General features: G+C 71.1%; 126 protein-coding genes. 86 read left to right on the top strand and 40 right to left on the bottom strand.

Annotation, left to right across the window (positions count from 1 at the left end; genetic code table 11):
- Positions 1–201 precede the first annotated feature (201 nt).
- The 5 genes from M1P99_RS27595 (at position 202) to M1P99_RS27575 (ending at position 4,639) form a co-directional block, all read left to right on the top strand.
- Positions 202–1,596 carry a hypothetical protein gene (locus M1P99_RS27595; protein ID WP_304455514.1) on the top strand — a complete coding sequence of 465 codons (1,395 nt, stop codon included), beginning with the start codon at positions 202–204 and terminating at the stop codon, positions 1,594–1,596.
- A gap of 241 nt (positions 1,597–1,837) precedes the next feature.
- Positions 1,838–2,128 (top strand): LapA family protein, encoded by a 291-nt coding sequence (locus M1P99_RS27590; RefSeq protein WP_304455513.1) that lies wholly within the window; start codon positions 1,838–1,840, stop codon positions 2,126–2,128.
- Positions 2,129–2,369: 241 nt separating this feature from the next.
- Positions 2,370–2,615, top strand: a complete 246-nt coding sequence (locus tag M1P99_RS27585; protein WP_304455512.1) for a hypothetical protein — start codon at positions 2,370–2,372, stop codon at positions 2,613–2,615.
- On the top strand, positions 2,612–3,175 hold the full coding sequence (locus M1P99_RS27580) for a class IV adenylate cyclase (protein ID WP_304455511.1): 564 nt from the start codon (positions 2,612–2,614) through the stop codon (positions 3,173–3,175). Before M1P99_RS27585 ends, M1P99_RS27580 begins: the two co-directional genes overlap by 4 nt.
- Positions 3,176–3,478: 303 nt before the next feature.
- On the top strand, positions 3,479–4,639 hold the full coding sequence (locus M1P99_RS27575) for a hypothetical protein (protein ID WP_304455510.1): 1,161 nt from the start codon (positions 3,479–3,481) through the stop codon (positions 4,637–4,639).
- Positions 4,640–4,739: 100 nt separating this feature from the next.
- On the opposite strand, the gene M1P99_RS27570 is transcribed toward M1P99_RS27575, so the two are convergent.
- Positions 4,740–5,528, bottom strand: coding sequence for an SAM-dependent methyltransferase (locus M1P99_RS27570; protein WP_304455509.1), 789 nt, complete (start codon positions 5,526–5,528; stop codon positions 4,740–4,742).
- Positions 5,529–6,071: 543 nt separating this feature from the next.
- Positions 6,072–7,421, bottom strand: coding sequence for a DUF2786 domain-containing protein (locus M1P99_RS27565; RefSeq protein ID WP_304455508.1), 1,350 nt, complete (start codon positions 7,419–7,421; stop codon positions 6,072–6,074).
- A gap of 616 nt (positions 7,422–8,037) precedes the next feature.
- Here M1P99_RS27565 and M1P99_RS27560 point away from each other — a divergent pair.
- Positions 8,038–10,710 (top strand): GTPase-associated protein 1-related protein, encoded by a 2,673-nt coding sequence (locus M1P99_RS27560; protein WP_304455507.1) that lies wholly within the window; start codon positions 8,038–8,040, stop codon positions 10,708–10,710.
- Between the two features lie 66 nt (positions 10,711–10,776).
- Here M1P99_RS27560 and M1P99_RS27555 read toward each other — a convergent pair whose 3' ends face one another.
- The 4 genes from M1P99_RS27555 to M1P99_RS27540 are packed head-to-tail and all read right to left on the bottom strand — an operon-like array spanning position 10,777 to position 16,054.
- Positions 10,777–11,649, bottom strand: coding sequence for an ABC transporter ATP-binding protein (locus M1P99_RS27555; RefSeq protein ID WP_304455506.1), 873 nt, complete (start codon positions 11,647–11,649; stop codon positions 10,777–10,779).
- Positions 11,646–13,550, bottom strand: a complete 1,905-nt coding sequence (locus tag M1P99_RS27550) for a dipeptide/oligopeptide/nickel ABC transporter permease/ATP-binding protein (RefSeq protein WP_304455505.1) — start codon at positions 13,548–13,550, stop codon at positions 11,646–11,648. The genes M1P99_RS27555 and M1P99_RS27550 overlap by 4 nt, the downstream gene beginning before the upstream one ends.
- Positions 13,547–14,554: an ABC transporter permease gene (locus tag M1P99_RS27545; protein WP_304455504.1), complete on the bottom strand. Its 1,008-nt coding sequence runs from the start codon at positions 14,552–14,554 to the stop codon at positions 13,547–13,549. Before M1P99_RS27545 ends, M1P99_RS27550 begins: the two co-directional genes overlap by 4 nt.
- 9 nt (positions 14,555–14,563) lie before the next feature.
- Positions 14,564–16,054 carry an ABC transporter substrate-binding protein gene (locus M1P99_RS27540; protein ID WP_304455503.1) on the bottom strand — a complete coding sequence of 497 codons (1,491 nt, stop codon included), beginning with the start codon at positions 16,052–16,054 and terminating at the stop codon, positions 14,564–14,566.
- A 184-nt stretch (positions 16,055–16,238) separates the two neighbouring features.
- Between M1P99_RS27540 and M1P99_RS27535 the strand changes: the two genes are divergently transcribed.
- Positions 16,239–17,246, top strand: coding sequence for an Lrp/AsnC family transcriptional regulator (locus tag M1P99_RS27535; protein WP_304455502.1), 1,008 nt, complete (start codon positions 16,239–16,241; stop codon positions 17,244–17,246).
- 82 nt (positions 17,247–17,328) lie between these two features.
- On the opposite strand, the gene M1P99_RS27530 is transcribed toward M1P99_RS27535, so the two are convergent.
- Both M1P99_RS27530 and M1P99_RS27525 read right to left on the bottom strand, forming a co-directional pair.
- Positions 17,329–18,603 (bottom strand): amidohydrolase, encoded by a 1,275-nt coding sequence (locus M1P99_RS27530; RefSeq protein WP_304455501.1) that lies wholly within the window; start codon positions 18,601–18,603, stop codon positions 17,329–17,331.
- Between the two features lie 205 nt (positions 18,604–18,808).
- Positions 18,809–22,183 carry a pyruvate carboxylase gene (locus M1P99_RS27525; RefSeq protein ID WP_304455500.1) on the bottom strand — a complete coding sequence of 1,125 codons (3,375 nt, stop codon included), beginning with the start codon at positions 22,181–22,183 and terminating at the stop codon, positions 18,809–18,811.
- Positions 22,184–22,607: 424 nt separating this feature from the next.
- Here M1P99_RS27525 and M1P99_RS27520 point away from each other — a divergent pair, with 424 nt between their 5' ends.
- The 4 genes from M1P99_RS27520 (at position 22,608) to M1P99_RS27505 (ending at position 25,570) form a co-directional block, all read left to right on the top strand.
- The gene (locus M1P99_RS27520; RefSeq protein WP_304455499.1) at positions 22,608–22,928 is read left to right on the top strand and encodes a hypothetical protein; all 321 of its coding nucleotides are present in this window, start codon (positions 22,608–22,610) and stop codon (positions 22,926–22,928) included.
- A 278-nt stretch (positions 22,929–23,206) separates the two neighbouring features.
- Positions 23,207–24,166, top strand: a complete 960-nt coding sequence (locus M1P99_RS27515; RefSeq protein WP_304455498.1) for a hypothetical protein — start codon at positions 23,207–23,209, stop codon at positions 24,164–24,166.
- Positions 24,167–24,323: 157 nt separating this feature from the next.
- Positions 24,324–24,875 carry a sigma-70 family RNA polymerase sigma factor gene (locus tag M1P99_RS27510; protein WP_304455497.1) on the top strand — a complete coding sequence of 184 codons (552 nt, stop codon included), beginning with the start codon at positions 24,324–24,326 and terminating at the stop codon, positions 24,873–24,875.
- Positions 24,872–25,570 carry a zf-HC2 domain-containing protein gene (locus tag M1P99_RS27505; RefSeq protein WP_304455496.1) on the top strand — a complete coding sequence of 233 codons (699 nt, stop codon included), beginning with the start codon at positions 24,872–24,874 and terminating at the stop codon, positions 25,568–25,570. The genes M1P99_RS27510 and M1P99_RS27505 overlap by 4 nt, the downstream gene beginning before the upstream one ends.
- Before the next feature lie 71 nt (positions 25,571–25,641).
- Here M1P99_RS27505 and M1P99_RS27500 read toward each other — a convergent pair whose 3' ends face one another.
- Complete coding sequence (locus M1P99_RS27500) at positions 25,642–28,113, bottom strand: SpoIIE family protein phosphatase (protein WP_304455495.1); 2,472 nt, start codon at positions 28,111–28,113, stop codon at positions 25,642–25,644.
- A 467-nt stretch (positions 28,114–28,580) separates the two neighbouring features.
- Between M1P99_RS27500 and M1P99_RS27495 the strand changes: the two genes are divergently transcribed.
- Genes M1P99_RS27495 through M1P99_RS27480 form a run of 4 tightly spaced genes read left to right on the top strand, consistent with a single transcriptional unit; the run spans position 28,581 to position 32,372 of the window.
- On the top strand, positions 28,581–29,564 hold the full coding sequence (locus tag M1P99_RS27495; protein WP_304455494.1) for an ABC transporter substrate-binding protein: 984 nt from the start codon (positions 28,581–28,583) through the stop codon (positions 29,562–29,564).
- Entirely contained in the window at positions 29,561–30,547 is a 987-nt protein-coding gene (locus M1P99_RS27490; RefSeq protein ID WP_304455493.1) for an iron ABC transporter permease, read from the top strand. The genes M1P99_RS27495 and M1P99_RS27490 overlap by 4 nt, the downstream gene beginning before the upstream one ends.
- Positions 30,544–31,566, top strand: coding sequence for an iron chelate uptake ABC transporter family permease subunit (locus tag M1P99_RS27485; protein ID WP_304455492.1), 1,023 nt, complete (start codon positions 30,544–30,546; stop codon positions 31,564–31,566). Before M1P99_RS27490 ends, M1P99_RS27485 begins: the two co-directional genes overlap by 4 nt.
- Positions 31,563–32,372, top strand: coding sequence for an ABC transporter ATP-binding protein (locus M1P99_RS27480; protein WP_304455491.1), 810 nt, complete (start codon positions 31,563–31,565; stop codon positions 32,370–32,372). The genes M1P99_RS27485 and M1P99_RS27480 overlap by 4 nt, the downstream gene beginning before the upstream one ends.
- 111 nt (positions 32,373–32,483) lie before the next feature.
- On the opposite strand, the gene M1P99_RS27475 is transcribed toward M1P99_RS27480, so the two are convergent.
- Entirely contained in the window at positions 32,484–34,280 is a 1,797-nt protein-coding gene (locus M1P99_RS27475) for a DNA/RNA non-specific endonuclease (RefSeq protein ID WP_304455490.1), read from the bottom strand.
- A 468-nt stretch (positions 34,281–34,748) separates the two neighbouring features.
- Here M1P99_RS27475 and M1P99_RS27470 point away from each other — a divergent pair, with 468 nt between their 5' ends.
- Entirely contained in the window at positions 34,749–36,854 is a 2,106-nt protein-coding gene (locus tag M1P99_RS27470; protein WP_304455489.1) for a DMT family transporter, read from the top strand.
- Positions 36,855–37,039: 185 nt separating this feature from the next.
- Here M1P99_RS27470 and M1P99_RS27465 read toward each other — a convergent pair whose 3' ends face one another.
- Both M1P99_RS27465 and M1P99_RS27460 read right to left on the bottom strand, forming a co-directional pair.
- Complete coding sequence (locus M1P99_RS27465) at positions 37,040–38,221, bottom strand: NAD(P)/FAD-dependent oxidoreductase (protein ID WP_304455488.1); 1,182 nt, start codon at positions 38,219–38,221, stop codon at positions 37,040–37,042.
- Complete coding sequence (locus M1P99_RS27460; protein WP_304455487.1) at positions 38,218–38,535, bottom strand: bifunctional 3-phenylpropionate/cinnamic acid dioxygenase ferredoxin subunit; 318 nt, start codon at positions 38,533–38,535, stop codon at positions 38,218–38,220. The genes M1P99_RS27465 and M1P99_RS27460 overlap by 4 nt, the downstream gene beginning before the upstream one ends.
- A 133-nt stretch (positions 38,536–38,668) precedes the next feature.
- On the opposite strand from M1P99_RS27460, the gene M1P99_RS27455 reads away from it, so the two are divergent.
- The 7 genes from M1P99_RS27455 (at position 38,669) to M1P99_RS27425 (ending at position 49,051) form a co-directional block, all read left to right on the top strand.
- Positions 38,669–39,457 carry an IclR family transcriptional regulator gene (locus M1P99_RS27455; RefSeq protein ID WP_304455486.1) on the top strand — a complete coding sequence of 263 codons (789 nt, stop codon included), beginning with the start codon at positions 38,669–38,671 and terminating at the stop codon, positions 39,455–39,457.
- 212 nt (positions 39,458–39,669) lie between these two features.
- Positions 39,670–40,929: a serine hydroxymethyltransferase gene (gene glyA, locus M1P99_RS27450; protein ID WP_304455848.1), complete on the top strand. Its 1,260-nt coding sequence runs from the start codon at positions 39,670–39,672 to the stop codon at positions 40,927–40,929.
- A gap of 29 nt (positions 40,930–40,958) precedes the next feature.
- Positions 40,959–41,165, top strand: a complete 207-nt coding sequence (locus M1P99_RS27445) for a hypothetical protein (protein WP_304455485.1) — start codon at positions 40,959–40,961, stop codon at positions 41,163–41,165.
- Between the two features lie 32 nt (positions 41,166–41,197).
- Positions 41,198–43,648, top strand: coding sequence for an FAD-dependent oxidoreductase (locus tag M1P99_RS27440; protein WP_304455484.1), 2,451 nt, complete (start codon positions 41,198–41,200; stop codon positions 43,646–43,648).
- Positions 43,649–43,789: 141 nt separating this feature from the next.
- A complete protein-coding gene (locus tag M1P99_RS27435) occupies positions 43,790–44,959 on the top strand; it encodes an aromatic ring-hydroxylating dioxygenase subunit alpha (RefSeq protein WP_304455483.1) in 1,170 nt (389 codons plus the stop codon).
- Positions 44,960–46,726 carry a BCCT family transporter gene (locus M1P99_RS27430; RefSeq protein WP_304455482.1) on the top strand — a complete coding sequence of 589 codons (1,767 nt, stop codon included), beginning with the start codon at positions 44,960–44,962 and terminating at the stop codon, positions 46,724–46,726. It abuts the gene before it with no gap.
- 3 nt (positions 46,727–46,729) lie between these two features.
- Complete coding sequence (locus M1P99_RS27425) at positions 46,730–49,051, top strand: FdhF/YdeP family oxidoreductase (RefSeq protein ID WP_304455481.1); 2,322 nt, start codon at positions 46,730–46,732, stop codon at positions 49,049–49,051.
- 19 nt (positions 49,052–49,070) lie between these two features.
- Here the strand turns inward: M1P99_RS27425 and M1P99_RS27420 are convergent, their stop codons facing one another.
- Positions 49,071–49,727, bottom strand: a complete 657-nt coding sequence (locus M1P99_RS27420; protein WP_304455480.1) for a GntR family transcriptional regulator — start codon at positions 49,725–49,727, stop codon at positions 49,071–49,073.
- A gap of 76 nt (positions 49,728–49,803) precedes the next feature.
- Here M1P99_RS27420 and M1P99_RS27415 point away from each other — a divergent pair, with 76 nt between their 5' ends.
- From M1P99_RS27415 to folE, 9 genes are all read left to right on the top strand, one after another.
- Positions 49,804–51,051 carry a sarcosine oxidase subunit beta family protein gene (locus M1P99_RS27415; RefSeq protein WP_369696574.1) on the top strand — a complete coding sequence of 416 codons (1,248 nt, stop codon included), beginning with the start codon at positions 49,804–49,806 and terminating at the stop codon, positions 51,049–51,051.
- Between the two features lie 16 nt (positions 51,052–51,067).
- On the top strand, positions 51,068–51,367 hold the full coding sequence (locus M1P99_RS27410) for a sarcosine oxidase subunit delta (protein WP_304455479.1): 300 nt from the start codon (positions 51,068–51,070) through the stop codon (positions 51,365–51,367).
- Positions 51,364–54,231, top strand: a complete 2,868-nt coding sequence (locus tag M1P99_RS27405; protein ID WP_304455478.1) for a 2Fe-2S iron-sulfur cluster-binding protein — start codon at positions 51,364–51,366, stop codon at positions 54,229–54,231. Before M1P99_RS27410 ends, M1P99_RS27405 begins: the two co-directional genes overlap by 4 nt.
- Positions 54,221–54,826, top strand: coding sequence for a sarcosine oxidase subunit gamma (locus M1P99_RS27400; protein ID WP_304455477.1), 606 nt, complete (start codon positions 54,221–54,223; stop codon positions 54,824–54,826). The genes M1P99_RS27405 and M1P99_RS27400 overlap by 11 nt, the downstream gene beginning before the upstream one ends.
- A complete protein-coding gene (locus tag M1P99_RS27395; RefSeq protein WP_304455476.1) occupies positions 54,823–56,196 on the top strand; it encodes an L-serine ammonia-lyase in 1,374 nt (457 codons plus the stop codon). Before M1P99_RS27400 ends, M1P99_RS27395 begins: the two co-directional genes overlap by 4 nt.
- A 92-nt stretch (positions 56,197–56,288) precedes the next feature.
- Complete coding sequence (purU, locus tag M1P99_RS27390; protein ID WP_304455475.1) at positions 56,289–57,140, top strand: formyltetrahydrofolate deformylase; 852 nt, start codon at positions 56,289–56,291, stop codon at positions 57,138–57,140.
- A gap of 125 nt (positions 57,141–57,265) precedes the next feature.
- Entirely contained in the window at positions 57,266–57,889 is a 624-nt protein-coding gene (locus M1P99_RS27385) for a cyclodeaminase/cyclohydrolase family protein (protein ID WP_304455474.1), read from the top strand.
- Positions 57,886–58,758: a bifunctional 5,10-methylenetetrahydrofolate dehydrogenase/5,10-methenyltetrahydrofolate cyclohydrolase gene (locus M1P99_RS27380; protein WP_304455473.1), complete on the top strand. Its 873-nt coding sequence runs from the start codon at positions 57,886–57,888 to the stop codon at positions 58,756–58,758. Before M1P99_RS27385 ends, M1P99_RS27380 begins: the two co-directional genes overlap by 4 nt.
- A 159-nt stretch (positions 58,759–58,917) precedes the next feature.
- On the top strand, positions 58,918–59,532 hold the full coding sequence (gene folE, locus M1P99_RS27375) for a GTP cyclohydrolase I FolE (protein ID WP_304455846.1): 615 nt from the start codon (positions 58,918–58,920) through the stop codon (positions 59,530–59,532).
- 155 nt (positions 59,533–59,687) lie between these two features.
- Here the strand turns inward: folE and M1P99_RS27370 are convergent, their stop codons facing one another.
- On the bottom strand, positions 59,688–60,296 hold the full coding sequence (locus M1P99_RS27370; RefSeq protein WP_304455472.1) for a helix-turn-helix domain-containing protein: 609 nt from the start codon (positions 60,294–60,296) through the stop codon (positions 59,688–59,690).
- A 24-nt stretch (positions 60,297–60,320) separates the two neighbouring features.
- Here M1P99_RS27370 and M1P99_RS27365 point away from each other — a divergent pair, with 24 nt between their 5' ends.
- Together M1P99_RS27365 and M1P99_RS27360 are read left to right on the top strand one after the other, a co-directional pair.
- Positions 60,321–61,094 (top strand): thioesterase family protein, encoded by a 774-nt coding sequence (locus M1P99_RS27365; protein ID WP_304455471.1) that lies wholly within the window; start codon positions 60,321–60,323, stop codon positions 61,092–61,094.
- 48 nt (positions 61,095–61,142) lie between these two features.
- A complete protein-coding gene (locus M1P99_RS27360; protein ID WP_304455470.1) occupies positions 61,143–62,312 on the top strand; it encodes a thiolase family protein in 1,170 nt (389 codons plus the stop codon).
- A gap of 520 nt (positions 62,313–62,832) precedes the next feature.
- Here M1P99_RS27360 and M1P99_RS27355 read toward each other — a convergent pair.
- The 5 genes from M1P99_RS27355 to M1P99_RS27335 are packed head-to-tail and all read right to left on the bottom strand — an operon-like array spanning position 62,833 to position 69,262.
- Positions 62,833–64,143: a glycoside hydrolase family 1 protein gene (locus M1P99_RS27355; RefSeq protein WP_304455469.1), complete on the bottom strand. Its 1,311-nt coding sequence runs from the start codon at positions 64,141–64,143 to the stop codon at positions 62,833–62,835.
- 52 nt (positions 64,144–64,195) lie between these two features.
- On the bottom strand, positions 64,196–65,038 hold the full coding sequence (locus M1P99_RS27350) for an ATP-binding cassette domain-containing protein (protein ID WP_304455468.1): 843 nt from the start codon (positions 65,036–65,038) through the stop codon (positions 64,196–64,198).
- Positions 65,035–66,777, bottom strand: a complete 1,743-nt coding sequence (locus tag M1P99_RS27345; RefSeq protein ID WP_304455467.1) for a dipeptide/oligopeptide/nickel ABC transporter permease/ATP-binding protein — start codon at positions 66,775–66,777, stop codon at positions 65,035–65,037. Before M1P99_RS27345 ends, M1P99_RS27350 begins: the two co-directional genes overlap by 4 nt.
- Positions 66,774–67,715 (bottom strand): ABC transporter permease, encoded by a 942-nt coding sequence (locus M1P99_RS27340; RefSeq protein WP_304455466.1) that lies wholly within the window; start codon positions 67,713–67,715, stop codon positions 66,774–66,776. The genes M1P99_RS27345 and M1P99_RS27340 overlap by 4 nt, the downstream gene beginning before the upstream one ends.
- Before the next feature lie 26 nt (positions 67,716–67,741).
- On the bottom strand, positions 67,742–69,262 hold the full coding sequence (locus M1P99_RS27335; protein WP_304455465.1) for an ABC transporter substrate-binding protein: 1,521 nt from the start codon (positions 69,260–69,262) through the stop codon (positions 67,742–67,744).
- A 222-nt stretch (positions 69,263–69,484) separates the two neighbouring features.
- On the opposite strand from M1P99_RS27335, the gene M1P99_RS27330 reads away from it, so the two are divergent.
- On the top strand, positions 69,485–70,216 hold the full coding sequence (locus tag M1P99_RS27330; RefSeq protein WP_304455464.1) for a TetR/AcrR family transcriptional regulator: 732 nt from the start codon (positions 69,485–69,487) through the stop codon (positions 70,214–70,216).
- Positions 70,200–72,842, top strand: a complete 2,643-nt coding sequence (locus M1P99_RS27325) for a family 78 glycoside hydrolase catalytic domain (protein WP_304455463.1) — start codon at positions 70,200–70,202, stop codon at positions 72,840–72,842. Before M1P99_RS27330 ends, M1P99_RS27325 begins: the two co-directional genes overlap by 17 nt.
- A gap of 270 nt (positions 72,843–73,112) precedes the next feature.
- Here M1P99_RS27325 and M1P99_RS27320 read toward each other — a convergent pair whose 3' ends face one another.
- Positions 73,113–75,221, bottom strand: coding sequence for a UvrD-helicase domain-containing protein (locus M1P99_RS27320; RefSeq protein ID WP_304455462.1), 2,109 nt, complete (start codon positions 75,219–75,221; stop codon positions 73,113–73,115).
- A gap of 216 nt (positions 75,222–75,437) precedes the next feature.
- On the bottom strand, positions 75,438–77,099 hold the full coding sequence (locus tag M1P99_RS27315) for an N-6 DNA methylase (protein WP_304455461.1): 1,662 nt from the start codon (positions 77,097–77,099) through the stop codon (positions 75,438–75,440).
- 358 nt (positions 77,100–77,457) lie between these two features.
- Between M1P99_RS27315 and M1P99_RS27310 the strand changes: the two genes are divergently transcribed.
- From M1P99_RS27310 to M1P99_RS27300, 3 genes are read left to right on the top strand one after another with little or no spacing between them, the layout of a single operon-like run.
- Complete coding sequence (locus M1P99_RS27310) at positions 77,458–83,709, top strand: protein kinase (RefSeq protein WP_304455460.1); 6,252 nt, start codon at positions 77,458–77,460, stop codon at positions 83,707–83,709.
- Positions 83,710–83,748: 39 nt separating this feature from the next.
- Positions 83,749–86,760: a DEAD/DEAH box helicase gene (locus M1P99_RS27305; RefSeq protein WP_304455845.1), complete on the top strand. Its 3,012-nt coding sequence runs from the start codon at positions 83,749–83,751 to the stop codon at positions 86,758–86,760.
- Positions 86,760–90,866 carry a DNA methyltransferase gene (locus tag M1P99_RS27300; RefSeq protein ID WP_304455459.1) on the top strand — a complete coding sequence of 1,369 codons (4,107 nt, stop codon included), beginning with the start codon at positions 86,760–86,762 and terminating at the stop codon, positions 90,864–90,866. The genes M1P99_RS27305 and M1P99_RS27300 overlap by 1 nt, the downstream gene beginning before the upstream one ends.
- Before the next feature lie 66 nt (positions 90,867–90,932).
- On the opposite strand, the gene M1P99_RS27295 is transcribed toward M1P99_RS27300, so the two are convergent.
- Both M1P99_RS27295 and M1P99_RS27290 read right to left on the bottom strand, forming a co-directional pair.
- Complete coding sequence (locus M1P99_RS27295; protein WP_304455458.1) at positions 90,933–91,187, bottom strand: DUF397 domain-containing protein; 255 nt, start codon at positions 91,185–91,187, stop codon at positions 90,933–90,935.
- Positions 91,188–91,190: 3 nt separating this feature from the next.
- Complete coding sequence (locus M1P99_RS27290) at positions 91,191–92,045, bottom strand: helix-turn-helix transcriptional regulator (protein WP_304455457.1); 855 nt, start codon at positions 92,043–92,045, stop codon at positions 91,191–91,193.
- A 206-nt stretch (positions 92,046–92,251) separates the two neighbouring features.
- Here M1P99_RS27290 and M1P99_RS27285 point away from each other — a divergent pair, with 206 nt between their 5' ends.
- The 9 genes from M1P99_RS27285 (at position 92,252) to M1P99_RS27245 (ending at position 99,494) form a co-directional block, all read left to right on the top strand.
- Positions 92,252–92,788 carry an ATP-binding protein gene (locus tag M1P99_RS27285; protein ID WP_304455456.1) on the top strand — a complete coding sequence of 179 codons (537 nt, stop codon included), beginning with the start codon at positions 92,252–92,254 and terminating at the stop codon, positions 92,786–92,788.
- Positions 92,785–93,231, top strand: coding sequence for a hypothetical protein (locus M1P99_RS27280; protein ID WP_304455455.1), 447 nt, complete (start codon positions 92,785–92,787; stop codon positions 93,229–93,231). Before M1P99_RS27285 ends, M1P99_RS27280 begins: the two co-directional genes overlap by 4 nt.
- Before the next feature lie 93 nt (positions 93,232–93,324).
- The gene (locus M1P99_RS27275; RefSeq protein WP_304455454.1) at positions 93,325–93,489 is read left to right on the top strand and encodes a hypothetical protein; all 165 of its coding nucleotides are present in this window, start codon (positions 93,325–93,327) and stop codon (positions 93,487–93,489) included.
- A 574-nt stretch (positions 93,490–94,063) separates the two neighbouring features.
- On the top strand, positions 94,064–94,549 hold the full coding sequence (locus tag M1P99_RS27270; RefSeq protein ID WP_304455453.1) for a hypothetical protein: 486 nt from the start codon (positions 94,064–94,066) through the stop codon (positions 94,547–94,549).
- A 167-nt stretch (positions 94,550–94,716) separates the two neighbouring features.
- Positions 94,717–95,193 carry a hypothetical protein gene (locus M1P99_RS27265; protein WP_304455452.1) on the top strand — a complete coding sequence of 159 codons (477 nt, stop codon included), beginning with the start codon at positions 94,717–94,719 and terminating at the stop codon, positions 95,191–95,193.
- 13 nt (positions 95,194–95,206) lie between these two features.
- The gene (locus M1P99_RS27260) at positions 95,207–95,773 is read left to right on the top strand and encodes a hypothetical protein (protein WP_304455451.1); all 567 of its coding nucleotides are present in this window, start codon (positions 95,207–95,209) and stop codon (positions 95,771–95,773) included.
- A 433-nt stretch (positions 95,774–96,206) separates the two neighbouring features.
- Positions 96,207–96,632, top strand: coding sequence for a hypothetical protein (locus M1P99_RS27255; RefSeq protein ID WP_304455450.1), 426 nt, complete (start codon positions 96,207–96,209; stop codon positions 96,630–96,632).
- A complete protein-coding gene (locus M1P99_RS27250; RefSeq protein ID WP_304455449.1) occupies positions 96,629–98,803 on the top strand; it encodes a hypothetical protein in 2,175 nt (724 codons plus the stop codon). Before M1P99_RS27255 ends, M1P99_RS27250 begins: the two co-directional genes overlap by 4 nt.
- Positions 98,804–98,852: 49 nt before the next feature.
- Complete coding sequence (locus tag M1P99_RS27245; protein WP_304455448.1) at positions 98,853–99,494, top strand: hypothetical protein; 642 nt, start codon at positions 98,853–98,855, stop codon at positions 99,492–99,494.
- Here the strand turns inward: M1P99_RS27245 and M1P99_RS27240 are convergent.
- Together M1P99_RS27240 and M1P99_RS27235 are read right to left on the bottom strand one after the other, a co-directional pair.
- Positions 99,491–99,940 (bottom strand): hypothetical protein, encoded by a 450-nt coding sequence (locus tag M1P99_RS27240; RefSeq protein WP_304455447.1) that lies wholly within the window; start codon positions 99,938–99,940, stop codon positions 99,491–99,493. The genes M1P99_RS27245 and M1P99_RS27240 overlap by 4 nt on opposite strands.
- 25 nt (positions 99,941–99,965) lie before the next feature.
- A complete protein-coding gene (locus M1P99_RS27235; protein WP_304455446.1) occupies positions 99,966–100,343 on the bottom strand; it encodes a hypothetical protein in 378 nt (125 codons plus the stop codon).
- A gap of 631 nt (positions 100,344–100,974) precedes the next feature.
- Between M1P99_RS27235 and M1P99_RS27230 the strand changes: the two genes are divergently transcribed.
- The 4 genes from M1P99_RS27230 (at position 100,975) to M1P99_RS27215 (ending at position 107,948) form a co-directional block, all read left to right on the top strand.
- A complete protein-coding gene (locus M1P99_RS27230) occupies positions 100,975–101,199 on the top strand; it encodes a hypothetical protein (RefSeq protein ID WP_304455445.1) in 225 nt (74 codons plus the stop codon).
- 69 nt (positions 101,200–101,268) lie between these two features.
- The gene (locus M1P99_RS27225; protein WP_304455444.1) at positions 101,269–101,895 is read left to right on the top strand and encodes a restriction endonuclease subunit S; all 627 of its coding nucleotides are present in this window, start codon (positions 101,269–101,271) and stop codon (positions 101,893–101,895) included.
- Positions 101,892–103,715, top strand: a complete 1,824-nt coding sequence (locus M1P99_RS27220; RefSeq protein WP_304455443.1) for an N-6 DNA methylase — start codon at positions 101,892–101,894, stop codon at positions 103,713–103,715. The genes M1P99_RS27225 and M1P99_RS27220 overlap by 4 nt, the downstream gene beginning before the upstream one ends.
- 282 nt (positions 103,716–103,997) lie before the next feature.
- Positions 103,998–107,948 carry an N-6 DNA methylase gene (locus M1P99_RS27215; RefSeq protein ID WP_304455442.1) on the top strand — a complete coding sequence of 1,317 codons (3,951 nt, stop codon included), beginning with the start codon at positions 103,998–104,000 and terminating at the stop codon, positions 107,946–107,948.
- Between the two features lie 15 nt (positions 107,949–107,963).
- On the opposite strand, the gene M1P99_RS27210 is transcribed toward M1P99_RS27215, so the two are convergent.
- The gene (locus M1P99_RS27210; protein ID WP_304455441.1) at positions 107,964–108,377 is read right to left on the bottom strand and encodes a hypothetical protein; all 414 of its coding nucleotides are present in this window, start codon (positions 108,375–108,377) and stop codon (positions 107,964–107,966) included.
- A gap of 464 nt (positions 108,378–108,841) precedes the next feature.
- On the opposite strand from M1P99_RS27210, the gene M1P99_RS27205 reads away from it, so the two are divergent.
- From M1P99_RS27205 to M1P99_RS27190, 4 genes are all read left to right on the top strand, one after another.
- The gene (locus tag M1P99_RS27205; RefSeq protein ID WP_304455440.1) at positions 108,842–115,792 is read left to right on the top strand and encodes a DUF4011 domain-containing protein; all 6,951 of its coding nucleotides are present in this window, start codon (positions 108,842–108,844) and stop codon (positions 115,790–115,792) included.
- A gap of 215 nt (positions 115,793–116,007) precedes the next feature.
- The gene (locus M1P99_RS27200) at positions 116,008–119,964 is read left to right on the top strand and encodes a TerB N-terminal domain-containing protein (RefSeq protein WP_304455439.1); all 3,957 of its coding nucleotides are present in this window, start codon (positions 116,008–116,010) and stop codon (positions 119,962–119,964) included.
- Entirely contained in the window at positions 119,961–121,286 is a 1,326-nt protein-coding gene (locus M1P99_RS27195; protein WP_304455438.1) for an ATP-binding protein, read from the top strand. The genes M1P99_RS27200 and M1P99_RS27195 overlap by 4 nt, the downstream gene beginning before the upstream one ends.
- Positions 121,255–123,459 carry a DEAD/DEAH box helicase gene (locus M1P99_RS27190; protein ID WP_304455437.1) on the top strand — a complete coding sequence of 735 codons (2,205 nt, stop codon included), beginning with the start codon at positions 121,255–121,257 and terminating at the stop codon, positions 123,457–123,459. Before M1P99_RS27195 ends, M1P99_RS27190 begins: the two co-directional genes overlap by 32 nt.
- A 165-nt stretch (positions 123,460–123,624) precedes the next feature.
- Here the strand turns inward: M1P99_RS27190 and M1P99_RS27185 are convergent, their stop codons facing one another.
- Complete coding sequence (locus M1P99_RS27185; RefSeq protein WP_369696573.1) at positions 123,625–124,596, bottom strand: N-6 DNA methylase; 972 nt, start codon at positions 124,594–124,596, stop codon at positions 123,625–123,627.
- A 99-nt stretch (positions 124,597–124,695) separates the two neighbouring features.
- On the opposite strand from M1P99_RS27185, the gene M1P99_RS27180 reads away from it, so the two are divergent.
- A complete protein-coding gene (locus M1P99_RS27180) occupies positions 124,696–125,778 on the top strand; it encodes an IS630 family transposase (protein ID WP_304455436.1) in 1,083 nt (360 codons plus the stop codon).
- 48 nt (positions 125,779–125,826) lie between these two features.
- Here M1P99_RS27180 and M1P99_RS27175 read toward each other — a convergent pair whose 3' ends face one another.
- Together M1P99_RS27175 and M1P99_RS27170 are read right to left on the bottom strand one after the other, a co-directional pair.
- Entirely contained in the window at positions 125,827–126,039 is a 213-nt protein-coding gene (locus tag M1P99_RS27175) for a hypothetical protein (RefSeq protein ID WP_304455435.1), read from the bottom strand.
- 16 nt (positions 126,040–126,055) lie between these two features.
- A complete protein-coding gene (locus tag M1P99_RS27170) occupies positions 126,056–126,394 on the bottom strand; it encodes a hypothetical protein (protein ID WP_304455434.1) in 339 nt (112 codons plus the stop codon).
- Positions 126,395–126,420: 26 nt separating this feature from the next.
- Between M1P99_RS27170 and M1P99_RS27165 the strand changes: the two genes are divergently transcribed.
- Both M1P99_RS27165 and M1P99_RS27160 read left to right on the top strand, forming a co-directional pair.
- The gene (locus tag M1P99_RS27165; protein ID WP_304455433.1) at positions 126,421–126,807 is read left to right on the top strand and encodes a DUF4253 domain-containing protein; all 387 of its coding nucleotides are present in this window, start codon (positions 126,421–126,423) and stop codon (positions 126,805–126,807) included.
- 789 nt (positions 126,808–127,596) lie between these two features.
- Positions 127,597–128,442, top strand: coding sequence for an alpha/beta hydrolase (locus tag M1P99_RS27160; RefSeq protein WP_304455844.1), 846 nt, complete (start codon positions 127,597–127,599; stop codon positions 128,440–128,442).
- Between the two features lie 470 nt (positions 128,443–128,912).
- Here M1P99_RS27160 and M1P99_RS27155 read toward each other — a convergent pair whose 3' ends face one another.
- The 3 genes from M1P99_RS27155 to M1P99_RS27145 form a co-directional block, all read right to left on the bottom strand.
- Positions 128,913–129,998 carry an IS110 family transposase gene (locus tag M1P99_RS27155; protein WP_304455432.1) on the bottom strand — a complete coding sequence of 362 codons (1,086 nt, stop codon included), beginning with the start codon at positions 129,996–129,998 and terminating at the stop codon, positions 128,913–128,915.
- Between the two features lie 305 nt (positions 129,999–130,303).
- Positions 130,304–130,987, bottom strand: a complete 684-nt coding sequence (locus M1P99_RS27150) for a class F sortase (RefSeq protein ID WP_304455431.1) — start codon at positions 130,985–130,987, stop codon at positions 130,304–130,306.
- A complete protein-coding gene (locus tag M1P99_RS27145) occupies positions 130,987–131,481 on the bottom strand; it encodes a hypothetical protein (protein WP_304455430.1) in 495 nt (164 codons plus the stop codon). The genes M1P99_RS27150 and M1P99_RS27145 overlap by 1 nt, the downstream gene beginning before the upstream one ends.
- A 243-nt stretch (positions 131,482–131,724) precedes the next feature.
- Here M1P99_RS27145 and M1P99_RS27140 point away from each other — a divergent pair, with 243 nt between their 5' ends.
- The gene (locus M1P99_RS27140) at positions 131,725–132,924 is read left to right on the top strand and encodes an IS110 family transposase (protein ID WP_304455429.1); all 1,200 of its coding nucleotides are present in this window, start codon (positions 131,725–131,727) and stop codon (positions 132,922–132,924) included.
- A gap of 771 nt (positions 132,925–133,695) precedes the next feature.
- Here the strand turns inward: M1P99_RS27140 and M1P99_RS27135 are convergent.
- Positions 133,696–134,358, bottom strand: a complete 663-nt coding sequence (locus M1P99_RS27135) for an AIM24 family protein (RefSeq protein ID WP_304455428.1) — start codon at positions 134,356–134,358, stop codon at positions 133,696–133,698.
- Positions 134,359–134,629: 271 nt separating this feature from the next.
- Here M1P99_RS27135 and M1P99_RS27130 point away from each other — a divergent pair, with 271 nt between their 5' ends.
- A complete protein-coding gene (locus tag M1P99_RS27130) occupies positions 134,630–135,046 on the top strand; it encodes an Hsp20/alpha crystallin family protein (RefSeq protein ID WP_304455427.1) in 417 nt (138 codons plus the stop codon).
- 191 nt (positions 135,047–135,237) lie between these two features.
- Here the strand turns inward: M1P99_RS27130 and M1P99_RS27125 are convergent, their stop codons facing one another.
- A complete protein-coding gene (locus tag M1P99_RS27125; RefSeq protein ID WP_304455426.1) occupies positions 135,238–136,149 on the bottom strand; it encodes a universal stress protein in 912 nt (303 codons plus the stop codon).
- 229 nt (positions 136,150–136,378) lie between these two features.
- Between M1P99_RS27125 and M1P99_RS27120 the strand changes: the two genes are divergently transcribed.
- A complete protein-coding gene (locus tag M1P99_RS27120; protein WP_304455425.1) occupies positions 136,379–136,738 on the top strand; it encodes an MmcQ/YjbR family DNA-binding protein in 360 nt (119 codons plus the stop codon).
- 79 nt (positions 136,739–136,817) lie between these two features.
- On the opposite strand, the gene M1P99_RS27115 is transcribed toward M1P99_RS27120, so the two are convergent.
- Complete coding sequence (locus M1P99_RS27115) at positions 136,818–137,141, bottom strand: hypothetical protein (protein WP_304455424.1); 324 nt, start codon at positions 137,139–137,141, stop codon at positions 136,818–136,820.
- Between the two features lie 129 nt (positions 137,142–137,270).
- Positions 137,271–137,909 (bottom strand): HD domain-containing protein, encoded by a 639-nt coding sequence (locus M1P99_RS27110; RefSeq protein WP_304455423.1) that lies wholly within the window; start codon positions 137,907–137,909, stop codon positions 137,271–137,273.
- A 463-nt stretch (positions 137,910–138,372) separates the two neighbouring features.
- On the opposite strand from M1P99_RS27110, the gene M1P99_RS27105 reads away from it, so the two are divergent.
- From M1P99_RS27105 to M1P99_RS27070, 8 genes are all read left to right on the top strand, one after another.
- The gene (locus M1P99_RS27105; RefSeq protein WP_304455422.1) at positions 138,373–139,413 is read left to right on the top strand and encodes a glycoside hydrolase family 11 protein; all 1,041 of its coding nucleotides are present in this window, start codon (positions 138,373–138,375) and stop codon (positions 139,411–139,413) included.
- Positions 139,414–139,581: 168 nt separating this feature from the next.
- Positions 139,582–139,977, top strand: coding sequence for a DoxX-like family protein (locus M1P99_RS27100; protein WP_304455421.1), 396 nt, complete (start codon positions 139,582–139,584; stop codon positions 139,975–139,977).
- Entirely contained in the window at positions 139,974–140,891 is a 918-nt protein-coding gene (locus M1P99_RS27095) for a DUF3419 family protein (RefSeq protein WP_304455420.1), read from the top strand. Before M1P99_RS27100 ends, M1P99_RS27095 begins: the two co-directional genes overlap by 4 nt.
- Positions 140,888–141,679 (top strand): DUF2071 domain-containing protein, encoded by a 792-nt coding sequence (locus M1P99_RS27090; protein WP_304455419.1) that lies wholly within the window; start codon positions 140,888–140,890, stop codon positions 141,677–141,679. The genes M1P99_RS27095 and M1P99_RS27090 overlap by 4 nt, the downstream gene beginning before the upstream one ends.
- Complete coding sequence (locus M1P99_RS27085; RefSeq protein WP_304455418.1) at positions 141,676–142,050, top strand: hypothetical protein; 375 nt, start codon at positions 141,676–141,678, stop codon at positions 142,048–142,050. Before M1P99_RS27090 ends, M1P99_RS27085 begins: the two co-directional genes overlap by 4 nt.
- A 143-nt stretch (positions 142,051–142,193) precedes the next feature.
- Positions 142,194–143,390 (top strand): IS110 family transposase, encoded by a 1,197-nt coding sequence (locus M1P99_RS27080; protein WP_304455417.1) that lies wholly within the window; start codon positions 142,194–142,196, stop codon positions 143,388–143,390.
- 45 nt (positions 143,391–143,435) lie between these two features.
- Complete coding sequence (locus tag M1P99_RS27075; protein WP_304455416.1) at positions 143,436–143,885, top strand: class I SAM-dependent methyltransferase; 450 nt, start codon at positions 143,436–143,438, stop codon at positions 143,883–143,885.
- Entirely contained in the window at positions 143,882–144,307 is a 426-nt protein-coding gene (locus M1P99_RS27070; RefSeq protein WP_304455415.1) for a hypothetical protein, read from the top strand. Before M1P99_RS27075 ends, M1P99_RS27070 begins: the two co-directional genes overlap by 4 nt.
- A gap of 73 nt (positions 144,308–144,380) precedes the next feature.
- Here the strand turns inward: M1P99_RS27070 and M1P99_RS27065 are convergent, their stop codons facing one another.
- The gene (locus M1P99_RS27065) at positions 144,381–145,817 is read right to left on the bottom strand and encodes a hypothetical protein (RefSeq protein WP_304455414.1); all 1,437 of its coding nucleotides are present in this window, start codon (positions 145,815–145,817) and stop codon (positions 144,381–144,383) included.
- A gap of 433 nt (positions 145,818–146,250) precedes the next feature.
- Here M1P99_RS27065 and M1P99_RS27060 point away from each other — a divergent pair, with 433 nt between their 5' ends.
- Both M1P99_RS27060 and rox read left to right on the top strand, forming a co-directional pair.
- Positions 146,251–147,882, top strand: coding sequence for a hypothetical protein (locus M1P99_RS27060; RefSeq protein WP_304455413.1), 1,632 nt, complete (start codon positions 146,251–146,253; stop codon positions 147,880–147,882).
- Positions 147,883–148,113: 231 nt separating this feature from the next.
- Positions 148,114–149,550, top strand: a complete 1,437-nt coding sequence (gene rox / locus M1P99_RS27055) for a rifampin monooxygenase (RefSeq protein WP_304455412.1) — start codon at positions 148,114–148,116, stop codon at positions 149,548–149,550.
- Between the two features lie 109 nt (positions 149,551–149,659).
- Here the strand turns inward: rox and M1P99_RS27050 are convergent, their stop codons facing one another.
- Complete coding sequence (locus M1P99_RS27050; RefSeq protein WP_304455411.1) at positions 149,660–151,084, bottom strand: AMP-binding protein; 1,425 nt, start codon at positions 151,082–151,084, stop codon at positions 149,660–149,662.
- 218 nt (positions 151,085–151,302) lie between these two features.
- Here M1P99_RS27050 and M1P99_RS27045 point away from each other — a divergent pair, with 218 nt between their 5' ends.
- The 9 genes from M1P99_RS27045 (at position 151,303) to M1P99_RS27005 (ending at position 162,832) form a co-directional block, all read left to right on the top strand.
- Complete coding sequence (locus tag M1P99_RS27045) at positions 151,303–151,680, top strand: DUF1330 domain-containing protein (protein ID WP_304455410.1); 378 nt, start codon at positions 151,303–151,305, stop codon at positions 151,678–151,680.
- A gap of 112 nt (positions 151,681–151,792) precedes the next feature.
- Positions 151,793–151,963 (top strand): hypothetical protein, encoded by a 171-nt coding sequence (locus tag M1P99_RS27040; RefSeq protein WP_304455409.1) that lies wholly within the window; start codon positions 151,793–151,795, stop codon positions 151,961–151,963.
- Between the two features lie 212 nt (positions 151,964–152,175).
- Positions 152,176–152,745: a TetR/AcrR family transcriptional regulator gene (locus M1P99_RS27035; RefSeq protein WP_304455408.1), complete on the top strand. Its 570-nt coding sequence runs from the start codon at positions 152,176–152,178 to the stop codon at positions 152,743–152,745.
- 77 nt (positions 152,746–152,822) lie between these two features.
- The gene (locus M1P99_RS27030; RefSeq protein WP_304455407.1) at positions 152,823–154,007 is read left to right on the top strand and encodes a GDSL-type esterase/lipase family protein; all 1,185 of its coding nucleotides are present in this window, start codon (positions 152,823–152,825) and stop codon (positions 154,005–154,007) included.
- Between the two features lie 498 nt (positions 154,008–154,505).
- Positions 154,506–156,629, top strand: coding sequence for a serine/threonine-protein kinase (locus M1P99_RS27025; RefSeq protein WP_304455406.1), 2,124 nt, complete (start codon positions 154,506–154,508; stop codon positions 156,627–156,629).
- Positions 156,630–156,664: 35 nt separating this feature from the next.
- Positions 156,665–157,939 (top strand): VWA domain-containing protein, encoded by a 1,275-nt coding sequence (locus M1P99_RS27020; RefSeq protein ID WP_304455405.1) that lies wholly within the window; start codon positions 156,665–156,667, stop codon positions 157,937–157,939.
- A 5-nt stretch (positions 157,940–157,944) separates the two neighbouring features.
- The gene (locus M1P99_RS27015) at positions 157,945–159,660 is read left to right on the top strand and encodes a hypothetical protein (protein WP_304455404.1); all 1,716 of its coding nucleotides are present in this window, start codon (positions 157,945–157,947) and stop codon (positions 159,658–159,660) included.
- Positions 159,661–159,674: 14 nt separating this feature from the next.
- The gene (locus M1P99_RS27010; RefSeq protein WP_304455403.1) at positions 159,675–161,027 is read left to right on the top strand and encodes an MFS transporter; all 1,353 of its coding nucleotides are present in this window, start codon (positions 159,675–159,677) and stop codon (positions 161,025–161,027) included.
- A gap of 83 nt (positions 161,028–161,110) precedes the next feature.
- Positions 161,111–162,832 carry a hypothetical protein gene (locus M1P99_RS27005; RefSeq protein ID WP_304455402.1) on the top strand — a complete coding sequence of 574 codons (1,722 nt, stop codon included), beginning with the start codon at positions 161,111–161,113 and terminating at the stop codon, positions 162,830–162,832.
- A 94-nt stretch (positions 162,833–162,926) separates the two neighbouring features.
- Here M1P99_RS27005 and M1P99_RS27000 read toward each other — a convergent pair whose 3' ends face one another.
- A complete protein-coding gene (locus M1P99_RS27000; RefSeq protein WP_304455401.1) occupies positions 162,927–163,499 on the bottom strand; it encodes a helix-turn-helix domain-containing protein in 573 nt (190 codons plus the stop codon).
- 138 nt (positions 163,500–163,637) lie between these two features.
- On the opposite strand from M1P99_RS27000, the gene M1P99_RS26995 reads away from it, so the two are divergent.
- The 3 genes from M1P99_RS26995 to M1P99_RS26985 are packed head-to-tail and all read left to right on the top strand — an operon-like array spanning position 163,638 to position 168,447.
- The gene (locus M1P99_RS26995) at positions 163,638–164,372 is read left to right on the top strand and encodes a bifunctional 2-polyprenyl-6-hydroxyphenol methylase/3-demethylubiquinol 3-O-methyltransferase UbiG (protein WP_304455400.1); all 735 of its coding nucleotides are present in this window, start codon (positions 163,638–163,640) and stop codon (positions 164,370–164,372) included.
- A complete protein-coding gene (locus M1P99_RS26990) occupies positions 164,369–167,692 on the top strand; it encodes a DEAD/DEAH box helicase (RefSeq protein WP_304455399.1) in 3,324 nt (1,107 codons plus the stop codon). The genes M1P99_RS26995 and M1P99_RS26990 overlap by 4 nt, the downstream gene beginning before the upstream one ends.
- A complete protein-coding gene (locus tag M1P99_RS26985; RefSeq protein ID WP_304455398.1) occupies positions 167,689–168,447 on the top strand; it encodes an SWIM zinc finger family protein in 759 nt (252 codons plus the stop codon). Before M1P99_RS26990 ends, M1P99_RS26985 begins: the two co-directional genes overlap by 4 nt.
- A 10-nt stretch (positions 168,448–168,457) precedes the next feature.
- Here the strand turns inward: M1P99_RS26985 and M1P99_RS26980 are convergent, their stop codons facing one another.
- Entirely contained in the window at positions 168,458–169,600 is a 1,143-nt protein-coding gene (locus M1P99_RS26980; RefSeq protein WP_304455397.1) for a hypothetical protein, read from the bottom strand.
- A 905-nt stretch (positions 169,601–170,505) separates the two neighbouring features.
- Here M1P99_RS26980 and M1P99_RS26975 point away from each other — a divergent pair.
- Positions 170,506–170,916 carry a hypothetical protein gene (locus M1P99_RS26975; protein ID WP_304455396.1) on the top strand — a complete coding sequence of 137 codons (411 nt, stop codon included), beginning with the start codon at positions 170,506–170,508 and terminating at the stop codon, positions 170,914–170,916.
- 174 nt (positions 170,917–171,090) lie between these two features.
- Positions 171,091–172,104 carry an SEC-C domain-containing protein gene (locus M1P99_RS26970; protein WP_304455395.1) on the top strand — a complete coding sequence of 338 codons (1,014 nt, stop codon included), beginning with the start codon at positions 171,091–171,093 and terminating at the stop codon, positions 172,102–172,104.
- Positions 172,105–172,366 lie beyond the last annotated feature (262 nt).

Here is a 172,366-nt window from a genome sequence, read left to right as displayed (position 1 = left end):
GCGTGGCCTCCTCGGTTGCTCGTCGCGCGCGCCGCGCTCCGCCCTGCCGCCCGGCCCCGTGCCGGGCCCGCGATCATGCTAGGCCGGGCGATCCGTGCTCCCCGGCAGCGAAACGCGCTCTGAACAGGCATTCCACCGCCGTTGGCGACACACCGCCGAGCGGTCGTGGTCGCGCCGGGCCGCCGAGCCTAGGGTGGCGTCGTGACGCCGCGCGGCCTTCAGCACCACAGGCACGACACGGTCGGCGCCGGGCGCGCCGGACGCCGGCTCGACGCGCTCACGGCGCTCGTCGCCGGGGCCCTCGTCGTGCTCGCCGCGGTGGTCGGACGCGCCATCGAGCGCGCCGACGGCAGCCTGCGCGTGGGCTGGCCCCCGCTGTACGCCGACTGGCTCCCGCACACCGGCCCCGGCACCGTCGCCGCCCTCGTGCTGGCCGTGGCGGTGGTCGTCGGCGGGCCTTCCGTGGCGCGAGCCCTTCCCTGGCGTCCACTGGTGGCGCTCACCTGGGCCGTGTCCGCGCTCTGGACGTTCGCCCTCGCCCTCGTCGACGGTCGGCGGGGGTTCGCCGAGCCGCTGGAATCGCCCTATGAGTACCTGGTGTCGGTCGACCGGTTCGCGGACGTGGGCGCGGCGCTGCGCGGGTTCACCGGGCACATCCTCCTCGGCCAGCCCGACAACTGGCCCACCCACGTCGCCGGGCATCCGCCCGGAGCGGTCCTGACGTTCGTCGCCCTGGACCGGCTGGGCCTCGGCGGCGGCGCCTGGGCGGGTACCTGGTGCGTGGTGGCGGGGGCGTCGGCCGCGGCGGCGGTCCTCGTCGCGCTCCGCGCGCTGGGAGCCGCGCGCGCCGCCCGGGCCGCGGCCCCGTTCCTGGCCCTGTTCCCCGGCGCGGTCTGGGTCGGGGCGTCGGCGGACGGCTACTTCATGGGGGTGGCGGCCTGGGGCCTGGCCCTGCTCGCGGTGTCGGCGTCCCCGGGCGCCCGCGCGCCCCGGTCGGCGGCCCTCGCGGCCGGGCTGCTGCTCGGGTGGACGGTGTACCTGTCCTACGGGCTGGTCCTGATCGCGATCCCCGCGGTGGCCGTCCTGGTCTGCGCGCGCACCGCGCGCCCGCTGCCCTACGCGCTGGCGGGGGCGCTGGTGGTCGCAGCGGCGTTCACGGCGGCGGGCTTCTGGTGGTGGGAGGGGTACCACCTGGTGGTGGAGCGCTACTACCAGGGCGTGGCCGCGATCCGGCCCTACGGCTACTGGGTCTGGGCGAACCTGGCCACCGTGGTGGTGACGGCGGGGGCCGCCTCCGTCGCGGGGGTGCGGCGGTCCCTGGCCCGGCTGCCGGGGGCGCTGCGCTCCCGTCCGCACCCGGCGGACGACCCGTCCGGCGCTCCTGTGGCCGTGCTCGTCGCCGGCGCGCTCTGCGCGATCGCCGTCGCCGACCTGTCGGGGATGAGCAAGGCCGAGACCGAGCGCATCTGGCTGCCCTTCGTGCTGTGGCTGGTCCCGGCGGCGGCGCTGCTGCCCCACCGCGACCACCGCGTGTGGCTCGCCCTGCAGGCGGCGACCGCCCTGCTCGTCAACCACCTGCTGAGCACCGCGTGGTGAGCGGGGCGGTCCCGCCGCGGGCCGCCGTGCCTCGCTCGGCGGCCGGTTCCTCGTGGTTGACGATGCGCCGGTTCCGCGCCTGAGCGGTGCGGGCGTCCGTGCCCGCCCCGCCGGATACGGGGCAGGATTTGGCCCTCCATTGTCTTCGGCGATATCGGACGCGGGGAATGCCGTACACGCCCGTGAACGAGGGCTGCCGGGCATTCGGCACCGACGTCGCGTCGAACAGGGAGATGATTCCATGGCGGCTTCCACACCCGCGGGGGGACCGGTCAGTGGGAACCCCGTATCCGAGAGGCGCTTCTCCGTGTCGGCCGTTCCGCCCCGGCTGTGGGTCGCGCTGATCCTGATCGTCATCGCGGTCTTCTTCGTGGCGCAGAACAGGGACGCGACCGAGATCCAGGTCCTGTTCTTCTCCCTGGAGGCCCCGCAGTGGGCCGCGCTGACCGCCACCGCGTTCGTCGGCCTGCTCATCGGCCTCCTCCTGCGCCCATCGGAACGTAAGAAGCGCAGGGCAGCGAAGCGGAAGTGACCGCCCGCGGCCCTGTCGGCCCGGTCGGGAACGGCGGAGGGGCCTGGAACGGCGCCCACCTGTGTCGGACCAGGGAGACGCTGCCCGACTCCTGCTCCTCGGACCCCTCTACCTCTGCGCGATGTGCGCTTGGGGCCGCATCGCGGAGTGGGGACACGGAACAAGGTCGAAGTCGGCTACCCGCACGACTCCGTGCGGGCCTGAGCTGTGGTCGGCAAGTGCTCTGAACTGGGAAGACGGCATGACCTGCACCTTCTGCCACAACGAGGGCACGCCCGCCGTGGTCGACCCGGGGAACTACTTGGCCGGTGCGCGCCTGCAACGCATGGACCTGTGCCAACCGATCGACGACTTCCTCAACGGCCCTGTGAGGACCGAGATCCTCCGCTTCCGCCAAGCCGACCATGACAGGCTCGAAGCCAACCACTGCGCCCCCACCCCTTCGCCCACGACGACACACCGCACGGAAGGAAGCCCAACAGTATGAGCGCGATCGAGTACGAGGCCAAGGTCGTGGACATCGACCCGGACCAGGTCGCCCGGCTCATTCTCGACAAGGGCGGTGCGGATCTGGGGGAGGTGCTCCAGCGCCGCTACGTCTACGACATCGAACCCGGTGATGCTTCGCGATGGGTACGTCTGCGCGACACCGGCACCGAGGTGACGCTCACGGTCAAGGAGATCGACTCCGACGCCATCGGAGGCACTCACGAGACGGAGACAGCCGTCGGTGACTTCGAGACCGCCAACGCTCTGTTGGGCAAGCTCGGCTACGCCCCCAAGGCGTATCAGGAGAACCGCAGGCACAGCTTCACCCTGGATGGGGCACAGTTGGAGATCGACTCCTGGCCGCGCATCCCCGCCTACCTGGAGATCGAGGCGGACAGTCGTGCCGAGGTGGTGCGCATCGCGGCGCTGCTCGGCTATGCAGAGGCGGACCTGACGGGAGAGAACACGACCAAGGTCTACACCCGCTACGGCATCGACCTGTCCACCATCGCCGATCTGCGCTTCGGCGGTCCTCTCCGCTTGGGTGGCCGATTCTGAGCGAGGAACGATTGGCGATGTCGCCGACTACGGCGGTCGCGTTGGGCTGGGGCGCCCGGTCCATCCATTGATCGCCGCCGGAGCCCGCACCGGGACGAGGTGGCCCGGGGCGGTGGCCGGGACCCAGAGGCGGCCGGGGCGGTCGGATCGGCCGATCCCACGTGCGCGACCACCCCCTGTGGCGGACGTCCGGGCGCTAGTCTGGCTCAGGTGTCGGCGGCCGTTCGGGGATCGCGGCGATGCGGAAGCGCCACGACGGGTGCCGTGCCTGATCGACGATCCTGGCGACCGCGAAAGGGCCCCATGGAGCTCATCCTCCCCGGCGGAGACAGTGTGCGGATCTCCCGGGCGATGGCGGAGGCCCTGCGCGAGGCCGAACCCCATCCCACGGACCGCCGTGTGTTCCGAGTGCGGGTCTACGCGGGGCTCCCGACACTGGACGGACTCCGGCGCCGCGGGCTGGTCACCGCCGGGGACGTGGACGACGACTGGCGGCTGACCGAGCGAGGCCGACAGGCCCGCAGCCGACTGCCGGTCGAGCCGGACGCGTGGCGCGGGCCCGGTGGGCCAGGGCTTCCGGGCGCGTCGGCCGGTCGGGCCCTGCGCGCGACCCTGCACCCCGACCTCGATCGCACGGACGCGGACCGCCTGCGTGTGGCGCTGGGCGGTCGGCGACACGGCGGAGCCCGCGCTCTGGACCGCCCTGCGTCGGCGGAGTCGAACCCGCACATCGGTAAGCGCGTGCGCCTGGCCTACCTCTCCCTCGCTGCCTTCGCGTACGCCACCATGCTGGCGGCGGGGCCGGTATCGGCGCTCATCGTCCTCTTCGCCGGAACCACCGTGGTGCTGGTCGTGCGGGGCATCGCCAGCGGGTCGTCCGCGAGCCGCACCGAGCGGGCGCAGACCCGCGAGGACGTCACCGCCGAGTTCGCCGACCGGTTCGTCGACCCACAGACCCTCGACGACCAGGCACGTGACCTGCTCGGCAGGGCCCAGCGCGCCGTGGACACCGTGCTCGAATCCTCCCTGCACGACCGGGGCCTGCTGTTGGACACGGCGCGCAACCGCGTGGTCCTCGCCGACATCGAGTGGTCCATCGCGCGGAGCCTGGAACGGCACACCGGGTCGCGGCGCCAGATCGCGGCCGTGCCCACGCCGGGGGAGCGCAGCCGCCGGGCGGCCGAACGCGCCCGCGCGGCGCTCGAAGAGGACGTGCGCGCCGTGCTGTGGCGGATCGCGCGGCTGGAGGACTACGCGGGCAAGGTGGGCGCGGCGGAGCTGGAGATCGAGGACCGCCGGGCGGCCGCACGGCTGGACGAGATCACCGAGTCCACCCTGCGGGCCGGGGCGGCCGCCCCGCACGACGACGCGACCCTGACGTCGCTGGTGGAGGCCCAGGAAGCGGCACTGGAACTGGCCTCCCTGGCAGGCCCCGAGAGCTCTCCGGGGGGCGCCGGGGCATGAGGGCGGTACCGTCCCCGGCCTCCCGCGCGGGGGGTCTGTCTCCGCTGTGCGTGCCGCCGCGCCGTGGGGCCCGGCCCCGCGACGCGCGGCTTGCGATCGCTCAGGGCTTGCGCGCGACGCCGCCGTACTGGGCGACCTCGGAGGGGGTGCCCAGGTCGGTCGACGCCGGACGCCAGAAGGGGACGGAGACCACGCCCGGCTCCAGGAGTTCCAACCCGTCGAAGAACCGCTCGAGCTGGGCGACCGTGCGCAGGTGGATGGGAGCGGCGGCCTCCGCGTTCCACTGCTCGGCCGCCTCGACGATCTCGGGGCTGGTGTCGGTGCTGTCGCACAGGGCCAGGTAGCTGCCGGAGGGCAGCGCGTCCACGTAGGCCCGCACGATCGCGTAGGTCGCGTCGTCGGCGGGGAAGTGGCCCAGGGTGCCCATGATGGTCATACCGATCGGCTGGGAGAAGTCCAGGTGCTCGCGTGCCTGGGCCAGGAGCGCCTCGGCCTCGGTGAGGTCGGCGTCGAGGTAGTGCGTGCTGCCCTCCGGGGAGCTGGTGAGCAGGGCACGGGCGTGCGTCAGCACGAGGGGGTCGTTGTCCGCGTAGACCACCTTGGACTCGGGCGCGATCCGCTGGGCGACCTCGTGGGTGTTGTTGGCGGTCGGCAGGCCCGTTCCCACGTCCAGGAACTGGCGGATGCCCACCTCCTTGGCCAGGTAGGTGACGGAGCGGACGAGGAAGTCGCGGTCGGCGCGTGCGAGGGCGACGATCTCCGGGGAGCTCGCCTTGATCTGCTCGCCCAGGTCGCGGTCCACGGGGTAGTGGTCCTTGCCGCCCAGCCAGTAGTTGAACACGCGTGCCGAGTGGGGGACGGTGGTGTCGATGAGCGGAGCGTCCGTCACGGAATCGCCTTCCGGTCTGAGGGAGTGTCGTCCGTAGTGTTCCGGTGATCGGACCTCACGCGCAACCCGAAAGCCTTGGCGGGCCGGGGTTCCCGTGCCGTCACGGTGCGGCCCGGGGCCGGCCGGGCCGTCTTCCCTGGTCCGGTCGTGGTCATGCGCTCCGGGCGTGGCCTGAACCGGACACGGTGCGTGGTGTGATCGCCCCACGACCACGCGTGAGGATTGCCAGGGTGGAGGCATGCCGGATCGACTTCCGACGCTCGCCGTCCACTGTGCGCTGGTGCTCGCGGTCGCCCTGACCCTGGTGGCGCACGAACCGCACACCCTTCCAGCCCTCGGCGTCCTTCGGGTGACCAGCGCGTACGCGCAGGTGCTCGATACCGCCGCCGGCGCGAGACGGTGTGCGGACGGCCGTGGGAGCGGGCGTGCCCGGGCGCGTTCCCGGGTCCGGTGCCCGCGGGGGCGTGCACCGGGTGGTGGCCGTAGCGGTGCCCGCGGCACGGCGTGGAGCGTACCGCCGCGTTGCCGGCACCGTTGAGGGAGTCAGCTGGTGACGCGGTCCCGGGCGTGCAGGGTCGCCGCGTCCGCGGCGGCCCACCCGGCCTCCCAGCCCTGGGCGTTCGTGGGCATGCTCAGTTCGGTCTGCTCCACCTCGGGGAAGGTGGTGTGGAAGGCCTCCTCCACGCGTGCGGAACGCCGTGCCAGCACCGGAACGAGGTCGGTCCCCGCCCGGGCGTGTTCGCGCACCGCCTCCCGTTCACCGGTGTGGGAGGCGAGCATGAGCCGTTCGCCGATCCGATCGGCGAAGGCCGAGAGGAACGACGCCCGGAAGGAGCGGGTGGTGGAGCGCCCGTGGCGGTCGCGGGTGGAACCGGCCAGGCGCATCGCGGTGGTGGCCTGCACCAGCAGCGACGTGAACAGCAGCTCCACGGCGTCGACGTCGCCGGGGTAGCCCAGGACCGTGCACAGGGCGAGCTGCCGGTGCCATACCGCCCGACAGTGGTTGGCCTGGGCGATGACGTTGAGCAGGGCGGCCTTGTACGACTCGTAGGGCGCCTCCACGGGCAGCCGGCGCCCGTGGACCTCGCCGGTACCGCCGCACTCGGCGACCACCGCGGCGTGGTCGATGCTGTGCCGCGCCATCAGCTCCTGGGCCCGTCCGGTGAGCGCCTCGGCCTCCTCGGGGAACTCGGTGGCCTCGGCCTTGGCCAGGAGGTGGCGGATCCGGGCGAGCTTGGCCGGGTCGATCCCGTCCCCGGTCGCCTTCGAGCTCGCCTGCCCGGGCAGCGGGCACAGCACCTGGAGCCGGGGCAGGGACCGCAGCACGGCGGTCACCCGCACGGCCAGGCGGATGGTCTGGAGCCGGTCCAGGCCGTGTCGCTCGGCGAACCGGCGCGCGTGGTCGGTGTCGGCGCCCCACCACGGTCGCGCGTCCAGGTCGCGTAGCTGGCGCGACCACTCGGGTGCGATCCGCGCGGCGGCGTAGCGACGGCTCTCCGCCGCGACCATGTCGGTGGCCAGGGCTCCCGCGGCACGGTCGAGTTCACGCGTGAGCACGCGCACCAGTTCGGCGGGCTGCCAGCCGTGCTGCCAGGACCGCGCGACCTCGCGCTCCAGACCGGAGAACAGGGCGCGGTCGACGGCCCGACCCCAGCCCGGCACCCCGGGTTCGGCGAGTTCGGCCAGGGTGGCGTCCAGCTGGGCATCGCCGCCCCGGCGCAGCGCGTCCACGGCGAGCGCGACCAGTCTGCGCGCGTGTTCCTCGGGCAGGTTCGGCGGCGCGGCGCCGTGGGAGGTGGGTGTGGCGGGTCCACGCTGGGCGTCCCGGCGGCGCTGCCGCTCACCCGTCGTCCTCAGCCTGGCGCGCCGCCGTTCACGGTTGCCCTCGCCCATGCGCATCCGGTTCCCATCGAGACGCTCGGTTCTCCTGAGGACCAAGGATGTCAGTAATTCCCGGCGCCGTGGCCGCCCTGTGGACAACCACGCGTGTCCGCCGCCGAGGCGTCCGCGGGGGAGTGGTCCCGGCTCGGGTGTGGCCGCGTGGTCCCGTTCACCGCAGCGACGCCCGGGACCATGCGCGGCGCCACCCGGTTCGGCCGTCTGTCCGCGGGCCGAGGGATCGGGATGCGGGAGGCCATCGGTCGTGGACGGGAAGCCTCGGTGACGAACGGGGCGCTGTTTCTTTTCCGTCTCCATTGTGGCGGATGAGGTGCCGTCCGTGGGGATCACTTCTCTGGAGAACCTCGGATTCCGTTGGTAGTATTCTCCGTTGAAATCCCCTTCGTCAGAGAATGCCGACTCGGATTCCGGGTTCGATCCCCTCCCTGGCCGTTCCCCCTGGAGAACGGGTCTCTGTGCGGCCACCGGTCCCTGGCCCGGACCCTTCCCCCTCCTTTTCACCCGCCACGCGAAGAACGGCGGACAACGATTCCTTCCTGGCGTCCCGCGTGTCGTGAAACGCTCACCCACCCCTTGTGCCGACCGCACGAGTTCCCCCGAAGGACGGCCGATGAGCACAGCGGAAGCGCACTACACCTCGGTGGAGTCCGGGCCGACGGGCGCCCCCGGATTCCAGTTCGTCCACGCGTCCCCGGGACTGCGGCCCGCACTCCTGCGCCGGATCGAGCGGCACCTGTCCTACGAACCCCCGCCCGCCATGCCCGTGCGGCCCGCCCCGGCCGAACTCGCCGACTTCCCGATCACCCTCAGCCACACCAGGCTCACCAACGACACCACCGTTCTCAGCCACATCGTCTACGTCGGCCGCGACCACACCGGCCGGTACGGCAACTTCTACGCGCACGCCCTGGTGCTGCCCGGTGCGCCTGGAACCGCGGTCCTTCCCATCGACACCTGGGGCTCCTCCTTCTGGCGCACGGGAGCGCACGACGCCGACACCGCACCGCCGGCCGGTGCCGCGACCACCGCGGGAGCCGGGCCGGCCGATCGGCCCCGCACCTCCCCTCCGGGGGGACGCCCGCGCCCGGACGGCGCTCCCTCGACGCAGCGCCTCGCGGCCTTCACCCGTCGGCACCGCGGCCGGGCCGCCGCCGTGCTCACCGACATCCTCCACGCGCTGGACGGCGACGCGGACCGGCAGGTCGTCCTGGTCGGCTCCAGCACGGAGGCCGCCCACTGGATCGCCCTGGCCTGCCGCAGCCTGCCCGCCGACCTGGCCGGACGGCTCACCTTCACCACCTACACCCGACGTCCCGACCTGTCCCCGCACCACGTCATCGGCGTCACCGAGGACTGCGCTCCGGCCTTGACCGACGCGGCGAGCGGTGGCCGGTACCGGGTGCACCGCTCCGGGGCGGACGGCGACCCGGACGTCGACCATGACGCGGACCCGGACGCGGACCCGGGCGCGGAACCGCTCACCTGGGCCGTCGCGGCCACGGCCCTGTGGGAGGCGGGCCGCGGAGCCCTGGTGGGCGAGACCGTCGCCGCGGGTGACCAGGGCGCCGGCGTACCCGTGGCTCGACGGGCACGGGACCTGGGCGGCGCCCTCGCCTGCGCCGCTCTGGCCGAGGGGATCGAGCTCCCGGCCGGGGCGGGCCCCGACGCCGTGGCGTGGTGCCGCGACCGCGTCGACGAGCGTTCCCGGGCATGGTGGGCCTCGCTGTTGGCCGCACTGACCGCCCGTGGTCCGCTGCGCCCCGAAGCCGCACGCGACCTCGCCACCGCCCTGGAACGCCGGTTCGGTCCCGACCTCACGGCCCCACTGGTCGCCGCCGCCCTGGGCGCGCTGCCCCGACTGCTCGTCGACGAGCCGGACAACGCGGACCTGCGCGAGGTGCTGCGCTGGGCTCGGACCCGGTTCCGTGCGGCAGGTGACGACCGCGTCCTGCGCCCCGCCCGCCGCGCGCTCCACGAGGCGCTCGCCCGAGACGACGCCCCGCTCCACGTCCTGCTCGAACTCCTCCGGCTGAGCGACGTGCTCGTCCAACCCCACCTCCAGGAGGACCACGCGGCCCGGCTGCTGATACCACCGCTGCTCTCCGACGGCCCCGGCCGCGCGGCCGTCGGAGAGCTCCTCGGCGAACCGGGGCAGGCCCGGTCGCGTTCGGCCGTCCTGCGGGCCCTGGACACCCGCGCCCGCGACGAACCCGGTCCCGTCCTGGACCTGGTCGGCGGCCCGGACGCTCCGGCCTGGCTGCTCGACCCGTCGCCGCCGCCGCTGCGCGCCCTGCGGGCCGTCCAGCGGCTCGCGGCGGCCCGCCGCGGCACCGGTCCCGCCCGTGCCCGGAACGCCCGATCGGCGGACACCGACCTCGTCGAGTTCGCCCTGGTCACCGACACGCTCACACCCGGAACCGAGCCCGACGGCGCCTCGGTGCGGCTCGCACTGCGCCTGGTGTGGGCCGGACACGGACCCGACACCGGCGGGGCGGCGCGCATGCTGCGGGCGCACCCGCGCCCCGAGACGGCCGAGGCCGCCTCGGCCCTGGTGGCCGGCGCAGAACGGCCGCACCGCCGGATCACGGCTCTGGCCGACCTCCTGATGGACCACTACCTGGACCTCTTCCCGCCCCGGCACCGGCCGGTCGTGGAACTCGTGGCGCTCACCGGACGACTGCGCGAGGTGGGCAGGGGCTCCGGTACCGACCGGGTGGTCCGCCGCCACATGGAGCTGCTGCTGAGCCGTGCCGGCCGCGGACCGCTGGGCCAGGACGCGGCCCGCGCGGTGGTCGAGCGGGTCCTGGACCCCCACGGCTTCGCGGCCGACGACCGCGTCTTCGCCCTGGAGTTCGCTGAGTTCGCGGCCAGGGCCACCCCGGAGCTGGCCGCGGCCTACGCCCGGCGGGCGCGCTCGGAGCTTCCCCCCGTGCTGCGCGGCGACTACCGCATGTGCGCCGCGCACGCCTGGTTGTGGTGGTCGCGCGGAGGCAGCCCCGCCTGGGAGGCGGAACGCGGCGCCTTGCTGGACCGGGTCCTGGCTCCGGCCCTGCGCGCGCTGCGCCCGGCCCTGCGGCGCGACGCCTTCTCACTGATCGGCGCGGTGGCCCCGGACACCGCCGAACAGGTGCGGTCCTGGATGCAGGACCGCGCACACGGGCGCCCGCACGGGATCGGGACCCTCCTGAGCCGGGTCGGTCCCGCTCCGGTACGCGCCCGGACGGATCGCTCCGCGCGCCCGGTCGGCTCCGAGCCCCGGCCCCCGCGTGGCCCGGGGCGCTGAGGAACACGTCGATCCGGACGACGGCGGCGGGAGCGGCCACGGCTCCGGCAGCGCCACCGCCCGGCCTCACGCACCCCGCGCCTCCCGGACACGGGCGCCGGTCCCGGTGCCCCCGGTGGTGCCGCCGGGCGGCGGCGACAGCTCCCGCCCGTCCGGGACGCTGTCCAGGAGCAGCCGGGTGTAGGGGTGCCGGGGGGATCCGCCCAGGACCTCGTGCGCCTCGCCCCGCTCCACCACGCGTCCCTGGTAGAGCACGGCGACGTCGTCACTGACCAGGCGCACCACGCTGAGGTCGTGCGAGATGAACAGCATCGTCAGGTCGAGCTCCTCGCGCAGGTCGGCGAGCACGTTCAGGACCTCGGCCTGGACCGAGCAGTCCAGGGCGGAGGTGATCTCGTCGGCGATCACCACCCGGGGCCGGGCGGCCAGGGCGCGGGCCACGGCGATCCGCTGGCGCTGGCCGCCGGAGAACGCGTGCGGATAGCGCTCCGCCGCGTCGGGGTCCAGGGCCACGAGACCCAGCCAGCGCTCGACCTCGGCCCGGTGCGCGCGCAGCGACGCGCGGCGCGGGTCGACGGCCTCGGCGATGGCCGCACCCACGGTCATCCGGGGGTTCAGCGACGCGTAGGGGTCCTGGGGGACGAGCTGGACCGAGCGCCTCAGCGCGGCCAGCTCCCTCCGGCTCGCCGAGGCGAGGTCACGGCCCTCGTGCAGGACCCTTCCGGCGGAGGGGCGCAGCAGGCCCACCAGGGCGCGGGCCAGGGTCGACTTGCCCGACCCCGACTCGCCGACCAGCCCCAGGGTGCGTCCGCTCCGCAGCTCCAGGTCGACCGAGCGCAGGATCGGGGCCGACCCCGAGCGGGATCCGTAGCCCACGGTGACTCCCTCGGCGCGGATCAGGGCGGGCCGGTCGGTCCGATCGGATGGCGTGGCGGTCATCGTGCACCCTCCTGGACGCCGCTGTGGGGGAAGGCGACCGGTGCGAAGCACGCGGCCGAGCCCGTGCCGGTCGGAACGGGGACGGGCACCGAGTCGCGGCACGGGTCCAGGGCGCGCGAGCACCGGGGCGCGAACGCACACCCAGGGGGGCGCAGCCCGGGCTGGGGCGGACGCCCCGGGATGGTGGCCAGGCGTTCGGGCGCCGCTCCGCCGTCGGCCGTGGCCAGGGACAGGGCGGCGGCGGGCGTCGCGCTGATCAGGGCGCGGGTGTAGGGGTGGGCCGCCTCGCCCCGGCGGAGCGCGGCCGTGTCGAGGGACTCCACGACGCGGCCCGAGTACATCACCAGGACCCGGTCGCACACCGAGGAGACGACGGCGATGTCGTGCGAGATCAGCAGGACGGAGGTCTCCTCGTCGCGTCCGGCCTCGCGGAGCAGGCGCAATACGTCGGCCTGGACCGTCACGTCCAGTGCCGTGGTGGGCTCGTCGGCCACGATCAGCTTCGGCGCGCAGGCCAGCGCCGCGGCGATCATGGCCCGCTGGCGCATCCCGCCGGACAGCTGGTGCGGATAGCCGCGCATGAGCCCGTCGGGGTCGGTGACGCGCATGCGGGCCAGGCTGTCGCGCACCCGGGCGTGCGCCTCCCGCGCCGACGCCCCCGCGTGCGTGCGCAGGACCTCGGTGAGCTGGTTCCCCATCCGCAGCGCGGGGTTGAGCGAGGACAGGGGGTCCTGGAAGACCACGCCCAGGTCCAGGGCCAGCCGCCGTGCCTGGGGATGTCCGCGCAGGTCGAGGTCGCCCAGGCGCATCACCTCGGCGCTGGAGCGCAGGCCCGTCTGGAGCAGCCGCGCCACGGCCATCGCGGTGAGCGTCTTGCCGGAACCGGACTCCCCGACGACTCCGACGATCTCCCCGCGGCCCACGTCGAGGGAGACGTCGTCCACGAGCCGGGTCCCGGAGGCGTCGCGGACCGTCAGAGAGCGGACGCTGAGCACCGTCGCTCCGTGGTCCGGCGCGGCGTCGGCGGCCGGGACGGGGGCGCGGGTCGCCGAACGGGCCAGGGCGCGCACACCCGACGAGCGCGCGTCGGCGCCGGCGGCCACTGCGTCGCCCACCAGCCCGGCACAGGTCCCGGTGAGGACGATGGCCAGCGCCGGCCCCAGGGCCTGGCTGGGATTGGTGTGCAGCTCACGGAGCCCTTCGGACAGCAGCGAACCCCAGTCGTAGTGCGGCGGCTGCGCGCCCAGGCCGAGGAAGGACAGGCCCGACAGGGTGACGAGGATGGTGCCGAAGGCCACCGAGACCAGGACCAGGAGCGGCTCGGCCATGTTGGGCAGCATGTGTCGGAGGAACAGGCGGTGCTTGGGGACGCCGAGCATACGGGCGCTGGTGACGTAGTCCCGTGCCGCGACCGAGCCGGCGAGGTTGGCGGTGAGCCGGGCGAAGACCGGACTGCCGGCCACGCCCACCGCGAGGACCGACGCGGTGGGCCCGGGCCCGACGACCGCGGCCACCAGGAGCGCGAGGATCAGGGAGGGGTAGGAGACCAGGACGTCGATGACCCGCAGGCCGACGGTGCGCACGCGCGGTCCGCTCAACCAGATCGTCCCGCCCAGAAGCAGTCCGACACCCGCCGCCAGGGCGGTGGCCAGGGTGGTCGTCTCCAGGGTGAGCCGGGTGGCGGTGAGTGTGCGGGCCAGGACGTCGCGTCCCAGCGCGTCGGTGCCCAGCCAGTGGTCGGGCCCGGGTGTCGCCCGGGTGCTGTCGCTGAGCTGCGCGGCCTGGTCGCCCCAGACCCACGGTCCAAGGACGGCCAGGAGCAGGACTGCCAGCAGGCCCGTCGCTCCGACGACGAGGCCGGGCCGTCGCGCCAGGGTGAGGGCGCGCGGGGGAGAGGTCACGACGAACTCGCCTCCTCGGTCTTTCCGGTGAGTGTGCGGGGGTCGAGTACGCCGAGGCAGACGTCGACCAGCAGGTTGATGACGGCGGCCATGAGACCGATCACCAGGACGATGCCCTGGATGACGGGGAAGTCGCGGACGAGGATCGCCTGCACCACCCGGCTGCCGAGCCCGGGCCAGGCGAAGACCGACTCCACGATCACGGTGCCGCCCATCAGCCCGGCCAGGAGCAGGCCTCCCATGGTCAGGGTCGAGGTCAGCAGGTTCGGCAGGGTGTGCCGTACGTACAGTGCCCAGCCGCCCAGGCGCTTGGCGCGGGCCGTGCGGAGGTAGTCCTCCTCCAGCACGACGGCGGTCTCCCGCCGCACGATGCGGGCCAGCGCCGCCGCGGGCGACAGCGCGATCGCCGCCACGGGCAGCAGGAGCGAGGCCGGGGTGGCGGCACCCGCCGCCGGGAGCCATCCCATGGTGACGGCGAACAGCAGGACCAGGAGCGTGCCCGCGATGTACTCGGGTGTGCAGCCGACGACGGAGGCCGTGGTGGTGAAGGCCGTGTCGAGGGGGCGGCGGCGCCCGCCGCGGCACGCCACGGCCACCGCGACACCCAGCGGGACCGCGATCAGCAGGGCGCCCAGTACCGAGAACACGGCCAGTTGCGCGGTGAAGGGCAGGCGTGTGGCGATGACCTGCGACACCGCCTCACCGGTCTGGAAGGAGGTGCCGAGGTCCCCGGTGAGCAGGCCCCCGACGTAGGAGGCGAACTGCTCGGCCAGGGGCCGGTCCAGCCCCAGCGCGCGGCGCATCGCCTCGACCTCTTCAGGAGAGGCGTCGACGCTGATCGCCGCGCGGGCGGGGTCCCCGGGCACCAGTTGGAGGATCAGGAAGGTGGCGGTGACCAGGACGACGAGGACGGCGCCCAGTCCGAGGAGGCGGCGCAGGAGGAAGCGGGCCCAGGCCCGGCCGGACCGGCCGGGCCTGGTGCGTGCGGTGGGGAGGGGGGACATCGGCCAGCCTCAGTCCGCGATCCGCAGCGTGGAGACGTCGACCCCGGTGGGGAAGGCCGTCGCGCTCACGTGCTCGGCCATCACCCAGCTGACGTCCACAGCGGACAGCGGGACAGCGTGGTGCTGCTCCAGCATCGCCCGCTGCGCGTCCCGCCACGCGGTGCACTGCTCCTCGGAGTCCACGGACGACATCGCGCTCTGGAAGCCCTCGGCCAGTTCGGGGCTGTCGACCGCGCCGAAGTTGCGGCCGTCCGGTGGCGGCGGCCCGGTGAGCAGGGACATCGTGGGAGTGAGGGTGCCGCTGCCGTTCAGGGCGGCCATCACCGTGACGTCCCAGTCGCCCTCGGAGCCCAGGACCTCGGTGCCCCAGGTCGCGTTGTCCACGTTGCGCAGATCGACCTGGGCGCCGACGTCGGCGAGCGCGGCGCGCACGTACTCGTTGCCGGACCCGCCGGCGATGGCGTTCGTGCCGACCAGGTTCATCTCCACACCGCCGAGGACCTCGGCGGCGGCGTCGGCGTCGGCCTGCGCCAGGAGCGACGCGTCGTCCAGCGCGCACCGGAAGTCCGCGGGGACCACGGTGGTGAGCAGGGTTCCCGCCTCGCTGGTGACCGCGTTGCGGAAGGCCTCCCTGTCCACGCTCCGGGCGACGGCCTCCCGCACCCGCGGGTCGGCGCCGGGCCTGTCCCCGCGTTCGTTGAACACCAGGAACATGAACACCGTCGGCCGGGAGACCACGGTGTACTCCTCGGGATCGAAGCGGGCGCTGTCGGTGCCGGTGAAGGCGGCGTAGTCGATCTGCCCGGTCTCCATCTGGTTGGCGACGGTGCTCTCGTTCTCGATCACGTGGAAGGTGACGGTCTCGGGGAAGGAGCCCTGTGCGCCGAAGTCCGGTGCCCAGTCGTAGTCCTCACGCAGGGAGTAGGTGTACTCCGTGCCCCGCTGGGAGGCGGTGAGGGTGTAGGCCCCGGTTCCCGGGGCCTCGCCCGTGGCCAGTTCCTCGGGATCGGTCGTGCACGGGATTCCGGCCTGGGCCGAGGACAGCCCCGGCAGGAGGCCGGACCAGGGGCTCTCCAACGTGACGGTGACGGTTCCCGCGTCGCCGTCGGAGGAGATCTCGGGCTCGCCGGGCCCGAACACGTGGCCCGCGATCGAGGAGCCGGTGTCGGGGGAGGCGAGGTACTCCAGGGCCGCCGCCACCGTGTCGGCGTCCAGCTCCGTCCCGTCGGAGCAGGTGACACCGTCCCGGAGGGTGAACTCCACCCCGGTGGGGCTCTCCTCCCACGACGCGGCCAGGCCGGGAACCGTCTCCCCCTCGGGGTTCATCCGGACCAGGGAGTCGTGGGTCAGGCGTGCGAACTGGTAGTCGGCGGCGACGTTTCCCCGCGCGGGATCGAACGATGTGGCGTCCGCCGTGACGGCGACGCGTACCCGGGAGGTGTCGGCGGCGCCCCCAGGGTCGGTGGTGCAGGACGTCAGGGCCGCTGTGGTCAGAACCACGCCGACCGCCGTCCATCTGCGCACTAGTCGAGTCACGATGCCTCCTGTGTGGAATGCCCCCGGCTTGCGCTGCGCGTCCGCCCCCGGTGGGGCGAACGGTCCCCAGCATGGCCACGGCCACTGGATAGGGTGCATTTATTCACGAAAAGGTCATATCGGGTTCGAGACTGCACGGATGGGCCGAATGGACGAACTGGACCTCATGATGATCAACGCCATGCAGCTCTCCCCGCGTGCGTCGTGGACCGAGCTGGCCGAGCCCCTCGGGGTCGACGCCTCCACGCTCTCGCGCCGGTGGGCGCAGCTCACGGAGGAGGGGTTCGCGTGGATCACCTGCTACGTGGGTCCCTCGCAACTGCCGTGGGGCGGCATGGCGCTCGTGGAGGTCGGCTGCGCCGCCGGTCAGACCGAGGAGGCCGCGGGCCGGATCGCCCGCTGCCCGCACGCGGTGAGCGTGGAGATCACCAGCGGGAGCCGGGACCTGCTCGTGACCGTCGCCGCGGTCACCCAGCAGTCGGTGACCTCCGTCGTCCTCGACGTGCTCCCCCGGGTGTTCGGCGTGCAGTGGGTGCGCACCACGATGATCGTGCGCATGGCACGCGACGCCGGCTCCTGGCGCCTGGACAGCCTCGACCCCGGCCAGCGCAGGAGGATCGGCGAGGAGCACAAGGAGGCGGGCGCGCAGCCGCGCGCCCTGACGCCGCACCGCGAGCTCATCCTCGCCCTGGGGGAGGACGGCCGGATGCCCTACTCCGAGCTCGCCCGCAGGACCGGTGTCGCCTCCAGCACGCTGCGGCGCAGGGTCCCGGACCTGGTGCGGTCGGGGCGGCTGACCATCCGGTGCGACACCGCCGCCCGCGAGGCGGGGTGGCCCGTGCACGTGTCGCTGTGGCTGAACATCCCGGTGGGGCGGATCGCTGACGTGTGCGCCGGCCTGGCCGCCATGCCCGAGACGCGCATGGCGGCCCATGTGGCCGGGCAGGCGTCGGCGGTCGCGATCGTCTGGCTGCACCGCCTGGAGGACCTCGCCGACTGGGAGCACCGGGTCGCGGCCGCCCACCCCGACGTCGACGTCGTGGACCGCGCGGTGAGCCTGCGCTCGGTCAAACGCACGGGACGGCTCCTGGACCGGGCGGGCCGCGCCACGGGCCACGTGCCCATGGACCTGTGGGCGGACCCGCACACGCCTTAGGGCGTGCTCCGCCCGCGTGCCGGTCGGCCCGCTCGCCGCGGCCGCCCCGTTGCCGGGGCCGGGACGGGGGAGACGCGGGCGGTCAGCCGCCCGCCGCCAGGCAGGACAGGGCCGCGACCGTCATCGTCGTCACCCCCGTACCGAGCGTGGGCCGGAGCACGGGCGCGAACCTGGGGGAGTGGTTGGCGGGGATGTCGCGATCGGCGGTGCCGGCCCGGTAGGCGCGGAGGAACTCCTCCGACTCCCAGCCCCCCACCCACCAGTAGTAGAGGGGCGCGCCGGCGGCGTCGGCGAGGTGCTGCACGTCCTCGCTGCCGGTGATGGGTCCGATCTCGTGCACCTTGTCCTCTCCCAGCCGGTCGCGCAGAGCGGCGTTGACGCGGTCCGTCAGAGCGTCGTCGTTGCGCGAGACCGGGAAGCCGCTCGAATGCCGGACGTCCGGGTGCCGGGGGGCTCCGGCCGCGTCGGACTCGGCCCGGGCGATGCGTTCGATCGACGCCAGGACGCGCGTGCGCACGGAAGGGGTGAAGCTGCGCACACTGAGCGCCACCTCCGCGGTGTCGGGGATGACGTTGGCCGCCTCCCCCGCGGTGATGGAGCCGACGGTCAGTACCGCCCGCTCCCCGGTGGCGATCTCCCGCGAGACGATCATCTGCACGCGCTGGACGAAGGCCGCCGCCGTCAGTACCGGGTCGTTGGCGGCCTCCGGGCGGGAGCCGTGCCCGCCGACCCCGTGGAAGGTGATGCGGACCTCGTCCGAGGCGGCCATGCACACGCCCGGGCAGTAGGCCGTGTGCCCGGCGGCCAGAGGGGAGACGTGCTGGGCCAGCACGGCGTCCGGACGCGGTACCCGGTCGAAGAGCCCGTCCGCCAGCATGGCGCGCGCGCCCGTCCCGAGCTCCTCCGCCGGCTGGAACAGCGCCACCACCGTCCCCGACCAGTGCTCCCGCGCGCGGGCGAGCAGCCGCGCCGCCCCGACCAGGCACGCGACGTGGACATCGTGTCCGCACGCGTGCATGACCGGGACCTGACGGCCGTCGCGCAGACCGGTGGCGTCCGTGGCCGCGTACTCCAGGCCGCTGTCCTCGGCCACGGGGAGGCCGTCCATGTCGGCGCGCAGGAGCACCACCGGGCCCTCCCCGTTGCGCAGCAGCCCGACGACGCCCGTGCCGCCGACCCCCTCGTGGACCTCGTAGCCGCATGCGCGCAGGCTCTCCGCGGCGATGCCCGCGGTCCTGAACTCCTGGAAACCCAGCTCGGGGTGGCGGTGCAGGTCCTTGTACATCTCTTCGACGTCGGGGGACAACTCGGGCAGCGGAGCCAGGACCTTCTCCGCTGCGGCCAGTGCGCTCTCCATGTTCGGTTCTCCTCACGGTGGGGGCGGGCGGGGAGCGCTCATTGTGTCCCCGGCCCCGCGGACGCCACCGCCGACCGCACTGATCCGCCGCCACCGCGCCCCGGACGCACGCGTGCGCCACCGGCACCGCCGACAGCGGTCCGGCCGCGCACCGACCAGGAGTGTCGGTGCGCGGCCGGACCGGACCCGGACGCCCAAGGCGATGTCAGGACAGGCTGAGCAGCAGGTCCCCGCCCTCCACGCGCTGGACGTCCTCGACCGCGATCCGCTTGACCGTTCCGGCCTTCGGGGCGGTGATCGACGCCTCCATCTTCATCGCCTCGATCGTGGCCACCGTGTCCCCGGCCGCCACCTCGTCGCCCTCGGACACCGTCAGCGTGACCACCCCGGCGAAGGGCACCGCCACGTGCCCCGGGTTGGCGCGGTCGGCCTTCTCCGCCTCGCGCACGGCCGAGGACAGCGCCCGGTCCCGGATCTGCAGCGGACGGAGCTGGTCGTTGAGCGTGGTCATCACCGTGCGCACGCCCCGCTCGTCGGCCTCGCTGACCGCCTCCAGGCCGATCAGCAGCCGCACGCCCGGCTCCAGGTCCACCACGTGCTCCGCGCCCTCACGCAGCCCGTAGAAGAAGTCCGGGCTGTCGAGCACGCTGGTGTCGCTGTAGGACGCGCGGTGCTCCTGGAACTCCCGCGTCGGGCCGGGGAAGAGCAGGCGGTTGAGCGTCACGCGCCGGTCCTTGGCCAGACCGACCCGGTCCTCCTCCGTCAGCTCCTCGGTCGGACGGGCCTCCGCGCGACCGCGCAGGGCCTTGGTGCGGAACGGCTCGGGCCAGGCGCCGGGCGGCACGCCCAGTTCGCCCCGCAGGAAGCCGATCACCGAGTCGGGGATGTCGAACCGGTCCGGGTCCGCCTCGAAGTCCTCGGGCGAGACCCCGGCCCCGACCAGGTGCAGGGCCAGGTCGCCCACCACCTTCGACGAGGGCGTGACCTTGACCAGCCGGCCCAGCATCCGGTCGGCGGCCGCGTACATCGCCTCGATGTCCTCGAACCGGTCGCCCAGCCCCAGCGCGATCGCCTGGGTGCGCAGGTTCGACAGCTGCCCGCCCGGGATCTCGTGCGTGTACACGCGCCCGGTGGGCGAGGCCAGTCCGGCCTCGAAGGGCGCGTACACCCGGCGCACGGCCTCCCAGTACGGCTCCAGCGCGTTCACCGCGCCCAGGTCCAGCCCCGTCGACCGGTCGGAGTGGTCGAAGGCCGCCACGATCGCCGACAGCGACGGCTGCGAGGTCGTGCCCGCCATGGACGCCACCGCCCCGTCCACGGCGTCCGCGCCCGCGTTCACCGCCGACAGGTAGGTGGCCAACTGCCCGCCCGGGGTGTCGTGCGTGTGGATGTGCACCGGCAGGTCGAACTCCCGGCGCAGCGCCGTGACCAGCCGCTCGGCCGCCGGGGCGCGCAGCAGCCCCGCCATGTCCTTGACCGCCAGCACGTGGGCGCCCGCCTCGACGATCCGCTCGGCCAGACCCAGGTAGTAGTCGAGCGTGTAGAGCTTCTCGGACGGGTCGGACAGGTCCGAGGTGTAGCACAGCGCGACCTCGGCGACCCCGGTGCCGGTCTCACGGACGGCCTCGATCGCCGGCCGCATCTGCTCGACGTCGTTGAGCGCGTCGAAGATCCGGAACACGTCCACGCCGGTGGCGGCCGCCTCCTGCACGAACGCCGAGGTCACCTCCGCGGGGTAGGGGGTGTAGCCGACCGTGTTGCGGCCGCGCAGCAGCATCTGCAGGCAGATGTTGGGCACGGCCTCGCGCAGCGCGGCCAGCCGCTCCCAGGGGTCCTCGGCCAGGAACCGCAGCGCGACGTCGTAGGTCGCCCCGCCCCAGCACTCCAGCGACAGCAGGTCCGGCAGGGTACGCGCCACCGTCGGCGCCACGGCGAGCAGGTCCTTGGTCCGCACCCGCGTGGCCAGCAGCGACTGGTGCGCGTCGCGGAAGGTGGTGTCGGTGACGCCCAACCGGTCGGAGGACCGCAGCCACCGCGCGAACCCCTCCGGGCCCAGCTCGTCCAGCCTCTGCTTGGAGCCCGCACGCGGAGCGTCCTCCCCGGTCGCGGGCAGCTTGGCGACCGGGTCGATCAGGTGTGGACGGTCCCCGTGCGGCTTGTTCACCGTCACGTCGGCCAGGTAGGTCAGCAGGCGCGTGCCGCGGTCGGCCGAGGGCCGCGCGGTCAGCAGCTCCGGGCGCTCCTCGATGAAGGAGGTCGTCACCCGCCCCTGCTGGAAGTCCGGATCCTCCAGCACCGCCTGCAGGAACGGGATGTTCGTCGCGATACCGCGGATGCGGAACTCCGCCACCGCGCGCCGCGCGCGGCTCACCGCCGTCTCGAAGTCCCGGCCCCGGCAGCTGAGCTTGACCAGCAGCGAGTCGAAGTAGGCGCTGACCTCGGTCCCGGCCGAGGCCGTGCCGCCGTCCAGGCGGATGCCCGAACCGCCGGGGGAGCGGTAGGCGCTGATCGTGCCCGTGTCGGGCCGGAAGCCGTTGGCCGGGTCCTCGGTCGTGATCCGGCACTGCAGAGCGGCACCGCGCAGGGTGACGGAGTCCTGGCTCAACCCCAGATCGTCCAGTGTCTCCCCGGCGGCGATGCGCAGCTGCGACTGCACCAGGTCGACATCGGTGACCTCCTCGGTCACCGTGTGCTCGACCTGGATGCGCGGGTTCATCTCGATGAAGACGTGGTTGCCGTCCCGGTCCACCAGGAACTCCACCGTGCCCGCGTTGCGGTAGCCGATCCGGCGCGCGAAGCGCACCGCGTCGGCGCACATGCGGTCGCGCAGCTCCGGGTCCAGGTTGGGCGCGGGCGCCAGCTCGACCACCTTCTGGTGGCGGCGCTGCACCGAGCAGTCCCGCTCGAAGAGGTGGATCACGTCGCCCTCGCCGTCGGCGAGGATCTGCACCTCGATGTGGCGGGGCTCGACGACGGCCTTCTCCAGGAACACCGTGGGGTCGTCGAAGGCCGCCCCGGCCTCGCGCATGGCGGCCTCGACCGACTCGCGCAGCGCATCGGGGGCGTCGACCCGGCGCATGCCGCGGCCGCCGCCGCCCGCGACGGCCTTGACGAACAGGGGGAAGCCGATCTCCTCGGACGCGGCCACCAGGGCGTCGACGTCCGTGGTCGGCTCGGAGGAGCCCAGCACCGGCACGCCCGCCTCCCGGGCCGCGGCCACCGCGGTGGCCTTGTTGCCGGTCAGCTCCAGCACCTCGGCCGGCGGACCCACGAACGTGATCCCGGCCTCGCGGCACGCCCGCGCCAGCTCCGGGTTCTCCGACAGGAAGCCGTACCCGGGGTAGACCGCGTCCGCGCCGGCCTCCAGTGCGGTGCGGACGATCTCGTCCACGGACAGGTAGGCGCGCACCGGGTGGCCCGGCTCACCGATCTGGTAGGCCTCGTCGGCCTTGAGCCGGTGGAGGGAGTTGCGGTCCTCGTGCGGGAAGACCGCGACGGTCCTCGCCCGCAACTCGTTGCCCGCGCGCAACGCGCGGATCGCGATCTCACCGCGGTTGGCCACGAGTATCTTCTGGAACATGCTGGCTGCCTCCTGAGTCTGCTCCCCTGCTGGGGTGGAACCCTGCGGCGCCATTGCCGGTGTCCGATGCCCCCGCGCACAAGGTCAGGGGGCACCATAACCATCCGGCCCCGCCCGAGCACGCACCGGGTCCGCCCACCGCACCCGCGCAGTGGAGTATGCCCCTTGGACGGGGACGCCATCCCGCCGTCCCGGGGCGAACCTGCCCGGGCCGGTGATGTCCTGGTCACAGTCCCCTCGTTCGGCGGCGGTGATCTTCCACACGCGGGCTCCCCCACCTGCTCCCGCCCAGGGCGCGGAAGGCGACCGTCCGCCCGACACCCGCGCCGGAGGCCGGGAGGCCGCGGGCGTCCCGTGGGCCGCATGCGGCCGTTCCCGCCCGCGCCCCTGACTCCGCAGGGCCGCGCACGCCACAATCGGGTGCATGAACCAGATGAGATGGATCGGTGCGGTGGTAGCGGGCGTCGCGATCGTGGCGGCACTGGGGGCGGGGCTGTGGTTCGGCGGCGGGCCGACCTCACGCGGCGGGTGGGAGGCGGCCTCCTGGGCCGCGGGTATCACCGCAGCCCTGGCCCTGGTCGCCAACGTGCTCGTCTGGGCCACCACCGCCAGGAACGCGCCCCCGGCCGCACCCGGGGCGGGAAACGGCGGCGGTGTCGTGAACTCCGTGAACGGAGACGTCTCCGGCGGCACCGTCGTCCAGGGCCGGGACATGCACGTGGACGACTTCCCCGACGGGACATGACCGCGCAGTCCCGACGCGCTGCCCCAGGGGCCGGAGCGCGAGTGCCTCCCGGCGCCGTCCGGTCCCGTCGGCGCGGGTGATGCGCGCGGGCGCGGCGTGTGCGGGTGGGCCCACCCCTCCGCTTCCCACGGCCGGGCGGGAACGTCCCGAAAAGAAAATTTGAACCGGATCCCGCAGGCGTCCGTGTACCTGGTGACGCTGAAACTTCGGGCCGAGACTCAGCAGCCGCGGATTCTGATCGCAGCCCGGGACAGGAAACCATGAAAGGGACGCGGAGCATGCGTGCGAAGAAGTTCTACCCCCTGGCCGCCGGGGCGCTCGGGCTGGCCCTGCTCACCGGGTGCGGCACCGCCGGCCCCTCCACGGCAGCCGACCCCTACGCCTCCGAACCGCCGCAGGCGTCGTCCCCCGTGGAGGACGGCGCCGAGGACGCCAACCCCGCCGACAACGTGCTGGCCCTGGCCCTGCGAGGGCACGAGACGCTCGGCGAGCTGGTCACCGACGCCGCCGGCCACACCCTGTACCGCTTCGACCAGGACTCCCCGGAGGAGCAGGCCTCGGCGTGCTACGACGACTGCACCGACGAGTGGATCCCGGTCGCCGCGGCGCAGGAGATGACGATGCCCGGGGGCGGCGAGAAGCTGGGCAGTATCGACCGTGAGGACGGCATCGAGCAGGCGACCCTGGGCGGATGGCCGCTGTACCGCCACGCGGCCGACGCGGCCCCCGGCGACACCAACGGCGAGGGCGCGCAGGAGAACTGGTACGCCGTGAGCCCGACGGGTACCAAGGCCCAGGACGAGCCCTGGACCGAGGGCTTCTGTCCGCAGGGATTCCAGGTGAGGCAGGACCCCGAACTGGGGGAGATCCTGGTCGACGACGAGGGCTTCACCCTGTACCGCTTCGAGCAGGACTCCGCCGACCCGCCCGAGGCGACCTGCTTCGACGACTGCGCCGAGACCTGGCCCCCGGCCCTGGCCATGTCGGAGTTCGACTTCTCCGACGGCCTCGACGCCTCCCTGTTCGACTCGGTCGAGCGCGAGAACCGGCTGGACCAGGTGACCCTGAACGGATGGGCGCTGTACCGCTACGCCGAGGACGGCGCCCCCGGCGACGTCAACGGCCACGGCGTGAACGACGTCTGGTTCGCGATCACCCCGACCGGCGCGATCGCCGGAGACGGCACCGGCACCGGCGATGGCGGCGCTGACGATGACGACTCCGACAGCGGATACTGACCACGCGCACCGCGCGATCCCACGGCCTCTGGGCGGGGAGCGACCCCCTCACCCGCCCAGAGGCCCGGACGCTCCGCCCGGAGCGGAAGGGGGATTGCGCACGGGACCCGAGTCCGCAAGGCTGGGGCCGCACCGAACGCAGAGGGGGGAGGGACGGATGGCCCTGTGGGGCTCGCGCCGTCGGCGCGAAGCCGAGGACGAGGCGCTGATCCGTTCGCTCTACAACGAGCACGGCGCGGCGGTGCTCGCCTACGCCGCCCGCCTGACCGGCGACCGGTCCGCGGCCGAGGACGTCGCCCAGGAGACCTTCATCCGGGCCTGGCGCAACCCCGACGTACTGGCCAATTCCAAGGGCTCGGTGCGCGGCTGGCTGCTGACCGTGGCGCGCAACATCGTCATCGACCGTGCCCGGGCCCGTCAGGCACGGCCCGCGGAGGTCGCCCCCGCCGCCGGCACCGAGCCACCGCAGGACGATCACGCCGATTCCGTGGTGGACTCGATCGTGGTGATGGACGCTCTGGACAGCCTCTCCGCCGACCACCGCGCCGTGCTCGTCGAGGTATATTTCCGCAAGCGCAGTGTGGCGGAGGCCGCTCGGGTGCTGGGGGTGCCGCCGGGAACGGTCAAATCGCGCTCCTACCACGCACTTCAGGCGCTGCGCCGCCGCTTCGGCCGCCGCGCGTCGCCGGGGAAGGGGATGGCCCGATGACGTCAGGGACCCATGACCCCGAACTGCTGGGCGCCTACACCCTGGGTGCCCTGGACGCGCACGAGGAAGCCGCGGTGGAGGCCCACCTGGCGGGCTGCGAACAGTGCCGGGCCGAGCTGCGCGAGTTGGACGCCGTCCGCGGCGTCCTGGGCGAGCTGCCTCCGGAGGCCTTCCTGGACGGGCCGCCTCCTGAGGGGGTTCAGGCCCCGCTGCGCGCCACGATCCAGCGCGCGGGGGCCGAGCGCGCGGTTCAGCGCCGCCGCCGCGCCCTGCGCCTGGCCCTGGCCGCCGTCCTGGCCGGGGTCGTGCTCGCCGGGATCGGCGTCGTCACCGGGCGGGTTCTGGCGCCCGCGGCGCCCCCGCAGGCGGAGGTGACCCGTCTGGCGTCGGGCACGGTGGTCGCCGCGCAGGAGGACCCGGACACCGGGGCGAGCGCCACGGTGCGCCTGGAACCCGAGTCCACGGGCCTGCGGCTGGAGTCGTTCATCACCGGCATCCCGGAGGGTGAGGAGTGCGAGGTGGTCGTCGTCACCGCGGACGGCCGGGCCGAGGTCGCGGCCGCCTGGACGGTCTCCGCCGAGAGCGCGTCCGCGGGCAGCCGCCCCGGCGGGTTCGCCGACGTCGCCCCGCAGGACGTGGCCTCGGTGGTGGTGCGCAACACGGCCGACACGGAGTTCGTGACCATCGTCTTCTGAACGGTGTCCGTTCGTCTTCGGGGTGCTCACACGGGCGGTGGCGCGACCGGTGGTGTGGAGCGCACCCCTGGTCAGCTCGCCCCGGGGCCGGCGGTCCCGGCCGGGACGCTCTGCTCGGCCCAGATGATCTTGCCGTCCCGGGTGTACCGCGTGCCCCATCGGTGGGTGAGCTGGGCGACCAGGAACAGGCCGCGTCCGCCCTCGTCGGTGGTGCGGGCGTGCCGCAGCCGGGGCGAGGTGCTGCTGGCGTCGGAGACCTCGCAGATGAGTGCGGACTGCCGCAGCAGTCGGAGCCGGATCGGCCCGGTCCCGTAGCGGATGGCGTTGGTGACCAGCTCGCTGACGATCAGCTCGGTCGTCATCGCCAGCTCGCCGAGCCCCCACTCCTCCAGCTGTCCGCAGGCCAGGGCGCGGGCGTCCGCCACGGCGGCCGGGTCGGACGGTACGGCCCATGAGGCGATCTGATCCGGCCTCAGGGCGTGCGTACGGGCGAGCAGCAGGGCGGCGTCATCCCTGTGCGGTCCCGTGAGGAGCCGTTCGACGGTCCGCGCGCAGAGGTCGTCGAGCGGGAGCCCCGGCTCGGCCAGGGCGTGGCCGAGCCGGGACAGGCCGAGGTCGGGGTCCTGGCCGGCCACCTGGATGAGGCCGTCGGTGTAGAGGCCGAGCAGGCTGCCCTCGGGCAGGTCCAGCTCCGCCGCCTCGAAGGGGAGCCCGCCCAGCCCGAGAGGCGGGCCGGCCGGAAGGTCGGGGAAGGCTACGCTGCCGTCGGGTGATACCACGATCGGCGGCGGGTGCCCGGCGCGTGCCATCGCACAGCGCCGGGTGACGGGATCGTAGACGGCGTACAGGCAGGTGGCCCCCAGAACGGCCGTGGCCGTCGCCTGGTCCGCCGGGTCCTCCTCGGCCAGGCGCATCACCAGATCGTCCAGGTGGGCCAGCACCTCGTCGGGAGGCAGGTCCATGTCGGCGAGTGTGTGCACGGCGGTGCTCAGGCGGCCCATCGTCGCGGCGGCGGTGATCCCGTGCCCCACCACGTCGCCGACGACGAGGGCCACGCGGGCACCGGACAGCGGTATGGCGTCGAACCAGTCACCGCCGACCCCGTCCCTCGCGTCCGCGGGAAGGTAGGCGGAGGCCATCTCCAGAACGGTCCCGCGGGCCAGGGCGTGCGGGAGCAGGTTGCGCTGGAGTGTCAGGGCCGTGATGTGCTCGCGCGAGTAGCGGCGGGCGTTGTCCACGCACAGGGCCGCCCGTCCCGCCAGGTCCCGGGCCAGCAGCAGATCGTCGGGTTCGAAGGACGTCGGGTTCTGCGACCTGATGAACGTGACCAGGCCCAGCACCGACTCGCGCGCCCGCAGGGGCACGGAGACGAGGGAGTGCAGGCCGAACCGCCGGATGGACTCGACCCGCGCCGGCTGCTCCACCGCCCAGGCGTCGTCGTCGGGGTCCAGGACCGGGATCAGCACGGCGTCGCCCTCGACCAGGTAGCGGGCGTCGTGCGGAGGAGGCACGAAGTCGACCCGGTCCCCGACCCTGGCGACCGCCTCCGGGCAGCCCTCCCGCACCGACCGCAGACCGGCTCTGCGCATCACGGGCCTGGCGCCAGGGGGCCAGGGCGGCGGCTCCTGCGCGCTGAGCACCGGCTCGAGCAGGTCGACCACGACGAAGTCGGCGAAACGCGGTACCGCGAAGTCCGCGAGTTCCTGGGCCGTGCGCGTCACGTCCAGGGTGCTGCCGATCCGTGCGCCCGCGTCGTTGATCAGGGCCAGGCGGTGCTGGGCGTTCCACCGGTCGGTGACGTCCATGACCATGTAGCACACGCCGGTGATGGCGTCCTCGTCGCTGATCAGCGGGAAGAAGGAGGTGGAGTAGGCGTGCGGCCGCTGCGGGTCCGCCCAGCTCCAGCCCTGGTACTCGTGGTCGATCACGGGAGCGCCGGTCTCCAGGACGCGCCGCATGACGGCCTCGATCGGATCCGCTTTGAGCCCGGGGAGGACATCGCTCAGCCGCAGGCCCAGGCGCTGTTCCCGCGGCACGCCGCCGAACCGCTCCAAGGTGTCGTTCAGCCAGACGTAGCGCAGGTCCGTGTCGAGCACGGCCATGCCGATCGGGGAGCGGGTCAGGAATCCGTCCAGCACGGACCGCCCCACCGTCCACCCCGGCTTGTGCTCCCGCCCCGTGACCAGGAAGCACTCCCGACCCTCCAGGAGGAAGGCGGCGGAGGCCCGTACCTCCACCTCGATCCGACGGCCGTCCCGGTGCCGGAGCGCGATCAGGCCGTGCCAGCCGGCACCCGATCGGCACCGCTCGGCGATCCGCGCCGTGCGCGCCGGGTCCCCGGGTTCCGCGAGCAGCGGGGCCGCGGACCGGCCGAGCACCGCGGTGGGCGGGTATCCGAGGAGGTTCTCCGCACCGGTGGTCCAGCCGAGGACCGTGCCGGACCCGGCGATCACCGCCGCCGCGTCGTTCGTCGCGCCGACGGGTTCCGCAGCCCCGGACGGCACTGGTGGGCCGGGAACCGGCCCAGGGTGTGTGCTCGGCATCTCGTTCACCACCAACCCCTAGGTCTCCATGATGTCTCCGTCACCCCCGCCGCCGGTACCCGTAGCCGCGGAACCCTGGACCAGACCTCGTGGGGACGCTCCGTGCGCCGGTGGAGACGCTCCCGGCCGACCGGGCCCCGGAGCGCGGACGAGCTGGCGAAGGCGGCGAGGTCGCACCCGCGCTCAGTCCGCGGACGGCCGGTCCTGCCCGGTGGCCCCACCCGATCCGCCCGCTCTCCGGTCGGGACGCCACGGCCACGTGTGAGGAGCCGCGCCCGGACGGCCTCGGTGGTCCGGTGCACCTCGCGCACTCAACTTCGTTGGGGCTGGTGGGGCTGGTGGGGCTGATGAGGCAAGATGACTGAAAAGTGAACTAACTTACAGAGTGGGAAGGATGTGACAAGGGAGAGCAAAGGTTAGGCTAACCTTCTGCCCCCTGGTCCCAGTTCGACGTCTTTGGAGAACGAGTGCATCCCTCCCATCCCCCAGTCCTGGTCGCGTTGGCCGCCGGCCTTGCCCTGACCCTCACCGCGTGCGGCGGCGGCGGTGGCGCCGCCGAGACCGAAGCCGCCTCGACGACCGTGACCGTCGAGCACACGATGGACACCGTCGACATCGAGTGCGCCCCGCAGAAGGTCGTCACGCTCGGCCAGGGCGCGACCGACTCCGTCCTCGCCCTGGGTGTGACCCCGGTGGGCGTGGTGCAGCCGTGGACCGACGACTGGTACGAGTACCTCCCCGACGAGGTCGAGGAGGCCACCGTCGTCGGTACCGAGATCGAACCCGACCTCGAAGCCGTCGCGGCCCTGCAGCCCGATGTCATCCTCGGGTCCAAGCTGCGGCACGAGGCCCTGTACGACCAGCTCTCCCAGATCGCTCCGACCGTGTTCGCCGAGACCATCGGCGTGTCCTGGAAGGAGAACGTGTCGCTGTACGCCGACGCGCTGTGCCTGGAGGACAAGGGCGAGGAGATCCTCGCCGACTACGAGGCGCACGCGGCCGAGGTCGCCGAGACCGCCGAGGCCGCCGGCTCCGGGGACATCGAGGCCTCGATGGTCCGCTTCATGCCCGACCAGGTGCGCATCTACCTCACCGGCTTCCCCGGCTCGGTGATGCGGGACGCGGGCCTGGAGCGCCCCGAAGCGCAGCGCGTCGAGGACTGGGAGGACTCCGAGCAGCTCATCGAGATCAGCGAGGAGCGCATCCCCGACATGGACGGCGATGTCATCTTCGTGATGGTCTCCGAGAAGTGGTACAGCGACAGCGGCAGCCAGGAGACCGAGGAGAACATGGCGACGTGGACCTCGACCGAGCTCTGGCAGCGCCTCTCCGCGGTCGAGAACGACGCCGTCCACGAAGTCAATGAGAGCCACTGGAACCTCGGCGGAGGCATCGGCGCCGCGAACGCCATGCTCGACGACATCGAGGAATACCTCGTGGAACAGGGGTGACCAGGCGGCCCGTCGTGATCGGGGCGACCGTGCTCGCGCTGGCCGCCGCCGTGGCGGCCAGCGCGGCGGTCGGCTCGGTCACGCTTCCGCTGGGGGACGTCGTCGCCGCCGTGCTGGGCGCGCGCGAGTCCGAGGCGCACCTGATCGTCGCCGAACTGCGCCTGCCGCGCACCGCCGCGGGTCTCGTGGCCGGCGTGTGCCTGGCCGTGTCCGGCGTGCTGTTGCAGGGGGCCACCCGCAACCCGCTGGCATCGCCGTCGATGCTCGGCATCAGCGCCGGGGCCGGGTTCGCGGTCGTGGTGAGCATGGTGGTGCTCGAACTCCCCGCCGTCCACGCCGTGTGGGCGGCCTTCCTGGGCGGCGCCCTGGGATTCGGCGTGGCGCTGTTGTTGGCGAGCTCCGGACGGGACGGTCTGTCACCCGTCCGGCTCGCACTGTCGGGAGCGATCGTGTCGACACTGCTGGCGTCGTGGACCACGGCCGTGTTGACGCTCAACGAGTTCGCCGCGGAGGAGGTCCGCAACTGGCTGGCCGGTTCGCTCGCCGGGCGCGACGTGGACGCCATGGTTCCGCTGCTGCCGCTGGTCGCTCTCGCGCTGGTCGCGGCCTGGGCCCTGGCCCGCCCGATGGACGCGTTGTCACTCGGTGACGAGGCCGCGGTCGGCCTCGGGCAGCGCCCGGCCCGCGTACGGCTGGCCGCCGCGATCGCCGCGCTCGTACTGGCCGGGGTCGCGGTCGCCACGGCCGGGCCGATCGCCTTCGTCGGGCTGGCGGTGCCGCACATCGCCCGCATCCTCGTCGGTGGTGACCACCGCGCGCTTCTGGCCGCCTCCCTCCTGCTGGGACCGACCGTGCTGCTCGCCGCCGACGTGCTGGGCCGGATCGTCGCCAGACCCGGCGAAGTCCAGGCCGGGGTGATCACCGCGCTCATCGGGGCGCCGGTCCTGGTCCGCATGGTCATGAAACAGAGGATCGCGCTATGACGACCGCGAAGACCGCCGCCGAACACGTCCTGCGGCAGCGCTCCCGTCGCGGCCTCGCCGTCGCGGCCGTGCTGGTGGCGCTGATCGTGCCCGGCGCGGCGTGGGCGCTGTCGCTGGGCTCCAGCGACATCGCGCTGCCCGGAGTCGTCACCGCCGTCGTCGGCGCGGGCGACCCCGGACAGGTGTTCATCGTCCAGCAGTTGCGCCTGCCCCGGGTCCTCACCGCACTGCTGGTGGGTATGGCCCTCGGCGCGGCCGGCACTCTGATGCAGGGCCTCCTGCGCAATCCCCTCGCCTCACCTGACGTGGTCGGCGTGACCGGTGGCGCGAGCCTCGCGGCCGTGCTCGCGATCGGTGCGGCCGTGCCGCCGCTGGCGCTGCCGGTGGCCGCCGCGGCCGGGGCCGCCGCCGCGACCGCGCTGCTGTACGTGTTCGGCGGGCGCTCCGGTGCCGCCGGCGGGCGCCTGGTACTCATCGGCATCGGCGTGCACGCCGTCGCCTCCGCCGGGGTGTCGCTCGTGATGGCCCGACTCCCGTCCGGGCGGCTCGGAGCCGCCGAGGTCTGGCTGGCCGGGAGCCTGCACGCCCGCGACTGGACCCACGCGAGCGCTGCGGGCCTGGGCCTCGCGATCGCGTTGCCCTGCGCGTACTGGCTGCTGCGCCGCCTCGCCGTACTCGAACTCGGCGACGAGATCGCCACCGGCGCGGGCGTGCACGTGCGGCACACGCGTTCCGCGCTGCTCGGCATGTCCGCCGTGCTCACCGGTATCGCGGTCGCCGTGGCCGGTCCGATCGCGTTCGTCGCCCTGGGCGCCCCGCATATCGCGCGCCGCCTGACCGGACCGGCCGGCGCCCTCACCTTCACCGCGTCGGCGCTGGTCGGAGGGATGCTCGTGCTCACCGCGGACGTCCTGGGCCAGCGCCTGTTCGCGCCGACCACCATCCCCGCGGGCGTCGTCACCGCAGCGCTCGGCGCCCCCTACCTGCTGTGGCTCCTTCACCGAACAGGAAAACGATGAGTGCGTCCACTCCGCCCCGCCTGCGTTCCGAGGCGCTGTCCGTGGCCTACGGATCCCGGACCGTCCTGGACACGATCGACCTCGATATCCCCGACCGAGCCGTCACCGCGATCATCGGTCCCAACGGCTGCGGCAAGTCCACACTGCTCAAGACGATGGGGCGGGTGCTCGCTCCCGGCACGGGGGCCGTCCTCCTCGACGGTGAGCCGGTCCACCGCAGGCCGACCCGCGAGCTCGCCCGTGAACTGGGACTGCTGCCGCAGGCCAACACGGTCCCCGAGCAGCTGACCGTCACCGACCTCGTCGCCCGGGGCCGTCATCCCCACCGGGGAGCCTTCGGCCGCTGGACCCGGAGCGATCAGGACGCGGTCGACGGGGCACTCGAAGCGACCGGCATGGGCGAGCTCGCCGGACGGGCGGTCGACGAACTCTCCGGCGGGCAGCGTCAGCGTGCCTGGATCGCGATGACCCTCGCGCAGCGAACACCGATCCTCCTGCTCGACGAGCCCACCACCTACCTCGATCTGGCCCACCGGCTCGAGATCCTGCGGCTGTTGCGCACCCTCAACCAGGAGCGCGGCGTCACCGTCGTCATGGTTCTGCACGACCTCCACGAAGCCTCCCGCTACGCCGACCACCTCATCGCCCTGAGCGACGGCGGTGTCGTCGCCCAGGGGGACCCGGGCGACGTGATCACCCCGGACCTGGTCGAGGCCGTCTTCGGAGTCGCCTGCGCCATCACGCCCGACCCGGTGAGCGGCGCCCCGCTGGTGGTCCCGCTCGAACCGGCCCACTCGACGGCGTAGCGGGAGCCATGGACCCAGCGCGGGCGCGGGAGACCTCGCGCCCGGCCGGGGCCCGACGGCGTGCCCGGTGGCCCGCCGCCACCGACCGCACCCCATCCGGCCGCCGGCCGGTCATCCCCACCGGATCTCGGACAGGCTCCCCAACGGCTCCCGATCCGCCAGCGCCTCGGACACCACCAGCGTCCCCGCCCGGCGCACCCCGGCCGGGAACCGCAGCTGTACGCGCTCCTCGATCTCGCCCAGCATCACCTGGAACACGTGGAACTCGTCCAGTTCCAGGGCCTCGATCCGGTCGAGGTTCTGCGTCAGCACGAACGCCGTGCTCCTGAGCTCGCCCTGTCGGCGGAAGACGATGACCTTCCAGTGCTCGCGCGGGATCCGCACGCCCCGGTAGGGGCGGTCGTCGTCCTGGAGGACCGGCCCGGCGAAGACGCTCACCCGCAGGTCGTCGACGTCCACGTCGGCGAAGACCGCGTCCTCCAGCCGCCCCCACAGCCCGCCCCTGCTGCTCTGGTTGAAGTCCTCGATCTGCGGCGTGATGTTGGTGTAGAAGAACGAGTCCGCGTTCGCCTGCTCCGCCTCGGCCGGACCGTCCCAGAGCAGGTCGGCGCGGCGGGCGATGTGCCCCCGGTCCAGCCGGTTGGACGTGTACACCTCGTTGCCGACCTGGACCCCGTCCGGGAGCCGCGCGTCCTTGGCGAAGGTGATGCCGCTGCGGCTGAGCCGCTTGAGTGAGCCGCCGTCGATGTTCCAGGCCACCCACCGGGCGAAGCGGCGTGAGGCGCTCAACGCCAGCGAGAAGTGCGTGTACGGGATGACCTCCGACCCCTCCAGCCGGACCGCGTCGCCCTCGATGGCGGGGGTCAGCCGCGGGCTCTCCACCCGCGTGCCCAGGAAGTTGGGGTCGTACCCGCCCAGGACCTGCGCGTGCGCGCGTGCGGGCGGCCGCAGGCCGATGTGCAGCTTCTCGAAGACCGAGCCCGGCAGGCAGGCCAGTGCGTGCTCGTCCGGGTTGCCCGCGCCCTCGCCGCCGAAGTGCAGCCCCGCCAGGACCGTCCCCGCCCGGCCGTCGTCGGAGGCGAACATCCACGCCGCGCCCGAGTCGCCTCCGCGGCTGACCTCCCCGGCCTCGGGCGGATGGTCCGGGTCCGGGCCGATCTCGAAGCAGCCGATGATCTGACGGCCCGCCGTCCCCCCGTAGTCGAGCTTGACGAGGGTGTCGACGCGCCGGACCACGCCGTGCGTGACGGCGGTGGTGCGGCCGCTCTTGACGACCTTGTCACCGAGCTCGGGCTCTCCCAGTTCCCGGGGGGCGACGCCGAGCTCGACGATCTCCGGTGAGAACCGGCGGTCCTCGATCGTCGCCACCGCGCAGTCGCCCGCCACCCCCAGGTGGGAACGCCTCAACGCGCCCAGCCGGTTGTCGGACGTGCGGTTGTCATCGTGGGGGCCGGGCTGGACGATGTCCTCGCCGAGTTCGCCGTCGGGTCCGTGCAGCACGTGCCAGTTGCTCAGGATGTAGGGGGTGGCGTCGTGCCGGTCGAAGACGATGCAGCCGATCGTGCCCGCCGAGACGGCGACGTGCCCGACACTCACACCCGGCACGACGGGGTCGATCCGGTTCTTGCGGGCCGGGCTCCGCGCTTCGGCCACGATCCTGAACTGCGGTTCGTAGCTGCGCTCGATCACGTCGGTGGCCACTTCGACGCCGTCCACCACGACCGACTCCGGCAGCATCCTCGTGCCCAGGGCCTCCAGCGCCTCGGGCTGGACCTTGGTGTCGACGGTGAACTGGAGCGTGATCTCCCCCTGCTGTCGGCCGTCCTTCTCCTTGTAGCCGATACCGATGGAGGAGACGTTGGGGTCCTGCAGAAAGGCCGCCCCGCGGGTACGGATGAACGTGCGCAAGGAAGCGATGATGTCGCCCTGCCCGGGTTCCCCGGACCCGTTCGTGCTCCCGGTGGCCATGGAGATCTCCCCCTCACGGAACCGATACCGAGGCGGTCGTGGGAAGCGGGAGGGGCGGGCCGGTCGATCTCTCGACGCCTGCCGTCGACCTGTCCACGTTCCTCGATCTGCATGGGCGGTGGCCTGCACCGAATTCTTCCCGAGGCTCCCACCGGGTAATCACCGCCGCTGTGCAGGTGTTGGCAATCATCTCCGCACGGCCACCGTGTGGACGACATCGTGGTGGCACGACCGTATTCCTCGTGCTCGTCAAGAACGCCCAGGGTCGGGCAAACTTCTTGGGCGTTACCGCGGAGACGGCTAGGATCGAATACGTCACATGTGTGGTCCGACAGCCTCATGGGCTTCGGAGCGAGCAGTGATTCAACGCTCTGGCCCTGAGATCCGCAGGTGTCATGAGGGGAGACGATGGAAACCTCCCTGATCGTCGGCGTTCTGCTCAGTCTTTTGATCTTCCTTGTCTCCCGGGTCGTCATCCCGGAGATCTTTCAGGAGATCGGCGGGAAGAGCGTCGTCTTCCTGACCATCGCGCCGGTGTGGGTGGCGATATTCGTCCTCCTCCTGCTGATGGGGTTCGCGTCCGGCGGAGGGGCCGGTCGGCTCGTCGTCGGCGGGCTGCTGGTGGCGGCGTTCCTCCTGCTGTGGGGCGTCTCCGAGGTCTTCGGCCGGCGCTGGCTGCGGATCTGCGCCTTCCTCATGCTCGCGGTGGGCGGCACGTGGGCGTTCTGGCCGTCCTGGCCCCTGGGAGAGCCCGTATGGCTGGACGGAGCGCCTCAGGGGGGCTGGGCCGCCGCCCTGGTGATCGCCCTCGTGCTGGCCTACCTCTGGTTGGAACGCATCGCGTCGAGGGAGCCGCGTGTCCATGTCGCCGAACCGGCCGCCGAGGACAACGAGGCGACCAGGCTCGTGCTCAACGAGCTGCGGCTGCGCCTTCCGGCCATCGAGGTGGTCACACCCGCGTGGAAACCGGGAGGAGAGCCGGGCGAAGCGGTCGCGTCCATCGTCGAGAGCAGCGACATCAAGGGCAACCAGCTCGTCTCGGCCTTGGCCAGGCTGTTCTCCAGAGTCGTGCGGCTACCTTCCTACACGGTGCGCGTGCGCGCGGACGAAGGTGCCGCCCCCGTGGTACGCGAGGACGCGTCGGCCTCGGACGGCGATCGCCTGGTCTCCGTCACCGTCGACGTGTACGAGAGCGTCACGGAAAGGAGCGAACACCAGATCACGCTGCCGCCCCTGCGGATGGACGCGGCCGCCACGCGGGCCGCGGGTTTCGTCGCCTCCCGTATCTTCCTGAAGGACGCGTCGACCCGCGAGTGGGCCAGGGCGAGGTTCGACGGTGAGGACCTGTCCGCCTACCTGACCGTGAAGTCGCCCTTCAGCTGCCAGGGGGGTTGGAACGGCGGAGGCCATGACTACGCCCACGACTTCGATCCGCGTCGTGAGGAGCGCCGCAGGTCCATCGAGCGCCTGGAGAGGGTCGCGGCCTCCCGGCGCGTCGCGGGTGTGGTCCGCTATGAACTGGCGTCTCTGTACGAACTCGAGGGGGAGCACGTCAAGGCGTTGCGCCTGCATGCCCTGAACCGTGCCCAGTTCTGGCAGGACCCGTTCGAGCGGAGCGAATACCGTTTGGTGGTTCTGCTCAAGATGACCGCGAACTTCGATTTCGTGAACCAGTGGTCGAGAGCGACCGAAGCGGATCGTCGGGATATCTTCCACGCGCTCAGGAGGGCAGGAATCTATCCCCGGGGCGGAACATTCCCCCTGCTCGTGTCGGACTCCGCCGAAAAGGCCCCCACCGAGCAGGAATTCGCTGTCGATCTCAAGCGCGATTCGTCCGGAGATCTCGCGCGCCGGATGCGGCTGGTGCTGCTGCACATCGCGAAAGAAGAGGCCCGTGGCATCGAGAAGTACCACTCCTGGCCGCGTATGGCGTTCGAGGGCATACGCGACAAGGGGAGAAACCGGCACAGGACGCTCAATGCCGAGAACTGGCACGACGAGAGTCTGATGACCAGATGCAAGCTCAGAAAACGAAGCATCGAAGTGCTCAAGGAGAGCATAGACGCGCGTATCGACCTGGCGTCCGGCCGCGTTCCGAGTCCGTGCGGATCAGCGGCCGAGCAGCTCTGGAGGGCACTGCCGCCGCGAGGAAACGAGCTGTACAACCAAGCGTGTCTGCGTGCCGTGCGTGAGGTCGAGCCGTTCTGCGACCTCGGTGTCCACGCGAGCGGGGACGATGAGGCCGCGACCTCCGGAGTGGTCGACGTGATGCGCGAGGCCCTGCACCCCTCGGTGTGCGAGCACTACCGTCCCTCCGAGCTCCTGGTGGTCGACCCCGATCTGCGCTGCCTCCGGGGCAGGGCCGCGTTCGACGGGCTCGTCGAGGAACAGTTGCGCCGCGACTGGGGGCCCGCCAAACCGGACACCCGTCCCGCTCCCGGTGACCGGCTCATGGACGACTGGCTGGTCCAGCGGATCGACGACGCATGGCCCGGTGTGTCAGTACGGCACTGAGCAGGACGGCCGGGATCCTCCGGTCGGCCTCGCCCCGGTGCCCGAGGGGGCACGGCTGTTTCGACACCCCCGACGGCGGGTTCGCGGCATCGGGGGCGCCGATCCCATGGGAGGGGCGGGGAGGGGTCGACCCTGCTCGTCGGCGGAGGCACGCGGCTTCGCGTCACACCGCCGACGCGGACGGCTCAGAGGGCCGCGGCGGCGCGCAGTTGCCGGCGGAGGCGGCCGAAGAGCTTGGGGTTGTTCATCGCGAGCACCCCCACCGCCGCCCCTTGGCGGCGGTACTCGGCGACGAACACGCGGTCGTCCGGTGAGCCGTCGATGACGGTGACCTCGTCGGCGTCACCGGGGTGCCCGGCGACCTGCAGCCGGGTGCCGTACTGCTGGGACCAGAAGTAGCCGGAGGGCCGGTACTCCTCGATGGTGGTGCCCGCCAGGAGGTTGCGCACGGCGGTGGCGGGCTGCTCGGAGGCGTTGGTCCAGTGTTCGTGCCGGACCGGCCCGTCGGGACCGTGGTACCGGGCGACGTCGCCCACCGCGACCACGGAGGGGAACGCCGTGACGCAGCCGGCGTCGCAGAGCACGCCGTTGTCGACCGCCAGGCCCGATCCGGCGAGCCACTCGGTGTTGGGCACCATGCCGATCCCGACCACGACCACGTCCGCGGGCAGGTGCGTGCCGTCGGCGAGGTCCACGCCGGTGACACGCTTCCACGGGCCGAAGCCCGTCGACGTCAGGGAGCGCACGCCCACGCCCGTGCGGAGGGCCACGCCGTGGTCGGTGTGCAGCGCCGCGCAGACCTCGCCCATGGTCGGCCCGAGGACGCGCGAGAGCGGCGTGATGTTGGCTTCGACGACCGTCACCTGGCGTCCGAGGGAATGGCAGGTCGAGGCGACCTCGGCGCCGATCCAGCCGGCGCCGATCACCACCACCCCCGCGGAGCTGTTCTCCAGGTCGGCGCGCAGTGCCGCGGCGTCGTCCAGCGTCCGCACGGTGTGCACCCCCGACAGGCCCTCCGCTCCGGGGAGGGGCCGGGCCCGGCCGCCGGTGGCGATGACGATGCCGTCCGCGGTGATCTCCTCGCCGTTGGAGAGCCGGATCGACCGCGTGCCGGGGTCGAGGGAGTCGGCGCGGACCCCGAGGTGCCATTCCGCCGCCAGCTCGTCGGTGTCGGAGTCGTCGGCCAGCCTCAGGCTCTCCGGGGAGCAGGTGCCCGCGAGGTAGGCCTTCGACAGCGGCGGGCGGTCGTACGGCCGGTGCTGCTCTTCACCGACGACCGCGATGCGGCCGTCGAAACCCTGGGCCCTGAGCTCTTCGACCGCACGCAACCCCGCCAGCGAGGCTCCGACGACAGCTACGGTTCTCATACAACTGCCTCCTGGTTCTGCGGGACCACGTGGATCACGCCGTCCTTGATCACGACTCTGTGGGTACGGACCGGCTTCTTGGCGGGGGCACCAGTGGGCATGCCGGTGCGGAGGTCGAAGCTCGCGGCGTGCAGCGGGCACTCGACGAAGCATCCTTCAAGCCACCCCTCGGAGAGCGAGGCGTCCTGGTGGCTGCACGTGTCGTCGATGGCGTAGATCTCACCGTCGGCGTTGAAGACCGCGATCGGGACTTCACCGGGGATGCGGACCACCTCGCCCTCGGGCAGATCCGCCACGGCACATGCTGGGATCATCCTGACCTCCGTTGCGCTATGTGGAACAGCGTGTTTGATGCGCAACACTATGATGGGTAGGCGATGGATGCGGCGTCAAGGAGTGCTCGGGGTGATTCTGCGAAAAGTTGCGTCTATCGGATAGTGTTGCGTTATGAGCAACTCATTGGAAGGTCAGGGAGAACGCGAGCCGGCGCCGGTCCAGTCCGTGGACCGGGCGATCACCATCCTGGAGCTCCTCGCGCGCGCCGAGGTGGGAATCACGGAGATCGCCGCGGAGCTGGGGGTGCACAAGTCCACCGCGTCGCGGCTGGTGCACACCCTCAAGGCGAGACGGCTCGTGGAGCAGCACGGAGAGCGCGGCAGATTCAGCCTCGGCATGGGCATGATGCGCTTCACCGGTGCCGTCGCCGGGCAGCTCGACATCGTCCAGATCGGCAATCCGGTCTGTGAGGAACTGGCCGAGCGCCTCGGGGAGACGGTGAACGTCGCTGTGCTCGACTCCACGGACACGATCAACGTCAGCCAGGCGCGGGGCACGTCGGCGGTGGCGGCGCAGAACTGGATCGGCCAGCGCACGCCGTCGCACGCGACGGCCAGCGGCAAGGCGCTGCTGGCCTTCGCCTCGCCCGGCGAGCTGGACGAGCTCCTGGCCGGTGAGCTCGTGTCCTACACACCGCGCACGGTCACCGACCCGGAGGAGCTGCGCGAGGTGCTCCAGAAGGCGGCCGAGGACGGGTACGCCACCTGTTTCGAGGAGCTGGAGCCGGGTCTGCATTCGATCGCCGTGCCGGTGTTCGGGCCCAACCGGGAGGCGGTCGCGGCGATCAGCGCGGCCGGTCCGGCCTACCGCCTGTCGAAGAAGCGCATGCCCGAGGTCGTGGAGGAGCTGCGTCGCGGGGCGCGCGACCTGTCCGGTCGGATGGCCTACCTGAGCCGCTGACCGGCCCGGCGGCCGCGCGGCCGGCCGTCGTGTGCGATGTCTGATATATCAATCAGTGATTAAGTGCCGATCAATGCGCACGTACTTCGCTGCCAACCCTTGACAGACCCGCGAGTAGCCTCCACTGTGGTCGAAATCGTGTTGTGCATCACGGACTTCGTTGCGAATAACGCAACGGAAGGGAGCGCTCGTTGGCTTTCACCGCCCCCGGTGTGCCGGTCACCGACCAGGCACTGAGCGAACTGGACCCCGAGGTGTCGGCCTCGGTGGACGCCGAACTGGCACGCCAGCGCGACACCCTGGAAATGATCGCCTCGGAGAACTTCGCCCCCCAGGCCGTTCTCGAAGCACAGGGCACCGTCCTGACCAACAAGTACGCCGAGGGCTACCCCGGCCGCCGCTACTACGGCGGCTGCGAACACGTCGACGTCGTCGAACAGCTGGCCATCGACCGCGCCAAGGCGCTGTTCGGAGCCGAGCACGCCAACGTCCAGCCGCACTCGGGCGCCCAGGCCAACACCGCCGTGTACTTCGCGCTGCTCAAGCCCGGCGACACGATCCTGGGCCTGGACCTGGCCCACGGCGGCCACCTCACCCACGGCATGCGCATCAACTACTCCGGCAAGATCCTCAACGCCGTGGCCTACCACGTACGCGAGCACGACGGCACCGTCGACTACGACGAGGTCGCCGCCCTGGCCAAGGAGCACCAGCCCAAGATGATCGTCGCGGGCTGGTCCGCCTACCCGCGCCGGCTCGACTTCGAGCGCTTCCGCCAGATCGCCGACGAGACCGGCGCCCTGCTCATGGTCGACATGGCCCACTTCGCGGGCCTGGTCGCGGCCGGGCTGCACCCCAACCCGGTGCCGCTGGCCGACGTGGTCACCACCACCACGCACAAGACCCTGGGCGGCCCGCGCGGCGGCATGATCCTGTCCACGGCCGCCCTGGGCAAGAAGATCAACTCCGCCGTCTTCCCCGGCATGCAGGGCGGCCCCCTGGAGCACGTCATCGCCGCCAAGGCGGTCTCGTTCAAGGTCGCCGCGAGCGAGGCCTTCGCCGAGCGCCAGCGCCGCACCGTGGCCGGCGCCAAGCTCCTGGCCGAGCGCCTGACCCGCCCGGACATGACCGAGGCCGGTGTGAAGGTGCTCACGGGCGGCACGGACGTGCACCTGGTCCTGGTGGACCTGGTGGACTCCCCGCTCAACGGCCAGGAGGCCGAGGACCGCCTGCACTCGGTCGGGATCACGGTCAACCGCAACGCGGTGCCCAACGACCCGCGCCCGCCGATGGTGACCTCGGGGCTGCGCATCGGCACCCCGGCCCTGGCCACCCGCGGCTTCGGCGAGGAGGACTTCACCGAGGTCTCCGACATCATCGCCGAGGCCCTCAAGCCGGACTTCGACGCCCAGGCGCTGAGCGCCCGCGTGCGGGCCCTGGCCGCGAAGCACCCGCTCTACCCCAACCTGTGACCAGTCACGACACGGCACGGAGCAGGCCGGTGATCCACGCGGCGAACGGTGTCGCGGCCACGGGGGACGGAGCCGAGGCCTGCGCCGCGACGATGGCGGCGCCCGGCCCCGCGCACGGCACGGCGGGCCCGCCGACCCCGCACGTCCACACCGCCGCCCCCGCCGGACACGGCCCCACCACGACCACCGGCGCCGAGGCGCCGCACCTCGACGACCGGATCCGGCGCGGGTTCTGACGCGCTCGGGCCACACGATCAGGAGGACTTTCATGCCGTCTCAACCACGCGTCGTGCTCATCGGAGCGGGCATCGTCGGCTGCGCGCTGGCCGACGAGCTGACCGCACGCGGGTGGACCGACGTCACCGTGCTCGAACAGGGGCCGCTGTTCGCCACCGGCGGGTCCAGCTCCCACGCGCCCGGCCTGGTCTACCAGACCACCGGATGCAAGACCATGACGGAGTTCGCCAAGTACACCGTCGACAAGTACACGGCGCTCACCCTCGACGGCAAGTGGTGCTTCCAGCAGCTCGGCGGCCTCGAAGTGGCGACCACTCCGGAGCGCTGGGCGGACCTGAAGCGCAGGCACGGCTGGGCGACGTCGTGGGGTGTGGAGAGCTACCTGCGCGATCCCGGCGAGTGTGCCGACCTGCACCCCCTGCTCGACCCCGGCAAGATCCTCGGCGGGTTCCACATCCCCAGCGACGGCCTGGCGAAGCCGGTGCGCGCGGGCGAGGCCCAGGCCCGCCGGGCGATGGACCGCGGCGCGCGCTTCCTGGCGCACCACAAGGTCACCGGCATCGAACGCCACGGCGGACGGGTCCGGTCCGTGGCCACCGAACACGGCACCTTCGCGGCCGACATCGTCGTCTCCTGCGTGGGCATGTGGGGGCCGCGGATCGGCCGCATGGTCGACCTCGACATCCCGCTGGTCCCGATGGCCCACCAGTACGCCAAGACCACGCCGCTACCGGTCCTCCAGGGCGTCAACGACGAGCTGCGCGAGATGAGCAAGCCGCTGCTGCGGCACCAGGAGGCCGGCCTCTACTTCCGCGAGCACGTCGACCGCATCGGCATCGGCGCCTACGAGCACCGCGCGATGCCGATCTCCGCCGACGACATCCTCGACCCCGGTGTCGCCCCGACCATGCCGTCGGAGACGCCGTTCACCCCCGACGACTTCGACCAGTCCTGGAAGGACTCCGTCGACCTGCTGCCGTGCCTGGCCGACGCCCAGGTCGAAGAAGGCATCAACGGGCTGTTCTCCTTCACCCCGGACGGCAACCCCCTGCTCGGCGAACACCCCGACCTCAAGGGTTTCTGGGTCGCGGAGGCGGTATGGATCACGCACTCCGCGGGTGTGGCCAGGGCGATGGCGGAGTGGCTGGTCGACGGGCAGCCCGGCATCGACCTGCACACCTGTGACCTCAACCGGTTCGAGGAGGTCCAGCGCGGGCCGGAGTACGTCCACCTGCGCAGCTGCCAGTCCTTCGACGAGGTCTACGACGTGCTGCACCCGCTGCAGCCCGCCGAGCACCCGCGTCCGCTGCGGACCAGCCCGTTCCACGAGCGGCAGGTCGAGCTCGGCGCGGTCTTCCTCGAGGCGTCCGGCTGGGAGCGGCCGCACTGGTACGAGGCCAACGCGAACCTGCCCGAGGTCGAGGAGATCCCGGCCAGGAACGAGTGGGCGTCGCGGTACTGGTCGCCGATCGCGGGCGCCGAGGCGCTGGTGGCGCGCAAGCGGGTGGCGATGTTCGACATGACGCCCCTGAAGCGCATCGAGGTCAGCGGGCCCGAGGCGCTCACCTTCCTGCAGGCGATGACGTCCAACCGGCTCGACCGCAAGGTGGGATCGGTCGTCTACACCCTCATGCTCGACGAGGACGGCGGCATCCGCAGCGACCTCACCGTGGCCCGGCTCGCCGAGGACCGCTTCCAGGTGGGCGCCAACGGCCCGATCGACTTCGACTGGCTCACCCGGCACCTGCCGCGCAGCGGCACCGTCCAGCTGCGCGACATCACCGCGGGCACCTGCTGCATCGGCCTGTGGGGCCCCTCCGCGCGCGAGCTCCTCCAGCCGCTGACCCGCGAGGACTTCTCACACGAGGCGCTCGGCTACTTCAAGTGCAAGCGGGCCTTCATCGGGGACGTCCCCGTGACAGCGATGCGCCTGTCCTATGTCGGCGAACTGGGCTGGGAGCTCTACACCACCGCCGATCTGGGCGGCCGCCTGTGGGACACCCTGTGGGAGGCCGGCCGGGAGCACGGCGTGATCGCCGCGGGCCGCAGCGCCTTCACCAGCATGCGGCTGGAGAAGGGGTACCGGGCCTGGGGCTCGGACATGACCACCGAACACGACCCCTACGAGGCCGGCGTCGGTTTCGCGGTGCGGATGAACAAGGGCTACTTCCATGGGAAGAACGCCCTGCAGGACCGCTCCGCGGAGACCGTCACGCGCAAGCTCACCTGCCTGACCATCGACGACCCCTACCAGGTCGTCATGGGGGCCGAGCCGGTCCACGCCGACGGCCGGCCGGTCGGCTACGTCACCAGCGCCGCGCGCGGCTACACCATCGGCAAGAACATCGCCTACGCGTGGCTGCCCGCGGACGTCTCCCGGCCCGGTACCCGCGTCGAGATCGAGTACTTCGGTGAGCGCGTCCCCGCGGTGGTGGCGGCCGAGCCGCTCTTCGACCCCGACATGACCCGGATCCGCTCGTGAGCACGACGGCGACGGCCATCGCACGGTCCGGCGCGGCCGCGACCGCCGTCGGAGCCGCTCGAACAGCTCAGACCTCATCCGATGCGCGGCGACTCATCGGCGCCGGCCTCTGAGGACCGCACAGTACCGAACGGAGACAGCATGACCGAGAACCTCGTGACCGCGCCGGCCGGCGGCGGTTCCGAACTCCCCGAGAGCCTGATCCCGACCCTGCCCGGACACACCTACACCGACCCGGAGATCTTCGCCCTGGAGCAGCAGAGGATCTTCGAGCGGATGTGGTTCTGCGCGGTCCGCAGCGCCGACCTGCCCAAGCCCGGCGACTTCCGCACCGTCCAGGTCGGCCGCGAGAGCGTGCTCGTCACCCGCTCCCGCGACGGCGCGCTGCGCGCCTTCCTGAACATCTGCCGGCACCGGGGCGCCCGGCTCTGCGTGGAGGAGTCGGGCACCGTCAAGCGGAACTTCCAGTGCCCCTACCACGCCTGGACCTACGGGCTCGACGGGAAGCTGGTCGCCGCCCCCAACCTGACCTCGATGCCGGACATCGATCGGACCGAGTACGGCCTCAAGCCGGTGCACCTGCGGGAGTGGCTCGGCTACGCGTGGCTGTGCCTCGCCCAGGACCCGCCCTCGTTCGCCGACACGGTGCAGGCCGACGTCACAGGACGCCTGGGGTCTCTGGAGGCGATCGACAACTACGAGATCGACGAGCTCGAGCTGGGGCGCCGTATCACCTACGACGTCAAGGCGAACTGGAAGCTCATCATCGAGAACTTCATGGAGTGCTACCACTGCGCGACCATCCACCCCGAGCTCACCGAGGTCCTGCCCGAGTTCGCCGACGGCTACGCCGCCCAGTTCTTCGTCGGGCACGGCGCGGAGTTCGGTGAGGACGTCGCCGGATTCACCGTGGACGGCAGCGAGGGCTTCGAGCGGCTGTCCGAGGTGGGCTCGGACCAGGACCGCAAGTACTACGCGATCACCGTGCGGCCGCAGGTCTTCGTCAACCTGGTGCCCGACCACGTGATCCTGCACCGGATGTTCCCGCTGTCCGCCGACCGCACGATCGTGGAGTGCGACTGGCTGTACAGCAAGGACGTGGTCGCCTCCGGCCGCGACGTGTCGCGCTCCGTCGAACTGTTCCACCGGGTCAACCAGCAGGACTTCGACGCCTGTGAGCGATGCCAGCCCGCGATGTCGTCGCGGGCCTATGCCGATGGGGGTGTCCTCGTCCCCTCCGAGCACCACATCGGCGAATTCCATGAGTGGGTGCAGAACGCGCTCACTCCCGACAAGGATGGTGACAAGTAGATGATCACTGCCCCCAGGGTCTTCTGGCCCTCAGTGATTCTGGTGACCGCGTTCGTGGCGGCCGCGGTGTTCTTCACCGACGCCGTGTCCGCGGCGGTCACCGCTATTCAGGACACGGTGATCGGCACGTTCGGGTGGTACTACATCCTCATCGTGTGCGCGTTCGTGGTGTTCTCGATCCGGGTGGGCCTCGGCCGGTTCGGTGACATCAAGCTCGGTCCCGACGACGAGGTGCCCGAGTTCCGGCTCAGCACGTGGTTCTCGATGCTGTTCGCCGCCGGGATGGGCATCGGTCTGGTGTTCTGGGGCGTCGCCGAGCCGCTGAACCACTTCGCCGCGCCCAAGCCGGGTGTCGACGGTACGCCGCACGAGCTCGCCCAGCAGTCGCTGGTACAGACCTTCCTGCACTGGGGCCTGCACCCGTGGGCGATCTACGTGGTCGTCGGCCTGGCCATCGCCTACGCGATCCACCGCAAAGGCCGCCCGGTGTCCATTCGCTGGGCGCTGGAGCCGGTGCTGGGCAGGGAGCGGGTGAACGGCTGGGCCGGCGATCTGATCGACACCATCGCGGTCGTCGGAACCCTGTTCGGCGTGGCCACCTCGCTCGGCCTCGGTGTCCTGCAGATCGCCTCCGGGCTCGACTTCCTCGGTCTCGTCAGCAACCCGGGCAACTGGACGTACATCATCCTGATCGGCGCGATCACCGCTCTGGCCATCTTCTCGGTGACCACCGGCGTCAAGCGCGGCATCAAGTGGCTGTCCCAGATCAACATGGGGCTCGCCGCCGTGCTGCTGATCATCGTGCTGGTCACGGGGCCGACGCTGTTCATCTTCCGGGAGTTCGTGCAGTCGATCGGCCTGTACTTCCAGAACCTGCTCCGGCTGAGCTTCGACACCAGCGCGCTGGAGGGCGCGGACGGCGCCCAGTGGCAGGGCTGGTGGACGACCTTCTACTGGGGCTGGTGGATGTCCTGGGCGCCGTTCGTCGGCGTGTTCATCGCGCGTATCTCGCGCGGCCGCACGGTGCGCGAGTTCGTCACCGGCGTCCTGCTGGTGCCGACCGCGGTCACGTTCCTGTGGCTCACCGTGTTCGGCGGCAGCGCCCTGTACCGCGAGGTCTTCGGTTCCGGGGGCGGCGTGGCGGCGGACGGGTCCGTGGACACCGAGTCCGCCCTCTTCTCGCTCCTCGGTGAACTGCCGGGCGGAACCCTGCTGGTCGCGGGCGGGGTCGTGCTCATCGTGCTGTTCTTCGTGACCTCCTCGGACTCCGGTTCGCTCGTGGTCGACATGCTGGCCTCCGGCGGCAACCCCGAGACCCCGGTCTGGAGCCGGGTGTTCTGGGCGGCGGCCGAGGGGCTGGTCGCCATCGCGCTGCTGCTCGCGGGCGGCCTGAGCGCCCTCCAGGTCGGCGCCATCCTCATCGCCCTGCCGTTCAGCGTCGTCATGCTGGTGATGTGTGTGGCGACGTGGAAGCAGCTCGCCGAGGAGCGCCACCGCCAGATCCGGCTCCAGCGCAAGCTGGAGCGCGAGAAGCTCACCGAACAGGTCTCGCAGAACCTGTTGGAGGGCGACGAGTTCACCGAACAGGTCTCCCAGCAACTCCTCGACGGCGACGAGTTCACCGAGCAGGTCTCGCAGAGCCTGATTGAGGAGGGCTGGACCGAGCCGAACGGCCACGCGAACGGCAACGGCAACGGCAGCGGGAACGGCAACGGCACGAAGCCCTCGACCGCGACCTCCGCCGGAACCACCGAAGGCAAGGGGTGACCCATGGTCGAGCGCGCTCCCGACGGTGACATCGACGAGGACGCGCTGCGCGTCGGTGAGCCCGGCCAGGCCGCGGCCGGGCTCACCGGGGTGCTGGTCTCGCTCCAGCGCAGCCGGGAACAGATGGGCCTCGGACGGACCGTGCGGACACTGCCGCTGATCAACCAGCGCGCGGGGTTCGACTGCCCCGGCTGCGCGTGGCCGGATCCGCTCGCGGCCGACGGCGCGCGGCGCAAGCCCGCCGAGTTCTGTGAGAACGGGGCGAAGGCGGTCGCGGAGGAGGCCACGACGCGCCGGATCGGTCCGGACTTCTTCGCCCGGTACCCGGTCGCCGAGCTGGCCCAGCGCACCGACCACTGGCTCGGCCGCCAGGGCAGACTGACCCAGCCGATGATCCTGCGGCGCGGCGAGAGCCACTACCGGCCGATCGGGTGGGACGCCGCGTTCGACGCCATCGCCGAGAACCTGTCCTCGCTGGGCTCCCCGGACGAGGCGGCGTTCTACACCTCGGGCCGTACCAGCAACGAGGCGGCCTTCGCCTACCAGCTGCTGGTGCGCTGCTTCGGCACCAACAACCTGCCCGACTGCTCCAACATGTGCCACGAGTCCTCGGGTGTGGCGCTGACGGAGGCGATCGGGATCGGGACCGGTTCGGTCTCACTGGCCGATGTGGAGCACGCCGACCTGGTCCTGGTGCTCGGACAGAACCCGGGCACCAACCACCCGCGCATGCTGGGGTCGCTGGAGGAGGTCAAGCGTCGCGGGGGCCGGATCGTGGCGGTCAACCCGCTGCCGGAGGCCGGGTTGATGCGGTTCAAGAACCCGCAGAGGCCGAGCGGGATCGTGGGCCGGGGGACCGCGCTGGCGGACGAGTTCGCGCAGATCCGCATCGGCGGCGACCTCGCGCTGCTCCGCGCCCTGACCGGCCTGCTGGTGCGCGCCGACGACGAGGCGCCGGGCACGGTGCTGGACCACGCGTTCATCGAGTCCCACACACACGGGTTCGCGGAGTTCGCCGACCAGGTCCGGCGCGTCGACTGGGCCGCGACCGAACGCGCGACCGGCCTCGACCGGGCGCAGGTCGAGCGGATCGCGCGCATGCTGATCGGCTCCGAGCGCACCGTGGTGTGCTGGGCGATGGGCCTGACCCAGCACAAGCAGGGGGTGGCGACCATCAGGGAGGTCGCCAACCTGATGCTGCTGCGGGGGATGATCGGCAAGCCGGGGGCGGGGCTGTGCCCGGTGCGCGGGCACTCCAACGTGCAGGGCGACCGCACCATGGGCATCTTCGAGAAGATGCCCGCGTCGTTCCTGCGCGCACTGGAGCGCGAGTTCGGGGTCGCGGTGCCCTACGACCACGGCATGGACACCGTCGAGGTGCTGCACGGCATGCGCGACGGGCGCGTCAGAGCGCTGATCGCCATGGGCGGGAACTTCGCCGCCGCCACACCGGACACCGAGGCCACCGAACAGGCGCTGCGCGGCTGCGCGCTGACGGTCCACGTGTCGACCAAGCTCAACCGGTCGCACGTCGTGCCGGGCGCCACCGCGCTGATCCTGCCCACGCTCGGCCGGACCGAGCGGGACGTCCAGGAGTCGGGGGAGCAGTTCGTCACCGTCGAGGACTCGATGTCGGTGGTCCACGCCTCCCGGGGCAGGCTCCGCCCGGCGAGCGGGGACCTGCTGTCCGAGGTGGCGATCGTCTGCCGGCTCGCCCGCAGGCTGCTCGGCGCGGATCATCCGGTGCGCTGGGAGGAGTTCGAGCGCGACTACGACGCCATCCGCGACCGCATCGCGCGGGTGGTGCCGGGCTGCGCGGACTACAACCGCAGGGTGCGCAGGCCGGACGGGTTCGTCATGCCGCATCCGCCCCGCGACTCCCGCACCTTCCCCACGCGGACCGGACGGGCGAACTTCACGGTCAACGTCCCGGAACCGATCGAGGTCCCCGACGGCAGGCTGCTGCTGCAGACACTGCGCAGCCACGACCAGTACAACACCACGGTCTACGGCCTCTCGGACCGCTACCGGGGCATCGAGGACGCGCGCCGGGTGGTGATGGTCAACGAGGCCGACATCGCCGCGCTCGGCTTCGCCGACGGGGACCTGGTCGACCTGGTCTCGGAGTGGACCGATCCGCACGGGAGCGTGGAGGAGCGCCGCGCCGAGCGGTTCCGGATCGTGTCCTACCCGACGGCCCGCGGGTGCGCCGCCGCCTACTACCCCGAGGCGAACCCGCTGGTGCCGCTCGGCGCGGTGGCGGACAAGTCCAACACCCCGGTGTCGAAGGCGGTCGTGGTGCGGTTGGAGGCGCATGAACGCTGACGGCCCGGTGGCCCCGGGCTCAGATCAGGGCGCGGATGGCCTGTTCGAACCTGGTGACGTGCTGCAGTGCGAGCTCCGCGGCCTTGTCGGAGTCGCCCTCGATGATGGCGGTCAGCAGCGGGATGTGCTCCTCCACGTGACCGGTGACCCCGGACAGCCGGGGGATGAAGACGCACCAGATCCTGGTGGCCAGGTCGTCGTAGGTGATCAGCGTGTCCTCGAGGAAGGGGTTGTAGACGCATCGGTAGATCGCCCGGTGCACGCTGACGTCGGCGCGCAGCAGTTCGGTGTTGTCGTCGCCGTGCCCGGCTTCCAGGCGGGAGCGCAGTTCGGTGAGGGCGGCGCGGTCGCTGGGCGTGGCGCGCTCGGCCGCGCCCGCGGCGGCGAGCGGCTCCAGGGTGCGCCGCACCTCCGAGATGTGCGCCAGGTCGGCGATGTGCACATCGGTGGCGAAGGTGCCACGCCTCGGATACACGACGACCATGCGGTCCCGTTCGAGGCGTTTGAGCGCTTCGCGGATCGGTGTGCGTCCCATACCGAGTTCGGCGCTGAGCCGGTCCTCGTTGATGGGGTCGCCCGGCTTGATCTCCAGCATCACCAGGCGTTCGCGTATCGCGGCGTAGGCCCGCTCCGCCAGTGATGCGCCCGACGATTGATCGTTGACCTGAGTTCCCATGTGACCTACGGTACTAGCAACACTGATATATCAGTAGTTGATGAGAAAGCGTTCAGACTTCGCTGGAGGCATTCCGATGACCAGCCCCGTGTCCCCGGCCCAGCCGCCCGGCGCGCACCTGCCCGACCACCCCGACTTCCTGTGGGACAACCCGGAACCGAAGGCCTCCTACGACGTCGTGATCGTCGGCGGCGGCGGTCACGGCCTCGCCACCGCGTACTACCTCGCCAAGGTGCACGGCATCACGAACGTGGCCGTGCTGGAGAAGGGCTGGCTGGCGGGCGGCAACATGGCCCGCAACACCACGATCATCCGGTCCAACTACCTGTGGGACGAGAGCTCGGGCATCTACGAGCACTCCCTGAAGCTGTGGGAGGGCCTGGAGGAGGACCTCGGCTACCCGGTCCTGTTCGACCAGCGGGGCGTGCTCAACCTGGCGCACAGCCTCCAGGACGTGCGCGACAGCGTGCGGCGGGTCAACGCCAACCGGCTCAACGGCATCGACGCCGAATGGCTGGACCCGGAGGGCGTCAAAGAGGTCTGCCCGATCGTCAACATCTCGCAGGACGTGCGCTACCCCGTCATGGGGGCGACGTTCCAGCCACGGGCCGGCATCGCCAAACACGACTACGTGGCCTGGGGCTACGCGCGGGCCGCCCACGCGATGGGCGTCGACCTCATCCAGAACTGCGAGGTCACCGGCATCGAGACCGCGGGCGACCGCGTCACCGCCGTGGAGACCACCCGCGGCCGCATCGCCGCGGGCCGCGTCGCACTGTGCGCGGCGGGCCACAGCTCGGTCCTGGCCGGGATGGTCGGCCTCCGGCTCCCCATCGCGTCGCACCCGTTGCAGGCACTGGTCTCGGAATTGCTCGAACCGGTGCACCCGACCGTGGTGATGTCCAACGCGGTGCACGTCTACGTGTCCCAGGCGCACAAGGGCGAACTGGTCATGGGCGCGGGCATCGACAGCTACAACGGCTACGGCCAGCGGGGCTCGTTCCACATCATCGAACAGCAGATGTCCGCCGCGTTGGAGCTCTTCCCGATCTTCTCCCGGGCGCACCTGCTGCGCACGTGGGCCGGCATCGTCGACGTGAGCCCGGACGCCTCTCCCATCGTCGGCCTCACCCCGGTCGAGGGCCTCTACCTCAACTGCGGCTGGGGGACCGGCGGGTTCAAGGCCACCCCCGGCGTCGGTGACTGCTTCGCGCACACCATCGCCCACGACAAGCCGCACCGGTTCAACGAGCCGTTCACCCTCGAACGGTTCACGACCGGCGCCCTGGTCGACGAGCACGGCGCCGCCGCGGTCGCGCACTGAGAGCAAGGAGCCCAGCATGCAACTCATCCCCTGCCCGTGGTGCGGGCCGCGCGAGGAGGCCGAGTTCCACTACGGAGGCCAGGCGCACGTCGCCTACCCCGAGGACCCGGCCGCGCTGACCGACCGGGAGTGGGCGCAGTACGTCTTCTTCCGCGACAACCCGAGCGGACCGTTCGCCGAGCGGTGGAGCCACAGCGCGGGCTGCCGCCGGTGGTTCAACGCCGTCCGCGACACCAGGACCCACGACCTGCTGTCCGTCTACCGCATCGGCGAGCCGGTGCCCGCTCCCAGCGAAAGCGAAGAGGTGAACTCGTGAGCGCGAACTTCCGCCTGCCCACCGGCGGCCTCGTCGACAGGGACACCGCACTGCGGTTCACCTTCAACGGCCGGTCGATGACCGGGCACCGCGGGGACACCCTGGCGTCCGCGCTGCTGGCCAACGGCGAGCACCGCATCGGCACCAGCGTCAAGTACGGCAGGCCGCGCGGCATCGTCGCGGCGGGCTCGGAGGACCCGACGTCCCTGGTGCAGATCGAGCAGCCGTTCCCGGAGCCGATGCTGACCGCCACCACCGTCGAGCTCTACGACGGACTCGTCGCGCACGGCCTGCCCGGACAGGGCAGGCTGGCCGCCGAGCCCGACCCGGCCCGCTACGACGCCAAGCACGTGCACTGCGACGTCCTCGTCGTCGGCGCCGGGCCCGCGGGCCTGGTGGCCGCGCTCACCGCCGCCCGCGGCGGGGCCCGGGTCGTCGTGGTCGACGAACAGAACAGGGCCGGAGGCGCACTGCTCGGCACCCGTGAGTACCTCGACGAGCGACCGGCGGGGGAGTGGGTCGCCGACATCGAGGCGGAGCTGCGGAACACCCCCGGCGTGCTGGTCCTGGGACGCACCACCGCGTTCGGCGTCTACCAGGACGGGTTCGTGCTCGCCCTGCAGCGCCGCACCGACCACCTCGGTTTCGACGCGCCCGCCGACGTCGCCCGCCAGCGGGTCTGGCGGATCAGGGCAGGGCGCACCGTGCTCGCCACCGGCGCCCACGAGCGGCCCGTCGTCTTCGCCGACAACGACCGCCCGGGGACCATGCTCGCCGGCTCGGCGCGCACCTTCCTGCACCGCTACGGGGTCCTGCCCGGCACACGGGCGGTGGTCTTCACGACCGACGACAGCGCCTACGAGGCGGCGATCGACCTCGCCAGGGCGGGACTGGACGTGGCGGCGGTCGTCGACGCCAGGCCCGCCGCCCCCCGAGTCCTCGCCGCGCGGTGCGCCGCCCACGGCATCGAGGTGCGCACCGGGCACGTCGTCACCGGCACCGAGGGCGGGGACCGTGTCGCCGGCGCCCGCATCGCCCCGCTGTCCGACGTGGACGGGACCTCCGACACCGTCGACTGCGACGCCCTGCTGGTCTCCGGCGGCTGGAACCCCGTCGTGCACCTGTTCAGCCAGGCCCGGGGCGCACTCCGCTACGACGCCGGCCTCGGCGCCTACCTCCCGGGCGAGGAACTGCCGACCGTGCGGGTGGCCGGATCGGCGACCGGCGCGTACGACCTGGCCTCGTGCGTGCGGCAGGGCTGGGAGGCCGGTTGCGAGGCCGTGCTCGCCACGGGCTTTCGCCCCGACGAGGTCGCGTTGCCGGTCTCGGATCAGCGGACCGACGCGCGTCCCGGCCTGGTGCTGTGGCGCGTCCCCGGAGAGCCCGCGGACGGCGCCGCCGACACCCGCTTCGTGGACCTGCAGCGCGACGCGACGGTGTCCGACGTCCTGCGGGCCACCGGGGCGGGACTGCGCTCGCTGGAGCACGTCAAGCGCTACACGACCATCGGTACCGCGCACGACCAGGGCAAGACGTCCGGGATGATCGCCGCGGGCCTGGTCGCCGAGGCCCTGGGGATCGAGCTCTCCGAACAGCGGCCCACCACGTTCCGGCCGCCGTACACCTCGGTGTCGTTCGCCGCTCTGGCCGGGCGGGACCGCGGTCAGCTGCTCGATCCGGTGCGCGTGACCGCGCTGCATTCCTGGCACGTCGAGCACGGCGCGCTGTTCGAGGACGTGGGGCAGTGGAAGCGGCCGTGGTACTTCCCGCTGCCGGGCGAGGACATGGACACCGCCGTGCTGCGGGAGTGCCGTGCGGCGCGTGAGGGCGTCGCCCTGATGGACGGCTCGACACTGGGCAAGATCGACGTCCAGGGCCGCGACGCCGGGCGGTTCCTCGACATGCTCTACACGAACAAGATGAGCGGCCTGAAGGTCGGCAGGATCCGCTACGGGGTGATGTGCGGCGTCGACGGCATGGTCATCGACGACGGGACCGTCATCCGGCTGGCCGAGGACCGGTTCCTGGTGACCACGACGACCGGCAACGCCGCGATGGTCCTGGACTGGATGGAGGAGTGGCTGCAGACCGAGTGGCCGCACCTCGACGTGTACGCCGCCTCGGTGACCGAGCACTGGGCCACGATCCCGCTGGTGGGGCCGCGCTCACGCGACGTGCTCGCCGGGCTCGCGCCCGGCCTGGACGCGAGCAACGAGGCCTTCGAGTTCATGGCGTGGCGGGACACCGTGCTCGACGTGGGAGAGGGCGTCACAGCACGGGTGTGCCGGATCAGCTTCTCCGGGGAACTGGCCTACGAGATCAACGTGGCCGCCTGGCATGCCCTCGCCGTCTGGGAAGCGCTCATCGCCGCGGGCGAGCGGTACGGGATCACGCCCTACGGCACCGAGACCATGCACGTGCTCCGCGCCGAGAAGGGCTACCCGATCATCGGCCAGGAGACCGACGCCACGGTCACGCCCCAGGACCTGGGGATGTCGTGGGCCGTGTCGAAGAAGAAGGTCGACTTCATCGGCAAGCGGTCGTTCACCAGGGCCGAGAACAGCCGTCCGGACCGCAAGCAGCTCGTCGGGCTGCTCCCGGTCGACCCCGACGTGCGGCTGCCCGAGGGCGCGCAGGTCGTCGACACCGACCAGCTGCCGCAGCCCCCGGTCCGCATGCTCGGCCACGTCACCTCCAGCTACCGCAGCGACGCGCTGGCCCGGACGTTCGCGCTCGCGGTCGTGCGCTCGGGCCGCGAACGCGTGGGGGAGACGCTCCACGTCCCCGTCGGGGACGACCTCGTACCGGTCACCGTGACCGAGTCCGTGCTCTACGACAAGGAAGGAGCCCGCCGTGACGGCTGACACCAGTATCCGGACCAGCCCCCTCGCCGCGTGGAAGGACCGCCTCGCCGGCCTGGCGCCCGCGTTGGCGGCGGTCGAGCGGCCGTTCCTGACCCAGCTCACCGTGCGCGCCTCGGACCCGGGCGCCCTGGCCAGGATGGGCGAGGCCCTGGGCGTCGCCTTCCCGGCCGACCCGTGCACGTTCACCCGGGGGAGCGGCCCCTTCGGCGACGTCGAGGTGCTCTGGCTGGGCCCGGACGAGTACCTCGTGGTGGCCGGGCCCGACCAGCGGGTCACGGTCGAGGACGCGCTGCGCGCGGAGGTGCGCCCCGCCCGGGGCGCGGTCGTGGACACCTCCGCCCAGCGCACGACGGTGGCGTTGTCGGGCCCGCACGCGCGGGACGTCCTGGCCCACGGCTGCGCCGTGGACCTGCACCCGTCGGCGGCGCCGACCGGGACGTGCGTGCAGACCCTGCTCGCCAGGGCCGGGGTCATCCTGCAGGTCGCCGACGCCGAGTCCGACGCGTTCACCGTGCTCGTCAGGTCCTCCTTCGCCGAGTACCTCGCCGCGTGGCTGAGCGACGCCTGCGTCGAGTACCGGGCGGCCCTGTCATGAGTCTGAGCGTGTTCGACCTGTTCAAGGTCGGCATCGGGCCGTCGAGTTCGCACACCGTCGGCCCGATGCGCGCGGCGAAGGCGTTCGTGGACGCGCTGCGGGACGAGGGAACCCTGTCGCGGACCGTGTCGGTGCGCGCCGAACTGTTCGGCTCGCTCGGTGCGACCGGCCACGGGCACGGCAGCGTCAAGGCCGTGGTGCTGGGCCTGGCGGGCCACGCGCCCGACACCGTCGACCCGGTCGCGGCCCAGCCGTGGGTGGACGACGTGGCGGCGACCGGCAAGCTGGAGCTGGCGGGCGGCCGCGTGATCGGATTCTCCGTCGACGACGACGTCGTGCTGCACCGCAACAGGCGGCTCGACTTCCACAGCAACGGCATGGTCTTCCACGCGTTCGACCGCGGCGGGACCCCGGTCGCGGCCCGCACCTACTACTCCGTCGGCGGCGGCTTCGTCGTGGACGAGGACGCCGCCGGATCGGCGGTCCTGGTCGAGGACACCACCCCCGTACCCCACCCGTTCACCACGGGCGGGGAGCTGCTGGCCCACACCGACCGCACCGGACTGTCCCTCAGCTCCCTGATGCTGGCCAACGAGAGCGCCCGCCGCACGGAACAGCAGACCAGGGACGGGCTGCTGGAGATCTGGGCCGTGATGCGGGAGTGCGTCGAACGCGGCTCCACCACCGGGGGCGTGCTGCCCGGGGGGCTCAGGGTCCGGCGGCGCGCGGCGGCGTCGCGGCGCGACCTCGAAGCCGCGGGCGACTCCGGGGATCCGCTGCGGGCCATGGAATGGGTCACGATGTTCGCCCTGGCGGTCAACGAGGAGAACGCGGCGGGCGGGCGCGTGGTCACCGCGCCGACCAACGGCGCGGCCGGGATCATCCCGGCGGTCCTGCACTACTACACCCGGTTCGTGCCCGGTGCCGACGAGGACGGGGTCGTCCGCTTCCTGCTCACCGCGGGCGCGGTCGGCATGCTGTTCAAGCAGAACGCCTCGATCTCCGGAGCGGAGGTCGGATGCCAGGGCGAGGTCGGCTCCGCCTGCTCCATGGCGGCCGCAGGTCTGGCCGAGGTACTGGGCGGCACACCCGCCCAGGTGGAGAACGCCGCGGAGATCGGGATCGAGCACAACCTCGGCCTCACCTGCGACCCGGTGGGCGGACTCGTGCAGATTCCCTGCATCGAGCGCAACGCGATCGCCTCCATCAAGGCCATCACCGCGGCGCGGATGTCGGTCCGCGGCGACGGCGCGCACCACGTGACCCTGGACAAGGCCATCAAGACCATGCGCGAGACCGGCGCCGACATGAAGGACAAGTACAAGGAGACGGCGCGCGGCGGGCTCGCCCTCAACGTCGTCGAGTGCTGAACCCCAGGGGTGCCCGGCCGTCGGACGTGCGGCCACGACGCTTGTCGCCAGGGCACCGAGAACTCTCACACCTTCACTCTGAGGAGGACATCGTGGCGCGCAACTACACTCTCACTCTCCGGTGCCCGGAACGGGCGGGCATCGTCCACGCGGTGACCGAGTTCCTGGTCGACCGGGGCTGCGACATCGTCGAACACCAGCAGTTCGACGACAACGTCCGCGGCCAGCTGTTCCTGCGCACCTCCTTCTCGGCCCCGGGGCCGGAGAACGGTGCCGACGACCTCAGGCACGCGTTCGCCCCCGTGGCACGGGAGTTCGCCATGGAGTTCCAACTGTGGGACGAGCGCAAGCCGCGCATCCTGGTGATGGTGTCCAAGACCGCGCACTGCCTGAACGACCTGCTGTTCCGCTGGCGCGCGGGCAACCTCGACGGGGAGCTCGTCGGGGTGGTGTCCAACCACGAGGACCTGCGGCCGATGGCCGAGGCGGCCGACCTGGACTTCGTGCACGTGCCGGTGACGGCCGAGACCAAGTCCGCCGCCGAGGCGCGCCTGCTGGAACTCGTCGAGGAGTACCGCGCCGACCTGGTCGTGCTCGCACGGTACATGCAGGTGCTCTCCGACGACCTGTGCACCAAGCTCGAAGGGCGCGTGATCAACATCCACCACTCGTTCCTGCCCGGCTTCAAGGGCGCGAAGCCGTACCACCAGGCCTACGAGCGCGGCGTGAAGTACGTCGGAGCGACCGCGCACTACGTGACGCCCGACCTCGACGAGGGCCCGATCATCGAGCAGGAGGTCCTGCGGGTGGACCACTCCTTCGACCCGCGCGCCCTGGCGACGGTCGGGCGCGACGCCGAGGCGCTCGCGCTGTCCCGGGCGGTGCGCTGGCACTGCCAGCACCGCGTCCTCCTCTACGGCAGCAGCACCGTGGTCTTCCGCTGACTCCGGGGCCGGCCCCGCCCCGGAACGGGGTGCCCCCCGGACGGGACACCGGACGACAGACCGGACGAGAGGCCGTTCCCCACCCGACCCCCACTCGACCCCCTCGACCCCCAAGGACGGACACCGTGATCAGTGGGCAGACCATCAGCGACTTCCTGGCCGACCTCGCGGCCCGGAGACCCGCCCCCGGAGGCGGCGCCACCGCCGCCGTCCACGCCGCCCAGGCCGCCGCACTGGTGGGCATGGTGGCTCGCTACAGCGACGGCGCGCGCTTCGCCGAGCACGCCGAGGAGACGTCGGAGATCGTGAAGGCCGCCGACCGGCTGTGGAGGGAGGCACTGCGCATCGCGGAGGCGGACGCACAGGCCTTCTCGGCCGTCACCGAGGCCTACGCGCTCGCCCGCGCGACCGACGACGAGAAGGCCGCGCGCGCCGCCGCCATCGCCGCGGCCCTGAGGGAGGCCTGTGAGCCGCCCGTCGCGGTCATCGAGACGACCGCCGAGGTGGTCGCGCTGGCCGAGCGCATCCTTCCGATCGGCAACCGCAGCGTGATCACCGACGTCGCCGCCGCGGCCGAGGCGGCCCGCGCCGCCGCCACCACGGCCCGGGTGAACGTCGAGATCAACCTGGGCGGCATCAGGGACGACGGCGCACGGGCGGTGCTGTCCGCCTCGACGCGGTCCGTCGACCCCCTCGTCGAGCGGGCGGAGAGGATCACCGCCGCGGTCAGGGAGGAGCTGGTCGCATGACCGTCACGACGACGGAACACCGTGTCACCACCGAGCTGTCGGGCCGGCCCCTGGCCGCGGAGATCCGGCGGCGCACCGGCGAGCGGGCGGCGGTCCTGGGAGCCGCGGGCGCCCGGCCGAGGCTGGTGGTCGTCACGGCCACCGACGACGGGTCGACCCTGTGGTACGTGCGCTCGATCGCCAAGGCGGCCGCGGCCGTCGGCATCGCCTGCGACATCGCCGACCTCGGCCCGGAGGCGTCGCGCACGCGGGTGCGGGACAGGCTGCGCGCCCTGAACCAGGACCCGGGCGTCCACGGCATCATCCTGCAGACGCCACTGCCCGACGGCATGTCGCCGGCCGAGCTCGCCGTGGAGATCGACCCGGCCAAGGACGTCGACGGCGCGAACCCGGCGAGCCTGGGGCGCTGCGCGGCCGGCCTGCCCGGGTTCGCGCCCGCCACGGCCGAGGCCGTGGTGCGGTTGCTCGACCACCACGGCGTCGACCTCGCGGGCAGGGACATCACCATGGTCGGCCGGTCGGTCGTCGTCGGAACCCCGGTGGCGCTGCTGCTGCTGGAACGGCACGCGACCGTGACGGTCTGCCATTCACGGACGGCCGACCTCGCGGGCCACACCCGTGCCGCCGACATCGTGATCGTCGCGGCGGGCGTCCCGCGCCTGGTCGGCGCCGACCACGTCGGAGCGGGTGCGGTGGTCATCGACGTGGGCACCAACGCCACGGACGACGGCCTGGTCGGCGATGTCGACGCGGGCGCGGTGGACGGCGTCGCCGGTGCCCTCACCCCGGTGCCCGGCGGTGTCGGACCGGTCACCACAGCGCTCCTGCTCGCCCACACCGTGCAGGCCGCCGACCGCGCGGCGGGCTGACCACCGCAGCAGCGGTGTCGCGTGCGGCGGCGCCCGGCGGAGTCCGTGGCGGACAGGACCCCCTCCACCACAGGCTCCGCCGACGCCGCAGGACACCGACCCGGACATTTGACCAGAGGTGCACCAGTGACAGTGATGAAGGAACAGTCCCCCGAACCGATGCGGGACACGGCGACGGCCCACGGCCTCCTGCCGCCCAGAGACCCCGGTCCCGTGGACCTGGACGCCGCCGAGAGGGCCGCACGCGACTTCCTGCGACACCTGGGTGTGGCACTGGACGCGGAGGCCGCGGAGCAGACGCCGGGACGGATGGCCCGGGCCTACGCCGAGCTCCTGGCCCCCCGGCCGTTCAGCCTCACCACGTTTCCCAACGACCACGGGTACGAGGGCTTCGTCATCGCCCGCGACATCCCCGTGCACTCGGTCTGCGAGCACCACTTCCTCCCCTTCACCGGGGTGGCCCACGTGGGCTATCTGCCCGGTTCGCGCATCGTCGGCCTCTCCAAGCTCGCACGGGTCGTCGAACACTTCTCCCGTCGCCCGCAGGTCCAGGAGAGGCTCACCCAGCAGATCGCGTCCTGCCTCACCGAGGAACTCGACGCCGACGCCGTCGGTGTGGTGGTCGAAGCCGAGCACCTGTGCATGAGCATGCGCGGCGTCCAGGCGTCGGGATCGGCCACGACCACCTCGGCGATGCTCGGTTCGCTGGGCAAGGACGCGGAACTGCGCCGAGAGTTCCTCGCGCTCATCAACCCGACCAGGCCCGGACCATGAGGCCGACCGCTCACGGGCGCCGTCCGCGGTCCCTCAACGGGGCTGGGGAGCGGGGGACTGCCGGCTGACGTGTGGTCCGGCGATGCCCAGGGCAGCGGCGCTCAGGGCGTCCACGGGCGCATCGGCCCTGCACGGGTTGCGGCTCCGTTGACGGGTCACCCCTCCCCGCCGTCGGCCACCTCTGTGGTGCCGTCGGCCGATGCCCTGGTCGCCCTGGCAGCCCTCGCCGCCCTGGCGGCCCGACGGGCGTGCTCCGTGGGGCGGATGCGCAGGTCGTGACGCGTGCGCTCGGTGCCGTCCTGGGCGACGAAGCCCACTCTGACGGGCTGCTCGGAGGTGTCGTCGACCACGGCGAGGGGCGCGCCCTCCGGCTGCAGGTGCTTGGAGCCCCACTGCATCAGTGCCAGCACCACGGGGGTGAGGTCGCGGCCCTTGTCCGTGGGGACGTACTCGTACCGGGTCCGGCTGCCGGGCTCCTTGTAGGGCCGGCGGGCCAGCAGACCGGCCTCGGTGAGCTGCTTGAGGCGGGTCGAGGCGACCGCCTCGGTGACGCCGACGCGTTCGACGAACAGCTCGAACCGTCGGGTCCCGTACAGCAGGGCCTCGCGCAGGATCAGCATCGACGAGCGGGGGCCGATCACGTCCAGCGCCATGGCCAGGCCGCACTCGTCCGGGTGCCAGGAGCGCAGATCGGCGATGGAGCGGTCGAGCTTGATGTCCATGTCCAGCAGCCTAGCCGCGTCGTTCTGACTTGACAGATCCATAGCCAGCATTCTAGCTTCCTGACTATGGAAAGCCATAGTCAGACGCTCCGTGAAGACACGCGGACGACCGTCTTCGCGCAGCACTGGGCCGGTTTCGGCGGCACACACGGCGGCCTGGTGGCCGCCGGCCTCCAACAGGCCGTCACCGACCTCCTGGGCGGTACGCCCGGGTCACTGTCCGCCCACTTCCTCGAAGCCGTGCCGCCCGGCCCCACGGAGATCAGCGTCCGTGAGCTGCGTGGCGGCCGGTCCGCGTCCGCCCTCGCCGCCATCGACGGCCGGGCGAGCGCTCTGGTCAGGTTCTCCCACAGCCCCGGATCGGCTCCCACGGTCCGGTCCGGAGACGGATCGCCCCCCGAGCCGCGCCCCGATCCCCTCTCCCTGGAACGCTTCACGCTGTCGAGCGGGCTGGTGGCCTTCGGCGACCACGTGGACATCCGGCCGCTCGGCGCCTCCCGCCCGCTCGCCGCCGGAACCGACCCCGCCTACGAGGCCTGGATCCGGCTCGTGCCGCAGGCCCCCGGCGTCGACCACCTGGACACGGCTTCCCGACGTCTGATCCTCATCGACGCGATGCCGCCCGGCCTCTTCGCCGTCTGGGACCGGCCCGCCCCCGTGCCGACCCTGGAACTGTCGGTGCACTTCGCGCCCTGCCACGACGACTCCCCGTGGCACCTGGTCCGCCACCGCACGGTCTGGGCGTCCGCCGACCTGTGCGTGGACGAGACCACCCTGCACACCAGGAGCGGTGAACTGGCCGCCCAGGGCCGCCAACTCCGCCGGGTCCTGCCCGTCTGAGCCCCGACACCGTCGCGGCCGCCCCTCCTCAGAACGAAGGACAAGGACATGCCCGAAGCAGTCATCGTCGACGCCGTACGCACACCCATCGGCAAGGGCAAGCCGAGCGGCGCCCTGCACGACGTCAACGCCGTCGATCTGCTCGCCCACAGCCTCGAAGCCCTCGTGGAGCGCACCGGCCTGGACCCGGCCCTGGTGGACGACGTCATCGGCGGCATCGTCACCCAGCACGGCGAACAGGGGGCCAACATGACCCGGCGGGCCCTGCTCGCCGCCGGATACCCCGAGTCCGTGCCCGCCACCACCGTCGACCGCCAGTGCGGCAGCAGCCAGCAGGCCGTCCACTTCGCCGCCCAGGGGGTGATCGCGGGCGCCTACGACATCGTCGTCGCCGCCGGGGTGGAGTCGATGGGGCGCGTACCCATGGGCACGAACCTGGTCGGCTCGGCCGACCCGCTCGGCTCGGGGTTCGCCAAGCGCTACCCCGAGGGGCACGTGGGCCAGGGCGTGGCCGCCGAACTGATCGCCGCGCGCTGGGGCCTCTCCCGACAGCGCATGGACGAGTTCGCCCTCGCCAGCCACGCCCGGGCCGCCGAGGCCACCCGGCGCGGCGCCTTCGAGGGCCAGCTCGCCCCGATCGGCGGCCTGGCCGCCGACGAGGGCATCCGCGAGGGCGGCACCCTCGACACCCTCGCCGCCCTGCGTCCCGCCTACCGCGACGAGGACACCGCCGCCCGCTTCCCGCAGATCACCTGGGACGTCACCGCGGGCAACGCCAGCCCGCTCAGCGACGGCAGCGCGGCCGTCCTCATCATGAGCGCGGAGCGCGCCGCCGAACTCGGCCTGCGCCCGCTCGCCCGGCTGCACAGCTTCGCCGTCGCCGCCGACGACCCGCTGTACATGCTCACCGCGGTCATCCCCTCCACCCGCAAGGTGCTGGACCGGGCCGGGCTGACCGTGGACGACATCGACCTGTTCGAGATCAACGAGGCCTTCGCCTCCGTCGTGCTGGCCTGGGCCGCCGAGACCGGAGCCGACCTGGACCGCGTCAACGTCAACGGCGGGGCGATCGCCCTCGGCCACCCGCTCGGGGCCAGCGGCGCCCGACTGATGACCACCCTCGTCCACGGGCTCCACGAACACGGCGGCCGCTACGGCCTCCAGGCCATGTGCGAGGCGGGCGGGCTGTCCAACGCCACCGTCGTCGAACGCCTCTGAGCGGAATCGGCCTCTCGGGGGAGGGGAGTGGCAGCGGCGCGCGACGAAGCGTCCGGTCAGCGGATTCCCTTTCTCCGGCGCCGGTACAAGGCGGAATCCGGCCCGTCAGTGAAATGAAGCGCCTGGTCCTCCTCTCGTCGACAGGGGAACGGGAAGAACGGATATTCGGTGCCATGGGGGCGCACGGCAATGCCGGATCCGAGTATTCCCCGTTCCCCTGCAAGGAGTGGACACATACGCTCGTCCCACTCGCTTCGCCGCACCTCGGCCGTTCTCCTGGGCCCGGTCGTCGCCGCGTTCGCCCTCCCCGGTGCCCGCGGACACCGTGTTCGCGGTGCCCGCCGCCTCGGGAGTTGTTGAGCGCTGTGAGTGCCAACTGCTGGAGCAGGTCGGGGAACTCTTCCTGTATCCCTCCCCAGAGCAGGCCCCGGGACGAGACGCGGCCGTGGGTGGGCCCGCCCACTCCTGTCGGGCGGGCCCTCGGCGGCCCTGCTGGGCGGGGCCGCCGCACGGACCGCGCCTACCGCACCACGGGCACTGTCCGCTCAGCCTCCTGCTGCCGCGGTGCGGCGTCCGCCGACGCCTCCCGGTAGCGCAGAACCGCGTCGCGGTAGACGCCCGCGCTGCGCTTGGGCCGCCGCTCGAACGTCTGCCGGTCCACGCTGTGCAGTCCGAGCTTGGAGTGGTACCCGGCCACCCACTCGTAGTTGTCCAGAAGCGTCCAGTGGCAGTACCCCAGCACCGGCACCCCCCGTTCGACCTCCCCGGCGAGGCCGGCGAGCGAGGGCTCGATGAAGTCGGCGCGCAGGTCGTCGTCCTCGGTGGACATCCCGTGCTCGGAGACCAGGACCGGCACACCCGCGACACGGTGGGCGTAGGCCACCGCCCCGGCGAGCGAGTCCGGCTCGACCGCCGTGCCCATACCGTTGACCGCGGCGCCGGGCTCCGGCGGGACCGGTCCGTCGGGGCCGTGCGCGATCCGCTCGTAGTTCTGCACGCCGACGAAGTCGTCCTCCCGCGCCAGGCGCAGCCAGTGGTCGTAGACCTCCGCGCGCTTGCGGTCGCGGCCGGCCTCGCCACCGGGCAGCGCGTACTCGTCGGTCACCGCGATGGAGAGGCCGACGGGAAGGTCGGCCCGGTGCGCCTTGATCGCTGCGCGCGCCGCGCGGTGCACCTCGGTCAGGGCGGCCTGGAACTCGGGCAGCTCCTCCTCCAGGAAGACGTTCGCGCAGCGGTACCGCTCGGCGCCCGTCGCCCGGGACGCCGCGTCCAGCATGGCCCGCTTCGCCTCCTCCGCCTCCGGCGGCAGGACGTTGCCCGAGATCAGCATCTGCACCAGGTTGGGCTCGTTCAGCGTGACGGCCAGGGCGATCCGGTCCGCGAACCGCTCGGCGACCACCCCGCAGTAGCGGGCGAACAGCTCGGGCGCGTCCTCGGACGCCCAGGAGCCGTGGACGGCGAACCAGTGCGGGGCCGCGAAGTGGCTGAACGTGACGATCGGCGCCATGCCGCGCTCCAGACACCCGTCCACCACCGCCTCGTAGTGGTCGAGCGCCTCGGCGCTGAACTCGCCCGGTGCCGGTTCGACGCGGGCCCACTCCACGGAGAAGCGGAACGCGGTCAACCCCAGCCCGGCCGCGAGGTCCAGGTCCCGCTCCCAGAGCTCCCAGGTCCGGCACGCCGGGCCCGACGGCTCACGGAAGATGGTCGGCTCGGTGTGCTCCAGGAACCAGATGTCGCTCGCGGTGCTGTCACCCTCGTTCTGGTGCCCGGCCATGGCGACGCCCCAGAGGAAACCCTCGGGCAGCCTGGCGGTGGTGGGGTTGGACATGCGTCTCCTCGACGTAGTGGTGGCGGGGTGTGCGGCCGAGCCGCTGAGGGGTCTAGGAAGGAGCGGTCAGCCGTCGGCGCTCCGCACGCCGCCGTTCCTGGGCCGCGGGGTCGCAGACGGGGGAGGAGAGCAGCAGCCTCTGCGTGTACGGGTGGCTCGGCCGGGACGTGACGGTCTCGCCGTCGCCCTGCTCGACGATCTCCCCGCGGTACATCACCGCGACCCGGTGGGCCAGTTCGCGCACCACGGTCAGGTCGTGGGAGACGAAGAGGTAGGCGACACCGGTGCGTTCCTGGACGTCGATGAGCAGGTCCAGCACCCGCTGCTGCGTGGACAGGTCCAGCGCGGACACCGGCTCGTCGCACACGATCAGCCGTGGTTCGAGCACCAGGGCGCGGGCGATGGCGACGCGCTGGCGCTGGCCGCCGGAGAACTCGCGCGGCAGGCGGCCCACCGCGTCCGAGGGCAGGCCGACGGTCGCCAGCAGCTCCCGCACGCGCTCCATCGCCTGTCGGCGCGGGGTGCGCCGCACCGTCATGGGTTCGGTGAGGATGTCCCCGATCGTCATCGCCGGGTTCAGCGACGAGTACGGGTCCTGGTAGACCACCTGGATCTGACCGGTCAGCTCGCGGCGCCGCCGGTGCGTGGGGCGGCTGATGTCCTCGCCGTCGAAGAGGATCCGTCCGCCCGCGACCGGGGCCAGACCGAGCAGGGCCCGGCCGATCGTCGACTTTCCCGAACCCGACTCGCCGATGAGCCCGACCGTCTCGGCGGGGCGGATGTCGAAGCCGACGCCCTTGACGGCGCGGAAGGGCCGGCTGCGCCACCCGCGGGTCGGGTACTCGACCACCAGGTCCTCGACGGCCAGGAGCGGATGCTGCTGTTGCGCGTTCACGAAGGGGCCCCTTCCAGTGGCGGCCGCGGCTTCCCCTGGGGGATCGCGGCGAGCAGTTGTCGCGTGTACGGGTGCCGGGGGGCGGCCAGGACCGAGCGCACCGGTCCGGACTCGACCACCGCGCCGTCCGACATCACGGACACGTGGTCGCAGAGGTCGGCGACCACGCCGAAGCTGTGCGTCACCATCAGGATCGACATGTCCAGGTCGTCGCGCAGTTCGCGCAGCAGGTCGAGCACCTCGGCCTGGACGGTGACGTCCAGGGCTGTGGTCGGCTCGTCGGCGATCAACAGGTCCGGTCCGGCGGCGATGGCCGCGGCGATCAGTACGCGCTGGGCCATGCCGCCGGAGAGCTGGTGCGGGTAGGAGCGGTAGGCGCGTTCCGGGTCGGGGATGCCCACCCGGGCCAGGAGGTCGAGGGCGATGCGCCGCGCCTCCGGCGCGGACTTGCCGAGGACGACGCGCAGCGGGTCGGTGAACTGGGCACCGACCGTGAAGGCCGGGTCCAGGTTGGACATGGGTTCCTGCGGGACGTAGGCGATGCGCCGGCCGCGCAGCCCGTTCATCCGCGCCTCGTCCAGGCCGGTCAGCTCCTGGCCGTCGAACACGATCGACCCGGCGACGGTGCGTCCGCCCTCGCCCAGCAGCCCGAGCACCGCGAAGGCGGTCTGCGACTTTCCGGAACCGGACTCGCCGACCAGTCCGTGGACCTGGCCGCGGCGCACCGTCAGGTCGGAGTGGCGCACCACGGTCGTCCAGCCGTCGCCACCCGGGTAGGCCACGGCCAGGTCGCGCACGGCGAGCAGGACGGGGCGCTCGTCGTCGCCGTCGTGCTCGATCACGTCGGGTCTGTCCCGCGACGGCGGCCGCCACGGCTCGGGAGCGCGGTGGCCCCTCGGCGCGGAGGTGCCCTCCAGTTCGTCGCGCAGCGCGTTGCCCAGCAGGACGAGCGCCACCATGGTCAGGCCCAGGGCCAGCGACGGCCACAGCACCAGGACGGGGTTGCGCGCCATGGTGTAGAAGCCCTCGGAGAGCATCTGGCCCCACGTGGGTGTGCTCGGCGATCCCAGGCCCAGGAAGTCCAGGGCCGCCATCATGCCGATACCGGCGGCGACGACGCCCGAGGAGAGCAGGATGACCGGTGCGCGGACCGCGAACAGGACGTGGCGGACGATGATCCGCGGTGTCGACAGGCCGCTCGTGCGGGCCGCGTCCACGTACAGCTCCCCGCACACGGAGCGGACCGCGTTGTAGACGACCCGGTAGTAGATCGGTGAGAGCAGGGCGCCGAACACCGCCATGCTCAGCCACAGCGACGGCCCGAACGCCGTCCGCGCGGCCAGCAGGATCACCATGGCGGGCGCGGACATCACCAGGGCGGTCAGCCAGGCGCCGGCCGTGTCGATCCAGCCGCCGAAGTATCCGGCCGCCAGACCGCCGGTGACGCCGAACAGGGCCGCCAGCGCGGCGACCACCAGGCCGCCGGCGAGGCTGTAGGTGGTGGCGAGGACCAGCCGGGACAGCACGTCGCGGCCGGCCGCGTCGCCGCCGAGCCAGTGCTCGGCCGAGGAGGGGGCCATGACCAGGGCGGCCGAGGTCGCGGTGGGGTCGTGGGGCATGAGCCAGCGGCTGATGAGGGCCACGATCAGCATCAGCCCCACGAACACCAGGGACGGGGAGCCCAGCGGATGCCGCAGCAGCCTGGCCACCAGGCCGGGCGAGGAGGTGGGCGTGCTCATGACAGGCGGACTTTCGGGTTGAGGAAGGCTTGTGTCAGGTCGACCAGTAGGTTCACCAGCACGACGATCGCTCCCGTGACGATGACGATCCCCATGACGAGCGGTACGTCGCCCTGCGAGGTGCTGGTCAGCGCGATCGGCCCCAGGCCGGGGATGGAGAAGACCTGCTCCACGACGACGGCGGCGCCGAGGATGATGACGAACTGCAGGCCGAGCATGCTCAGCGCGGGCCCGGAGGCGTTGCGCAGCACGTACCGGTACACCACGCGGTTGCGCGGCAGGCCGCGGCTGCGCAGGGTCCGGACGTGGTCGCGCCGCAGCACGTCCAGCATGGAGCCGCGCACCTGTTGGGCCACACTGCCGACGGAGCCGAGCGCCAGAGCGATCACCGGCAGGGTGATGGACCGGAGCCAGCCGCCGACGGACGCGGAGGGGTCGGTGTACCCGGTGGCCGGGAACCAGCCGAGCCGGACCGCGAAGAGCAGGACCAGGCCCACGGCGAGGACGAACCCCGGAACGGCCTGGCCCAACACGGACAGGATCTGCACCAGCCGGTCGGGCCAGCCGCGCCGGGTGGCGGCCAGGGCTCCGAGGAACACCCCCAGCACGCCGGTCAGCGCCACCGAGCCCACGGTCAGGCTCACGGTCACCGCCAGACGGGAGAGGACGGCCTCGGTCACCAGTTGGCCGGTGAACCACGAGCGCCCCAGGTCCCCGGTGAGCGCCGCCGTCGCCCAGGCGAGGAACTGCTCCGCCAGCGGGCGGTCGAGGCCGAGCCTGTCCTCGATCAGCGCGACGGCCTCGGGGCCCGCGGACTGCCCGGCGATCTGCTGCGCGACGCCCTGTGTTCCCAGCCGCAGGGCGAAGAACGTGATGACGCTGAGCACGGCGAGCAGCGCCACACCGGACAGCAGCCGTTTGACGGAGTACGAGATCATGGTCGGTTCCCACTCATGCGCGTCGGTCAGGAGGCCGGGACGATGTCCCAGAGGTTCGGCGTCGCGTGGCCGGTCTTGTGCGTGGCGTCCGTCGAGTCGTCGGTGACCAGCACGCCCTGCAGGCGGTAGAACGGCGCGAACCACGCCTGCTCCACGAGGTACTCGTTCAGCTCACGCGAGGCGGCCGCCCCGTCCTCGCCGCCCAGGCGCATGCGCTCGGCGAGCTCCTGGACCGTGGAGTCCTCGACGTCGTGGACGTTCCACGCCGAGTCCGGGGCGATGGCCAGCTGGTAGGTCATCCACGGCAGCGGCTCCTGGTTCAGGGCGAACTGGAACGTGGCCCACTCGCCGCCGAGCAGGTCGCCGATGAACGTGGAGCCGACCTGCTCGGACTCGATGGTGATGCCGGACTCGGCGAGCATGCCCGCGACCAGTTCGAACTCCGAGGCGGGCCGGTAGGAGGTCTGCGGCTGGACGAGGGTGACGCCGTCCGGGTAGCCGGCCTCGTCGAGCAGTTCCCTGGCCCGCTCGGGGTCGTAGGGGTAGGCGTCGTCGAGGGCCTCGACGTAGGCGTCCGATGCGGGGCCGAAGATCTGCGCGCTCGGCTCCCCGTATCCGCTGTCCAGGGCGTCGAGCAGTGCCTGGCGGTCCAGCGCGTGGTTGACGGCCTGGCGCACGCGCACGTCGGCGACGGGTTCCTCCACCTCGCCCTCGCGGTCCGCCAGGATCATGCCCTTCCAGTTCACCGGGGCCAGGTGGGTGGTGTACCTGGCCCGCTCGGCGTCGGCGATCTGGGAGGTGCTGTTGAGGTTGGCGAAGTCCACCTGGCCGCCCTTGACCGCGTTGAGCAGCGCGGTGGCGTCCGGGTAGTGGTTCATGGTGATCGTCCCGTACAGCTGCGCCTCGGGGTCCCAGTAGTCCTCACGGGCGGTGAAGACGTAGCGGGAGCCGACGACGCTGGCCTCCTCGTCCAGGACGTAGGGGCCGGAGCCGACCGGCTTGACCTGGGCGTCCTCGGCCTCGAAGGTCTCCGGTGACGCCTGCAGGCCGGCGTTCTGGCTCAGGTAGGTGAGCAGGGCGGGGTCCGGGGCGTCCAGGGTCAGCTCGAGCGTGTCCTCGTCGACGGCCTCGGCCTCGGTGACCGCGGACAGGTTGGCGGCGTTCTCGCTCGCACCGTCGCGGAAGCGCAGGATGTTCTGCGCCGCGACCTCGGCGTCGAACGCGGTGCCGTCGCTGAAGGTGACGCCGTCGCGCAGTTCGAGTGTCAGGTGGGTCATCGACTCGTCGTAGGTCCACTCGGTGGCCAGTCCCGGTTCGACCCCGCCCTCGGCGTCGGTGCGCAGGAGCGTGTCGTACACGGCCTGGTGGTAGAGCGCCTCGTTGCCCCAGGCGGCGTCGGCGGCGACCCAGGTGGTCAGGTCGACGGGCATGCCGGTGACCAGCTCGTCCGACTGCTCCGTTCCGGAGTCGGATCCGCCCGAGCAGGCGGTGAGGGGCAGGACGGCGGCCAGTGCCACGGCCAGGGCGTGCAGGGGTCGGGACTTCATGGTGTGTCTCTTTTCGTACCGCTGTCGCGGTCGCCTCGGGAGTCGCCGGCAGCGCGCGGACAGTCTGGTGGTGTGGCGGTGCGGTGCTCGAGGGGACTCGGTTCGCCGGGGCCGTCCCCCGCGGACCGGGCGTGACCTGGGTCGCATCTCGAACTGCATGGAAGCTAACACGAAAACTTAAAGCCTTCAATGTTTTCGAGGTTTTCTTGCTACGCTTCCGCCATGGCAAGGCAACGAGGCAACTACAAGAAGACGGCCGCGCGGCGCGAGCAGATCCTCGAGGCCGCCGTCACGGTCTTCGCCAGGTCCGGCTACACGGCCGGCTCGGTCAACGAGATCGCGCGCGTGGTCGGCATGACGCAGACGGGGATCCTCCACCACTTCCCCGGGGGCAAGGTGGCGCTGCTGAGCGCGGTCATGGAACGCCGGGACGAGATCGCCCAGGGCATCCTCGCCGGGCGCGAGGGACGCCGGTTCCTGTACGGGCTGCTGGAGATCTCCCGCCAACAGGCCGCACAGCGCGGCATCGTGCAGCTCTACCGCATCCTCTCCGCCGAGGCCACGGATCCCGAGCACCCCGCCCACCGCTACTTCCGGGATCGCTTCCGCCTCATCAGCGGCAAGCTCACCGAGACACTGACGACGCTGCGCGACGAGGGCGAACTGCGCGACGGCGTGGACCCCGAACAGGCGGCGCTGGGCTGCATCGCCATGGTCGAGGGCCTCGAACTGCTGTGGATCAACGGCTTCGACATCGACGTGGCCGAAGGCGTCCGCCGCCACCTGAACATGCTCCTGACCACCGGGCTCGACGCGCTCCCCGCCCCCGTGGACGCTCCCGCCGACACCTCCGACGGCACCACCCCCAGCGCGTCCGGCGACCTCGCCGGGGCCCCCGGTGAGAGTCCCGCCGAACCCGACGAGAAGGACCCCTCCCATGCCAGCGCCCACTGACCCCGTGGTCCCCCCGGTCCGCGTCGAGCACCACCGCGCCCCCCTCGGTATCGGACAGGCCCGCCCGCGCCTGTCCTGGACACCCCCCGTCACGCAGAAGGCCTACGAGCTGCGCGTGGACGACGGCGACACCACCTTCACGACCGGCCGAGTCGACTCCGCCGACTGCGTCCTGGTTCCCTGGCCCGCGCCCCCGCTGACCAGCCGCGCCCGCCGCACCGTGCGGGTCCGCGTCTGGGACGAGCACGACCGCGTCGGCGACTGGAGCGAGCCCACCGCCCTGGAGACGGGCCTGATCGGCGACCCCCGCGCCGAGTGGACGGCCCGCATGGTCGGCCCGGCACCGCGGCTCACCCGCGTCGAGGACCCCTCAGCCGGAGCGCCCGCGGCCTACCTGCGCGGCGTCGTCGAACTGGACACCGGCCGCCGCGTCCGCTCGGCCCGGCTGCGCGCCACCGCCCGCGGCCTGATGACCCTCGACCTCAACGGCGCTCCCGTCGGCGACGAGGCACTGCACCCGGGCTGGACCACCTACCACCACCGGCTGCGCTACCGCACCTGGGACGTCACCGACACCGTCCGCGGCGGCGCCAACACCCTGCTCGTCCACCTCGCCGACGGCTGGTACCGCGGGTTCGTGGGCTTCGGCGGACGCCGTGAGATCTACGGCGCGCACACCGGAGCGCTCGTGCAGCTGGAGGTGGAGTACGACGACGGGACCCTGTACGTCGCCGGAACCGACGACTCCTGGACCAGCGCGGCCGGCCCCGTCACCCGCGCCGACATCCAGAAGGGGCAGACCCTCGACGCCCGCCGGATCGCGCCGCTCGACGCGCTCGACTGGCTGCCCGTCCAGGAGCAGGAGTTCGACCCCGCCACACTCGTGGCCCCCACCGGCCCCGCCGTACGGGAGACGCGGACCGTCGCGGCCCGCGACATCACCACCGCGCCGTCCGGCGCCACACTCGTGGACTTCGGCCAGAACCTGGTGGGCCGCCTGCGCGTGCGCGTACCGCGGGCCGAGGCCGGGACCCGCCTGTCCTTCCGCCACGCCGAGGTGCTCGAACACGGTGAGCTGGGCACCCGGCCGCTGCGCGCGGCCACCCAGGCCGACGAACTCGTCCTGTCGGCCTCCGAGGCCGACCCGCAGGTCTGGGAACCCGAGTTCACCTTCCACGGGTTCCGCTACGTCGAAGTCGACGGGTGGCCGGGCGACCTGCGGCCCGAGGACCTGGAGGCCGTCGTACTCCACACGGACATGCGCCGCCTCGGCGACTTCGCGTGCTCCGACCCGCTCCTGACCCGCCTGCACGAGAACGTGGTGTGGGGAATGCGCGGCAACTTCGTGGACCTGCCCACCGACTGCCCCCAGCGCGACGAACGGCTCGGCTGGACCGGCGACCTGCAGATCTTCGCGCCCACCGCGGCCTTCCTGTACGACACGGCCGGGCTGCTGGAGGGCTGGCTCGCGGACCTGGCCCAGGACCAGTCCGCGTCCGGTGTGGTGCCGCCGTTCATCCCCTTCGCCGAGCTGGACGACATGCTGCCGCCGCTCGACGCGGAGGCCGGATGGGGCGACGCGGCCACCATCGTGCCGTGGACCCTGTACGAGCGCTACGGGGACGCCGACCTCCTGCGCACCCAGTGGGACTCGATGACCGGCTGGGTCGACGCGTTCGCCGCGCGCGCCGGTGCCGACCTGGACTTCGCCTCCGGCGGGTTCTCCTTCGGCGACTGGCTGGACTCGGCCGCTCCCGACGACCAGCCGTGGGCCGCGCGCGTGCCGTGGCAGCTCGTGGCCACCGGCTACCTGGCCCGCTCCGCGCGGATCCTGGCGAAGGCCGGCGACGTGCTGTCCGACCGCGGTCCGCGCTTCGCCGAGCAGGCCGAGCACTACCGCGCACTCGCCGAGCGGGCCACCGAGCGGTTCCGGGACGAGTACGTGACCGCGACCGGCCGCGCCGCCTTCCCCGCCCAGACCGCCTACGCCATGGCGATCGTCTTCGACCTTCTCCTGCCGGAGCAGCGCCGGCACGCGGGCGACCTGCTGGCGCAGCAGGTGGCCGCCGACGACTTCCGCATCGGCACGGGGTTCCTCGGTACACCGCTGGTCTGCGACGCGCTCGCGGACACGGGTCACGCCGCCACAGCGTGGAAGCTGCTCCTGCAGTGCGAGTGCCCCTCCTGGCTCTACGCCGTGGCGATGGGCGCGACCACCGTCTGGGAGCGGTGGAACTCGATGCTGCCCGACGGCAGCGTCAACCCGGGCGAGATGACCTCCTTCAACCACTACGCGTTCGGTGCGATCGCCGACTTCCTGCACCGCCGGGTGGCCGGTCTGGCGCCCGCCGCACCCGGGTACCGGCGGCTGCGCGTGGCGCCGCTGCCCACCCGGGAACTGGAGTGGGCGCGCGCGAGCCACCACACGCCCTACGGCCCGGCCGAGGCGGGGTGGACGCGCCAGGGCGAGGACGTCACCGTCACCGTGACCGTCCCGCCGGGGACGGAGGCCGAGGTCCACCTGCCCGGCGCCGATGAGCCGCTGGTGGTCGGACCGGGCGAGCACACCTTCCACGCCAGGCTGCCGGAGGAGGTCGCGGCCACCAAACCCGCCGTCTTCGGCTGAGGGCCGACGGCCCGTGGTCCGGCCTGCGCCGGGTCCGCTGTGGGGCCCGCCCCGCCGCGTCCGGCCGTCACCCCCCATGGAGCGGTACCCGAACTGCTCCAGGCGGGTGCGTGCCCGGGCCAACTCCTCGTCCGCGAACAGCGGCGCGAACTCCGGTCGCAGCACCAACGCCTCAACCGTCAGGTCGAGCCGCCCGCGCTCCCACAGGTGAGCGAACCCGTCCGAGACCGCCGGGGGCTGAGCAGCTTGCGGGAGATGCGGGACGTGAGGTCAGGAGGGGAGAAGGCCTTCGATGAACGGACTGGGTGCCTGATGCCAGGACACACTGAGCCGCTCTCGCGCCCGGGTACAGGCGACGAACAAGAGGCTGCGCTCGCGCAGCAGGTCGACGGCGTAGGCGGCGGGGTCTTCTTCCTCAGGGGTGAGTGCGCCGGGCGCGGGGAGCCGATCACCGCTGACCCCCACCACGGCGATGCACCGGAACTCCAGTCCCTTCATCCGGTGCATCGTGCCGACCGCCACCGCGTCGTCCTCACGGTGGTCAGCGAGGGACCGCGCCTGGATGCCCGCCCTGGTGAGCGCGGAGACAGCCTGGTCCGCGATGCGATTGGACCTGGCCGCCACACCGATCTCCGAGGGCAGCACATCCGTTTCGATCCACTCCCGCACGGTGTTGGCGAGGTGGGCCAGCTCGTCGTCGGCGGTGGAGAACCCGAGCAGTTGCGGGGTGTCGCCCTGCATCTCGGAGCGGCAGCCGGCCACCGAATCCAGTCCGCCGTCCATGTCGTCGACGTTCTGGCCGTGCATGAGCCCCAGGCTCCACCCGAGGATCTGCGCAGTGGTGCGGTAGTTGACACGCAGTTTCGACGAGCGTCCGCGGACGTTGACGCCCACCTCGGCCAGGCTCATCCGCGGTCCGTATATGCGCTGGTGGGTGTCGCCCGCGATGAACAGGTCGTCGGTTCCCTCGGTGGCGGCCGCGCGCAGTAGGCGCCACTGCCCGGGGTGCAGGTCCTGCGCTTCGTCGACCACCACGTGGTCGAAGGGGCGTTCTCCGCGTTCGGCCAGCAGGCGGGCCGCCTCGTCGGCGATCGTCTCATGTGTCCACAGGGAACGCTCGCGCAACGAGGTGCGGAAGGCATCGAGAGCCTGCCACACCACCGCCTTGCGGCCCGGCCGCATACCCCTGCCCCGTCCGGTGCGCTTCGCCGCCAGATAGGCGTCGGCGGAGTCGACCCCGCGGGCGAGGACGACCTGTCGCCACTCCTGGGACAGGAATCCGGGGGGCAGTTCGGCCTCCAGACCCGCGGTGGCCTCCTCCCACACGTGGCGCTCGCGCTTGGGCGTCAGCAGGTCAGGCGTTCCGTGAGTCTCGCGGAACACCCGGTGGGCGAAGCGGTCGACATGCTCCACGCGCACACGGCGCAGGATGTCGCGCGCATGCGCGGAGTCATCGGTTTCGGCGAGGAGCCGCAGCTGTGCCTCCAGCGCCTTGGCGAGCGTGGACGTGAATGTGGTCAGCAGGACCCGGCCGCCTGCCCTGGCCAGCCGGTAGGCCCGGTGGATCGCCACCACGGTCTTGCCGGTCCCCGGGCCGCCACTGACCCTGGCGGGCCCCCGATAGGAGGCGTCCACAACAGCCCGCTGGGCGGGGTGCAGGTAGATCCGCCACAGGTCGAAGGGGTGCTCCAGGGCGGCCATCAGTTCGTCGGGACCTTCGACCAGCAGGACCCGGTCGGTGCTGCGGCGTACCGCGGCGTCGAGGTCGTCGGGGTCGACATCCTCCCTGAGGATGTCCGCACCGAGCTCCTGCCAGACCTCGTCCGGGCTCATCCCCGCGGCCAGGCCGTACAGCACGTTCCACTGGACCGGAGGCAGGAGCACCTGGGCGGCCTCCAGCTGGAACAGCTCGGTCAGGGTTCGGGCGAAGGACAGCGTCTGCTCGTCGACGCCCAGGCGGGTCAGTTCGGCATCGCCGACACGCTCGAACAGTCGGGTGGGGGTGCGGTCGGCGATGATCCGCAGATGCGCCATGCTCGCGTCGAGTGCGGCGACGTTGCGCAACTCGATGGCGCCGGTGGCCGCGTTCACGGAGGCCTTGCGGGTCTTGGCCCACTCGTAGGCCTTGTCGTGCGGCAGGACTTTGAGGAGCGTGAAGGTCGTTCCCCCTTCGGGAGCCAGGACCACTCCGCGCCAGAATTGGTCGATGCGGATCGTGCGGAACCTGCCATCGCGGGCTCCGGTGATCTTCTCCAGGTGGAGTCCGGTGTGTGTGGCCTGCTCGAACTTGCTGAAGGCCTCGCTCACGCGCTTTTGGACCGGCTTTTCCAGGGTGGCGAACTCCGTGAGGAAGTCCTTGTCGAGGGCGAGTTGCGGCACGGTACCGGTTTCTGTGCTCAGGGGGCGGGGCGCTCTCCAACCACGGGGGAGGACAGCGTGTAACGTGGATCCCACTGTAAGGAATGCTGAAAGCGGCGTCAACACTCTTCCAGGTTGGATATCACGCGAAAATCCGGGCGGAGGGCCCTCTGTGTATGCGGTGTGGACCAGAGGGCGTGGTCGGGTGCACCGCCCTGTGGCCTTCACAGCACGAAGTCAGGCGCCGTCTCCGAAACCGGACTCGCCGTCGGCCGACGGTGCGAGGTGCCCGCTGGTCAGTCCTTCACGGGCCGCCGAGCACATCTGCTCCGCCGCGCGCGACAGTTCGGCGGCCAGGCGTTCCACCTGCTCAACGGATTTGAACGCTCGTCCGTAGGCGCGCTGGGTGGACCGGTCCAACCTCGGCACGGTCGCGGCCCTGGCGTCGACCCGGAACGTTCCGCTCGAGCTGGTGGATCGGCGCGTGTTGGCCGGACTGCGCAGGAAGCCGTTGAGGAAGTCGCTGTCGAGGCCGTCGTCGGCCGCCTCGATCCTGCCTCCGGAGAGGCTGGCCAGTCCGCCGTCGATGAGGTCGGCCACGCGCACATGGGTGGAGGGCAGGGGCCCGGTCGCCGGGGACAGGGCGGGAAGTGCGTCGCCGAGTTCGGCCAGGGTCCGGGTCAGCCGGTCGCCGGCCTCCTCGAAGACGGCCATGACGTCGTCGGGATCCGGGGCCGCGTGGCGTGTGGGGCTGAGGTCGACCATGTCGTCGAGCAGGTCGATCAGGGGAACCTCCACCCGCGGATACTTCTCCGGGGAGAAGGGTTCGTCGGGGTCGGCCGAGGTCATGTCGGTCATCCGCACATGGGTCGCGGAACTGTTGCCGTTCGGCCGCCGTAGGATCCACAGGTGGACGGGCAGAGCGTGTGTGGCGGCCATTCCGGCCGGTAGGGCGACCACCTCCTCCAACAGTCCGCGGCGCACGAGCTCGGCTCTGATCCGGCGCCCGGTTCTGCGGTGCGCGGCGGCGGTGGGCATCGTCACCACGGTCTGCCCTCCCGGGGCGGTGTGGGCGAAGGCGTGCTGCAGCCAGGCCAGGTCGCTCTCGGCCTTGGGCGGCAGCGCCAGCACCCAGCGCCCGTCCATGAGCAGGCGCTCGCGGCCCCACTCCGTGGTGGCCGCGGGCGGCGTGCAGATCACCAGTGCGGCGGTGTGCCCCTCCCACTGGTCATCGAGCAGCGAATCGCCCACGCGTACCTCGGTTTCCCCCCGACTTGCGAGGCGGGCCCGCGCGCGCACGAGCCGAGCCGCGTCGGGCAGGACGTCCTGTCCGGTCCGGCGGGCATCGAGGGCGCCCACCGCCAACAGGAGCGTGCCCGTTCCGGTGGCCGGGTCGAACACCGAGTCCGCACTGGGATCGCAGAAGCACTGGATCGCACGCACCATCCTGGGGGTGGTGGTCACATCGGTGTCGGTGCGCTGCGGCGATCCTGAGAGCCGCTCGACGAGAGCGGCGACGATGCTTTGAGGGGATTCCGTCTCGGAGAGGGTTCGCAGCGCTTCGACGACCTCGCCCGGTGGTTGCTCTGGTGAGGCCCCGGCCAGGTGCTCGGCGGCGTCGGCCACACCGCGCAGTATCGAGTCAGGGTAGGCGCCGCGCAGCTCATGCCAGAGCCGTACCTCGGGGCTCTGCTGTCCGCCCTTGTCCTGGCGGTCCAGCCAGGTCTGGACCTCGGCGAGGGAGAAGCGGGGGCTGGCCGCCCCCTGGTCGACGGGGTCTGGGAAGTCGGCATGGCGGCGCCGCCAGTTCGACACGGCCGCACGGGTCACCCCGGCGATGCGGGCGATGTCGGCGGCGCTGACCTGCTGGTCATCGGTGAGCTGTGCGGGGACGTCCATGCCTGAACCGTACACGGAGGAGGCGATGGGGACAATCCTCGCGCGTTGGCGATGTCAACAGTGATTCTAGTGGGGGTGGCGCATTCGCAGGCGGGGTTGTGACGTGGGCTGATGCCTCCCAGGGTGAGGGGAGGTCGAAGGTCCCTGGATCGACAAAGCGCGCGTCTGAGAAGTTGGGGATCGAGGTTCCGCTTGCCCGTGACTTGCCAGCCGTGTATGTTGGCGGCGTTAACAGTTGATGGTGGCTGCTGGTCAAGCATGTGTGAACATGGGTCGCAGGGTGTTCGAAGCTGGGACCATGATGGTCGGCCGGACGACTACCGTCGGTAGCAGCCGGGCGCGAGGGAAGAAGGCGGACATGGAACGGCAAGAGCTGGCGGGCCGGTTCCGGCTCCTGGAGGCCATCGGCACGGGCGGGTTCGGCGAGGTCTTCCGCGCTGAGGACCGCCAGGCTCCGGACGGCGCGTTCGACCGGGAGGTCGCGGTCAAGCTCATCCGGCGTTCCCGGTCGGGGGCCTACGTCGACCCGAAGGAGAAGAACACCCGACGCTTCCTGCGCGAGGTCGACATCATGCGCAGACTCGACCACCCCGGCATCCCGCGGCTGGTGGACGGCAATGTCGACTCCTCCGATGGCGGTTACCTGCCCTACCTGGCGATGGAGCTCGTCGACGGCGTCGATCTGGGCGACCTGAGCTCGGAGGAACACCACCTGCCCGTCGCGTGGGTGGCCGCCATCGGCGCCCAGATCGCCGACGCCCTGTACGCGGCGCACACCAGCTCCATCGTCCACCGCGACCTGAAGCCGGCCAACGTGAAGATCGCGCGCGGCGGCCGTGTCAGCGTCCTGGACTTCGGCATCGGCCGGATCATCGACGACCCCGACCTCACCCAGCTCACGACCACCGACTCCACCGTGGGTACGGCGCGCTACATGGCCCCCGAACAGTTCCGGGGCTCCCAGGTGTCCGCCGCCGCGGACCTGTACGCCCTGGGCTGCGTCCTGTACGAGCTCCTCACCGGCACGCCTCCCTTCAGCGGCGCGGGCCACCTCGAACTCGGACCCAAGCACCTGAACGACCCCGTCCCCCTGATCACGCTCATGCGCCGTGACCTCCCCACCGGCCTGGTACGCCTCATCGAGCAGTTGCTGGAGAAGGACCCTGCTCACCGCCCCGTGAACGCCGCCGAGGTGAGGGACGCCCTCCTGCCCCTGGCCCGCGCGCACGTCTCCGTCGAGGGCTGGGACGACTACGACCCCACCATGTCCCTCCCCGCCTCCGGGACGATGTCCCCCCGTCCACGGCCGGGCGGCATGTCCGCCCCCGCCGAACCGACCGCACCCTCCAACGTCATGGACGTCTTCCACGTCCACGACACCCTCATCAGCGACTACCGCGCCTTCACCGAGGGCGGTACGGTCCTGCGCGACGAACGCGTCGTCGAACTCCTGCGCAACGACATGGACGCCAAGTCCCAGTGGCCGGACCCGTGGCTGTCCCTCAACCCGTTCTTCGCCTCCGGCGGCACTGTCCCCGAACTGGTCGGCGCAGGGCTGCTGCACGCAGAGTGCGCGAGCATCTTCCAGGACAAGAAGAGGGAGAACAGCACGGTCTGCGACGGCCGTCCGCTCTCTCTGCACCGCCACCAGCGAGAGGCCGTCGAAGCCGCCCAGAGCGGAAAGTCCTACGTTCTGACCACCGGGACCGGATCCGGAAAGTCCCTGGGCTACATCGTCCCCATCGTCGACCGCGTCCTGCGCGAACGCGAGCAGGAGAAGCAGCAGGGCCGCTCACCGGCCAAGCGGGTACGCGCCATCGTCGTCTACCCGATGAACGCCCTCGCCAACAGCCAGGTCAAGGAACTGGAGAAGTTCCTCACCCACGGCTACGGAAAGGGGCGCGAGCCCGTCACCTTCGCCCGCTACACCGGCCAGGAGGGCGAGAACCGGCGCAAGGAGATCCGGGACGACCCGCCGGACATCCTGCTCACCAACTACGTCATGCTCGAGCTCATGCTCACCCGCCCCGGCGAGCGCGACACCCTCGTCAAGATGGCGCGCGGCCTGGAGTTCCTCGTCTTCGACGAACTGCACACCTACCGCGGCCGCCAGGGCGCCGACGTCGCCCTGCTCATCCGCCGCGTACGCCAGGCCTGTGAGTCTCCGGATGCCCAGTGCGTGGGCACCTCCGCCACCATGTCCTCCGAGGGCACCGCCGACGACCAGAAGCGCGTGGTGGCCGACGTCGCCACCAAGGTCTTCGGCGACGAGGTCAGTCCCGACAACGTCATCACCGAGACACTGATCCGCGCCACCGAGGAGGCCCCCGACCGGGTGCCGCCCGAGCTGCTCTCCCGCCGGGAGGCTCCGGCCACCTACAACGAGCTCTACAGTGACCCCCTGGCCCGGTGGATCGAGAGCACGTTCGGCCTGGACACCGACGAGTCCGGTCGCCTCGTGCGCCGCAGGCCCACCACCGTGGAGGCCGCGGCCCAGGAACTGTCGAAGTCCACCGGCGTCCCGGCCGACCAGTGCGTCGCCGCGATCCGCCGCACCCTGGAAGCCGGTGCCCAGGCGGTCAACCCGATCAACCGCCGCCCCCTGTTCGCCTTCCGCCTCCACCAGTTCCTCTCCAAGGGCGACACGGTCTACGCCACCCTGGAGCACCCCGAGGCGCGCCACCTGACCCGCGACTACCAGCTCGAGGAACCCGGATCGGACGGGAAGATCCTCCTTCCGCTGGCCTTCTGCCGTGAGTGCGGCCAGGAGTACATGTCGGTGTGGCGCAAGCAGAGCGACCAGGCCGTCGTCTACCAGTCCAGGCGGGGCACCCTCGAAACCGTCGACGACGCCACCGAGGGCTACCTGTTCGTCTCCCCGGACCGCCCCTGGCCCGGAACGACCGACGAGGTGATCGACCAGCGCCTGCTGCCCGACTCCTGGCTGGAGGGCGACGAACACGACCAGGACCGGATCCGGACCTCCTTCCAGGGCCGCGTACCGCGTTCGGTCACCGTCGACGTGCGCGGTCGGGAGGGCATGGGGAACCTGGCGGCCGCGTTCATCCCCGCCCCGTTCCTGTTCTGCCTGCACTGCGGGGTCAGCTATGAGCAGACCCGTGGAAGCGACTTCGCCAAGCTCGCCACCCTCGACCAGGAAGGGCGCTCCTCGGCGACCTCGCTGATCTCCGGCTCCATCGTGCGCTCGCTGACCTCGGTCCCGGCCGAAGCGCTGCCCAAGCGGGCACGCAAGCTGCTGACCTTCGTCGACAACCGCCAGGACGCCTCCCTCCAGGCCGGCCACTTCAACGACTTCGTCCAGGTCACCCAGTTGCGCAGTGCCCTGTACCGTGCGCTGGAGCAGGCCGCCGACGACGGCCTCACCCACGAGCACCTGGCGGCGCGCGTCACCGAGGTCATGGGTCTGGGACCGGAGGACTACGCCAAGAACCCCGACCAGGCGCCCTTCCTCCTCCAACAGGCCGCGGGCGCACTGCGCGACGTCATCGCCTTCCGCCTGTACCGGGACCTGGAACGCGGCTGGCGCGTGACCATGCCCAACCTGGAACAGACCGGCCTGCTCGGCGTCGACTACGCCGGCCTGGACTGGCTCGCCGAGCGGGAGGAGCGGTGGGAGAAAGCCGATCCCCTCCTGCGGACCCTCGACGTCGCCCAGCGCCGCGAGGCCATGCGGGTCCTCCTGGACGAACTGCGCCGGGGCCTGGCCATCGACGTCCAGTACTTCCGCGACGACTTCGACTCCTTCCGCCGTTCCAGCGAAGAACGGCTGGACGGCCCGTGGGTGCTGTCGGACAACGACAAGCCCAAGGTCGGCACCGCCTACCCCGGCCCCTCCCGCCCCGGCCTGAGTCGCTCCTCCCTGTTCCTGTCCGGACGCGGCAAATTCGGCCGGTTCCTGCGCCGCCGCTACTTCGACCACCTGGACAAGGAGGAGAAGACGCCCCAGATCCTGCAGAAGATCATCGCCGACCTGTTCAAGGTCCTGGTCAAAGGCGGCCAGCTCACCGAGGTCGTCGACGCGCCCCCGCGTCGTGGCCCCCGCTTCCAGCGCCGCGACGACGCCGTCACCGGCTACCGGGTCTCGGCGGCCTGCCTGGTGTGGCGCAAGGGCGACGGGAGGGTCGGCGTGCACGACCCGCTCACCCGCACCTACGCCTCGGGAGAGGGGCCGCGCGTCAACGAGTTCTTCCGGGACCTGTACCGAGACGCGGCCCGCGCGTTCACCGGAATGGTCGCCCGAGAGCACACCGCCCAGGTCACGCCGGACGAGCGCGAGCGGAGGGAACAGCAGTTCAGCGACGCCGAGCTGAAGCTGCTGTACTGCTCGCCCACCATGGAGCTGGGGGTGGACATCAAGGACCTCAACGCGGTCATGATGCGCAACGTCCCGCCCACTCCGGCCAACTACGCACAGCGCAGCGGCCGCGCGGGCCGAAGCGGTCAGCCGGCCCTGGTCACCACCTACTGCGCGACGGGCAACAGCCACGACCAGTACTACTTCCGCCGCTCCGCCAAGATGGTCTCCGGTGTGGTGCAGGCGCCCCGCCTGGATCTGGCCAACGAGGACCTCTTCCTGGCCCACCTGCAGGCGATCTGGCTCGCGGAGACCGCTCTGAAGCTCGGCGGTGCCATCCCCGACGTCATCGACCCCTCCTACGACACCGCCCAACGCGTCCCCGCACCGGAGCTGCGCCTGCGCGACACGGTCCGCCGCGCCATCCACGAGACCGAAGCCCAGCGGCGCACGGTCATCGCCGCCCGCGAGGTCTTCAAGGACGTCTTCCCCGACCTCAAGCGACTGGTGTGGTGGGACGACTCCTGGCTGGAGCGCAAGGTCCGCACCGCCCCCGAACGGTTCGACAACGCCTTCGACCGCTGGCGGGACCTGTTCACGGCCGCGCTGATCGACCGCGAAGAGCAGCACCGCCGCATCCGCGACACCAGCCTCACCGAACGCGACAAGGCCCAGGCCCAGCGCCGCCGCCGCGAAGCCGAGACCCAGCTCAACCTGCTGGAGAACAACAGCCAGGACAGCAAGTCCCTGCTCAGCGACTTCAACCCCTACCGTTACCTGGCCAGTGAGGGCTTCCTGCCCGGCTACTCGTTCCCGCGCCTGCCACTGGCCGCCTACATTCCCGTCACCGGCCGCCGCTTCGCCGAGGACGGCGACTTCCTGCAGCGGCCGCGCTTCGTGGCCGTCCGCGAGTTCGGCCCCGGTGCCCTCATCTACCACGAGGGGTCCCGGTACCAGGTGACGCGTATCCAGCTTCCCCCGGAATCCAGCGGGGAGCTGACGACCTCCAAGGCCTTCCGGTGCGATCACTGCGGTTACCACCACGCCGAGGAGTTGAAGAAGGACAAGTGCGACCTGTGCGGTGAGAAGCTGCACGCCTCCTACGGCCTCCTGCAGATGCACACCGTCTACACCACCAAGCGCGAGCGGATCTCCTCGGACGAGGAGGAGCGCCGCCGTGCCGGGTTCCGCCTGGTGACCTCCTACCGGTTCGCCGACCACGGCGAGCGCGTAGGCCGACAGGACGCCGAGGTCTCCGACGCCCGCGGACGGCTGGCCACCCTCCACTACGGCGACTCCGCGACCGTGCGCGTCACCAACCTGGGTCGGCTGCGCGTCAAGGACAAGAGCGCCCCCGACGGTTTCTGGCTCGACCCGGCCACCGGCAAGTGGCTCAACGAGCAGGACGCCAAGAAAGCGGTGGGCGACTCGGCGGACCTGCCCCTCATCGAGGACGGCGGGGAGGAGCGCGGCCGCAAGAAGCTGGTCATCCCCTACGTCGAGGACCGCCGCAACATCGTCACGCTGCATCTGGGCGCGGGGCTGCCCCAGGAGCAGGCGCTGACGCTCATGTACGCCTTGGAGCGCGGCATCGAGACCGCCTTCGAGCTGGAGGACGCCGAGCTGACCAGCGAGCTGCTGCCGCCGAACGAGGGGCCCCGGGATCGGATGCTGTTCACCGAGGCAGCGGAGGGCGGTGCCGGCGTCCTCCGCCAGATCCAGGCCAACCCCGGCTACCTGGCCGAAGCGGCCCGGACCGCCCTGGCCATCTGCCACATGGACGAGGACGGCGTCGACGTCGACAAGGCCTGCGCCCGAGGCTGCTACGACTGCCTGCTCACCTACGGCAACCAGCGGCACCACCAGCTCATCGACCGCCGGATGATCCGCGACCTGCTCCTGCGGCTGGCCGACTCCGAGACCCTCCCCACCGGGCAGGGGGTCTCCCGCACCGAGCAGATGAGCGTCCTGAAGGACGAGTCCGACACCGACCTCGAACGCGCGTTCATCGAGTTCCTCAAGGAGAACGGCTACCGCATGCCGGACGCCGGACAGGTGTTCGTCGAGGAGGCCTCCGCACGACCCGACTTCGTCTACCGTCTCGCTGGAGCGCAGGTGGCGGTGTTCGTCGACGGCCCCGTACACCAGGACCCGTATGTGGCCCAGCGCGACGGCGAGGCCGCCGAACGCCTGGAGGACTACGGCTGGGAGGTCGTCCGCGTGCCCCACGACGCCGACTGGCGCCTCATCACGCAGCGCCACGAGTACGTCTTCGGCTCCGGAAGCCGCCGCTGACCCGCCCCCCGCAATGAACTTGGAGACGCTTTGACCACCATGTACGCCCCCGGTTCCCTGGTCTCCGCCCGGGGCCGCGAATGGGTGGTGCTCCCCGAAAGCGCCGCCGACATGCTCGTGCTGCGCCCCCTGGGAGGCAGCGACGACGACGTGGCCGCCCTCTTCCCCGCCTTCGAGCAGGTGTCCGCGGCCACCTTCGACCCACCCGACCCTTCCGACCTGGGCAACGCCGAGGCCGCCGGGCTGCTGCGCTCGGCTCTGCGCATCGGCTTCCGCTCCGGCGCGGGCCCCTTCCGCTCCCTGGCCGGGATCGCCGTCCAGCCGCGCGCCTACCAGCTCGTCCCCCTGCTCATGGCGCTGCGCCAGCAGACCGTGCGCATGCTCATCAGCGACGACGTCGGTATCGGCAAGACCGTCGAGGCCGGACTCATCGCCTCCGAACTCCTCGCCCAGGGCGAGGCCAAGGGCTTGGCGGTCCTGTGCTCCCCGGCCCTGGCCGAGCAGTGGCAGGAGGAGTTGCGCACCAAGTTCAACATCGACGCCGAACTCGTGCTCTCCTCCACCGTCTCCCGCCTGGAGCGCGGCCTGGACCTGGGCCAGTCCCTGTTCGACAAGCACTGCCACGTCATCATCTCCACCGACTTCATCAAGTCCACCCGGCACCGCGACGACTTCGTCCGCCACTGCCCGGACCTGGTGGTCGTCGATGAGGCGCACACCTGTGTGGCCGCCGACGAGACCGCCTCCTCCAAGCAGAGCCAGTTGCGCTACGAGCTGCTGCAGAAGGTGGTCAAGGACCCCCGACGTCACCTGCTGCTGGTCACCGCCACCCCGCACAGCGGCAAGGAGTCGGCCTTCCGCAACCTGCTCGGCCTGGTCGAGCCCGCGCTGGCCACCGCCGACTTCGACACCGCCTCCGGCCGCGAACTGCTCGCCCGCCACTTCGTGCAGCGCAAACGCGCCGACGTTCGCCAGTACCTGACGAGTGAGCAGGACGGCCTGGCGGACGATTCCCTCGCGGAGAAGACCGCCTTCCCCTCGGACCGCCAGTTCAAGGACGAGAAGTACACGCTCGCCCCCGAGTACAAGAAGCTGCTCGACGACGCCATCGCCTACGCGGGCGAGCGCGTCGAGCAGGCCGGCGCGTCGGGAGGGCGCGAGTACCGCATCGCCTGGTGGTCGGCGATCGCCATGCTGCGCACCCTGGTCTCCTCCCCGCGCGCCGCGGCCAAGACCCTCACCACCCGTTCGGCCGCCGCCCTGGCCAGATCGGCGAGGGAGGCCGACGAGCTGGGTGCTCCGCTGGCCCGCGACGCCGTCGACACCGACCGGCTCGAAGGCCTGGACACCGTCCCCGGGGCCAAGGCCGACGAGGAGCGCGAGGAGCACCCGCTGACACTCCTGGCCGAGCGGGCCCGCGCACTGGAAGGCCCGGACCAGGACACCAAGCTCAAGGCACTGGTCAAGCACCTCAAGGCGCTGCTCGCCGAGGGCTACAACCCCATCGTCTTCTGCCACTACATCGACACCGCCGAGTACGTGGCCGAGTACCTGTCGGGGGAGTTCCCCGACGGGCGCAAGGCCCGCAACCTCCTCAACAAGGGCGGTAAGGACGGCTGGAAGACCACGGTCAAGGCGGTCACCGGCACCCTGTCCCCGCAGCAGCGCGTGCAGCGCATCGAGGAGTTCGCCGAGGAGGCGGCGGCCGAGGCCGCCCGGCGCGCCAAGGATGGTGAGGACGCCGTCCCGCCCACCCGGCGTGTGCTGGTCGCCACCGACTGCCTGTCGGAGGGCGTCAACCTCCAGCACTCCTTCGACGCCGTCGTCCACTACGACCTGGCGTGGAACCCCACCCGCCACGACCAGCGCGAGGGCCGCGTCGACCGCTACGGGCAGCGGCGCGACGAGGTCAAGGTCGTCACCCTCTACGGCGGGGACAACGGCATCGACGGCAAGGTGCTGGAGGTGCTGATCCGCAAGTACCGCCAGATCCGCAAGGACCTCGGCATCGCCGTGTCGGTGCCCGACGAGTCCTCCGCGGGCGTCACCGACGCCATCGTGGACTGGGTGCTCATGCGCTCGCGCACCGGCGAACAGGAGGCCCTGTTCGGCACCGACGAGGTCAGTGTCAGGGCCGACGAACTGGACGCCGAGTGGAAGTCGGCGGCCGAACGCGAGAAGCTCTCCCGCTCCAAGTACGCCCAGCGCGCCATCCACCCCCAGGACGTGGCCCGCGAGGTCACCGCCGTCCGCGAGGCCCTGGGCGCCGCCGGGGAGATCCGCTCCTTCGCGGAGAGCTCCCTGCGCGAACTGGAGGCGATCCTGCGCCCGGCCGACGGCGGCTTCACCGCCGACGTGTCCGGGACCCCGGCGGGGCTGCGCGACGCGCTCGCCCCCGTCCTCGGCCCCGCCGCGATCGACGACGGCGTCCGGGTCCCGTTCAGGGACACCGCGGCCGTCGCCCGGGGAGAGGCCGCCCTGGTCCGTACCGATCCGGTGGTGGGCGCCCTGGCCTCCCACGTCCTCGACGCCGCCTTGGACCCGGACACCCACGGCCCGCGCCCGGCCCGCCGCTGCGGGGTGGTGCGCACCACGGCCGTGGGCAAGGCCACCACGCTGCTATTGGTGCGCTACCGCTTCCACCTCACGCTGCCCTCCCGGCACGGAACCCGGCAGCTCGTCGCCGAGGACGCCCGCATGCTCGCCTTCCGGGGCGCACCCGAGCGCGCCGAATGGCTCGATCCCGCCGAGGCCGTCGCACTGCTCGACGCCGAGCCGGACGCCAACGTCGATGTGCAGCCGGCCGAGCGCCGCATCGCCAAGCTCGTCGACGGCCTGCCCCACCTCGACGAACACCTGGTCGCCTACGGCAACCGGCTCGCCGAGGAGCTCGACCGGTCGCACCGCCGCGTACGCCAGGCCGACACCAGCCGGTCCCGCGAGATCGTCCGAGGCCTGAAGGTCGAAGCCCAGCCGAACGCCGACATCCTCGGCGCCTACGTCTACCTGCCCGTCGCCAACCCCGCCGCCCCCGCCGGAGGTCACGCCTGATGTCCGCCATCGCCAAGAACCAGGTGTTCACCGCCGTGCACACGGTGGGTGGTCTGCTGCCCGCCGACATGCTGGTGCGTATCGCCGAGGGCAAGGACGTGCCCGGCTCCAAGCCCGCCGACTACGGGGTCGTGGGCTCGCGTTCGGTGAGCGACGACGCCGAACGGCACTGGGAGTTCCTCAAGTCGGTCTGGAAGGACCTGCGCAAGCAGCTTCCCGCGGAGAAGGACGGCACCCCTGCCGGAGACCCAACCGGCCTGGCCCTGAGCCAGTGGGTCATGCCGCTCTTCGACGAACTCGGCTTCGGGCGGCTGGGCGAGGTCGGTTCGGGGCGGATCGTCGCCGACGACGACCCGGAGAAGGTCTTCCCGCTCAGCCACCGCTGGCACCACGTGCCGATCCACGTTCCGTCGTGGGGGACCGAGCTGGACAAGCGCCCTGGGGGAGCGGGCACGGTTCCGCCCCAGTCGCTGGTGCAGGAGGCACTCAACCGCACGTCCGCGCACCTGTGGGCCGTGGTCACCAACGGGCGGCAGTTGAGGCTGTTGCGGGACTCCAGTGCGCTGGCGACGGCGTCGTATATCGAATTCGACCTGGAAGCGATCTTCGACGGAGAGCTGTTCAGCGAGTTCGTGCTGCTGTACCGGCTTCTGAACGCCTCCCGCTTCGAGGTCAAAGAGGATGAGCCGCCTGCCGCGTGCTGGCTGGAGAAGTGGCGCACCGAAGCCATCACCTCCGGGACCCGTGCTCTGGACCAGCTACGCAAGGGGGTGCAGGAGGCCATCACCATTCTGGGGACGGGCTTCCTCAAGCACCCGGCCAACAGTCGCTTGCGGGAGAACCTGGATACCAAGGATCTCCACGCGGCTCTGCTGCGCATGGTCTACCGGCTGCTGTTCCTGTTCGTCGCGGAGGACCGCGAGGCCCTGCACCCGCCGCAGGCTTCGGAGCAGGCCAAGGAGCGCTATGCGAAGTACTTCTCCTCGGAGCGGCTGCGTCGCCACGCTCGCCGTAGGCGGGGTACCGCACACGGGGACCAGTACCGGGCGCTGAAGATCGTGCTGGACGCGCTGGGAGATGTGAAGGGTCGCCCCGAACTCGCTCTGCCGGGTCTCGGCGGTCTGTTCACCGACACCGAGGTCGACGCTCCGCTGCGGGACCTGGAGCTGTCCAACGAGGCACTGCTGAGCGCGGTCCGGCACCTGGCTCAGGTGCGGGACCCGGCGTCCAAGCGCTGGCGTTCGGTGGACTACCGGAACCTGGACGCAGAGGAGCTCGGTTCGGTCTACGAGTCGCTGCTGGAGTTGGTGCCCCGGCACAGTGCAGCCGAGCGCACCTTCGAACTGGTGGAGATCGCGGGCAACGACCGCAAGACGACGGGCTCGTACTACACGCCTTCCTCACTGATCGAGACGTTGCTGGACTCCTCACTTGACCCGGTCATCGACGACGCCATCAAGCGGGGATCGATTGAGGCCGGTGCCGCAGGGCAGGCGGACGAGTCCGAGAAGATCGTCGCGGAGTTGCTCAAGCTCACCGTCTGCGACCCGGCCTGCGGGTCCGGGCACTTCCTGGTGGCGGCCGCACGTCGCATCGCCAAGAAGGTCGCGGCAGTGCGCGAGGGAAACCCCGAGCCGACCGTGGACGCGGTTCGCCATGCCCTGCACGAGGTTGTGGCGCACTGCATCTACGGGGTGGACCTCAACCCGATGGCGGTGGAGCTGGCCAAGGTGTCGTTGTGGCTGGAGGCGTTGGAACCGGGTAAGCCGCTCAACTTCCTGGACGCGCACGTCAAGCACGGCAACGCGCTCATCGGCGCGACGCCGAAGCTGCTCAAGGGTGGTATTCCGGACGAGGCGTTCAAGCCGATCGAGGGCGACGACAAGAAGTACGCGCGTTTCCTGGCCAGGACCAACAAGGAGGAGCGCGGCGGCCAGATCGGGTTGTTCGACATCGCCGATGACGCGGTGAAGGTCGACAACACCGCCTTCGGCCGAAAGCTGCGCCAGATCACCGGTGTCAGAGCGGACTCGCTGGAGCAGGTTCGTCATCAGGAGGACGCCTACCGAGAATGGGCCTCTTCCGAGGATTACGTGCGGGACAAGCGAGTGGCGGACGCCTGGTGCGCGGCATTCGTGTGGAGGAAGACACATGACGCGCCACGTGCGGTGACCCAGGAGGTCTTCCGGAATCTGTCCAACGCCGAGCAGGGAAACGGTGCTCCCTACACCACGGTCGAGGAGATCGAGAGGTTGCGCGATCAGCACCGGTTCTTCCACTGGCACCTGGAGTTCCCGGACGTGTTCGCCGCTTCGGGTAAGGGGGACACGGAGGTTGCCAACGGTTGGTCCGGTGGTTTCTCCTGTGTGCTGGGGAATCCGCCGTGGGAGCGGATCAAGCTTCAGGAACAGGAGTACTTCGCCCAACGTGACGAGGAGATCGCCAAGGCCAAGAACGCCTCGGTCCGAAAGAAGCTCATCGAGGAACTGAGGGACGACGAGGAAAAGGCCGCGCTGTACTGGCAGTTTGCGGCGGCCAAGCGGTTGGCCGAGGGAGAGAGCCACTTCCTGCGCGTCAGCGGAAAGTTCCCGTTGGCTGGTAGAGGGGACATCAATACGTACGCCCTCTTCGCCGAGACGGCGACGCTGCTCAACGAACGACAGGGATTCTTCGGGCTGGTTCTGCCCACCGGGATCGCCACCGACGCCACTACAGCGCCCTTCTTCTCGTCCTTGGTGCGGTCGGGTCGGCTCGCTTCGTTTCTGGATTTCGAGAACGAGGCCTTCCTGCTCAGCCGGGCCGTTCACCACAGCGTTCGCTTCTGCCTCTTGGTCGCCACGGGGCCGGGAACGCGGGTGGACGCGGCCGAGTTCGCTTTCAGTACCCGCTACATGGAGGATCTTCCCGCGCGGCGCTTCGCGATGCCGCCCGAGGAGATCATGCTGGTCAACCCGAACACCGGGACCCTGCCGGTGTTCCGTTCCCGAAGGGACGCCGAGATCACACTGAGTGTCTACCGGAGGGTTCCGGTGCTCATCAGAGAGGGAGACCCCGAGGGGAACCCGTGGGGGCTTTCCTTTATGCGGATGTTCGACATGGCCAACGACTCCCATCTCTTCAAGTCAGCGGAAGAGTTGAAAGCGGAGGGGTGGGAATTGAAAGGAAACGTCTTCCTCCGCGAGGGTAAGCGCATGCTGCCGTTGCAGGAAGCGAAGATGCTGCACCACTACGATCACCGTCTGGGGACCTACGAGGGCCAGACCGAGCAGCAGGCCAACATGGGCACCCTCCCCCGGGTGACTCCTGAGCAGCACGACGACCCTTCCTACGTCGCGATGCCCAGATACTGGGTTCCCGAGTTCGATGTCCCGACCGGAAAGAAGGATTCCAAGGGGAACCCGACCTACTATCCGGGAGTCCAGTCCAGGCTGGCAGAGAAAGAGTGGGATCGCGGCTGGCTGCTGGGATGGAGGGATATCGCCAGGTCAACAGATGAGCGAACTATGATTGGGTCTTTCTTTCCGCGATATGCTTCAGGTCATACCAGTCCGATTCTTCTTCCAGCGTCATCTGGCCGAGGTGTATATTTGCAGGCTTGTTTTTCCTCCCTTGTTTTTGACTATGTCGTTCGCCAAAAGATGGCTGGCACTCATCTTACTTACGGCTATATTTATCAGCTTCCAGTTCCTCGGCCTGGGGTTTTTGCTGTGGGCTTGCGGGACTGGGTTGCTGGCCGGGTTCTTGAGTTGGTGTACACCGCATACGATTTGAGGCCGTTCGCGCAGGATTTGGAAGATGAAGGTGCGCCCTTCCGATGGGATGGGGAGCGTCGGGCGGTCATGCGAGCCGAGTTGGATGCGTTGTTCTTCCACCTGTACGGGATCAACCGTGATGACGTGGACTACATCATGGAGACGTTCCCGATCGTGAAGCGGAAGGACGAGGCCAAGTTCGGCGCCTACCGCACCAAGGACCTCATCCTGGAGATCTACGACCGGATGGCGGAGGCAGGTGTCTCGTCAGACACCCCGCCGATTGACGGCGAGAACTTCACGTCCACGCTCACCCCGCCGCCCGGCCACGGTCCTCGCCACGTCCCCACTTGAAATTGGAATCACTCGGCCCCGTTCGTTGATATTCAGCGGACGGGGCCGAACTCTGTACTTGCTGCTTTAGTGCAGGTCACCCTTGGCGACGTTCAGGAACGCCTGCCACTCGTTCCCATGGAAGAAGAGTGCGCCCAGGTCGCGATGTTTGGTGTCCCGGACTCCAGTGATCGGCCCCTCGGCGACCTCCACGCATGCGCCGCGCTCGGCGCTGTAGCTGGCGGTGTGCCACGGTTCCGTGGGGATATGGGCGGCCTCTACGCAGTCAGACGATGTCCCGCTGTAGCTGGATTTGAACCAGTGCGGGGTGCGCGGCTGCATCGCTTACTCCTTCTCCAGAGCCTTGGCTGTACGGTCAAGGAAGTCGATCGTCTGCGTTGGGCGCCAGGCGTCGGCTAGCAATCGCTCGAAGACCTCCGTGTGCCGGTCCAAAGCTGCCTGATCGTCCCAGAAGAGACTCGTGTTGTCGGTGATGGTCACGAGCACCGTCAACTCGTCCAGGGTGAGAAGCGTGAACTTGCCGATCTCCAGGGCGGCATGGGCGCCAGCCTCGAAGGGGAGTACCTGGAGGGTCACGTTCGGCTGTTCCGAGACCTGGATGAGATGCCGAATCTGCTCGGCCATCAGCTTAGGGCCTCCGACTGTCGTTCGGATCGCGGCTTCGCTGACGATTGCCCACAAGTGCGACCTGTTGGCCTGCCGTGCCTTCTGCCGGTTCATGCGAACCTCGACTCCGGCATTGACCACTTCCGGGGAAGCGCTCGGCATTGTGCCTTTGAACAGGGCGCGTACGTAGCCCTCAGTCTGCATGAGGCCGGGAACCAGGACAGGCTCGTAGGTTCGGATGCGCCGTGCCGCGCTCTCCAGGCCGATGTACGTCCCGTAGTCCTCCGCGATGCCGCTGGACTGCCACCAGCCGGACGACCTGGCTTCCTTACGCATGTGGAGGAAGCGCTGGATCACCTCGGGTTCGAGGCCGTAGTACTCCAGCAGACGTTCCAGGCTTCCTGGCCCTGGGATCACCCCTTCGACTCCGGGTGTCTCCCAACGAGACACCGTCGAGGCGTTCACCCTGATGGCTCTGGCCACCTCAGCAAGCTTCCGATCTCTACGCAATTTGCGCAGATCGTTCGCAAGCTGCCATTGCGCGACAGTTGGGCTCATTGTCATGCGGTCCATGTTGCCTCGGTGGGCCTGCAGGCACAAACGGGGTGAGGAAATCTGTAGATGCGGATTGCATATGCGGGTCTCATGGGATCTTGTTTGGCCTTGCCGTGCTGTCGCTCGCGCCCCGGGCATGAAAACGCCCTGGTGGGTGCCGTCAACACCCACCAGGGCCAGCCGACCCCCCATCCACCCATCGCTAAGTAGAAAGTGAGTTCGGCATGTTCATTGTGCCTCAGCCCAGGCCGCCCGCCCACACGGCGGCTCCCGCGTTCGAGGGGCGCCGGTGGCCCTGCCGCCTCTACCCGGGCGACCTGTCCCACACCTCCCGGTTCCGCGCCGACCTGCGCCGGGACCTGTCCGAGCTGGCCGGTCTGGTCATCGACACCGCCGATGACCTGGTGCTGTGCGCCAGCGAGCTCTACGCCAACGCCGTCGACCACTCCCGCTCCGGCGAGCCCGACGGGCACGTCATCCGCACGCTGACCATGCCCACCGCCGACCGGCTGCGGGTCGGGGTCATCGACGACGGGCACCGCACCAACAGCCCCCATCCGCCCATGCTCCCCGAGATCCCCCGTACCGCACCCCTGGACGGTGAGTGGGCCGAGCGCGGGCGCGGCCTGCTGCTCATCGACCACCTGGCCGCGGCCTGGGGCAGCCGGGCGGTGGTGGGTTTCCCGTTCTGCGAGGGACTCGGCACCTTCCTGTGGGCGGAGTTCGCCCACACCGACGCCACCGTGAAGGCGGTTTCGTGATCGCCGACGAGCGGGTGTCTCCCGGGGTGCGGGCGGTGCTGTCCGCTCCCCGGGGCCGCCGCTTCACCCACACACCCCAGCCCTCCCGGCGGGGGCCGCAGCCCAGCCGCGAACAGCGTCTCCTCGCCCAGATGCGCGGCAACCCCCGCGTTGAGCGCCGTATGCGCCAGGGGGAACTGCCGCCGTGGATGCTGGTCGCCGAGCAGCGCCGCCGCGAACGCGAACGCGCCGCCAGGCGGCGCCGCCTCCCGGTCCCGGCTCCGCGCCCGGCCCCCGACGACGGCCCGCCACCGCCTTCGGAACGCCCACCCCTGCCCCGGCGTCCCCGACCCCGGCCGCGCCGCCACCGCAGACCCCGCCGTCCCGCCTGGCCCCTGGTCGCCTACACCCTCGCTGCCGCAGCCGGAGCCCTCGCCCGCCACCTCACCACGGGCCTGTTCTGAGGCCCGCCTCCAGCACGGCCGCGCCGGCCACCAGGAGCCGGCGCGGCCTCTGCGGGTCTGCGTGGCGCGTCGACCCCATCGGACTGAAAGGCTGTGGTGCTTCCCGCGAACAAGGCCCGTCTCTTCCTCGTCGCCGCTGCGGGCCTCGACATCTTCGAGCCGGTCCACGAAGGGCTGGCGGGTATCAATGTCTTCAGCATCAACCCGGACGCGATGAGGGCGCCCCGGACACCCGACACCGGAGATTTCCTGGGATGACGCCCAGCCGCCCGATGACCCGGAAGGCAAGAGAGACGCGAAGAAGCAGTTGCCCGGCATCATGGCCGTCGCACAAGGAGACACTCCACCAGACCAGATTCTCCGCGATCGTGGATCTTAGCCTGGCCGCTGAGCGCAGCCGCTCCTTCCAGCGCATGATCCGCGCCGTGGCACTCCTGTTCGACGCCAGCGGTTGAGAGGGTCCTCGTCCCCGGGGCGGCTTCTGAGTGAGAAGGAAGAGTTGAACTCTCGGGCGTGGCGATGGAGGGGACCGAGAGCCTGCCCGAGGCAGCGACCTGGCACAACGCTGTGCCCTTGTGCAGGTGGGGCGGGACCAACAGGGCCTGCTGTGCAGGGTCCGGCACCGCCGTCGGTCGCCGTCGTCCGGGGCCGCTGCTTTCCGGGGCCACCTGACATTCCAACAGTCCGACCTGTCATTATTTGTGCTGAAAAGCTGGCATTTTCGGCAATCGCTCTATTGTTTTATTTTCAGTAGTGGGGGAAAGTCGCTGTTGGTCGATTATGGTTACTGGAGTTGGGATTCCTGTTGCGCTTGACATCCTCCCTTGTGTCCGTGTCCGCCTGTCTCATGCTCATCTCGGCTCCGGGGGTCGCCCTTGCCAACGAAGCCGACGAATCCGCGAACCTGGACGCGCGTTCGATGTCGGAGTACGACTTCTCCGCGGCCGGGGTCGGTCCGCGGCCGGCCTCCGGGAACTGCGGGGTCCGCGTCGACATGCCCCATCCCTCGCGTACGACCAACGACCAGATCCACACCCGGGTGGAGTCGTTCTGCCAGGGCAACACCATCGTGGACAACAAGATCACCGGAAAGTCCTACCGGTCCCGCTGGTACGGATGGCAGCACATGAGGACCAAGTCCAACGGGCCCCGTACGGCCTGGCGGGTCAGGGTGACCGTCGACGTGAACTGTGACCGGGGATCGCGCCACCGGTGGCGGACGGAAGGATACGGGAGCGGAGTGCTCAACGGGCAGCCGGTGAGCGCGAGTGCCTACGAGCAGAACGACTCAGAGATCACGTGCGGCGCGAACAACTGAGGCCGGCCCGGCGCGGCTCTCGGGGTGCTCGTGTCCCCGTGGGCGGCGCCGTCGTCCTCGGGGCGGTCCTGGCTTCGTTCACCGCCTGTTCGGCGCAGGGCGGACCGGGTGGCACGGAACCAGTCGACACGGAACCGACGGATACTGCCGCGGCCGGTGTGCCCTACATGGCACACCGGATGGTGCAGGCCCCCGGAGAGCCGCCCGAACTCTTCCTCGAAGGGGGAGCAGGCGCCGCCCTGCCGATGGTCGCCGTGGACTGGTCCGTTCTCGGCGGGCCCTTCGAGGAGCCCGGACACGAGGTCGACTGGTCCGGCGCCGAGCGGAGGACGACGGGTCCGGACGTCGCGCTGGAGTTCGGCACGGAGCAGATCCCCACGCGTGTGGTGGTCTACTCCTATGCCGAGGTCGGCGAGAGCGGGGTCCCCGACGAGGAGTCGGGGACGGAGACGATGTGTTCGTTCGAAGGGGACGGCGCCGACGTGTGCCGGTACCACGGCGACGGCTCCGAGAGCGCCCGTGTCGTGATCGACCCCCCGAGCTCCGCGGGCTACCTGGTCGTGCACGCGGCGTGGCCGACGGAGGAGACCGGTGCGGGCGCGGACGTCGTGTCCGCCTCGTGGCTGGTGCGCCCGGACATGTGAGAAGGAGGTCGGGATGCGTGTTGATGCGGCGTCATGGCTCACCCTGGTGAGCCGGAGCGGTTCCTTCGACGCCCGCGCGACGTTCGTGCGCGGTGGGGTCGAATCCGAGCACCGGCTGGGTGCGGACGATCCCCTGCACTGGGAGTACACGGTCTCAACTGCAGGCCGCGAGGCGCGGTGGTCGTGTGACGGTGGCGAACTCCGGCACGTCACCGAAGGGAGGACGTTTCGCAACCCGGTCCCGGGCGGGGCCGACCCGGACGAGCCCTGGTACTTCTGCTCGTGGCTCGCGGTCGTGGACACGTGGCTGGTGGAGATGGTGCGCCCGGTGGACCTCCTCGCCAGGGTCCTGGTCGACTCGGTGGAAGAGGAGGGCGGGGGTGAACACGGGTTCGTGCGCGTGGCGGCCAGGCCCATGGGCAACGAACCCTCTCCCTACAGCGGATTCTCGGTGCCCGACGGGCGGTCCTTGGGCCTGCGTCTCGACGTCGGCCTCGGATGCCTGACCGAGGTGGCGGTGACCTCCGCCGACGGCGCGCGGTCGGTGCACACCCTCGACCTGACCAGCCGGACACCCTGACCACCACACACGGGCGGGGCGGACCCGGGGGGCTCGACCCGGCTCACCCCCGCCCACGCCAGGGCGCGCCGGCCACCGGTGGGTCGGCGCGGCCGTGGGTCCTTTCGATTTGGCCTGCCGCCTGACGACGAGGACGTCAACGACTCGGCTCGGGTGTGGGCCCGGCTATGGGTCGTCCGTGACGGAACCTGGTGGCGGCGCTGATGTGTCGGGCCTCACACCAAGGCTCCCGGGTCGCCGTCGTCACGGACTGTGACCTGCGGCGACATGTGATCACAAAGTTCTGTTGACGCGAGTACTCACGGCTCCATCAAAAGTTTGCTGTTGACATCCATTTCATACACAACTTCACTGTTCATGTTGGCGTTTGCGGGCGTAGTGAGCCCGGTGGATGCCTGACAGCCGACAGCCGAGCCCGGAATGGGAGACCCTCGTGACAACCCCCTTGGACATCGCCACCACGGCGGCGACCGCAGTCGTCGGAACCATGGCCACGGCCGCGTGGACGCAGATCCGTGAGAAGTGCGCGACGCTGTTCCAGCGCTACCTCGACGGAGCGGACCAGACCGCGGCCCTCACCCGCCTGGACACCCACGAACAGAGCATGAACGTGTCCGATCAGCGGGGGCGTGAAGCGCTGCGAGGCGTCTGCACGGAGGCCATCGCCCAGGACCTGGCCGAGATCCTGCGCCGTTCCCCGGAAGCCGCCGACCAGCTGCGTGCCCTGGCGCAGGCGGCGCGGGCCGCCGCTCCTGAGCCAGCCGTCTCCGCCAACGATGTTCGGGTGAAGAACGTGCGCAACCAAGGGGGCGACGTCATCATCAGTGGCGGAGACGCGCACGTGGGGAGGGACCGGTGACCGAGTCGAACAACACCCCCCAGCACGACCAGGAATCCACCCCTGCCCCCACCCATCCGCGGTATGACGACGAGGCATTGAAGGTGTTCCTCCGGCAGGCCCCGACGGAACCGGCATCGGCCCCGCCTCTCGACCCCGGCGCCGAGCCCGCCCCGGAGCAGGGCGACGAGGAGACTCCGCCGGACACCGGCGGGGGAGAAGAGCCTGGAAACCGGGTGTCCGCCTCGGGAATCACCAGCAACGGAGACGGCGACGTGCTCGTCGCCGGTGGAAACGTCACCAAGATCGTCCGCCAGTACATCCGGGCCCTGGCCAAGCTGCCGTCACGGGCCATCGACGGCACCGAGATCGTCCCCGATCACCTGTTCGCTCCCATCGGTGACCTCCCCCGCGCCGACAGCGGGGTCTACGTCCTGGCCGGTACCCCCGGCACCGGACGCCGGGCGGCCGCCCTCCGGCTCCTCACCGCCCTGCCCGAACACGTCGAGCTGCGCGAGCTCCGCCCCGACTGGGAAGAACCGGATGTGGAGCGCATCCCGCTGGAGCCCCGCACCGGCTACCTGCTCGACCTCACCGGAACCCTGGAGACGGTGCCCGAGCAGCTCCGCGGCGACCTGGCCGGTTACGCGACCCGAGCCAGGGAAGACGGCAGCCTGCTCGTCATCCTCGGTGACGAGCATGCCTGGGGAACCCGGAAGGTGCCCTGGGGCCACCACCGCATCGCGGCCCGGGACCACCGGCGCCCCGACGCCGTCGAGGTCGCCCGGCTCCGGCTCCAGCACTCCCAGCACCCCGACCGGGCGGCATGGATCGACCAGGAGGACAGCTCCTTCCACGACCTGCTCGTCCCGGACGCGCCGCCCGAGCGCGGAGTCGATCTGGCCCGGATCGTGCTGGACGCCGAAGGGGCGTGGGACGAGACGGCCAAGGACCGCTTCCTGGGGTGGCGGACCCAGATCCGTGAGTGGTTCGCGGGTGACGTGCGCCAGGAGAACGGGAAGGCGGTCGAGAAGCGGACCCTGCGCATCGCGGCGGCCTTCCTGGACGGTGCTCCGGCACAGGTCGTCCTCAACTCGGCCGACCTGCTCGTTCCGCAGCAGACCCGTGAGCGTTTCGAGGAACTGGGCGGTGCTCTGGCCGGCCCCGACGACCAGACCCGCTGCGATGACGCCGGTGTGACCCTTCGCGACGGCCGTGTCTACGTCACGGACAGCCGCAAGGGGCTCGACCTCGCCCTCATCCACTACCTGTGGGCCAAGCGCGGGTCCCTCGCCACGAAGCTCACCGACTGGCTGGCCGACATCAGTGCCCCCGACGGCCACGCGGAGGCAAGCCTGGAACGGTTGTCCGACATCCTCACCGAGGTCGCCGTCGTTCAGGGAAAGGACGCGGTCCTCCCGCTCGTCCATGCCTGGTTGCAGCAAGGCAGTCAGCGCAGGACCGGATTCGCGGTCAAGGTCCTCGACCACCTCGCCGTCCACCCGGTCCTGGGCTCGCCCGTACGAGCGGAGTTGAGCAACTGGGCCAAGGGGACCACGACACCCGACCGGCAGAGGGCCGTGATCGAGGTCGGCAAGCGCGAGTTCGGGGAGACCTATCCCAAGCAGGCCCTCACCCGACTCCGGTACGTCCTGGAGAAGACCCAGGACCCCGGCCTCTGGAACGCTGCCGTCGCCGCGGCCGCGCAGCTCCTCGCCCGGGAGAGCAGCCGCCTGGTCGTGCTCAAGGTCCTGGTCGACTGGGTGGAGGACGGGCGGACCGCGGACGTCGCGGGCAGGCTCTTCCTGTCCCTGTTCGACGGGCGCGGCGAGGTGGGCGAAGAAGGCGCCACCGACCCGGCTCGGGGACTGCTCCACCTGGAGGGGGCGGAGGGCGACGCCGCCCAGGACCTGCTCCGCGACGCCTGGTGGGCCGTGTGGAAGAACGGGCGACTGCGGGAGGAGGCCAGTCTCGCCCTCAACCGGTGGCAGGAGGCCACTTCCGACGGAATCCTGCCCGTCGACGCCACCTACAAGGTGGTCATCGCCGTCTGCAACGCCCGCAGCCTCGACCCGGATCTGGACCGATTGGTGCAGGGCGATGACCCGGTCAGTGCCCGGCTGCGCCAGGACTTCTGGGCAAGGCCCGACGACGACCATCGGAACGGAGAGCCCGAGGGTGTTTCCGTATAGGAGGAAGCGCGCCCCGGAAGAACGGTCGGAACCCAAGGGTAGGTGCTTCGTGCGTGCGCCGAGCGCTGATCCCGGCCTGTACTTCGATGTGAGCCTCACCTACCAGTGGCGGATCACCGACGGTGATCGGCAGATCCTGCACCCCGACGAGGTGGCCCGCAGCCTCCTCGTCGGGGCCCTCGGCCCCGTGACGGCCGTCCACCCGGTGCTGCACGTCCAGGAGGCCGGTTGGGCCGCCAACAGGGCACTGTCCGCAGAGCTCGACGGCGACGGCCGCATCAGGGTCGCGGGGAGCGCGCACGTCGCTGTCTCGACGGAGACCGAGGCGCGGGCCCGCGCCCGCGCCTCGGCGCGCGAACGCGTCCGCCTGGAACAGGCCGAACACGTCGCACGCCTGGAGGTGCTCCGGGAGACGGTGCTCACCCAGGGGCTGGGTCTGCTCTGGTGGCTCGACCGGCACGAAGCCCCGGGTACGGGGACGGACCCCGAGGAGTGGACGCGGCGGTTGATCGACTCCTACCGGGAGCTGGCGGCGGTCGTGCGGGAGGACCGGACCACCGCCGAGCCGGACGGGCTGACGGTCCTGCGAACGCGCATGGAGGAAGCGCTCGCGGCAGTGAAGGATCCGGAGGTCGCCCAACGGTTCGCCTACCACCTGGAGGACTACCTCAAGCGCGTGACCGGTGGTTAGCGCAGGTCGTCGAGGAGGGCCCCGTCGCGTTCGCGGCGCCACTGCCGCCACCCGTTGATCTCGTGGCCGCAGATCGAGCGGGCGGCGCTCGACGGGGTCCTGAACGGCGGTGCGTCGCTGCCCTCGACACGCAGGCGGCCACCGGCGGTCACCGTCGCGGTGTGCTTCTCCCTCCGGCGGGGGCGGCTCCAGACCAGCCTTTCGCCGGGGGAGAGCCTCCCCGCTCGGACCATGTCGAACAGCGCACCGCGATCGTGCTCGCTGTCCGATACCACGGGGGTGTCCGCTCGCGCGACGTCCACTGTGTCCACGGTGGAAGGTTCCGCGGCGGGCGCGTTCAGCTCGAGGATGCGACGGAGTACGTCGTTGGGTGTGTCCACGAAAGGCTGCGCGCGCCTCTGGAGCTCGGCGTAGACCTCGTCGTCGATCCTGATCACGTGGGACATGCGTCTTTCCTGTTCGCGTCAGTGGTCAGCCCTGGTCGAATCCGGCGCGCAGCTCGTCCAACCGGACACCGTCTCGTTCCCGGCGCCACGCGGTCCAGGCGTTCTGGGAGATTCCGGAGACGATCCCCGTCGCCTCGGCGAGGGAGACCCGTTGGTCCGTGCCCTCCGGAGTCACGGCCCCGTCCGCATTGACTGTGACGTAGTGGGTATCGCCCTTCCTCGGCCGCTTCCAGAACAGCCGCTCTCCCGGCTTGAGCTCGCCCGAGTCGATGAGCCGTATGATCTCGGCCGCACCACGTCCGTTCAGGGAAGGAGGGCCGGTTCGAGGCGTCTGGTCATAGGTCACGGTCGTCGTCTCGATGATGGTCCGGACGATCTTCGTGGTGCCGGTGCGCTTGCTCATCTTCTCCTCCGCACGATCTCGGCTGAACTCTCTCTTCTTGGAATGTTACACGGAAAGGAGATGAGCTGGGAGTGGTCGTGCGAGATCGCCCGCAGCGATCTCGGCATCGGGTCGAGGGTTCCGGAACCTCTCGCGCTGAGCGCCGGCCGCCTCGTCCGGGGGAACGGATGCGCCAGGGGCGGGGATGTCGACTGCGTGGGTGCCCTGCGGGACTCCGATTCGCTGAACTTCGGAGGGCTGGTGCCGTGGCTGTGGAAGGGGATGGGCTGGGGAGGTCGACAGCAGCGTTGTGCACTTTGTGTAGTGGATATGGCGCGAGGGGTTAAAAACAGCGTGCCTTGCTGGAGGCTGGCGTGCATTCAGGGCGGAGAAGGAGACAGCAAAGCTGGCTTTGCTGTCTTCATATGCTACTGTACTCCATAGGAACACTCGAGGAAGTGCCCTATCGGCTGTTTCGAGTGGTCGCGGCTCTGCCCTTGCCGTGATTGCGAATCCACCGCCCACACCGCGCCACCCCTGCGGATTCGGCCCCAGCGGGGTGGCGCGGCGGACCCGTGATGACCACGGGACAGAAGGAGGCAGGCGCTTGTTGCACACCCCCGACCCCCATGGTGGCCCCGAGCGGAAGGGCGTGGCAAAGATGCCGATCGCGCTGGTGGTCGTCATCGTCATCGTCGTGATGTACTACGAGCCGACCGCGCTGCCCCTGGCGGTCGTGGCCCTCGTCAAGCCGACGCTGTCACTGGCCAAGGACGCCGTGGTCGCGGCCGTGCTCGACGCACTGAAGGAAACGGTTCAGGGGTACGTCACGGGTCTCGCGCGCACGGTGCGGGGCTGTCGTACCTGCGAAGGCTGAGGGCCGGGTGGGGCGCGCCGAGGGCGCGTCCCACCCGGGCCCACCGGCCGGACCGAGAACGGGAAGGGTATGGAGGAGATGGGACTGGGCCGCGTCACCGGCGTCCCCCTCGAAGAGGTCGCAGAGGTCAAACCGGGACCCTCGGGGGCCCTACTGAAGGAGTTGGGGGACCGGCAGGACGGGATTCCCGTCATCACGCCATCCGACTTCACGGGTGACAGGAGGATCGACGGACGGCACGTACGCCGGATCCCGGAGACGGACGCGCTCAAGAAGCGGGCGACCGCGTTCGAACTGCGCGCGGGCGACATCGTCATGGTCCGCCAAGGGGCATTGGGCCGGTTGGCGATCACGGGGTCGGAGCACACCGGGTGGATCTACGGGTCCTCGTGCGTCCGTATCCGGGCCGAGGCATCCAAGGTCCTTCCCGGCTATCTGGCGGTTTATCTGGCCCGCCCCGAAGTCCTGGAGCGGCTCCAGGGCCCGGCGCTGTCGGGGACGGTGCCGTCCTTCAACGCGGAGGCCGTCCGGCGGCTCGCCGTGGAGGTCCCCGTGATCGACAGGCAGCGGACCATCGTGGACACACTGGCGGAGATGGACGCCGTGATCGCGACCAGGCGAGCGGTCACCGAGCGGCTGGAATCGCTCAAACCGTCGGTCTTCGCCGCGCTGCTGGAAGAGGAGGGGACGCTGTGACGAGAGGTGGCGGTGTCGAGGAGGTCGCCGACCTCCTGTTCCAGGCTACGGAGAAGCTCGCGGGTAAGACCGGGCTACTGAGGGCCTGTCGTGCGGTGTCGGCCCTGGTGGTCCTCGAATGGTCGGGCCTGGACGCAGGCGGTCTGGGCCGGGCGTGGGAGGCCTGGCGAACGCAGGAGGGGCGGGACGTCCTGTTCCCGGAGGCCGACCCCTTCCACGGCTACGGTCAGGCGGGTCTGGCCGAAACGGTCACAAGGGTTCGCGCAGTCTTCGGCGACCTTCCGGTGGACCCCTGGGGGTTGGTCGTGATCGGCTTCGCCTACGACCGCTACCTGGGGCGGGTGGGGGAACGGTTGGGCAAAGCCGGAGGTGAGCACTTCACGCCCCGGTCGGTGAACGAGCTCATGGTGCGCCTCGCCGAACCGGAACCCGGCATGGTCGTCGGCGACCCCTACGCGGGGTCGGGCGGCACCCTGACGCGGGTCGTCGAGCACCTGAGCCGGCTGGGTGAGGCCCCCGGGGACATCCGGATGAGTGGTGTGGAGGTGGACCAAGGCGCCCTGTTCCTGGCCAGAGTCAACCTGTACCTGCACGGCGTCGACCCCGGGAGGGTCCAGGAGAACGACACTCTGGTGTCCTGGACCCCGACCGATCCCGACGGTCACTACTACGACCGGATCGTCACCAATCCTCCCTTCGCGATCTCCTACCGCGAGAAGGAGTACGCCGCGCCTTCCACGACGTACGGGACGGCGTCCGAGAATAGGGCGGACCTGATGGCGGTGCAGCAGGTACTGGCCTCTCTCGGCCCGGATGGGAGAGCCGTCGTGGCGATGTCGCACGGCCCGCTCTACCGTTCGGGAAAAGAGGAAGGGATCCGCAGGGCGCTGTTGGAGCATGGCAGGATCGAGGCGGTCATCGGTATCGGCCCCAACCTCTTCTACGGTTCCGCCGTCCCCGCCTGCCTGGTCGTCTTCAGTGGAACCCAGGGGCAGATCGTCCTACCGGGGGATCGGATCCTGTTCATCAACGCCGAGCACGAGGCGGTCAGCGGCCGGAACCAGAACAGGCTCGAACCGCGGCACATCGAGAAGATCACGCGAGTCTTCGCCAAACGGGACGAGATCCCGGGCTTCTCGCGGCTCGTGCCCGTCGAGGAAATCGTCGAGCGTGACTACAACCTCAACATCCGCGACTACATCGACGACGAGAACGGGAGGGTGAGGCCTCCTGACCTCCGGGCGGCTCTCACCGGCGGAGTCCCCAGACGCGAGGTCGAATCGGCCAAGGACGCGTTCGCGGCCTGGGGAATCGACGTGTTCGCGCTGTTCGCCCGAGGCGGTGACTCCGTCTGTGCCTTCCCTGAGGAAGGGCCTGAGTGCGTGGTCCGGACGATCCGCGGTATGTGCGAGAAATCCATCGGAGGACTCCATGAGGGCGCCCTGCGTGCTTGGGGAAAGATCGAGGACGAGGTCTCCAGCGGCGGCCCTCGATCCGATCGCGATCGGCTCCTGGATATCTTCCTGGAAGAAATGGTCGATTTCCGAGTGCTCGACGAATACGAGCTGCGCGGGGTGTTCGCGGGCTGGTGGGATGTGCACATTGAGGGCGTGAACACGAGCAAGCTGGAGCGTCGACTGGACTTTTTTCTCCGAGTCGAGGAAGTGGCACGCGCACGCCAGCGGAGACTCGTGGACACGTACCTCGGCTGGGGAGAGCGCTACGGGGTCTCGCTCGCCGAGCTCAAGGCGGACAGCGAGCGGGCCGAGCAGAAATTGAAGGAGAGGTTCGCCGGACTGGGGCTCCCGTTGGACCTGTGACGGATGATGCGTTGTGTTCACTGAGAGTATGGGTGCGTTTTTTGTGGCTGAGCATGAGTGATCGCGGGTGGAGGGAATTCTGCGTTTCTGTGTCGTCTGAGTAAACGTGCTATCGGGCCTTGTGTTCGTGGCCGATCCGGCTGACGCTGAGAGTGCGCGTGCATCTTCATCCGCGCATTCCGCCGCCCCCAGCCGGAGGAACCGCCGATGCCGGCCACTGGTCACGCCCCATCCCTGACGGCCGTCCGCGCCGCGGGTTCCGTCCTTCCCCGGGACATGCTGATGCGCATCTCCGAGGGAAGAGGTGGCGCGTCGGCCTCACCCTCCGACTACGGGGCGGTAGGGGCCAGGTCGGTCGCGGACGAGGCCGCGAGGCACTGGGACTACCTCCTCGGCGCGTGGAAGGCGCTACGGGTACGCCTGCCCTCGGAGAACGGGGGGAAGCCGCCGTCGGACTCGACCGGTGAGGCGGTCGCCAGGTGGCTGGTGCCGCTCTTCGCGGAACTGGGGTACGGGCGCCTGACCGCACTGCGCATCCCGGGTGTTACCATTCCTGACGAGCCGAGATCTACTCTCCCCATCACCCACCGGTGGCAACGCGCTCTGATCCACATCGTTCCTTGGGACACCGATCTGGGCAGGGGGCTCCCAGGCTCCCCTGCGGCACAGTCGCTCTTACAGGAAGCGCTCAACCGCTGTCCCGACCATCTATGGGGTATCACCACCAACGGGCGGCACCTGCGGCTGCTGCGCGACACCAGTTCCCTGTCCTCCGCTTCCTATGTCGAATTCGACATCGCGGCGATATTCGATGGTGAACTCTTCAACGATTTCGCCCTCCTTTTCGCGGTCCTCCACGCCTCCAGCTTCGAAGTCGGCACTGACCGCTCCCCTGGTTCCTGCCGACTCGAGCAGTGGCACATCGAGGCCGTCGACTCCGCGGTCCAGGCCCTCGACGTGCTGCGGGACAAAGTCGAACTGGCCGTCACGGCCCTGGGAACAGGATTCCTGCACCACCCGGCCAACGCCCGCCTAATCGCCGACACCTCATCCGGGGATCTACACAACGCCCTGCTGCGGCTGGTGTTCAAGATGGTGTTCGTGTTCGTCATCGAAGACCGCGGGCTGCTCCACGATCCCGCGGCCGGTGAACTGGCGCGCCGACGCTATGACGACTACTTCTCCACCACCCGGCTCCGCGCATCGGCGATGCGGGGGAGACAGGGCGTCCACAGTGACCTGTACCAGGCGCTGTCGATCGTGCTCGACGCCCTCGGTGCGGATCACGGTCGCCCCGAGCTGGGGCTCATCGGTCTGGGCGGGCTGTTCACCCGGGGAGAGGAGGACCGGCCGTTGGAAGGGCTGCAGCTCTCCAACGAGGCCCTCCTCACGGCCGTACGCCATCTGACAAGGGTGCGCGACGTCGACACCGGGCGCTGGAGGGCGGTCGACTTCAAGCACCTCGGCGCCCGTGAACTCGGGAGCGTCTACGAGGCGCTGCTGGAGGCCGTTCCCGAGTACGACCGAGACCGCCACACACTCCGCCTTGTACCCAGGGCTGGGAACGCGCGTAAGCGGACCGGCTCCTTCTACACGCCGTCCTCCCTCGTCGAACGGCTCCTGGACTCGGCTCTGGAACCGGTCCTGGACGACGCCGTCAAACAGGGCGAGACCGACGCGACCGAGTGGGGGCTGGCCGACCCTCACGAGACGGTCGCCGACAGGCTGCTGTCTGTCACCGTGTGCGATCCAGCCTGTGGGTCCGGCCATTTCCTGGTGGCAGCGGCGCAGCGCATCGCCAAGCGGGTCGCCTCCGTCCGTGAACGCGACCCCGAACCAACTGAGGAGGCCGTCAGGGAGGCGATGCACGAGGTCGTGGCTCGTTGCATTTACGGAGTCGACCTCAACCCCATGGCGGTGGCCCTGGCGAAGCTGTCGCTGTGGATGGAGGGCATGGCCCCCGGAAGGCCGTTGGATCTCCTGGATCCCCACATCAAGCACGGGAACGCACTTGTCGGCGCGGCCCCGGCGCAGCTCGAACTCGGAATCCCGGACACGGCCTTTTCCCCGATCGAAGGGGACGACCGGGCCGTCGCGGCAGCCATGGCCAGGCGCAATGCCAACGAGCTCGCTGGGCAGGGGGAACTGCTCGACGTCGAGGGCGGCACTGCAAGTCTGGCCAACACCGAGTTCGCGATGGAGCTCAACGAGATCCTCGCGATCCGCGCGGGGGAGCTGCGCGACGTGCGCCGGCAGGAAGACGTCTACCTCCATTGGCGCTCTTCAGAGCGTCGTCGGCGGGCCGTCCACGCGGCCGACGCCTGGTGCGCGGCGTTCATGTGGGAGAAGACTGCGACAGCGCCGCTGCCCATCACACACGGGGTGTACACCGCCCTGCGAGGCGTGCGGAGCACAGCGGTTCCGGAAGACACCCATGCGGAGATCGTCCGGTTACGCGACCGCCACTGCTTCTTCCACTGGCACCTGGAGTTCCCCGACGTGTTCAGGGTCCCCAGGGACGGTACGGGCGTGGACCGGGCAACAGGATGGGATGGCGGGTTCGACTGTGTCGTGACCAATCCGCCGTGGGACAAGCTGGATTTCGAGGACAAGAAGTACTTCAGCTTGGCCGATTCGTCCGTGGGGCGCCTTGCGGGTATGGCGCGGCGCGAGCGCATCATGCAGTGGATCGAGGAGAACCCGGAGGAAGGGGAGAGGTACCGGCGGGCGCGGCGCATGGTGAAGTCCGGATTTCACTTCGCCGCCAGGTCGGGTTCCTATCCTCTGTGCGCCCAGGGACTATCACTCAAAGGAGTCACCTCACTGCAGCTCGACCAGTTGTTCGTGGAGCGGTGCACGGCCATCACCCACCGGCGGGGACGGCTGGGCGTGATCGTCCCCAGTGCCATCGCCACGGGGGCGGGCGCGCAGAGGCTTTTCCGGAGCCTGACCGAGCGGGGAGCGGTCGCGTCGCTATACGACTTCGAGAACCTCAAGCGGCTCTTCCGCGGAGTCCACTCCAGCTACAAGTTCTGCCTCCTCTCACTCGCTGGGGAAGAGAGGCGTGAGGCAGCCGCGGACTTCGCCTTCTATCTGCACGACTCGACTGACCTCGGCGACCGGGACCGCACGTTCCGGCTGGAGGCTGAGGAGATCGGGCTGATCAACCCCAACACCGGTACGCTACCGATGTTCCGCACTCGTAAGGACGCGGATCTGACGCTCGGGATCCATCGGCGGATGCCGGTTTTCGTGAACGAGTCCCAGCCTCGTGGGAACCCTTGGGCCGTCCGGTTCGTGCCCACGCTGTTCCACATGACTGACGACTCCGCTCTCTTCCGTACACGGGAGGAGCTTGAGGAAGCGGGTTGGCGGCTCAAGGGGAACATCTTCGTTCTTGGTGAGCAGAGAATGCTTCCCCTGTGGGAGGGAAAGACGGCGCACCACTTCGATCACCGTTGGAACAGCTTCACTGGCACGGGCTCGGGCGATATCCGGCACTTGGTAGGCGAGGAGAAGTCGGATCCTCATGCGCTGGCGATGCCGCGGTACTGGGTTCCTGAGCACGACGTGGCCGTCGGCGGCGTCACACGGCGCGGAAGGCCCGCCGTGGCCAAGGGGGTCGGGAGCCGGCTGGAGTCGATCGGGTGGAACCGGGGGTGGATGTACGGATGGCGCGACGTGTGCCGGGCCACCGACGAGCGCACCGCCATCCCTATGCTCGTGCCGCGTGCGGCGGTCGGCCACACCTTCCCGCTCATGTTGCCGGACCTGCCTGCCGCTCTCGTCGCAGCACTGTACGCGGTGCAGAGTTCGCTCGTCTTCGACTACGCTGCTCGCCAGAAGGTCAGCGGTGCCCACATGCCGCTGATGACATGGAAGCAGCTGCCTGTCCCCTCTCCGGAGGAATTGGAGCCTCACCTTTCGTTCGTGGTACCCCGCGTGCTCGAACTCGTCTACACCGCCCACGACATGGCCCCGTTCGCGCGGGACCTCGGTTACGAAGGTCCTCCATTTGTTTGGGGCGACGAGCGCCGAGCGAACTTGCGCGGCGAGTTGGACGCCTTCTGCTTCCACCTCTATGGATTGGGGCGGGAGGACGTGGAAAACGTTCTGGAAAGCTTCCAGACGGAGCACGGAGGGCTGAAGCACAACGAGATCGCCCGTCACGGCACCTACCGCACTAGGAACCTGGTCCTCAGTGCCTTCGAGGGTGGTGCTCACTTGCGTTGACGGAGCACGGCCGGATCAATCAGGCCCGGCACTGAACCTCTGATACCGACACTGCCAGGCCTGTGAGCGCTTGCGATCCGAATCACCGGGCACGCGGCAGTTTCCGCGCACACTGAGGAGGCCGCCGTCGTGGTCGATGACCGACCTGCCTGGCGTTCCGCTTTCCACCTGACCGGTCGACCGTCGGCCGTGTTTTCCGGCCAGGGTTAAGGACCACAGTTGGTCACACCCTCCGGGTTCCGGCTCACAGAGCCCCGTGACGTCCCTGCCGACCAGGCCCCGGACGAACTGCTCCTCGATGATTTCAGCGAGGGCCTCTTCGCCATCCTCTGTCGGGCCGAGTCGCTCGTCGGGGTCGTGATTGGAGAGCATCAAACTGATGGCGGGCGAAGGATCAGTCACGCGGCCGCCGCCTCGGCGCTGATCCATCACCTCGCCGTGGGCTCGCTCCAACCCTCACCCGGACTCACAGCCGCTCGGGGCGCCCGGCTGGGGCCTGGTCTGGTGGTTGCCCTTGCGGGAATCCGTAAAATTGGGGCAAATTATGCTGACATGAGTACTGGAGGGGGTTCATAATTCAAAGCAGGGAGATCAATTTTCGGAGGTGACGTACTGGTGTCGTATTTTTCTGGGGGGCATTAAGTGGGAATTATTGAAACATTTACGAATGGCATTATCGTGGAATTTCCAGTGGACTGCGTGGTCCTGTAGAAGAGCATGATCTCTCCTACACGGCCAAGCTGGGTCTGCGGTGGGGCGCTCCTGCGATGATTGCTCCTGTTTCGTGACCTGTTTGTTCCTCTCATGCAGGCAACTGTGTCCAGATCCTCCGCGTCACACCTGTGACACCTGTGGCTTCTGGGTGCGGACGGCGACAACGAGAAACGGTGCGGATGGACAGCGAACCCCGGGAGATCAGGGCTGAACTCCAGGAACGCCTGGAGGCGTGGCGTGAGGAGCTCCTCGACCTCAGCAGGCGCAACAGACTGCTGAACTTCCGGCATACCAAGGCCTCGACCCTGGAGGTCCGCGAACCCGGCTATGCGAACCTGCTCGGCAGGCTGGCCCGTGGCATCGACTTCGCTCCTCTCCCCGCGCAGAAAAGCGAGGAGGAGGCCGAGGAGGACGGGACTCCTGTTCCGACACCGGCTCCCCGTGGGCCGCGCGCCGGCATCCTCACCCAACGCCCCTTCCAGGAACAGCTCGACAAGGCGCTGACCCGGCTGCGCAAGCAGAGCCGCACCACTGAGACCGAGACCGGTATCTGGATTCTCTACCTCGGTGTGGGCTTCCTGCGTTGGAAGGGCCAGAGCGAACAGGACCACTCCGAGGCTCCGCTCCTTCTGGTCCCGGTCGAGTTGAACCTCACGGACCGGGGACGGTACCGGCTGGCCGCCTCCAACGCCGCCGAGACGCTGCTCAACCCCGCGCTCGGCATCAAACTCCAGGAGTTCGGGATCGACTGGAGCGCTGTGGAGAAGGTGCCGCTGGACGAACCGGAGCAGCTCATCACGGCTGTACGCAAGTGTGTCAGCGAACAGCGTTCCTGGTCGGTCGAGGAGAAGGTGGTCCTGGCCCCCTTCACCTTTCACAAGGAGACGATGTACCGGGATCTGAAGGACAACGAGGATGCCGTCCTGGACCACCCGATCGTCCAGGCCGTCGCCGCGTCCCCAGGCAACCACATCGCCGACTCGACCCTGGAGTACGAGCTCCAGCCCCTGGACCGGCTCGACCACCAGCAGGAACCGGAGACCGCTCCGCTCGTCCTCGACGCCGATGCCTATCAGCGGCGTGCCGTCGCCGCGGCGCTCGACGGCCGTAGTTTCGTCCTTGACGGTCCGCCGGGCACCGGCAAGAGCCAGACCATCGCCAACCTCGTCGCCGCTCTCATCGGAGCGGGTCGCACCGTCCTGTTCGTCAGTGAGAAGGCCGCCGCCCTGGAGGTGGTCCACTCACGCCTGGTCGACATCGGTATCGATATCGCGGCCCTCGCCCTCCATGACGGGAAGACCAAGGGAGGGGCCGTGGCCAAGTCCCTCCATGCCGCCCTCCACGCCGATGTGCACCCCCTCCCGGCGAACCTGGTGGATGAACGGGACAAGGCACGTGCCCTGCGCGCACGACTCACCGACCACGCGGAGGCCGTCAACGAGACCGACCCACGGATCGGGCTGTCACTCAACCAGGCCATGGGGCGGATCGCCGTGCTCTCCCGATCCCTGCCCGCCGACACCGAACTGGGCATGGTCGACCCTGACCCCGGTCTCTTCGAGCGGCAGAGCCGGGAGTGGATCCTCGACACGGCCCACTCGATGACACACGTGTGGGACCTGTTCACCGTGCCCGAGAATTCCCGCTGGTACGGGATCCAACAGGCGCAGGACGCACACGAGGCGCTGGTCAGGGCGCTCGCCACACTCAACGAACTCGCCGGGCACCACAACACCCTGCGTCGGATCACCGGTGGTCGACAGCCCGACTCCCCGAAGGCCGCCCGCCGCTGGGTCCCACTTCTGAAAGTCCTGGCCGAACGTGACGACGTTCCCGAGCGCTGGGTCGTCTGCTCGGACTTCGACACGGAGGTCGTGCCCCAGGCGGCAGACGCCGTGGACCGCCTCACCGGGCTGGCCTGGCTGCGTGAGCGCACCGAATTCGACTGGCGTTCGGTCAAGGACCTGCCCACCCTGGCCGAACTGGACGCCGACACCGCGCCGGTCCAGGGCCGGAGTGTGGCCTCCCTCGAGCTGCTCACCGGAGAGCAGGCCGACAACGCGATTCAGCGGTGTACTGACTGGATCCGGCGCCTGGCCGGTCCCTCCCAGATACTGGACGAGGCCGTGCGGCGCACAGGGCTCCCCGTGCCGACGGACCGGGCCGGGGTTCTTCGGATCATCTCCGTTCTGGCGGAGGTCTCCTCGGGACCCCACCCACTCCCACACTGGTTGACCGAGGTCTCACCTGAGTATGTGCGCTCCCTGCTCACCTCCTTCGCCCAACATCGGGACCGGCTGACGGAGAGTCGCTCCCGCGCCCAGGACCTGTTCCACAGCGGTGTCCTCGAACGGCACGACATCGGCGCCCTGGTCGACCGGCTACGGCTCTGGCAGCAGGCGGGAGAGCTGATCACCGAGCGCCGCGGGGTTCCCGCCCGCTGGCTCGCCTTCGGTGATTTCGGCCCTTTGGTCCGCGAACCGGTGCTCGCCGCCCGGGACCGCTGGAAGTCCCATCGATTCGCTGTGGAGGATCTGGGGCAGCTCACTGACGTGCCTTGGAACGAACTGCCCGACTTCGACACCGACGACCCCACTGCGGAGGTGGTCGGGTTGGACACGGAGTCCACCGCGGAACGGGCTCGCACCGATGCCCGCTTCTTCGGTGGTTGGGCCACGCGGTTGGCCGAGGTGAGTGCGGTGGCGGACGCGATCGCCCAGGCGCTCGCCTGCCCTCGACCCGACCACCCCCGGCGCACACAGGCCTTCCTCGAAGCCGCTGTCGGCCTGGGCACGGACGCCCTGCCCCTGCCCGCCTGGCTGGGAGAAGAGGAGGCCGAGGCGGCTCGGATGGCTCTGGACGATGCCGAACAGGCGGTTGCCGGACTCCGCGAAGCCCGTGCGGTCGCCTCCGAGCTGTTCAGCCCTGGGGCCGTCGAGGAGGAGGGACTGGAAGAGCTCAACGAGCGTCTGTCCGGCTACGGCCGTTTCGACCGCATGCTCGGCTCCGCCTTCCGAGAGGACAAGCGCCGGGCCGCGACCATGACACTCGATGGCTCCTGGGACAAGCGTGTGCCAGAACGCCTCACCGACGTGATCCGCTGGCAGCACGCGCATCGCCACCTGGCTCAGAACTCCGCTGCCTACCAGGCCCGGCTCGGCCACCACTGGCGAGGGGAGGAAACAGACTTCACCGCGGTACGCGCCTGCCTGCGCATCGCCGTCCAGCTCCGTCAACTGCTCCCTGTGGACGGACTCAGCGGGCTGCGGCGCTTCCTCTACCAGGGCCAGCCCTTGGACCCGACGACCGTCGCCGGGGCACGTGCCGCGCTGGACGAGCTGGCCCCCTGGGAGGAGGCGGCCCGACAGCTGCTTCCCTCGACCGCGTCGTTGTTCGAGCTGTCCCTGGGACAGGCCGCCGCCTGGCTGGTAGCGGGGGCGGACAGACTGACCGCTGACGCGGCCCTGGCCGACACACTGACTCCCGTCGTCGGCCCTGTGTCAACAGGCACCGCGCGTGCCATCCGGGACTGCGTACTGCGCGCCCGGCACGCGGACCGGGACCTGCGCCGCCACGAGGTGGCAGATCAGAGTGTTCTCGCGACCTACCGCGAACTCCTGGACGCACGGACGCGGCAGGAACTGGTCGATGACCTGGACTGGGCCGAACGGGTCTCCCAGGAGCTGCGTGCCGCGGTCGAACCCGTCCTCGGGCCGGACCGCCTGGACATCGCCGGTATCGAGTCCCTGCGAGCCCAGACCCACACCGCGAACACCGACGAGGGGATGGTCGGCGGGGCCCTCGGTCGCGCCTGCCACCAGGACCGCGCCCTGGCCGCGTCACTCAGTCACAGCGGTGGCTGGGATGACGGGCTGAACGACCGGATCAGTGACGCCCAACGCTGGTACGAGGACCATCAGGGCCTTTGGGGGCAGGCCGACGTACTGGGCCAGGCATTCGGTCGGTACTGGCGAGGGGAGGAGACCGACACCGCCCTGGTCACGGCAGCTCTGGACCGGGCAGACCTGTGCCGCGCGGAGCTGCAAGAGGAGGAACGCGCCGAACTCGCCCGCTTCCTGGAACACGGCGACCTCACCGACCTTGCTGAGGACCTCGACCAGGCACGCCAGACCTGGTCGGCCTGGCCCCGGACACTCGCCTCGCTGCCTGGCGGGTCCGCTCAGGCGCACACCCTCGCACCCGGGAGCGCATTGTCCTGGCTGAAGCAGGTCCGCGTCCGGATGGAGCACCTCCGAGACCTGCTGCGCCGGTTCCGCGATGCCACGGGGCGGGACGTCAAGGCTGTCGAAGCGGACCGGGAGATCACACTGGCTCGCCGCCGGGACGCGGCCGAGACCGAGCTGGAACTCCACGAGCATGCCGACCGGGAGGTCCTGGGCTCCCTCTACCGGGTCGACGAGAAACTGGATGAGGCACTCCAGGACGCCCTCTCCTGGACGCGGCGCGCCCGACGCCTGGTCGGCGATGCCGTGGGGGCCTCCGCGCAGCAGTGGCCCGAAGGGGCGGTCCCCTCGCTACGCGTCAAGGGTGCACCGGACGACCTCGCCCATGCGGTGGACGAGTGGGAACGGGAGGCCGGTGCCTTCGCCTCCCTCTTCGACGACCTGGTTCGGCCGACCATCACGGGGCGGCTCTCCGGTGAGTTGGCCGCGGCCGAACAGTTCCTGTTCGCGCTGCGCGAGGACGTCTCGTCCTTGGAGCGCTGGAGCACGGCCCTGGCCGGTCTGGAGGCCATGCGGTCCCACGGGCTGGGCCCGCTCCTGGAGCGCTACGCCGGTTCGGGTAGAGGGCCCGAGCGGTGGCCGGACACGGTGGAACGCGCCGTCCTGAGGGCCTGGACCGATCGTCGCCTGCGCGAGGACGAACGTGTGCGCAGGGAACCCGGACCAGTCCGTGACAACGAGGTGCAGGAGTTCCGCAAGAGGGATCGCCGACTCCACACCTGGGCCAGGCAGGAGGTGCTTCACCAGTGGTCTGACCACCGGCCTCCGATGGCCTCCTACTCCCCGGGGCTGGGAGTGATCCGTCGGGAGGCGGAGAAGAAACGGCGCCACATGCCGGTGCGCAAGCTCATGGAGGAAGTGACGTGGGAGGCGCAACTGCTCACTCCCTGCCTCATGATGAGCCCGCTCACTGTGAGCATGTTCCTGCCCTCGGATATGCGGTTCGACGTGGTCGTTTTCGACGAAGCGTCCCAGGTGAAGCCGGCAGACGCGATCAACTGTGTCTACCGGGGCCGATCACTGATCGTGGCCGGTGACCAGAAGCAGTTGCCTCCCACCGGCTTCTTTGATCGGGCGACCACCGACGACGAGTGGGACGAGGAACAACAGGAGACCTACGAGTCACTGCTGGACATGTGCAAGGCCAGTGGTCGGATGCGGGACATTCCGTTGCGCTGGCACTACCGCAGCCGCCACGAAGACCTGATCGCCTTCAGCAACCGCAAGTTCTACAGCAGCGAGCTCATCACCTTCCCCGGGGCCCATCTGCGGAACGAGGACACCGGGGTCGCCTTCGTCAGGGTCGAGGGCGGCCTCTACGACCGCGGCGGCGCCCGCAACAACCGGATCGAGGCGTGCAAGGTCGCCGAACGGGTCGTCCACCACTTCAGGACACGCCCCGACCGGACCCTCGGAGTCGTCGCCCTGTCCAGGGAACAGGCCAACGCCATCGAGGACGCGGTCGACAAGGTGCTGGAACGGTTCCCCGAGCTCCGCCCCAAGGTGGAGGGGGACCGTCTCGGAGGATTCTTCGTCAAGAACCTGGAGACGGTCCAGGGCGACGAGCGCGACGTCATCATCCTCTCTGTGGGCTACGGGCCCACGGCCGACGGACGCATCCACAAGAACTTCGGGCCGATCAACCGCGGTGACGGTCACCGTCGGCTCAACGTCGCCATCACCCGGGCCAAGCGCCGAGTCGAGGTGGTCAGCTCCTTCTCCGCGGACGACCTGCGTGTGGGTCCGGACGACGCCGAGGGCCTGCGCCGACTGTGTGAGTACCTCCGTTACGCCGAACACGGCCCGGCGGCCCTGGAGGCCCAGCCCGTCGGGGGTCAGCCGGAAGCGGAGACGGAGAGCCCGTTCGAGGACTCCGTACTCGCTGTGCTCCAGGACTGGGGGTACGAGGTCCAGCCCCAGGTCGGTGTGGCCGGCTACCGCGTCGACCTCGGGGTCATCGACCCGGACCTGCCCGGGCGGTACGTCATCGGTGTCGAGTGCGATGGGGCCATGTACCACTCCTCCAAGGTCGCCCGAGACCGGGATCGCCTGCGGGATGGGGTTCTCGAGGGTTTGGGGTGGCGGCTGCACCGGATCTGGGGCACCGACTGGTACCGGGACCGCGCCCGCGCACAGGAGCGGTTGCGCGAGGCGGTGGAGGGTGCCGTGCGCGACGCCCGGGCCGCAGGAGGCCGCCGGTCTTCCTCCGCTGAGGTGCCGGTTAGCGAGGACGAGCCCGCGGAGGAGCGAACACCCGATCTGGTGAGGGTCCCCGACGAGAAAGAACGAGCCAGGGCCGCTGAGCAGGCTGGCCGGCAACGCCCTGACTGGCTGGTCGACTACGTGACCCACGACTACCGGCCCCACGAAGAGGGGTACTGGTACGAGCCCAGGAGCGCGGAAGCCCGTCCCTACATCGCGGGACTGTTCTTGCTGATCGTTGAGAACGAGAGCCCGGTCGAGCTCGGCTGGCTGTACCGCAAGACGCTCGACGCCCTGGGGGGCGAGCGCCTCGGCTCCACGGTCAGAGCCAACTTCGACGTCACCCTGAAGCACCTGCTGCGTGAAGGCAGGCTCGTGCGTGACGACAGCACGATCTGGTGGCCCGGTGGCGGGGTCGCGGTTCGCAGGCCCTTCGGCTCGGCCATCCGCAAGATCAGTGAGGTTCCCTCCGCCGAACGGCAGGAGGCGCTGCGCCTGATCGTCCGTGACTCCGCGCGCATCGCCCGCAAGGACCTGCTGCGTTCGATGCGCGAGACCTTCGAGTGGGGGCGCAGCGGCAAGGACATCAGCCAGGCCTTCGACCACGATCTGGAGGTGCTGTTGGGCAAGGGCGTGCTGGTCGAGGAGGAGGGTGTGGTCCGTCCAGCGGACACGGAAGAATGAAAACTACGTCAACCGGCATGCATCGGGTAAATGTGGCTTCGCGGCTATGTGTGCTGTGACCGTGTGTAGTACGGTATTGAGTCCCCGCTGTCCGAAACCCCCGAGCCCATGCGGAATGTTCGGCTCCCGTGCGGTCCCCCCGCACAGGGCCTTCACACGGCGTGCTCGATTCGGTCCCTCTTCCCTGCTCCACCTGGTCCGAACCTGGAGGTCGGGTGCGTTTCTCCTTCTTTGAGAAGGCAGCTTCGAAACGGAATACCCCCACTTCGGTGCGTGAGGGCACGCACGGGCTTGTGTGGTACCCGGTGGGAGCCGCGATGAATGTGCGGGGAACCACAGTCCAAGGAGGGCTGCTCTACCTCAAGGACTCCGATTCCTCGGTTGAGGGCTCCACCGGGATGATCGAATCCGAGCTCCCTGTGGGGTCTTCGCGGCGCCCCGCCTTCAACTCGGGATCGCCGCCCAACCGTCCCGTTCCCTATCGGGAGCTCCACGAGGACGCCCGGGCCCACTACCTCCAGTGGCTCGTCGACGGCCGGGACGCCCGGGGCGTCGAGTCCGGCTTCGTGCTCAACTACTTCTGTGGACTTGAACGACGGGCCTTTCACCTGATGCAGCGTGGGGAGGGCACCGAGGAGCTTGTCTCCATCGCCTCCGAGATCCGTAGGCTCTCCGCGAGGTACGCCATCCATGGGGTCCTCGTGCGCCGCTCGGAGGAGCTTCTTCGGGTGCTCGAAGTGGTCCCTGCGGGGGCGCGTGAATCGTGGAGGTTCACCGGTGCTCCGCTGCCCGGGCAGCGGACGTACGACGCCCTCCACCGCGCCAGTGCCCACGTCCACTACGGAGCGCCGGAGGCCTCGCCAGCCCTTTCCCAGGTTGCCGTGGCTCCTTCGGTCCCTGAGACCGACGGGCCTTCCGTGACCAGTCCTGGGACAGCTGCTGAAGTGCGGACCGAGGAGAAGCCGACGGCCGGGGACGGTTTCATCGACCGTGAGCTCCTAGCCACGATCCAGCAGGACAACGCCGCCTCGGACAGGCTGCTGGACACCCTCTTCGAGGAGGACGAGGAGTCCGGAGAGCCGGACCCACTCGAATCGGTCACCATTCCGCCGACCGCCCCACAGGAGGGGGAGGAGCGGGATCCGCTGTCGGGCCCCCTCCGTCTTCTGCTGGCGGGTCTCGCGGACAAGGGCGAGTGCAGTCGCAGCGAAGCCGCTGACCGTGCCCGGGAGCTGGGACTGATGCTCAATGCCGCCCTGACGGAGATCAACGAGTTCGCCGAGGAGCGGTGCGACGCGGAGGTGGTCTACGAGGACGAGGAGCTCGTCGTCGTGGACGCCCAGGTCTTCGAGGACCTCGAACTGCCAGAACTGGAAGCGCAGGCACCTATGACGAGCCCCCCGCTTCCGCCATCCGCTCCTACGGGTGAGCCCGCAACGGCTACCGATTCCGAGCTCCCCCCCACTCCAGAACCCGCTCCGGGGGCCGATACCGCGCCCGTCGGTCCGCCGCGCTGGATCAGCAGCATTGAGACCGTTCGAGTGCAGGGGCGGTCCATCAGCGACGGGATGTTCTACTACGGAGTCCCTGTTGACCGGAAGGCACGCCTTGAGGTGGTAGATGCTACCCTCCCTGCGGATACCGGGTCTGGGGGGAGGCCCACGCGGGACGAAGTCGCTGCCTACGCCGATCTCTCACCCGGGGCCAGAGGGGAGTTCCTCGACTGGCTCAAGGCCGGTCGGCCCGTTTCATCGGCCCGAGAGAGTTTCCTCGTCCTTCTGCTCCATGGCTTGGAACACCGGGCCCTAGTCGACCTCAAACCCCACAGGCAGAGCCGGGACAACCTGACGGAGCTTCTCTCCTACCTGCACTTCCTGATCTCCGACTACTCCTCTCATGAAGGGTTCGTTAGGTCCGCTGGTTCCTTCGCGGCCGTCCTGGAACGACTGGCCATGGATGAGAGGGACATCTTCTCCTCGCAGAATACCGGACCCAGTTCGAAGATGACTCAGCAGGTGCTGCAGTTCAAGCTCGGCATGTACGCCTGCACGGGGCGTCCTCTGCCTCTGGAACTGGTCGTGTTCTGGGTTCGGATGCACCCTTTCACAGCCAAGAATCCGGAAGTCCAGCGGACGAGAGAATTCCACCGGGCCTTCAGGAAGCGCTTTGTTCAAACTCTCCCCAACGGGCTGCGTCTGTCGAAGGAACTTCCGGATCTCCAGTGGTCCTACCGGCCAGCACATCCTTCTTTGGGAGTCTTCCCCGTACCTACGGGCAAGGCGAAGATGGTATGGGATCACTTCCCCACCCTGCAAACCCTCGGAATGATCTCGAGCAAGGCGCTCGATGACTGCGCCAAGCCGGGAGCCGCCCTGCCCGCTCCCAACCAGAAGAAGGCCAAGGAAGCGGACCGGACGATAGCGCCGGTGAAACAGACCAGGCCCCTGCCCGCACCGGAACAGCAGCCCGAACCGCCCGCTGTACCGTCCGTACCGCGGAAGGCGAACTCCGTAACCCGGCGCTGGTCCACCTGGAAGTCACCGGGAACCGAAGTCAGCATCGGGGGAATGCACATTCCCGACGGAATGCTATACACCGGATACGGGCCCGGGAAGGACATGGGCGCTCCCGACCTGCAGAGCGCGTCCTCACTCGACATCAACTGCGCTGTCCAGCGTCCAGACGTCGAAACGATCGGCGCGGTCTCCGACACAGTCCGCTCATACGCGGCCCTCTCTTCGCAACAGCGTTGGCACTACCTCCGGTGGTTGCAGAACCGTCACCGGTGCCAGGGGATCCCTCCGGTCTTCGTACGCCTCTACCTGCAAGGGTTGGAGCGGCGACTCGTCGACCTGGTCGGAAAGCATAATCCACGCATTCAGACCTCCAACCCGGTGCTGGCCGAGCTCAAACGCCTCCGATCCGGATTCGCGCATCACCGCGGGACCGTCTCCTACGTCGATGGTCTGCTCGAACTGGCCCGGGTCGTGCAGGACCAGGCTCCCCAGGACCCTCCGCGCTTCGATTCCGGTGCGCTAGGAACGCCGTTCTCCCTACTGCACGGGGTCGGGGCGGCGGCCGCGGAGGGAAGGCCCCTCCGCGCGGACTGGGCAGTGGAGTGGGTCGCTCTCCATGTACGCCCCGAAAACCTCGAGCACTTCCGAGCCGGTGCCAAGCGCGCTCTGGCCGGCGTCTCAGTGGCATGGCGAATCGGCCGCGAAGTGCCGCGAGGGCTGCCCGATCTCGTCTTCACCTACCGGCCCCGGTGTCCGGATCTGGGTGAGCAGGACGTGGTCCTGGAAGGGGTGCCAGACCTGACGGGGGTCGAACCGCCACAGAAGCTCGTGGATCGCATCCTTCCGACGCAGCCTTCACCTGTTTCGAACCCGCCGGTCCAGACCGACACGCCCATCAAGCAGGCGTCCCTTGTACCCGAAGAGCCCTGTGCCCCTACTGCCGCCGCAAAGGAAGGTCGGGGGTGGCAGGAGACGCGCCTGTTGATGTCGGCCTGGGCGGGGTTAGCGGTAGAGATGTCCCGTCACAGTGGAGAGTTGACCGTTCACCACCGCGTCGCCGTCATGCGGGGTGTCCTGGAATTAGGGGATGCTCCCCTCGCACGGGTACGGAATTGGCAGCTCCACCGCTTGGAGGACCAGAGCGGAGAGCCGGAGACCCAGGTGCGCGCTCTCGTCAACACCCCTCTGCCTCGGCGCGAACGCGCCGGGGACCTCCTACTGGATCTGTTGGACCTCACCGCGTCCACTACCCCGGAGCAACTGTCGTTCCTGCTGGCGGTTCACCAGGGACTGGGCCTGGAAGCCGTATTCCGTCTGCGGCTCAGCTACCGAGGCCTGGCCCCGGACCCCGCTGGCAACGGGGCGATGGGTGCCACCTGGAAGCCTCGGAAATCCACTCGTCACAGGACGGCCGCACCTGCCCGGGTCGCCGGGCTTTCCCAGGTCCAGGCCCGTCTACTGTCCGACCTAGCTCAGGTCCGCACATGGTCACTGCGGGATGTGGAGCGCCTGGCCGCCTGGTATGGGATGGCGGCTCACGCGGCTCTGGATGCCCTCAGCGAGGCCGCCTCGAAGCTCATCAGAACAGACGTGTTGGTACGGCAGGGTGACGTGGTGACCGTGCGCGTCGAACAAGTGAAGGAGATGACCAAGTGAGCCAGGCAGCCGCGGGTGGTCCGAGGATCACCAACCGCAACAGGGACATGGTCCTGAACGCCCTGCGCTCCGGCATCGTCCCGGCTCGGGAAGCGCGCCTGATCCAGGTGGGCAGGGAGAAAGAGATCGACGCCCTCGCGACCGGGATCAAGCAGGTGATCGCGGGGGACGGTATCTCACGCTTCGTCATCGGTGACTACGGCTCGGGCAAGACCTTCTTCCTCAACCTCATCTGCCAGGTGGCCCAGCAGCAGAAGCTGGTCACCATGAGGGCCGACCTCACCCCCGACCGGCGTCTGCAGGGCACTCAGGGGCGGGCCCGCAAGCTGTACTCGGCACTCGTCAGCGGAATGGGTGTCAAGGGTAAGCCCACCCAGGCGCTCTCCGCCGTGGTGGAGGGGTTCATCACGCAGGTCCGCGCCAATGCTGAGACCGGCGGCCGACCGGTCCTGCACCTGCTGCGCGAGCGTCTTCAGGCCCTGGCGGCCCATCCGGGCGGGCCCACGTTCGCCAAGGTCGTCGAGGCCTACTGGCAGGCGTACGAACAGGGCGAAGAGGCCAGGCGGGAGGCGGCACTGCGCTGGCTGCAGGCCGAGTACGCGAACAAGACCGAGGCGTCCAGGGATCTCGGAGTCCGGGAGATCATCGACGACCGGACGATCTTCGACCACCTCAAGCTCATGGCCGCGTTCACGACGATGGCGGGCTACAAGGGCCTCCTGGTGTGCCTGGACGAGTTGGTCAACCTCTACAAGCTCTCCCACAAGGGAGCCCGGGTCTCCAACTACGAGCAGATCCTCAACATCATCAACGAGACCCAGCAGGGTCAGGCGCCCCACCTGGGCTTCCTCTTCGGCGGCACCCCCGACTTCCTCACTGACGAGCACCGCGGACTGTACTCCTACGAGGCCCTGCGGTCCCGGCTGCGCGAGAATCCCTTCGCCAAGGAGGGGCTGGTCGACTACTACGGCCCGGTGATGCGCCTGGGCGGGTTCACAAAAGAGCACTTCTTCGTCCTGTTGGACAAGGTGCTCACGCTCTACACCAGCTGTGGCAACGACCTGCGGGGTGTGGACGCTGGGATCATCGAGGCCTTCATGCGGCACTGCGAGGGGCGGGTGGGCGACGCCTACTTCCGCACGCCCCGCACCACGCTCAAAGAGTTCATCGGCCTGCTGGACATCCTGGCCCAGAACCCGGGAGTCGATTGGCGGGCCCGGCTGGACAACGTGGACATCGTTGCAGAGGCCAACCCCGACCTCCAGCCCTTGCAGGAGAAGGACGACGTCGATGACACCCCCCTCGCCTCCTTCCGGCTCTGAGTCCGGCGGGTTCGCCCTTCTGGACCGGGGTGTCCAACGTTGGGTATGGGAGCAGGACTGGCGTGCCCTGCGCCCGGCCCAGGAACGCGCCATCGCCCCGATCCTGAGAGGCGACACCGACGTCGTCATCACCGCAGCCACTGCGGGGGGTAAGACGGAGGCCGCCTTCCTACCGGTGTGCTCGGCCCTGGTGCGACAACGCGAGAAGGAACCCGGCCCAGGCATACGAGCGGTCTACGTCAGCCCGCTCAAGGCGCTGATCAACGACCAGTACCGCAGGATCAGCGATCTGTGCGCTCGGCTAGACCTGCCGGTCGTCCCGTGGCACGGAGACGTGCCCGCCACTCTCAAGACGAGGGTCCGTGAAATCCCCGAGGGGATCTTGATGATCACCCCGGAGTCCCTTGAGGCCATGCTCGTCCTCAACGGGTCCGACGCGGCGCGCATCTTCCACGGGCTTTCCTACATCATCGTGGACGAACTGCACGCCTTCCTGGGGACTGCCAGAGGGAGTCAGCTGCGCTCGCTCATGCACCGTATCGAACGGGCGTCCGGACGTCGTGCCGCCCGGATCGGGCTCTCCGCGACCCTGGCCGACCTCACACACACCGCCGAGTACCTGCGTCCCGGTGAGGGCGAACGCGCGGTGATCATCCAGGACCCCGGCGCGGGTAAGCAGGTGCAGATCCAGGTTCGGGGCTACGTCGACGAGCTGCGGGGATCCGAGCGGGCGCTGGCGGTGTGCGGGGCCGCTGCCGAGCATCTGTACCTCTCCTGCCGCAACGGCCACAACATGGTCTTCGCCAATTCCCGGGCGGAGGTGGAGACCTACACCGCCCTCCTCTCGGGTCGAGCAGAGGATGACCGTCTGCCGAACCCCTTCCTGCCTCACCACGGTTCCCTGTCTGCGGAACTGCGGACGCACGCGGAGGAACGCCTCAGGCAGCGTTCCTCCCCGACCACCGTCGTGTGCACCTCCACGCTCGAACTCGGCATCGATGTGGGCTGGGTGGACACCGTGGTCCAGGTAGGTGTGCCGACTTCCGTGGCCGGGCTGCGCCAGCGCCTGGGCCGCTCCGGCCGTGGGGAGAGCGACGCCCGGCTCCTGGTGTACACGATTGAGCAGAGCGGCCCTCAAGACGTCGTCGAAGCCCTGCGCTTCGGACTGGTGCAGACGGTGGCGACCGTGGATCTGCTGCTGGAACGCTGGTACGAGCCCCCGGCACTGCGGAGCCCGAATTTCTCCACCCTCGTGCAGCAGATTTTGTCCATCCTCGCTCAGGAACACGGCGCCGCGGCCGACCACTTGTACTCTGCGCTGTGCGCCTCCGGTGTCTTCCCCGACGTCTCCCCGGAGGAGTTCGCCTCCCTGCTGCGCGGTCTGGGCGAACACGGGCTCCTCACCCAAGAGAGCGGTTCCGGGCTCCTTTTACCAGGTAGGAAAGGAGAGCGGCTGCTTGGGCACTACGGCTTCTACGCGTCGTTCGTCACCACGGAGGAATTCCAGGTAGTGGCTGCGGGGCAGAAGATCGGCACCATGCCGGTGGACCCGACGTTGGCCGCGGGAACCCTGCTGACCTTCGGAGGCAGGACGTGGCGTGTGGCCGACGTGGATCGTGATGGGGGCAGACTGCTAGTGGAAGCCGCGCCGGGGACGGGTGCACCGCCCGGGTTCAGCGGTTCTGCGGCGGGAGTCGGCGACGGCGTGCGCGAGCGGATGCTGGAGATCTACACGGGTACGACCCTGCCCGCCTACCTCGACGAGGCCTCCGCCATTCTTCTGGAGGAGGCACGGGCGACCTTCAACGCGAACGGGTTAGCGGACACATCGGTGCTCCCACGGGGGACGGACCTTTTCCTGTTCCCGTGGAAGGGAGACTCCTCGCTGGCCACACTCAGATCTCTTCTGGACCGGTACAGGTTGAGGGCAGAGATTTGCGGTGCCACGATGCTCATCCGCGACTGCACGTCGGAACGACTCCAGGAGGTCGCCCGGCGGTTGGCGGCGGACCCGGACCCCGATCCCCTCGCTATCGCGGAAGAGGCAACGGGTAGGGAGGCCGACAAGTACGACCACTATCTGCCGCCCGCCCTGCTGTCCCGGGCACACGCCGCTCGCGCGGTGGACGTCGCCGGTGCGATGGCCGCCTTGGGGACCCTGTCAAGGCGGTGATCAGCGCAGGCCGGGACGCGCCCTGCACAGGCGAATCCCGGTTCGGCGGCCGGAGTGGAAGATCTCGGACATGATCAGGGCGACCGCGGGGCCGAAGGTGTACTCGACGGTGGATCCGACCTCTGGCCGGCCGCCGGTCCGTGTCCTCTCGGAGCAGCGTCGAGGTCAGTTCGTCGGTGCGGGTTCGGTGTCGCCATCGGGAGCCAGGGCTCCCGATGTCAGTCCCTCCTTGGCGAGCTGCGCCGCCAGGGCCGAGAGCTCCCGGGCCTGCTTCTCGAACTCGGCCAGGGCTCGGAAGGCCGAACCGTACCGGCGCTGCTCCTCGGGCTCCAGTTTCGGGGCCCGGGCGGAACGGGCGTCGGAGCGGTAGGTGCCGCTGGCGCTGGTGGAACGGGGGGTGTTCGCGGCCACGGTGAGAAAGCCGGTAAGGAAGTCGGTGTCCAATCGCCCGTCCACGGCCCGGGGTCTCTCACCGTCCAGGCGGACCAGCCCGGTGTCCACCAGGTCTCCGATCCGCACCTGACCGGGCCATGGTCCCGGCCCCTGGGACAGGGCGGGCAGCAGCTCGTCCAGTCCACGGGCGGTGCGGGCGAGCTCCGCCCGGGCCTCGGCCAGCGCGCGGGGCAGGTCCTCCAGGTCCGGCTCCATGTGCCGGGCCGGGGTCAGGTCCACGTCGTCGTCGAGCAGGCCGATCAGTTCGACCTCGGCCTCGGGCTTCTCCGTCAGTTGCCATGGTCCGTCCGGGTCGGTGTCGGTCAGGTCCCACATCCGCACGGTGGTGGCCGTGTCCTCCCGATCCAACGGGCGGCGCAGCAGCCACAGGTGCACCGGTTGCGCGTGGGCGGCAGCCAACCCGGCGGGCAGGGCGATCACGTCCGTCAACAGGCCCCGCCGCACCAGTTCCGCGCGGATGCGCCGCCCGGTTCTGCGGTAGGCGCAGGAGGTGTACAGCACCACTGCGGCCTGTCCGCCGGGCGCGGTGTGTCCGTAGGCGTGCTGGAGCCAGGCCAACTCCCCTTCGGCCTTGGGCGGCAGAGCCAGTTCCCAGCGGGGGTCCATGAGCAGTTCCTCGCGGCCCCAGTCGGTGCTGGCCGGGGGCGGATCGCACACCACCAGTTCGGCCTGGTGGCCGCCCACCGGCCATCGCGCAGGGAGTCCCCGTCTCGGACCTCTGTTGACACGGGCGGTCGATGGCCACCTAGTGTTCTGATTGGTTATTTCGTTTATGGTTGCAGGATGAGTGCTCCTGGACCGAAGCTGCCCCCGCTGGAGCTGAGCGACCAAGAACGCGCCGAGCTCCAGCGGTGGGTCAGACGACGCAAGACCGCACAGGACCTGGCCCTGCGGGCCCGGATCGTGCTCGCCTGCGCCGAAGGCCTGTCCAACGCCCAGGTCCGCCGCGAGGTAGGAGTATCGGCGCCCACGGTGACCAAGTGGCGCCAGCGCTTCATCGCGCACCGCTTGGACGGCCTGACCGACGAACCCCGGCCCGGACGGCCGCGCACGATCACCGACGCCCAGGTCGAGGCGGTGGTGGCCGCCACCCTGGAGAGCACACCCGCCCCTGACACCCACTGGTCCACGCGCTCCATGGCCCAGCACACCGGCATGACCCAGAACGCGGTGTGGCGCATCTGGAACGCCTTCGGCCTGCAGCCCCACCGGCGGGAACAGTTCAAGATCTCCACCGACCCGTTCTTCATCGACAAGGTCCGCGACGTCGTCGGCCTCTACCTCGACCCGCCCGAACGGGCGGTGGCGCTGTGCGTGGACGAGAAGTCCCAGATCCAGGCGCTCAACCGCACCCAGCCGGTGCTGCCGATGATGCCCGGCACCCCCGAGCGGGCCACCCATGACTACGTGCGTGCCGGGGTGACCAGCCTGTTCGCCGCGCTGGACACCGCCACAGGGCAGGTGATCACTTCGATCCACCGCCGCCACCGCGCCATCGAGTTCAAGAAGTTCCTGGCCAAGATCGACCGCGAGGTCCCCGCGGACCTGCAGGTGCACCTGGTCCTGGACAACTACGCCACGCACAAGACCCCCGAGATCCAAAGGTGGCTACTGCGCCACCCCCGGTTCCACCTGCACTTCATCCCGACCAGTTCCTCCTGGTTGAACCTGGTCGAGCGGTGGTTCGCCGAGATCACCAACCGGCTGATCCGCCGCGGCACCCACCGCAGCGTCCAGGCCCTGGAGAAGGACATCCGCACCTGGGCCGCGTCCTGGAACGAGAATCCCCGACCCTATGTGTGGACCAAGACCGCAGAGGAGATCCTCGACAGCATCGCCTCATACTGCCAACGCATCAGCAAGTGAACTAACCAATCAGAACACTAGATCGTTGATGGGGGTTTGGTGTCCTGGTCAGTGGTCGTAAGCGATCAGGGACCGCTTGACCGGGGCGCCGATCAGCCAGTTGTGCCAGATCGCGGCGTTGAGCGCGCAGATGCGCTGACACACCCTGGCCCACAGGCCTTCGGTGCTGCGTGCGGAGTGCCGCTCCAGCCCGAGCTGGTTCTTCAATGTCCAGATCACCGCCTCGATGCGCTGGCGCAACCAGCCCGGGAACACCTTCACTGCGGGTTTGGGCTCGTCATCGCGCCGGGGCCGGATGAGCACGTGTCCCAGAGCGGCCATCGCGGTCTCGACCCCGGCCCCGGCGAACCCCTTGTCGCACACGATCGGGCACGGGCCTGGGCGCCAGGGTCTGGACGTGGGCCAGGTGCAGGGCCTGCTTGCGCTCGTCCAGCTCCTTGGGGTGGGCCAGGCTGAACGCGGCCACGGCCCCGTCCGCAGTCGTGACGAGCATCAGCTTGGCGCCCCAGTAGAAGGCGTGATGGGAGGCATCACGCCCGTAGCCCGCGATCTCGCCCAGGCCCGAGCGGTTCACGGTGACGCGGGAAGCGCCGCAGCGCAGCGGGGTGCCGTCCATCAAACGCAGCCTCTCCCACCAGGTGGGTGTGGCCCGGACCAGCCTCGGGCTGGTGGCCGCTGCTGGTGGAGGACTTCGACCGCGACCCGGACCGGTTCCTGGAGGCCCCGACGATCGACGGATTCACCGCACTCGCGGACCACGACCCGGCCGGGCTTCTCGCCGCCTGGTGGGGGCAGTACGCCGGTTCCTCCGAGCCCGACGCGGAGGAGGCGACTCCTCACCCGGAGACCGCGCCCTTCGGGAGGGTCTGGCCCGGAACGGTTCCCGCTGTTTCCCTGGCGGAGGGTGCGGCCGCTGAGCACTTCGCGTTCTGTCCGGACCTCGTCTGGCAGGGAGGCAGCCCTCACACGCTGCGGGGCTACGCCGAACGCCTCGTCGATCGCCCCGTCTGGAGTTTCTGGTGGGACTGAGGCTCCGCCGCTCGACTACGCGCGCCGCCTGCCCACCGGAGTCGCCATAGGGCGGGGAGACAAGGGTTGCGCTGACGGAGTCCGCGCGGGCCTGGGCGTCCCGCGGGCGAGCCCGGAAGCGATAGCTCGATTCAACCCTTGTCGGGAGCCCATTGCATGTGTGTATTCGGTCAGTGGACGGCGAGACCGTCCGAGTACGGATGATCGCCGAACGTCTCCTCGCTTGGGGGATTTGTTTGGTCGGGCTGCGTAGGGCTCCCGAGTGTCGTGTTCTGCCCGTTCGAGGGCTGGTGCGGGCCTCAGAAGATGGGCGTCGGCTCCGAGCACGTCAGGTTCCGCTCACCCGGTGAGCGGGGCATCGCCCGGCTCGGGATCTGGGACGTCCTGCGTAGGCCGCGGTGCCGCCCGCGCCGGGACGGAGGGATCGCCCGAGCTGTGCGGCCGCCCCACCTCCGCGAATCAGGACGGAAAGCGGCCACTGGTGATTTCCCTGATGTGCGTTGACGCGGAGGACACCATAGTGAACCTCGAAGCGGATGAGAGATACCTCATATCATCCCCCCTTTGGGGAGGATATCCCTTTTCTCCGCTGCTCTCGGGCCGGACGCGGTCCGGCATACAAGGACAATCCCCCATCGACAAACGGCCGCGGAGCCGGCTCTCACATCCTTGTGACCCTTCACAGCGAAGGAAGAAGACGTGCGCAACCCCCATCCCTCGCCAGCATCCCCCTCCACGAAGGCAGACAGGCCCCTGGCGCGGCTGTCCCGGATCGTGGCCAGGACCGCGATGGCCGCGGTCGTGGCCGCCGGCCTGACCGTGGGCGCCGCGGTCCCCGCCTCAGCCGACAGCCCCTACGAACGCGGCCCCGACCCCACCACGAGCAGCATCGAGGCCTACAGCGGCCCGTTCAGCGTGGGCAGCACCTCGGTAGCCTCCTGGAACGCGAGCGGCTTCGGCGGCGGCACCATCTACTACCCCCACGACACCAGCCAGGGCACCTTCGGCGGCGTCGTCATCGCCCCGGGCTACCTTGAGAGCGAGAGCGCGACCGCTTGGCTCGGCAGGCGCCTGGCCTCCCACGGGTTCGTCACCTTCACCATCAATACCAACACCCGCTACGACCAGCCCGACAACCGCGCCTACCAGATGGGCGCCGCTCTGGACTACCTGGTCTCCAGCAGCTCCGAGCGCTCCCGAGTCGACGCCGACCGCCTGGCCGCCATGGGCCACTCCATGGGCGGCGGCGGATCCCTGGCCCTGGCCAACGCCCGGCCCGAACTGCGGGCGATCATCCCCCTCACGCCCTGGCACACCAAGAAGTCCTGGGGCGGCGTCTCGGTGCCCACCATGATCATCGGCGCGGAGAACGACACCATCGCCCCGGTGTACTCGCACTCCATCCCCTTCTACAACAGCCTGAGCTGGAACACCGAGCGCGCCTACGTCGAGCTGAACAACGAGGGCCACATGGTGCCCACCAGCTCCAACACCGAGATCGCGCGCAACAGCATCGCCTGGCTCAAGGTGTTCGTGGACGAGGACGACCGCTACGAGCAGTTCCTCTGCCCCGCTCCCAGCGCGGGTTGGTTCTCGCCGTACTCCGACTACCGCGACTCCTGCCCCTACATCTGATATGTAGGGTTTTTTGTCAAGAGCGCAGCGCTGACCAGCGGTGATAGGTGGTGATCTGCCACCGCTGGTCTCCCTGCTGGGGTGGTCCCTGGTCTTCTTCGACAGATGCCGATCCCTCGCGCTGAGCTGGAAGTCAAGGTGGAGCGCCCCGAGCGCAGCGAGGGACGAACGACCTTGACCACCAGCGAGGGCGTGAGGATCCTGAAGCTGGCGGAGAAGGCGCCACAGGTTCGTTATGGGGACCGGTGGGAAGGCAGCCTGCAGCCCGCGTGTCATGCACGACGCGTGGTCAGACTGATATGCGCGGGTTGGCTACCGCAGGACGGGCTGTTCGGCGGGAACGAGGCCGCGGCTCTAGAGAACGAGCGTGGCCCAGGGGGTCAGCCCCGGGCTGCTCATAGCTGTATCGCGGATCGTTCCTCACGCGGCGGCACGCAGCGCCCTCCCACCGGTCGGCTTATCGCAAGGGCTCACTCCTGCACCACTGCCAGTGCCCAGCACCACCCGGCCAGCTCCCGGGCGATCGCGACCACGGCCACCGACGGCTTCTTGCCGCGCTCATCGAAACGGGCCCAACGGCGGTGCAGGCGGTGGTTGCCCGCATGCCCCCGGGACCTGGCCGCTGCCGGGGCCCTCTCCCACCGGGCGCGCATCTCGCGGGTGGGCTGACGGTAGGGGCGGCGGTGGTGCCAGGCGGCCTCCACCAGCAGCCGGCGCACGTGGGTGTTGCCGGTCTTGGTGATCGGACCCAGCACACGGCGGGACCCCGAGGAGTGCTCGCTGGGCACCAGTCCCACATACGCGCCGATGCTGGACCCGGTGAAGCGGTGCCAGTCACCGATCTCGGTGGCCAGCCCGAACGCGGTGACAGTGGAGATCCCGCGCAGGCACCGCAGCCGCTCCACCACCGGCGCCCACCCGGGGTCGGCGGCCTGCTGGGTGATGGCCTCATCCAACCGGTCGCGGCGGTCCCGCACCATCAGGACCTGTTCGTGGGCGGCTTCGAAGGCCGCCTGCAGGGCCGGGTCGGTGAAGGATTGGCGGGCGATCCAGTCGTGGTGGGCCCAGGACCAGGTGTTCTTGCCCTCCCAGAGCAGACCCTGGCGCAGCAGGAGCTTGGACAGGCGGTGGCGGGCGCGCATCAGGTCGGCGCGGGCGTCCTCGCGGGCCCGGGACAGATCACGGGCGGCTTCCTGGGCCGGGGTGGGGACCCGGACCGGGGTGACCTCGCCGAGGCGGAGCAGGCGGGCCAGGTGCAGCGCGTCGCGGGCGTCGGTCTTGATCCGGTCGCCGCTGGGGCGCTGGAGTTTGGAGGGGGCGGCCACCACGCAGTCGAGGCCGGCCCCGGTCAGGGTGCGGGCCAGGGCGAAGCCGGTGGGCCCGGCCTCATAGACGACACGGACCGGGGTCGCGAGGCCGGTGAGCCAGCCGAGGATCTGGGTGTGGTCGCTGCTCAGGCGGATGGTGCTGATTTCGCCGGTGGGGCCGCAGATCGCGCACGCGGTGGTGGAGCGGGCGTGCACGTCCAGCCCGACGGTCGTAGGCTCGAAAGACACCGGGACCTCCCACACATGTAGGCACTACCGTCCAGGTTCTGCCTGGTCGGCAACCCACGGCAACGTGTGAGCGGGGTCCCGGCCTCTTCGCGAACCCTCCCTACATACCGTCTAGACCGGAGCCCCCTGCTCCACGGGTGACCGTTCGGGGGATGCCACGGCGGCGGGCCACCCCACGCGGCCCGCCGCCTCGCCGTGCACGCAGACCGGACATGTGCCCCGGTCCCATCCACGCGTCGGTTCGTCTGAGACGAGTCCGCCGACACCGACGCAACCGGGGTCCGGTCGCGCGGTCGATGCGGGGACTATGGAGGATCGGGCGCCTCGGGGGTTTCCGCGAGAGCGGCGAAGACGACGACGTTGTCCGTGTAGTGGCCGGTGGCGGCGTCGAAGTCGCCACCGCAGGTGATGAGCCGCAGTTCCGGGCGGCCGGTGTCGCCGTAGACCTGCTCCGTCGGGAAGTCGCCCTTGGCGTAGCGCTCCACCGCGTAGACGGTGAAGTTCACTTCGACGCCGTCGGCGCGCTCGACCGAGACGGTGTCCCGGTCCCGTAGTTCGCCCAGCCGGTGGAAGACGGCCGGTCCGGTCGCGGAGTCCAGGTGGCCCGCCAGGACAGCGGGCCCCTCCTGGCCCGGGGCGGCACCCAGGGAGTACCACCCGACGGCCTCCCACTCCCGGGGGGCTTCGAGGCGGCGGTCATGGGTCAGCCCGAGTTCGACCAGGCGCGAAGTGTGCACGTCGATGTCCGGAATGCTCAGGCCCACGGGAGCCGAACGCTCCAGAGCGACGGGTTCTGCGGCGGAGTCCGGCGCGGTCGGCTCGGCAGGGCGCGCAGCGCTTGGCGCACGGTGTTCGAAGGTCGGCGTGGCAGGGGCGTAGGCCTGCCCCAGTCCCAGAGTCAGGAACGCGACGCCGGTTCCCGCGCACACGGCCGTGACCGCCGCGGCGATGGAGCTGCCGCGGCGGCGGGCACGCGTGTGACGGCCCATCAGCCGTCGCGCCCCGGCTTGCGGTTCAGGACGAGTCCGCTCGCGGCCACCGCGACGAGGACGCCACCGGTGCCGACCAGCCAGAGGTTCGTGGCGCTGTCGGCGGTGCCCCCGGCTCCGGTGTCCACTCCGCCGACCGGCGTCTCGTCGTCGGAGGTGCCGTCGTCAGTGGTGTCGTCCTCCGAAGCGCCGTTGTCCGCGCTGTCGTCGTCGGAGGTGCCGTTGTCCGTGGTGTCGTCGTCGGGCGTCTCCTCCTCCATGGTGTTGTTGCCCATGTCGTCATCCTCTTCGCAGCCCACGCCGTCACCGTCGGCGTCGAAGTTGTGCGGGTCCCCCTCGCTGACCTCGAAGTTGCGCTCGGAGATGTCCGTGCAGTCCACGTCCGGCGGCGGTGGCGGAACGGGGTCCTCGGCCAGGGCCGGCGCGGCGGCACCCAGAGCGAGTGCGGTGCCGAGGGCCAGCGTGGTGGCAGCGGTCGTCGCGATACGCGTCATGTCCATGTGTCCTTACCTTTCTTCTGGGAGTTCGTTCCTGACCGTCTGTAGGGTCGGGAGGACCCCAGGAGCGCCAGGTATGGCTGTCATGTGTCTGCCGCAGGTATGGCCGAGGGGGATTGGCCGCCTGACGCTCCGCGACGACCCGGCCGCTGATTGGGATGCGCGAATGGATCGCTGTGTAAGGACACGACGGCGCGGTCGTCTGCTGGGACCCCCACAACTGCGACGACGGAGGAGCCGATGCCCCAGTTCTGGGCCGGTGTGGACGCGGGCAAAGCCCACCACCACTGCACCGTGATCGACAGCGACGGCACCAAGGTGCTGTCGAGGAAAGTGGCCAACGACGAGGCCGAGCTGCTCGACCTGCTCGCCGACGTCAACGCCCTGGACGAGGGCGTGCTGTGGGCCACCGACCTCAACAGCGGCGGCGGAGCCCTGCTCATCACCCTGCTGCTCGACCACGGCCAAGAGCTCGTCTACATCCCCGGCCGCACCGTCCACCACGCCTCGGGCTCCTACCGGGGCGACGGCAAGACCGACGCCAAGGACGCCTTCGTCATCGCCGACCAGGCCCGCATGCGCCGCGACCTGCAACCCCTGGCCGCCTTCGACGAGATCGCCGCGGACCTGCGCATCCTCACCGCCCGCCGCACCGACCTGGGAGCCGACCGCACCCGCGCCATCAATCGGCTGCGCGACCAGGTGCTGGCCTACTTCCCCGCCCTGGAGCGCGCCTTCGACTACAGCACCTCCAAAGCCGCCCTGGTGCTGCTGACCGGCTACCAGACCCCCACCGCGCTGCGCCGCTTGGGCCGGGCCCGGCTGGAGACGTGGCTGCGGGCCCGCAAGGTTCGCAACGCCGCCCGCGTGGCCCAGACCGCCATCGAGGCCGCTCAGGCCCAGCGCACCATCGTCAGAGGCGAGAAGACCGCTGCCGCGGTGGTCGAACGCCTGGCCAAGGAGGTGATCGCCCTCGATGCCGAACTCGCCGAGACCGACGCGGCCATCGAGGGCCGGTTTCGCGAGCACGAACACGCCGAAGTGATCACCAGCCTGCCCGGCATCGGCACCCTGCTGGGGGCGGAGTTCATCGCCGCCACCGGCGGCGACATGGCCGCGTTCGCCAGCGCGGACCGGCTGGCCGGGGTCTCGGGGCTGGCCCCCGTGCCAAGGGACTCGGGGCGTATCAGCGGCAACCTGCACCGGCCCCGGCGCTACAGCCGCCGGCTGATGCGGGTGTTCTACATGTCCGCCCAGGTCAGCATCCGCTGCTGTCCGGCCTCGAAGGCGTTCTACGAGCGCAAGCGGGCCGAGGGCAAGCGCCATACCCAGGCGGTGATCGCGTTGGCCCGGCGCCGGGTCAACGTGCTCTGGGCGATGCTCCGCGACGGGAGGTCCTACGTGGCGGTTCCTCCTGTGAGGTTGGCTGCGGCGGCCTGAGGATCTCACGATCTGTCACCGCTCGGGCTTGACAACTTCATTGGGAATCCCCCTTGTGTGCGTGACGGGCTCGATGCCGTGAACAAAGTGCACACAGGTCTCCGGCTCCGTCACTTAATAGGACATAAACCCATAAACCGGGCGAGAACCCTTCTGCCCGTGTCACCAGGCCACCAAACGTTGTCGACATTTCCTGGTGGTACGTGGTCAACCCACCATCGGCCGAGGAGAATCGGCTTATGAAGTCGCCTGCCGTCCTGCCGTGGTCGGAACCATTGACGAATATTGCCGGGAATTGTCCGGATGGGTCAGGGGCGCACGAACAACGGTGAATTCTCCGGCAGTGCCGCGATGTCACGGAACGCAGCGTGCTGGCCCGGCGAGCGCAGGAGGGGCTCTCGGCCCACGCGTGCGGCTCCGTCACCGCTCGGGCGCGCAACGCGTCCAGCGCGCGCCACGGCGGCCGCTCAACCCGATCCGGTATCCGAGGTGCGTCGTCGCGGGGACGGCGAAGGGGGCTGCTTCCGACCACCAGGGGTCCGTCGTCGCGGGGCGTCATCGGACGCGCTCCGCTGGTCCGGGAGGGCGGCCGGTCGGGGGCGGCCGGTCGGAGGCCGCCCCGGTCCAAGCGCCGGATCTCCACAAGTCCAAGCGCCGGATCTCCACAACTCCCGCTCTTGGACGGGCCCCGGGCGTGCCGCGTCAGGGCGCTCTGGCCTCGCTCCGGTGGACCGGCCACCGCACCTCGGAGCGCGGTGGCCCGGGGGCGGCTCAGCCCGGCTGGGCTGCGACGGGGGCTCCTTCGGAGGCCTGGACGAGGACGAAGCCCTGCCCCTCGAACGACAACTGGACCGCTTCGCCGCTGCCCCGCCCGATGAGGGACCCGGCCTTCATGGTCCGGCGCACGCCGGATCGCAGTGAGCTGGACCAGGCGACCGCGGCGTCGGTGTCGACGAAGGTGGGCTGGTCGACGTCGATGAGCACGGGGGAGCCGTGGCAGGCGACGGCCACGCGCCCCCGGCCGGTGAAGACCGTGTTGAACAGCCCTCCCGCCATCATCCCGGCCCCTTCGACGCGCCGGATGTCCCAGGTCAGGCCGGATTCGAAGGCGAGCACGTTGGCGCCGTTGACGGTGAGGGAGTCGTCCTCGAGGTCGATGAGGTGGACGTCCCAGGCGTCCTTGGCCAGGAACACGTCGCCCCGGCCGGTGACGCGCATCAGCGGCAGGCCCTCGCCGCTGAAGGACTTCTTGAGGAACTTGCCGATGCTGCCCGAGCCCTCGTAGGAGAAGTCGATCTCGCCCTGGTAGGCGACCATCGATCCCTGGCGGGCCAGCACCTCGCCGTCGAGGCCCACGCGCAGCATCTTGTGGTTCTGGAGGGTCATGCCCGGTCGGCTGTTCTCTCGGGCTTGTTGGAAGAGCTCACTTCGCATGGCCCGATTTTGCCCGTTCTGTGCAGTCGGAGGCGCGCGGCGCGCCGGTGCTGGCCGGGCCCGGCCCCGGTGGGGATCGCGTGGTCGGCGGCCGCGTGTCCGCACCGCGCCCCGGGGAGGACGCGCACGTCCCGACCGGCCCGCGGCCGGTGGACGGCCGAGGGGACGGAGGACCCTGCAGGTGGAACCGTTCGGCCCCTGCCGCCGGCTCCGAAGTGGGAGTGAGGTGGGGGGAGAAGGGTTTGACCCACCACGCACAGGGAGCAAGGACATGAACGCCATCACCCGCCGCGAAGGGCTTCCCCGTTTCCCCGATCTGTCCGAGCTGTTCGAGGCCCCGTTCCTCACGACGCGGACCTCGAGCCTGCGTGTCGAGACAGCCGTGCGCGACGACCACTACGTGGTCCGTGTCGAGGTCCCCGGAGTGGATCCCGACGACGAGCTCACCGTGACCGTCGAGCACGGGACTCTCACCATCGAGGCCGAGCGCAACGAGAGCACGCAGACCCCGCAGCACTCGGAGTTCCGCTACGGGTCCTTCCGCCGCACGATCGGTCTGCCCGCGGACGCCGATGAGCAGGACGTGACCGCCACCTACGACAAGGGCGTCCTGGAGGTGAGTATCGGTCTGGCCGAGCAGAAGGCGCAGAGCAAGAAGGTGCCGATCTCCCGACCGTCCACGGAGTAGGCCCGCTTCGCCACGCCGTGGATACCGGACGCGGGAACGAGTCCTCCTCCACGGCGCTCGCCGTGCCCGCCGACGGTGGTGGGACGGTCTCCTCCACGCGGTCGGTCCCGTGCCGACGGCCCCGCGAGCCGACGGCCCCGGGGCCCCGGGTGTCGCTCCGCTGTGAGCGTCCCTCCTCGGTCGCGTTCGTGTCAGGGCCGCGGAGCGCGTACCACCGTGACCGGGCACGGGCTGTGCGAGATCACGTTGCGGCTCACCGAGCCCAGCAGCATCCCGGCGAATCCGCCCCGCCCGTGCGATCCCACGACCATCAGGTCGCAGGCTTCGGCCGCGTTGCACAGGGCCTCGACCGGGTGTCCGGTCTCGACGACCTCTTCGACCCGCACGTCCGGCCGCCGCGCGCGCTCGTCCGCGATCCACCCCGACAGTCTCCGCCGGGCCTCCTCCACGGCGGCGGCCTCCTTCGCCTCCTCCGCCTCCCCGGCCCTGGCGCCGGCCCTGGACGGCTTCTCCGGCCTGCCGAAGCGCTCTCGCAGGAGCCCTTTGCGCACCGTCATCGCACGCAGCACCGCTCCGCGGACGTCGGCTGTTGCGAAGGCCCACGCCACGGCGGCCTGGGAGGTCGCGGATCCGTCGACGCCGACCAGGACACGGCCGGTGGAGGGCCCGGGTTCCCGGTCGGGCACGACGACGACGGGGCAGGAGGCGGACACGATCACCTCCAGAGCCGTGGACTCGGGCAGGACGGCGTCCATGGCCGTCATCCGGTGGGCACCGAGGACCAGGCTGTGCGCCTTCTGGCTCTCGCGCAGGAGGGTCGCCCCGCGGTCCGCGGTGATGTGCACCGCCTCGACGAGCAGGTCCGGCACCTGGCGCAGTGCGCGTCGGCGAGCCCCCTCCACGACGCGGCGCGCGAACGCGTCCACGTCGAATTCCGGTAGGCCGCGCGGCCGCGCGTGGTACATGGGCCAGTCGAAGGCGTACACGACGCGCAGTCCGCGGTCCCGCAGCCGTGCGTCGTGCGCCGCCCAGTCCAGGGCCCTCTCGCTCGCCAGCGTGCCGTTGACCGCCACCGCGACCGGGGCATCCGTGTTGTGGACCATCATGGTCTCCCTCGACGGTGGGACTCCTCTGCCACGCTATGAGTGGACGGGCGCGCGCTCCAGAGGCGGACGTCCTGGTGGCGGGGCCCTTGTGCTCGGCGGAGAGCGACGTACGTCGATTGACCGTCCGGTCCGGCGGCGCCACCCCCGGACCCGTCCGGGCCCGGGGCCCTCGAGGTGGCGGGTGGAGCCCGCACGGCGTGTCGGTGGTGTGTGGTTGTCTCGTGTCATGGGTGTTGAGATCGAGCGGTTTCTGCGGTTGGTGAAGGCACTGCCGGATTGTGAGCACAGGGACTCGGAGCAGTACACGACGTTCCGTGTGCACGGCAGGCCGTTCGGCTACCTGTGGCCGCGTACCGCCACGGTCGGGTTGAAGCAGACGCTGTTGGAACAGGCGGCGCTGGTGGCCGAGCGGCCCGAGGTGTTCGAGGTCCAGTTCACGGCCGGCGGCTTCGGCTGGGTGGTCGTCCACCTCGACGCCATCGACCTGGAGGAGCTCAGTGAGCTCACGCTGGAGGCCTGGTACCTGACGGCGCCCGAGGAGCTGCTCGCCGCTTCACCGTCCCCGGCGTCCCTGGTCGAGGCCTGAGCCGACGCCGTACGGGCCTGTGGGACCGAAGGGCCGGTCCGTCCGGCCCCGAGGCGGGGGCTTGCGCGGACTCCGGCGTTCAGATCCGCCGCCGGAGTTGCTCCAGTCCGTGCACGGACTCGCCGAAGAGGAGTTCCAGGACGTGTTCCTCGCGTTGGCGGTCCACGCCCGCGGCGATGATCGTGCTCACCGCCGGATAGCCGCGCAGGCCGACATCGGTCGGCCGTCCCGCGGAGACGATCGTGTAGACCTCGCGGATCGGATAGGTGTGGATCGCCCGGACCTGGTCGGCGAGTGCGTCGATCGCCGCGCCCGCCAACAGGTCGCCGAACACCTCCCCGTCGCGCACCGCCAGCTCGATCCAGCCGAGATAGGTCTCGTCGCTCGGCCACCGGTGCGGCACACCCGGCCGGTTCTTCCTCCGGTCGGGCGGTTCCCCGTGCTGCCTGGTGCTCCCTCATGGTGTGGATTCCTACCCCGGGGAGTCGCGACGACCATGGGCCGTCCCACCCGGCTCGGGGCGGTCCGCCGGTCAGGTGGTCCCGTCAGCCCGGGGCGCCGACTCGTCGCCGGCGCCGACCAGTGTGTGGCCGTACGCGGCCGCCAGCGGGGCCAGATCGGGGGTGCCGAAGCGCGTACGCATCTCCTTGAAGCGGATGACCTTCTCCTCGCCGAAGCGGGCGACGGACGCGGCGTAGGAGTCGGCGGTGAGGAACACCGGCGGGTTCCGCTTGCTGTGGAACTTGTCGGCGTACATCACCAGCTCCTCCTCGACGGACTCGGCCACGTAGTCCTGCTCCGGGACGGGCAGCCCCTGCTCGCGGATGTCCACGCGTGTGAGTCCCACACCGGTGTGGTGGGAGCAGAACCGGCACAGCGGCTCTGGCAGGTCCTCCTCGGCGAGGATCTCGTGGCCGAGCACGCCGTGGCTCACGTAGCGCGCGTGGTCGAGCCGGCCGGAGGCGTCGAACAGGCGGTAGACCCCGATGTCGTGCAGCAGGCACCCCGCGCGGACCAGGGCCCGGTCGAGCGCGAGCCCTGAGCGGTCGATCAGCCGCTCGGCGATCTCGCACACGATCTCGCAGTGCGTGTACACGAGCGCGAGGGCCTCGGGTGTGGGCGCGTACTTCTCGTGCAGGGCACGGATCTCTTCGTCACTGGGGATGGGCATGCCCTCGACGGTAGCGGGCCGTGTGTCGGAGGGGGACGGGGAGTGGTGCGCCGGTACAGCGGGGGGAGTCGCCTCCGGTGGTGGCCGAGGTGCCGCCCACCGACCCCCGCCGATGCGAGGCCAACCGGAGACAGAAGAGTCGAAAGGAACTCGAAAGCTTTCGAAAGGGTTGGGAATCTCCTAGGTGTCTCCGCCTGTACCATTTCTGTCTTCGGTGTCTTTGTGTGGGTATGGATGCGATGGCCAGGGGCAATGCTCTCAATGAGGTGCGGAAAATATCGAAACCTTTTCCGAAACTATTGACACCCCAGAGGGGCGGACGAATACTCGTCACTGACGGCGACCGGACAAGGTCGCCGCGTGGCACGGCATCGCGCGACGCGGCGGCGACGCCCCGGACGCCGGCGGCCTCGCCGGGCCGTCCCGCCATGGCCCGGTCCCTCCCATCCCCCCAGGAGGAAGCATGTCCACCTACGACACCCCCGTCCGCCCCCGGAGCCGCAGCCACCCGGGGACCTCCCGGTCCGGCCGCGCCAGGCGGCTGATCGGCCGTGCGTGCGCCGTCGCGTCGGCCCTGGCCCTGACCGCGACCCTGCAGCCGGGCATCGCCAACGCGGCCATCACCTCGAACGAGACCGGCCACCACGACGGCTACTTCTACTCCTTCTGGACCGACGCGCCCGGCTCGGTCTCGATGGAGCTGGGGTCCGGCGGCAACTACAGCACCTCATGGAGCAACACCGGCAACTTCGTCGCGGGCAAGGGCTGGAGCACCGGCGGACGCAGAAGCGTCGAGTACTCCGGCAGCTTCAACCCGTCCGGCAACGCGTACCTGACGCTCTACGGATGGACGCGCAGCCCGCTCGTGGAGTACTACATCGTCGACGACTGGGGCACCTACCGGCCCACGGGCGACTACCAGGGCACCGTGACCAGCGACGGTGGAACGTACGACATCTACCGGACGATGCGCTACGACGCGCCCTCCATCGACGGGACCCAGACCTTCCCGCAGTACTGGAGCGTGCGCCAGTCGCCGCGCACGAGCGGAACCATCACGACCGGCAACCACTTCGACGTGTGGGCGAGCCACGGGATGAACCTGGGCAGCCACGACTACATGATCATGGCGACCGAGGGCTACCAGAGCAGCGGGAACTCCAACATCACGCTGGGCTCCTCCGGCGGCGACCCGGGCGACCCCGGCGACCCGGGCGACCCCGGTGACCCGGGCGACGGCGGCTGCACCGCGTCGCTCTCGGCGGGACAGCAGTGGAGCGACCGCTACAACCTCAACGTCTCGGTGTCCGGGGCCGACGACTGGACCGTGACGATGAACGTGCCCTCCCCGGCGAAGATCAGCGCCACGTGGAACGTCGACGCCACCTGGCCCAGCTCCCAGGTGCTGACCGCCAGCTCCAACGGCAACGGCAACGACTGGGGCGTGACCATCGACCACAACGGCAACTGGACCTGGCCGACGGTCTCCTGCAGCGCCAACTGATCGCGCGCACCCGCCGATCGCCGTAGAACGCGCGGCCGCGCCGGATGGTTCGATCCGGCGCGGCCGCGTTCGGCTTCGCGGTGCGCCTCCCGCCGGTGGCGCGGTGCGGAAACCGCGAAGGGCGGACCCCGGGGGCGCCGTGCGCCGGGCGGGTGGTTCCATGAGCCCATGACCCTTCCCCCAAGGGCCGCTCGGACCCTCGCCCTGGCGGCCGTCCTGTCACTGGTCTGGTTCTACGAAGGCCTGTGGTGCAAGGTCTGGCCGGGGCGCGCCGACCACAGGGCGATCGTCGCCGACCTGCCGCTGTTGCCCGACTCCCTGGTCACCCCGGCCCTGGTGGCCATCGGAGGGATGGAGGCTGCGATCGGCCTGTGGGTGCTGTGGGGCGGGAGGCCGTACGCGGCGGCGGCTGTGCAGACGGTGCTCATCGGGGTGTTCAATCTCGGCGGACTGCTGGCCTCGCCCGGCAACATCGACGAGCCCGGCCGGATGCTCACCGCCAACCTGGCGATCGTCGCGCTGGCGTGGGTCGTGGCCGGACGGCACGCCGAGGCGCGCCGATGACCCGCAACCCGTGGTCCGCGGGACGCATCCTGGCCGTGCCGGGACGCGGACCACGACTGCTCTTCGGCCGCATGTACGAGGACCCGCGCGTGGAGTCGCGGGCCTTCCCCGCGGCTCCCGCGCGCGTCCTGTGCATCGCCTCGGCCGGGGACACCGCCGCGGCTCTGGCCGGGGCCGGACACGACGTCACCGCGATCGACGTCAACCCCGTACAGCTCGCCTACGCCCGGGCCCGCCTCGACGGCGAGGCTCCCGCCGCCGTCGGCAGTGCCGAGCTGGTACTCGCGGCGGGTCGGCGCGCCGCCGCCCTCGCCCTGCCCCAGTGGCGGTCGGCCCCCGTGGCCGAGTTCCTCGACCTGGACGATCTCCGCGTCCAGTCGGTGTGGTGGCGTGCCCGCCTGGACGGTCCCGGACTGCGGTTGCTCATGGGAACGGCGTTCAGGCCCGTCGGGGTGCTCGCGGCCGCCCTGGCGCCGGGTTTTCGCCACGTCGTGCCGGTTCGCTTCGACGTCGCACTGCGCGCCCGGGTGGCCCGCGTCGTCGCCCGCCATCCGAACAACGACAACCCCCTCCTCCGGGCACTGCTGGCCGGACGATCGCCGGATCCCCGCCCGTCGGGAGCGCGGCCCGCGGGCGCGGTGCGGTGGGTGCTCGGCGACGTCGCCGAACACTTGGAGTCGGTGCCGGCCCGAAGCTACGACGCGGTGACCCTGTCCAACGTCCTGGACGGGCCAGGACCCGCCTACCGCAGGCGGCTGCGTGCCGCCGTCGAACGAGCGGTCCGGCCGGGCGGGACCGTCGTGCTGCGCAGTGTGGGAGGAGCGGACGGATCGGCTGCGGCCGCACGCGCGGCCGAAGAACGGTGCCCCCTGTGGGGGAGCCTGTACGTCACGACCATCGGAGGCCGAGGATGAGGATCCAACAGCACCCACTGCCGATGCGCGCGCACTTCACCGACTCGCTCGTGCTCACCTACGCCTTCCCGCCGCACGTCCTGCGCTCCCTCCTCACGCCGGGCCTGGAACTGGACACCTATCGCGCCCCGGACGGGACCGAGTACGGGTTCGCCGCCGTCGCCGTGGTGGCGATGCGAGGGCTGCGTCCGGCCTTCCTTCCCCCGTGGCTGGGCACGGCCCAGGTGATGACGGGGTACCGGGTCTTCGCGCGGTTGTCGGTGGACCGTGTCGGGACCGCGGGCGGGACGCGGACGCTGAGGGGGCTGCGCGTACTGCGGAGCCAGACGTCGAGTCCGCTCCTGGCCGCCGCGGGCACGCTGTTGACCCGCTACGGGTACGAGCGCGCGGTGCTGGGCACACGCCGCGTCGGGGACCGGCTGGACGTCGCGGTGCGATCGGAGGACGGCCGGGCCGACCTGCGGGTCCGTGCGGCGCTGGACGGACCCGGCGTGCCCCTCCCGGAGGGCTCGCCCTTCGCCACCGCACGGGACGCGCGCCGCTTCGCCGGACCGCTGCCCCACACCTTCGAGCACGACCGGAGCAGCGGTGACGTGCTGGTGGTCAAGGCTCTGAGGACGAGCTGGGAGCCGCGCCCCGTGGCCGTGGACGTGCGGCGGCTGACCTTCTTCCGGCACGGCCCCTTCCGGGGGACCCGACCCGTCCTGGCCAACGCCTTCCACGTCGCGGGTGTCGACTACGGATGGCATCCCGGCCGCCTCGTGACACCGGCCGGGAGGCGGGGATGAGTCACCGGCCGAGCCCGTCCGGGGCGCGCCACGTCATCGCCTACAACTGGCCCCTGTACCTGGCGGGCACCGCCGTGGCCGTCGGCGGCGCGCTGGCGGGGCGGCGGCTGCGAGGAGCCGCACGCGCGGCGGTGTCGGCGGCGGCGGGCGCCGGCGCGTGGTGGACCGCTGCCTCGCTCGTGGCCTCCTTCGCCGTCTACGACCGCTCACCCCTGCACGACTGGACGTGGCTGGGACCGACGCTGGCGCGGGCGGGGCGCCCCCGCGACCCGGGACGGCACATGGTGGTCCTACCTTCTTTCTCGGGTCTGAACTGGTCATTCGTAAGATCGGTTAGCCCAGGGGCTCTGGGTATGGCTGTCATGGCGTAGCCGCTCGATGGCTCAGGAGACTTGGCCGCCCAGAGCCCCGCGACGACCCGACCGCCCATTGGGAGATGCGACCAGATCGCTGTGTAGGACAACGCCGGCGCGGTCGTCTGCAGGGAACCCGACACCGCGACGAACTGGCGGAGGTGACCGTGCCCCACATCTGGGCCGGAGTGGACATCGGCAAACAACACCACCACTGCGTGGTCATCAACGACCAGGGCGAGCGGCTGCTCTCGCGCCGCGTGGCCAACGACGAAGCCGACCTGATCGACCTGATCGGCGACGTCCTGGCCCTGGACTCCGACCCCCTGTGGGCCGTGGACCTCAACCACGGCGGAGCGGCCCTGCTCATCAGCTTGCTCCTGGCCCACGGCCAACCCGTGGCCTACTTGACCGGCCTGGCCGTGCACCGCGCCTCGGCCACCTACCGGGGCGAGGGCAAGACCGACGCCAAGGACGCGTTCGTCATCGCCGACCAGGCCCGCGTCCGCCGCGACACGGGCCTGCTGCGGCCCGGCGACGAGATCGCCGTGGACCTGCGCATCCTGACCGGCCGCCGCACCGACCTGGTGGCCGACCGAACACGACAGATCAACCGGTTGCGCGCCCAACTGCTGGAGATCTTCCCCGCCCTGGAACGAGCCCTGGACCCGGCCAACAAGGGCCCGGCTGTGCTGCTGGCCGGCTACCAGACCCCGGCCGCCATCCGCCGCCTGGGTGCCAAACGGTTGGAGACCTGGCTGCGGGCACGCGGGGTCAAGGGCGCGACCGCTCTGGCCCGGACCGCGGTCGAAGCCGCCCAGGCCCAACGCACCGCGCTTGCCGGGGAGAAGACGGCTGCGGCGATGGTGGCCCGCCTGGCCGAGGGGGTGATGGCCCTCAACACCGAGATCTCCCAGACCGACGCCCTCATCGAGGCCCGGTTTCGCGAGCATCCGCACGCCGGGGTGATCACCACCCTGCCCGGCATGGGCTCCCTCCTGGGAGCGGAGTTCATCGCCGCCACCGGCGGCGACATGGCCGTGTTCGGCACCGGTGACCGCCTGGCTGGCTTCGCGGGTCTGGCCCCGGCACCCCGCGACTCGGGTCGCGTCAGCGGCAACCTGCGAAGACCCCGCCGCTACCATCGTGGGCTCTTGCGGGCCTTCTACCTGTCCTCCCTGGCGAGCCTGAGGGCGTGCCCGGCCTCGAAGGCCTACTACGACCGCAAGCGAGCCGAGGGCAAGGGGCACAAGCAAGCTCTGTTGGCGCTCTCGCGCCGCCGGGTCAACGTCCTGTGGGCCATGCTCCGTGACGGATCGCCCTACCAAGGTTCACCCCCGGTGACCTTGGCGGCTTGACAACTTCATTGGGAAGTCTCCTCTGGCCTGGACGAGGCCAGCGACGTGATCAGTGTGCTGTATCCCCAGTGCGAGCAGATCGTCGCCGACCTCTACGACGCGCTGCCGGTCGTCGAGTCGTCGTTGCGGCGGGCCCGCCGCAGGGTGGCGCCCAGGCCGGGGTCGGTGGCCTGTACGGCCCACGCACTGCCCGCCGGGGACGCTTCCATGGACACCGTCATCGCTCCCTTCGCCCTGCACGAGCTGCGTGACGCCGCAGACCGGGACGCGGTCTTCGGCGAGGTGGCACGGACCCTGAACCCGGGCGGCGCGTTCGTCCTGGTCGAACACTGCCGGGACGCCGCCAACATCGCGGCCTTCGGGCCCGGGGCCGCACACTTCATGCCGCGGTCCTGGTGGCTGCGCAGCGCCCGCGGCGCTGGTCTGTCCCTGGTGTCGGAACGGCGTCTGGGCGGATGGGTCACGGTGTTCGTCTTCGCGGGGCCGCAGCGGTGACCGACGGGTTGTTCTCCCTCCAGGGCCAGCTCCGTGCGGTGGGGGCGGTCCTGGTCGTACTCGGCCTGTTCCACTTGGTGCTGCCGCGCCTGATCGACTGGCCGTCCCAGGTCTCCCGGATGGCCGACCTGGCCAGGCAGGTGGCGGGCGCGCACTTCTTCTTCATCGGCACGACCTGTGTTCTGCTGGGGGCCCTTCCGCTGTTGCTGGCCCCTGACCTGTTGGCCGCCGGGCGTCTGGGCCGTGCTGTGCTGGCCGCGGAGACCGTGTTCTGGTCTCTGCGCTGGCTGTTCCAGTTCGTCTACTTCTCTCCTTCCCTGTGGCGGGGGGATCCACTGCGCACGCTCGCCCACGTGGCGTTCTGCCTCCTGTGGACATGGGTGGCCGGGGTCTTCGGGCTCGCCCTGTTCACCGTCGGCTAGGGGGATGGACGTCGCGGCTGGACACACCTGCCGCTCCGACCGTGGAGCCCGGCCGGTCGTGGCCGCGACGCGGTCAGAGGTGTGTTCCGGCCCTGCCTGCCCCCGGCGGGGCGGGCAAGCGTCGCGACCGGCGCGCGGCGGTGCGCGGCTCGGGCCGGTTCGCGCTGTTCTCCGCCAGACGGCGGCGCAGCGCGGCCACGGTCCGTCGCCGGTCCGCGGTCTCGTCGCGGGAACGCGGTGGTGTCTCCGGTTCCGGTCGTTCCCGCCGGGCGGGCGGGGTGAACAGGCGTTCCAGGAACGGCGGGACGGGATCCGGCACTGTTCCGGGGCGCTCTGCTTCTGGCGGCGATGACTCCGAAGAGCCCGGGTGCAGCAGTTCGCCCGGGACCGATCGGCAGGGGCCGCCGCACACCCGGCACCGGCCGCCGGGGACGTTGCGCACGCCGAGGTGGTGCGGGCAGGTGCGCGGAGCGGTCCCGGCCGAGTCGACGGTGAACTCCGGCGGCCGGGCGAAGGGATCGTCGTCCAGGGCGGCCCTGGGCAGCGGGATTCCGCCGAACGGCGGCGTCGGCGCGGGTACGGGCGTCCTGCACGGGCGGTCCCCACCCGGCTTGCCACCCGGGCCCCCGTCCAGCCCCCCGGCCGGGCCCTCTGCGCTCTCACCCCGGCCCGCGCCCCGGCTCCCGGCGCGGTCCACGCCGCGGCCCAACCGTCCGTCCAGGAAGGCCCGCGCGTCGCCCGCGCTGCGCAGCCGGCGCATGAGCGCGGGGAACGGGCGGCGCAGGGCGGTGGCGTTGCCGAGGACCGCGGTCAGTTCGCCGGGCTCCAGCCCTTCGTCGAGGACGCGGCGCGCCGCCCGTTCCAGGGCGGTGCGGTCGGCGTCGGGATCGTTGAGGGCGTCGTCCGGGACGTGGGCGAGCAGGGGCGCGGCGGCCGGTTCCGGAGGCGCCTGCCTCCGGACGGACGGAGAAGCGTCGCCGAGGGAGGAGTCGAGGGAAAGGTCTGTGGTGCACGGTGAGGGGTCGCCGGTGTCATGGTGACGGGTCGGCTGTGCAGGATGACACGCCGCTCCCGGGGCGGGGGAGGGGCGGGTGGCCGGGGTGATCGGCTCCTCGCCCAGTTCGGCGCGCACGCGGTTGATCCGCTCCAGGGCCCGGGCCGGGTAGTCCTCGGCGGGCACCAGCAGCTCCAGGACGTTGGGGAGCCGGTCCGGTGACCGGTGCTCGGCGGCGAGGTCGTCGGCGAAGAAGTCCCGGACCTGGGACCGGGGGAGCTTGCGGACCAGGCCGACCCGGACCAGCTCGTCCAGGGCCCGGCCGACGGTGGACGGGCTCAGCGTCTCGCCGCAGCGCTGGACCAGGCTGGCGCGGCGCAGGAAGCACCACCGCCCGTCCGCGTCGACGGCCCCGGCGATGCCGATGGCGACCAGCGCCGCGCTGGAGCCCGGGATCAGCTTCCTGCGGATGGCCTGGACGACCCAGATGACCGGGTTGAACCCGGTGTCCTTCATGATCCCCTTCGGCCGCTTGCGCGGGCCGGGCCGCGGCGGGGCAGGGGCGGTGGAATGGCCGGTTCCGGCAGCGGGAACCGGGCAGGGGGCGGTAGGCTGCATGGCAGCCGCCTTCCTGTGGTTTGGACAGGACGAGTGGTCAGAACCCGGTTCGGTGCGCTTACACCGACCGGGTTCGTCTGCTTTCGGGACCCAACGTAGCGGAGTGAACACGGGTTCGTACGGTGTTCGAAGAGTCGGTGGGAATTCCGCCGCCCCGCCCGAACCGGCCGCCGGTTCCGCCCCCGCCCGATGACTCCGCCCGGCCCGCACGGGGGACCGCCCTGCCGTCGGCACTCTCCGTGGGTACGGGGACGGACGCGGAGCGTCTCCGCCGTGAGGTAGGAAGGGAGGCGCATCCGCCCCATTCCCACACACGGACACGGAGCAGTACATGGACCCGCAGACCCCCGGCTCCCTGGATCAGGGCGAACTCATCCAGGAGATCGGGCAGGCCCTGGTGTCGGCGACCCCCGAGGGCTGGCAGCAGCTCACCTACCTGGCCAGGGTGATCGGTGCCCTCAACGACGACATGCTCGCCGTCCAGGGCGCGGACGGCCAGGTGGGCCAGGTGCCGGTACCCGACGAGGCCCGCTCCGCGGCCGAGACGCTCAAGCAGCGCTGCTACCAGGAGGGCAAGGGCACCTGGTTGTCGATGATCGTCTCGGTCCACCACACCGGGAAGATCAACATCGAGTACAACTACGACACCGAGCCCGAGCTGACCCGTGAGCCGAGCCCGCTCGCCTACGCCCAGGAGCTGGAGCGCTACCCGCGTGCCGACGAGGTGCTCCCGGACTGGCTCCGGGGCAAGCTCGACCAGGCGCGCACCCTCGACACCGGCGCGATGACGACGGCCATCGGCGCCGCCCTGGTCGCCGCGTGCTCCCGTGAGGGCCTCCTCGCCGAGCACCGCCCGCCGACCGGCCTGCGCGTGGCCCTGCCCGACGGCTCGGTCCTGCTGGACACCGACATGCGCACGACGTTCGACCAGGCGCTCATCATGCCCGAGGACCAGTGGGAGGGCCTGGCCGCCCACTTCGCCGGGTACGTCGCCCAGGCCGCCCGGGAACGCGATGCGGGACCGGCCGCCTCCTCCGGCTCCGCCCCGCCCGCCCCGAGCGGACAGACCGTCCCGGTGGACCCGTCGGACGGCGTGGCCACCGCCCTGGTGGCGGCCTTCCGCGACCTGGGCACGGAGATCTCCTTCCAGGACCCGTCCACCATGCTCGTGCCGATGCCGAACGGCGGCACCGCCTCCGCCGACATCGGGAGCTTCCGCACCGCCATGGACAACGAGGCCCCCGAGAAGGTCGCCGAGCACGCGGCCGGGTTCGCGCGCAACGTCGTCGACCAGTTGGACCGGGCCACGCGGCAGGGCAGCGAGTCCTCCGGGGAACTCAGGGTCCGCCTCTACCCCGTCTCGGCCTTCCCGGAGGGCGTGCTGGAGCAGCTCGTCAGCCGCGAGATCGCGCCCGGCCTGTGGCAGACCGTCGTCGTCGACAGCCCGGAGAGCCTCCAACCCCTGTCCCGCAAGGCGCACGAGGACTCGGGCCGGTCCGACGCCGAGGTCTTCGCCGCGGCCGTGGCCTCGTCCCTCGCCGATCCCGTCGAGGTGAGCGAGCACGACATCAACGGCACGCGGCTCGTGCACATCGGCGGTCAGCACCCCTACGCGGCGGCCAACGTGCACGACCTGGACCGGCACCTGGGGGAGGCGCCGCACGGCGCCCTCGTGGTCCTGCCCGTCCCCGAGGTGCTCATCGCCCACCCGTTGGGCCAGTCGCACCCCATCGCGGCCATGGAGAACCTGCGCGAGGTCGCCCAGCGCTTCGCCGCCGACGCGGAGAAGCCCATCAGCACCCAGCTCTACTGGTGGCACCCCTCCTCCCGCACACGGGAGCAGAGCGTGCCCGCGGACCTGCGCCCCGTCGGCGCGGAGATCGACCACGAGAAGGGGGCGGTCACGCTGCACACCTCGGATGAGGAGTTCGGTCCGCTGCTGAGCTCCCTGATGGGGCAGTAGCCCACCACCGGACGCCCCTGAACCGGGCCGGGCCCCGGCCGCACTGTGCTGTCCGGGTCGACGAACGCGGTGGCACCGCCATGCCACGACGTCCGGAAAAAGCGAAGGCAAGGAGTCCAGGATCTCCTTGCCACTCTCAATCTATAGCGCACCCCGGGGCTTGCGGCAAGACCCCCGTCGTCCCGCAGAATGAGCGCCTGAACAGGAGTAGTACCGGTGAACGGGGGGGTCATGCCTGATGTGATCGTGGTCGGAGGCGGGCCGACGGGGCTGATGCTGGCCGCCGAACTGCGGCTGCACGATGTGAGCGTGGTCGTGCTGGAGCGGTTGTCCGAGCCGACCCGGCAGTCCCGCGGGCAGGGCCTGCACGTGCGCAGCGTCGAGATCATGGACCAGCGCGGACTGCTGGACCGCTTCCGCGCGGTCGGTGAGGAGTTCCAGGTCGGCGGCTTCTTCGGCGGTATCACCAAGCCGTGGCCGGACCTGTTGGACACGGCGCACCCGTACGGCCTCGCGGTTCCGCAGCCGGTCACCGAGCGGCTGCTCGACGAGCACGCCGTCGAGGCGGGTGTGGAGATCCGGCGCGGCCACGACGTGGTCGGGGTCGGACAGGACGGGACCGGGGTGAGCGTCGATCTGGCCGACGGCACACGGCTGCGTGCGCGCTACCTCGTCGGGTGCGACGGCGCCCGCAGCACGGTGCGGAAGCAGCTCGGCGTCGGTTTCCCCGGGGAGCCCGCCAGGGCCGAGACACTGCTGGGCGAGATGAGGCTGACCGCGGACCAGGAGGAGATCGACGCCGTCACCGCGCGGGTCGGCAGAACCCAGCCGCGGTTCGGTGCCACGCCCCTGGGGGACGGGCTGTACCGCGTCATCGTGGCCGCCGACGGAGTATCGGAGGACCGTACGGCCGAACCGGCCCTGGCCGATTTCCAGCAGCGGTTACGGGCGCTCGGGGGCACCGACTTCGGTGCGCACTCGCCGCGCTGGCTGTCCCGGTTCGGCGACGCCACCCGGCAGGCCGAGCGCTACCGGGTCGGCCGGGTGCTGCTGGCGGGCGACGCGGCGCACGTCCATCCGCCGACCGGCGGGCAGGGACTCAACCTTGGCGTGCAGGACGCGTTCAACCTCGGGTGGAAGCTGGCCGCCGCGGTCCAGGGCTGGGCGCCGGAGAGGCTGCTGGACAGCTATCACGACGAACGGCACCCGGTGGGCGCCCGCGTACTGGACAACACACGCGCGCAGATGGCGCTGCTGGGGGACGAGCCGGGTGCGGTCGCGCTGCGCGAGCTGTTGGGGAGGCTGATGGACTTCGACGAGGTGAACCGGTACGTGACCGGGATGGTCACCGCGGTCGACGTCCGCTACGACGTGGGTGAGGGGCACGACCTGCTCGGTCGGCGGTTGCGGGACGTGCGGCTCGAGCGGGGGCGCCTGTACGAGCTGATGCGCGGCGGTCGCGGGCTCCTGCTCGACCGGACCGGTGGGCTCTCGGTGGCGGGCTGGGCCGACCGGGTCGACCACGTCGTCGACGCGGTCGACGCCGGCGATGAGCTGGACGTGCCCGCGGTACTCCTGCGGCCGGACGGCCACGTGGCGTGGGTCGGCGCGGACCAGCGGGAGCTGCTCGGCCCGCTGTCCACGTGGTTCGGCGCCGCCGCCCACTGAGCGGGCCCGGCCGCGGACCCCGCACGAAGGCGGGGCCGACCGTCCGGTCGGCCCCGTGGTGACGACGTGGGTCGGTGTCCGGGGATGGAGTGGTACCGCTGTCCCTCGGTCAGCGGCGGGTGCCGTCCAGGAGCTTCTTCTGGACCTTGCCCATGGCGTTGCGCGGCAGGGAGCCGACCAGCCGGACCTCCCGCGGGCGCTTGTGCACCGACAGCCGGGCGGCCACGAAGTCGACCACCGCGGCCGGGTCGATGCCGTCGCCGACCAGGTAGGCGACGATGCGCTGGCCCAGGTCGTCGTCGGGCTCGCCCACCACGGCCGCCTCGTGCACGGCGGGGTGGCCGAGCAGTACCGCCTCGACCTCGCCCGCGCCGATCCGGTAGCCGCCGGACTTGATCATGTCGACCGACATGCGCCCCACGACGCGGTGCCAGCCCCGCTCGTCCCGCACCGCCGCGTCGCCGGTGCGGAACCAGCCGTCACCGGTCCAGGCCGCCGCCGTGGCCTGCGGAAGGCCCAGGTACCCGTCGAAGAGGGTCGCGCCGCGCACCTGGAGCTCGCCGATGCTCTCGCCGTCCGAGGCCACCGGCTCCCCGTGCTCGCCGCGCAGCCGCGACTCCACCCCCGCCAGCGCCGTGCCCACCCAGCCCGTGCGGCGTGGCGCGTCGGCGCGCGCGGCGAGGGTGATCAGTGACTCCGTCATGCCGTAGCGCTCGACCGGAGCGTGCCCGGTGGCGGCCCGCAGGCCCTCGGCCACGGGATCGGGGAGCGCGGCGCTGCCCGAGACCAGGAGCCGTGCGCCGGCCAGGTCGCGGGCGGCGGAACCGTCGCGGACGATCCGCGACCACACGGTCGGCACGCCGAAGAACAGTCCCGAGCGGTGCCGTCCGCGGCGGTCGAGGCCCTCGATCGCGCGTGCGGCGGCGGCGTAGGCGGCCGGGGCGGGCCGGACCGTGTGCAGCAGCGGACTGCCCACGCGCAGGGCGCCGAGCAGGCCCAGGACCAGGCCGTGCACGTGGAACAGCGGCAGGCCGTGGACCAGGACGTCGTCGCCGGTCCAGGACCAGGCGTCGGCGAGCGCGTCCAGGTCGGCGGCCACGGCCCGCCGGGACAGGACGACCCCCTTGGGCGGTCCCGTGGTCCCGGAGGTGTACATGATGAGCGCGGTGGTCTCGGGTGCGGGTTCGGGGAGGGAGCGGCAGGAGCGCTCGGAGGGGTCGACGGGGAGTACGGGCAGGTCGACGCCCTCCTGGGGCCGCCCCAGCCAGAGGGCGGCGCCCGAGTCGCGCACGATGTGGCGGCGCTCGGCGCACCCGGAGTCGGCCGGGACCGGCACCACGGGCACTCCGGCCAGCAGGCCGCCGACGACCGCGACGACCGTGCGCAGCGAGGCCTCACCGTGCACGGCCACGGCGTCGGCCCCCGCGATCCGCCCGGCCACGGCGGCGGCCGCCGACCACAGGGCCTCGCGGTCGAGTTCCTCGTCGCCGACCCGCACCGCGAGTCCGGGTTCCGCGCCGGCACCCAGCAGCATGTTCTGTTCCCGTCCCTCGTTCACGCCCGGTCGCGAGCCAGTACACCACACGGAGTCGGCGGGGACCGGGGAGAGGGAGGTCGTCGGGCCGGGGGAGCCGGAGGGTAGATACCGACTGGCCGGTATGAAATCCTGGCCCTCCGCGGCGCGGGCGCGCACCGCGATCCCGCGTGCGCCCGACGCCCCGCACCGGCCGACCACGACACAAGGAGCCACCGATGGCTGTCGACCCCTCAGGAAGCGCCCTGAAGGACCTGCTGGCCGACGGGCCCGAAGGACCCGTCGTCATGCTCAACCTGCTGCGCTTCGCCCCGGGCGGGCGTCCGTCCTACGAGGAGTACTCGCGCAAGGCGGGCCGCTTCCTGAAGAAGTACGGGGCGGAACTGCTCTACGCCGGCGACGGCCTGGCGCCCCTGGTCGCCGAGGACGGCCAGGACTGGGACGCGGTCCTGGTCGTGCGCTACCCCAGCCGCGAGGTGTTCGGCCGCATGATCGCCGATCCCGAGTACCAGAAGATCACCCACCTGCGCACCGCCGCCCTGTCCGAGGCGGTGCTCCAGCCCACCACCCCCTGGGGCTCGGGCCGCGACTCCTGACCTCGCGCCGACCGCTCCGCGCTTCGACCACCGCTGTCGGACACGGCCGTGGGCGGCCCTGGCCGTGCGGCGGGCGCGGGGTTAGGCTCCGCGCAGGGAGAAGGGAGTGGGGATGCCCAAGAAGAAGCCGCGCCGCCGCCCGGAGCGGGGCAAGGGCGCGAACGACATCCACCGCGGTCCCACGCGCGATCCGGGGGGCACGGGTGCGGTCGGCTGCTACGTCATCCTCGTCGCGTTGATCGGGATCGGCCTGATGATCCTGCTCTTCGAGCTGTTCGGCTAGGTCCGGCCCACCCCGCCGACGCGATCGGCCCCGTTCGTCGGGGTGCCGGTCGCGCTCGGCGCCCGCCTCGCGTCCGCCCCCGCACTCGCTCCGTGTGCCCCCCTCTCACCACCGTGCCTTCGTCTTGACCGCAACTCCCTATATTGTGCGGTAATGTGCCTAAAGGTATTAGGTATTTCCCTGCGGGGTCGAGGGAGAAGGAGGGCTGGACCATGGCACGCGCCGGACTGAGCGCGGAACGCCTGGCCCGGGCGGGAGCGGAGCTCGCCGACGAGGTCGGATTCGACCAGGTGACCGTCTCCGCGCTGGCCAGACGGTTCGATGTCAAGGTCGCGAGCTTGTACTCGCACGTGAAGAACTCCCAGGACCTCAGGACCAGGATCGCCCTGCTCGCCCTGGAGGAACTCGCCGACCGAGGTGCCGACGCCGTCGCCGGGCGCTCCGGCAAGGACGCCCTCACCGCGCTGGCCGACGTCTACCGCGACTACGCCCACGAGCACCCCGGCCGCTTCGCCGCGTCCCAGCTCCGACTCGACCCGCAGACGGCGGCCGCGAGCGCCGGGCCCAGGCACACCCGGATGACACGGTCGATCCTGCGCGGCTACGACCTCGCCGAAGAGGAACAGACCCACGCCGTCCGGCTGCTGGGCAGCGTCTTCCACGGCTACGCCAGCCTGGAGATGCGGGGCGCTTTCAGCCACAGTGCCCCCGACTCGCAGGAGAGCTGGTCGCGGGCGATGGACGCGCTCGACACCCTGCTCCGGAACTGGCCCGCTCCCTGAACGGGCCCCTCGTGGCCCCGCGCCGTGAGAGCCGCCCCCGGCCCGCCGAACGTACAGCACACCCACAGTCGGAAACCATGAACACGGCACAGCACTGGACCACCACGCCCATCACCGAAGACCTCCTGCGGGGCGCCCTGGACCTGGAGCGCACCGAACACGGCGTGCTCCCGCACCGCCTGCCCGCCTGGGCCCGCGCCCAGAGCACCGACGGGCAACTGGCCATGGCCGAGTCCCAGCCCTCGGGGGTACGGCTGGCCCTGCGCACGCGGGCCACCGCCCTCGAACTGGACACGCTGCCGACCAAGCGCGTCTACGCGGGCGCCCCGCCCCGCCCGGACGGTGTCTACGACCTGGTCGTCGACGGCCGCCTGGCGGATCAGACCCGGGTGGTCGGCGGCAACACCCTGGTGATCGACATGGCCACCGGAGCCGCGGAGCTGCGGCCCGGGCCCGTCGGCACCGCCCGTTTCGCCGGCCTGCCCGAGGGCGTCAAGGACGTCGAGATCTGGCTGCCGCACAACGAGACCACCGAACTGGTCGCCCTGCGCGCCGACGCACCCGTCGAACCCGCTCCGGACCGGGGCCGCAGGACGTGGCTGCACCACGGCAGCTCGATCAGCCACGGATCCGACGCCGCGAGCCCCACGAGCACCTGGCCCGCGCTGGCCGCCTCCCGGGCGGGCACGGAACTGGTCAACCTCGGCCTGGGCGGCAGCGCCCTGCTCGACCCGTTCACCGCCCGGACGATGCGTGACACCGCCGCGGACCTGATCAGCGTCAAGATCGGCATCAACATCGTCAACGCCGACCTGATGCGGCTGCGCGCCTTCACCCCGGCGGTCCACGGCTTTCTCGACACCATCCGGGAGGGCCATCCCGACACGCCGCTCCTGGTGGTCTCACCGCTGCTGTGCCCCATCCATGAGGACACCCCGGGGCCGTGCGCCTTCGACACCGAGGCACTGCGCGGTGGAGGAGTGCGGTTCCAGGCCACGGGCGACCCCGCGGAACGGGCGGCCGGGAAGCTGACCCTCACCGTCATCCGGGAGGAGCTCGCCCGCCTCGTGCGGCAGCGGGCGGGACAGGACGCGCACCTGCACTACCTCGACGGTCGCCACCTCTACGGGGAGGCCGACCACGACGAGTTGCCGCTGCCCGACCGGCTCCACCCGGACGCCGCCACGCACCGGCTCGTCGGTGAGCGCTTCGCCGCGTTGGCCTTCGGGGCCGACGGCCCGTTCGCCTCCGAGGGCGTCTGAGCCCCGGCCCGCCCCCGGGACCGCTCCGGACGAGATGACGTCGGCGGCGCCCATGGCCGCCTGAGGGGTCGGTGGAGCGCTCCGGATCGCCGAACGCCCTTGGTCCCGTGTGCTTGGAGGCGTGCCTGTGACACATGGGACATGTGTGGCCGGATACGGCCACATCCGTGAGGAGTATCCGAAAACGAGGGGGGAAGCGGTTCCGTAGCACGGAAGAGCGGCTCGGGTCGCCGCGCTCGCCGCGGTCCTCCCGACCACCAGGACACCGACCACGAGCACGGGTGAACGATGGACGAGAGCGGACCAGGGGCCGCCTGCGCGGATCCCACGTGCGCCGGAAGGGTCGACGGCGAGGGCTTCTGCGAGGAGTGCGGACTCCGGCGCGGGGGCACCCCCGCCCCTCCCGGCTCCGCCTCCGCACCACCCGCGACGCCCGTGCCGCCGCGGGCGGGCCCGACGGCCGCCCCCGGCCCCGCGTCGGCCCTCCCGGGCGACCCCGTGTCCCGGCCCAGCTCCGCCCACGGCTCGGGCCCCGCCTCCACCGGCACCGGGTCGACCGGGGGCCGGGGCCGCTCCTCCGTCGGCGTCCTGGGCGAGGGCCTGAGCGAACTCCCGCCCATCCCGTACCAGGACCCCGCCGACGTCGTCATGCGCCACCCCGAGGTGCCCGAGGAGCGACGCTTCTGCGGCACCTGCCACGCGCCGGTCGGCCGCTCCAAGAACGGGCGGCCGGGGCGCCAGAGCGGTTTCTGCCCCGACGACGGCAACCCCTACTCGTTCGTGCCGACCCTGCGTCCGGGCGATCTCGTCGCCGGGCAGTACCGGATCGAGGGCGCCATCGCCTACGGCGGCATGGGCTGGATCTACCTGGCGGCCGACCAGAACCTCGACGGCCAGTGGGTGGTCCTCAAGGGCCTGCTGGACTCCTCCGACGAGTACGCCCAGGAGGCCGCCGAGGCCGAGCGCCGCTTCCTCATCTCGGTCGACCACCCCAACATCGTCAAGATCATCAACTTCGTCCAGCACATGGACACCACCACCGGGGCCATGCACCGGTACCTGGTGATGGAGTACATCGGCGGCGGCTCGCTCCAGAAGATGCTCCGCGAGCACCTGGAGAGCACGGGGGAGGGACTGCCCCCGCGCCAGGCCATCCCCTACACCCTGGAGATCCTGCGCGCCCTGGACCACCTGCACTCCCAGGGCATGCTGTTCTGCGACCTCAAGCCCGCCAACGTGGTCCAGGTCGAGCACCGGCTCAAACTCATCGACCTCGGCGGCGTCCGGCTCATGAACGACAGCGCCAGCCCCAAGTACGGCACCCGCGGCTACTCCGCGCCGGAGTTCGCCGAGACCGCGACCGTCCGCACCGACCTGTACACCGTCGGACGCACCCTGGCGGTCCTGTGCTTCCCCTTCCCGCTCACCCGCCGCGAGAACGGCGCACTGGTCGACAACCCCCTGCCCGGAACCGACGCCCCCGAGTACGAGGCCCTCCACCGACTCCTCCTCCGCGCCACCGCCACCGACCCGGCCAAGCGCTTCGCCAGTGCTGCGGAGATGGCCGACCAGCTCACCGGCGTACTCCGCGAGATCCGCGCGTTCCAGGACGGCATCCCCTACCCCGCGCCCTCCACGCTCTTCGGCCCCGAGCGCACCGTCGTCGGGTCCGAACTCGCCGCCTCCGCCACCCGCCTGTTCGACCCCCTCGACCCCGGACTCGCCGCGGCGTGCCTGCCCCTGCCCGCCGCCGACCCGACCGACCCGGCGGCCGCGGCCCTGACCGGCCTGGTCATGCCCACCTCCGAGCAGATGCTCGCCCTGCTGGACGCGCTCCCGCCCTCGCCCGAAGGACTCCTCGCGCGCTGCCGGATCCTCGCCCAGTCCGCCCACCCCGACGCCGCCACCGCCCTGGCCGAGGCCGGCGTCCGCCTGCCGGGCGACTGGCGCGTGGACTGGTACTCCGCCGCGGGCCGCCTGGCACGCGGCGACGCCGACCGGGCGGCCGCGCTCTTCGACGACCTGGTCTCGCACCTGCCGGGCGAGGCCGCGCCCAAGCTCGCCCTGGCCGTCGCCCTGGAGTGCGCGGGCCGGACCGAGGAGGCCGCCCGGTGGTACCGCACCGTCTGGAGCACCGACCACGCCTGGACCGGCGCCGCCTTCGGCTACGCGCGCACACGCCGCGACAGGGTCGAGGTCCTGGACCAGGTACCGGCCTCCTCCGCCTTCCACACCGCCGCCCAGCTCGCCCTGGTCGCCCACGCGCTGCGCGGCACCGGCACCCCCGACACCGGGCGAGAGGGCCGTGGACCCCGCTCCGGCGCCGCACCGGCCGGGGCGGCCGTCACGGCCGCCGCCCACCGCCTCGGCGCCCTGCCCGACCAGGGCGGACCCGTCGGCCGTGCCCTCGCCGCCGACCTGCTGGAAGCGGCCCTCACCTGCCTCGCGGAAGGCGGCTCCCTACCGGAGGCCGACCTGCTCGGCACACCCGCCACCCCGCACGCGCTGCGCACCGACCTGGACCGCCGCTACCGGGACCTGGCCCGCGCCCAACCGCGCGGTCCCGGGCGCCGGCTGCTCGTCGACCGGGCCAACACGGTCCGCCCGCGCAGCCTGACCTGAGGGCCTCCCCCGTCTGACCACCCCCGAGGAGACGTATGCCCACCCCGCCGCCCACACCCGTCAGCCGTCTGGAGGTCCACCAGAACCCCTGTCTCCCCGAAGGCGCCCAGGACGTGCACGCCATCGCCACCATCACCGTCGACGCACCGGCACCCGCCGCCTCCTCCCCGGCGCAGGTCATCGTCATCGACCGCTCCTACTCCATGAGCGGCGACAAGATCGCGCGCGCCCGCGAGGCCGCCGTGGCCGCCGTCGACGCCCTGCGCGACGGCAGCCGGTTCGCCGTGATCGCGGGCAACGGCCGCGCCGAGCAGATCTATCCGCTCACACCCGGGACCCTGGCCGAGGCCACCCCGACCAGCCGGGACGCCGCACGCGGGGCGATCCTGGCCCTGGGGGCCGACGGCGGCACCAACCTGGTGCCCTGGCTGGAACTGGCCGCCGCCCTGCTCCGGACCGTCGGGCCCGGCGACGTGCGGCACACCACGATCCTCACCGACGGACAGGGCAACCTCACCGACGCCGTCCTGCGCAGGTGCGCCGGGATGTTCACCTGCGACTGCGTGGGCATCGGCGAGGACTGGAGCCCGGAGCAGCTACGCCGGATCACCACCGCGCTCTCGGGCACCCGCCACTTCGTGGAGGACCTCGACGACCTGCCCGGCTTCTTTCGCCAGCAGGCCGAACAGACCCAGGACCGGGGCATGGCCGACCTGTCCCTGCTGGTCAAGGCACCCGGCCAGGTCAGTGTCCGCAAGGTCGTGCAGGTCTACCCGACCGAGCGCGAGCTGACCGCGCGGGACGGCGGCGGGCCCGTCCACGAGTACCCGCTCGGGTCGTGGGGCTCGGAGAGCAGGGACTACCAGCTGTGGTTCCGGGTCCCGCCCCGCCGACCCGGAGCGGAGATCCGCGTGGCGCAGGTCATGCTCGCCTCGGGTGAGCGGCAGGAGCTGGCCCGCGGCCGGGTCCTCGCCCAGTGGACCGACGACCTGGCACTGGCCACGGCGGTGGACCCCAAGGTCGCGCACTACACCGGCCAACTGGAGCAGAACGGGCTCATCCGCGAGGGCCTGGCCGCCCTGGAGACGGGACAGACCCGGGAGGCCACGGCCAAGCTGGGCCGCGCACGCGAACTCGCCGTGGAGTCCGGACGCGACGACCTGGTCACCGCCCTGGAGCGCGTCGTCGACCAGGACCCGGTGACGGGAACGGTCCGGCTGCGCTCGCGGATGAGCCGCGCCGACACGCTCAACCTCGACGTCGGCACGGACCGAACGACGCGGGAGATGACGCCCAGGAGAGGGGAGTAGGCCCCATGGCGGCGATCTGCCCCGACGGGCACCCCACCGAGGACACCGAGTACTGCGAGGAATGCGGCCTGCGCGTCCCCGGCGTCCGGGCCCCGGCGGCCCACCGCTCCACGCCCCCCATGGGCCCGGGCGGTGGATCCGTTCCGGGATCCGGGGAGGCCGCACCCATCGGGGACACGCCCACCTCCGCGCACACCGGTGGTGCGCGCCCCGGTGCGCCGCCCGGCGCCGCCCCCGGCGCCGACGGGCGCGCCCGTGCCGCTCCCGGGACGGCCGTCCCCCGCTCCGGCCGGTCCGGGGCCGAGCGCGTCCCGGCGTCAGGGGAGACCCGCGCGGGAAGCGCGGCCCCGTCCGGCGCAGAGACGGCGCACACCGCTCCGGCAGGGTCGGCGAGCACGGGCGGGCCCGCCGCGGCCGAGGCCGGCCCGACCGGACCCGCCGCAGCGAGCGGCGCGGCCGGGACCCCTCCGGACGACCTGCTCGAGCAGCCCGCACCGACCCTGCTCCTCACCCCCGGACGCCGCCCCCGCCACCGCGGGCCCTCCACGGTCGCCCGCTTGCGGCTGCTGGTCTCGGTGACCGTCGCGGCGCTCGTCCTGGCCTTCGGCGCGCTCGCCGCGGGCACCCGGGCCGCCCAGACCGCGATCGACGACACCGGCCAGGACACCGGCCCCCGGATCATCGCGACCGCCGACCTGCCCCGCACACTCGCCGAGACCGACGCACACCTGGCGGCGCTGGTGCTCCTGGGCGACGACCCGGAGCACGCCGACGAGCGCTCCGCCGAGCTGGAGGCCTACCAGGACAGCGGCCGAGCCGCCGCCGACCTCGTACTGGTCGCCCACGACCTCGCCCTCGACGTCGAGGGCCGGACGCAACCCACGGCCGCGGCCACCGACCCGGCCGCGGCGGCGATCGAGGGCGAAGCGGCGGCCGAGGACCCGGCGGACGCGCCCACGCCCGCGCCCACGCCGGAGGACGCGCACGGAGCCACCGCGCGGGCGATCGACCTCGCACAGGCCTACGGCCGCTACCGCGAACTGGCCGGTCGGGCCCTGGCCCTGTCCGAGGACGCCACCTACCCGGCGGGCGAGGTCCCCGGCCAGGTGGTCGCGGCCCGCGCCGAGGCCGCGCGCCACCTGCGCGAGGAGGTCCTGCCGCTGGCCGAGGACGTCAGCCTCGACGCCACCCGCACCGCCTTCCACCGCACCAAGGACGCCCGGGACACCGTCGTCACCGCGCGCGCCGCCGTCGCCGTCGGCAGCGCCGCGGCCCTGGCCGCACTGATCGTGCTCCAGGTGTTCCTGGCCCGCCGCTTCCGCCGCACCTTCAGCCCCGCACTGCTCGTGGCCACCGCGGTCACCGCCATCTACACCTACACCGGGGTCACCGTCATGGCCACACAGACCGACGTCCTGGAGCGGATGACGTTCGACGGCCTGATCCCGGTGGCGACGCAGGCCACCATCCGCACCGAGGACACCGTCGAGACCGCCGACAGCACGGACGCCCGCACGGGCACGAGCGTGGCCGTCGGCTCGCTCGAGCCGTACCGGGACGACCCGGCCGAGTCCGAGGAGGCCGCGGCCGTGTTCACCGCGTCGGTCGCCGCCGGCGACGCCGCCCTCGGGGGCCTGGGATTCCTCATCCCCGTCTCGATGCTGTCCATCGCCGTCGTGGCCGTCGTCGGCACCGCCCCCCGCCTGGCCGAGTACCGCTGAACCGGAGGACACTCATGAGCACCGACACCGGAACCCTCCGGGCCGGCCGGCTGGGCCGATGGTTCAGCGGTCCCCGCCGCGCGATCATCGTCAGCTCGATCGGCACCTCCCTGGAGTGGTACGACTACTTCCTCTACGGCACCGCCGCCGTGCTCGTCTTCCGCCAGCTGTTCTTCCCCGACGCCGACCCGGCCACCGGGCTGCTGCTGTCGCTGGCCACCTTCGGCGTCGGCTTCGCCTCCCGGCCGGTCGGCGCCATGCTGTTCGGACACTTCGGCGACCGGATCGGCCGCAGGGACGTCCTGGCCGCGACCTTCCTGGTCATGGGTACCTCCACCTTCCTCGTGGGACTGCTGCCGGGGTACGCGAGCATCGGCGTGGTCGCACCCGTCCTCCTGGTCCTGCTGCGCGTGATCCAAGGGCTGAGCCTGGGCGGACAGTGGGGCGGCGCCGTCCTCATGGCGATGGAACACGGCACGCGGGAGCGCCGGGGGGTCACCTCCAGCTGGGTGCAGGTCGGCGTCCCCGTCGGCAACATCCTCTCCACCGGCCTGCTGGCGCTGGCCGCCGTCCTGCTGCCCAACGAGGCCTTCCTGGAGTGGGGCTGGCGGGTTCCGTTCCTGCTCTCGGGCGGGCTGGCCCTGATGGGCCTGTGGATCCGGCGCGGGCTGACCGAGTCACCGGAGTTCGAAGCGATGGGCGAGCCGTCCCGCACGCCCCTGCTGGAGGTCCTGCGCACCCACCCCCGGGCGCTCGGATCGGCCTTCCTGGCCCGCATCGGCAGCGACGTGGTGTTCTACGTCTTCACCTTCTACCTGCTCACGTACCTGGAGTCGCAGCTCGGCATGGAACGGAGCGTGGGCCTGACGGTGGTCGTGATCGCCTCGGCGGTGCAGCTGCCGCTGCTGGTGCTCTACGGCCGGATCTCCGACCGGTGGGGCAGACGCCGGGTGTACGCGTTCGGTGCCATCGGCTCCGGCGTGTGGGTGTTCGCCTTCTTCCCGCTGCTGGACACCGGCGTGTTCTGGATCATCACCGCGGCCGTGGTGGGCGGGATCGTCTTCGAGGCCGCCATGTACGGACCGCAGGCCGCGTTCATCGCCGAGCTGTTCGCCCCCCGGGTCCGCTACAGCGGCACCGGGCTGGGCTACCAGGTGGCGGGGGTCCCCAGCGGCGCGCTGGCGCCCATCGTGGCGGTCATGCTGTTCCAGTGGTTCGGCAGCGCCCAGGCCGTGGCCTGGTACGTCGTGGCGTCCGTGCTGGTCACCCTGGTGGGCCTGGCCCTGTCCCCGGGGCCCTGGCGGGGGCCGTCCGCGCCGCCCGGGCAGCCCGCCGCGCGGGTTCCGCTGACCCGTGACGCGCCGTGACGGGACGACCGGCCACCCCGATGACGGGGCGGAGGATCGGGCGATCGGCTGTGCACGCGGGGTGACGGCCCTAGGGTGGTGCCATGGACCGTGTGGAAGCGCTGGACGCCCACCTGCGGAGCATGTCGACGGAGCGGGTCGCGCGTCTCGTCGCCACCCTGCCCGACTCCGCCATCGACCTGCACTGCTGGAGCGCCGTCCTGGAGCGGATCGCCATCCTGGCCTACCGGCCGACCGTGGTCGAGCAGCTCAACCTGGCACAGCAGCAGCTGCTCTACGCGATCGCCACCGTCGCCGAGGACCAGAACGGGCTCAGACGGCCGCCGCCGACCCTGGACTCGGGTGCGGGGACGGCCGAGCTGGGGCCGGTCTCGCTGGACGCGGTCCTGGAACGGGTCGGGGCGCGGTCTCCGGGGCGGGCGCGGCAGCGGGCCGAAGCCGAACTCGACCGGTTGGTCGACCTGGCGATCCTGTGGCCGGACGGCCGTGAGGGCTTCCACCTGGCCGACGACTTCGCCGCCCAGTTCGGGTCCGAGCGCACCCCGCCGGACCTGCGCACCGTCGCGGAGGGGCTCGACGCGGCCGACCTGCACCGCATGGCCAAGGCCCTGGGCCTGGACGACCCCGCGGACCGGCACGTCCTGACCGCCGACATCGCGGCCCTGCTCACCGACGAGACGCGGGTGGGGCTCCTGCTCGAAGAAGCGCCCGCCGGGACGGCGCGCTTCGCGCACTTCCACGCCCTGCACAGCATGGTCGTGCGCGCTCCCGCGCCGGGGCACCGGCATGTGGACTGGCTGACCGAACGCGGTCTGATGGTCCCCGTCGGCGACCACGGGGTGATGGTTCCGCGCGAGGTCGCCCTCGTGCTCAGGGCGCGCTACCCGGCCCCCTTCTCACCGGAACCGCCGGTCCTGGTGGGGCCGGTGTCCGACCGGGAGTCCGACCGGGGACCCGAACGCGGCGCGGCGGCCGGTGAGCGGGCGGTGGCGGCCCGGTCCCAGGAGGCACTGGTCGCGCTGCTGGACGCCGACGACCACCTGGTGGCCGCCCTCAGCGTGTGGCCGCTGGTCCTGGGTACCGACGGCGTCCAGGACCACCCGGCGCTGCGCGAGGAGCTGACGGCCGCCGGCACCCACCCGGACGTCATCCGCGTCTGGGTCGAGGCGGGCGGCATCACCGGGCTGCTCAGCGCGCGCGGCGGGGAGGTCGGACTGTCCGCGCAGGCCTCCACCTGGGCGGGACTGCCGCCCGAGTCACGGATCGCGGCGCTGCTGGGGGCCTGGACGCAGATACCCGACACGGCGCTCTGGTGGCCCTCGCCCGAGGAGCCGCTGCCGAAGAAGCGCGCGGCGGGCGTCAGGCGGGCCCTCGCCCTGGCCCTGGGGGACGCCCCCGAGGGCATGAGCCTGGGCGCGGTGTCGGAGAACCCGCAGTACAGGCGGGTCCTGGGCTGGGAGCCGCACGGGGCGCAGCGGTGGCTCGTGGACACCGTGCAGTGGCACCAGCCCTTCGTCGGGGCGGACACCGACGCCACCGACCGCGTCCTGCGCGCGCTGCACGAGGCGGAACGGCTCGGACTCGTCGCCTACGGGACGCCCACGATGCTCGGGCGCGCCCTGTCGGCGTGGTGCCGGGGCGGAGGGGAGGAGCAGGTGGCGGACGCGGCCTGGGCGGCGCTGCTCGGCCGCGACGGTGTCGGGGAACCGCGGCCCGAGGAGGAGGGCGGCGCGGTCATGCAGGGGCCCGCCGAGTGCAGGGAGCGGGCCCTGGCCATGGAGATCCACGCCCTGCTGGGGACCTGAGCGGGGCGGCCGGACCCGGATGCGGGTCCGGCCGCGTCGTCCCGGTCCGGCCCCGGATTCGGCGCGTGCGCAACGAACCGCACGGCGGGGGACGTCACGTGGCGCGGGCCCGGAGGTGGGCCCGCTCCCCCTGGCGGCCGAACAGGACGAGGAGCTCCACGGTCCGCTCGTCGTCGGGGCCGAGCCAGTGCGGCACGTGGGTGTCGAACTCGGCGGCCTCGCCGGGCTTGAGGATCACGGTCCGCTCGCCCAACAGCAGGCGGAGCCGACCGGCGAGGACGTAGACCCACTCGAAGCCCTCGTGGGTCCTGAGCCGGGGTTCGGTCTCGGGCCGGGGCGGGATGAGGAGCTTGTGGGCCTGGACGCCACCGGGACGGCTGAGCGGTACGAAGGTCATGCCGTCGCGCGTGACCGGCTTGAGGTGGATGCGCGGGTCCCCGGTGCGGGGCGCGCCGACCAGCTCGTCCAGGGGCACGGCGTAGATCTCGGCGAGCGGCAGCAGTATCTCCAGGGTCGGCCTGCGTGTGCCCCCTTCGAGGCGGGAGAGCGTGCTCTCGTTGATGCCGGTGCGCTCGGTGAGGTCGGCCAGCGTCAGGCCGTGGCGGTGGCGCAGCCGCCGCAGACGCGGCCCGACCGCGGCCAGTCTGTCCTGCTTCTCGGTGCCCATACCCGCCAGCATGCTGAAACGGCATGAGGCTTTGCAACTCCAGCAGCCGGTGGCGCAGTCTCGTACCAACGGCCGGGCACCGGCCCGGTCACCGGCCCCGCAGCCGTGGCCCGACCACCCGCACCCGAAAGGCCCCGCATGAACAGCGCCAACGACTCCGCGTCCTTCTGGGAGAACCACTACGCCGGCATGGACGCACAGTGGGGCACGACGCCCAACGTCGTCCTGGCCGACCTGGTCGCAGACCTGGCCCCCACCCCGGCAACAGCCCTGGACCTGGGCTGCGGACACGGCGGCGACGCACTCTGGCTCGCGGTCCGCGGCTGGGACGTCACCGCCGTCGACGTGTCGCGGACCGCCCTGGACCGGGTGGTCGCGGGTGCCGCGGCCACGGGCGTCGCCGACCGGGTCCGCGCCGAGCGACACGACCTCGCCGCGACCTTCCCCGACGGCACCTACGCGCTGGTCGCGGCCACCTACTTCCACACCCCGGTCACCATCGCGCGCGAAGACGTCCTCCGCCGGGCGGCCCGGGCCGTGGCGCCCGGCGGGCTGCTGGCCGTGATCGAACACGCCTCCGCGGCCCCCTGGTCGTGGCAGACCGGCCAGGACGTCCGCTTCCCCACGCCCGACGAGGTCATCGCCTCGCTGCGACTGACCAACGACTGGCACGTCGAGAGAGGCGAGGCACCCCAGCGCACCGCGACCGGTCCCGACGGGCGGACCGCGACCGTCACCGACAACGTCATCGCGCTCCGACGGGGTGGGTGGTCCACGGAGCGGACGGCGGAGGAGCGGGGCGGGGGAGCGCGGGCGGAAAGCGCCGGGATCGGCTGCGCCGGTACCGCGGAGTCGGCACACTGGAGGGCGTGACTCAACGACGCCTCGTCGAGGGGTTCTGGTCCGGCGACCGGCTCCTCCTGTGGGGCACGGACACCGCTCCGCCCCCGGCCGCCCCCGCTTGCGACGCACCGCCCGGACACTCCGACCCGGAGGCCCGATCCCACCCCTTCGCGATGACGGCCGACGACGTCCTGGCGCTCGCCGGTGTGCCAGGGACCGGAACGGACGTGGCGCAGGCCGTCCTGCGGCTGCCGGGCACCGCCGATCGTCCGGACCCGCCGCCGGACCCGCGAGCCCCCACGGGCGCGTCGGACGAGCCGCGGGAGCGGGCCGGCGCGTCCGAACCCGGCGCTCGGCCGGACGGCGCCGTCCTGAGTTCCTGGATCGTTCCCGCCGTGCGGCTGCACGGCGCCCAAGCCCTGGCGGTCCTGCGCCGGGCCCAGGACGCACCATGGGCGGGACCGGCACTCAGGGCCCTGGTGGTCCTGCTGCGCGCGGCCGAGCAGTACGCGGGCGCGGGGCGGGTGGTCCCTCAGGTGGTGGAGGAGGCCGAGTGCCCGTCCGCCCCACGTGACCGGGCCGCCGTCCACGCCCGGTGGCGGCCGGTGCTGTCGCCCGACGGGGCCTCCTGGCTGCGGTCGTACATCCGGAGCCTGCCCCCGTCGGCACGCGCCCACCACGCACCCCAGACCAGCGCGCGGCGGACGGGGGAGGCCGCCGTCACCGACACCCTCGGCGGACTGCGCCTGCTGGTCGACGCGCTGTGCCGGGAACGCCTGTCGGACAGGCACGCGGACGTCCCCGACGGGCACGGGACCCACCACCTGTGGCTGGAGGAGCTGACCTCCGCCGAAGGCTGCCTGTGCGCTTCGACCGGCACCGCGGGCCTGAACCGCCTCGACCGCTCGCTCCGCGCCTGGTTCACCCGGGTGGAGGAACACGTCGGCGGACTGCACCTGGCCTTCCGGCTGGTGGAGCCGCCACCGGACCCGTTCGGCGGCCCGGCCGTCGACATAGCTGATCGCGCGGGGGAGGCCGCGGCCGACGAGGCCGCGCGGGATCTGCCGACCCTGGCGGAGCACGCCACCGACCCGGGCTACCGGACCGGGACCGAGCCCGATCCCGGCTTCGAAGGGGACCCCGAACCCGAGCCGGACTGGTGCCTCCAGGTGTGGGTGCGCTCCACCGGCGACCCCTCCCTGATGCTGCCCCTGGACGAGGCCCTCGCGGACGCCGGGATCCCCTGGCTGCCGTACGACGCGGCCTCCGTCATCACCAGCGAACTCGACCGGGCCGCCCGGATCCACCCCGCCCTCAGCGGTCTGCGCGCCGCACCCCCGTCCGCGCGCCTCAACATCCCGTTCGAGGACGTGCCCGGGTTCCTCACCCGTGGCGCGCACGCCCTCGAAGGCGCGGGGTTCCGTGTCCTGCTCCCCTCCTGGCTGGGCAGGGCCGAGATCGGTACGGCGGTCCGGCTGAGCGAACGCACCGACGACCACCCGCATCCGGATCCGGCCGCCGACGGAGGCCTCACGCGATCACTGGTCGACTTCGACCACCGGGTCGCCATCGGCGGCACCGAACTGACCCGCGAGGAGCTCGACGCCCTCGTCCGGCTGAAGTCCCCACTGGTGCGGATGCGGGGCGAATGGGTGCACGTGGACCCCGCACGGCTGCGCCGCGCCGCCGCGTGGGCGGCCGACCGCGGCACCGGCACGGTACCGGTGGAGGAGGCCATGCGCATGCTCCTGCACATGGGAGCCGAGCCGGCCGGTACCGCCGAGACCCCGGGCGACCACCTCGGCGCGACGGCCGCGGTCCACGCCGACGGCGACCTCGGCGCCCTCCTCCAGGGCCGGGCCGAGGAAGCCTTCACCCCGATGGCCGAACCCCCCGGACTGGCCGCCCGCCTGCGCCCCTACCAGCGCCGCGGCGCGGCCTGGCTGCGCTACCTCGACCGGCTCGGGCTCGGCGCGGTCCTGGCCGACGACATGGGCCTGGGCAAGACCGTGCAGCTCCTGGCCCTGCTCGCCGACGAACGCGCCGACGGGCAGCGGCCCGCCCCGACCCTCCTCGTCTGTCCCACCACCCTGGTCGGCAACTGGCACAAGGAGGCCGAGCGCTTCACCCCCAAACTCCGCGTACACGTCCACCACGGCCCCACCCGGCCCCGCGGCGAAGCCCTGCGCGCCCTCCTGGAGACCACCGACCTGGTCGTCACCACCTACGGGGTGGTCCGGCGCGATCGCGACGACCTCGCCGCCCAGACCTGGCGACGGGTGGTGTGCGACGAGGCCCAGGCGATCAAGAACGCCCGCACCGACCAGTCCAGGGCCGTCCGCGCCATCCCCGCCACCGGACGCGTCGCCCTGACCGGCACCCCCGTGGAGAACCACCTCGGCGAACTGTGGTCGGTCATGGAGTTCGCCAACCCCGGCCTGCTCGGCCCACGCGAGGCGTTCACCAGCGGGATCGCCGCGCACATCCAGTCGCGCCCCGACAGCGAGCAGGGACGCGCCGCCACCGCGCGCCTGCGCCGGGTCACCGCGCCCTTCCTGCTGCGCAGGCTCAAGACCGACCCCGCCGTCATCACCGACCTGCCCGACAAGCAGGAGATGAAGGTGTGGTGCACACTCACCACCGAGCAGGCCGCCCTGTACCGCGCGGTCGTGGAGGAGATGACCCGCAGTATCCGCGAGGCGACCGGCATCCAGCGCAAGGGCCTGGTCCTCAAGACCATGACCCGGCTCAAACAGGTGTGCAACCACCCCGCCCACCTGCTCGGCGACGGCTCCCGCCTGCGCGGCCGCTCCGGCAAGCTCACCCAGCTCGAACACCTGCTCGGCGAGATGGTCGGCGAGGGCGACAAGGCCCTGTGCTTCACCCAGTACACCGAGTTCGGGGAGAGACTCGCCCCCTACCTGCGCGAGAGGCTGGACACCGACGTGCTGTGGCTGCACGGAGGCGTGTCCCGGCGCCGACGCGAGGAACTCGTCGAGCGCTTCCAGAACTCCGACGAACCCGCGGTGTTCCTGCTCTCCCTCAAGGCCGCCGGAACCGGCCTCAACCTCACCGCCGCGAACCAGGTCGTCCACGTCGACCGCTGGTGGAACCCGGCCGTGGAGGACCAGGCCACCGACCGCGCCCACCGCATCGGACAGCGGCGCACCGTCCAGGTCCGCAAGATGATCTGCATGGGCACCCTGGAGGAGCGCGTCGACGCGATGATCGAACGCAAGAAGCAGCTCAGTGACAGCGTCGTCGGCAGCGGGGAGCAGTGGCTCGGCGAACTCGGGGTGGAGGAGCTGCGCGAGGTCATCCGGCTCGCCCCCGAGGCGGTGACCGGATGAGCGCCTACGACTGGACCGACGACCGCCGATGGGGCGGGCGCTTCCTGGACCCGCTCCGCGAGACCGGCGACGGGCCGCGCTTCGCGCGCGGGCGGGTCTACGCCGGGCAGGGGCGGGTCACGGCGGTGACGATCACCCCGGGCGCGGTGCGCGCCGTCGTGGGCGGATCGCGCCCGTACACGGTGACCGTCCGCCAGCCCGCGGTGCCCCTCGACGTCCTCGTCCGGGCCATGCGCGCCATCGGGGCCGACCCGTACCTGCGCGACACCCTCCTGGCGGGCGAACCCGAGCCCGAGGTGGAGGACATCCTCGACGGCCATGGCGCCGTCCTCTTCCCCGAGCACCTGCACGACCTCCAGGCCCGGTGCACCTGCCCGGACCACGGCGACCCGTGCAAGCACGTCGCCGCGGTCCTGTTCACCCTGGCCGACACCTTCGACCGCGATCCGCTCGCCCTGCTGAACTGGCGGGGTGCCGACGACCACGTGCTCGCGGCCCTGGCGGTCGATTCCGGGGAACCCGCCGACGCGGAGCCAGGGGAGCCGGGACCGCTGTCGGTGGAACTGGAACCGCTGGTGGAGTGCGCCGCCGACTTCTGGACCGGGGCGGCGCCACCCCCGGTCCCGTCCTCGGCCGCCTACGATCCGCTGCCGCACTGGGACGCCGGACCACGGCCGGTCGTCGCCGCCCTGGGCCTCCTGTACGCGGCCCTACGGGAGGACGCGGCTCCGCCCGGAGAGACCTCGCGGGCCTGAACCCTGTGCCTCAGGCCCTGTCCCCCCGGCGCATCCCGAACGGGACGCCGAAGCCCGTCAGCCAGCCGCCCTCCTCCAACATCCGCAGCGCCTCCTGCGTGACCTCGTGGTCGGGGGCCGCCCGCGGCGGCCAACCGAAGTGCTCCGACAGCATCCCCCAGCTCGGCCCGTGGCCGTGCTCGTCACGGAAGGCGCCCACCCAGTCGGCGACCTCGGACTCCCGGCCCTCCACCAGCCCACGCGCGCGCTCGGGGACCGGCACGTCCTGCGGGGTGGTGGCCGGGGCGGTCATCGGGGGCGTGGGCGGCGGTACGGGCACGTGCGCCAAGGGGCGGGTGGCCTCGGTCAGACGCGCGACGACGTTCCCGTCCGTCATCCGGAAGCCCTCGATCCAGCCCAGCTCCTCCCAGCGCACCAGAAGGGACACGAGCTCGTCCGCCCCCGCGATACGGACCGCCGAGACGACCTGGTCCGCGGGCACGCTGATGTCGCCCTCGGGCGTGGCATGCGCGGCGACGTAGACGGCGGTCATCCGCATGCCGTTCGGCTTCTTGCGCATCTTCTTGTGGGACAGCGTGCGGCTCACCCAGCCCGAGGCACCCGAGCGGATGCCCTGCCCCACGCCCCACGGGTTGCCCTGGATGGTGGGCAGGCCGCACTGGGCCGGTGCCATGGCCTGGGCCTCGACCGCCTCCTCCGGTGTGGTGAGCAACCATCCCGGCTCGACCAGCCTCCGAACGGAGTCGTGCGGATCCTCCAGACGCAGGATGCGGAAGTCCTGGGCGGTGAGGTTCGCATACCCGCGGATCGCGCCGCGCAGCGCGCACGTCAGCGCGAGCAACCGGCTGTCGGGGTCGTCTCCGGCCCCGTCGGCCGCCACCTTGTCCCAGACCTGGTGCAGCAGCCGCCACTGCAGGAACGTGAACGGAGGCGTGCGACGCTTCTTCGGGGCGGTGTCCTGGCCGGCCTCCTCCCGTGGCCCGCGATCGGCCTTCTTCTGTCCCCACCCGGGAGGGATGGAGATGCCCTGCTCCTTGCAGCGCGTGCACGCCATGGCCGCGGCCAGGTCCTCGCCGGGCTTGTGGAACTGCAGAGGGGGGAGCGACGGGGACCGAGGGGCGGTCACACCGTCGGCTACGGAGTGTTGCGTCATGTCTTGGAGGATAGCGACGGCCGCCCCCACCTGTCCGGAGTCCGCGCAATCCGCTCCCGGGGCGATCGGAGGCGGGCCAGGTACCGCACGCCGCTCCTCCCTGGCCAGACCCTCGCAGTGCCTTTCGACCCTCGAAAGACGCGCACGTGGACCTGACCAGATCCACGTCCGCCCGTGCCCGTCGGGCGATCTGCCGACCGCGCTCCTGTGCCGGCCACGGGAACGCGCGGGCGACGTCCTCGCACGCCGCACGATGCCGCACCGCGCTCCGATCCCGTTCGTCGTCGGCGCACGCGTGGCGCGGGTGGTGCTCGACCAGCCGGTCCACGGGGACCGGCCGGTCGTCGAACGCGCCTCTCTCCAGTGCCAGCGCCCGGGCGTGCTCCCGCGCCGAACGCTCCAGTCGGCCACGGTTGGGATCGAAGGGAAAGGACGTGATGATCACAGGCGCCTCACAGCGGTCGCGTGACGACTTCCACTTCCATAGTCCGCCCATCCCGCCGATCCCGCTGAGAGCCTGTGGACAACTCAGAACCGGACCGAACATGTGCCCACACCGATGTACTCGCGAGGCCCCGGTCGGCCTGACATCGACGTCGATGTTGAGAATAAAGCAGTATGAGAAAAATGCGTATCCAAAGACGATTGGTCATGACTGGGGTCATTATTGGATTTGTGGATTGTTTTGCGGTGATCAAATATGGTCGGGGTGTCAACTGATTCGAGTCCTGCCCACTGGGTGTGCAGTGCCTTTGGCTTCAGAAAAACCGCAGGTCGCCCGGGAGGGGCTTCAAGTTTCCCGGACGGGCTTGTCTTCACACCTGAGCGGCCTGTCCTGGTCCGGTCAATGACCCGGGAACGATGTCCCTTGTCGGGCGGAAAACGTGCGGTCGATGATGGTGGATATGGCTTCCAAGAAGAACACCAAAGGCCTTGCGCGCTACTGGGGTGTGGCCGTCATTCTGTTTGCCCTGTTCGGATGGTTCCTGCCCGAGGTGGGGCCGATGTGGATCGCGGTCGCCTCGGCGGTCTCCGTCCTCTACGTCTGTTTCCAGGTGCCGTTGCCTTGCGGTGCATGGAACCGTGACCGGACCCGTTGCCGCAACAACGCCTCCGGTCTCCTGCCCGGATGCCGGATCGAACAGCACCGGTGGCAGACGGCGAAACTGATGCTGGCCTCCGGCGGATGGGGGGAGTTGCGTGCGAAGACTCTGGCCAGTTGGAAGAGGGCCCTGCCCGCATTCGTCGCCGGGGCCACGATCATCTCGGGGGTGGCCGCGGTCGCCCAACTGGCCGTCGCCGTGGCGGTCGCCTGAGCCGGCGCAGGCAGTGCCATCGGGGTGACCCGGGCTCTCCGCCCGTGCCGGGAGGGGAGCCCGTCCGTGCTTCTCGGACCGGGGTCGCCTCTGGTGCACCGCCGGAGATCCGTTTCTCGGTGGCGGATTCGGTGAACGGCTACCAGGACGGTGGGCGACACTTAACCTGGGGCCATGAACGACCGCGACACCGACCTCGCCCCGGCCCAAGACGACGCGGCCCTGTTGTCCGCGCTGCGGGAGCTGGAGCTGCCCGCCCGGCTGCTGCAGGACCTGCTGGCCCAGGCGCCGGATCACGCGGGTGAGGTCCTCCTGGACTTCGTCGGCGATGTCACAAGGGCGGGACGCACCGATCAGGCTCGGCGCGTCTTGGAGGTCCTACGGGCGTACCCGCCCACCTCCGAGGACCGTCAGTACGCCTCGATCGAACTCGCCCACCTGCTCCAGCGGAGCGGTGGGGAACAGGCGGTCGCCGAAGCCGAACGGATCACCGCCGAACTGCTCAGCCCAGGAGGATTGAGTTCAGGCCCGGCGGAGATGCTCGCCGAGGACCTGGAGGCAAGGGGTGAGCTGGCCGAAGCACTGCGGTGTCTCAACCTCGCCTCCCGCGACCTGCTCGCCGAACCGCCGGAGGAGCTGGAAGGCGTCGAAGCCCGGTACCTCACCGCGCTCATCCGACGATCGCGCGTGCGCGCGCAACTGGGCATGGAACTCGACGCACACGACGAAGTGGCCGTGGCGTCGGCACGTCGGCTTCTCGCGGAGACGTACGGCGACGTGGGCGAGACTCGGACGGAGGGCTCTGAGTCGGACCGGGCGGTGGAGGCGCTCTTTTCCCGGGAGGCCTTCGACGAGGCTCGTGTCCGGGGCCTGCTCACCGCCGAGGCCGCCGAGCACGGTGCGGACGCCTACTACCGCGCCGCCGACCGCCACCTGCGGGAACAAGTTCGCCAGGCCCCCGAGACACGGTGGAGCGTCGCACTTCACGGCGTGGCGGAGATCGAGGCCTTCGCGGAACAGACGGGGGCGGACCCGGCGGACCGTGCCACCGCGCTGAGCTGGAGCGAAGCCGAGATCACCGGGGACGACCCCCGGCTCGTGCCGTGGCCGCCCCAGCGCAACGAGACCTGCTGGTGCGGCTCGGCCCGCAAGTACAAGAAGTGCTGCGGAGCGCCGTCCAACCGCTGACCGTGCCCTCGGAAATGGTGTGTCCGCCCCGGTGAAAGGCTCAGACCGGTCGGCGGTCGGCGGTCGGCCGGCACGGGCGGCCTCCTGCGGCTCGACCTCGATCGGTGACGATCAGCGACGTGGCGGTGGTGAAGGCCAGGACCGGTTCGGCCGGGCAAGGCTGTCCGGGCGGACCGGGTGGTCGAAGGAGTGTGCGGGGCTCAGTGAGCGCCGTCGCGCATCGGTTTACCGCCACGCGGTGTGTGTACGGATTTCACCCACC

This window comes from Nocardiopsis sp. YSL2 (genome assembly GCF_030555055.1).
Lineage (GTDB): Bacteria > Actinomycetota > Actinomycetes > Streptosporangiales > Streptosporangiaceae > Nocardiopsis.
This window is presented reverse-complemented; position numbering and strand designations above follow the sequence as displayed.

Bases quoted from the DNA above. Each gene is read 5' to 3' on its own strand.
- M1P99_RS27590 (WP_304455513.1), top strand. From the start codon at position 1,838: ATGGCGGCTTCCACACCCGCGGGGGGACCGGTCAGTGGGAACCCCGTA.
- M1P99_RS27585 (WP_304455512.1), top strand. From the start codon at position 2,370: ATGACCTGCACCTTCTGCCACAACGAGGGCACGCCCGCCGTGGTCGAC.
- M1P99_RS27580 (WP_304455511.1), top strand. From the start codon at position 2,612: ATGAGCGCGATCGAGTACGAGGCCAAGGTCGTGGACATCGACCCGGAC.
- M1P99_RS27575 (WP_304455510.1), top strand. From the start codon at position 3,479: ATGGAGCTCATCCTCCCCGGCGGAGACAGTGTGCGGATCTCCCGGGCG.
- M1P99_RS27565 (WP_304455508.1), bottom strand. From the start codon at position 7,421: ATGGGCGAGGGCAACCGTGAACGGCGGCGCGCCAGGCTGAGGACGACG.
- M1P99_RS27560 (WP_304455507.1), top strand. From the start codon at position 8,038: ATGAGCACAGCGGAAGCGCACTACACCTCGGTGGAGTCCGGGCCGACG.
- M1P99_RS27555 (WP_304455506.1), bottom strand. From the start codon at position 11,649: ATGACCGCCACGCCATCCGATCGGACCGACCGGCCCGCCCTGATCCGC.
- M1P99_RS27545 (WP_304455504.1), bottom strand. From the start codon at position 14,554: ATGTCCCCCCTCCCCACCGCACGCACCAGGCCCGGCCGGTCCGGCCGG.
- M1P99_RS27535 (WP_304455502.1), top strand. From the start codon at position 16,239: ATGGACGAACTGGACCTCATGATGATCAACGCCATGCAGCTCTCCCCG.
- M1P99_RS27530 (WP_304455501.1), bottom strand. From the start codon at position 18,603: ATGGAGAGCGCACTGGCCGCAGCGGAGAAGGTCCTGGCTCCGCTGCCC.
- M1P99_RS27525 (WP_304455500.1), bottom strand. From the start codon at position 22,183: ATGTTCCAGAAGATACTCGTGGCCAACCGCGGTGAGATCGCGATCCGC.
- M1P99_RS27520 (WP_304455499.1), top strand. From the start codon at position 22,608: ATGAACCAGATGAGATGGATCGGTGCGGTGGTAGCGGGCGTCGCGATC.
- M1P99_RS27515 (WP_304455498.1), top strand. From the start codon at position 23,207: ATGCGTGCGAAGAAGTTCTACCCCCTGGCCGCCGGGGCGCTCGGGCTG.
- M1P99_RS27510 (WP_304455497.1), top strand. From the start codon at position 24,324: ATGGCCCTGTGGGGCTCGCGCCGTCGGCGCGAAGCCGAGGACGAGGCG.
- M1P99_RS27505 (WP_304455496.1), top strand. From the start codon at position 24,872: ATGACGTCAGGGACCCATGACCCCGAACTGCTGGGCGCCTACACCCTG.
- M1P99_RS27500 (WP_304455495.1), bottom strand. From the start codon at position 28,113: ATGCCGAGCACACACCCTGGGCCGGTTCCCGGCCCACCAGTGCCGTCC.
- M1P99_RS27485 (WP_304455492.1), top strand. From the start codon at position 30,544: ATGACGACCGCGAAGACCGCCGCCGAACACGTCCTGCGGCAGCGCTCC.
- M1P99_RS27480 (WP_304455491.1), top strand. From the start codon at position 31,563: ATGAGTGCGTCCACTCCGCCCCGCCTGCGTTCCGAGGCGCTGTCCGTG.
- M1P99_RS27470 (WP_304455489.1), top strand. From the start codon at position 34,749: ATGGAAACCTCCCTGATCGTCGGCGTTCTGCTCAGTCTTTTGATCTTC.
- M1P99_RS27465 (WP_304455488.1), bottom strand. From the start codon at position 38,221: ATGAGAACCGTAGCTGTCGTCGGAGCCTCGCTGGCGGGGTTGCGTGCG.
- M1P99_RS27460 (WP_304455487.1), bottom strand. From the start codon at position 38,535: ATGATCCCAGCATGTGCCGTGGCGGATCTGCCCGAGGGCGAGGTGGTC.
- M1P99_RS27455 (WP_304455486.1), top strand. From the start codon at position 38,669: ATGAGCAACTCATTGGAAGGTCAGGGAGAACGCGAGCCGGCGCCGGTC.
- M1P99_RS27440 (WP_304455484.1), top strand. From the start codon at position 41,198: ATGCCGTCTCAACCACGCGTCGTGCTCATCGGAGCGGGCATCGTCGGC.
- M1P99_RS27435 (WP_304455483.1), top strand. From the start codon at position 43,790: ATGACCGAGAACCTCGTGACCGCGCCGGCCGGCGGCGGTTCCGAACTC.
- M1P99_RS27430 (WP_304455482.1), top strand. From the start codon at position 44,960: ATGATCACTGCCCCCAGGGTCTTCTGGCCCTCAGTGATTCTGGTGACC.
- M1P99_RS27425 (WP_304455481.1), top strand. From the start codon at position 46,730: ATGGTCGAGCGCGCTCCCGACGGTGACATCGACGAGGACGCGCTGCGC.
- M1P99_RS27420 (WP_304455480.1), bottom strand. From the start codon at position 49,727: ATGGGAACTCAGGTCAACGATCAATCGTCGGGCGCATCACTGGCGGAG.
- M1P99_RS27415 (WP_369696574.1), top strand. From the start codon at position 49,804: ATGACCAGCCCCGTGTCCCCGGCCCAGCCGCCCGGCGCGCACCTGCCC.
- M1P99_RS27410 (WP_304455479.1), top strand. From the start codon at position 51,068: ATGCAACTCATCCCCTGCCCGTGGTGCGGGCCGCGCGAGGAGGCCGAG.
- M1P99_RS27395 (WP_304455476.1), top strand. From the start codon at position 54,823: ATGAGTCTGAGCGTGTTCGACCTGTTCAAGGTCGGCATCGGGCCGTCG.
- M1P99_RS27380 (WP_304455473.1), top strand. From the start codon at position 57,886: ATGACCGTCACGACGACGGAACACCGTGTCACCACCGAGCTGTCGGGC.
- folE (WP_304455846.1), top strand. From the start codon at position 58,918: ATGCGGGACACGGCGACGGCCCACGGCCTCCTGCCGCCCAGAGACCCC.
- M1P99_RS27370 (WP_304455472.1), bottom strand. From the start codon at position 60,296: ATGGATCTGTCAAGTCAGAACGACGCGGCTAGGCTGCTGGACATGGAC.
- M1P99_RS27365 (WP_304455471.1), top strand. From the start codon at position 60,321: ATGGAAAGCCATAGTCAGACGCTCCGTGAAGACACGCGGACGACCGTC.
- M1P99_RS27360 (WP_304455470.1), top strand. From the start codon at position 61,143: ATGCCCGAAGCAGTCATCGTCGACGCCGTACGCACACCCATCGGCAAG.
- M1P99_RS27355 (WP_304455469.1), bottom strand. From the start codon at position 64,143: ATGTCCAACCCCACCACCGCCAGGCTGCCCGAGGGTTTCCTCTGGGGC.
- M1P99_RS27345 (WP_304455467.1), bottom strand. From the start codon at position 66,777: ATGAGCACGCCCACCTCCTCGCCCGGCCTGGTGGCCAGGCTGCTGCGG.
- M1P99_RS27340 (WP_304455466.1), bottom strand. From the start codon at position 67,715: ATGATCTCGTACTCCGTCAAACGGCTGCTGTCCGGTGTGGCGCTGCTC.
- M1P99_RS27335 (WP_304455465.1), bottom strand. From the start codon at position 69,262: ATGAAGTCCCGACCCCTGCACGCCCTGGCCGTGGCACTGGCCGCCGTC.
- M1P99_RS27330 (WP_304455464.1), top strand. From the start codon at position 69,485: ATGGCAAGGCAACGAGGCAACTACAAGAAGACGGCCGCGCGGCGCGAG.
- M1P99_RS27325 (WP_304455463.1), top strand. From the start codon at position 70,200: ATGCCAGCGCCCACTGACCCCGTGGTCCCCCCGGTCCGCGTCGAGCAC.
- M1P99_RS27315 (WP_304455461.1), bottom strand. From the start codon at position 77,099: ATGGACGTCCCCGCACAGCTCACCGATGACCAGCAGGTCAGCGCCGCC.
- M1P99_RS27310 (WP_304455460.1), top strand. From the start codon at position 77,458: ATGGAACGGCAAGAGCTGGCGGGCCGGTTCCGGCTCCTGGAGGCCATC.
- M1P99_RS27305 (WP_304455845.1), top strand. From the start codon at position 83,749: ATGTACGCCCCCGGTTCCCTGGTCTCCGCCCGGGGCCGCGAATGGGTG.
- M1P99_RS27300 (WP_304455459.1), top strand. From the start codon at position 86,760: ATGTCCGCCATCGCCAAGAACCAGGTGTTCACCGCCGTGCACACGGTG.
- M1P99_RS27295 (WP_304455458.1), bottom strand. From the start codon at position 91,187: ATGCAGCCGCGCACCCCGCACTGGTTCAAATCCAGCTACAGCGGGACA.
- M1P99_RS27290 (WP_304455457.1), bottom strand. From the start codon at position 92,045: ATGGACCGCATGACAATGAGCCCAACTGTCGCGCAATGGCAGCTTGCG.
- M1P99_RS27285 (WP_304455456.1), top strand. From the start codon at position 92,252: ATGTTCATTGTGCCTCAGCCCAGGCCGCCCGCCCACACGGCGGCTCCC.
- M1P99_RS27265 (WP_304455452.1), top strand. From the start codon at position 94,717: ATGGCACACCGGATGGTGCAGGCCCCCGGAGAGCCGCCCGAACTCTTC.
- M1P99_RS27260 (WP_304455451.1), top strand. From the start codon at position 95,207: ATGCGTGTTGATGCGGCGTCATGGCTCACCCTGGTGAGCCGGAGCGGT.
- M1P99_RS27240 (WP_304455447.1), bottom strand. From the start codon at position 99,940: ATGTCCCACGTGATCAGGATCGACGACGAGGTCTACGCCGAGCTCCAG.
- M1P99_RS27235 (WP_304455446.1), bottom strand. From the start codon at position 100,343: ATGAGCAAGCGCACCGGCACCACGAAGATCGTCCGGACCATCATCGAG.
- M1P99_RS27225 (WP_304455444.1), top strand. From the start codon at position 101,269: ATGGAGGAGATGGGACTGGGCCGCGTCACCGGCGTCCCCCTCGAAGAG.
- M1P99_RS27215 (WP_304455442.1), top strand. From the start codon at position 103,998: ATGCGCATCTCCGAGGGAAGAGGTGGCGCGTCGGCCTCACCCTCCGAC.
- M1P99_RS27210 (WP_304455441.1), bottom strand. From the start codon at position 108,377: ATGGATCAGCGCCGAGGCGGCGGCCGCGTGACTGATCCTTCGCCCGCC.
- M1P99_RS27205 (WP_304455440.1), top strand. From the start codon at position 108,842: ATGGACAGCGAACCCCGGGAGATCAGGGCTGAACTCCAGGAACGCCTG.
- M1P99_RS27190 (WP_304455437.1), top strand. From the start codon at position 121,255: ATGACACCCCCCTCGCCTCCTTCCGGCTCTGAGTCCGGCGGGTTCGCC.
- M1P99_RS27180 (WP_304455436.1), top strand. From the start codon at position 124,696: ATGAGTGCTCCTGGACCGAAGCTGCCCCCGCTGGAGCTGAGCGACCAA.
- M1P99_RS27170 (WP_304455434.1), bottom strand. From the start codon at position 126,394: ATGGACGGCACCCCGCTGCGCTGCGGCGCTTCCCGCGTCACCGTGAAC.
- M1P99_RS27160 (WP_304455844.1), top strand. From the start codon at position 127,597: ATGGCCGCGGTCGTGGCCGCCGGCCTGACCGTGGGCGCCGCGGTCCCC.
- M1P99_RS27150 (WP_304455431.1), bottom strand. From the start codon at position 130,987: ATGGGCCGTCACACGCGTGCCCGCCGCCGCGGCAGCTCCATCGCCGCG.
- M1P99_RS27145 (WP_304455430.1), bottom strand. From the start codon at position 131,481: ATGACGCGTATCGCGACGACCGCTGCCACCACGCTGGCCCTCGGCACC.
- M1P99_RS27140 (WP_304455429.1), top strand. From the start codon at position 131,725: ATGCCCCAGTTCTGGGCCGGTGTGGACGCGGGCAAAGCCCACCACCAC.
- M1P99_RS27135 (WP_304455428.1), bottom strand. From the start codon at position 134,358: ATGCGAAGTGAGCTCTTCCAACAAGCCCGAGAGAACAGCCGACCGGGC.
- M1P99_RS27130 (WP_304455427.1), top strand. From the start codon at position 134,630: ATGAACGCCATCACCCGCCGCGAAGGGCTTCCCCGTTTCCCCGATCTG.
- M1P99_RS27125 (WP_304455426.1), bottom strand. From the start codon at position 136,149: ATGGTCCACAACACGGATGCCCCGGTCGCGGTGGCGGTCAACGGCACG.
- M1P99_RS27120 (WP_304455425.1), top strand. From the start codon at position 136,379: ATGGGTGTTGAGATCGAGCGGTTTCTGCGGTTGGTGAAGGCACTGCCG.
- M1P99_RS27110 (WP_304455423.1), bottom strand. From the start codon at position 137,909: ATGCCCATCCCCAGTGACGAAGAGATCCGTGCCCTGCACGAGAAGTAC.
- M1P99_RS27105 (WP_304455422.1), top strand. From the start codon at position 138,373: ATGTCCACCTACGACACCCCCGTCCGCCCCCGGAGCCGCAGCCACCCG.
- M1P99_RS27100 (WP_304455421.1), top strand. From the start codon at position 139,582: ATGACCCTTCCCCCAAGGGCCGCTCGGACCCTCGCCCTGGCGGCCGTC.
- M1P99_RS27095 (WP_304455420.1), top strand. From the start codon at position 139,974: ATGACCCGCAACCCGTGGTCCGCGGGACGCATCCTGGCCGTGCCGGGA.
- M1P99_RS27090 (WP_304455419.1), top strand. From the start codon at position 140,888: ATGAGGATCCAACAGCACCCACTGCCGATGCGCGCGCACTTCACCGAC.
- M1P99_RS27085 (WP_304455418.1), top strand. From the start codon at position 141,676: ATGAGTCACCGGCCGAGCCCGTCCGGGGCGCGCCACGTCATCGCCTAC.
- M1P99_RS27065 (WP_304455414.1), bottom strand. From the start codon at position 145,817: ATGAAGGACACCGGGTTCAACCCGGTCATCTGGGTCGTCCAGGCCATC.
- M1P99_RS27060 (WP_304455413.1), top strand. From the start codon at position 146,251: ATGGACCCGCAGACCCCCGGCTCCCTGGATCAGGGCGAACTCATCCAG.
- rox (WP_304455412.1), top strand. From the start codon at position 148,114: ATGCCTGATGTGATCGTGGTCGGAGGCGGGCCGACGGGGCTGATGCTG.
- M1P99_RS27050 (WP_304455411.1), bottom strand. From the start codon at position 151,084: ATGCTGCTGGGTGCCGGCGCGGAACCCGGACTCGCGGTGCGGGTCGGC.
- M1P99_RS27045 (WP_304455410.1), top strand. From the start codon at position 151,303: ATGGCTGTCGACCCCTCAGGAAGCGCCCTGAAGGACCTGCTGGCCGAC.
- M1P99_RS27040 (WP_304455409.1), top strand. From the start codon at position 151,793: ATGCCCAAGAAGAAGCCGCGCCGCCGCCCGGAGCGGGGCAAGGGCGCG.
- M1P99_RS27035 (WP_304455408.1), top strand. From the start codon at position 152,176: ATGGCACGCGCCGGACTGAGCGCGGAACGCCTGGCCCGGGCGGGAGCG.
- M1P99_RS27030 (WP_304455407.1), top strand. From the start codon at position 152,823: ATGAACACGGCACAGCACTGGACCACCACGCCCATCACCGAAGACCTC.
- M1P99_RS27020 (WP_304455405.1), top strand. From the start codon at position 156,665: ATGCCCACCCCGCCGCCCACACCCGTCAGCCGTCTGGAGGTCCACCAG.
- M1P99_RS27015 (WP_304455404.1), top strand. From the start codon at position 157,945: ATGGCGGCGATCTGCCCCGACGGGCACCCCACCGAGGACACCGAGTAC.
- M1P99_RS27010 (WP_304455403.1), top strand. From the start codon at position 159,675: ATGAGCACCGACACCGGAACCCTCCGGGCCGGCCGGCTGGGCCGATGG.
- M1P99_RS27005 (WP_304455402.1), top strand. From the start codon at position 161,111: ATGGACCGTGTGGAAGCGCTGGACGCCCACCTGCGGAGCATGTCGACG.
- M1P99_RS27000 (WP_304455401.1), bottom strand. From the start codon at position 163,499: ATGGGCACCGAGAAGCAGGACAGACTGGCCGCGGTCGGGCCGCGTCTG.
- M1P99_RS26995 (WP_304455400.1), top strand. From the start codon at position 163,638: ATGAACAGCGCCAACGACTCCGCGTCCTTCTGGGAGAACCACTACGCC.
- M1P99_RS26985 (WP_304455398.1), top strand. From the start codon at position 167,689: ATGAGCGCCTACGACTGGACCGACGACCGCCGATGGGGCGGGCGCTTC.
- M1P99_RS26980 (WP_304455397.1), bottom strand. From the start codon at position 169,600: ATGACGCAACACTCCGTAGCCGACGGTGTGACCGCCCCTCGGTCCCCG.
- M1P99_RS26975 (WP_304455396.1), top strand. From the start codon at position 170,506: ATGGCTTCCAAGAAGAACACCAAAGGCCTTGCGCGCTACTGGGGTGTG.
- M1P99_RS26970 (WP_304455395.1), top strand. From the start codon at position 171,091: ATGAACGACCGCGACACCGACCTCGCCCCGGCCCAAGACGACGCGGCC.